Origin of the sequence: Duganella sp. 1411, assembly GCF_017833525.1 — a bacterium.
Classification (GTDB): domain Bacteria; phylum Pseudomonadota; class Gammaproteobacteria; order Burkholderiales; family Burkholderiaceae_D; genus Rugamonas.
Genome location: NZ_JAFICD010000002.1, coordinates 1,036,594 through 1,233,482, shown reverse-complemented (window position 1 = coordinate 1,233,482; position 196,889 = coordinate 1,036,594). Strand labels below are relative to the sequence as shown.

The following is a 196,889-nucleotide window of genomic DNA, read 5'->3' as shown; positions in this document are numbered from 1 at the left end:
CTTCCCATCCCGAACAGGACCGTGAAACAACTCTGCGCCGATGATAGTGCTGCAACCAGTGTGAAAGTAGGTTATCGTCAGGCTAGTTATATAAAAAAGCCCACCAGGTGATCCTGGTGGGCTTTTTTGCGTTTAGACCCGTACCGCCACCCGGGGTCGTACCCCTTTCGGGTACGACCCCATACCGCGGCGGCTTGCGGTGCGATGCCGGGTGTTCGGGTTTGGCGAATTGCGAGAACTGGTTGGACCAATCACACCGCCTCTATCCTGCTGACTACGTAATCAATATGCGACTGCATGGCGGTGCGTGCCGCTTCCGCCCGGCGCGCGCAAATCGCCTGGCAGATGGCGCGATGCTGCTGCAAGAGTTGGGCTGAAACGTCGGCGTCGAGCGCCCGCAAGCTGGAACCGTTCAACGTAATATGCTCGCGCAGAATGCCGAGCACGCTGGCGTGTAGATGCAAAAACATGCTGTTATGCGAAGCCAACGCGATCGCCTCATGCAGGCGGGCGTCGATCGACGCTTCGACCGCCTGGTTGTCGTCGATGCGAGCCTGCTCCAGGCTACCCAGCAAGCTGCGGATGTTCAAGTGTTCGGCCTCATTGCCGCGTAGCGCCGCATAGTAGGCCGTCGCGCCTTCCAACACACGCCGGAACTCCAGCACATCGGCCAGCACTGCCGGATGGTCCGTCACCAACTGCCCCCAGGGCGACGCCGTGCTGGTGCGCAGCTGGTCGCTGACGAATACGCCGGCTCCGCGCCGGCTGCGCAATAATCCCCGCGCCACCAGCCGCTGCAGCGCCTCCCGTATCGTATTGCGCGACACCGAATATTGCTCCGCCAACGCGCGCTCGGAAGGCAGGCGCGCGTTCGCTTGATAAGTGCCGTCCAGCAGCGCCGTCTCCAGCTTGCGCAACACTCCCTCGACCAGTCCGCTTGTTTTCATTTTGATGTGCTCCTGTTGTATCCGCTGGTCCAACCAATTTGCGACGGCTTCGATGCAAGGGAATTATGGTGCCTGTCCGACGAATAAGCAAAAACAGAGGAGACCTCATGCTAGCGAGACACTATCCGCCCGGCCCGGACAAGGCCAACCCACACGTTTACCTGTTCGGTACCTGCGTGATCGACTTGTTCATGCCGGAAGCCGGGCTCGATGCCGTGCGCCTGCTGGAGCGCGAAGGTCTGACGGTGCATTTCCCGCGTGGTCAGAGCTGCTGCGGCCAGCCCGCCTACAGCAGTGGCAATCCCGAGCAAGCCCGTGCCGTGGCGCGCGCGCAACTAGACCTGTTCACCGAGCCCTGGCCGGTCATCGTGCCTTCCGGTTCCTGCGCCGGCATGATGCGCCACCATTGGCCGACACTGTTCGACGGCGATCCGGGCGCCGCCGCCCAGGCGCGCGAGCTGGCGGAGCGCGTCTACGAGCTGAGCGAATTCCTGCTGCACGTACTGCACGTGAATTTTGACCAGACGTCGGCGCAACCGGACGAGCAGGTGGTGCTGCATACCTCCTGCGGCGCGCGCCGCGAGATGGGCACGCGGGCCCATGGCGTCGCCCTGCTCGACGCGCTGCCCGGCGTCACGCGCGTGGAACACGCCCGCGAGTCGGAGTGCTGCGGATTCGGCGGCACCTTCTGCCTCAAGCATGACGACATCTCCGGCGCCATGGTCAGCGACAAAATCGACGCCGCCTGCGCCACGGGGTGCGAGCGGCTGGTCTCCGCCGATTGCGGCTGCCTGCTCAACATCGGCCACGCCGCCAAGCGCCGGGGCGTGCCGCTGGAGGTGGAGCACATGGCCAGCTTCCTTTGGCGTCGCGTGGGAGCCGCGGCATGAACGCGCGCGAACTCATACTGGGCAAGCTGCGCGCCGCGGCGGCGGCCCCCGGCATGCCCCTGCGCGAGCTGGAAGAGCGCATCAACGCCCACCATGCACCCGGCCCGTTGCGCGAGGCCTCGAGCACCGAACTGGCCGACACGCTGCAACGTGTGATGACCTCCGTCCGCACGGACGTCTGGCGCGTCGATGCCCATAGCTGGCCGGCGCTGCTGGCGCAAAAGCTTGTCGCCGCCGGCGTCGGCAGCCTGCTGCTCGACACCGCCCGCGCCGAAGGTGCCGCGCTGGCCGCGGCCTTGCCGGCCGAAGTGCGAACCGTGGCTTTCGACCGTCCACTGGAAGAGTGGAAGAATCAGCTATTCGCCGACGTGGATGCCGGCTTCACCGTGGCCCGCTCGGGCATCGCCGCCACCGGCACGCTGGTGCTGGCGCCCGACGCGGGATCGCCGCGCACCGTGTCGCTGGTGCCGCCGCTGCACGTGGCGCTGGTCTATGCGAGCACGCTGCACGCGGACCTGCACGCGGCGATGCATGCCGAAGCCTGGAGCGCCGCCATGCCGACCAACCTGGTGCTGGTGTCCGGCCCGTCGAAGACTTCGGACATCCAGCAAACGCTGGCCTACGGCGCACATGGTCCGCGTGCGCTCTGGGTGTTCATCATCGACGACGCGGGAGCGACGGCATGAACGCGCCATTGCACTTCGTGCCGCCGGCCGATTTCCGCACCCGCGTTGGCGACGCGTTGCTAGACACCAAACTACGCGGCAGCATGCGTGGCGCGATGGACTTCCTGCAGGATAAACGCCGCGCGCAATTCCCCGACGGCGAGGAACTGGAACAACTGCGCGATCTGGGCGAAGCGGTACGCCAGCACGCGCTGGCCCATCTGCCGGAACTGCTGGTGAGCTTCGAAGCGAAGCTGCAGGCGGCCGGCGCCCACGTGCACTGGGCCGCGACCGCCGACGAAGCCAACGCCATCATCCTCGACATCGCCCAGCGGCGCGGCGCGCGCAGCGTCATCAAGGGCAAGTCGATGGCCAGCGAAGAGGTGGAACTGAACCACCACATGGCGCATCACGGCATCGACTGCATCGAATCCGACATGGGCGAATACATCGTGCAGCTGGCTGGTGAAAAGCCGTCGCACATCGTCATGCCGGCGGTGCACAAGACGCGCGCCGACATCGGCGCGCTGTTCGAACGCCACATCCCCGGCACGCCCTACAGCGAAGACGTCGACACGTTGATCCAGGTCGGCCGGCGCGCGCTGCGCCAGGCGTTTGCCGACGCCGACATCGGCCTGTCCGGCGTGAACTTCGCGGCGGCCGATACCGGCACCCTGTGGCTGGTCGAGAACGAGGGCAACGGTCGCCTGTCGACCAGCGTGCCGGACGTGCACATCGCGCTGATGGGCATCGAAAAGGTCGTGGCAAAGCTGGAGCACATCGTACCGCTGGCAAGCCTGCTGACACGCTCGGCGACCGGGCAGGCGATCACCACCTACTTCAACCTGATCACCGGTCCGCGCCGCGACGGCGAAATGGACGGGCCGCGCGAACTGCATGTGGTACTGCTCGATAACGGCCGCACCCAGGCCTACGCCGACGAGCAGTTGCGTGCCACGCTGCAGTGCATACGCTGCGGCGCGTGCATCAACCATTGCCCGGTCTATGCACGCGTGGGCGGCCACGCCTACGGCACCACTTATCCCGGCCCGATCGGCAAGATCATTTCGCCGCACCTGCTGGGGCTCGAGGCGACCGCCGACCTGGCGACCGCCTCCAGCCTGTGCGGCGCGTGCGGTGAGGTATGCCCGGTGCGCATACCGATACCGGCCCTGCTCGTGCGCCTGCGCACCGAGGCCAATCGCGATCCGGCCCAGAAAGTCGACAACGCGCTGCGCGGGCAGGGCGCCAAATTCAGTCGCAGCGAGCGGCTGGTGTGGCGATTCTGGAGCGGCGCGTTCGCGCGGCCCGGCGTGTATCGCTGGTTCCGCTGGGCCGCCACGCGGCTGCGCGCGTTCACGCCGCGCGGCCAGCTGGGATGGACCCGCCACCGCGAACCGCTCAAGCCGGCCGCGCGCAGCCTGGCCGACCTGCTGCGGGAACGGGGGCAGGCGGAATAGCGATGTTTAGGCGCCGCCGGATGGGGTGAATAATTTTCACGGCTGCGGCCAATTCATTTCATCTTTTGGTACCACCGAAACGCGCCGCAGCACCGATACACTCGTCGCATCTTGTAGCTTTGACCATGCCGGCTGGCGCCCGCCGCCGGCACAAAAAAATACTTGTACTCTTGGAGGAGACCACCATGCAAACCTGGAATCAGATATACGCGCCGCTAGGCGGTTTGGGCCTATCGGCCCTGGTTGCCGCAGTACCGATCATCTTCTTCTTTCTCGCGCTGGCCGTGCTGCGCATCAAAGGCCATGTCGCCGCCGCGGTGACGCTGGCGCTCGCGCTGATGGTCGCCATCTTCGCCTATGGCATGCCGGTGCCGCAGGCGCTGGCCGCCGCCGGCTACGGTTTCGCCTACGGCCTGTGGCCGATCGCCTGGATCATCGTCACCGCGGTGTTCCTGTACAAGGTCGTCGACCGCACCGGCCAGCTCGATATCATCCGCGCCTCGGTGCTGTCGATTACCGATGACCAGCGCCTGCAGATGCTGTTGATCGGCTTTTCGTTCGGCGCCTTCCTCGAAGGCGCGGCCGGCTTCGGCGCGCCGGTGGCGATCACCTCCGCGCTGCTGGTCGGCCTGGGTTTCAATCCGCTGTATGCGGCGGGCCTGTGCCTGATCGCCAATACGGCGCCGGTGGCGTTTGGCGCGATGGGCATCCCCATCATCGTCGCGGGGCAGGTCACCGGCATCGACGCCATGCAGATCGGCGCGATGGCCGGCCGCCAGTTGCCGCTGCTGTCGCTGGCGGTGCCATTCTGGCTGGTGTTCATGATGGACGGTAAGCGCGGCATCAAGGAAACCTGGCCGGCGGCGCTGGTGGCCGGCGGCAGCTTCGCCGTGACGCAGTACGTCACCTCCAACTTCATCGGCCCCGAGCTGCCGGATATTACGTCCGCCCTGGTCAGCCTTGGTTCGCTGACGGCGCTGCTGAAAGTATGGCAGCCCGCCAGCGCCAAGGCCGGCGCCCGCAGCGCCATTTCGATGGGTGGCGGCACGGCGGCCATGGCCACCTTCGGCGGCGGTTCGTCCACCGGCGCCGCGCCGCGTATCCGCAAGCAGTCGCCGTACAGCACCGTGCAGACGGTGCGGGCGTGGGCGCCGTTCGGCATCCTGACCGCCATCGTCACCGTCTGGAGCCTGCCGCAGTTCAAGGCGCTGTTCGCCGGCGGCGGCGCGCTGGCCGGCACCGTGATGAAATTCCACGTGCCGTACCTGGACCAGATGGTCATCAAGATGACGCCCATCGTGGCCGCGCCCAAAGCCTACGAGGCGGTCTTCAAGCTGGACCTGCTGTCGGCCGTCGGCACCGCGATCCTGCTGTCCACGTTGGTCTCGATGGCGCTGTTGCGCTTCAAACCGATGGCAGGCTTGCGCGCGCTGGCCGATACGGTGGTTGAACTGCGCCGTCCCATCCTGTCGATCGGCCTGGTGCTGGCGTTCGCGTTTGTCGCCAACTATTCCGGCATGTCGTCGACGCTGGCGCTGGTACTGGCCGGCACCGGCGCCGCCTTCCCGTTCTTCTCGCCGTTCCTCGGCTGGCTGGGCGTGTTCCTGACCGGATCGGACACGTCATCGAACGCGCTGTTCTGCTCCCTGCAAAACACCACGGCGCACCAGATTAATGTCTCCGACACCTTGCTGGTGGCGGCCAACACCACCGGCGGCGTGACCGGCAAGATGATTTCGCCGCAGTCGATCGCCGTCGCCTGCGCCGCCACGGGACTGGTGGGACGCGAGTCCGAGTTGTTCCGCTTTACCCTCAAACATAGCCTGCTGTTTGCCACCATCGTTGGTATCATGACGGTATTGCAGGCGTATGTATTCACGGGGATGGTGCCGCATTGACGCCTTCCCCCAGCCCTGCCAAGGGTTTGTGAGAGGCGCATAACCATGCCCAGACGTTTCCCCCCAGTGCACGCGTTGTCCGCTTTCGAAGCGGCGGCGCGTGCCGGTTCATTCGCGCTCGCCGCGCAGCAGCTGTGCATTACGCCGTCGGCGTTGTCGCATCGCATCCGCCTGCTGGAGGAGTTTGTCGGCGACCGTTTGTTCGTGCGCGAAGGCCGTTCGCTGACGCTGTCGCCGTTCGGCCGCAGCTACCTGGACGTGGTGTGCCAGGCGCTGCGCACGCTGACCGATTTCCCCCTTCCGCACCGCAGCGCGCCGGTTCAACCGCGCGTCAAAATCACGGTGCCGCCGACGTTCGCGCGCTACCTGCTGATGCCGCGCCTGGCCGAGTTCACGCAGGCCCATCCCGAGATCGTCGTCGAAGTCTTCCTGTCGGTGCCACTGTACGACCTGTGCCTGAACGAGACGGATCTGGAGGTGCGCTTCGGCGCCGGCAAATATCCCGACATGGTGACCACGCGGCTGTTCGGGGAGCCGGCGTTCGCGGTCGCCAGTCCGGCCTATCTGGAGCGGATCGGCGGCATCGCCACGCCGGCCGATCTGAAGAAGGCCACCTTGCTGCGCTCCGCGCTGGAGCAGTGGAAGCCGTGGTTCGAGCAGGCCGGCCTGGATTGGCCGGAACCGGCCGACGCGTTGCGTGTCGACGACCTTGGCCTGCTGCTGGAGGCGGTGCGCCACGGCCACGGCGTGGGGTTGACGCGACAGCACTTCGCCCAGGACATGATCGCCAGCGGCGAAGTGGTGCGGCTGTTCGACGTGCGCCTGGCATCCCCGCCGCACGCCTATTACGTGGTGTACGAGCAGAGCGCCCATATCCGCCCGGAGGTGACGCTGTTCATCGACTGGCTGATGGCCGCCTATCCCGATCACGAACGCGATTCATGAAAAATCTGCGCGCCAGCGGTTAATTCTTTTCACCGCAGGCGCGCGCCGCGGGCCGCTACACTGGACGCCATTTCCATCGCATCCAAGGCCACCCATGAACGCGCCGCTCGCCGCACCGCCGCTGCTGCAAGACCGCAAGCACGCCATCCTGGCGGCGCTGCGCGGCCTGCTTCCGCCGCATTGCCTGCTGTCCGAGCAGGAAGACACCCGACCCTACGAATGTGACGGCCTGACCGCCTACAGGCAGCTGCCGCTGGCCGTGGCGCTGCCCGAGACGGAGGCGCAGCTGGTCGAACTGCTGAAGGCATGCGCCGCGCTGCGGGTGCCCATCGTGCCGCGCGGCGCCGGCACCGGATTGTCGGGCGGCGCGATGCCGATCGCCGACGGCATCGTCATCTCGACCGCCAAGATGAGCCGCATCCTGGCGCTCGATCCGCTGGCGCGCACCGCGCGTGTGCAGCCCGGCGTGCGCAACCTGGCCATCTCCGAGGCCGCCGCCGCGCACGCGTTGTACTACGCGCCGGACCCGTCGTCGCAGATCGCCTGCACCATCGCCGGCAACGTGGCCGAGAACTCGGGCGGCGTCCATTGCCTCAAGTATGGCCTGACCCTGCACAACGTGATGCGGGTGAGGATGGTGTCGATGGACGGGGAAATCATCGAACTGGGTGGCGCCGCGCTCGACGCGCCGGGTCTGGATCTGCTGGCGGTGTTCATCGGCTCCGAGGGCATGCTGGGCGTGGTCACCGAGGTCACGGTGCGTCTGATCCCCAAGCCGCCGCTGGCGCGCGTCATCATGGCCTCGTTCGACGACGTCGTCACCGGCGGCGACGCGGTGGCGCAGGTGATCGCCGCCGGCATCATCCCCGCCGGCCTGGAGATGATGGACCGCACCAGCGCGCGCATGGTCGAACCGTTCGTCAAGGCCGGCTACGACACCGACGCCGCCGCCATCCTGCTGTGCGAATCGGACGGCATGCCGGAAGAAGTGGAGGAGGAAATCGAACGTATGAGCGAGGTGCTGCGGCGCGCCGGCGCCAGCGCCATCGCGGTCTCGGGCAGCGAGGCGGAGCGCATGCGCTTCTGGTCCGGGCGCAAGAACGCGTTTCCGGCGGCGGGGCGCATTTCGCCCGACTACTATTGCATGGACGGCACCATTCCGCGCAAGCGCCTGGCCGAAGTCCTGCAGGGCATCGCCGCCATGGAGCAGACCTACGGCCTGCGTTGCGCTAACGTGTTCCACGCGGGCGACGGCAACCTGCATCCGCTGATCCTGTTCGATGCCAACCGGCCGGGCGAATTCGACCGCGCCGAACGCTTCGGCGAGGCGATCCTGGCGCTCTGCGTGGAAGTGGGCGGCACCATCACCGGCGAACATGGCGTCGGCATCGAGAAGATCGACGCCATGTGCGGACAGTTCACGGTGCACGAGGTGGCCGCCTTCATCGGCGTCAAGCGCGCCTTCGACGGCGCCTTCCTGCTCAATCCGAACAAAGCCATACCCACGCTGGACCGCTGCGCCGCCTACGGCAAGCGCCAGGCGCGCGGCGGCATCTTCAAGTTTGTCAAACAGGTGGCGGCATGACGAGGGAATCGATGGTGAACCGGTTCCGCGAGCGCATCCTGGCCGCCGGCGCGGCGCGCACGCCGCTGCGCCTGCGCGGGGGCGGCAGCAAGGACTGGTATGGACAAACCCCGCAAGGCGAAGTGCTGGAGACGTCCGCCTACCAGGGCATCGTCGCCTATGAACCGACGGAACTGGTGGTGACGGCGCGCTGCGGCACGCCGTTGCTCGAGCTGGAACGGGAACTGGCGTTGCGGGAGCAGATGCTGGCCTTCGAGCCGCCACATTTCGGCCCCGGCGCCACCGTGGGCGGCATGGTGGCCGCGGGGCTGTCCGGTCCGCGCCGCCAGAGCGCCGGCGCGGCGCGCGACTTTGTGCTCGGCGCGGTGCTGATGGACGGCCGCGGCGACCTGCTGCGCTTCGGCGGACAGGTGATGAAGAACGTCGCCGGCTACGACGTCTCGCGCCTGCTGGCCGGATCGCTGGGCATGCTGGGGCTGGTGCTGGAGGTGTCGCTGAAAGTGCTGCCACGGCCGACGGCGGAAACCACGCTGCGGCTGGAGCTGGAACAGGAAGAAGCCCTGCTGCGATTGAACCGCTGGGCCGGCCAGCCGCTGCCGCTGTCGGCGTCCGCGTGGCACGACGGCGCGCTGACGCTGCGGCTGTCCGGCGCGCGGGCGGCGGTGGCGGCGGCCGCGCGGCATATCGGCGGCGAGATGCTGGAGCCGGAAGCGGCGGCGCTGTGGTGGAGCGATTTGCGCGAACACCGGCATGCCTGGTTCGGGGATGCGGAGACGCCGCTGTGGCGCATATCGCTGCCTTCCACCACGCCGGCGCGGTCGCTGTCGGCGGTGGACGACGGCATGCAGCTGATCGAGTGGGGCGGCGCGCAACGCTGGCTGCGCGGCGCCGCCGATCCGCTTGCGCTGCGCGCGCTGGTCGCGCGGCTGGGCGGCCACGCCACCCTGTTCCGCGGCGGCGACAAGCGGCAAGGCGTGTTCCAGCCGCTGGCGCCGGCCGTGCACGCGATCCACCGCAACCTCAAACAGCACTTCGACCCGGCCGGCGTCTTCAATCCCGGCCGCATGTACCGGGACCTGTAACCATGCAAACCAATCTGGCAGAACAATTCAAGAACACCGCCGACGGCGACGAGGCCGAAGCGATCCTGCGCGCCTGCGTGCATTGCGGCTTTTGCACCGCGACCTGTCCCACCTACCAGTTGCTGGGCGACGAGCTGGATGGACCGCGCGGCCGCATCTACCTGATCAAGCAGGTGTTGGAGGGGCAGGCGGCCACGCAGCGCACGCAGTCGCACCTGGACCGCTGCCTGAGCTGCCGCAACTGCGAGAGCACCTGTCCGTCAGGGGTGCGATACGGCCGCTTGCTCGACATCGGCCGCAAGGTGGTGGAGCAGCAGGTGGGCCGGCCGGCGCGCCAGCGTTATCAGCGCCTGCTGCTGAAGGAGGGCTTGCCGCGCGCGTGGCTGTTTCGCTCCGCGATGACGATGGGGCGCATGGCGCGTCCGCTGCTGCCGTCGGCGTTGCGGGAAAAAGTGCTGCCCGTGCCGGCGTCCGGCGCCTGGCCGCGCGGCGGGCAGTCGCGCAAGATGCTGCTGCTGGATGGTTGCGTGCAGCCGGCGATGGCGCCGAATATCAACAGCGCCGCCGCGCGCATCCTGGCCGCGCTGGATGTGGAGCTGGTGGTGGCGCCGCGCGCCGGCTGCTGCGGCGCGATACGCTACCACCTGGCCGACCACGATGGCGGGCTGGATGACATGCGGCGCAATATCGATGCGTGGTGGCCGCTGCTGGAAGCCGGCGCGGAGGCGATCGTCATGACCGCTTCCGGCTGCGGCGCCACCGTCAAGGAATACGGCCATCTGCTGCGGGACGATCCGGCCTATGCCGGCAAGGCGCGGCGGGTCTCCGAACTGACGCGCGACATCAGCGAGATCCTGTGCGACGAGCGGCGGGGGCTGCAGGCGCTGCTGAAGCGGCGCCCGCCAGCGGAGCCGGTGGCTTTTCATCCGCCATGCACGCTGCAGCACGCGCAGGGCATACGCGGCAAGGTTGAAGAACTGCTGCGCGGTGTCGGTGTCGACGTGCGCCTGTGCGCCGACAGCCATTTGTGCTGCGGCTCGGCCGGCACGTATTCGCTGTTGCAGCCGGAGTTGTCGCACCAGCTGCGCGACCGCAAACTATCCAGTTTGCGGGCCACGGGCGCGTCGCGCATCGTGTCGGCGAATATCGGCTGTCAAAGCCATTTGCAATCGGGGACGCCGATGCCGGTCGGGCACTGGATCGAATTGATCGACCAGATGCTGGAACGGTGAGCGGCGTCCCCGTGGCCGCCCTCAGTTGTTCATGCGCTGGGTATGCGTCCACTTGTGGTCCGACGCCGCCACCGCCGAGCTGTAGGTGCGGTAGGTCTGGCCTTCGCCCGGCCACGGATTCATGATGTAGACGTAATTGATGCCGTTGGCGGTTTCATAGCCGCGCCCCACCATGATATGGCCGCCGCCGTTGGTCCAGCCATAGCGGATCACGAACGGACGATTGGCGTTGATATCGGCCACCACGCTGCTCCACGACGACGCCGTGTTGTACGCGGTATTGTTGACGCCCCAGTTCTTGAGGATGTTCTGCACGCTGCCATTGGTGCCGTACATGTAGTTGGGCTGGTTGGCGGGGCTGCTCCACTGGAAGACGCTGTTGCCGCAGGCGTAATTGAGGCCGTAGGCCCAATTGACGATCTGGCACTGGCTTGGCGTCTGGCCGTAGAAATTCAGCACCGCCTTGGTGGTACCGGCCCAGCACCATTCGCTGTGTTCCTGCGTGACCAGTGGTACGTCCAGGGTTTTCCACTGCGCGAACGCGGACGGCAGCACCGCCAGCAGGCCGGCGCTCAAGATCAGGCTATTCAATTTTTTCATTCGAGGCTCCAGGTCTTGGTCGCGCCGCTCAGCGCATGCTGTTCATATTCTGTTTGATGGCCGCGCGCAGCGGCTCGAGCAGATCGCTCGCCTCCAGCAGCGCCTTGCCGCCGTCCGTGGCGCCGTCCCGGCGTTGCATCAGCAGCGATTGCCGGGCCGAATGCAAGGGCGCGTAACGCACCGCGCCGTCCTGGGCGGAACCCACCTCAAGGAAATCGGATTGCGCCTGGTAGATGCGCAGCACGCGGACATTCGAGCGGTCCTTGTTGGCATAGGCGGTCATGGACGCATCCAGATCCTTGGCCAGCACGGTGGCGCCGTAGGCCGCCGTCTCCCATTTGCCGTCGACTTGTTCCACCGTCGCCAGGCCGATCGGTTGCTGGTTGAGGGTGACGACGAAGCGCCAGATGCCGGTGGGCTTGGCCATGTTCTTCATTTCGCTGCGCCCGGAGATCAGATCGGCCGGATCGATGGTGTAGACCGGGAAGCCGTAGGCGATGCGGGCGTCCTTCAGGTCCTGCACGTCGGCCACCTCCAGCGGAAACCCCTGCGGCGCGCTGCCGGCATGGTTCTGCACCTGATATTGGACGAATTGGGCGAAGTCGCGCTTGGCGGCGGCGATGGCATCGAGCCGCGCCTGCGACGTTACCTTGGCTTGCGTGGTCTGGGCGAGGAGCAGGGGACTGGACAAGCTCAGGCAGCTTGCGAAAGCCGCCCCGAGCAATGTTGAAATACGCGGCATGGTTTTTCTCTCCTGGTTGAGGATGCAATGGCGAGGGCGCTGGGCTAAGCAGCCTCGACAATTGTAAATTACTCAACAGGAAAGTCACGTTCTTTGTGGCGGCGCGCTCGGCCAGTAGTGGCGGGCGCGACACAGGTGCGCCCGTCGTTCACGCGTGGCTCAGCGCGCCGTGCAGGCTGATTTTACCCAGCAAAAATTGCAGGCATTCCAGCACCTCGAACTGGTGATGCAAGAAGTAGCGCGCGGCACTGTCCTTGCTGCGGCCGATGCGCACCGTCAGCCAGGATTCCGGCGCATCCCGGAAGATCTGCTCGTCGGCCTCGTCCTCGCCGATATACAGCGCCGTTTGCCGCGACGCGTGCTCCAGCACGGTGCTCAGCGCCGTGCGTTTATTGGGCGCGTCCGGCGGCAGCAGATTGATGCCGCTGCGCGCCCCGACGACCACCGGCGCCGGCTGCAGCGCCCCCAGCACCCGCTCGATCGCGCCCATCGCGCGCGGACGGTCGCGCAGCAGCCGGTAATGCAGCCACAGCGAGCAACCATGGTCGGCGATCATCAGCCCCGGATCGACCTTGTGCAGGCCATGTTCGTCGACCATCTGCCGCAGCCACGTGGCGCAGATGGCGCGCGCGCGCGGGGCGTCGTCCTCCTGCCCCGGCAGACAACCCGAGCCATGATTGCCGACCAGATAGGCGGGACGCACGGGCAGGCGCGCCTCGACATCGTCCAGGCTGCGGCCGGTGATGACGGCGACCGGCAGCAACGCGCACAGGTCGCGGAAGCAGCGCTCCAGCGCCGGCTGCATGCGCGCCTGGCTGGGCAGCACGACGGGCGGCGCCAGCGTGCCATCGAAGGTGAAAGCCAGTACCGGCTCGGTCGCGACCAGCTCCGCGAGCGCGCGTTTGCCGGCGAGTGAAAGCAAATGAATCATGCCCCTCCTTGTTGCGCGGCGCCGGTCCCGTCAACATCGGGCGGCTGGCCGCTGGTCAGAGGGGTTCGAACTGAACCGTATCGCGGCGGGCGTGGAGCGCTCCACCACGGAGCTCGGGCCGCTATCGCCCGTTCAAACCCAGTTAAAGAAAATTATCCTACTGCCGGGAATGGGACGTGTCAAACGCGATTCTGTTGAACTCGTGACGCATAAATGACGCGACGCAACTATTAGCGTGGTCCGCCGCGCTTTTTGTGCCGTAGGGCATGTATGATGGATGATCGCTCTGTATAACTTTCGAGGTGTATTCATGTCAAATAAATACCGTCTGGTCACCCGCAGCGATTTCGACGGCCTGGTCTGCGCCGTGCTGCTGAAGCACCTGGACATGATCGATGAAATCCTGTTTGTTCATCCGAAGGACATGCAGGACGGTAAGATCGCCATCAGCGATAAAGATATCACCACCAATTTGCCGTATGTGCCGGGCGTGCATCTCGCCTTCGACCACCATTTGTCGGAAACCATCCGCAACACCGGCGAGCGCGCCAACCATGTGATCCACCCGGAGGCGCCGTCGGCCGCGCGCGTCGTCTACGATTACTATGGCGCCGAAAAGGCGTTTCCGGCGTCGTGGGGCGACATGATGGCGGCGGTCGACAAGGGCGACGCCGCGCGCTTCAACGAGCAGGAGGTGTTGAATCCGGAAGGCTGGGATTTGCTGAACTTCCTGATGGACGCGCGTACCGGCCTGGGCCGCTTCCGCGAGTTCCGCATCTCCAACTACAACTTGATGATGGATTTGATCGACGCCTGCAAGAACCACACGATCGAGCAGATCATGGCCTTGCCGGACGTGAAGGAACGCAAGGAGTTGTATTTCGAGCATGCGGAGAAGTGCAAGGACCAGATCCGCCGCTGCGCCAAGGTGCATAAGAACCTGGTGGTGCTGGATTTGCGCAACGAGGAGATCATCTTCGCCGGCAACCGCTTCATCATCTATGCGATGTTCCCGCAGACCAATATCTCGATCCACGTGCTGTGGGGGCTGAAGAACCAGAACACGGTGTTTGCCACCGGCAAATCGATCCTGAACCGCACGTCCAAGACCAACATCGGCGCGCTGATGCTGGAATACGGCGGCGGCGGGCATGAGAACGCCGGCACCTGCCAGGTCGACAACGAGCGCGCCGAGGAGGTGCTCGGGGCGCTGATCCACCGCATCAATTCCGAAGGCTGAACGACAAAAAACGGCGCACCAGGCGCCGTTTTTCATTTGCGGGGTAGCGTGCCGGTCAGAACTCTTTTTCCGGCAGCGCGATCTGGTTGTCGACGCTGAACTGGTAGTCCTTGAACACGTGCTCGGCCGACAACAGCTGGTAGTCGCCGTCCGGCTTGCGGTGCGTGGTGTCCTTCAGGCGGTAGGTGTAGTGCCCGCAGGTCCAGCAATTGAAGTTGCGCATGTGCGTGCACAGGCAGGTCTTGTCCATGACGACGATGTTTTTCTCGGTCGGATGGGCCGCCACCTCGCGGTTGTACGAGTTGATGTAGGCGCAGTTGCCGGTCGCGTCCAGCAGGTAGCCGTACGATTCGCAGCCCGGACGGATGCCGGCGCCGATCGCCGGCGTGCTCTTGAGCATGCGCATCGGATAGCCGGTCGGCGAGATGCCGTTGACGATGATGTCGTCCTCGGTGGCCTTGACGTATTCCTGCTTGACCTTGGCCGGCAGGCCGCATTCGTTGGTGATGGTGAAGCGGGTCGCCACCTGCACGCCCGCCGCGCCCGCTTCGAGGAAGCGCACGGCGTCGCTGCCGGTGAAGATGCCGCCTGCGGCGATCAGCGGGATGTCGAGGTTCTCGGCCTTCAGGTAGGCCAGCAATTCCAAGGTGATGGCCATCAGGTCGTATTCGGCCCAGTCCATGCCGAAGCCCAGGTGGCCGCCGGCCAGCGGACCCTCGACGATGATGTAGTCCGGCAGCCGGTCCAGCTTGGCGTTCTTGCGCAGGAAGATCTGCAGCGCGCGCACCGACGAGACGATGATGCCCAGCTTGGCTTCGCGGAAGCGCGGGTGGTCGGCCATCAGCGCGAACGAGCCGAAGTGCAGGCCGGCCGACAAGGTGATGCCGTCGATGCCGGCGTCCAGCGCCGCGTTCAGGCGCGTGCGCAAGGTCTCGCGCGGGCCGTTCATGGTCAGCTTTTCCATGCAGTTGACGAAGATCAGGCCGTCGCCTTGTTTGGCCGCCATGGTGGCGCCGATGTGGCGCCGCTGGGCGTCGGCCAGGCGCTCGAGGTCGAACTGCACCACCGACTTGTCCGAATTGTTGATGTTGAACTTGTAGAGCTTGGTTTTATCCTTGACGAAGCTGGTGTCGAACTTGCGGTCCGACACGTCCTCGACCATCGCGTCCGAGATGTGGCCGATGCCGCCCAGGCGGGCCGCCTCCAGCGCCAGTTCCGAGGTCGAAATGTCCACACCCATTCCGCCGACCATGATGGGCACGTACTCGTTTTTGCCAAATCGCAGGCGGAAATCATCAACACGTTTCATTGCTATCCTTAGACTACCGAGGTTGTTTGCCGGGCGTGGCGCCCGGCGCTATGCGGTGATATGCGGGTCGCGCGGTAGCACATTCGATGGAGCGCAAATCGTTCAAACCAATTTTACTCCAAGTGTGCTACCGCCTTGTGACGGCGCGGCAACGCCGCGCGGGCGGGATCAGTCGCGGAAGTTGTTGAACTCGAGCGGCATGTCGGGCACGTCCTTGCGCAGCATGGCCATGGCCGCCTGCAGGTCGTCGCGCTTGGCGCCGGTCACGCGCACCGCCTCGCCCTGGATGCTGGCCTGCACCTTCATCTTGCTGTCCTTGATCACGCGCACGATCTTCTTGGCGGCGTCGGCCTCGATGCCGTTCTTGATCTTGATGACCTGCTTGACCTTGTCGCCGCCGACCTTCTTGATGTCGCCGTCCTCGAGGAAGCGCACGTCGACCTTGCGCTTGGACAATTTATTGGTGAGCACGTCGCGCACCTGTTGCAGCTGGAACTCGGAATCGGCGACAACGGTCAGTTCGTTTTCCTTGTGCTCGACGGACGCGCCGGTCCCCTTGAAATCGAAACGGGTGGCGATTTCCTTTTGAGATTGCTCGACAGCATTCTTCACTTCGATCATATCGGCTTCGGACACTACATCAAACGACGGCATGGCTATTTCCTTTTCGTGTGGCATGGGGCGTACCGCTCCCCATCAAAGTCGACATTTTAACGGACAACGGCACGCCCACCCCCATATGGGCGCTGGTTTTTTGCTTGTTTCGCTCTATAATCGACTAAATTAATCGGTTTTTCCTCCATGCATCCACAGTCCTTGATCCAGCAACAGTTTCCCCTGCAGTCCCTCAACACCTTCGGCATCGCCGCCACCGCGCAAGCTTATCTGCGCGTGACGAAAACAGAGCAATTGCTCGGTGTGCTCGCCGATCCCGCGTGGGCCGGTTTGCCGCGGCTGGTGTTGGGCGGCGGCAGCAATCTGCTGCTGACCGGGGATTTTCCCGGACTGGTGCTGCACATCGCGCTTGAGGGCCGGCAGGTGGTCGGCGGCGACGAGCAGAGCCACTTCGTGCGCGCGGCGGCCGGCGAGAACTGGCACGGCTTCGTGCAGTGGACCTTGGAGCAGGGCATGGGCGGGCTGGAAAACCTGGCGCTGATACCGGGCACCGTCGGCGCGGCGCCGATCCAGAACATCGGCGCCTATGGCCTGGAGACCAAGGACGTGTTCCACAGCGTGACGGTGTTCGATCCGCGCAGCGCGACGGTGTACGCGATGGACGCCGGCGCCTGCCGCTTCGGCTATCGCGACAGCGTCTTCAAGCGCGAGGCCGGGCGCCATTTGATCATCCTCGACGTCACGTTCGCGCTGCCGAAGCAGTGGCGGCCGAATTTGCGCTACGCCGAACTGGCGCAGGCGGTGGCCGGGCAGGGCATCGCCTCGCCCAGCGCGCGGCAGGTGGCCGACACGGTGGTGGCGATCCGCCGCCGCAAACTGCCCGATCCGGCAGTGATCGGCAACGCCGGCAGCTTCTTTAAAAATCCGGTGGTGACGGGCGCGCAATGCGCCGCGCTGCTGGAGCGCTTTCCGGCGCTGGTGCACCACTTGCAGCCGGACGGCACGGAGAAGCTGGCGGCCGGCTGGCTGATCGACCAGTGCGGATGGAAGGGTAAAAGTCTGGGCGCGGCCGGGGTGTATCCGAAACAGGCGCTGGTGCTGGTCAACAACGGCGGCGCGACCGGCGCCGACGTGGTGGCGCTGGCGCGGGCGATCCAGGCCGATGTGCTGGCGCGCTACGGCGTGGAGCTGGAGCCGGAGCCGGTGTTCGTTTGAACCCGCAGGATAGAGGGGTCGTACCCCTGGGGGTACGACCCCGCGACGGGTCGCCGTGCGGGGTTAATTTTTAACCGAAATGGCAAACGTAATCGACCGTTTCCAGCGTCTCGATATCGAAGTGGCTATTGCCGCCGATTTTGAATTCCTGACCCGCGCCATACGTCTGCCATTCGCTGGCGCCGGCCAGGCGCACCTTGCACACGCCGCCGGTGATTTCCATCGTCTCCGGCGCGCCGGTGTTGAAGGTCAGGCTGGACGGGAAGATGACGCCGACGCTCTTCTTGCTGCCGTCGGCGAGGATGATGTTGTGCGAGACGCATTTGCCGTCGAAGTAGATGTTCGATTTCTTGACGACGCTGACTTGATCAAATTGAGCACTCATGCTGCTGTTTTTCCTTGTTGGGCTTAGGGTGTTGCGGGAGGCGGGCCGTCCGCGCACATGACGCGGTTGCGGCCTGCGTTTTTTGCGGCGTACAGCGCCTGGTCGGCCAGTTCGATCAGATCCTCGACGCGCGACAACGGCGAAGGGATCACGCTGGCCACGCCGATCGACATCGTCACGGAGGAGCGGTCGGTGGTGGCCTGGGGATTCTCGATGGCTAGCTGTTCCAGGTGTCGGCGGCATGACTCGGCCACGATCAGTGCCCCGGTCAGTGGTGTCTCCGGCAGGATAATGGCGAATTCCTCGCCGCCGTAACGCGCCGCCAGATCGGCGGGGCGCTTCAAATGTTCGGTCAATACGGCGGCCACCTTCTTCAGGCACAAATCGCCCGCCAGGTGGCCGAAGCTGTCGTTATACAGCTTGAAGAAATCGACGTCGCACAACAGCAGCGTCAGTGGCTTCTTGTCGCGCTGCGCGCGCTGCCATTCGGTCTGCATGGTCTGGTCGAAGCGGCGGCGGTTGGCGATGCCGGTCAGGCCGTCGATGGCCGCCAGTTTTTGCAGTTCGATGTTGGCTTCGGCCAGGTTCTTCTGGCTCTCGCGCAGGAAGCGGAACGCCTGGTCGCGCTGCAGGCGGCTGATATGGGCGCCGGAGTGATAGCGCACGCGGGCCAGCAGTTCGAGCTTGTCGGGCAGCTTGACCATGTAGTCGTTGGCGCCGGTGGCGAAGCTGTGCGCCTTCAGTTTCGGGTCTTCCTTGGCCGACAGCACGATCACCGGCACATGGCGCAGCGATTCCTCGTCGCGGTAGATCTTGATCAAGCCGAAGCCGTCGATGGCCGGCATCACCAGGTCCTGCAGGATCACCGTCGGCTGCAGCTGCAGCGCCGTTTGCAGCGCCTGCGCAGCGTCGGTCACGTAATGGAATTCGATATCGGCCTGGTCGCTGAGCATGCGGCGCACCGCCTCGACGATGATCAACTGGTCGTCCACCAGCAGCACGCGGACCTTGAAGGTGGTCAGCGCCGCTTCCTGATCTGCTGCGAATACGTGTGCTTCGGACATCGGTGTTCTCTTTAAATGGTGGCCGCGCGCCGCTCAGCGGCTGCCCAGGATACTGCGTAATACAGGGCCGATCTTGGTCAACGGCAGCACCATCTGCGCCGCGTCAAGTTCGGCGGCCGCGCGCGGCATGCCGTAGACGGCGCTGCTGGCCTGGTCCTGCGCGATCGTGGTGTGGCCCGCGCGGCGCATCGCCAGCAGGCCCTCGGCGCCGTCGCGGCCCATGCCGGTCAGCAGCACGCCGATCGCCTCGCCCTTCCAGTGCTGGGCGACGCAATGGAAAAACACGTCGACCGACGGCCGGTAGGCGTATTCCTTGGGATTGGCATCGTACCGCAAGCGATAATTTTGATCCAGCGTTAAGTGATCGTTGCTCTTGGCGACCAGCACGGTGCCGGCGGCCAGCTCGTCGCCTTCCTCGGCCGCGCGCACCGGCATGTCGAGCTGTTCGCCGAGCCAGCGCGCGAAGTTGTCGGCGAAGTGCTGGTCGATGTGCTGCACCACCACGATGGCGCAGCCGCGCGGCGGCGTCCAGCCGGCCAGCATCTTGGACACCGCCATCGGGCCGCCGGTGGAGGCGCCGATCGCCAGCAGCGACGTCACCGGCGCCGCCATGCCCGGCGCGTCGGCGCCGTGGCCGCTGGCGCTGGCAGGCGTGCGGGGCGCCATCGCCTGGTTGCCGCCGCTGTGGCGTATCAGCTTGTCCATGGTGCGGATCTTGGCCAGCAGCTCGGCGTCGCCGCCCGGCTGGCCCTGCAGCACGGGCGTGGCCGTGACGTCCAGCGCGCCGGCGCCCAGCGCCCGGAACACCTGGTTGACGTTGTCCTGCGGCCGGCCGGTGACCACCAGGATCGCGCACGGGCTGTGCTCCATGATCTGGCGGGTCGCCTCGACGCCATCCAGTTCGGGCATGTTCAAGTCCATCAGGATCAGGTCGGGACGGTTGTCGGCGCACATGCGCACCGCCTCGGCGCCGGTGCGGGCGATCCACAGCACCTGGTGTTCGGCGGTGCTGGCCACCACGCGCCGCAGCGCTTCGGCCGCCATGGCGACATCGTTGGCGATGGCGATCTTCATCTGCTGGCGTCTCCAATCAGGTCGCTGACCGCGTCCAGCAGCGTCTCGTCGTGGAAGCTGCCCTTGGTCAGGTAGTAGTCGGCGCCGGCCGAAAGCCCGCGCGCCCGGTCTTCGGGCCGGTCTTTGTAAGAGACTATCATGACTGGCAGCTTGTGGAGGTGAATATCCTTTTTAATCAGCGTGACAAGCTCGATACCGTCCATGCGCGGCATGTCGACGTCGGTGATCACCAGGTCGTAGTCGCCGCTGCGCACCACGTTCCAGCCGTCGATGCCGTCGATCGCGATATCGACCTGGAAGCCCCTGCCGAGCAGCAGCTTGCGCTCCATTTCGCGCACCGTCAGCGAGTCGTCGACCACCAGGATGCGCTTGGTCTTGCGCCGTTCCGCGTGGTCGGACTTGGTCAGCTGATGCAGGCCGCCCTCGTGCAGCAGTTTGTCGATCGACAGCAGCAGGTCCGGCACGTCCAGGATCAGCACCGGCTCGCCGTCGTCGAGCAGGGCGGCGGCCGAGATGTCGCGCATCTTGCCGAAGATCGGATCGATGCTTTGCACCGCCAGGCTTTGTTCGCCGCGGATGGCGTCGACCACCAGCGCGTAGCGGCGCGCGCCGGTGCCGATCACCACCACCGCCAGCTCGCCGCCGGCGGCGTTGGTGTCGCCCAGTTCGAGCACCTGCGAGGCCGACACCAGGCCCAGATGCTCGCCGCCGAAGTCGAAGAACTGCTTGTTTTCCAGCGTGTGGATGGCGCCGCGCGCGACCATGACGACCCGTTCGACCTGCGCGATCGGCATGGCGTAGGCCTCGCCCTTGACGTCGACCACCAGCGCGCGCACGATGGACTGGGTCAGCGGCAGCGTGATGCAGGTGCGGAAGCCGACGCCCAGCTCCGATTCGATGCGCACCGTGCCGTTTTGCGAGCGTATGGTCTCGTGCACGATGTCCAGTCCCACGCCGCGTCCGGAAATCTCGGTGGTGCTTTCCTTCAGGCTGAAGGCCGGCAGGAACAGGAATTCGAGCAGCTCCGCCGGCGACAGCGAGGCGGCCATCTGGGCGCTGGCCATTTTCCGTTCGATCACCTGGCGGCGGATTTTTTCCAGGTCGACGCCGCGGCCGTCGTCGTTGATTTCGATACTGAGCATGCCGGCGCGGTGCTTGGCCTCCAGTACGATGGTGCCGGTGCCCGGCTTGCCGGCGGCGATGCGCGCCGCCGCCGTGTCCATGCCGTGGTCGATGGCGTTGCGCAGCATGTGGTTAAGCGGACTTTCGATCCTGGCCAGGATGTCGCGGTCGACCAGCGTGTCCTCGCCGACGATCTGCAGCCGCACGTCCTTGCCCATGCTGCGCGCCAGGTCGCGCACCATGCGCGGGAACGATTGCACGCCGTCGCGGAAGGGCCGCATGCGCATGGCCAGCACCTCGTCGACCATGCCTTGCGAGACGGCCAGCAGGCGGCGCTCGTAGGCTTCGATGTCGGCGATGTGCTCCAGCACGAACTGCTTGAGCGGATGGGTCTTTTGCAGCGCCAGCAGCGATTGTTCCTTCAGCTTGGCGTCGCTGCTGTTGGCGATCGCCTCGTGCAGCTGCTCGATCACGGAAAACAGGCTGCTCTGGTTGCGCTTGAAGCGCTGCATGTTCTGGATGAACGGGTGCATCTGGTGCGCGCTGATGCGCGACTCGCTGGCCAGCGACAGCAGCCGGTCGAAGTTTTGCGCGGCCTTGGGCGCCGCGTGCGCGCGCGCCGGCGGCACCGGCGTCTCGTCCCGCGCGGGCGCCGGCGGCGCGGAGATGGCGGGCGAGGGCGCCGCCACCGGCAACCCGGCCGGCGGGAACGACGCCGACACCGGCGGCGGCAGGCCGGCCTCGGCCCGCAGGTCGACGGGTTCCGGCAGGAAGGCGATGGTGGTGATGGCGTCGAGCGTACGCTGGACATGGGCGGCGTTGGCGCCCAGCCAGGCGTCAAGGTCGCTGTCCTGCAGGCGCGACAGCTGCAGTATCAGGTCCACGCCCGCCAGCAGCACGTCCACCCGGTTGGGCGTGAGCGCCAGTTTGCCATGCTGGGCGGCGACGAAGGCGTCTTCCATGCGGTGCGCCAGCTGCACCACCACCTCCAGGCCGACGATGGCCGCCGCGCCCTTGATCGAGTGGGCCGCGCGCATCATCGATTCGACCGCGCCGGCGTCGTCCTTCAGGCGCTCCATGGCCAGCAAGCCGTCGGTCAGGATCTGGGTCTGGCTGTCCGCCTCCATGCGGAACAGGTCCATCATGGAGAACTGGCTCAGGTCTTCGTTGTTATCCTGGCTCATCGCAGCGTCCTCGCGAGTTGGTAGCCGATCAAGGTCGCGTCGAGCATCCCGATATGCATGTCCTGATGCGATATCACGCCCGACAGGAAGCGGCTCAAGCCCTTGTTGATGGTGGCGGCCGGCGCCTGCACCGTGGCCGAGGCGTAGCGCATGATGCCGTGCAGGTCGGCCACCGGCAGCGCGTAGGACTGGCCCTCCCACTGGATCAGCAACAGGCGCGCGAAGGTGTGGCGGTGGGTGGCCGCCTCGCCCTCGCTGTCGTCGACGCCCAGCAGCGCCGCCAGCGACATGCACGGGTACAGCGTGCCGCCGACGTTGACGATGCCGATCAGTCCCGCCGTGGCGCGGTGCGGCAGCCGGTGCGGCCTGGCCTGCGGCGCCACCGCGACGAACAATCTGGTCGGCAGCGACAGCCATTCGCGGCCGATGCGGAACACCAGGCACGAGGCGTCCAGCGTTTGTGTGTCGGTCGCGGCCTGGCGGAAGTGTTCGGCCCAGTCCTTTTTGTAGTCGTCGCCGACCAGGCGCTGCAGGTTGCGCTGCGCGGCGCCGGCGTAGACGTCGCAATTGCGGCAGTGGACGTGGCGCTCCAGCTTTTCGCAACTCTGGTCGCCGACCACGCCGATGCGGTTCCAGCAGTCTTCGACGCCGGCGATGGGAACGGGTTGAATGGAGATCGTCATGTGGGGGCGCCCTTATGATGCCTGCTGGCGTTTGTAGATGCGCGCGGCGCGTGCCTTGAGCGCCGTGGCGGTGGCCACGTCGCTGTTGGTCTCGGCCAGCAGGGCCAGATGGCATAACGCTTCGTAGTGGTCCGGCTGCAGATAGATGCAGCGCTTCCAGTAATCCTCGGCCAGCTGCAGCTTTTTGGTCAGCTCGTTGAGCAGCCCGAGGATGAAATAGGCGTCGGCCGAATCGGGCACCAGCGCCAGATAGTCGCGGCACTTGCCCTCGGCTTCCCTGAGCTGACCCAGGTCGGCCAGGCGGCGCGCCTCGGCCAGCAGGTCGGTGGCGGGCGCCCAGGGCGACGTCCGCGCGGGCGGGGGCGGCGCCGGCGGCGTGGCGCGCCGTGGCGGCGCGGCCGGCGCCGGCGCGATGGGCGGCGCGAACGGCGGCGCCGGCGGCCTGGCCGGCGCCGCCGGGCGGGCTTGCTGGCGGCGTTCCGGCACCGATTCCCTGGTCACGCCGAACGCCAGCGGGTAGGGCAGCGGCGCGAAGCCGTTCTGGCATAGCGACGGCACTTCCGCGTAGCCGACGAACAGCAGGCCGTCGCGCCGCAGCAGCTGGTCCAGCTTGGCGATGGCGGCCGCCGTGGTGGGTTTGTCGAAGTAGATCAGCAGGTTGCGGCAGAAGATCACGTCGTAGGAGCCGGAGCGCGCGTCCAGCTCCGACTCCAGCAGGTTGGCTTGTTTGAAGCGCACCCGCGTGCGCAGCTCGTCGTTGATGCGGAACTCGTCGTCGCCGCTGGTGGTGAAATGGCGCTCGCGGAACCCCAGGTCCTGGTTGCGGAAGGCGTTGCGGCCGTAGACGCCTATTTTGGCGCGCTCGATGCACGCCTGGCTGATGTCGACGGCGTCGATGACAAAACGGTCGAGCGGTATGCCGGCCTCTGTCAGGACCATCGCCATCGTGTACGGCTCCTCGCCGCCGGCGCACGGCACCGACAGGATGCGCGCGACGCGCTCCGGGGCGGCGGCCAGGCGCGCGACGATATACTCGGCGGCCGCCTGGAAGGCTTGCGGATCGCGGTAAAACCACGACTCGGGCACCACCACCAGTTCCACCAGCGCTTCCAGTTCCTCCGGCGTGATGCGCGCGAGGTAGGCGTCCGGATCGCGGCTCGCGGTGCGCGCCATGCGGTGCCGGATGGCGCGCTCGACCACCGTCCGGGACAGGCTCAAGCCCGTCGCGGCGCGCAGCATGGCCTGGGCCGGCGTCACGGCGCGCGCTCCCCGCCCTGGTCGGCCGTCTGGAACAGCGTGGCGCGCAGCGCCGCCGGCAGCAGCCGCTCCAGTTCGACCAGTTGCAGCATGCCGTCGGCGTCGCCGGCGACCTGGCCGAGGAAGGGCGCGGCCCGCACGCCGCTGTCGGCCAGCTGCGCCGCGTCCACCTCCAGCACTCCCAGCACGCGCTCGGCGCGCAGGCCGAGCGCGTGGCTGGCGCCCTCCGGCGTGCGGTAGTCGACCACGATGATGCGCGTGTCGAAAAAATCCTCGCCGCTGGGCAGGCCGCTGGCGCGGCACAAATCGATCACCGGCACCGCGCGGCCGTGGTAGTCCATCAGGCCGGCCACGGCTTCTGGCGCCAGCGGCAGGTGCTTGAGCTCGAGCAGCGGCACCACGCGCACCACGTCGCGCAGGCGCAGGCCGTAGCGGTCGGCGCCGATGTGGAAGACCAGTAGTTTCATCGCGCCGCCTAGACCGCGACGGCGAAGTTGGCCACGCTCGTTTGCAGGTCGCCGGCCGCGTACTGCAGCTGGTGCACCGCCTCGCTGGTGGCCTTGAGCGACTCGACCGTCTGCTGGGTGGCGTCGTTCAGCTGCATCATCGTCTCCGAGATCTGCTGCGCGCCGACCGCCTGCGACTGCATCCCCTGCAGCACGGCGTCGAACTGCGGCGCCAGCTTCTGCACCTGGTCCATCACGCCGGAGAGCTGGTTGGTCACCTGGCGCACCTCGCCGACGCTGCGCCGGATCTCCTCGGAGAATTTGTCCATGCCCATCACGCTGGCCGAGACGGCCGACTGCATCTCCTTGAGCATCTGCTCGATGTCCCAAGTCGACACCGACGTCTGGTCGGCCAGGCGGCGGATCTCGGTGGCCACCACCGAGAAGCCGCGGCCGGCGTCGCCGGCCTTCTCGGCCTCGATGGCGGCGTTGAGCGAGAGGATGTTGGTCTGGTCGGCCACCTTGGTGATGGTGATCAGGACGCTGTTGATGTTGGACGCCTTCTCCGACAGCGCGGCCAGCTTGGCGTTGATCGAATCGGTGGCCGCCACCATGTGCTGCATGGTGCCGTCCATGCGCTGCAGGTTGTTCTGGGCCTCGGCGGTGGCGCTGGTGGTGTAGTCGGCGACGGCGGTGGCGTCCTCCATCGTCTTGAGCAGCTCGATGGTGTTGGCCGAGATCTCCTTAGTGGTGCTGAGGATCTCGACGCTGGTCTGGGCCTGCTCGATGCCGGTGGCCTCCTGCTGCTTGGCCGAGGCGGCGATCTCGGTGGCCGAGGTGGTGACCTGGATGCCGGCCTTCTGCACGTTGTTGAGCAGCGCGCGCAGGTTCTCGAACATGCGGTCGAGCCCATGACCGAGCTGGCCGATGGCGTCGGCGCCGGTGATCTCGATGCGGCCGGTCAGGTCGCCCGAGGCGGCCTTCGACACCACGCCGAGCAGCGAGTCGACCTTGGCCTTGAGCAGGTTGGTGGCGGCCAGCTCGTTGGCCTGGCTGTCCTGGATCGCCTGCGCCATGCGGTTGAATTCGACGCTGACCTTGCCCAGTTCATCGGCCGACAGCACCTGCGCGCGGGCCGACTGGTCGCCGGCGGCGATGCGGCCGACGGCGGCGGTCAGGTGGTTGAGCGGCGCCGTCAGCGCGCCCACCAGCAGCCACGCCACCAGCCCCGCCAGCGCCACGCAGGCCAGGCCGCCGGCCGACAGCACCAGCCGCATGCTCTGCTGCAGGCGCTCGGAGGCGGCGGTACGCTCGGCCAGCAGGCGGGTTTCGTCGGCGGTGGCGGCCGTCATGAATTTGTAGATCTCGCCGATGGCCGACACCGCGCCGCCCGACAACTGCGGCGTGCGGCCCATGGCGTCGGCCGCGCCGGGCTTGTCGCCCATTTGCTCGCGCAGCGCCAGTTGCGAGGAGATCACGTCCTTGGCCCAGGCCTCGGTCATCGATTCGAGCTTCTTGAAGCGTTCCATCTGGACCGGATTGTCGCGCACCAGCGCCTGCAGCCGGTGCACCGAGGCCGGGATGTCCTGCAGTTCCTTGCGCGCCCGCTCGAGGCGCGCCGGCGCGCCGGTCAGGTAGTAGCCGCGCGCCTCCACCTGCACCTGCAGCAGGTCGTTGCGCAGGTCGTCGATGGACTGCACCACGTCCATCGAATGGCGGTCCCACGCGTTGGCCTCCGACAGGCTGTTGAAGCGGTTGTAGGCGATCGTCAGCAGCACCAGGATGATGGCCAGGATGGCGCCGAAGCCCAGGTACAGTTTGGTCTTGATGCTCATGTGCTTTAACATTGTTCCTCCGGTCGCCGCGCTGGCGGCGGCATGGTTGGGATGGTCGCGCCCTCAGGCCGCGACGGCGAAGTTGGCCACGCTCGATTGCAGGTCGCCGGCCGCGTACTGCAGCTGGTGCACCGCCTCGCTGGTGGCCTTGAGCGAATCGACCGTCTGCTGGGTGGCGTCGCTCAGTAGCGTCATCGTCTCCGAGATCTGCTGCGCGCCGACCGCCTGCGACTGCATGCCCTGCAGCACGGCGTCGAAGCGCGGCGCGAGCTTCTGCACCTGGTCCATCACGCCGGACAGCTGGTCGGTCACCTGGCGCACCTCGCCGACGCTGCGCCGGATCTCCTCGGAGAATTTGTCCATGCCCATCACGCTGGCCGAGACGGCCGACTGCATCTCCTTGAGCATTTGCTCGATGTCCCAGGTCGACACCGACGTCTGGTCGGCCAGGCGGCGGATCTCGGTGGCCACCACCGAGAAGCCGCGGCCGGCGTCGCCGGCCTTCTCGGCCTCGATGGCGGCGTTGAGCGAGAGGATGTTGGTCTGGTCGGCCACCTTGGTGATGGTGATCAGGACGCTGTTGATGTTGGACGCCTTCTCCGACAGCGCGGCCAGCTTGGCGTTGATCGAATCGGTGGCCGCCACCATGTGCTGCATGGTGCCGTCCATGCGCTGCAGGTTGTTCTGGGCCTCGGCGGTGGCGCTGGTGGTGTAGTCGGCGACGGCGGTGGCGTCCTCCATGGTCCGCAGCAGTTCGGCCGTATTGGCGGAGATCTCCCTGGTGGTGCTGAGGACCTCGACGCTGGTCTGGGCCTGCTCGATGCCGGTGGCCTCCTGCTGCTTGGCCGAGGCGGCGATCTGGGTGGCGGCGGTGGTGACCTGGATGCCGGCCTTTTGCACGTCGTTGAGCAGCGCGCGCAGGTTGTCGAACATGCGCGCCAGTCCGTGCGCCAGCTGGCCGATGGCGTCGGCGCCGCCGACCTCGATGCGGCCGGTCAGGTCGCCCGAGGCGGCCTTCGACACCACGCCGAGCAGCGCGTCGACCTTGGACCGGAGCAGGTTGGTGGCGGCCAGCTCGTTGGCCTGGCTGTCCTGGATGGTCTGCGCCATGTGGTTGAAGGCGGTGCCGACCCGGCCCAGCTCATCGCCCGACAGCACCTGCGCGCGCGCCGACTGGTCGCCGCCGGTGATGCGGCCGACGGCGGCGGTGAGGTGGTTCAGGGGGCCGAGCAGCGCCTGCGACAGCAGGTAGCCGATGACGGCGGCCAGCACCACGCAGGCGCTGCCGCCGAGGATCAGCAGCAGCGACATGCTGTGCTGCAGCTCGGCCGACGCCGCCGCGCGCTGCTCGAGCAGGCGGTTTTCCTCGGCGCTGATCTCGCCCAGCAGCGCGCGCGCGTCGGCGATGGTCTTGGCGCCGTTGAGCACATCGGCCGGCGTGGCCACCTGCTGCGACACGCCGACCTGTTTGTTGAGCGCGCGGCGCTTGTCGAGCAGCGGATGGATCACGCGCTCGATCCAGGCGTCGATCATCGGCGCCAGCCGCGTCAGGCGCTGCTGCTGCGCCGGATTGTCGGCGGTGAGGGCGGCGAGGGTGGCCTGGTGGCGCCGCGCCAGCGCCTCCTCGGCGGCGATCGGCGCGGTCAGGCTCTCCTCGCCGGTGAGCATGAAGCCGCGGGTGGAGGTCTGGATCTGCACCAGCGCCGTCTCGATGCGGTTGGCCTCGAGCAGCACCTGCAGCGTGTGGCGGTCCCACGCGTTGGCGGCCGACAGCTTGCTGAAGTTGGTGTAGGCCAGCGCCAGCAGGACCAGGATGATGGCGACGATGGCGCCGAATCCGGCGCCGAGTTTCGTCTTGATACTGAGGTCTTTCAACATGGAGGCTCCGCACGATCAGTCTGGATGCAATGTATCATCTTGCCGCCCATCGTGGAGGACAAAAAAAAAGGGGCGCGCCCGGCCGGCGGCCCCTGTGTGACTTCGGCGCGACGGCGGCGCCGAAGTCGCTGCCTTATTGACCGCGCTTGAGGCGGGCGTTGGCGGCGATGCGCATGCGCAGCGCGTTCAGTTTGATGAAGCCGCCGGCGTCGGCCTGGTTGTAGGCGCCGCCGTCCTCGTCGAAGGTGGCGATGTTCATATCAAACAGCGAGTCGGTCTTCGAATCGCGCGAGACGACGATGACGTTGCCCTTGTACAGCTTGACGCGCACCCAGCCGTTGACGGTGGCCTGGGTGTGGTCGATCAGGGTTTGCAGCGCGACGCGCTCGGGCGCCCACCAGTAGCCGTTGTAGATCATCGACGCGTAGCGCGGCATCAGGTCGTCCTTCAGGTGCGCCACTTCGCGGTCCAGCGTGATCGACTCGATCGCGCGGTGGCCCTTGAGCATGATGGTGCCGCCCGGGGTTTCGTAGCAGCCGCGCGACTTCATGCCGACGTAGCGGTTCTCGACCAGGTCGAGGCGGCCGATGCCGTGCTTGCCGCCCAGGCGGTTCAATTCCGTCAGCACGGTGGCCGGCGACATGCGCACGCCGTTGATGGCGACGATGTCGCCGCGCTCGTATTCGAGGTCCAGGTACTCGGCCTGGTCGGGCGCGGCCTCCGGGCTCACGCTCCAGCGCCACATGGTTTCCTCGGCCTCGGCGCTCGGGTTCTCCAGGTGGCGGCCCTCGAACGAGATGTGCAGCAGGTTGGCGTCCATCGAGTACGGCGCGCCGCCGTTCTTGTGCTTCATGTCGATCTCGATGCCGGCGTCCTCGGCGTACTTGAGCAGCTTTTCACGCGACAGCAGGTCCCATTCGCGCCACGGGGCGATGATCTTGACGCCCGGCTTGAGCGCGTAGGCGCCCAGCTCGAAGCGCACCTGGTCGTTGCCCTTGCCGGTGGCGCCGTGCGAGATGGCGTCGGCGCCGGTCTCGTTGGCGATCTCGATCAGGCGCTTGGCGATCAGCGGGCGGGCGATCGAGGTGCCCAGCAGGTATTCGCCCTCGTAGACGGTGTTGGCGCGGAACATCGGGAACACGAAGTCGCGCACGAACTCTTCGCGCACGTCGTCGATGTAGATGTTCTCCGGCTTGATGCCGAACTTGATCGCCTTGGCGCGCGCCGGCTCCAGCTCTTCGCCCTGGCCCAGGTCGGCCGTGAAGGTGACGATTTCGCACTGGTAGTTATCCTGCAGCCATTTGAGGATGACGGAGGTGTCGAGGCCGCCCGAGTAGGCGAGGACTACTTTTTTAATATCGCTCATGCTAGTTCCAATGGAGGTGAAGTGTATGGGGTGGTGGTCAGGCGCGCGCGCCGTCGAGGCGGCCGAGCAGCAGGTATTCGATCAGCGCCTTCTGCACGTGCAGGCGGTTCTCGGCCTCGTCCCAGACCACCGACTGCGGGCCGTCGATGACGTCGGCGGCGACTTCCTCGCCGCGGTGGGCGGGCAGGCAGTGCATGAACAGCGCGTCGGGCGCGGCGCGCGCCATCTTGGCGCTGTCGACGATCCAGCCGTCGAAGGCCTTGATGCGGGCCGCGTTCTCCTCCTCGTAGCCCATGCTGGTCCAGACGTCGGTGTTGACCAGGTGCGCGCCCTGGCAGGCGTCGGCCGGGTTGGCGAAGAAGGTGTAGCGGTCGGTCGACACCAGCGACATGTCCATGTCGTAGCCCTTGGGCGTGGAGACGTTGACGTGGAAGCCGAACACCTCGGCTGCCTGCAGCCACGAATACAGCATGTTGTTGGCGTCGCCGATCCAGGCCACCGTCTTGCCGGTGATCGGGCCGCGGTGCTCGTAGAAGGTGAAGATGTCGGCGAACACTTGGCACGGGTGGTGCTCGTTGGTCAGGCCGTTAATCACCGGCACCCGCGAATGGGCGGCGAAGCGCTCGATGATGTCCTGGCCGAAGGTGCGCACCATGATGATGTCGCACATGCGGCTCATCACCTGGCCGGCGTCCTCGACCGGCTCGCCGCGGCCCAGCTGGGAGTCGCGCGTGTTGAGGTAGATCGCCGCGCCGCCCAGCTGGTGCATGCCGGCCTCGAACGACAGGCGGGTGCGGGTCGAGTTCTTCTCGAACACCATCACCAGGGTGCGGTCGATCAGCGGGTGGTAGATCTCGTAGTTCTTGAACTTTTGCTTGATCAGGCGCGCGCGCTCGATGACGTACTCGTATTCGGCCAACGTGAAATCGGAAAACTGCAGGTAATGCTTGATCGGTTTTTGGATAGGCATAATGACAACTGACAGGTGAGCTGGCCCGGGACTGGGTGCGCGGCCGGCTGAGCCGGACAATTATAAAGGCAATTCGGCCAAACGGGCGAATTGCCGCAGATTGTGCTGTTTTGGCGGCGCCAAACCCGCACCGCCATGCCGGGGTCGGACCCGTCGGGTCCGACCCCATGTGGTGGCGCATGCGTATTGCCGAATGCTTGCCCGGGTTGGATCTTAATGGTAGATCCGCGCCGCCTCGGCCCCGGGCGCCGCCGCCGGCGCGCTCAGCGGCAGGTCCAGCGTGAACGTGGTGCCGCCCGGCGCGCTGTGGACGGCGATCTGGCCGCCCAGCACCGACGTGACAATATTATAACTGATCGACAGTCCGAGGCCGCTGCCGCCCTGGCCCAGCTTGGTGGTGAAGAAGGGGTCGAAGATGCGCGACATGTGTTCCGGCGCGATGCCGGCGCCGTCGTCGCCGAACACCAGGGTCACCCGGCCCTCGGCCGGCGTCGACGCCCGTAGCCACATGCGCCCGCCGCCGCCGCCGCCGTCCTGGCCGGGGGCGGCGGCGCCGCCGAACGCGTGCAGCAGCGCGTTGTTGATGAAATTGGCGATGACCTGGCCCAGCGGGCCGGGGTAGCTGTCCATGGCGACGCCCTCCGGCACCTCGGCCTCGAGCCGGTGGCCGCCGGCGCGCACCCGGTTCATCATCGTGGCGATCACCTCGGCGGCCACCTGGCGCAGGTCGAAGCGGCGGCGCTGTTCGCTGGTGCGGTCGACCGCCACCTGCTTGAAGCTGTTGACCAGGTCGGCCGCGCTGGTGAGCCCGCGCATCACCAGCGCGTGGGCGGCGACGGCGTCGCCAAGGTAGGCGTCGAGGTCGGAGCGGCGCAGGCCGGGGCCGGCCAGGCGCTCGGCCAGCTCGCCGGTCTTCTGGTGCAGGGTGCTGGCGATCAGCAGGCTGTTGCCGATCGGCGTGTTCAATTCGTGGGCGACGCCGGCCATCAGCGCGCCCAGCGCGGCCAGCTTTTGCTGTGACACCAGCTGTGCCTGCGCGTCCTGCAGCTGGCGGTAGGCCTGGGCGTTGTCGAGCGCGATGGCGCCGTACGCGCACAGGGTGCGGAAGATCAGCCGTTCGCGCTCGCCGTACGCGCGCGCGCGCGCCGCCTGCACCGTCATCACGCCCAAGGTGCGCTCGCCGACCAGCAGCGGCACGTACAGCGCGCACGACATCAGCTCGGTGCCGGGGGCGAGGAAGATGTCGTCCGGGCCGGCGTCGTCGACGTAGATCTCGGCGCGCTCGCGCAGGCAGCGCGCGGCGTTGGCGCGCGGGTTGTCGACGGCGATGGTGTTGCCCGACAGCGGCGCGCCGTTCTCGACGCCGAAGGCCCGGCTCAGGGTGTCGACGCCGGGATCGCACAGGTAGATGGCGAAGGTGTTGGCCGGCAGCAGCGCCTGCACGTGGCGGTTGAGCGCCTCGAACACGGCGGCGGCGTCGAGGTGGGTGGTGATCTCGCGCCCGATCACCGACAGGCGCTCGAGCGTGGCGGTGGTCTGCAGCAGCAGCTCGGCGCGGTGCGCCTCGGACGCGGCCAGCTGGCGGTGGTGGCGGCCCTCGGCGCGGGCGCGCTCGGTCTGGTGGTGCACCTGCATGGCGATGGCGCGGTTGGTGGCCTCGCGCCCGTGCGTGTGGGCGCGCGCGGCGGCCGCCGCCAGCGCCGACGCGTAGGCCTGGGCGTGGTCGCCGATGCGCGCGTACTGGCGCCCCAGCGCGTCGAGCAGGTCGCCCGGCAGCGTGTAGCCGTCGATGCGCGAGGCCACCGCCAGCGCCTGGTGCAGATAGTGCAGCGTGGCGTTGGGCTCGGTCATGCCGGGCGGCGCCGGCAGCGGGTGCCGGCTGTGGATCTCCGACAGCACGCGCAGCGCCGCGACGTGGTTGTCCAGGTGCTCCTGGGCGGTGGCCAGCTCGATCGCGTGGGCGGCGGCGGCCAGTGCCTCCCGCGGGCGCTCGAGGAAGCACAGCGCGTGGGCCTGGCCGCGGCGCGCGACGCTGTGCAGGTCGACCTGGCGCAGCGCGGCGGCGCGCTGTTCGAGCCGGGTGAAGGCGTCGAGGGCGGCGCCGTGCTCGCCCCGCTCGAGCGACAGGTCGCCCAGGAAGTGCAGCGCCGACGCGTAGCTGCGCCCGTCCGGCAGCGGCGCCAGCACCGCCAGCGCCTCGGACAGCAGTTCGGCGCTGGCGTCGAGCCGGCCGAGGCGGCGCATGGTGTCGGCCGTGTGCGACAGGCAGGCGCCGACGCTGCGCGGCCAGCCGGTGGGGCGCGCCAGGTCGAGCGCGCGCGTCAGCCAGTCGAGCGCCGCGTGGTGGTCGTGCAGGATGGCGAAATCGAGGCCGACGTTGACGGCGGCGGTGATGGCCGCGCGCAGCTGGCCGGTGGCGCGCGCGGCCTCGTAGGCGCGGATGAAATGGCCGGCGGCGGCGCCGTAGTGGCCGCCCTGGCTGGCGCGCGTGCCGAAGTAGTCGCCGATCCACGCGGCCAGGCCGGGCGCCATCGGCGCGGCCGGTTCGGCGCTGGCGCCGGCGTCGGCCACCAGCTGGTGCTGATAGTGCTGGAAGTGGCTGCCCCAGCGGCGCTCGGCGGCGCGCATGTCCTCGATGACGGCCCAGCGCGCGATGGTGGATTCGGCGATGGCCGCGCGGTCGGCGTCGCCGGCCTTCAGGGCGGCGGCGGTCATGCGTTCGAGGTGGTCGACGCCGCGCGGGTGGTCGCCGCCGTCGATGGCGATCCAGGCGCGCAGCCAGTGGGTGTCGGCGCGCGCGCGCGGATCGTCGGGGGTATCGGGGTTGTCGAGTTGCGCGGTGATGGCGGCGGCGGCGGCTTCGGCCGCGGGCAGGTGGCCTTTGAGCCAGTCGGCCTCGGCCTCGACCAGCCGCAGCCGGACCGACGCCAGTGCCACGGCGCCGGCCGCCGGCGCCGTGGCCGGCAGCAGCGCCAGGCCTTCGCGCGCCAGCGCCACGGCGCGCGCGCTGTCGCGCTGGCGCAGATGCCAGGCCAGCGGCACCTGCACCGGCAGGCGCGCCGCCCCGCGCAGGGCCGGCAGCGCCGTCTCCCACTGCGATACTTCGTCGTCGAGCGCAAACATGTCCATCGATGTCCTCGAATCGCGCGTCAGAACAGCATTATCGGAAACACACGCATAGTTTCCATGTGGAATTATAAACGCCAACCGTGCATCGTGGGCGCTTTCCGCAAACTAATGGATCTCGCAGCGCGGATCAGGCGGCACGGCCATGCGCCGCCCATGGCTACAATATTAATACAGCGTCTGGGACGATTCGTGCAGCAACTGGCCGTACAGCGTGTGCCGCATCTTGGCGATCTTGCCCTCGGCCACCGCCGTCAGGATCGCGCACTGCGGCTCGATCAGATGGCGGCAATTATAAAACTTGCAATGCCCGAGGTAGGGCGCGAAATCGACGAACGCGCGCTCGAGCATGCCTTCGCTCAGGTGGTACAGGCCGAACTCCTGGAAGCCGGGCGAATCGATGATCGACGATCCGGGGCCCAGCTCCGGCAGCTGGTACAGCCGGGTGAAGGTGGTGGTGTGCTTGCCGGTGTCGAGCGCGGCGGAGATTTCGCGCACGGCGATGTCGGCGTCCGGCACCAGCAGGTTGATCAGCGACGACTTGCCCATGCCGGACTGGCCGATCAGGATCGACGACTGGCCCGCCAGCAGCGGCTTAAGCACGGCCAGCGCCTCGTCCGGCCTGGCCTTGGCCGACACCTCGTGCACCGGGTAGCCGAGCGAGGCGTACGGTTGCAGCCGCTCGCGGGTGCGCGCCAGCGAGGCGGTGACGTCGGTCTTGTTGAGGATCAGGCGCGCCTGGATGCCGGCCGCCTCGGCCGCCACCAGCGAGCGCGACACCAGGTCGTCGGCGAAGCCCGGCTCGGTGGCGACGACGATGAACAATTGCGTCAGGTTGGCCGCCAGCAGCTTCGATTTGTACTGGTCGGAGCGGTACAGCAAGGTCTTGCGCTCGTCGATCTTGTCGATCACGCCCTGGTCGGGCGAGGTCATGGTGACGTGCACGATGTCGCCGACGGCGACGTTGGTCTTCTTGCCGCGGGTGACGCATTGCAGCTTGACGCCGCCGGCCTCGGCCAGGTAGTGGCGGCCGTGGGCGGCGATGATGGTCGCCACCAGCTTGTCTTGTGCCGGCTGGCTCATGCGCCCGCCTTGTCGAGCTGGGCGAACAGCGCGCCGGCCTTGGCCGCGCAGATGAAGTCGTTGTCCGACAGGCCGCCGCGGCCGTCGTTGACCGAATGGGTATCGTAGCGCACGGTGCAGTTTTTATAAGTCACGGTCATTTCCGGGTGGTGGTCTTCGGCGTGGCTCAGGTAGGCCAGCGCGTTGACGAAGGCCATGGTGCGATAGTAATTCAGAAAGCCCAAGGTGCGGCATAGTTTGCCGTTTTCCAGCGACCAGCCCGGCACCAGCGGCAGCAGGCGCGCGGCCGCGTCGGGCGTCAGCGCGTCCCTGTCGGGGTGGCAGCGGGCGGCGAGCAGGTCGGCGCCGGTGGCGAATTTGACGAGGTCGGCGCTCATGCGGGGGCCGCGTTCAGGTGGCGGATGCGCACGCTCGCCGGCGGGTGGCTGTCGTAGAAGGCCGAGTGCAGCGGGTCCGGCGTCAAGGTCGAGGCGTTGTCCTCGTACATCTTGACCAGCGCCGACACCAGGTCGCGGGCGTCGGTGTGCTTGGCGGCGAAGGCGTCGGCCTCGAACTCGTGCTTGCGCGAGCCGATCGACGTCAATGGGCTGAACAGGAAGGTGAACACCGGCAGCGCCAGCATGAACAGCAGCAGCACCATGGCGTCGTTGCGCTGGCCCGGCGGCAGCAGCGGGTCGACGCCCAGGCCGGTGTAGAACCACAGCTGGGTCTTCAGATAGCCCAGCAGCGCCAGGAAGGCCAGCGAGATGGCGAACATCATGGCGATGCGCTTGATGATGTGCTTGAGCTTGAAGTGGCCCAGCTCGTGCGCCAGCACCGCCTCGATCTCCTGCGGCTGCAGGCGCGAGAGCAGGGTGTCGAAGAACACGATGCGCTTGTTGGCGCCGAAGCCGGAGAAATAGGCGTTGCCGTGGGCGCTGCGCTTGGAGCCGTCCATGACGAACAGGCCCTTGGAGGCGAAGCCGACGCGCTTCATCAGGCCCTCGATGCGCGACTTGAGCGACTGGTCCTCCAGCGGCGTGAACTTGTTGAACAGCGGCGCGATCACGGTCGGGAACAGCACCATCATCAACAGCTGGAAGCCGCTCCACACCAGCCACGCGTAGAACCACCACAGGTCGCCGGATTTCTCCATCAAGGTCAGCACCACCCACACCAGCGGCAGGCCGATGGCCGCGCCCAGCAGCACGCCCTTGACCATGTCGGCGAAGAACAGGCCGCGCGTCATCTTGTTGAAGCCGAAACGCTGTTCCAGGCCGAATTGCTTGTAATAGTCGAACGGCAGGTCGATGGCGCCCGAAATCAGCGCGAACGCGGCCAGCAGCGCCAGTTGATAGCCCATGCCGCCGCCGGTCAACTTGAACACCTCGATCGACAGCCACTGCAGGCCGCCGAGCAGGGTGAAGCCGACCAGCACCAGCGTGTTGACCAGCAGCGTCAAGAGGCCGAACTTGGTGCGCGCGACGGTATAGTCGGCCGCCTTCTGGTGGGCGGCCAGCGGGATTTTCTCGGCGAATTCGGCCGGCACGGCGCCGCGGTGGGTCAGCACATGACGAATGTGGCGCGAGGCCAGCCAGAAGCGCACGATCAAGGTCAAAATGATGAAAGATACGAACAAAATCGAAAACGCGAGTGAATACATTCTATGCCTGTGAGAAAATGGCGGATTCGGATTAACGTGGGCTCACGCGAGCCAAGAGAGAATTATGTCACAAGCTAACGATTTGCCAGAAGGTTCCGCTCCGGCGGCGATCACCCCGCGCCAGAATGAAATGAATCTGGTCTGGGTCGACATGGAAATGACCGGTCTGGAGCCGGACACCGACCGCATCATCGAGGTCGCCGTGGTCGTCACCGACATGCACCTGAACATCCTGGCCGAGGGCCCGGTGATGGTGGTGCACCAGAGCGACGCCGTGCTCGACGGCATGGACGCGTGGAACAAGGGCACGCACGGCCGCTCCGGCCTGATCGACCGCGTCAAGGCGTCGACCGTGACCGAGGCGCAGGCCGAGGAAGAATTGATCAAGTTCATGAAGCAGTGGGTGCCGAAGGGCAAAGCGCCGATGTGCGGCAACACCATCGGCCAGGACCGCCGCTTCATGGTGCGCTACATGCCGAAGCTGGAGGCGTATTTCCATTATCGCAATATCGACGTGTCGACGTTGAAGGAGCTGGGCAAGCGCTGGAAGCCCGAGATGGTGGCCGGCTTCAAGAAGCACCAGATGCACACGGCCATGGCCGACATCATCGAATCGATCGAAGAGCTCAAGTACTACCGCGAGCACTTCATCAAGCTGTAACGGGCGCGCGCGCGTCCACTGGAACAGGTTCGGTTGGACCTGTTTTTTTTCGCCTGAAGGGTAATTCATGAAGATTTTGCAATATTTCGTCGCCGGCGCGCTGGCGCTGGCCGGCTCCTCCGCCGTGGCCGCCCATTTCACGATCAAGGATTGGGAAGTCGCCTGCGACAACACGCGCGCCTGCGAGGCGGTCGGCTACCAGGCCGACGAGGGCGACAGCGCGCCGGTGGCGTTGTGGTTGGGGCGTAAGGCTGGCGGCGCCGCAACCGTGGCGGCGAAACTGAGCGTCATCGCCGACAACGACGCCAAGGTCGGCCCGCTGACCTTGCGCGTCGGCCGGTTGACGCTGGCCGGTTTGACGTCCGATGCCGAACTGACGCCGGCGCAGGTCGAGCGCCTGCTGCCGGCGCTGCTCGACGCCCAGTTTGCCGATGTGACCGATGCTAAATTCAAGTGGCGGCTGTCGCTGGCGGGCATGAAGGCGGCGTTGCTGAAGATGGATGATCTGCAGGGCAGGGTGGGGACCGTCACGGCGCTGGTCAAGCCGGGCGCCAAGCCGGCCGGCGCGGTGTTGCCGCCGGTGGCAGCGCCGGTGGTGAATCGGCTGGCGCCGGTGGCGGAGCGCAAGCAGGATGCGGCGCTGCTGCCGTTGATCGCCAAGAAGTTGCCGAAGGGTGGTTGTGACGAGGCGCCGGATTTGATTGGTGGTGGTGAATCGCAGAGCGAGATTTATCGGTTGTCGGCGTCGAAGGTGTTGTTGGTGATCGAATGCGGGCGCGGGGCTTACCAGTCCAGCTTTGCGGTGTGGACCGCCGACGACAAGGCGCCGTATGCGCCGAAGCGGGTGCGGCTGGCCGATGCGGAAGGCCGTGTGCAGGATGAGTTGCTCAATCCCGGGTTCGACAAGGGCGAGTTGGGTAGTTACGCGAAGGGGCGCGGCTTGGGCGATTGCAACGTGCAGGCGAGCTGGGTTTGGACGGCGGAGGGTTTCAAGCTGGCGTCGGCATCGTCGGCGCAGCTGTGCCGCGGCGTGCCGGGCGGCTATATGCTCAGCGACTGGACCACGTCTGAACCACGTAGGGCGGATTAGCGTAGCGTAATCCGCCACAGCATGCGTCCAGTCGGCTCATGCATTGGCGGATTACGGCGTGCCGCCTAATCCGCCCTACGTGTCTCCGTGGTTATTACGTCGCGCTAGCCGGCCAGCGCCTGCCACACCAGCCACGCGTTGGCGCTGGAGATCACCACGAACAAAACCCACGCCAATCCCGTGGTCCACCACGCATTGACGAACTCGCCCATGATGCCGCGCCGCGACGTCAAACTGATCAGCGGATACATGGCGAACGGCAGTTGCATGCTCAGCACGACCTGGCTCAACACCAGCAGCTTGCCGACCGAATGCTCGCCCAAGGTCAGCACGCCGATCATGGCCGGAACCAGCGCCAGTCCGCGCGTGATGGCGCGCCGCTGCCAGCACGGGATCTTCATCTTCAAAAAACCTTCCATGATCACTTGCCCGGCGATGGTGCCGGTGAAGGTGGAACTCTGCCCGGACGCCAGCAGCGCCAGCGCGAACAAGGTCGCCGCCAGCGCCGTGCCGGCCACGGGCGCGAGCAGCAGGTAGGCGTCGTCGATGTCGAGCACGCGCGTGTTGCCCGGCTCGTGGAAGGCGGCCGCCGCCAGCACCAGGATCGAGCCGTTGATCAGCAACGCCAGCAGCAGCGAGACGATGGTGTCGATGCGCGACAGCCCGATCGCTTCGCGCTTGGCGGCGTCGTGGCGCGACACCACGCGCGTTTGCACCACCGACGAGTGCAAATACAAATTGTGCGGCATCACCGTCGCGCCCAGGATGCCGATGGCCAGGTACAGCGGTTCGCGCTCGGACAAGGTGGCCAGCGACGGCACCAGTCCGGCCATCACGGCGCTCCAGTCGGGCTTGACGAAAATGAGTTCGGCGAACAGGCAGGTGGCCACCGTCAGGATCAGCGCCAGCACGATGGCTTCGATCTGACGGAAGCCCTTGCCCTTCAGGCCCAGCACCAGCAGCGTGTCGAGCGCCGTCAGCGCGACGCCGGCCGGCAGCGATACGCCCATCAGCAGCTTGAACGCCAGCGCGCAGCCGAGCACCTCGGCCAGGTCGCAGGCGATGATGGAAATCTCGGCGAAGCCCCACAAGCTCTTGGCCACCGCCGGCCGGTATTGCTCGCGGCAGTGCACGGCCAGGTCCTTGCCGGTAACGATGCCCAGGCGCATGCTCAGGCATTGCAGCACGATCGCCGCCAGGCTCGATAGCACAACCACGAACAGCAGCTGGTAGCCGAACTGCGAGCCGCCCTGGATCGCCGTGGCCCAGTTGCCCGGGTCCATGTAGCCGACCGACACCAGCAGGCCGGGGCCGGCGAAGCGCAGCACTTTTTTCCAGAACGGATCGCCCTGGGGCACCTCGATGGTGCCGGCCACCTCGGACGGGCAGAACGGCGCGGTGGCGGTGGTGGGCAGCTTGAAGGGGAGGGTGAACATGGGCATCCTGATCATTGATGCCCAAATTTTACTTGAAGTGACGCAACACCGTCCCTATCCCGTATGCCTTGCCCGGGGCGGGACGGTGGTCGGCGGCGGCTTATTTGCCGGCGTCGTTGGCGGCTTCGTCGCCGTGGCACTTCTTGTACTTCTTGCCGCTGCCGCAAGGGCAGTCGTCGTTGCGGCCCACTTTCGGCTCGTCGCGCTTGACGGTGGCCACCGGCGCCTTGCGGCGCGGCACCCAGAACTTGTAGATCAGCGGCAGGTTCGCCTCCAGGTCCTGGGCCAGCTTGTGGGCCTTGACCGGATCTTCGACCAGCGGCAGTTCCTCTTCCTCGATCTCGTCGGCGCCCAGCAGGTAGATCGGCTTCATCAGCTCCTGCACGTCCGAGTCCCAGATCTCCTGCCACGAGCCCGGGCGCAGTTCCATGCCTTCCCAGAAGCCCCAGCACCAGGCTTCGGCGTCGATCAGGGTCTGGCCCTCGTGCTCGTGCTCGACGAACAGCGGCTCGAACTCCTTCGGCGCCACCTCGAACGTCACCAGCACCTCGTTCATGAAGCGCATGATCAGGTTGAGGATGCGTTCCTCTTCCTTCGGGTTCTTGAATTTGGGGACGTCGGTATCTTCCTGGCCCCACACGCGCTTGAGCCACTCGGCCGGCATGATGGTTTCCGGGCCGATGGCGATGGCGGTCAGGTAACCGTGCAGCATGTCCATCGTCATCGCGTCCTCGGGGCTGCGCTCCGATAACAGGAAATTGTCTAATTCGTCGAATTCTTTGTCGCTCAGTGGCTGGTCGAGTTGCATGGCTTGCTCTTTTTCTTGGATTGAAGGCGACAGTATACACGCCGCGCCCCGTACAATGCGGGGATGAACCAAGATAACCAAGATCAGCTGGACGACGAAGAGGAAGACGCCCGCGCCGCCGCGCTGGCCGCCGCCATGGCCGGGCCGCAGGGCGCCGCCGGGGTGGACGTCAGCGACGACGGCGCCGCCCCGGCAGCCGTGCCGCACCCGTATTCCGCCCTCAATCCCGAATGCGTGCTCGACGCGCTCGACAGCATTGGCCTGCGCGGCGACGGCCGCCTGCTGGGCTTGAATAGCTACGAAAACCGGGTCTACCAGGTCGGCATCGAGGACGCGCCGCCGCTGGTGGTCAAGTTTTACCGGCCCGGACGCTGGAGCGACGCCGCCATCCTCGAGGAGCACGCCTTCACCGAGGAACTGGCCGCGCGCGAGATTCCGGTGGTGCCGGCGCTGGCGCTGGAGGGCCGCACGCTGCATCATTTCAACGGCTTCCGCTTTGCCGTCTTCACCCGCCACGGTGGCCGCGCGCCCGAGTTGAGCGACCCGTCGGTGCTGGAGTGGACCGGACGCTTCATCGCCCGCATCCACGCGGTCGGCGCGGTCAAGCCGTATCTGGAGCGGCCGGCGCTCGACATCGCCACCTTTGGCACCGAACCGTGCGAATTCTTGCAAACCAATCAATTCATCCCGGCCGACTTGCGCGAGGCGTACGCCAGCGTGTCGCAGCAGGCGCTCGACGGCGTGCGGCGCGCGTACGACCGGGCGGGGGAGTTGCCGCCACTGCGGCTGCACGGCGATTGCCATGGCGGCAACGTTCTGTGGACCGACGCCGGGCCGCACTTCGTCGACTTCGACGACAGCCGTATGGGGCCGGCGATCCAGGACTTGTGGATGATGCTGTCGGGCGACCGGGGCGAGCAGGTGCGGCAGATGAGCGACATTCTGGCCGGTTACGAGGATTTCTGCGAATTCAACCCGCGCCAGTTGCATCTGGTCGAAGCGCTGCGCACTTTGCGGCTGATCCATTATTCGGCGTGGCTGGCGCGGCGCTGGGACGATCCGGCGTTCCCGGCGGCCTTCCCGTGGTTTAACACACAACGTTACTGGCAGGACCGCATCCTCGAACTGCGCGAGCAGGTCGCGTTGATGCAGGAACCGCCGTTGCCTGTTTAATACGGAACCTACACCCGCCGGCACGCCGCCGTGCCGCCCGCGCCCGGGGTTTGGGGTCGTACCCCGAGGGGGTACGACCCCGCATGGCCGTGCGGGTTGCGCCTGGCCTTCACCCGAATTGACGGGTTTTCCCCCCTCTGCTTGCCGCTCGGCGAGCCTGTTCCCTGTTTGATAATGAGACCAGTCCCGTCATGTGCCGGGGCACATCGTCAAGCGAGATACCTCATGCAAGCAGAACTGGCTCAACGCGAAAGCGCAATCGAAGACGTCCAATTGGGCGTGGCTTTTTCCGCCGATACCGTTCCCAACGTCACCTTGCATGACCCCGACGAGCCGGCCGCCGGCACGTCCACCCCGCGCGCGGCGATGGAAATGAAAGCCATCCAGGAAGCCATCGCCCGGGTCGAAGCCGAAGCCAAGGCCGCCTGCGCCGCCGAAAGCCGCGCCCACGCCGAAGCCCGCGCCCGCGCCTTGGCCGAGGACCGCGCCGCCATCGACGCCGCCGCCGCCGCCGTCGCCCAGCAAAACGCCCAGGCCTCCGAGGAAGCGATCGCCGCCAACCGCGAGCGCCTCGAATCGCTGCGCGCCGCCGCCCAGGCCAGCGTCGCCCGCCTCGACGCCGTCAAGCAGGAAACGGCCGAGCTGCGCGCCCGCGTCGAAGCCGACACGCAAATCCGCCTGGCCGCAGAAACGCGCGCCAAGGCCGAAAACGAAAGCCGCCAGCGCGCCTTCGAGCAGATCGCCGCCGAATCGGAACTGGCCGAGCAAGCCGCGCGCGCCGCCGAGGAACTGCAAGTGCAAACCGAACAAGCCCGCCTGCAGGCGGTCGAGCGCGTCGCCGCCGTGCAGGCCGCCAAGGACGAGGTGGTCGGCATCGCCAGCGCCGATGCCCGCGTCGCCACGTTGGCGCGCGAACGCGAGCGCCAGGCCTACGCCGCGCGCCAGACCGCGCAGATGCTGGCCCAGGCCGAGGCCGAGGCGCTGGACTTGACCGTGCAGCGCGAACGCGCCGACCAGATCGCCCTCGAATCGGCCTTCAACCGCGCCGCCGCCGAGGTGCGCGCGCTGGAGGAGGCGCGCGCGCTGGCCCATCTGGAACAGGAACGCGAGCAGATCGCGCTGGCCAAGGCCGAATCCGAACGCAGCGCCGCCCAGTCGCTGCACCTGCGCCTGCAAACCGAAAAGGAAATCCGCGACGCCGCGATCCACCGCGAACGCCTGGAAATGGTCGCCGCCGCCAGCGCCAAGGCGCGCCGCGACGCCGACGCCAGCATCATGGCCGCGACCGAGGCGCGGATCGAAGTCGACAGCCAGCTGCGCGCCGTCGCGCTGGCCCGCGTGCAGGCCGAGCAGGAAGCCGAACTGAGCACCCACGCGAAGGTGGAGGCGGAATCGCTGGCACTGGCGCAGGCCAAGCAGCGCCAGACGGCCGACGAGGCCGCCGCCGAGGCGGCCCGCGCCGAGACCGAGGAACAGCGCCGCGCCGCCGCGCTGGCCGAGGAGCGCGCCGCATTGTCGCGCGCCGCCGCCGAGCTGGCCGCCAGCGTGAACGCCGCCGAACAGCGGGAAGTGGCGACGATCGCGCTGCAGGTCGAGGCGCAACGCCAAGCCGACGCGCTGGCCGCGCAAAAGGCCGGGCAGGCCGAAGCGCTGTTGCAAGCCGAGCGCACCCGCGCCGCCGAGGAGCAGCAAGCCATCGCCGCGTTGAAGGACAAGCTGGCGGCCGAGCAGGGCGCCAGCGTGGCGGCGCAGCAGCGCATCGCCGCCGAGCGCGCGCAGGCCGAGGCGCTGCGCCAGCAGCAGGAAGCCGAACAGCGCCTGGCCGCCGCGGCCGACAAGCAAGCCGAGGCGGCCCGCGTGATCGCCGCGCAGACGGCGCTGGAAGCGGAGCAGCAAGCCAGCGCCGCGCAGGCGTTGGCGGCGCAGGCGCGCCTGGCGGTCGAACTGGGCGTGGTGCACGCCGAGCGCGCCAGGATTGAGCAGGACAAGGCCGCCGCCGCCGAGGCGCTGTTGCAGGCCGAGCGTGAATTCATCGAGACCGAGCGCGAGTCGCTGGCGCTGATCGAGCAAAAGCTGGCGCAGCAGCGGCAGACGACGGCGTCCGAGGTGCGCGCGTCGAAGGCGATCGCCGGCCGGCTGGAGGCGGAGCGGCAGATGGCCGAGGCGGCGCGTCAGCGCGCCGAAGCCGAGCAGGCCGAGGCGGACGCGATGGCGCAGCGCGCGCTGGCCGAGCAGGCTGCGGCGCAGGCCGCGGCCGACAAGGCGGCAGGTCAGCAGGCGTTGCTGGAGACGGCCAAGGCGCACGCCGACATGCAGCGCAAGGTGGCCGAGACGACGGCGGCGATGACCGCCGCCAAGCAAAAGTTGCTGGAACTGGAAAGCCGCCGCCACGGCGCCGTGCAAAAAGCGCTGGCCGGGGTGCAGGCCAAGGTGGAAGCGGCCGAGGGCGCGGTGGTCGAGACGCTGGACGCGGCCCGCGCCCGCAAGGAAGCGCGTCAGGCGCAGCCGGTGTGGCGCGCGCGGTAAGTTAAAACGTTGATTTAACCCGCACGGCCAACCGGGGACTCGGCGTCCCCGTCGTACCCCGTACGGGGTACGACCCCTACGCGGCGGGGTTTGCTGCGGCCTACTAGGGCTGTACCTGCACCTTGGTGATGTAATACTCCGTCTCGCCGAAACATTGCGTCGGCACACCCTTGTGCTGCGCATAACTCAAAATCACGCGCTTGCCGGTGGCGTCGGTCAATTGCTTGGCCACCGCCTCGTCGCGCACGCTGAACTCGAACTTTTCCGGTATCGCCCCCGGCATCGAGGTCAGCAGGATCTCGCCCTCCCAGGTTTTGCAGATCCAGCCACGGGTCGAGAACTTTTGCAGATAGCCCGCCCGCTCGCCTTCCGAATATGAAATATGCAACATCGCCCACGTGTAGGCGACGAAGACCAGCAGGGCGGCGGCCACCAAGCCGATGAAGTACAGCACGATACGGGATGATTTTGTCATAAGTAAGCCGAGTGTATGTCCAAATGAGTCTGCAATGTTTTCAATCTTATCACGCGGGGTTGAGCCGCTTGTAACGGATCGATGACCACAGCGACACGGCGATGAAGGCGACCCCGGACAAACCCGTGAACCACTCGGGAATATGGTATTTGACACTGGCGAGCATGATCAGTGCCAGAATGCCGATCGCGTAATGCGCGCCGTGCTCCAGGTACACGTATTCGTCCAACGTGCCCTTGTGCACCAGGAACACCGTCAGCGACCGCACGAACATCGCGCCGATCGCCAGGCCCAGCATGATGATGACCACGTCCTTGGTGATGGCGAAGGCGCCGATCACGCCGTCAAAGCTGAACGAGGCGTCCAGCACCTCCAGGTACAGGAAGCCGCCGATGCTGCCGCGTGAGACGGCCGCCACCACGGCGCCGACGCCGGCCTCGGTGGTGTCGCCGTCCTCGGCCGGCGGGTCTTCCTCCAGCAGGCTGCTGATCCAGCCGACCGCCAGGTACACCAGCACGCCGACCACGCCGGCCGTCAGCACGCTCAATTTCTCGCCCGCCGGCACCAGGTAGACGCAGCCGAACACCGCCGCCAGGGTCAGCAGCACGGCCAGGCTCTCGGTGCCGTGCTCGCCCAGCTTGGCCTCGATCCAGCCCAGCCAGTGCAATTCCTTCTCCTCGTCGAACAGGAAGTTGAGGAACACCAGCAACAGGAAAGCGCCGCCGAAGGCTGCCACCTGCGCGTGCGCGCCGGTCAGGTAGCGCGAGTACTCGTCCGGATTGGTGGTGGCCATGGTCCACACGTCCATCAGGCCCAGGCCGGTCGCCATCGACACGATCAGCAGCGGGAACAGCAGCCGCATACCGAACACGGCCACTAATATACCCACCGTCAGGAACAGCTTGCGCCAGAATTCGTTCCAGTGGCGCAACACGGAGGCGTTGACGACGGCGTTGTCGAACGACAGCGACACCTCCATGATGCCGAGCACGACGCAGATCCACAGCGCCTGCAGCAGGCCGGAGCTGCCACCGTGGTTGAAGCCCCACCAGCCGGCCAGGCCCAGGAGGATGATGGTGACGATGAAGGAAATGCCGAAGTGCCGCATGATTGTCTTTTTTGAAATGATGGGATAACTGCGATTTTATATTAGTTGCTTCCGCCACTGTGAGCCCATCTGCGATAATTGCGCCACAAAAAAATGCAAAGGAATTCCCGATGGACATCGCTTACCTCGTCACGCCGCTGATCACCTGGATCACGGTCGGCCCGATCAAGTTTCTGATCAACAGCGCCAAGGCGCGCAAATGGGCCTTCAATCTGGTCGGCAACGGCGGCTTTCCGAGCAACCACAGCGCCGTGGTGTCGAGCATGGCGACCTTGATCGCGCTGCGCGAGGGGATAGGGCACCCGGCGTTCGGGGTGGCCGTCACCCTGTGCTTTATTGTTGTCATTGATGCCAACAGTCTGCGCCAGCACGTCGGCAAGCAGGCCGCCGCTATTAATAGGTTGGCGGCGTCGGAGAACCGGCCGGCGGCGGCGCAGTCCGGCCACACCTGGCTGCGCGAGCGCATGGGCCACACCGTGGTCGAGATCATCGGCGGGCTGTGCACCGGCATCGGCATCGCGCACGTCATCCACGCGGTGTTCGGGCGCGGGTGAGCCGGGGCGTAACTCGTCTACACCTGCGCCTCATAAACACCTGCGCCTTATGAAATACTACGGAGACACGTAGGGCGGATTAGCGCAAGGCGCGTAATCCGCCATGAGCCGCCGACGGAGCTTGGCGGATTACGCTGCGCTAATCCGCCCTACGTGTCCCCGTGTCCGTCCCCCTCGCCCTACCGTTCATCCCGATATTTGGCATTTCAGCCACAAAATCTACCGTCCGTCGCACGTGGATTGACCGCAGTCGGTCACTCGTGGATACTCTCCGCCCTGTAGTCTGGCTAAAATACTAATAGCATCACGTCCACTTTCTCGGAGAACTTTATGTTGCGTAAAACCCTACTCGCTCTCGCCGTCGCCGCAGCCCTGGTGGCATGCGGCAAGTCCGCCAAGGAGCCCGAGAAGGGGGCGGCAAGCGCGTCGGCCACGGCCAAGGCGGGCGGCGACAAGGACAAGAAAGAACCGGAGGTGGTGCTGCAGATGGCGCCCGAGGACGTGCTGGCGATCGAATCGAACGCGCTCGCGTCCGGCCCGGTGATCACCGGCTCGATCCAGCCCGAGCGCCGCGCCGACCTGCGCGCCGAGGTCGGCGCGGTGGTACTTCAGGTACTCAAGGAGAACGGCGAGGCCGTCAAAAAGGGCGACGTGCTGGTGCGCCTGGATGAAACCTCGATCCGCGACAGCCTGACGTCGGCCGAGGAAGCCTCGCGCGCGGCCCAGCAGTCGCTGGCCCAGGCCGAGCGCATGCACGAGCGTAACACCACCTTGCGCGCCTCCGGCATGGTTTCGACGCAGGCGCTGGAGGATGCCGAAATCCGCCGCAACAACGCGCTGAGCGACCTGTCGGCCGCCCGCTCGCGCTTGGTGGCGGCGCGCCAGCAACTGAGCCGCACCACCGTGCGCGCGCCGTTCGACGGCATCGTCAGCGAGCGCAAGGTCTCCAACGGCGACACCGCCCAGGTCGGCAAGGAGTTGATCAAGGTGATCGACCCGGCCAGCATGCGCTTCGAGGGCCTGGTGTCGGCCGACAAGATCGGCGAGGTCAAGGTCGGCCAGCCGGTGCTGTTCCGCGTCAACGGCTATCCGGGCCAGAACTTCAGCGGCAAGATCAAGCGCGTCGATCCGGCCGCCAACGCCGTCACGCGCCAGGTCGAGGTGCTCGTCGAGTTCGCCGAGGCGGCGCAGCCGCGCGTGGCCGGCCTGTACGCCGAGGGCCGGGTCGAATCGAAGACGTCGTCGGCGCTGATGGTGCCGCCGTCGGCCCTGGTGCAGGCCGGCGACAGCAATTATGTCTGGCGCGTCAAGGGCGGCGCCGTCGCCAAGGTGCCGCTGACCCTGGGCGCGCGCGACGAGCGCAGCGGCCGCTGGCAGGTGCTGTCGGGCCTGGCCGCCGGCGACACCATCGTGCGCGTGCCCGGCTCCGGCTTCAAGGACGGCCAGAAGGTCGTGTTCGCCGCGCCCAAGGCGGCGGCCGCCGTCACCGCCTCGGCCTCGGCCTCCACCGTCGCGGAAAAATAAGGAAACCCCCATGTTCTTATCCGATTTCAGTATCAAGCGGCCGGTCGCGACGATCGTGCTGATCGTCGCCATGATGTGCCTGGGCCTGATGGCGCTGAGCAAGCTGCGGGTCAACCAGAGCCCGGACGTCGAAATTCCGTTCATCATCGTCGCCATCCCGTATCCGGGCGCCTCGCCCGAGACGGTCGAGCGCGAGGTCATCAACCGGCTGGAAAAATCGTTCCAGTCGATCACCGGCGTGACCGAGGTTAACTCGACCGCGTCCGAGGGCCAGGCGCGCATGTTCATCAAGTTCGCCTTCAGCAAGAACCTGATCGAGGCCTCGGACGAGATCCGCAATTCGATCGCCTCGGTGCGTTACAAGCTGCCGATCGAGATGCGCGAGCCGATCCTGCAGCGCATCGACACCTCGGCCGAGCCGGTCATGCAGCTGGCGCTGTCGTCCAACGTGCAGAGCCACGCCATCATCTCGCGGCTGGCCGAGGACAAGCTGGCCGACCGCTTCCGCGGCATCGACGGCGTGGCCTCGGTCAACATCGACGGTTCGCTCAAGCGCGAGCTCAGCGTGCTGCTCAAGGCCGAGAAGCTGCGCGAATACAACGTTTCCGTGGGCGAGGTCGTCAATGCGCTGCGCAACCAGAACACCAACGCGCCGGTCGGCAAGGTGCGCGGCGAGCTCGATGAGAAAAGCATCCGCCTGGTCGGGCGCATCGAGCGTCCCGAGGACTTCCAGCAGGTGGTGGTCAAGCGCAACGGCGACGAGCTGGTGCGCCTGGCCCAGGTGGCCACGATCGAGGACGGTTTCGCCGAGATGAACTCGCTCAGCGTGCGCTCGGGCAAGCCCAACGTCGGCATCTCGATCACCCGCTCGCGCGACGCCTCGACCGTGACGGTGGCGCGCAAGGTCAAGGCGATGGTCGAGGAGATGCGCAAGGAGCTGCCGCCCGGCACCACGCTGGAGGTGACGCAGGATGGCGGCGAGGACGCCGAGAACAGCCTCAACAATGTGATCGAGGCGCTGGTGTTCGGCGCCGGCCTGACCATTTTCGTCGTCTACGCCTTCCTCAACTCGTGGCGCTCGACGATGATCACCGCGCTCAGCCTGCCGACCTCGGTGCTGGCCGCCTTCATCGGCGTGTGGCTGTGCGGCTTCACGCTCAACTTCATGACCTTGCTGGGCCTGTCGCTGGCGATCGGCGTGCTGATCGACGACGCCATCGTGGTGCGGGAAAACATCGTGCGCCACATGCAGATGGGCGCCGACCGCCGCACGGCCGCGCTCAACGGCACGGCCGAGATCGGCATGGCCGTGGCCGCCACGACCTTCTCGATCATGGCCGTGTTCATCCCGGTGGCCTTCATGCCGGGCATCACCGGTGAATGGTTCCGCCCGTTCGCGCTGACGGTGACGTGCTCGGTGGCGGTTTCGCTGCTGATCTCGTTTACGCTGGACCCGATGCTGTCGGCCTTCTGGGGCGACCCGCCGGACCACCACACGGCCCCGCGCAAGGGCCTGGGCAAGGTGCTCGAGCATTTCAATGTCTGGTTCGACCGCCAGGCCGACCGCTACGGCAACGTCATCGCCTGGGCGCTGCACCACCGCAAGGCGATGGCGGTGCTGGCCGTGCTGGTGTTCGCCGGCGCGCTGGCGTTGCAGGCCAAGCTGGGCGGTTTCAGCTTCCTGCCGTCGTCGGACTTCGGCACCATCGCCATCGACGTGCGCTCGCCGTCGTCGGCCAGCCTGGAGTACTCGCGCCTGAAACTGGACCGCGCCGCCAAGATCGCCTTCACCATCAAGGAGACCCAGCAGACCAACGCCTACGTCAACCCGACGGGCGGTCGCGTCTACGTCGATATCGGTAAGAAGACCAAGGGGCGCAAGCGGTCGGCCGGCGAGATCGCCAAGGAGCTGCGCGAGAAGCTCGCCGGCCTGGTCGGCGCCGAGTTCACGGTGCTGGAGGATTTGAGCAACAACGCCAGCAAGCCGGTCGAGATCCAGTTCACCGGCGCCGATTCGCGCAAGCTGATGGAAATCACCAACGCCTACATGGACCGGCTGCGCAAGGTGCCGGGCGCGGTCGACGTCAGCCTGTCCGAGCAGGACCCGAAGGACGAGCTGCAGATCGAACTCAACCGCGGCCTGGCCAACTCGATGGGCATCGCCGCCGGCGACGCCGCCCAGGCGTTGCGCGTGGCCTTCGCCGGCATCGAGGTGGGCGACTGGGTCGACCCGACGGGCGAATCGCGCGACGTCGCGGTGCGCCTGGCGCCGGAGGACCGCACCAGCGCCGAGAACATCGAGCGCCTGCCGATCGGCGTGGCCGGCACCAACCAGATGGTGCCGCTCGACCAGATCGCCCGCGTGACGATGGGCAAGGGACCGTCGACGATCAAGCACAAGGACGGCAAGCGCATCATCTCGGTGAGCGCCAACGCCCAGGGCCGCTCGCCGGGCGAGGTGACCAACGACGCCATGAAACTGGCCAAGGAAATCGACTTCCCGCCGGGCTACGGCCTGTCGCTGGGCGGCGCCGGCAAGGACATGAACGAGGTGTTCAGCCAGATGATGATCTCGCTGCTGGCCGGCATCGGGCTGATGTACCTGATCCTGGTGATGCAGTTCGGTTCGTTCACGGCGCCGATCGCCGTCATGCTGTCGCTGCCGCTGTCGCTGATCGGCGTGGTGGTGGGCCTGCTGATGACCCACAGCACGATTAACCTGATGAGTTTGATCGGCGTGATCATGTTGATGGGGCTGGTCGCCAAGAACGCCATCCTGCTGCTCGACGCCGCCCGCAAGCGCGAGGAGGAGGGCTACGGCCGCGAGGACGCGCTGATGTACGCCGGGCGCATGCGCTTGCGGCCGATCCTGATGACGACCTTCGCGCTGATCGCCGGCATGTTCCCGGTGGCGTTGGCGTTGGGCGAGGGTGGCGAGTTCTACCGGCCGATGGCGATCGCCATCATTGGCGGCACGATCACCTCGACGGTGCTGACGCTGTTGATGGTGCCGACCTTCTACGACAGCATCGAGATCAACAAGGACAACCTGTCGATCAAGTTCAACCGCCGCGTGCAGCACTGGAGCGGGCGTTTCGGCGTCGGCGGGCCGGCGGTGGCGTTCGTGCTGACGGCGATCGAAGTGCTGTTGTTCCTGACGCTGGTGCGGTTCGTGTTCCGGATGGTGATGTGGGTGGTGCGCAAGGTCACCGGCAAGCGTGGCGGCGGCACACCGAGCGCCGCGCCGACGGTGCCGCTCACCAAGAGCGCATTCGATCCGCAATAACATGGCGGGGTCAGTGCCGATATTGGTCGGCACTGACCCCGGGTGGGCTACGGTGCCGGCGATATTTTCAGGTTGGACAGGATCGCATCGTATAGCGCGGGACTGATTTCCCCCGAAAACGAATACACCAGCGGCTTACCATCGATGACCAAATAGACGTACTGAGAATTCGGCGGAATGGCGTGTATCCAATATGCGTGTGCGATGCCCTTGCTGGCCTTGGTGTAGCCAACGGCGCTGTCGAACCCCTCGATCTTTCTGATCTTGGCCCACGGATCGGGCGCCGCTGCGGATTGGCCTAGCCGGTCGAAAAACTGACTCGCGTCTTTCATCTCTTGCGGAAGCGCGGTTAGCTGTTGGTATTTGCCGGCCGGTTCGCTCGCCGGCAGGGATCTCAGATAGACGCTGCTTCTGCCGTCACGGCCCGCTGGTATGACGTGAATAGCCGTTGCGTCGGTTCCCGAGACAAAGACTTTGTCCACGAGCGATGGGGGAATGCGCATTTCCAGCACGTCGAATTGAAGAGGAATGCAGGAAAGGCAGGCGGTGGCTTCCGGCCAGGCGACCACCTCCAGTTCCACTTGATTGGTCGCCGCCGCGTGCAAATGCAGGAGGCCCGCAAAGACGGTCGCACCGATCCGTCGGCGTAACTTTAAGCCCATTTCGGTAACCCCGATGTGCTAATGCCAATTGATGCCATATCCAATGCCGTTTTCCATTTGTAGATCACGCCTCGGGCACAGGTGAATGATAGCCTGCCTTTATAAGAGTTGAATATACCGCGCCCCAGCTTTTGCACAAGCCATACGATGGATGCACGCCCCCCGGGCGGTGGAGGTATCCACGCGAATGCCGACGAGCACTTTTGGGTTTCCAATAACATAATGCCAAACACGTGGGCGACTTCTTCATTTACCTCACCATCCCAGACCGGAATGTTCGCATAGCGGTAAAGCGATTGAATCATCTCTTTTACCTCCCCAAGGTCTTTGCTTGATGCCATAGTGCCCCCGATCAAAGTTGGTTGACCGCCGGGCTGGCGGCTAATCCGTACTTTAGAAGCCCGGCAGGCGTGGGCATTGAGCGGGATTAACACACCGTCACCAGCCCGCAAGGGGCAGTGCGTAATGTGCCGCTACGTTAAGCGTCCAGTGGAACCACGTAGGGCGGATTAGCGTAGCGTAATCCGCCAAGCGCCGTCGACGGCTCATGGCGGATTACGGCGTTCCGCCTAATCCGCCCTACGAATCGGCCTATTTAGCGGCATTCGGGCCGACATTGGCACGCCGGCCCCGCCCTGGCAGTGCCGTTCCGGACCAGCCCGCGTCCGAATGTCGCACACTGACCCCGAACTGGAATGCAGAGCAAGCGCTCGGTTTCAAGGAAAAAATTAGTGGTTGCCCTCTAGTAACTCGGCGTGGCGAAATTTACAAATGTAGTATGCTGCTGGCCTTCCAGCACCAATTTCGGCCTCTTGGCCTGGTTTGCTGCAGGATCAGAAAAACCTGGCGCAACGTCGCCGACTACAATGAGAGACTCCACCATGCAACGCAAACACCTTCCCCTGATTATTGCCGCCGCCCTGAGCCTGATGGCCACCGGCGCCAACGCCTCCGGCTACCGTTTCGGCTCGCAGAGCGTCTCCGCCCAGGGCACCGCCGACGCCAGCGGCGCCGAGGCCAACGATGCCTCGACCATTTTCTACAATCCGGCCGGCCTGTCGCGCCTGGAAGGCACGCAAATCAGCGCCGGCGCCACCGTCGTGGTGCCCCATTCGACCTACAACGACACCGGCTCGACCCGCTTCACCGGCTCGCGCACCGGCGGCACCCAGACCAGTGACTACGCCCCGAATTCGGTGACCGCGCCGTCGCTGTACGCGTCCAAGAAGTTGAACGACCAATGGGCCGTCGGCTTCGGCCTGTTCGTGCCGTATGGCGCCAAACTGAACTATGGCAGCACCTGGAACGGCCGCTACGCGCTGACCGACGTGCTGGTGGAGGCGATCACGCTCAATCCGTCCGTGTCGTTCAAGTTGAACCAACAGCATTCGTTCGGCTTCGGTATCGACGCCGAGCACATGAAAGCCGAGCTGGGCCAGGCCGTCGACGTGCCGGGCACCGTCGCCGCGCTGCGCACGCCGGCCGGCGCCGCGCAAGGCGCCTTGCTGATCCGTCAGATCACCGCCCTGGGCGGCAATCCGGCGGCGTTGGCCACCGCCGGCGACGGCCGCGGCGAGAACGAGGTCAAGGACTGGGGCTACGGCTTCAACCTGGGCTATATGTTCACGCTGGACGAGAACACCCGCTTCGGCCTGAGCTATCGTTCGTCGATCAGCCACAAGATGAAGGGCAGCACCATCTGGGACTTCTCGAAAGTGACCTCCGATCCGGTCGTCAACGGCGTGCTGGCCTCGGCGTCGAACCGCGCCAATTCGGCCGCGTTGGTGTCGCTGCGTACGCCGGAGACGCTGTCGGCCAATGTGTTCCATCAGTTCGACGCCAAGTGGGCCGGCATGGCCGACGTGACATGGTCGCGTCATAACCGTCTGGGCAACCTGGATATCGAATTCCCGGGCACCACCGAAGGCGCGGAAGTGATACGCCAGCAGTGGAAGAACACGGTGCGCGTGGCGCTGGGCGGCAATTATAAGTACAACGAAAACATGACCTTGCGCGCAGGCGTGGCGTACGACGAATCGCCGGTGCAAAACGCCGAACTGCGCCATCCAGCGCTGCCAGATAGCGACCGTATGCAGTATTCGCTGGGCATGAACTGGAAGCTCGACGCGCGCTCGTCGATCGATCTGGCGTATAGCTATGTCGATTTCAAGGATGCGCAGGTTAACTATACGAACCTGTGCAACACCTTGTCGCGCACCTGCACCGGTAACGGCGAGACCACCCGCGGTACGTATCAGACGCACCTGTCGTTGGTGGGGATTTCGTATAACTACAAGTTTTAATTCTCGACGGCGGTGAGGTTTGGCGGATTACGCTTCGCTAATCCGCCCTACGTGGTTTAACTTGTCGCTCGCACCAGGGGCCTTCGTTTGAAGGCCCTTTTTTTATACGTTATTTCACTCGTCGCTTGCGCCATGGCCTTCGTTTGAAGGCCTTTTTTTTATGCGTTATTTCACCCGTCGCTTGCGCCAGGGCCTTCGTTTGAAGGCCCTTTTTTTATCCGTTATTGGCCGGGGGGCTTGGTGCCCGTGCCGCTACCAGTGTCGGTGCCGCTCGTGCCCGTTCCGCTGCCGGTGGTGCCCGGCGTGCTGCTGTCGGGCGTCGGGCTGGGCGTGGTCGAGGGCGTCGAGGGCGTGGTCGAAGGCGTTGATGGCGTGGTCGATGGCGTCGACGGCGACGTCGATTCCGGTGTCGCCGACGGGGTTTGCGGCTGGTCGGCCGGACGCTTGTTGCAGCCGGCTAGCAACGCGACCGCGAACGCCGCGCCCAGGATTACTTTCGTTGTTGTGTGCAGGGAAGTCATCGTTCTTTCCTTTCAAGAAAAGGTCAGGGAAAAAATTAGACAACACCCCCGCGCGCGCGGTTCCCGCTATTTTCGGTCAGGCCGACTTGCGTTCGCCGTCGCCGTCGACCGGCAAGTCGGCGTCGCCGTTGAAGACGGCGAGGTCGGTCTCGCCCAGCACCCGGCTGGTGACGGTGCCGGCGGTGATCGAGCCGCTGACGTTGAGCGCGGTGCGGCCCATGTCGATCAGCGGTTCGATCGAGATCAGCAGCCCGGCCAGCGCCACCGGCAGGTTCATCGACGACAGCACGATCAGCGCGGCGAACGTGGCGCCGCCGCCGACGCCGGCCACGCCCACCGAGCCGACCGTGATGATGGCCAGCAGCGGCAGGATGAAGTGCGCGGTGAACGGGTCGATGCCGACGGTCGGGGCGATCATCACCGCCAGCATGGCCGGGTAGATGCCGGCGCAGCCGTTCTGGCCGATCGTGGCGCCGAACGAGGCCGCGAAGTTGGCGATGCCCTCCGACGTGCCCAGGCGTAGCGTCTGCGTCTGCACGCTCATCGGGATGGCGCCGGCGCTGCTGCGCGAGGTGAACGCGAAGGTCAGCACCGGCAGCACCTTTTTGACGAAGCGCACCGGATTGAGCCCGGCGCCGCTGACGATCAACAGGTGCACCCCGAACATCAGCAACAGCGCGCTGTACGAGGCCAGCACGAAGTCGATCAGGTGCAGGATGTCGGTGTAGCTCGAGGTCGACACCACCTGCGCCATCAGCGCGAAAACCCCGTACGGCGTCAGCCGCAGCACCAAGGTGACGATGCGCATGACGATGGCGTGCGCGACCTTGATGAAGTTGTCGAACGAGGCGAAGATCTCCGGCTTCTTGTCGTGGATGCCGGTGGCGGCGATGCCGATGAACACGGCGAAGATCACCACCGCGATGGTCGAGGTCTTGCGCGCGCCGGTCAGGTCGAGGAAGGGATTGGCGGGGATGAAGCTGAGCAGCATGCTCGGCAGCGAGATCGCCTGCGCCGCTTCGACCTTGCCTTGCAGGTAGACGCCGCGCGCGATGTCGGCCGCCGAGGCGGTCAGGCCGACGGCCGTCAGGTGGAACAGCTTGGCCATCAGGATGCCGATGCCGGCGGCGATCAGGGTGGTGACCATCAAGGTGCCGATCGTCAGCGCGCTGATCTTGCTCAGCGAATCCATGCCCTTTAGCTTGAGGATGGCGGAGATGATCGAGACCATGATCAACGGCATGATGATCATCTGCAGCAGCTTGACGTAGCCGGAGCCAACGATGTCGAGGTATTCGCCGGTGGTCTGCAACTCGGCCGAGCCGGCGCCGTAGATCGCCTGCAGCGCCGCGCCCAGCAAGACGCCCAGCCCCATGCCGGTGAACACGCGCACCGAAAAGGACGCGTGCCGGCGCTGCTGCGCGTACAGCACACCCAACAACACCAGCGCCGCCAGCAAATTAAATAGTACGTTTATAGACATTGCCCACCCTTTGCCACGAGTTGAATAGATCAGCCGGCGCCACGCAATCTCTTGCCTGGACAAGGAAAACGGCACCGGTCGGTCATTTTATATGCGTTTATCGATATAAACGAGGCGGGAATCGCGCAAAGAACGAATATTTGGCTATATGGCTATGTGTTTTTCGTATAAGCAAGCCGGTCCCGCTCCGCATGGCGACAGCAGCACGATCCATGCCAAGCCGTGGGTGGCGTCAACGAGGGGGCGTGAACCAGATGTCGAAGCGCGTGGCGCCGTCGCCGGTGGCCGCCAGCCGATAGGCGAAGCCGTGCCGGTTCATCACCTCGCGCACGAACAGCAGACCGATCCCTTGTCCACCTTTCTTGGTGGTGAAAAACGGCGTGAACAACTGCCGCGCCGGCACCTTGCCCAGCAGGTTGCCCGAATCGATCACCGACAGCCGCACGCCGCCGGCCTCGCCGGCCAGCACGAATTCGATGAACTTCTCGCCGGACGCCGCTTCCTCCACCGCCTCCATGGCGTTCTTGACCACGTTCAGCAGCGCCTGCTCCATCAGGTGGCGGTCCAGCGCGACGGCCGGCACCTCGTCGCAGCGCGCCCAGGCGAGGCGGATGCCGCGGGCGCGGCAGGGCTCGCGGTACAGATACAGGATGTCGTCCATGAGGTCGCGCACGGCGTTGGGACGCGGTTCCGGCGCGGGCATCTTGACCACGCGCGTGAAGCGCTCGATGAATTCGCCCAGGCTGACGTTGCGGCGCTTGACGGCGACGATGGCGGTGTCGAAGTCGTCGCCGTCGCGCGCGTTCAACTGGCCGCGGTAGTACAGCAGCGAGTCGAGCACCGAGCCGGTGGCGGCGACCGTGTTGTTGACCTCGTGCGCGAGAACGCGGATCAGCTTGTCGTAAGTGTCTTTCTCCGAGCTTTCCAGTTCCTCGGTCAATTCCTCGATCAGCAGGAAGTGGCGGGCGAAGCCGCGATCGTAGAAGTGGCCGCGCTGGGCACGGTAGCGGCGGCCGTCGCCATCGGTCAGCAAGCGGCTCTCGCCCAGCGGCAGCAGGTCGAGCTGGGCCAGCAACGCGGGCGGGTGGCCGGCCGCTGGCGCCGGCGTCGCCGCCGTGGCGTCGCCGTTGGCCAGCCACGCCCGCAGCGGCTTGCCCTTGGCGTTGTCCAGGCCCAGCAGCGCCTGCGCGCTGGCGTTGAGCAGACTGATGCGCCCGTCGAAGTCGAACACGATCACCGCGCTGGGCGTGGCCTCCAGCAGGCGGTCGAGAAAGCCTTGCTGCTCGCCGATTTGCAGGCGTTCCTGGTAGAGCCGGCCCAGCATGGTGTTGAACAGTTCGACCAGCTCGTTGAGCTCGCGGTCGGCGCTGTGTTGCAGGCGCGCGGCGTATTGCTGGTCTTGCAGCAGATCGTGGAAGTGGCGCGTGTAGCCGAGCGGTTCGAGCGCGCGCCGTATCAGGCGCACGCCCAGCATAAAGCTCAGCAGCACGGCGGCCTCGAGGCCGATCATCAGCCACGGCGAGGTGCGCAACAACAGCATCGTCAAGCCGAGGAACAGCAGGTGCGCGGCGACCAGGTAGGCGTACAGCCGGTATCGCAGGCTCATGAGGGAAACTCGCCGTCCGGCGCGGCGCCCAGGCCATGCCGCTCGAGCCGGCGGTACAGCGCGGTGCGGCTCAGGCCCAGCGCCTTGGCCACGCGCGAGATATTGCCCTGATGCTGGTCGAGCGCGTGCGCGATCATGTGGCGCTCGACCTGCTCCAGGGTCATGCCGTCGACCCGCAAGGTGGCGCGCGACGCACCCGGCGCGCCGCCGTTCTCGTTCTGCTCGGCGGCGATGAAATCGGCCTGCCGCAATTCGCTGCGCCCGACCAGCAGCAAGGTGCGCTCCAGCGTTTGCTTGAGCTGGCGGATATTGCCCGGCCAGGGTTGCGCGGCTAGCCAATCGAGCGCCTGCGGGGCGATCGTCGCCGGCCCCAGGCCGTAGCTGGCCGACACCTCGCCGATGATATGCCGCGCCAGCAGGGCGATATCGCTGCGGCGCTCGCGCAGCGGCGGCAGCCTGATCGTGATCAAATTCAGCCGGTAAAACAAATCCTCGCGGAACTCGCCGCTGGCGACCAGCTCCGCCAGCTCGCGGTTGGTGGCCGACACCACGCGGATGTCGGCGCGCTCGGTGCGGCTGGCGCCGACCGGCTGGTAGGTCTGGTCCTGCAGCACGCGCAACAGTTTGACCTGGTCTGAGCGATTCAGTTCGCCGATCTCGTCGAGGAACAGGGTGCCCTCGTGCGCGCTGGCCACGTGGCCTTTGCGGTCGGTCTTGGCGTCGGTGAAGGCGCCGCGCACGTGGCCGAACATCTCGCTCTCGAACAGCGACGGCGTGATCGCCCCCATGTTGATCTTGACGATGGGACGCGCCGCGCGCGGGCTGTTGCGGTGGATGGCGTCGGCGATCAGTTCCTTGCCGCTGCCGCTCTCGCCGAGGATCAACACCGGCGCCCGGGTCGCCGCCACCTGGCCGATGGTGGCCAGCACCTTGAGCAGGCGCGGGTGCTCGCCGACGATGCCGCTGAAGTCGAATTGCTGGTCGAGCGCCTGGCGCGACGCGGCCGCCTGCGGCACGGACGGCGCCGGCTGCGCCGTCTCCAGCGTCGCGCGGATCAACGCGATCAGCTGCGTGTTGTCCCATGGCTTGGTGAAGAAGTTGGCGGCGCCCGCTTGCACGCCGCGCACCGCCAGCGCGATCGAGCCCCAGGCCGTCATCAGCAGCACCGGCAGGGCGGGGCGGGCCTGCTTGATGTCGGCCAGCAGCTGCAAGCCTTCCTCGCCGCTGGTTTGCAGCGAGAAGTTCATGTCCTGCAGCACCAGATCGACCGGTTGTTGCGCCAGGGCGGCCAGCGCCTGCTTGGGGTCGTCGCTGCACACGGCGTCGAAGCCGGACTGCTTGAGCAGCAGCGCCAGCGACACCTGGACCGCGCTGTCATCGTCGACAATTAATATGCGTTGCTTACGGGATGATTCCATCAACTTCTAACGACCTTATTCATAATGCAGCGCCTGGGTGGGGCTGAGGCGCGCGGCGCGCCAGCCCGGGTAGAGCGAACACAGCAAGGATAGCAGATAGATCACACCGGCCGATAGCGCCGCCGCCGTGAAAAACACCGGCCAGTTCAGGCTGTCCGGGAATGCGCCGGTCAGCGGCAGCTGCACCAGCAGCACCAGCGCGACCGCCATCGCGGCGGTGCTGAGCAGCATTTGCTCGGCGATGATCTGGCGGTAGATGTGGCCGGCGTCGGCGCCGAGCGCGCGGCGCAGGCCGATCTCGGGAATGCGCTGCGTGGTGTTTTGCCACAGCACGCCGAACAGGCCGAAGGCGACCATCACCAGCAGGAAGGCGGCGATCACCGACATGACCATCATTGGCACCATCTGCAGCTTGCTCATCGACTTGCGCGCCTCGCTCAGCGGGCTGATGACGAACGACCAGTCGCCGTGCTCGCGCTTGAGGCGGGCGCTGAGGCGCGCCTCGAACGCGCGCGGCGTGCCCGGCTTGACCCGTAGCATGATGGTCATGGCCGGCTCCCCGCTGACGCCGGGAATGAAGCGCGGTAGCACCAAATTGACTGGCTCCATGTATTCGCCGTGCGAGCGGTAGTGCTCGACCACCGCGCTGACGCGGTAGCGCCGCGGCGTGCCCCTGAACTCGGCGGCGGTGAACACCTGGCCGATCGCCGGGATGCCGGGGAACAGCTTGTCTGCCACCAAGCGGTTGATCACGGTCGGTATGGCGTCGGCGCCGTCGTCGGCTTTGGAGAACCAGCGGCCCTGCGCAGGCGTCATTTGCATGGTGTCGAAAAAGTCGTCGCTCGCGTCCAGGCTGTCGGACTCGACGCGGCGGCTGCCGTCCGGTAGCGCATAATACGCGTTCATGCGCGACATCTCGTACGGCGCCATCGAGGTGAAGGCGACCTTTTCCACCTCCGGCAACTCGAGCAGGGCGCGCTTGAGCGCGTCGTACATGGCGGCGTCGTTGGGAATGGGCTGGGCGTTGCGGATGGCGACCGACCACTGGTCGCGCCAGGCGAAGCCGATCGGCATCTGGTACAGCTGGTAGTTGCGCACGGCGAACGCGGCGATGGCGAACACCACCATGAAGGCCAGCAGGATTTCCAGGCTCAGCATCATGTTGCGCGATTTGCGCTTCCAGATCAGTTTGAGGAGATGGTGCAGCATCAGGTATTTCCTTTCAGCGCGCGGACCGGATCCAGGCGCGACATTTTCCAGGCGGGGATGACGCCCGACAGCACGCCGAACACCACCGTGAGCAACAGCCCGTAGCCGAACACGGCCAGGTTGAGCTCGACCTTGAGATAGGGGATCAGGCCGGAGCCCTCGAGCCACCACAGCGCGCCGGCGGCGCAGACCAGGCCGATGGCGCCGCCGATCAGGCACAGCAGCACGTTTTCCAGCACCAGCTGCGCCACCAGTTGGCGGCTGGTGGCGCCGAAGGCCTTGCGTACACCGATCTCGCTGCCGCGCTCCATGATGCGCCCGACATTGAGGTTGATCAGGTTGAGCGCCGGCAGCGCCATGAACAGCAGCATCAGCGCCGCGATGCTGGCCACGAATGTTGGGGCGCCGGCGTCTTCAGCGGTGCTGTTGGTCAAGGTGCGGGCGAACAGTTCCAGTTTGGAGTCGCCCCAGAACCGGGCCACATTGAACAAATTCGGATCGTCGTAGCGCACCGACTTGGCGATGCGCACGATATCGCGCTTGACAGCCGGTAAATCGGCCGCCGTGCGCGCCAGGATCATCACGGTGAAGTTGCCGTATTCCTGGCCCTTGTAGTCGGTGGACGCCAGCGTGGTGGTCGGCACCCATGCGTCGGCGTAGGCGTTCACCTGCAGCGCATCCTCGACCACGCCGATGACGGTGAACGTTTGGCCGTCGACCAGGATCTTCTGGTTCAGATAAGGCTGGCCGGGGAACAGCCTGCGCGCCGTGGACAGGTTGAGCACGGCCACGAAGCGGCCCTGTTCGACATCGTCGGCGCTGATGACGCGTCCCGAGACGACGTGGAAATCGAGGATGCGCCAATACTCGGCGTCGGTTCGCCGCAGCTGCACTTCGCTGACCCTGCCGGGCTGGTACACCGCCACCGATTGCGGCAACATCGACGCCGACACCGCCTCGACGCCAGTCATCGGCTTGAGGTATTTCTCGACGATCTTGTAACCGAACAAACCGATGCGCCGGCCCGGCCGCTCGGTGTTACTCGACTGCATCATGACCATTTGCACCATGCGCTCGCTCTTGCCCTCGACGCCGGTGGGGTAGAAGGCGTTTTGCAGCAGCGCGGTGACCACCATCAGCACCACCAGGGTCAGCACGATGCACAGCAGGTTGATCGCCGTGAACAGCTTGCGGCGCATGAAGACCTTGCACGCCGTCAGCAGATAATTTCTGAACATGGGGACCCCTTACGCGACCAGCTGGCCGTCGAACACGCGCACGATGCGGCCGGCCATCTTCGCCTCCTGCTCGTTGTGGGTGACCATGATGACGGTGGTGCCCTCGCTGTGCAGCTGCAGCAGAATGTCCATCACCTCCTGGCCCATCTTGCTGTCGAGGTTGCCGGTCGGCTCGTCGGCCAGCAACACCTGCGGCTGGCCGACGATGGCGCGGGCGATCGCCACGCGCTGCTGCTGGCCGCCGGACAGCTGGTTGGGGTAGTGGTCCATGCGCGCGCCGAGGCCGACTTTCTCCAGCGCCTCGCGCGCCAGCCGCTGGCGCTTTTTGGTCGAGATATTCCGGTACAGCAGCGGCAGCTCGACATTGTCGATGACGCGCAGGTCGTTGATCAGGTGGAAGCTCTGGAAGATGAAGCCGAAGGTCTGGTTGCGCAGCTTGGCCACATACTTGTCCTTGTACGACGCCACCGGCGTGCCGGCCACGTGGATGGCGCCGCTGCCGGGATGGTCCAGCAGGCCGATCAGGTTGAGCAGCGTGCTCTTGCCGCAGCCGCTGGGGCCCATGATGCAGACGAATTCGGCTTTCTCGACATGCAGGTCGATATCTTTCAGGGCCAAGGTTTCGACCTTGTCGGTCTGGTAGGTTTTGCTGACGTTTTGCAGGCGAATCATGGTGGGCCTTTCTCTCTTCATTAGTGGACGCGCTTAGTTGACACGGATGCTGTCGCGGTCCTTGTAGTTGCTGGTATCCGAAATGATCAGGCGGTCGCCGGCGCGGGCGCCGCCCAGGATTTCGACGCTCTTGCCATCGCTGGCGCCGATGTTGAGGGTGGTCTTGCGTGCCATGCCGTCGCGCACGACAAAGATCTCCTGCGGGCCGCGGCCGTTGAAGGCGGGGCCGCTGTCGACCAGCAAGGTGTTGTTCTTTTGCTCGGTGACGATGTTGACCTCGACGCGCAGCTTGTTGCGCAGGATGGCGTGGTGCGGCTCGGCCAAGGTCACCAGCAGCTTGACGGTGCCGTTCTGGATTTCCGGCAGGATGGTGTGGACCTCGCCGTTGAGCTTGACGTTGCCCTGCTCGACCAGCACCGGCTGGCCGGCGCTGAGCGCGCGCGCGTGGAAGTCCGACAGCGAGGCCTCGACCTTGTAGTTGTTCAGCTCGGACACCTTGGCGACCAGCTGGCCGGTGGCCAGGCTGGCGCCCTCGTCGGCCAGCAGGAAGGTCAGCATGCCGGCGAACGGCGCGCGCACCTGGGTTTGCGCCAGCAGTTGCTGCTGTTCCTGCAACTGCTTTTGCAGGATGCTTTTTTGCAGCCGCGCGCCTTCGATGTTGCTGGAGGTGACGCGCTTGCCGTCCTCGATCTGCTCGTGGCGCTGCCGCAGCTGGATCTCGTTGCGTTTGACGTTGAGTTCGGCCGTCAGCAAGTCCTCGGCCGAGACGCCGCCGGCCTTGCGCAGCGTCTGGTAGCGGCCCAGCTTGACGCGCGTGGCCTGCAGGTCCAGTTCCAGCAGCTCGATGGCGCTGACCAGCTCTTTACGTTTCTGGTCCATCTCCAGGGTCAGCGCCAGGATGCGGTTTTCCTGTTGCGCCAATTGTTCCCTGAGGCCGTCGATGGCCAGCAGCACGGTGCGGTTGTCCAGTTCCAGCAGCAGCTCGCCGGCTTGGACTTGCTGGCCGAGCTTGGCCTGGACCTTGGCCACGCGCGTCTGGATCGGGCTGGCGACCAGCGCCTCGTGGATGGGGATGACGATGCCGGAGGCGTTGATGGTGTTGGCGATATTGCCGACGCGGACCTCGGCGATGCTCGCGCTGTCGGCCGCGACGCTGGGACTGACGGCGCGGTTGATGCCCCAGGCGCCCACGCACAGCGTGGCCAGCAGCGCGGCGATGGCGAGCACGGTGTTGCGGTGGCGGCGGGCGATGATGTTGGGGCTGAGGGCCTGGTCCATGGCGTTGCGTGAGCGAAGTGATGTTTCCTTCACTATTGCAATCGCCGTGCCACGCAGGAAATTTTTAAATTAGCTATATGGATCAAGGTGTTAGACGCGGTGATCCGGCTGTTGCGGCGGCCGCGATTGCCCGGCTCCGCCCACCATCGTCCGGAAACGGACACCTCACGCCAAGCTTTCCTCTACAACTTTTAAAAACCTCTAAAACACGTAGGGCGGATTAGGCGGAACGCCGTAATCCGCCAATGCGTGAGCCGTCGGGACGCATGCATTGGCCGATTACGCTGCGCTAATCCGCCCTACGTAATCAAGGCGTTCATTGCGTCGCGGGCCGGGTCGAGCTGCTTGCTCATGCCGGTGTACGAAAACATTTGGCCGTCGATGTTGAACATGTCGGCGATCTCGCCGGTTTTATGGAAGCCGTTGCGCAGATACAGATTGATGGCCGGCGTGTTCGATGACAGCACCTGCAAATCTATCCATTCGAGCCGCGCCCTGTGACGCGCCCATTGCTGCGCATGGTCGATCAACCGCCCGCCGAGGCCGGCCTTGCGCTGGCCGCGATCGACACCCATGCCCAGCAGGCAGCGATGCGCCGCGTAACGCTCGGCGTGCGCGCGCAAATCGATGTGGCCGGCAATGCGGCCGTCGGCGTCGCGCGCCACCCACACCCGCCGCCATCCCGGCGCGCCGACTTCGACGCCCATGCCCGCCTTGAACGCGGCGGCCTTGTCGGCGGGGAAGCGCGCGTCGTGGCGCGACAGCGGCTGGAAATAGCCGGTGCCGTCGCGGCCGTTGTCCGACAGATGGTCGTTGAGATAGGCGAGGAAAAAATCGAAATCCTCCGGCGTCAGTTGCTCGATTGAAGTCATTTGGAAAGCTTGTTCCTGTGGAAAATTACCAACCGTTGATCTAAATCAATGTGGTACGGTGATAGCCAGAACATGGTGCTGGAGGAATTTTCATGGCTATCAAAAAGGTTGTCGCGGCGCTGATTATTTTACCCGCGCTGGCGAACGCGGCGGAAGATGAGATCGCCACCGACCGGCCCGATTTCGTCGAATCGAGCAACGTCGTCGGCAAGGGCCGCTTTCAGATCGAAACCAGCTTCGCCGCCGATCGCAACAAGGCCGACGGCATCAAGGAGAAAACCTATTCGACGCCGACGCTGCTGCGTTACGGCATCGGCGACGCCTGGGAGCTGCGCCTCGAAACCGATGGCCGCATCCGCTCGACCACCACCGACACCGCCAGCGGCGTCCGCCTCACCGAGAGCGGCTATGCCGACGTCTCGCTCGGCGTCAAATGGCATATCGCCGACGAGCAGGGCGCGCGGCCGTCGATGGGCGTGCTGGCCCACGTCGACCTCGACACCGGCTCCGCGCCGTTCCGCGCGCAGGGCAAGGGCGGCTCGCTGCGCCTGGCAGCCGAGTGGGAGTTCGCCGACGACTGGTCGCTGGGCGTGATGCCCGGCCTGGCGTGGCTGCCCAACGACAACGGCGAGCGCCACACCACCGGCATTTTCGGCATCGTCGTCGGCAAGGGTTGGACCGAGCAGTTGCGCACCTTCGTCGAGTATTCCGACGAAAGGCTGGCCCGCGCGCGCGACGGCGGCACCATCAGCACCCTCGATGTCGGCGCCGCCTATCTGCTGACGAACACGGTGCAAATCGATACGGCGCTGTCGCGCGGGCTGAACCACAGGACGCCGGACTGGAGCTGGACCGTCGGCCTTTCCATGAAATTTTAAGCAGGGGTTACCATGCGGTTGACGATCCGGCAGCGCTTGCTGTTATCCAATGTGGTCACGCTGGCGTTCGTCAGCCTGGTCGGCATCGTCGGCTACGCGGCGGTGCATGTGCTCGACGGCGCGATCGCGTCCATCACCACCAACAGCGCGGCGATGCGGGACCAGTTGCAGGCCGATATGATGCACGACGCGCTGCGCGCCGACGTGCTGGCCGCGCGCCTGGCCGCCGACAAGAACGATCCCGCCGAGGTCAAGGGCGTGCGCGACGACCTGGCCGAGCACACGGCGCTGTTCCGCAAAGGAATCAAGGAGATGGAGGCGGCCGACATCGATGCCGAGGTGCGCGCCGCGCTGGCGCAGATTCGGCCCGACCTCGAGCGCTACCTGAAAAGCACCGAGGAAATGGTCGAGCTGTCGCTGACCAACAAGGACGCGGCGCAGGCCAAGTTCGCGGGTTTCATGGACAGCTTCCGCGCGCTGGAAAAAAGCATGTCGGCGCTGAGCGACGTGATCGAGAAGAACTCGGAGGCGGCCAAGCAGGTCGGCGATGGCGCGGTGGCGCGGTCGCGCTATCAGATCATCGGCTTTTCGGTGCTGGCGGCGGTGGTGGCGCTGGTGATCGGCCAGGTGATTTCGCGCTCGATCATGCAGCCGCTCAATGAGGCGGTCGGTTTCGCGGAGCGCGTGTCGCAGGGCGATTTGTCCGGCAGCCTGGCGCTCGACGCGGCCGACATCTCGGAAACCGGCCTGCTCAAGCGCGCGCTGACCGATATGAACGCCAGCCTGCACACCATCGTCAGCCAGGTGCGCAGCGGCACCGACGCGATCGCGCTGGCCTCGGGTGAGATCGCGGCGGGCAATATGGACTTGTCGGCGCGCACCGAGTCGCAGGCCAGTTCGCTCGAGGAGACGGCCTCGTCGATGGAAGAGTTGACGTCGGCGGTGAAGCAAAATTCCAGCAACGCGGGCGAGGCCAACGACCTGGCGGCGTCGGCGGCCGGCGTGGCCAGCAAGGGCGGCGCCGTGATGACCCGGGTGGTCGAGACCATGGGCACGATCAACGCGTCGTCGCAGAAGATCGTCGACATTATCGGCGTGATCGAGGGCATTGCGTTCCAAACCAATATCCTGGCGCTGAACGCGGCGGTCGAAGCGGCGCGCGCCGGCGAGCAGGGTCGGGGCTTCGCCGTGGTCGCGTCCGAGGTGCGGAGCCTGGCGCAGCGGTCCGATTCGGCCGCCAAGGAGATCAAGCAGCTGATCGACGCCTCGGTCGCGCAGGTGGGGGAGGGCAGCGTGCTGGTGGGCCAGGCCGGCGGCACGATGGAAGAGATCGTCACCGGCATCCGCCGCGTCAACACCATCGTCGGCGAGATCGCCACCGCCAGCCGCGAGCAGGAGCTGGGGATCGAGCAGATCAATCAAGCGATCGGCAGCATCGACAGCACCACGCAGCAAAACGCCGCGCTGGTGGAGCAGGCCGCCGCGGCGGCCGGGGCCTTGCAGACGCAGGCCGATCAACTGGCCGAAGCGGTCCAGGTGTTCCGGCTGTCGCGCTAGAGGGGGCGTCAGGCGTCCTGCCTCACGCGGCGTGCGGCGCGTAGGCCGGATGCGGCAGCGCGGGCGGGCGCTTGGCGTCCGGCCGGGCGGCTGGCGCCTTATGCTGCGCCGGCGCCAGCTTGAACACGCCCACCAATTGCGACAATTGCTGGGCTTGATCCTGCTGCGCCTCGGCCGCCGCCGCCGCTTCCTCCACCAGCGCCGCGTTCTGCTGCGTGACGGTGTCCATCTCGGCGATCGCGTGGTTGATCTGCGCGATGCCCGCTTCCTGCTCCTGGCTCGCCAGGCTGATCTGGCCCATGATGTCGGTCACCGACTTGACGGCGCCGACGATGCGTTCCATCGTCGCGCCGGCCTCGCCGACCAGCTGCGTGCCGGTGCCGACCTTGCCCACCGAATCGTCGATCAGCAGTTTGATTTCCTTGGCGGCCGAGGCCGAACGGTGCGCCAGGGTGCGCACCTCGGAGGCGACCACGGCGAAACCGCGCCCCTGTTCCCCGGCGCGGGCCGCTTCGACCGCCGCGTTCAGCGCCAGAATGTTGGTCTGGAAGGCGATGCCGTCGATCACGCTGATGATGTCGACGACCTTCCTGGCCGAATCGTTGATCTCGGCCATGGTGTTGACCACGTTCGCCACCACGGCGCCGCCTTCGACCGCGATGTCGGACGCCGAGCGCGCCATCGTGTTGGCCTGGCGCGCGTTCTCGGTGTTTTGCTTGACGGTGGCCGTCAACTCCTCCATTGACGAGGCGGTCTCCTCCAGCGAGCCGGCCTGCTGCTCCGTGCGCGACGACAGGTCCTGGTTGCCGCTGGCGATCTCGGTGGCCGCCGTGACGATCGAATCGGCGCCGCCACGCACCTGGCGCACGATGTCGGCCAGGCTGTCGCGCATCGACTGGATCGCGAACAGCAGGCTGTGGGCATCGCCGCGCGGCAACGCTATCGCCACCGCCAGGTCGCCGTCGGCGATGCGGGCGGCGATGCCGGCGACGTAGGCTGGCTCGCCGCCGAGCTGGCGCAGCAGCTGGCGCGAGATCAGCCAGGCGCCGCCGACGCCCAGCCCCAGCGCGGCCAGACCCAGCACCAGCATCATGTTGCGCGAATTGTGATAGGTTTCCTCGGCGTTGGCGCGGGCTTTTTCCATCGCGTCGCTCTGGTGGGCGATGACGGCGTCGAGCCGCTTCATGTAGGTCATCTGCAGATCGCGCGTGTTGGTCAGCATGAACTCGACGGCCTTGTCGACGCCGTCGTCGCCGCGCAGGCGGATCACTTCCGCGATCGAGGCCGCGTACGGCGGATAGGCGGCCTGCAGCGCGTCGAACAGGCTTTGGCCGACGCCGGAGTTGACCATCACGTCGAGTTTTTGCGCCGAGGCCACCATTTCCTTGAGCTTGTCGGCGACCACGGCCAACTCCGCCTGGGCCTTGGCCTCGTCGCGGATCAGCAGGGCGTTGCGCAGCGAGCGGGCAATCTTGTTGTTGATGTTCATCAGGTTCTGCGCTTCCAGCACCTTCGGGTAGCTTTGCGCGACGATGGCGTTGGTGCCGGCGTTGAGGGTCCCCAAGTGGTGGACGGCCAGGCCGATGACGACGGCCAGCATGGCCAGGATGACGCCGAAGCCGATGCGCAGCCGCGTGCTGACTTTGATGTGCTTGTTTTTCATTTCACTTATTCCGATGATCGAGGGGACGAACTCGCGCTGCGTGGGATGCGGACATCGGCAGCGGCGTTGGCGGGAATGGGGCCGGAGAAAGGAGGGTGATCGCGGGCGGGTTGGGCGATCGCTGGTGCATGGGACAGCGGTAACTATACCGGCTTATTTGCCGTCGAGCAACTAGTTTCGCTATGTACTATTCATCTGGCTGCCGGAATATGGTGCTGGAGATATCCATTGGTAGCGTTTCCATATAAACTTGGCATTCTGCTCATTTTGCCAAGGGTAAATGGAACCGATGAACGCCAACTCTTCCCGTCTGGATGTGATCGATGCGCTGCGCGGCTTTGCCATCGTCTCGATCATGCTGCTGCACAATATCGAACATTTCGACCTTTACTTCTCGCCCGGCGGCCTGCCCGAATGGCTGAAGCTGGTCGACAAAATGCTCTGGGACAGCATGTTTTTCCTGTTTGGCGGAAAGTCCTACGCGATCTTCGCCTTACTGTTCGGCATGACCTTTTATATCCAGTGGCACAACCGCGAGGCGCGCGGCGAGGATTTCCGCCCCCGTTTCGCTTGGCGGCTGACGTTGCTATTGGCGTTCGGCCTGGTCAATTCGATGTTTTACCACGGCGACATCCTGAGCATTTACGCGGTGCTGGGGCTGGCGTTGATACCGGTCGCGCGCCTGCGTAGCGGAACGGTACTGGCCATCGCGGTGATATTGCTGCTGCAACCTTATGCCTGGCTGGAGTTTTTCCAGGCGCTACCGAATCCCGACGAGAAACTGGCCGATCCGGCGTCGTGGGCGTATTTCGGCCGCGCAAACGACTATATGGCGCACGGTTCGGCAACGGATGTGTGGTGGGGAAATCTGACCAATGGTAAAGTCGGCGTGATTCGCTGGAGCTGGGAAAATGGACGGATATTCCAGATTCCCGCGTTATTCATGCTGGGGATGCTCGCCGGCAGAAAAGGCGTATTTAAAACGACGCCGGAGAATAAACGATATTGGTCGCGCACGCTGCTGGTCGCGGTGCTGGCATTTATTCCATTCTATCTGCTTAAATCCTATCCGGAAGCCTGGCATGTCGGCCAGGCGGTGCAGCGCCCATTGCTGGTGATTATCACGTCATGGTCGAATCTGGCGTTCATGGTGGTGCTGGTGTCCGGCTTCGCGCTGCTGTTTTATTCGTGGCGCTGGCTGGAGTTTTTCTCGCCCTTGGGGAAAATGAGCTTGACCAGTTATGTGGTGCAATCGATCGTCGGCACTTCGATTTATTATGGTTTCGGGCTGGGCATGTATCAATCGACCGGCGCCAGTTTCGCCCTGGCGATAGGCATCATGCTGGCGCTGGTGCAACGCCAGTTCAGCGTGTGGTGGCTGAAGCGTCACAAGCAGGGACCGCTCGAAACCCTGTGGCACCGGGCTACCTGGGCCGGCTCCCCAGCGTAGGCATGCCAAGTATTGGCGCGAATATACCAAAATCGAGCTTGGGAGGGCCGCCGGGCGCAATGCTGCGGTTTTGCTTATTCGTCCGCCGCCTGCTCGTCGGGATTTATCCATAGAATGCGGCCATGGCCCGCTTCGTTGAGGCGGGTGATGAATGGCGCGGCGGCGTGGTCCGCCATGCTGAATTCAAACCGAACGTCATCGGCATGGGATACATTATCTAGGCTGGCGCCGGCCAATTCGATTTCGCGCCGTATCATGCCTTCCATCGCATACGGCACGGTGCAGATTAAATGACGCAATTTGATAATGGCGACTTTCTCTGCGTTTAATAAGGCCTGTGCCACGCTGTCGGTATAAGCCCGGACCAAACCGCCGGCGCCTAATTTGACGCCGCCAAAATAACGCACGACGGTGGCCAATACCCCCTCCAGATCCTGGTGGCGTAAGACGTCGAGCATCGGCCGTCCGGCCGTTCCGCTCGGCTCGCCATCGTCGACCGCCGCCGATTGTCCGCCCGCTAATAATGCCCAGCAAACGTGGGCCGCCTGCGGATGCTGCGCCCACAATTCCGCCACCACTTTTTGCGCGGCGGCCCGGTCGGTCATCGGCTGCACGCAGGCGATAAAGCGGCTTTTTTTAATCAGCAATTCATGCTGGACGGGGGCGATAATGGTTTGAGGCATTGCGATGACGTCGGGCTGCGGTGGCGGTGGGAACCGGCTATGGTGCCAGATATCATGGGGAAATACAAAAAACGGGTGGCGGACCGGCACGATATAATCTCGCGGTATCGATCAAAAACACCCGGACCACTATGACAGACATCGCAGATCAACAAAACGACGACGAACTGATGCGCCAGCTCGGTTTGACGGACAAGGGGTTTTTGTTGTCCCGGATGGAAGGGCGGGTGTTTTTGCGTCTGACCGGCGGTGTCGAGTATGGCGGCACACATTACCCCTACGATCTGGTGCCGGCGCAGGGCGTGCTGGCCAAGCCGTCCAAGTGGCGCAAAATGGATGGCGACGCCCGCGCGGCGCTGTTGCGCGAGCGCGCCAGCGACGCCGTCGTGGCGGAATTGCACGGTTATGTCGCCGACTTCGTCGAGGAAATGGCCGACGCCTGCGACGATTGCGAGCTGGACCCCCTGCCTTTCCTGCAGGGCTTGGCGGACATGCAGATTTCCGAGCCGGCCGGCATTGTGTTCGACCGCATCCGCCAGCGGCTGGAGCACGCCGTCGAGCGCGAAATGGAGGAGCAGCACGCCGAGCGCACCCGCCAAAGCATCAATCTGGCCGAATATCCGGCCTCGTTCGACGTCGCCCGCCGCATCAAGCGCAAGTTCATCGCGCTGCTGGGGCCGACCAACTCCGGCAAGACCCACCAGGCCATCGAGGCGCTGGCCAAGGCGCCCAGCGGCGTGTATCTGGCGCCGTTGCGTCTGCTGGCGCTGGAAAACTACGAGCGCCTGCAGGCCATGGAGCAGCACGGCAAGCCGCTGGCCGTCAGCCTGGTCACCGGCGAGGAGCGGCGCCTGGTGGCCGGCGCCACCCACGTCGCCAGCACGGTCGAGATGCTCGACACCCGCACGCCGGTCGACGTCGCGGTCATCGACGAGATCCAGATGCTGGCCGACCGCGACCGTGGCTCGGCCTGGACCGCCGCCGTCTGCGGCGCGCCCGCGCACACCGTCTACCTGGTCGGGGCGCCGGAAGCGCGGCGCGCCATCGAGGTGTTGGCCGCGCGCCTCGAATGCGAGCTGGAAGTCCATGTGTTGAAGCGCAAGGGGCCGCTGTCGATGGAGCCGTCGGCCGTGCGCAAGCTGACCAATCTGCGCCGGGGCGACGCCGTGATCTGCTTTTCGCGCCGCGAAGTGCTGATGTGGCGCGACATGGTGACCGAGGTCGGCCTGTCGGTGGCCACCGTGTACGGCAATTTGTCGCCGGAAGTGCGGCGCGCGCAAGCCCAGCGCTTCCGCGAGGGCGCGGCCGATGTGGTGGTCGGCACGGATGCGATCGCCATGGGCCTGAACATGCCAATTGCGCGCATCGTGATGACAACCTCCGTTAAATACAACGGCTACGAGGAGGAAGAGATCCCGGCCGCGCTGGCGCGCCAGATCGCCGGGCGGGCCGGGCGCTTCGGCGTGCACGAGGAGGGCCTGGTGGCCGGCTACGACAACGAGACGCACAATGTGATGCGCTCGCTGCTGCAGGAAAAGCCGGTGCCGCTGAAAACCACCGGCTTTGCCGTGGCGCCAACGTTGGAACATTTGCACCGGATTTCATCGGTGACCAATGAGCATGCGCTGGCCAAGCTGCTCAAGCGTTTCGTGCACAACATCGACGTGCCGGATGGCTTTTTCTATCCGCGCATCACCGAGGAGCAGTTCGAGCGCGCCGCCTGGCTCGACACCCTGCAACTGACGGTGGCGGAAAAATTCGCGCTCTCGCTGGTGCCGATCTCGTCCAAGGTGCACACGCTGCAGCACGCGTGGGAAGGCTGGGCCACCGCCTTGGCGCACAAGAAGATCACGCGCCTCAAGCCGGAGCAGAACCCGTTGCACTTCATGAACCTGCAGGAGGTGGAGGACGCTTGCCGGCTGTATTCGGCCTACGCCTGGCTGGCCTACCGCCAGCCGGAATATTTTCCCGACACGGAACTGGCGCAACGGCTGTCGCGCGAGGCGTCGGAGCGGGTCGATTCGATTTTGCAGGACCAGAACGCGGCCGCCCGCAAGCGTCAGCCGAAGAAGTTCCGGCGCTAGTGGACTAGTCCGGCGACGGGATCGGGTCGCCGTGCAGCTTGAAGCGGTGCGACAGCCTGAACGGGCGCGTCACGCCTTTGGGATCGGACACCATCGGCACGGAGAACGACTGGTCGTCGAGCAGCTCGAGGGTCCAGGTGGTGTCGCCGAAGAATTCGAAACGGATGAGGTTGGGTTCGACGAGTTGCAAGGCGGAGAAGGCGCCGGTCGAGTACATGCCACCGAGGCGCGCGGCGTCGACCATGTCGAGCTTGGGGTCGAGCAGGTAGATGCGCAGGGTGTCTTCGTTGATGATGTCGTCGGTCAGAAAGATCAGGAAATGGCCGCGCCAGCAAATGGCCGCCTCCAGCACCGCGCCTTCGACGATTTTTCCCGTGGTTTCGCCGTAGAGTATGAGTTCGCTGCGCGGCAGCTGGTCGACCGGCTGCGGTTGCGGGCGTATCGAAAGGTCGTCGATTGAAAACAGTTTCATGATGTGCCTACCACAGCGAGCTGACGCCGAAGGCCGCCAGCGCGCCGCCGATGAAAGCCCCCACTGTAACGCAAACCGGCGCGCCGGGGCCGCAGGCCAGGCCGGCCAGCGCGCCGCCGGCCATGCCGCCGGCGATGCCGGCGCCGTTGATGGCGACTTCCTTGCCCACGGCCGCCACCTTGTTGGTGGCCGTCGTCACGTTGTAGATCGATAATCCGAGTGATACGAAGATCACGCCGCGTCCGGCGAACGACAGGCGCGACATGGCTTGCGTGACCGCCGGATTGGACTTGCCGGCCGAGCTGACGATCGACGCGTAGACGATATTTTTCTGCGACGCCGACAGCCGCGCGAAGTTCGCGCCCGGCCCGTACATGCGGGCGGTCTGGCGTGCCACCAGCTCGTTGAGCGTATAGCCTTGCGCCTTGATGCGCTGGGCCACCGCGCGGCCCACCGACGTGCTGCGCGAGCGGATGATCGTCATGACGGCGTTGCGGGTCTGCTGCGCCTGCTGCGCGGCCTGGGCCCAGGTGATCTTGCCGGTGAATGCCTCGTTGCGCAGGCGGTCCGCCATGCGTTTGATCTCGCGCGCGTAGGTGGCGCGGGCGGCGGCATCGATGGTCAAGTGTGCGCCGGCGTTGGCGAGCTGCGCTTCGAGCGACCGGATGGTCTCCTCGAAGAGTTCCTGGTTCTCATCTTTTGTCGCTGTCGCCATGTCGCTCATCCCTGTTTAGTTATGTGGAAAATAAAAGAGGCATTCACAGGTTAGAGATATCTCGGCCGGGCGAATTGTGGCCGCGCAAGAGGCGGCGTCGAGTGTTGCTGCGCGGCTGGTTTAAGGCCGGCGCATTGCTGCATGTCAATAAGTTCATGTGGGGCAGTGACATCATTGACGGCCGAAAAATTGCGGCGGACTTTGCATGCCGGCACATGCCGATTGCTTTTTATATTATAGTTGTCATGTTTTCAATTCGAGGATGTCCATGGTTACTTGCTATTTGCGCTACGTGATCGATCCCTACAAGCTCGCCGAGTTCGAGCGCTACGGCAAGATGTGGATACCGCTGGTCGAAAAACACGGCGGCCGGCATCACGGTTACTTTCTTCCGTCGGAGGGAGCGAGCAATGTAGCGCTGGCGATGTTCAGTTTCCCATCGCTCGCGGCGTATGAAGCGTACCGGGCGAAGTCGCTGCAGGACGCCGACTGCCAGGCCGCGTTCAAGTACGCCGATGAAACGCGCTGCATCGTCAGCTACGAACGCAGCTTTTTCCGGCCCGTTTTCGAGTAAGCCCGCCAGCGACGAGGGTCAGTGCCGACATTCGGATGTGCTTTCTGATCGAGCGCGGTCCGTCGCCGTACCGTGCGGACATTACCGGTGCGGTCGGTGTGAAATGATGTCGACGTGCGGTTCTGGCATTGTCGCGCGTTTAATGCGCCATCGCGACCTGCGCCAGCCAGCCCGCCAGGACAATCGCCGGCAAGCCGTTGAGTAACAAGCCGATCCACCCGCACCATGAACGACCGCGCATCCGGATCAAACCCACGAGTGCAGCGACCAGTCCTATCAGCGTGCCAACCACCAGAAGCACGACGGCGATTCCCATGCAGCCGAAACCAAAGTCGCCGCACTGCGATTGTCCGCCGGAAAAGCCACCTTGCAACGCCACCACGCTTGCGGCGAAGGTAATCAGTGCAATGGGAATGCTGATGATATGTGGCTTGATTTTTTTTCCTTCAACTGATGCGTGCCGTGGGTTCTTTCCGTCTATCGGCCCGGGACTCTGCGGAGGAATGCATCATACCCCGGCGATGAGGATCAGCGCCGACACTCGGACATTGGCGGAACTTTTTGCTAGTCTTATCGTGTCTCAGGCCTACTCGGGCACTGGCGCGGCTTCTAAACTGAATCGACGATAGAAACCAAATGGCCGGCTCACTCCGTGCGGGTCGGACAACAGTGGAAACCTTAGCGTTTTGCGATCCAATAGTTTCAAGCTCCATACGATGCCGTCGAAGAACAAGAATCGTACGGTGTCTGGAGGGATGATATCCACCAATGAAAAAGTACCAGTGACGTAAAGACCGTCCATCCTTGCCTGGTCAAGCACGTTTAAGTTTGTATCCAACAGATAAATGTGTAGCGTGTCTTCGTACAAGACCGCGTCAGTGACGAAGACGAGTATCAACTCCTTCCAGCGCAACGCGGCTTCCAGAATCGCACCGTCCAGCGTTTTGCCGGTTCGCGCGCCATTCAGCAATATTTCACTCCGCAGCGGCGCATCGCTCAGGTAAGAGCCTATAAGCTTCAGTGAGAATGCCGAGGGCGGTAATGGCGTCACGACGGCTACCAAAAAAGTCGGACGCCGAAGGCGGCTACGGCGCCGCCGACGAATGCGCCGATTGTTACGCAAACTGGCGCGGCGGGGCCGCATGCCAATCCCGCCAAAGCTCCACCCGCAAAGCCGCCGCCAATGCTTGCGCTTGTCGATACCAGTTCTTGGCTAGCGGTTGCAAGTTTGTTGTTTGACATCGCTACGTTATATGCGGAGATGGCGACTGACATGACGAGCAAGCCCCGACCCGCGAAGGAAAGTCGTGCCATTGCCGTACTTACCTTGGGATTGGATCTCCCGGCTGATGCGACGATCGACGCATAGACCGCATTTTTCTTTGACTGGGTAAGTCGCGAGAAGTCCACCTGTGTGCCATGTACCATGGCGGTGTGGCTGGCGACTAAATGGTTCAGCGATGTCCCGCGCAACTTTAGCTTCTGCGCCATGGCCCGGCCAACTGCCGTGCTTCTTGCCCTGAATACTTCCAAGATCAATTGCGGGTTTCGTTAGCTTGTCTCGCAGCGTCACCCCATGTGATTTTTCCTGACGCCGCTCGATCCCGCAGCGTATTCGACATTGTCTTTATTTCTTTGGAATAGGCGATCCGTGTAGCGGAATCGATGGTGAGATGGCTGCCGATATTTGCGGTCTGACTTTCAAGTAACTTGATCGCTTGTTCGAATGCTTCTCTTTCCTCCATGTCGCTTTCGCGAGCAAGGGTAGTCGAGCCGGTCGTCATGTAGCGCCTCCTTGATCCATCGGGATGTTCAGCATAAGGGGGGCGATGCCAATCGGGTTGTGCCGGCTCAATGTATGGAGGCGCCGCCCTTCATGCCTTTGTGCCTGGGCCGCTCGCCCAGTTGCGGTATGATCGTTTCTCCAACAAATTGCCGCCAGGACGACCATGCCGACCCCCATCACGATCGCGAAAAACGACGCCATTTCCCTGGACATGCTGTCCAACCTGGTCAACCGCCACGGCTGCATCACCGGCGCGACCGGCACCGGCAAGACCGTCACCTTGCAGAAGATCGCGCAGTCGCTGTCCGAGATCGGCGTGCCGGTGTTCATGGCCGACGTCAAGGGCGACCTGTCCGGCATCGCCAAGCCCGGCGCGCCGAGCGAGAAGATGGCCGCCCGCCTGGGCGCGCTCAAGCTGGAGGCGCCGCAGTGGGCCGGCTGCCCGGTGACGTTCTGGGACGTGTTCGGCGAGCAGGGCCACCCGGTGCGCGCCACCGTGTCCGACCTCGGCCCGCTGCTGCTGGCGCGCATGCTCAACCTGAACGATACGCAGGAGGGCGTACTGCAACTGGTGTTTCGCATCGCCGACGACAACGGCCTGCTGCTGCTCGACAGCAAGGACTTGCGCGCCATGCTGCAGCACGTCGGCGACAACGCGGCCGACTTCAAGACCAGCTACGGCAACATCAGCGCGGCCAGCATCGGCGCCATCCAGCGCGGCCTGATCGCCATCGAGGAGCAGGGCGGCGACCAATTCTTCGGCGAGCCGATGCTCAATATCGACGACCTGCTGCAGACCGACGCCAACGGCAAGGGCGTGATCAACATCCTCAGCGCCGACAAGCTGATGAACGCGCCGCGGCTGTACGCGGTGTTCCTGCTGTGGATGCTGTCCGAGCTGTTCGAGAACCTGCCCGAAGTGGGCGATCTCGATAAACCGAAGCTGGTGTTTTTCTTCGACGAGGCGCACCTGCTGTTCACCGACGCGCCCAAGGCCTTGCTGCAAAAGATAGAGCAGGTGGTGCGGCTGATCCGTTCCAAGGGCGTCGGCGTGTTCTTCGTGACGCAAAATCCAATCGACATCCCGGACACGGTGCTGGGCCAGCTGGGCAACCGCGTCCAGCACGCGCTGCGCGCCTACACGCCGCGCGACCAGAAGGCCGTCAAGGCCGCCGCCGAGACGTTCCGCCCGAATCCGTCACTGGAGGTGTCGCAGGTGATCACCGAACTGGGCGTGGGCGAGGCGCTGGTATCCTTCCTCGACGAGCAGGGCGCGCCGCGCATGGTCGAGCGGGTCTTCATCCTGCCGCCGGCCAGCCAGCTCGGCCCGCTCGACGCCGCCGAGCGCAAGGCCGTCATCGCCGGCTCGATCGTGGCCGGCGTCTATGAAAAGACGGTCGACCGCGAGTCGGCCTATGAAAAGCTGAGCGGGCGCGTGGCCGCCGGCGCGCGCCAGGCGCAGGACGGCGCCGACGCGCCCGCCGGACGCGGCACGCCGCAGCGGCCATCCCAGCCAACGCCGCAGGAAGCGGCGTCCGGCGGCTCGATGTTCGGCGACGTGCTGGGCGGACTGTTCGGCCAGACCGGCAAGCGCGACACCGCGGTGCAGGCGATGGTCAAGTCGGCCGTGCGCAGCATCGGTTCCCAGGTGGGCCGGGAAATCATTCGCGGCGTGCTGGGATCGATCATGAAAAAACGCTAAAAGCCGCCTAAAAACCCGCATTCCCACGGTAGCTCAGCCATACGCGCGCCACCGATCCCCTCGCCTCGGCTATGATAGCGACCGGTCCACAATATTGACAGCAATTTAATTGCTCAAATACATGTTGTGGAATGTCATCGCAAGGCGAGGAAGAGGGAATGACGGCATTAACTGGCGCGGCCGCGACGGATCGGCGGCCGCAATCACAATTTGGCTTGATCAATCTGCTGAAGGCCGGCGCGGCGCAACTGATCGTCCTGCATCATCTGGCGTTTTATGGTCCGATGGCCGATCACGTGCGGCCGATGTGGCCCGGCCTGATCGATTGGCTGGGCGACAGCGCGCGCCTCGCCGTGCAGGTCTTCCTCGTCATCGGCGGCTTTTTGGCCGCCAAGTCGCTGTCGCCGCTGGGGCACGCCGGGCTGGCCGATCCGTTCGGGGCGATCTGGCGGCGCTACGCCAAGCTGGCGCCGCCGTTCATGGTGGCCACCTTGCTGGCCGCCGCCGCGTCCGCGCTGGCCGGCAAGTTGATGGCGCACGACTCCATTTCCGGACCGGCCACCCTGGGCCAGCTGGGCGCCCACGCGCTGCTGCTGCATGGCGTGCTCGGCTATCCATCGCTGTCGGCCGGCGCCTGGTACGTCGCCATCGATTTCCAGCTGTACGCGCTGATGGCGCTGATGCTGTGGTGCGCCGGCCGCATGGTGGCCAACCACCGGTTGCCGTGGCTGATGCCGGGCGTGGTCGCGCTGGCCGTCACCGCTTCCCTGGTTTACTTCAATCTGGACGCGGACTGGGACAACTGGGCGCCGTATTTCTTCGGCAGCTATGGCCTGGGACTGATGGCCTGGTGGGCCAGCGACCCGCGCCGCAAACCCGGCGCCGCTTCGTTGCTGGTGGGAATCGCATTTCTGCCCGTGCTGGCCGCGCTGGCGCTGGATTTCCGCAGCCGTATCGCGCTGGCGATGGCGACCGCCTGCGTCCTGGTGCTGTTTGGTCGCGCGAAAACAACATCCGAGGGGCAGGGCTGGTCGGTCGTCAACGGCCTGGCGCGCATCTCGTATTCGGTGTTTTTGATCCATTTCCCGGTCTGTTTAGTGGTGAACGCGGCGTTCACCCGCTTTGTGCCGGCCGAGCCGGAATTGCAGGCCTTCGGCATGCTGGTTGCCTGGGCCGCCAGCCTGGCCGCCGGGGCCGTGTTCCATAGCTGCGTGGAGGCGCCGCTGGCGCGGCTGGTGCAGCGCACCGGCGGACGCACCGTGCTGCGTCCGGCGCCGGCCTAGACAATATCGACCGCCCACGCCAGCCAAAAAGCCAATCCGCAAGGGTTGGCTTTTTTTATTTTATGTTTCATGAAAAAAAGGGAAGGTTGCCAGTTATATGATTTTGGAATATGAATTTGCAAATAAATGATAGATTGGCATTCTTGAGGCGGGTTTAATATGAAAGTCATGCAGCCATGGCAAGTACAAAAAGGACTGCAATAACAACATAGGAGATAACATGTCAACGCCTCAGACCCGTATGCGTAAAACCGTATTGGCCGTCCTCGTCGCAGAAGCCCTGATGTCGCTCGGCGCCTCGGCACAAGCGGCCGACCAGCCCGTGATCGATCCTTCCGCGACCGTCGTCGTCAGCGGCATCCGCGCTTCCCTCAGTTCATCGCTTAACACCAAACGCATGCAGGACGGCGTGGTCGACGCCGTCTCGGCCGAAGACGCCGGTAAATTCCCCGACACCAATATCGCCGAGTCGCTGCAACGCGTGACCGGCGTGCAGATCCAGCGCAACGGCGGCGAGGGACGCTACATCTCCGTGCGCGGCCTGGGGCCTGAATTCAACAACGTGCTGGTCAACGGCCGCACCATGACCAGCGACACCGGCGGGCGCGAGTTCTCGTTCGACATGCTGTCGTCCGACCTGATTTCCAAGGTGCTGGTCTACAAGACTTCGCAGGCCTTCCTGCCCGAGGGCGGCATCGGCTCGACGGTGGACATCCAGACCGCGCGTCCGCTGTCGGGCAAGGTGGGGCACTCGACGGTGTTCAACGCGTCCAGCTCCTACGACGACAATTCGAAGAAGTACACCCCCAACGCCAGCGGCATGTATTCCTTCGCCAACGAGGCGCGGACGTTCGGCGTGGCCGGCTCGGTGTCGTACACCGACCGCGCGTCCAAGCAGAACAAGGCCATCAACGACGCCTGGAACTACCGCGACGTGTCGATGATCAACGGCGACCTCAACTCCAAAGGGTTGACGATGGCCGACGTCACCACGCGCAAGCTGTATATGCCGCAGAGCTACGGCTTCCAGCAGGAGGAGGAGAGCCGCAAGCGCCTGGTCGGCAACCTGGCCGTGCAATACAACCCGTCGCCGACCTGGAAGCTCAGCGCCGACGCGCTGTTCTCGCGCCTGGACCAGAAGAACGACGTGATCGCCGTGAGCGACTGGAACAATCCGGTCCAGTTGGGCGTGAAGTACGACCAGAACGACCAGGTGACGAGCTTCCTGCGTCCCGGTTCCACCTTCTTTGCCAACAACCCGGCCATCGCCGGCCCCGGCAAGCTGCTCGGCGAAGTGGCCTCCAACGACATGATCGTCAAGGGCGGCGACCGGCTGTCGATCACCCGCGCCTTCGGCCTGAACTCGAAATGGAAGATCGCCGACGACTGGCGCCTGGAGGGCGACGTGTCGACCTCGCGCTCGACGTCGGCCTCGCCGGACATGTGGGTGGTGGCCGGCATGGTGCCGAAAAACGGCGACGTGCTCAGCTTTAACGGCACGCCCAGCATCACCTTCGGCGACGGCCTGGCCGACCCGACGGCGGTGCGCGCGCACGCCGTCTCCAACGGCCAGGTCAACCTCCACGACAAGTTGAAGGAGGGGCGCATGAACCTGTCGTGGGACCACGAGATGGGCTACTTCAAGGGCGCCGACACCGGTGTCGGCTACTCGCAGCGCGAGGTCGGCCGCCTCACCTACAGCAGCGATTCGTGGAACGCCTTCAGCGGCTACCACGTGGGCCTGCCGGCCAGCCTGTTCACGGTGACGCCGCTGGAGAACTTCCTCGGCGGCGGCGCCCAGGTGCCGTCGGCGTATCTGCGCTTCGACCCGCACGCCTACATCAATTATTTGAACCAGCCGTCGCTGCTGCCGCAGTCCAACGATCCGGCCCTGTATTCCGACAAGACCAAGTATCCGAACGGCCCGATGGCGATCGACTACACCAAGCCGTCGTCGTGGGGCGTGGAGGAGAAGGTCAAGAGCTTGTTCCTCGACACGCGCTGGGAGGGCAGCGGCTGGTCGGTCAACGCCGGCATGCGCATGGTGCGCGTGAACTCGAGCTCCACCGGCACCAGCCGCGTGTTGCTGTCGGCGGTCAAGAGCCCGAACGACACGACCTTCATTTCGCAGTGGGGCCCGTACCAGGTCATCACCGTTGACAACAGCTATAACAGCTACCTGCCGTCGGCCAATCTGAAGGTCGACCTGACCAAGGACATGCTGCTGCGCTTTGCCGCCTCCAAGACCGAGACCCGGCCGACCTTGAGCCAAATGAGCGTGGACAACTGGTACGGCGGCCGCTTCGGCGACGTCCAGACCGGCGGGGGCAACCCCTACCTGAAGCCGATGCAGTCGAAGAACTTCGACGTGTCGTATGAATGGTATCTGTCGAAGACCAACTACGTCAGCACGGCCGTGTTCATGAAGAAGGTGTCCGACTTCCTGGAGACCACCTTGCAGGACATGCGCATCCCGCAGTTCGACGAAGTGGTGCATGACTCGCGCGTGCGCAACGGCCAGAAAGGCAAGATCAAGGGGATCGAGGTCGCCGGCCAGTACGCCTTCGACGATTCGATCCCTTGGCTGCAGGGCTTCGGCGTATCGGCCAACTACACCTACGTGGACGCCAGCGCCGAGCGCGCGGGCGGCGCCCCGGCGTGCGGCTATCCGGGCTTGTCGCCGCAGTCGTACAACGGCTCGGTGTTCTTCGAGAACACCAAGTTCTCGGCGCGCGTGAGCTACAACTGGCGCAACCACTTCTCGGTCGATTGCGGCGGCGGCAGCACCTTGCCGCGCAACCGCGCGGCCTACGGCCAGACCGACGCCAGCCTGCGCTATAACATCACCCCGGGCATCGCCCTCTACGCCGACTTCATTAATTTGAACAACGCCAGAATGCGCGAGTACGCCAACAGCGAAAGCCAGTTCCTGACCCTCGAAGACGTCGGCCGCCGCGCCAGCGTCGGCGTGCGGATGGCCTTCTAAGCCTCGGCCGGTTGTTCGGGAAGTGAGGGCTGGGCTCCGCGTCGCGCGGGCTCAGCCCTTTTTGCTTTGGCCGGCGGTCGACAGTAGCCGGGGCGGCTCGGCCGCGTAGATTTTCGGCAGGAACGGATGGCTCAGGATGAAGCAGCGGCCGGCGCTGGCCTTCACCTGCTGGATCTCCTGCTTGAAATGGCGGGCGGTCAACGCGTCGAGGGAACCGTCGCGCTTGGCCATCGCCAGGCCCGCCTGCAGTCGTTCGGCCAGCCTCGGCTCGTTGGCGCTGACGTAGTACACGGTCGGCAACGGGTAATACAGCATCAGCCCCGGCACCAGCGCCAGGTTGGCCGCCAGCTGCTCATGCTCCTTCAACAGGAAATCCGCTTCGACCACGCTGATTGGCAGGTAGTCGAAGCGCCGGCTGTCCAGCATGTCGAGCAAGGTGGTGATGTTGCCGCTGTCGACCACCGGGTAGCCGTTATGGCGCAGCACTTCCACGTCCACCCAGCCGCGTCCTTGTCCCGCCACCAGCTGTTTCAGCTGGGCGGCGCTGGTGATCGCTTGAAATTTCGGCAAGTCTTGGCTGCGCACGATCAACTGGCGGTAGCCCAGCAGGCCGCCCAGCACCGGCGTGCCGACCATCAGGCTGCGCTCGAGGGGATCGTCGGCGTTCAGGTCGCGCCAGGGACCGGCATGCACGTTGAGGCGCTTGCCGGAATGGATTTCCCGGCGCAGGCGCGAGGTGCTCAAGTTTTCCCGCACCCGCACCACGGAGTAGGGGCCGTAGACGGCCGTGGTCTTGCGCAGCGCGAGCTCGAGCGCTTCGCCCTGGTACTGGTCGCGCCGTGGCGTCCGGCCCCAGTCCCAGTAGCGGTAGACCATCGGTCCGGACGCCGCCCGCGCGTCGCGCGTACCCAGGGCCAACGCGCCGATCGTCAACAGAGCCGCCCTGCGCGGCATGGCGGAGTGGAGCTTGAACTTTGATTGCATGCGGAAATTTTAACACCGCTTACCAATAGTCAACGGGTTGTTCCGGCGGCATCAGGCGAATGTTTGCAACAGCCAGCGCAAGGTGCTCAGGCGTAATTCGAAGACCAGGGACTGGGCCAGATGGGCCCGCTGTTCCAGTTGCGTCAGGTTCGGACGCGAGGCGACGCTGATCAGGAAGCCGGCCAGCATGCGGCGGTAGCGTTGGTTTTCGGCGGCATTGAACAGGTGGGATTGGCGGAAGTAATTTTCCTTGTGGAAGGCCAGCGATTCGCGCGCCAGCAACTCGTCGTTGGTGGTCAGCGCCGCGTCGTGGTAGCGGTAGCGGGCCACCGTGCGGTCCAGGAAGCCGATCCGCGCCGTCTCGGCGAAGCGGTACCACATCGCGATGTCGTCCAGGATGCGGTAACGCACGTCGAAGCGCTGGCCGATGATGATCTCGCGCCGGCACACGATGGTCTGGGTGCTCATGCCGGTGTGCAGCCCCGCCATGCAACCCCAGAAATTTTGGCAACGATACAAGCCGTCCTCCAGCGGCACCAGATAGGCCTGCGCCTTGGACGTGAACCCCTTGTGCGCCAGGTAGCCGCCCTGCGTGTGCTGCGTGTCGCCGAACGGCTCGAAGTCGGCGAAGACGATGTCGAGGTCGGGATATCGCTGCAGCACGCGCGTGGCCTGTTCCAGCTTGTCCGGCAGCAGCAAGTCGTCCTGGTCGCAAAAGGAAATGTAGCGGCCCCGCGCCAGCGACAGCCCGACATTCTTCGGCAGCGCCGGCGCGCCGGAATTGACCGCGGTGGAAACGACGCGGACGCGGGCGTCGCGCGCGGCGTGGGTGGCCGCGATCTCTGCGGAACCGTCGGTCGCGCAATCGTTGACGATGATCAGTTCGAGGTCGGCGCAGGTCTGTTGCAGGATGCTGTCGATCGTCGCCGCCAGATATGCCTCGCCGTTGTAGACGGGCATGATCACTGAGTGCAGTGGCATAAGTTCTCCTAGCGGCGTTCCGGTTTAGAGAGCCGGCGGCGCAGCAGCGGACGCACCGCCGCCAGCAGGTCCGGCCTGATCTCGTGGTTGAGCAGGACGATGGCGGCCGTCCAGCAGGCGAAGGCGGCGAGCCCGGCGGCGCCGAGCAGGACGGCCGGCCTGGCGTCGTCGAAGCCGGGCGACAGCATCAGCAGCGCCGGGCCGGCCGCCGTCAGCAGCGTCACGGCGGCCGAGCGCGCGACGCAGCGGCCCAGTTCCGTCAAGCGCATGCCGGTCAGCGCGGCCAGCGAGCGGTACAGCAGGGCCGAACTGAATAGCGTCGTCGCGGCGATGCTCCAGGCCACTGCCTCCAGGCCGAACGGCGCGGCCACGGCGACGCCGGCGATGCGCACCGGCACGCCGATGGCCTCCAGCTGGGCGCGCAGCCGCACCTGGCCCATCGCCACGAACAGGTCGCGCGCCATGTTGAACAAACAGAATAAGGCGGTCGACCCGCACATGATGCGCACCAGCGGCGCGCTGGCATCCCACTGGTGGCCATATAGCAGGCGCGTCAGCGGCGTGGCCAGCATGGCCAGCACGGCAAAGAACGGCCACGCCAGCCCGGCCATATAGGGGATGGTGCGCAGGTACAGCCGCTTCATGTCGTGGCCGTCGCGCGCGGTGGCGGCGAACAGCGGCAGGATCACGGGCGTGACCGCCCTGGTGATCAGCAGGTTGAAGATATTCAGCGTCGCCTGCGCCTTGCCGAACAGGCCGACCGCCTCGACGTCGATGAGCTTGCCGATGATCATGTCTGGCGCGGCCACGCCGCATTCGTCGAGCACGTTCGAACCGGTGGCGTAGGCGCCGAAGCGCAGCAGCTGGCGCATGCCCCGCAAGCCGGGCAGCCAGGGCATGCCGGCGGGACGGAACAGCTGGCTCACCAGCACCGTTGCCGCGCTGCCGGCCACGGCGGCCCACGCCAGGCTCAGGTAGCCGAAGCCCAGCTTGACCAGCGTCAGTGCGGCGGCCAGGTTGGCCAGCGCGTTGGCCACGTTGATGCAGTACAGCGCGCGGAAGCGCATCTGCCGGCGCAGCACCGGCAGGGTGATGGAGCCGAACGGAATCAGCAGGATGTTGAGCGCGAGGATGCGCAGGACCTTGCCGACGCCGGGTTCGCCGTAGAAGGCCGCGACCGGGGCGCTGGCGGCGGCCAGCAGCGCGGCCATGCCCCAGGAGATCAGCATCGTCAGCGTGTAGGCGGCGCGCAGGCGCTCGGTGTTCAGGTCCGGTTCCTGGATCAGGTATTGGCCGATGCCGAAGTCGCGCACCAGCTGGGTGATGCCGACGACCACGGCGCCGATCGAAAAGATGCCGATCTGGGCCGGCGTCAGCAGCCGCGCGACGACCATGCTGCCGGCCATGCCGATTACCAGCACGGTGTATTTCTCGGCGAACGACATCAACAGGGAGCTTTTAATCGGGTTCATTTCAGGGCCGTCCGCAGTGAACGCGGGCAATATGCGCAGGGGGCTTTGGCATATTATTCGGGTTCGGACCCGTGGCCTTTGACGTGGAACGAACCGCAGCGGTTTAGCGCCGGTGGGACGGGGCGTGTCCGGGGTAGCGGATCACAAGCTCCTTTTGGAAGATCACGATCTTGATATCTACGCCGCGTGTTTTCGCCGCTTCGGCAAGCTTTTGTTAACCATGATTTGGCTTAGGTTCGTCCAAGTCGAGCACGTACGACCACTCGGCGCCGCTGGCCGGCGCCAGTCGTTCCCCGCGCCGCCAGCCAAAGGCGGTGTAGAGCCGCACCGCCGCGGCCATCTTGTCCCACGTTTCAAGATAGATGCGGCGATAGCCGCGCGCGACGCCGGTGGCCACGGCTTCCATCAGCAAACGGCGGCCCACGCCTTGTCCCCTGCAGGCCGCGTCGACATAAAAGGCCGATAGCTTCAACGTTTGCTCAGCCATGCGAGACAGTATCAGGGAGCCGACTACCTCCGCGCCCCATTGCGCGACCAGGTAGACGGTGGCGTCGGCTCCGGTATCGCCGAATCGGCCAAGGTCGCGGTCCAGATCCGCGAAGTCCGGCTCGATGTCGAAGCTGCGCATGGCGCTGGAGGCGATCTCCTGCACGCGGCCACGGTCCGCCAGCAGGCCCTCGCGCACGATTAACCGTGGCGTCGGCGATGGGGTGGTGGCGAGGACAGGGTTCACGGGACGAGCCTTCAGAGGTTGGGGAATTGATTTCTTCTCAATTGTATCCGCTTGCACCTTGACTCGCCATCGGCGGCATGGCGCCGCGCCTTGGCATCGGACTGGTCAAAATCCTACAAGACTCTGATACGGCGGCCTACGTCGACCATCAGGGCGGCGTCTACGATATACACAGCGGTGCCGGAACGCGGCTGCCGCGCCCGTACATCGTTCGAGGAGGATCGCATGCTGGCAATGGACTATCGAGGCCCTTACCGCGTCCGCGCGGCGCACAAACCGGATCCCGTGATCGAGCACCCCGGCGACGCGATCGTTCGCGTCACGCGCTCGTGCATCTGCGGATCGGACCTGCACTTGTATCACGGCATGGTGCCCGACACTCGCGTCGGCAGCACGTTCGGCCATGAATTCGTCGGAGAGGTGGTCGACGTCGGCACCGGCGTGCAGCGGCTCAAGGTGGGCGACCGGGTGCTAGTGCCGTTCAACGTGTTTTGCGGATCGTGCTTCTTTTGCGACCGCGAGCTCTTCGGCAATTGCCACAACACCAATCCGCAGGCGAGCGCCGTCGGTGGCATCTACGGCTACTCGCACACGGCCGGCGGCTACGACGGCGGCCAGGCCGAACTGGTGCGCGTGCCGATGGCCGACGTCGGCCCCACGGTGATCCCCGCCGACCTGCACGAGGACGACGCGGTGTTGCTGACCGACGCGCTGCCGACCGGCTACCAGGCCGCCGAAATGGGCGATATCAGAGAAGGCGACACGGTGGTGGTGTTCGGCGCCGGGCCGGTCGGCATCTTCGCCGCCAAGTCGGCGTGGCTGATGGGCGCGGGGCGCGTGATCGTGGTCGACCATGTGGACTACCGGCTCGACTTCGTGCGCCGCTACGCGCAGTGCGAAGTGGTCAACTTCCGCGAGGTGGGGGACATGGCCTTGCACATCAAGAAGATGACCGACTGGCTGGGCGCCGACGTCTGCATCGACGCAGTCGGCTGCGAGGCGGCCGGCAGCGCCGCGCAACGCCTGAGCGGGCGCTACATGAAACTGCAGGCCGGCTCGGCCACCGCGCTGCACTGGGCGATCAACGCGGTGCGCAAGGGCGGCAACGTGTCGATCGTCGGCGTCTACGGCCCCACCTTCAACGCGGTCCCGATCGGCAACGCGGTCAACAAGGGGCTGACGTTGCGCATGAACCAGGCCAGCGTCAAGCGGCATTTGCCGCGCCTGATCGAGCACATCCGGGCCGGCCATATCGATCCGAAGCAGATCATCACGCACCGCGTGCCGCTCGAGGAGGTCTCCGACGCGTACCACATCTTCCCCAGGAAGCTGGATAACTGCATCAAGACGGTGCTGATTCCGCCCAACGCCAACCGGATCGCCGCGCCGTCCGCCGGCGTCATCTTGCACTGAGGAGGCGCCATGCATAACGATGACAACAATCACGATGTCGGCGCCGTACCCGGCCGTCAGAACGGACACCGGCACGAACACGCGCGGCATGGCGTCGCGACGCGGCGGGGAGTGACGCCGCGCGAGCAGATCGCCGGCTGGGGCAGCGATCTCGACCGCGCGAACCGGCCCGGCGTGCCGATGGAGCGAACGCCGCCCCGGCTCGACGGCCCGTTGCGCCCGCCGGAGCAGCAGCACAGCGCGGTGGAGGTACTGGTGTCGCCCGAACGCCCCGGCATCACGCCGCTATACGGCACCAGCGCGCCGCCGCGCGGCCTGAGCGGCATGTTGCGCCGGGCCGCGTTCAAGATGACCGAGAACGATATCCGGCACTGGCTGATGCTGCTGCTGGCCGACCGGGTCGACGTTGTCGAAGGCATCGGCGACGACCTGCGCCAGGGCAGGGTGCCGAACGTGCTCGGCGAAATGGGCATGGCGGCGGAGTGGCGGTACAACAAGGCCGGCGTGGCGAAGAAGGCCGCGATCGGCGCGGCGGTGGTGGGAATCGGCTATTACCTGCTTAAACGCCGGCGGACCTGAACGCCAGCGGTCATCGGAATCACGTAGGGCGGATTAGCGCAGCGTAATCCGCCAAGCGCCGCCGACGGCTGATGGCGGATTACGGCGTTCCGCCTAATCCGCCCTACGAAAATCGCGTAGCTTCCCGGGGTCAGGTCCACCATTTCTACACGGGCTGATCTGTTAGCGCGCGGGCTGCAACACGATGGTGAGCAACGCCACCGAATTGGCCAAGGCCCGCACCGCGTGCGGAGCGCCGCCTTCCAAATACAACATTTCGCCAGCCTTCAGCGTGGTCGGCTGGCCGCCCGCGATAAAAGCAATTTCACCCGACAGGCATTGGAACGTGATATCGCCTTTAACCTGATGCTCCGGCATCTCTTTGCCAGCGGGCAGCACCAGCCGGATCAATTCGATCTGCTCGGTTTTGGCGAGCGCTATCGAGGAAAAGGCCGAGGCGTCTTCGCCTGCATGTGTCAATGCAATGACTTCACCGGGTTTCGCATGTTCCAAAGCCATGATGCCCTCCGAGAGTGATGGTGATGTTTTCCATCTTAGCATCGCTTTCGACAGACGGCAGCACAGCAGGGCGGGGTGACATCGGTATGTCCGATCGATGGATTCCTTCAGACTGGGGCTTGCCATCAATCCTGAAGCGTCGGAAGAATTTGAGCTTTCGCTTCACGCCGGCGGGATCGGAAAGCAAGGGCAGGGCAAATTCCTGTTCGGGGAGCAGGACCACGCGCCAGACGGTGTCGCCGAAGAAGCGAAACGTGAGCGCGTCCGGCGGTTGCAGCGTCAGATCGTCAAACGTGCCGGTCGAATACATCGCGCCGAGCACGGCCGCGTCGACCAACGTCATCTCGGCGTCGAACATATAAATCCGCAGCATGTCTTCGTAGGGGATGTCATCGGTGAAGAAGGCGATGCGATAGCCTTCCCACGCCACAGCCGCTTCCAACACGGCGCCGGTCACGGTCAGCCCGGTAGGCTCGCCGTCCAATAGCAGTTCGGACGAAGCTAGCTCCGCATCCGTGTAGGGCGACGCCAGCCGCGCCGAGAATTCTGAGGTGGGAAGTAGTCTCACGAGCTTGCGCTACCTAATAAAGCCAGCGGTGGGGACACGGTCTCACTATGCTCGCATATATCGCGTTTTGCTTGGCGCTCGATAGGCGAGTTTTTACGCTTAGGCAAACGCGCGATTAACCGGCGCTCGCCGCAGCCGAAATGTGTTTCCAGCATGCGCTGTGAATGTGCACATCCAGTCACGCGGCGAGACGCGATGTTCTATTCGCCGTTGAGGGTGCGACCGCCATCGACGATCATTTCAGCGCCCACGGTCCATTTGGACTCGTCGGAGGCGAAGTAGAGCACAGCCTTGGCAACCTCTTCCGGTGTACCCATCCGGCCCGACGGAATGCCCGCGACGATTTGCTTGCTAAGCTCATCGCGGTAGGCGGCCGGGATGCCGAGCTTGTCGTACAGCGGCGTGTCGACGGGGCCGGGACTGACCGCGTTGAATCGCACGCCGCGCGCGAGCAATTCGCTCGACAGTGTTTTGGACAGGCTCAGGAACGCAGCCTTGGTCGCGGCATAGACCGACGAGTTGGCGGCGCCCACGTGCGCGCTGACCGACGTGTTCAACACCACGGAAGCGGGGTTGGCAAACACCGGCAGCAGCGCCTGGACCAGGAAATACGGCCCCTTGACGTTGATATCGAAAGAACGATCGAACATCTCCTCCGTCCAGGTGTCGATTGGTGCCCAGACCGAAACCCCGGCGTTGAGGAATGCAACGTCGAGCTGGCCGTAATGATCCTGCACCGCTTGCGCCAGCTCCTTTTGTGCGGCGATGTCGGCCGAGTCGGCACGCAACACCAGCACGTCGGAACCTAGTTCAGCTTTCGCCTTGTCGATGGAGTCGGGATTGACGCCTGTAACGATAACCCGCGCGCCTTCCGCCAGAAATTGTTTGGCCGTTTCAAGACCGATACCGCTCGTGCCGCCCGTGATCAGCGTACGCTTTCCTTGTAATCGAGACATGTGATTTCCTTTATCGTTGAATGACTGTCGATGCGGCGCGACTCGCTGCATCAAGGCCGTCAGCATGCACTCATCCGGATAAAATGATAAGTCGTGGTTTTTGCATATAATTCATACTCTCAACGTATGAATGAAGAAAATGGATCGGTTTTTATTGATGACGTGTTTCGCGCGGGCGGTGGAGCTGGGTAGCCTGTCCGCGGCCGGTCGGGATCTGGGGCTCAGCCAGCCCAACGTCAGCCGCTATGTGGCCGCATTGGAGGAACATCTGCAGATTCGGCTACTGCATCGATCCACCCGCAAGCTGAGCCTCACGCAAGAGGGGGAGCGTTACTATGCGGAGGTCCGCGTTATCCTGGACGCGGTGAAAGAATCGGAGTCGGCGGCTCGCGCCAACGTGGAGCCATCCGGCCTGTTACGCGTCGCTTGCCCGACCACCTTAGCCCATTCATTCGTGCTGCCGCATGTGCCGGAGTTTTTGGGGCTGTACCGCGAGGTAGCGCTTGATTTGCAGATAAACGATCGCTACGTCAATTTGGTGGAGGAAGGTTTCGAGCTGGCCGTTCGCATAGGTCACCTCGACGACACCACCTTGCGTGCCCGGCGCATCGGACAATTTGAGCGCGTATGCGTCGCGAGCGAGCAGTACATCGCCTCACGTGGCTGTCCTGAAAAACCCGAAGATTTGCGCGACCACGACTGCGTTCTTTATACGCTTCTATTATTGGGCGGCAGCTGGCGCTTCCGGACTGGCGACGTTCCCGTGTCGGGCAGAATTCGTGTCAGTTCACCGGAAGCGGCGCGTGAGATGGTCTTGGCCGGTCTTGGCATCGGCTACGGCCCGCAGTGGCTGTTCGAGGCGGGATTGAAGGACGGTAGCTTGCGGCTGATCCTTCGCGATCATGTGCCGCCGCCGGTGCCCATTAATATCCTGTACGCGGCAAATCGCCTCATGCCGGCGCGCGTTCGGGTGTTCATGGATTTCATCGCGCAGAAGTTTCTGTTACTACCCGCGTTTAACAGATAACACCATGCGTCTCTGGAGCGCCCGGTGTGCCGGCGACAGCTACTTGCGTTTGGACGGTGCCGTCGCCAGCGGCCGCACCGTCTGCAGCAGGCTGACCAGCGTCTTGCCCGGTTGCTCCCATGGGATCATGTGGGCCGAATGCTCGAACCACACACCGCGCTTGTACGGCGCCTTGACGCGCTTGAGCCACTGGTCGGTCGGCGCCGATGGCGTGGTGTAATCGTTGCGACCCATGAACATCACGACCGGGATCGGGAAGCTGCGCACGTTGCGATAATCAACGCGGAGGAACTCCGGCAGCAAGCGGCCCAGCGAGAACATATTGCCGGCGTCAATGGCCTGGACGTCGCAGTCGTTATACTCCGGCGACAGCTTGCCCGCGGCATGGAAGTAGTCCGAACTGTCGCGATAGGCACTCAAGCCACCGTAATACTGCGCCCAGATACGTGCCGTGATGATACGCTCTCGGGTGAGCGGCTGGTCGCCAGGATACGGCGCGATGGACGCCAGCTCCGCGACGGCCTTCTCGTTGTTGTGCGCCTTCGATTGCTCGACCGCGTAGTCAAAGCTGATGCGTTCATTCTCCTGGGTGCTGATCACCTGGCCGATGCCGACGTAAGCATGGAACAGGTCCGGCCGCTTCAGCGCCGCGCCCATGCCGATCACCGTGCCCCAGCTGTGGCCCATCAGGATCACCTTGTCCTTGTGGTAGCGGGCCTTGATGTACTCGGCGACTTCGATCGCATCGTCGATGTAGCGTGGAATGTGGATGCTGTCGCTGAGCGAATCGGGCGCGGTTTCATTGAAGGTTTTGCCGGCGCCGCGCTGGTCGTAATTGACGATGGTGAAGTATTCTTCCAGAGGACGCTGGAACTGCCAGATAGTCGGGATCAGTGGCGAGGCTGGACCGCCATGGACGAACAGAATCACAGGATTGTTCTTATCTTGCCCGCGCACGTTGATCCATTGGTCGATGCCGCCGATTTTGGCCTTGTAGGCTTCCTGCACGCCGGACGGCGCGACGATGCGCCCCAGGTCCTTGATCACTTCTCGCGCCTTGGCATACTCCGCCTGGCTCTTGCACTCCTGCGCCTGAACGCCGGCGCACAGCAACGCCAGCAGGACACCACCCATCAGAATTTTTTTCATCGGCTCGCAACCCTGAACATGAAGAAGATGCAATTTTAGTCCGTATTGGATCGCCAGGATCATTGTGGCCACTCCTGAGGACGTCAACCGTCTTCCCTGTGCGACGACGCCGGCAGATAAATCTGCGTCTCCGTAATGCGGACTTGTGCGGTGTGCCGGCCGAGGCGGGCGTCTGCATTATTGCTGGCGTTTAGCCAAGCGGTGCTCGCTACCAGATGCGGCAGTGCGGGCATTGGTTTGAAACACTCGTTGCGTTCCAGGGTAGTCATAGACCCTAGTGAGAGCGACGGCCGGCGTCTACATTTTCTGCTGATAATGTTTCGGACAAGTTATCACGGTAAATTTGGAACATGCGGGAGAACGCGAACGGCCGGCTCACGCCCCTGGGATCTGAGATGATGGGCAGTGCAAACGCCTTCTTGGGCAACAGTTTGAGTGTCCAGACCATCCCGGCGAAGAAACGGAAGCGAACGGTGTCGTCATGTGTCAGATCCAGATCCGAAAATATGCCCGTTGCGTAAATGAAGTACATGCGAGCCCAATCCAAGACATTGAGGTCTGCGTCTATTAGATAGATGCTCAGGGTGTCTTCAAAAGGGACATCATCGGTTAGGAAAAGTAGCACGTACTCTTTCCATTTAAGGGCCGCTCGCAATACCGCGCCGCCGATGACTTTGCCGGTCGCCATTCCGGCAACGATGATCTCGCTCGCCGGCGCCGCGTCTGGCGTCGTGGGCGCAATCGCTCGAATGGCGTAGTCGGGAGCTGGGAGCAATTTCACGAGCAACCTACCAGATATGACCTGTACCAAATGCAGCAAGTGCACCACCTGCGAACGCCCCAATCGTAACGCAGATTGGAGCAGCTGGACCGCATGCCAAACCGGCCAGTACGCCGCCCCCAATTCCTCCAGCAATGCTAGCACTGTTGATTGCGAGCTCTTTTTGAAACGCGGTAACCTTGTTTGAGGAGGTCGCTATATTGTAAGCGGATAAAGCTAGAGCCAGGAAAATCAGGCCACGCCCCGCATACCTAAGGCTTGTCATTGCACGCGTAACGTAAGCGTTCGATTTGCCAGCCGATGTGACTATGCTCGCATAAATCGCGTTTTGTTTGGCGCTCGATAGTCGAGAAAAGACGGCGTGCTCACCGTGCAACTCGATTGTCTTGAGGGCGATAAGTTGGTTAAGCGAATACCCGTTCTTCTTGATGCTTTCGGCGAATGCTCGACCGACTGGAGTGCTTCGTGTCCGGATTATTTCCATGATGAGATTTCGCGTCTCTTGCGCCTGACGGGCTGCGGCAGCCCACGTGATCCTGCGGGACGTTGCGTCGGCCCGCAGTTTGGTCGACATGCGTTTGATCTCTTGGGCGTAGAGAGACCGCGCTCTGGCGTCTAATGCCATATGCACTCCAACATTGCTGATCTCAGCCTCCAGCGACTTTATCGTGCGCTCGAAGAGTACTTCATCGTCATTAGATGTGCCCGGTTCCATGGGACTGTTCCTCGAAGGATGGATATGGAATGAGCGTATGATGAGCTACGGCGGGGCGGCTTGCGCGTCCGCAACGCCGCTGCGCACTTCAGCGAAAATTCGAATTCTTAGCACCTAAAAATTCTGAACCCGAGGACGGAGGCGGGCTCGGGTTTGTTAATGAGCCACCCGTCAAGATCGAAATATTAAATATGGGTTATCTAATTGCCACATCGAATAGTTGATCTCACCAAGTTGGAGCCTTTTGTTGGGCCGAAAATTCTTCGGCACATTGATCCTTCACTTGAGTCGCGGTTGCAGTTGTTGCCGGAAACTCTCGAGCGTATGAGAAGTGTGCTTTACTTCTGCAGCAGTATGGGACGTCAAAGTGAGGAACAAAGCACTCCAGATGATCTAGCAGTGCGTAGACGCTTCCTTAGGGCCGCACTTGCGGAGTTTGCATCACTAGATGAAGCAACGGCCATCGATATGAAAGCAACTAGAAAAACAGTTGCTAAGATGCTTGAATTGGACGACCCTAGAATTCATATCGTTCGGCTACTTAGGCATGCAAACGTCCACTTAGCAGTGAGTGACGTAACCCAGTCGTGTCGTGACGTGGAGTGGGCGAACCACGAGTTTCAGTTTCAAATCTTTTATTCCAAAGATCTAAAAGCATCGATACTTCAAACTGCGCAAGCGCCTAAGTACGCTGTCGATGATTTGGCTGAGATGATTCAATGGCTGGAGGAGGAACAAATGGAGTGGGGACTTGACCATCTAATACTTCGAACGGCGGAGCTTTACGCCCATCTGGTTCTTTAAAAAGTTACTGTTTCTGCTCATCGCATCTGTTCTTTCTTGTTATGGGGGTAAAGTACCGACCTAAATACCAGACCCTTGGTGTCTGTCTCGCCAACTGTCGCCGTGTATGTACAGGCTGTAAGGCCTAGCCGATAGAGAAGGACCAGCTGCCAATTTCGGTGGCTCGCATCTGGCGAATCCTATCCCAAGTTAAGTGGTCTTCGCTGATAAATTCGAATATTCCTCGGACAATCCTTGGTATAGCCACTCGAGCTCTCACTCCATCAGGTAAATCGGCAACCGTGGTTGTCAACTCGTGGCCGAAGCGCTCCCTACGCATTTTTTTAATGGAGTTAATAGCTGCAAGGTCTTCTTTTGAAAGAGGCGCTGAGCATCGTTCCTCCGGAGCTCCAGGCGGAGACATTCGAAGATATAGATCATGGTTGGCATGTCGTCTTTGTGTCCACGGCCGAATATGATTGTTAAGAAATCCTTCGATGGCTAGCGGAGCGTCGTTTTCCCATACCTTCAGAAGCATCACCGACACCACAGGATCGGTGAGCATAAATAGAATTCCCTGTTCGGCGAACTTTTCTGCATCAGAGAACTTTTGCAGTTCATCACGGAGTTTGATCCGTGCTTGGCGCCTGTCGTTGGAAAGCACCTTCCCCTCGAATGAGCGAAGCTTTTCCAGTAGGTCATCGCTTTCACGCTGACGAATCACAATATGGCCGTTCGGCCAATCGTGAAGATCTTGAACCAATTCTTTCACGCTCAGTTCCAGTTCTAGCCCACTCTTGAGCAATTTCCCATGGGACATTATCCATGTGGCCAGAAGCGGGGAGCGGGGAGCCCCGCCCCCAGCCGGCCCAAAATGCTTGTCGGCCACTTTGGGATCAAGTGTCGCACGACGAACTATCTCGCCCCAGCCCAGCAACACGACTTCGAAGAGTCCTTTGGCTTTGTGCCGTTCATTAATCTTCCTCACATGCTCGAGCAAAGGCTTATCGTCTGGTGCCGTAGTGAGAATATAGAAGGCTTTGAGCGCGGGCTCGAAATTCTGCGCCTCATTGATCTCCGCGTCGATTTCCTTACTGGTTAGCTTGCTGACCGGCCATTTGGAGCGCTTTTTGCATTGAAGCCCAATGGGGTAAAGTGCCCCATTTCGACCGACGATGTCCACCCCGTCTTGACGTTGACCGGCCCGGCCATGTCTTACAAGGGCGGGATCTCGCCATGCCGATTGAAAAACATCTGCGCAAAGTTCTTCGAATTGGTCCCACGAGCGAGGTGGGGCATAGTCTGCGTGGACATGGAGATTCAATTGATTGCGTTCCTAAGATTTAAGCGATTCTATATGAATGTGCAGCATGCACACCTTGCACACCTTGACATCTCTCTCGGATCAGTTGCAACTGAGTTCGAGCAGGCGTAGGCCTGCGTACAGTTCATCTGCAAGAGAAACGTCGGCCATCAGTTCTTGCGTAATTTCTTGACAGGATTTGCTTTCTACCTCGCTGCGCTGGATCTCAATCACCTCATTAAGAGGTATCCCAGCTAGTCCGTCGCGCCCCAGATATAGCAATGCGCAGAGCTCCTTTGCCTCTGCGCTTGGCAAGGAGAGAATAGCCTCGCGAAGTGCATGTTTTTGATGAGGTGGCGGTATACCGCATACGCTACGATTGATTCCATCAATAGTCCAGCCTTTATTGATAAAAAAATTCCACGCGGCAATATCGAGCCTTGGTTGGCGGGAAAGGTATTAGTGCAGCCTTCAATTCGAGTGGCCCGAGACTTGTTGCGCAAGAACCCCAACGTTTCTGCGGTGGAAGTAGGGGAGGCTCTTGCTGCGCTAAGCGACCGCAATATCTCCGACGCATCTAAACGTAGGTACGGTCGCGGTGTAATGGTTTGGGTGAACTGGATACACGATTTGGTTGCAGGGAAATCCTTAACCCAGCCCGCGTTATTCGACGAAAAAGGGGTGTAGTGACAATTGGCAGGCTGCAGGCTGGTCAGTTCGACGTAGATCCGACCAGTCCGCGTCATGCGAAAAGAGCTCTGATCGCAGTGAATATTTTCCCGTAATTGAGGAGCGCTACGCCAAAGGTGGCGCAGAAAATTATACTGGTGACTACTGGGTGAGATTTCGCTACCTCGATAATTGCTACGGGATGCACACCGTATATATCCATAAAAGTCGCGTTCGTCTTCAAGTCTTTCCCGTGCACACGGTCGAAAATGTTCGCAAAAATATCCACTTTGCGAAGGGTAGATCGATGGAGACGCAGATATTCTGATTGGTTGTAGGCCTCTGCTTCTTCGGCGCCCTGTAGAGCATCCACATCCGCGATTCCATTTATCTCCACGATACTCATGAGCCGTCCTTTTCGGCCGTTTGGGGACGTATGCGGAGCATATTTTCTGCCATAAAGTGTAACCAGTTCGCGGGCTAGGTCAAATTTTCTGTCATCGCTAAGTATGTAGGGTTTGCCACCCAGAACGGTAAAGCGGTGTTCTAATGCCGCGAAACCGAAATTCTCATCGCGCATGTTCCAGTGTATGTATGTCGCATCGCGGTGGGCTTCGAGAAATTCGAAGTACCCTGCGAGCATAGCATACTCATTCTGGTCGATATTTTCTTGAATGTTGTGTAGCTGCCCGGCCAATTCAGCAGATTTGTGCAGAGACCATGACTTAGTTTGCCCTGACTTTAGATTGCGTACTGCGATTGACGTAACCCGAAGAGAGCCCCCTGTGGCATTTTCATAGAAGGATTGACAAGAGTAATGTACCAAATAGCTGCGGATAGCATTATCGAAAATCTTGTTAACCATTTCGCGCGTCGCGGCGCGTTCCTTAATTCGTGACAGCTCCGAGCTCAATTCAGTTTCCTTCTTATTGAGGTTTTTGGACAGGGGGCAGTCAGTATTGCCCACCGGGCATCCATAGTAGCTTAGCCTCTCGCTATATGCAATTTCGCGGAAATCTTGCTACAAGCAAGGCGTGTATGGGTATGCGTAGGTGGCACTGGAAGTGCTGGACCTGAAATGGACCAAAAACAAAAAAGCCCACAAACCGAAATTTGTGGGCTTTCTTGATGAATCTTGGTAGGCCGTGCGGGATTCGAACCTGCGACCAACGGATTAAAAGTCCGCTGCTCTACCAGCTGAGCTAACGACCCAAGGGGCTTCGGTGGTAGGCCGTGCGGGATTCGAACCTGCGACCAACGGATTAAAAGTCCGCTGCTCTACCAGCTGAGCTAACGACCCCCGAAGAAGCGAGATTATAAGGGGTCCGGCGTCAACCTGTCAAATGCCCTCAGGACATTATTTGCCGCCCAGGCGTTCCTTGGCCGTGACGGCCGCCGACGATTCCGGATACTGCTTGATCAGGTCCTGCAGCGTCTTCTTGGCGGCCTTGTCCTTGAGCTCGGTCTGGCAGCTGGCGATGTTGAGCATGGCGTCCGGCGCCTTAGGGCTGTCCGGATAGTTCTTCAGCACCTGCAGCTGGGCCGCAATGGCGCTCTTGCAGTCGCGCTGCGCGTAGAAGGCGTTGCCCAGCCAGTACTGAGCGTTGGGCGTGTACACCGACGACGGGAACTGGCGCACGAAGTCGGCCAGCGCGGTGCCGGCGGCCTTGTAGTCGCCCGCCTTGAACAGCTGCATGGCGGCGTCATAGTTCTTCTGCTCGCTCGGATCGACCTGGGCCGCCTTGCCGTCCACGGTCACTTCGCGCGGCTCGAGCTTGCGCAGGCGCGTGTCGAGGTCGACGTAGAAATCCTTCTGGCGCTTTTGCGCGTTCGACAGTTCGTTTTGCAGCACTTCGATCTGGCCGCGCAGCTTGTTGAGCTCCTGCATCGTGTTTTCGTTTTGCGTGACCATGTCCAGCGCGGCCGACTTGTCGGACTTGGTGTCCAGGCGCGCGTTCATTTCGATGCGCATCGCTTCGACCTTGGCGCGCAGGTCGAGCAGGGCTTTACGGGCTTCGTCGTCGTCGAACAGGCCGGCGTGCGCTTGCATCGGCAGCCAGGTCAGCGCGGCCAGCAGGGCGGCGGCAAGGCCGGATTTGGAGAGTTTCTTCATGTCGGGCGCTTTCTGCAAATCAAAATGGAAACGGGGCGGGGCGCGGATAACACCGCGCGCCGCCCCGTATTATGCCTGTGACCCGGCAAAAGGGTAGTGCTTTCGATTACTTGTAGACGATGTCAGCACGACGGTTCTGCGCCCATGCCTCTTCGTTCGAACCGGTCGCTTTTGGCTTTTCCTTGCCCAGCGAGACCGCTTCGATTTGCGATTCCGGCACGCCCAAGGTGGTCATGGCCTTGCGCACGGCTTCGGCGCGCTTCTGGCCCAGCGCCAGGTTGTACTCGGAGCCGCCGCGTTCGTCGGTGTTGCCTTGGATTAGGATCGAGCGGGCTTTGTTCTTGGTCAGGTAGGCCGAGTGGTTTTCCACCACCGGCTTGCCGTCGGCGCGCACGACGTAGCTGTCGAAGTCGAAGTAGACGCTGCGGTTGGCCAGCACGCCTTTTGGATCGTCCAGCGGATCGAGCGATTTGGTTTCAACCGGGGCGACGGTGCGGGTGTCCGACTGCGACGGCGCGGCTTTTTCGACCGGACGCTCAACGACCGGTGCCGGCTCGGCGACCTTGACCGGGGTCGAGCAGGCGGACAGGATGGCGGCGGTGGTGACGGCGAAAGCTAAGCTGCTGATTTTGCGCATATGATTCTCCTAGTAATGATCAGATGGATTTACTGCATGAACGGACCCCAGGTGGGCTCCTTGATGTTGCCCGCCTGAGTGGTCAGGCGTTGCTTTACACGGCCGTCGACCGAGACCACGGCCAGCGACTTGCGGCCGCCGGCTTGCGTCGCGTACATGATGTATTTGCCGTTGGGGGCGAAGCTCGGCGATTCGTCGCTGGTGGTGTCGGACAGGCGCTGCTCCTGGCCGCTGGCCAGGTCCAGCACGTACAGCTGGAAGTTGCCGTCGCGGCGAGAGATGTAGGCCAGCGTCTTGCCGTCCGACGAGATGCGCGGGCTGGTGTTGTAGGTGCCGCTGAAGGTCACGCGCTTGGCCTCGCCGCCGTCGGCGCCCATGCGGTAGATCTGCGGGCCGCCGCTGCGGTCGCTGGTGAAGTAGATGCTCTGGCCGTCGGCCGACCATTGCGGCTCGGTGTCGATGCCGTTGCTGTTGGAGACGCGGCGCAGGCCGCTGCCGTCGACGTTGACCGTGTAGACCTGGGTGTGGCCGTCCTTCGACAGCGCCACGGCCAGCTTGTTGCCGGCCGGCGCCCACGACGGCGCCGAGTTGCTGCCTTTTTCGTTGGCCACCACGGTGCGCGCGCGGGTGATCAGGTTTTGCACGTAGACCACCGGCTTTTTCTGTTCGAACGAGACGTAGGCGACCTTGGTGCCGTCCGGCGACCACGACGGCGAGATGATCGGCTCGTTCGAGCGCAGCGCCAGTTGCTCGCCTTCGCCGTCGGCGTCGGCCACCAGCAGCTGGTAGTTGCGGCCTTCCTGCTTGACGTAGGAGATGCGGGTGGCGAAGGCGCCGCGGATGCCGGTCAGCTTGAAGTAGACGTCGTCGGCGATCAGGTGCGCCGACAGCCGCGTAAATTGCGCCGTGACGGCCTTGTCCAGGTTGGAGATCTTGGCTTGCTTGACGGTGTCGAGCAGCTTGTAGCGCACGTCGTAGCGGCCGTCGGCCAGCGCGTCGACGGTGCCGACCACCAGCGCGTCGGCGCCCTTGGCTTTCCAGGCGCTGTAGTCGATGTTGTTGACGTCGCTGATGACGCCGGCGTCGATGACCTTGAAGGCGCCGCTGCGCTCGAGGTCGGCCTTGATGATGGCGGAGATCTGTTGCGGGGCGACGCCTTCGTTGGCGAAGCCGGCCACGGCGACCGGGATCTGGTTGCTGCCGACGCCGGAAATTTCGATGCGCATCTGCGCTTGCGCGCTGCCCATGGTGGCGGCGATGGCCAGGCCGGCGTAGAGGAGGGTCAGTTTTTTCATATCAATGCATATCCTTCATGTTGAAGTCGGCGGTAAATTCGCGCTCTACCGTACCATCTTTCTTCTTGGGTAGTGGTGACGATTTGGCAATCGCGTTTTCGATGGCGTTGTCGTAGGCGGCCGAACCGCTGCCCTTGGTCTTGCGCACGCCGATGATTTCACCGGACGGCAACTGCGTGATCTGGTAGGTGGCGCTCAAGGTGTCGTCGACCGTGCCGTAGACCAGATTGCTCTTGATCTTGGCGCGGATGGCCGCCTGGTAGCCGCCGTCGACCCGGCCGCCGGTCGATTGCGCGGCCGTGCCGGTCGAGCCCTTGGCGGCCGAGCCGGTGATGCGGCTCATTTCGGCGGCGAACGCCTTATCCTTGGCGGCCTTGTCGGCTTTCTCGGCTTTTTCCTTGGCCAGTTTCTCGGCGGCGGCTTTTTTCTTGTCCTTCTCTGCCAGTTCCTTCTTCTCTTTCTCGGCCTGTTCCTTCTCTTCCTTCAGCTTTTGCTCGGCGAGTTTCTTCTCGGCCAGCTTCTTCGCTTCCAGTTTGGCCTGCTTCTCCTCGGCTTCCTGTTTCAGCTTGGCTTCCTTGGCCTCGGCCAGCTTCTTCTCTTCGAGTTTTTTCTTGGCCTTCAGGCGCTCGAGGGCGATGTCGGGTTCCTTCGGCGTCGGCGGCGCCTCCACCGGCGGTGGCGGCGGGGCTTTGACCACGGGCGCCGGTTCGGGCTCCGGTTCGGGCGCCGGCTTGGGTTCGGGCGTGGGCTCGGCCGGGGCGGCGTCCTGCACCTTCATGTCCCAGATCTCGGCCTGCACTTCGGTCGGTTCGTTGTTCTGCCAGCTCACGCCGACCCACAGGAACAGCAGCAGCACCGCGTGCATCGCCACGGCCAGCGCGATCGAGCGCCAGCCTTCGTTATGTCGCGGAACCTTGTACGGACCGCCTGCGGTTGCGGGTTTCATCGTCTGCACTGTTTATTTGGTGGACAAGCCGACCCGGTTGATGCCCATCTTCTTCGCTTCCGAGATCAGCTGGATCACGTCGTCGTACTTGCTTTCCTTGTCGCCGGCGATCAGCACCGGATAGTCGGGATGGTCGCTGTGCAGCGCGCGCAGTTTCTTGACCAGCGCGTCGCGGTTGGGCGCCGTCTCCGGCGCGTCCTCGCCCTTGCCCTTGACGCCGATCGACAGCGCGCCGTTCGGCTTGATGACGATCTGCACGTAGTCGCTGGGCGGCTTGGTCGATTTCTCGGCGTTCGGCAGGTCGACGACGCTCGGGTCGTTGGCCGACGGCATGACCATGAAGATGATCAGCAGAACCAGCATGACGTCGATGTACGGCACGACGTTGATCTCGGACTTGAACTTGCGGCCGCGGCCGCCGCGCATGCTGCTGGAGAATGAGGAAGCCATTGGTCTCTCCGTCTGATTAACGCGATTGGCGTTGCAGGATGTTGGAGAACTCTTCGACGAAACTTTCGAAGCGGATCGCCAGACGATCGATGTCGTGCGAGAAGCGGTTGTAGGCGACGACCGCCGGAATCGCCGCGAACAGGCCGATGGCGGTGGCGATCAGCGCTTCGGCGATGCCCGGCGCGACGGCGGCCAGGGTCGCTTGCTGCACGTTGGCCAGGCCGCGGAAGGCGTTCATGATGCCCCAGACGGTGCCCAGCAGGCCGATGTACGGCGACACCGAGCCGACCGACGCCAGGAAGGCCAGGTGCGATTCGAGCACGTCCATCTCGCGCTGGAAGGCGGCGCGCATGGCGCGGCGCGCGCCGTCGAGGATGGCGCCGTGGTCGACGGTGTCGCGGCTGGCGGCGTAGGCGGCCTTGCTCTTGATGAATTCGCCCATGCCGGCTTCGAAGATGCGCGCCAGCGGGCCGCTGTTGGCGCGGTCCTTGCCGGCGTTCTGGTGCAGCGCGTGCAGGTTGCCGCCGGCCCAGAAGGTTTTTTCAAAGTCGATCGTCATGCGGCGCGCCGAGCGCACCGCGAACAGTTTGCTGAAGATGTAGGTCCAGCTGGTCAGCGAGATGATGAACAACAACGCCATGATCAGCTGCACGATCAGGTGCGCATTGGTGATGAGGGACAGGAAAGAGAGGTCTTGGGTGACGTTCATTGTTTATCAGTCTGATCAGTCTGTTTTGGTGATGTTGGTGGTGCTGCGCATTTGGTCCGCGACCGCCGGCGGCACCGCGCGCGGCCGCAGCGACGAATCGACGCAGCCGACCTTGACCCGCGCCGTGTTCAGCAATTGCTCGCCGCACCAGGCCTCCTGAATAAAGGAGAGCGAGGCGCGTCCTAATTTTTCGATACTAAGTGTTAATTTTATTACGTCGTCAAGCTTAGCAGGCGCATGATACTCCGCGCTGACGCTTTTGACGACGAACATAGCGTCGTGTTCTTGCAATAAAGCGTGCTGGTTCACATTGATCTGGCGCAGCCATTCGGTGCGCGCGCGTTCGAAGAACTTCAGGTAGTTCGCGTAATAGACGATACCGCCGGCGTCGGTGTCTTCGTAGTAGACCCGGACGTTCCAGATGAACTCTGCTGGCATGTTGTTATGATTGCAAGTTGTGTTGAGCAACATTCTACGCGATTTTGTTCTTTTGGTTGAAGGTTCGACGGGCAAAGCCGCGTCCGTCCCGGCGCTTATGCGGGATTTCAACTCGGGGCGCAAAGATTGCACTGGCGACAGTTAAGCGGTTTACAGGCAACTTGCCAAGGATTGTAACAACCGCTTACGAATTGCAGCGTGGGGGTACATACGCGTCAACCCGGACGACGATGAACCGCCGGGGTCGTACCCCGTACGGGGTACGACCCCTCCGCCCGTGGGGGGGTCAGACGTTGCGCTTGATCGCCAGCGGGCCGTAGCCCTGGCAGGTCGGCATCATCTCGATGCGGTTGATGTTGATGTGCGGCGGCAAGGTGGCGATCCAGTACGCGGTGTTGGCGATGTCCTCGGCCGTCAGCGGCACGGTGCCTTCGTACACCTTGGCGGCGGCTTCGTCGTTGCCCTTCAGGCGCACGTTGGAGAACTCGGTGCCGCCGCACAGGCCGGGCGCCAGATTGGTCGCGCGCACGCCGGTGCCGACCAGGTCGGCCCGCAGATTCAAGGTGAACTGCTCGACAAACGCCTTGGTGGCGCCGTAGACGTTGCCGCCCGGGTAGGGCGTGGCGCCGGCCACCGAGCCCAGGTTGATGACGGTGCCGCTGCCGCGCTTGACCATGTCCGGCAGGATCGCGCGCGTCATGGCGACCAGGCCGGCGCAGTTGGTGGCGATCATCGTGTCCCAGTCGTCGAGCGACGATTCGTGCGCCGGGGTCACGCCCAGCGCCAGGCCGGCGTTATTAATCAGCACGTCGATCTGCTTCCATTCGGCGGGCAGGCCGTCCAGCGCGGCTTTGATCGAGGCTTTGTCGGTGACGTCCAGCACCACCGGCAGCACAGCGCCGCCCAATTCGGCCGACAAGCTTTGCAGGCGGTCCTCGCGGCGTCCGCTGATCAGCACTTTGTGGCCGTTTTGAACGAAGGTGCGGGCCATGGCGGCGCCGAAGCCGGCGGTGGCGCCAGTGATGAAGACGATCATGTTCTATCCTTGTGCTTTAGTGGGGGCAATACAAAATTGTAGCCGAAACAAGCATGAAGGGTTAACGCGCTCGGCGGCAGCACGGGGGCTGCCGCAACGATCAGGATCCGATCATGGTTGGCTTACCGGCGCGGCATTGACGTATGTATAAATAGCGCTCTTGATGCCATCCGCTTCGGCCTGTAATTCGAAGCTGCCGTAGCCGATGCCCGACAGGGTGACGTTCCAGTTACCCTGTGGATCAGCAATGGTGCTGACCGACACGATGCCGCCGCCATTCAAGTTCACCGAGGTAACTAACACGGTGGCGCCGGGCGAGGCGGTGCCGGCCAGCAGCAGATTCGGCGAATCGATCGGGGCCGGGACGGAGATGGTTGGCGTGAGGGCGTCGCTGATGTGAGCCGTTACTTGGATGGCGGGCAATCCGACGTAGGATTGGTCGGTGCTGCTGGCAGTGTTGGTGACGATGCCGTCGTGCGGAGCTTCGGCGACGCCGTCTTGCAGTGCTTGTACGCTGACCGTTTGCGCGACATTCCAGTTGGCTGGCGTGAACGTCAACTGAGAGCGGGCGACACCCAGCTGGGCGTTGGGCGTGACGTTGACGATCACGTTCGCGCTGGGAACCTGATCCAGCACCGCCGTGTAGGTGCCGGCGGCTCCGCCCTCGGTCAGCGTGAGTGTTTTTTGCGACAGTGTCAGGCCGGACGGGACACCGAAGTCTGCAGTGTTGAGATGCGTGATATTTGATGCGCTCAGACTGCGGAAATCATAAACCACATATCGTCCGTTGGCGCTGAGGGAGGGACGGTAGGCCCCCACAGTGAGGGGCATCAGCGCCCGGCGCGCGACCTTGGTGGTGCGGTCATATTGGTACAGGCCGATGGAGGCGATGGTGGCCGGCGACACGCCATAGCCGTAAAAGGCGACAAAGCGGGCGTCGCCGCTGATGCTTACGCCTTGCTCCCCGGATGCCCAGGTGCTTGCGCCGTAAGTGATGCGCTCTGTGGTGGCGGCTTTGCGATCGCGAATGAAGACGTCGTACGTGCCGTTGGCATCCCCCGCCGATAGATTATTCGAGTTGTTGGCGAACACAAGCACGCTACCGTCCGCGCTCATGCCATGTTTGTTGAGGCCATTGGAGGATGGACTTTGCCCAGCATTGTTGACATTGACGACCTCGGTGCCGCCGGTGGCGCGGTCATGCACGCAAACACATATCGTTCCGGTGGTCCCCGGCTTGCCTTGGTAGCTAATATAGCGGCCATCATCGCTGATAAACATGGGATCGTCCTGGGAAACCACGAAGGTGCTCGTGGCTGACGTGACTTGCGTCGTCTTGCTGAGCATGTCGCGCACATAGACGGGCTGGCTGGTCGAGTCGACCAGCCGATAGGTCACGTAGCGGCCGTCGCTGCTGATGCCGGCGTACATCGTGCCCTGGATCTTGTTGCCAGCCACGATCACGACGGCTTCCGTGCTGCGGTTGATGCGGTCAAACAAAAAATAGCCGCCGCCGCCAACCGGCACGCCCATGTCCGGCGAGCGGGAGGAGTACAGAACATAGCGCCCATCACGGCTAATGACGGCGGACTGCCCACCTTGCGCCGCCGGCGCGCCACCCTGGGTCAGGGCGACGGGCTCTTCGGTGCCGGCCACGCGATCGCGGAGATAAACCGATTTTCCCTGTGCGGTATGCAGGGTGTAGGCCACGTAGCGGCCGTCGGCGCTGACGCTCGGTTGAGTGTACGCCAAGCTTGGTTGGCTTAACTGATAGCTTTCGAGCACAACATCCGGAGCGGCCAATGCCGCGCATGGCGTCAATGCAGCGATGAGGGCGGTGGCGAGACTGGTTCGATGCAGGGGGGACTTGCTGGTAACCATGCGAAAACTCCTTGGTGGATGTGGCGGGTGAAACATCGGCTGGACGACGGACGCGGTGCAAATAACACGATCATTTTAGTTTATCATGGGAAAGTTGTTGCAGAGAAATATTTCACAATCAGCGGCGCGGTACGCCGGCGGCCAATGCTTAATCTTTGAGCAATCACTTCCTTGCTCAAATCTGGCGCATAAATTACAATCCGGGTTCCATTACGTCTCACGTAACTGGCGAAAAGCTGCGGTCGGCCCCAAAAAGGTGCGTCGATCCGTCGGCGAAAGGTGGGCATCCACCGGGAAACGTGAGATTTCAATAGCCGTTCGCCTGGGCAGCCCATCGATGGAAAGCACGAAGAGGCTGCCTGTCCGCTATCGGCGTCCCTCATTCGATCCAGCCTGCCAAGTACTACAGTTACTCATTCGATTGGAGTTTTTCATGTTCGCAAAAGATCACACCCTCGCCAGCGTTGACCCGGAATTGTTCGGCGCCATCCAAAAAGAAAACACCCGCCAGCACGACCACATCGAGCTGATCGCGTCGGAGAACTACACCTCGCCGGCCGTGATGGAAGCGCAAGGCTCGCAGCTGACCAATAAATACGCCGAAGGCTATCCGGGCAAGCGCTACTACGGTGGCTGCGAATACGTCGACGTCGTCGAGCAACTGGCGATCGACCGCGTCAAGCAGCTGTTCGGCGCGGAAGCGGCCAACGTGCAGCCGAACTCCGGCTCGCAGGCCAACCAGGGCGTGTTCTTCGCCGTGCTCAAGCCGGGCGACACCATCATGGGCATGTCGCTGGCCGAAGGCGGCCACTTGACCCACGGCATGCCGCTCAACATGTCCGGCAAATGGTTCAACGTCGTCTCGTACGGCCTGACCCCGGAAGAGGACATCGACTACGCCGCCATGGAAGCGCTGGCCAAGGAACACAAGCCCAAGCTGATCATCGCCGGCGCGTCGGCCTTCTCCAAGAAAATCGACTTCGAGCGCTTCGCCGCCGTGGCCAAGGCCGTTGGCGCCTACTTCATGGTCGACATGGCGCACTACGCCGGCCTGATCGCCGCCGGCCTGTACCCGAACCCGGTGCCGCACGCCGACTTCGTCACGTCGACCACGCACAAGTCGCTGCGCGGCCCGCGCGGCGGCATCATCCTGATGAAGGCCGAGCACGAGAAGATCATCAACTCGGCCATCTTCCCCGGCATCCAGGGCGGCCCGCTGATGCACGTGATCGCCGGTAAGGCGGTCGCCTTCAAGGAAGCGCTGACGCCGGAATTCAAGGCCTACCAGCAACAAGTGGTCAAGAACGCCGACGTGCTGGCCAAGACGCTGATCAAGCGCGGCCTGCGCATCGTGTCCGGCGGCACCGAGTCGCACGTGATGCTGGTGGACCTGCGTCCGAAGAACCTGACCGGCAAGGAAGCCGAAGCGATCCTGGGCACGGCGCACATCACCACCAACAAGAACGGCATCCCGAACGATCCGCAGAAGCCATTCGTCACTTCCGGCATCCGTCTGGGCAGCCCGGCGATGACCACGCGCGGCTTCAAGGAAGCGGAAGCCGAGCAAGTCGGCAACCTGATCGCCGACGTGCTGGACAACCCGCACGACGCCGCCACCATCGAGCGCGTCAAGGCGGCGGTGAAGGTGCTGGCCGATAAGTATCCGGTCTACGCCAAGTAATAAGTAGTAAGTAGTAACGCGGGACGCCGGCCTGGCCGGCGTCCCGTTAAGTGGTTCAATGTAAGTTTGCCCATGGCTCATATGAAATGTCCGTTCTGCCAGCATGACGATACCCAGGTTCTCGATACGCGTGTATCCGAGGAAGGGGATTCCATCCGCCGGCGCCGGCGCTGCGGCAAATGCGATAAACGGTTTACCACGTATGAGCGCATCGAGCTCGTCATGCCGTATGTGGTCAAGAAGAACGGCAGCCGCACCGAATATTCGGCCGCCAAGTTGCGCGGCAGCTTGACCTTGGCCCTGCGCAAGCGTCCCGTGGCGGCGCCCGCCGTTGACGCGGCCGTTTTATCGATCGAAGAAAAATTGCTCACCAGCGGCAAGCGCGAAGTCGACACCGGCTACATCGGCGAGCTGGTGATGCAGGAGTTGCAGCGCCTCGACAAGATCGCGTACATCCGCTTCGCCTCGGTCTACAAAAACTTCGAAGACCTGGCCGAGTTCCAGGACGCCATCGCCGAAGTCGGCCAGGACCGCAAGCCCCGTAAAAGCTAGCATCCCGCTAGCGCACAGTTGATCCACCTCATACCTCTGCCATTGTCCGCTGCTACCTTCTGAGGTAGTCCCTGTCGACTTGCGGAGGTTTGCGATGCGTGCACGACATACGGCCCGTGCCGTTGCCGGCTTTACCCTGGTCGAAATCCTGATCGCCGTGCTGGTGCTGGCGGTGGGCGTCGTCGGCGGCGTGTCGATGCAATTGACGGCGCTGCGCGCGCGTCATCAGGCCACCTTGCTGGCGCAGGCCGGCTGGTTGGCCGCCGGCATGGCCGAGCGCATGCGCGCCAATCCCGAACAGATGCGCCTGGCCGACGGCGCCAACCCCTACCTGACCCTGGACTACGACGCGCTGGCCGAACCGAATCCGCCGGTGCCGGCCGCGCTGTGCCATGGCGGCGCCTGCGACGGCGCCCAGCTGGCCGCGTTCGACCTGTACGAAATGAAATCGCTGATGCGCGAGAACCTGCCAGCCGGCCGCGCGGTGATCTGCCGCGACGCCGGCGTGTGGTCGGGCGGCAAGCTGCGCTGGGCGTGCAGCGGCGGCGCCGGCGCGCCGCTGGTGGTCAAGGTCGGCTGGCGCGGCAAGAACCCGGATGGCACGGCGCGCAAGGACGAGGCGGGCGAATACGTGCCCGGGGTCGCGCTCGCCCTGGCCGCCGTCGCGGGGGCGCCATGAAGCGCGCGCGGCAGGGCGGCTGGACCATCATCGAACTGATCATCGCATGCGGCCTGGGGCTGGTGCTGACCTTGCTGGCCAGCGGCTTGCTGCTGGCTGCCAGCGGCAACTATCGCAACCACAGCGAGAACACCTGGATCGACGACGGCGGCCGCTACGCGCTGGAGATCATGTCGCAGGCGATACGGCAGGGCGCCCACGTCAACTGGAACGGCACGGAGGCGCCGTCCGAGCTGGCCGCGAACGAGCCGGCGGCCGTGGCCGGGTTCGACGCCAGCAGCATCACCAAGAACAGCGACGGCATCGCCGGACTGGCGCCGGACGTGGCCAACGGCAGCGACGTGCTGGCGCTGCGCTTCTCCGGCCACGGCGAGGGCGCCAACGGCGACGGCTCCAGCCTCAATTGCGCCGGCTTCGGCGTGGGCGCGCCGTCGGCCACGGTCGAACGCGGCTGGAGCATTTTCTATGTCGCCGCCGACGCCGGCGGCGAGCCGGAACTGCGCTGCAAATATCGTAGCGCCGCCGGCTGGGGCGCGGACGCCATCGTGCGCGGCGTCGATTCGTTCCAGGTGTTGTACGGCCTCGACAGCGACGAGCCGGCCGACGGCATTCCCAACACCTTCGTCAACGCCACCGCCATCAACGCCATGGACGCCGGGCTGGCGCTGGTGGGCGCCACGCCCGACGAACTACGGCGCGATCTGCACCGCAAGACCCACTGGAAGCGCGTCTGCGGCATCAAGCTCGCGTTGCTGCTGCACGGCGAGAACAACACCCGCGCCGACCGGGTGGCGCGGCGGTTCGACTTGTTCGGCCCCGCTTATTCCGACGGCCACGGCGACGACCTGGGCGTGCGCGTGGCGGAAGGCATCTTCCCCGAGTCGCAACGATGGCGGGCGCGGCGGGTGTTCGGGATGACGGTGGCGCTGCGCAACCGGAGCGACTGAGCGTGGCGGCGCGGTGCGGGGTGGGGCGCGAACGCGGCGTGGCGCTGTTGGTATGCCTGCTGATGCTGATACTGGTGATGTTGCTTGGCGTCTCGGCGGCGCAACTGAGTTTGCAGGGCGAAAAGGCGGCGCGTGGCGAGCGCGATCGGGACGTGGCGTTTCAAGCGGCGGAGGATGCGTTGGCGGATGCGGAGCGCGACATTCAGCAAGGGACGGCAAAGGTCGTCGACGAGGCGTGCGGCGAGGCGCCCGTGTGGCAGCGTGTCGACCTATCCGGCGCCGCGGACGGTGGCGCCTGCACGACCGAGTACGGCGCCGCAACCGGCGCGGCGATGCAGACCGGGCAAGGCTTCCTGCCGTTCAAGAAGCCGCGCTACCTGATCGAACGCACCGAATGCCACCAGCCGGGGGAGGACGCCTCGGCCGGCGCCGCGCCCAGCTATTGCTACCGGGTGACGGTCATCGGCTTCGGCGCCAAGCGCGCGACGCAAGTGGTCCTGCAAAGCATATACAGCAAGCCCGAGTAACAAAGGAAACGCACGAAAACGGCACGAAAACCAAAATCAATCTAAACCACGTAGGGCGGATTAGCGCAGCGTAATCCGCCAGGCGCCGCCGACGGCCCTAGCGGGCAAGGAGAACGCATGCAAATCAAACACCTGTTGATTCCAGCGGCGATGATAATAGCCGCAGCCGCACAAGCCGCGCCCCCAAGCCTCGACATCGCCAGCGAACCGCTAACAGCCGCCTGCCGCGCCGCCAACCCGCGAACCGTCGCCGCCGAATTCGAAGGCGCCTCTCTATTGCATCCGGCACCGCCGCCCGCGAGTGCCAGCGCCGGCGACCTGTTCCAGGCCAGCACCAACCCGACCGACTGGAGCGGACACTTTTCCCGCTACACCTTACTGCCCGGCGCCGCGGGCTTGCCGTCCACACCAACGGCCGCCTGGGACGCCGGCGTCCGCCTGACCGGCGACGCCACAAACGCGCCGAGCCCGGCGCCAGCCGCCCGCAAAATCTTCACCGCCATCGTCCAGCCGGACGGCACGCTCGACATGATCCCATTCGAATGGAACGCCTTATCGGCCGAGCAACGCCTGCAACTGGACCAAGCCCCTTCGTCGACGATCCCCGATGCGCTGGGCGAGCAACGGCTGGCCTTCCTGCGCGGCGACCGCACCCAGGAAGGCAAACTGTTCCGCGCGCGCGGCGGCGTGCTGGGCGACTCCATCCACAGCACGCCCGTCTACGTGGAGCCGTCGGTAGCGCGGCCCGGCGTCATTTATATCGGCGCCAACGACGGCATGCTGCACGCCTTCAACGCCGCCGATGGCGCGGAACTGTTCGCCTACGTACCGAACGCGCTGTTCTCCTCGCTGAACCGCCTGGCCGATCCCGACTACAGCCACCGAGCCTACGTCGACGGCCCCGCCAGCGCTGGCGAGGCGATGATTTCCGGTGCCGGCAAAACGGTCTTAATCTCCGGCATGGGCGGCGGCGCGCAAGGCGTTTTCGCGCTGGACGTCACCGACCCCACGCGCTTCTCCGACGGAGGTGGCGTGCTGTGGGAATTCACCGACCGCGACGACGCGATGATGGGCAACGTCACCACGCGGCCGCAGATCGCCAAGCTGCGCACGCGGACTGCCGCGGGCGTGCCGGTCTACCGTCATTTCGCGGTCGTCGCCAGCGGATTGAATAACTACGCGGCGGACGGCCACGCCAGCCCGACGGGCAAGGGCGCCTTGTTCCTGCTGGCCGTCGACAAACCGCGCGACGCGCCCTGGCAACTCAACGTCAACTATTACCGGTTGATCACGCCGATCGCCGATGCCACGCTGGCCAACGCGCTCAACGCCCCGGTGCTGGTGACGGACCGTGCCGGCGCGCTACGTTACGGCTACGCTGGCGACCTGCAGGGAAACTTATGGCGCTTCGACTTCACCGGCGGCGCGCCGTGGGTGGGCGCGGTCGGTCCCGGCGCGGGCGGCGCCCCGCTGTTTGTCGCGCGCGACGTCGATGGCAAACGCCAGCCGATCGCCCAGCAGCCCTTGCTGGCATACGCCGATGGCGGCGGCTATCTGGTGCTGTTCGGCACCGGCAAACTGATCGAAAAGGCGGACCGCACCTCTGCCAGCTTCGCGCCGCAATCTTATTATGCGATCCGCGATAGTCTGCACACTCCGGCCGATATCGTCACCAGCCGCAATCAGCTGACGCAACGCATTCTCGGTGGCGACGCCGGCATGCCGGCGTTCAGCATCGGCGGCGCCAATATGGCATACGACAGCATGGGCTGGTACGTCGACTTGTTGCAGGCGGCTACGACCGGCGAGCGCAGCATCGACAGCGGCGTGCTGGCCGGCGGCGAGGTGTTCTTCAACACGCTGCTGCCTGGTGCCGACACGTGCGACAAGGCGCGAAAGCGAACTTATGCGCTCAACGTGCTGACCGGTCTGGCCGAGCGGGATAGCGTGGTCACGCGACTGCCGGTGCCCGCCTCCATCGAGCAGGCGATCATCGGCCGGATATCCGATGGTTATCGGGCGACCCCGTCGCTACTGCCCGTCACTGCCACCAGGACGCCGCGCGATCCGACTGGCCGCGCGCGCTTGTACAGGGAATTGGCCGTCGCCGACCTCACGCCGCAAGGAATGGTGGCCGCCGGTCACGTCCAGGTCCAGTTGCGCGCCGGCCGCCTGAGTTGGCGCGAGGTGGGCAACTGGCGCGAACTCCATGGGGCGGCGAAATGAGCCGAAACCGACATAAAGGTACCAGCCTGATCGAAATGTTGATCGCGATGGTCATACTGGGCGTGCTGGCGGGGAGCGCCATGTCATCCTGGCAGCAGCATGTGATCAGCGCCCGCCGCAACGAGGCCCAGGCGATGCTGCTCAGATTGATGTTGCAGGAGGAACGCTATTTCACGCAGAACGGCACGTATCTGGCGTTTTCCTCCGGCTCGACCGGTTTTGAGGAGCGCCAGTTCCAATGGTGGAGCGGTAGCCGCCCGCAGACCAGTGGCTATGAGATCGAAGGCAAAGCGTGCGACAACGAGCCGATCGAGCAGTGCGTGCAACTGGTGGCCACGGCCGGCACCGCCAAGGTGGACGTCAACTTCCGCGACGACGAATGCCGGGAGATGAAGCTGCTCAGCACCGGCGAACGGCTCTCGACCGGCACGCGCGCCAATTGCTGGCGCTGAGCGGGGGAGCCATGGAAAGGAAAGACGCCGGAGTCTCGCTGGTGGAACTGATGGTGGTGCTGGTGCTGGCCGGCATACTGCTTGGCGCCGCCGCGCCCGCTTATCAAGACGTGATGCGGCGGCAGCAACTGCGGGTCGCGACCAACGATCTGGTAGCCGCCATCGACCTGACCCGCTCGCATGCGATCGCGCGCGGCGGTCCTGTCATGCTGGGGCCACTGGAGGCGAGCGGTACGGACTGGGCGAAAGGCTGGGTGGTATTCGTCGATGACAACGGCAACCGCCGGCCAGACGCCGGCGAACAGCGCCTATTCCAGCACGGGCCGCTGCCGGAGGGGATGACGCTGGTCTCCGCCTTTTCATCCGGTGCGACGCCGCTTTACCTGGCCTATAACGGCGCGGGACGCAGCTGCAGTGCAAGCAACAGCCTGGCCGCGCGCTGGGGCACGTTGTCGCTGGCGCGCGGCAACGACGCACGCAACATTAAAATCAACATGCTGGGCCGGCTGCGCGTGTGCGACCCGGCCGTCGATTCCGCCAATTGCGGCGGCGTTAATGATTGATGGCAGCGGCATGGGTTCACCGACGTGGGATGGACGTGTAGCCGGGGCCCATGGGGTCGAACATCTTCGATAGTTTCTGGATTGCGCGGTGGCGTGTTGCTGCTGGCTCTGATGGTGCCCGCCGACGCAGCTCCACTTGCGGTGGATTGTCCGGCGAAATATCCCGACCTCGGCCAGATGCAAGCTCTGGCGGCGCGGGGGCGCGGCTGAACGGGAACCCCTCGAATAGATCGCCGACGAGCACTTAGACGCATTGTGCGGACGTAAAAAAGCCCGCGCTAAGCGGGCTCATCGTTTACTTGACGAACATCTTGAGGAGTGAGGGCAGCAACTGCGCAATGAAGATCGCGCCGACCACCCACATGATAATTGCAGCTTTTGCCTCCGCGATGTCGGCTTTGGTGGCACCTTTCAGTTCCGCGACGTCGGCCTTGGTAGCACCATTGGCCTTAATCACCGCTATATCGATTTTGATGGCGGTAAGGTCGGCTTCCAGTTTTTCGACGCGTTTTTCCATATCCCCATCATAGGGCGGTTGCCCGCCACCGTCAATCGGAGTGCGGTCATCCTTTTTTGTAGCCCACGGGCCTTTGGAGACGTTACTCACGGGTTGCCTTCCTTTCAGCCACCCATGCCAAAATCCTAGGATAGGAGAAGTGTCGAAAATGCCCGCAATTCTCACACTCGCAAATTATCACCAAACTACCACTGTGCGGATTCATCAATGCTGTGCCTCGGTCTGAGGTATCAATGCCAGGCATAGATACTACCGTCACACTCCGATTGGCACGTACGTGAATTTCGTTAAGGCCATGACCACAACTTGGGCATTCTGGCCGTACACCTTTTGCTATTAGATAATCGACCACCAGATCTTGAAAAATTTCACGATAAGGCAGAGGTGAATGGTCGTTGTCCACTGTTGGTCCTTAGCTTCAAAAAACATGGGTGGTGCAGTTTTAGTGGGAGTCGATAGGCGTGCAGCGAATGGTGTGCCGGCTATTTCTTCGTGCGCAAATTATGATTGTATGAAAATTTGATAACTGGAATCTATTCAATTGTCACGAACCTGAGCGTCGACGGAGAGTGCCGGAAGAAGCTCTCGGGAGAAATTTGGGCGAAAACCCCGAGCGTTTCAGAATAAACATCAAGGCAACAATATTTGAATTGAGTGCGATGTCAATATTCGGTCTTGGACGGTTTGGGCATGTTGGAACGACCGAATATCAATTTGCTTATAATGACGCTGGCTGCGCTTGCGGCCGGCGTACTCAACGATTAAGGACAACGTGAACATCAGCAACGATCTCGAAGGCATGACGCTGGCGCTGGAGTGGGCCGCGAAGGGGCTCTATACGACGTCGCCCAATCCGCACATCGGCTGCGTGATCGTGCGCGACGGCCAGGTCATCGGGGCCGGCGTTACGCAACAGGCCGGCGGCGACCACGCCGAAATCCAGGCGCTCAAGGCTGCGCAGGCGCGCGGCCACGACGTGCGCGGCGCCACCGCCTACGTCACCTTGGAGCCGTGCAACCACTTCGGCCGAACGCCGCCATGCTCGGACGCGCTCGTGCACGCCGGCCTCGGCCGCGTGGTGGCGGCCATGGAGGACCCCAATCCACTGGTCGCCGGGCAGGGCCTGGCCAAGCTGCGCGCGGCCGGCATCGAGACCAGCACCGGCCTGCTCGCCGAGCAAGCTTATGAATTGAACATCGGTTTCTTCTCGCGCATGACGCGCGGCCTGCCGTGGGTTCGTATGAAGACCGCCGCCAGCCTGGACGGCATGACGGCGCTGCACAACGGCACTAGCCAGTGGATCACCGGGCCGGAGGCGCGCGCCGACGGTCACGCCTGGCGCGCGCGCGCCTGTGCCATCCTGACCGGGATCGGCACCGTCAAGGCCGACGATCCGCAGCTGACGGTGCGGGCGGTCGAGACGCCGCGCCAGCCGCGCCGCATCGTGGTCGACAGCAAGCTTGAGATCAGCCTGGACGCCAAGATATTGGAAGGCGGCGGCACGTGGATCGTGGCGGCGGTCGCCGATCCGGACAAGGAGGCGGCACTGCGCGAGGCCGGCGCCGAAGTCATCCTGCTGCCCAACGCCGCCGGCAAGGTGGACCTGCCGGAGCTGATGCGCGAGCTGGGCCGGCGCCAGATCAACGAGCTGCACGTCGAGGCGGGCGGCAAGCTCAACGGCTCGCTGATCCGCGAGGGCTGCGTCGACGAGCTGCTGCTGTACCTGGCGCCAAGCTTGATCGGCGACGCCCAGGGCATGTTCGCGTTGCCGGCGCTGACCGATTTGTCGCTGCAGCGCCGCCTGAAATTTCACGAGGTTAAGCAGATCGGCGCCGATTTGCGTATCCTTGCAAGATTCACCCATCTTTAAGATTGCACTCACATGTTTACTGGAATCGTCGCCGCTGTCGGCAAAATTGAATCGGTCAAACCTTTGGAAGGCGGCTCGTTCGCGGGCGTGCGCCTCAACGTCAACGCCGGCGGCTTGCCGCTGGCGGACGTCGCGCTGGGCGATTCGATCGCCCTCAACGGCGCCTGCATGACCGTGATCGAAAAGACCGACACCAACTTCAGCGTGGACGTCTCGCGCGAAAGCCTCAACTGCACCGTCGGCCTCGACACCCTGACCGAAGTAAATCTGGAAAAAGCCGTGACCTTGAGCGAACGTCTTGGCGGCCACCTGGTGACCGGCCACGTCGACGGCCTGGGCGTGGTGCGCAAGTTCGAGGCGGTGGGCGAGTCGTGGGAGCTGGTCGTCGAGGCGCCGCACCACCTGGCCAAGTTCCTGGCCTTCAAAGGCTCGATCGTCGTCAACGGCGTGTCGCTGACGGTCAACCGCGTGACCGACATCGGCACCGGCGCCGACCTGGTGTGCCAGTTCTCGATCAACCTGATTCCGCACACCATCGCCGTGACGACCTTGAAGCACCTGAGCGTGGGCAAGCAAGTCAATCTGGAAATCGACCTGATCGCCCGCTATGTCGAGCGCATGGTTTCGGTGGGCGCGGCGTCGATGCCTTAAGCTGCCGCTGCCATGCAACGCGCGTTTGAAGACGTCATGCTGGGCAGCATCGAGCTGCTGTTAAGCGTCGCGGAGCTGGGCAGTTTTACCTTGGCCGCCAATTCCGCCGGTATCTCGCCGGCGGCGGTCAGCAAAGCCGTCATGCGCCTCGAAAAGCGCTTGGGCCTGCAGATATTCGTGCGCTCGACCAGGAAGATGCGGCTGACCGACGCCGGCGAGCGCTATGTGGACGGTTGCCGTAACGCGCTGACGTTGTTGCGGGAGGCGGAGCAAAGCGCGACCGGCGCCCAGGTGGTGCCGACCGGCCGGCTGCGATTCAGCCTGCCGACGCCTTACGCACACTGGCGGGTGCTGCCGCTGATCGCCGCGTTTCGGCGGCTGTATCCGCAGGTCAAGATCAACATTCACATCAGCAATCAGTCGGTCAGCCTGACGAGCGAGCAGTTCGACATCGCCATCCGTGGCAACACGCCCGCCGACTCCGGCATGGTGGCGCGAAAAATCGAGGATGCGGAGTTGGTCATTGTCGCGTCGCCGGAATATTTGCGCGCCGCACCACCGCTGCGCACGCCGGCCGATCTGGCCCATCACCAGTGCATCCAGTTCCTGCTGCCGCGGACGGGCAAGAACTCACTGTGGAGCTATGTGGAGGACGGCGTCGTCAGGGAATACGAGGTGGCCGGCGATATCGTTTGCGAGGAGGAATACCTCGGCGGTCTGGCGTTGGCGCGCGGCGGCGCCGGCGTTTACCAGATGTATCGATTCGCCGTCGAGGACGACCTGAAGGCCGGACGCCTGGTGGAGTTGCTGCAGGAATACGGCGGCGCGACCCGGCCGTTTTATCTGATTTTCCCGAGAACCCCGGTGCAGCCGGCCAGGCTCCGCGTGTTCATCGATTTTTTGATGGACAAGTTGGGAGCCTGAGGGCCAACGGCTAGACTTCCTGCGCGGGCACGTCGGGGAAGGGCAGCGGCGGCGACATCGGGTTGATGGCCGGCGCGCCTTTTTTCTGACGCGACAGCGGCAGCCAGGTCGAGAACACCATGCTGGTGCGGTTGAAGGCGGTGGTCAAGCCCAGGCTTGCCGGTAGCAGTTCGCCGAGCGATGCCATGGCGGCCAGCTTGGCGACGGCGCGCTGCGCGGCCTCGACATCGTTGTCCTCGCGCGCGCTGGCGTTGGAGGTCATGATGGCGATCTGCTTCTCGTCCGGCTGGTCCAGCAACCAGACGCTACCGAGGCCGGCTTGCATCGCCTTTTCGCGGATGTGCGGCCACGCCTCGGTCAGGATGCGCTTGGCGTCGGCGGCGCCGGCGGTGTAGTGCCAGCGTTCGAAGCGGTTCACGCCGTGGGTTTCGACGTGGGTGAAGTCGTGCGCGCCGATGACTTTCCAGATGTGCTTGTCGACCTGCTGGAACATGGCGCGGTCCCAGAATTTCACGCCCGGCTCGAATTCCAGTTCGTCCTGCGTCCAGCGGAAGTAATCCTGGACGTTTTCCCACGTGTCGAACACGTAGCGGCCGCCGCAAATCGGCCCGCCGGTGACGGTGTCGTATTGAATCGGCGTGTACTTGCGGTTCATGCCGCGATAAGTGTCCATCGAGCGGCGTTCGATCTCCACGTAATCGTTGAGTTTCTGGAACGGCAGACCAAGCGGCAGCACGATATCCGATGTCATAGCCGCTTCGGCGTGGATTTCACCAATTTCATAACCAATCACGTTCATTTTCAGCTCCTGTTTCGTCGATGCGGGAGATCAAGGTTTGTTTTCCCTCTCCGTTGGAAACAGTATGCTTGTAACCCCAGCCCCCCACCTATAGCGTGGAGGTTGCTTGATTTATTCCTGTCAGGAATAAATGGCTACCAGAGCTTGGCCAGCGGCAGCACCAGTCCGCTGAACAGCGACCAATCCGGCGATGCCGAATTGAGCCCCCTGGCCACGCCCCAGTCGATGGTCAGGCGCTTGGTCGGGCTGTAGGTGGCGGCCACCAGCAATTGCGCGGTGTTGTCCTGGCCGCTGCGATGCGTGCCCGACAGTTCCGTGGTCACGCCCCATTTCTCCGACACGGGCGCGGAGAACGACGCCGACCAGCCTTTTTGAACCCGCCCGCTGCCGGGCTCGTAGGCGCCGAGCCGCGTCGCGTTCAGATTGGCGTCCATGTGGACCACGCCCATGTCCCGGCTGTAGATGCCGTTGAGGACGTAGTCGCTGCTGCCGCTGCCGATGCTGTCTTTCGCGGTCGGCAGTTTCACGCCCAACTCCAGGCCGAAGGCGCTGGCGTCGTCGACCGCGAAGGCGCGTTTGAGTTCCAGCGTCGTGTCGCCGATACCGCGCTGGCGCGGATTGCCGTCGGCGTGTGATGAGACGTAGGCTTCGCCGCCGATCACCACGCCCCATTGCTCGTTGAACGCCAGTTTGAAGGTGTAGGGCAGGCTGGCGCGCCGGTCGTCGTCCGATTTGCTGCTCAGGCCGCCGATTTCGAATTCCAGCTGGCCGGGCGCCGGCAACTGCGCCGGGCTCGACACCGATGGACGGTAAGGGGTGATCGGCGGCCCCTCCTGCGCGTGCAGCGGAACGGCCATGGCGCCGAACGCCAACGCGGCAAGCAGTTTCGCCGCCGGCGCCGGCGCCGGGTTTTGGGTTGTCGCTTGACGCATCGGCATGATCTCCTGGTTGATTGGTGTCCGATTCTAACCTTTGGCATGGCGCCCGGAGCCGGCGCCCGCCTTACGGGTAGGTAATGTTTGCAATAAGCAAAGGTCGTGGGACGGAAAGTCCGTGGTTTGGCGGATAAAAGCGGCTGTTTACGGTAGGGAAGGCGTAAATCCTTTAAAATAGCGGCCTGTTCTCGCATAGTTCCCAAGGATTAAAAATGTCAATTTCCAGCACCGAAGAAATCGTCGCCGAATTGCGCGCTGGCCGCATGGTGATCCTGGTCGATGAAGAAGACCGGGAAAACGAAGGCGATCTGGTGCTCGCGGCGGACTTCGTCACGCCGGAAGCCATCAATTTCATGGTCAAGCACGCGCGCGGCCTGGTCTGCCTGACCCTGACCGAAGAGCGCTGCGACCAGTTGAACCTGTCGATGATGTCGACCCGCAACGGCACCGCCTTCGGCACCAACTTCACCGTCTCGATCGAGGCGGCCGAGGGCGTGACCACCGGCATCTCGGCCGCCGACCGCGCCAAGACCATCCAGGTGGCCGTGGCCAAGGACACGCAGCCGTCGGACATCGTCCAGCCGGGCCACATCTTCCCGCTGAAGGCGCAAAAGGGCGGCGTGCTGATGCGCGCCGGCCATACCGAAGCCGGCTGCGACCTGACCGCGATGGCCGGCCTGACGCCGGCCTCGGTGATCTGCGAGATCATGAAGGACGACGGCACCATGGCGCGCCTGCCCGATCTGCTGGAATTCGCCCGGGAACACAATCTGAAGATCGGCACCATCGCCGACCTGATCCACTATCGCAGCCGCAACGAGTCGCTCGTCGAGCAGATCGGCGAGCGCCAGCTCAAGACGGCGCAGGGCGAGTTCCGCATGATCGCCTACCGCGACAAGCCGAGCGGCTCGGCGCACCTGGCGCTGGTGCACGGCCAGATCGAAAAGAGCAAGGAAACCCTGGTGCGCGTGCACCAGCCGGTATCGATCCTCGACATCCTCGAATCGGAGGCGACCACGCACTCGTGGAACCTGTCGTCGTCGCTGGCGGCGGTCAAGGCCGCCGAGCGCGGCGTGATCGTGCTGCTCAACTGCGAGGAGACGGCCGAACAGTTCTTCGCGCAATTCCAGGCGCTCGACAAGCCGGAGACCAAACCGAAGGGCCGCGCGGCCAGCATGGACCTGCGCAGCTACGGCATCGGCGCGCAAATTTTGAAGGAAGTCGGCGTCTGCAAGATGCAGCTGCTGGCCAGCCCGCGCAAGATGCCGTCGATGACAGGCTTCGATCTTGAAGTGACCGGCTACATGGCCAAACCGAACTAACACACCCATATTAAAGAGGCTCATCATGACGGTAGGAAGCTACGAAACCAATTTGTCCGGCGACGGTTTGCGCATTGGCATCGTCCAGGCGCGGTTCAACGAGGACGTCTGCCACGGCCTGCTGTCCGCTTGCCTGGCTGAACTCAAGCGCCTGGGCGTGGCCGACGAGGACGTGCTGCACGTGGCCGTGCCGGGCGCGCTGGAAGTGCCGCTGGTGCTGCAGAAGATGGCCGAGTCGCAGCAGTTCGACGCGCTGATCGCGCTGGGCGCGGTCATCCGCGGCGAGACCTACCACTTCGAGCTGGTGTCGAACGAATCGGGGGCCGGCATCACCCGCATCGGCCTCGACTACGGCATTCCGATCGCCAACGCGATCCTGACCACCGAGAACGACGAGCAGGCCGAAGCCCGCATGGGCGTCAAGGGCGCCGACGCCGCGCGCGTGGCGGTCGAAATGGCCAACCTGACGATCGCGCTCGAAGAGCTGAGCCAAGACCAGGGCGACGACGAATAAATCGGCACCACGAAACGGAATTAACTACGGAACCACGTAGGGCGGATTAGCGCAGCGTAATCCGCCAACCCGCATTTTTGCAATAGCACCAAGTAATTAAGAACAGGTACAACCATGACAGATAAAATTTTGCACGCCAACCCCAGCAAGAGTCGCACGCCGCGTCACCGCGCACGCGAGTTCGCGTTGCAGGGTTTATATCAGTGGCTGCTGAACAATGAAGACGCCGCCACCGTGGTGAACAACATCCGTGGCGCGCACGGCTTCGACAAGGCCGACGGCGACCACTTCACCGTGCTGCTGTACGGCGCGATCAAGGATTCCGTGGCCCTGCGCGAGACGTTCGCGCCGCTGGTCGACCGCGGCGTCTCCGAGCTGTCGCCGATCGAGCACGCGGTGCTGCTGATCGGCGCGTTCGAGCTGAAGAACAACCTGGAGATTCCGTACCGCGTCGTCATCAACGAGGCGGTGGAGCTGACCAAATCGTTCGGCGGTATCGACGGCCACAAATACGTCAACGGCGTGCTGGACAAGCTGGCCGCGCGCCTGCGTCCGGACGAAGTGGCGGCCGACAAGAAGCGCTAAACCGCGCCGGTATCGCGACAAGCCACCCAAGGTATCTTGCGGTGGCTTTTTTTACATTCACCTTGACGCAGATCATGTTGCATCTCAGAATTGATTGATTTTTGATTAATCCTGGGGCGGCGTTATCGAACTCTATCCTGTCCATGGCCGTGCAGCGTGGCGCCGACGCGGCTGGCTGGCGCTGATCGGCGGCGCGCACGTGCTGGCGTTTTTCGTCTGGCAGACGCCTGAGCGGCCTCTCGCGGCTTCCGTGACGCCGCATCAGGCCATCACTTATATCCTGGCGCCGGTTAAGCGGGCTCAGCCTGTTCCAGCGGCGGTACCCAAGGTGGCCGCGCGGCCGCTATCCAGGCCCGCTGCCCAGCTGCTGGCGGTTCCGTCGCCGGTGGAGCCGACGCCAGCCGCTCCGACGCAGCCCCAAGCGATCACCCAGACCACGCCGCCGCCAGACCCGTTCGCGCAGCCACCCGCGACAGCGGGCGAAGACCTGCGGCAGCGCGCGCTGAAAAGCGCCGCTCTTGTTGACAAGCAGCTGCGTAAGGAGGCCTGGAATCCGCGCGACAAGAAGATCGCCAACGAGACGACGCTGTTGGCGGCCAAGATAGGCGGCGCCTATGTGGGCAACGACGGCGGCACGACGATGGAGGAGGTCAGCACGCCCGATGGCCGGTTGGTGACGAAGGTGCACACGCCAGGCGGCGGCACGTATTGCGCGTACAAGGAAACCAATGGTGTCACCGGTGGACGCGATCCGTTCCGCGACGGCGTCAAGACCAAGGTGACTAGCTGCCCCTGAGCTGCTGGGGCATTACCACGTAACCACGTAGGGCGGATTAGCGCAGCGTAATCCGCCAAGCTCCGTCGGCGGCTCATGGCGGATTACGCTGCGCTAATCCGCCCTACGAAAATCCCAAAACAGCACATTGGGAAATCGGCAACGCCAACGAAAAAGGCCGTTCAGTCTGCACTGAACGGCCTTTTTCACGCGGCGCTCTATATATATTAGAGGCCGGCGATTTGCGTGTCGTTGCTCGCGGTGGCGGCGGACGCCATCGGCGCGGTCTGCGGCGCCTGCTTGGCTGGCGCGGCTGCCATCATCGGCGTGATCGTCGGCACCTTCTTGCCGGCCGAAACCTGCTTCAGACGCTGGTATTCCGCCAGGACCTTGGAACCATAACCGTCGTCGTGCTCGAACGCTGCCGCGCCGACGTAGATTTTCAGGCCGGCTTCGACCGAGCCGCCACGGTTGACGTAATCCTTGAGGATCAGCGAGCCGACGCGGATGTTGGCGACCGGATTGAGCGCCGCTTGCAGGCCGCCCATTTCCTGGAACTTGTCGTGGTGGACCTTGGACATGACCTGCATCAGGCCTTGCGCGCCGACCGGGCTTTCCGCGAACGGATTGAGGCCCGATTCGATCGCCATCACGGCCAGGATCAGCAGCGGATCAAGCTTGATCTCGCGGGCCGTCAGGTAGGCGGTGGACACCAGCATGTTGGCGGCGTCGCCAGCCACGCGGTAGCGCTTGGACAGCCACGAGGTGACCCATTGCTGCTGCTTCTGGGTGCCCACCAGGGCCTTGTCGTCGGCGCTCAAAGGCGCGGCGGCGTTGACAACGGAGCCGGCAGGGGCCGGTGCGGGGGTGTCCATCAGGGCCGACAGCGGCGGCGCCACGACGGCGACGGCTGGGACTTCCGGAGCCGGGTTCAGGCTGTCGCTCAAGGCTTTGGCCAGATCCGGACGAACAAAAAATACTGCCATGACAACTAAAGCGGTCACACCAAGAATGGTCAAAGTGTGCTGGGCGGTGGTCAACACGCCCTTTGCCGATACGCGGGTCGTGAACAACGACGACGCTGGCTGGCTAGCCAGGAAAGTGCGGGCCGCAGCCGACGCACTAGTGAAGCGATTAATCATAGAGTTCCCCTGAAATGCCGTAAAAGCGGGTCCCTGCCAGCGTCGAACGCAGCTAACCGGGTGCTAATGCCATGCATCAGAAATATCATCGTCCGTCGCCGCTATGGGTGCGCGCGTTGGACGCCGTCATTGCTTGCTTGAGCTGATTTTTCCCTGTGGTATTCCATCAGTCGCAATACAACTTCTTTCGGGGGTAAGGCAGACGCCTTTTGAAAACACTCCTTAAAATGTCATGTGGAGCCCCGACTCCGTGAATGAATGAGCAACATCAACATGTACTTCCATGTGGTCCTGAGACCGTGTCCTCTTCAAGTAGGGCAAATTGTAGAAGCCGTTTTATATCAAGTCAATACTAACGCAAATGAAAGCTATAACTTTTAAGTCTTACTTTTTTGCTTGTGTTCGCTGGAAAACCAATAAAATCAACTACTTGACCTGTATTTTTAAACAGTACGCTTCACTGCAAGAAAAATTAAAAAACGATGAAATATTCTGATCTGCGAGATTTTATTTCTCAACTGCAACGGATGGGCGAACTTAAACCCATTTTATTGCCTGTTTCGCCGCATTTAGAGATGACCGAGGTATCCGACCGCACATTGCGGGCCGGCGGACCGGCGTTGCTGTTCCAAAATCCGACCGGCCACAACATGCCGGTGCTGACCAATCTGTTCGGCACGCCGCGCCGCGTCGCGCTCGGCATGGGCGCCGAGGATGTCGGCGAGCTGCGCAAAATCGGCCACGTGCTGGCGCGCCTGAAGGAGCCGGAGCCGCCCAAGGATTTCAAGGACCTGCTGGGTATGGGCTCGCTGGTGAAGGCGGTGTGGGACATGGCGCCGAAGGAATTGCGCGGCGCGCCGTGCCACGACATCGTGTGGGAGGGCGCCGATGTGGATCTGGCCAAATTGCCGATCCAGCATTGCTGGCCGGGCGATATCGCGCCGTTGATCACCTGGGGCCTGGTCATCACCAAGGGACCTAATAAGAAGCGCCAGAATCTGGGCATTTACCGTCAGCAGGTGCTGGGGCCGAACAAGGTCATCATGCGCTGGCTGGCGCACCGCGGCGGCGCCCTCGATTTCCGCGAGCACGCCATACAGAACAAGGGCAAGCCGTATCCGATCTGCGTCGCGCTCGGCGCCGATCCCGCTACTATATTAGGCGCGGTCACGCCGGTGCCCGACAGCCTGTCGGAATACCAGTTCGCCGGCCTGCTGCGCGGCAGCCGAACCGAGCTGGTCAAGGCCATCGGCAGCGAGCTGCGGGTGCCGGCGTCGGCCGAGATCGTGCTCGAGGGGCATATCTATCCGGACGAGAACCACCCGTCCGGCTACGAGCACGCGCTCGAGGGGCCGTACGGCGACCACACCGGCTACTATAACGAGCAGGATTCCTTCCCGGTGTTTACGATCGACCGCATCACGATGCGCCGCGATCCGATCTACCACTCCACTTATACAGGCAAGCCGCCGGACGAGCCGGCCGTGCTGGGCCTGGCGCTGAACGAGGTGTTCATCCCGCTGCTGCAAAAGCAGTTCACCGAGATCACCGATTTCTATTTGCCACCGGAGGGTTGCAGCTACCGCATGGCGGTGGTGCAGATCAAGAAGCAGTACGCGGGCCACGCCAAGCGCGTGATGTTCGGCGTGTGGAGCTTTTTGCGCCAGTTCATGTACACCAAGTTCATCGTGGTGGTGGACGAGGACGTGAACGTGCGCGACTGGAAGGAAGTGATCTGGGCGATCACCACCCGCGTCGATCCGACCCGCGACACCACCTTGGTCGACAACACGCCGATCGATTACCTGGACTTCGCCTCGCCGGTCAGTGGCCTGGGCAGCAAGATGGGCATCGACGCCACCAACAAGTGGCCCGGCGAAACCACCCGCGAGTGGGGCACGACCATCGTCATGGCGCCCGAGGTGAAAACACGGGTGGATCAAATTTGGCAGGAGTTGGGCCTGTAGGGTATAATTGACCTTGGCGGGCCCCTGCGCATTGTGGCATGGCTAACCTGGTCAGGTCGGGAACGAAGCAGCCACGGCTATTAACCATAAGTGCCGCAGATCAGGCTCGCCTCCTTCGGGATTATTTAAAAGCTGCCATCAGGCAGCTTTTTTTTATGTCCGCCCGGCTTACTCGCCCCGCAGTTCGGCCTCGTACGGCCGCTCCGACACGACGATCATCGGGTTGGTCTTCAGCAAGTCCGATTCCGGTTTGAGCGCGATCTCGTTTTTGGCGTTGGTGTTGTAGGCCTTGGCGCCGACCTTCAGCTGCGCCGGCTTGTCGAACTTGAACAGCACCACATCCACGCTCGGGGCGAACATGCTCATCGCGCCGGCCATCTTCTTGATCGCCTTGTTCATCTGTCCCACGCTGCCCATCACCGTCGCGTACGGCCATTGCAGGCCCTCCGGCAGCGGCGTGACGGCCTCGTAGTTGACGGCCGACTTGTCTTCCTTCGGCAGGCTGGTCATGATCTTGACGTCGTCGTTCATCCATTTGGGATTGGGCGCGCCGATCGCCAACCGGAAATCCTTGGTCAGCGCCGGCAGCGGCGTGCGTTCGTTGCCGTCGACCACCGTCAGCACGACGTCGGACGGCTTGTAGTTCTTGTTGACCGGCTGCACCTTGAGGAACAGGTTGACGCGGTCGCGCTCGGCGGCCGGCAGCGCGTAGAAACGGTCCAGGCGCAGGCCCTCGATCAGTTTTTTGTACGGCGTCCATTCGCGCTCGGCGGCGTGCAGGTTCAGGGACAACATCAGCAGGGAGAGCAGGGCGATTTTTTTCATTTTCCACTTATTAAAACAAAAACAAATTGTAGGGCAGAATTGTTGCCGTACCTATTATCGCGCCGAGTTGTTACAATTGCCGCTTTGGCGCGCCCGACGCAGCCCCTTCGCTCCCGCTATCTACGGTAAAATCCAGCATGTCCTATCAAGTCCTCGCCCGTAAATACCGCCCCAAGAACTTCGAAACGCTCGTCGGCCAGGAGCACGTCGTGCGCGCGCTCACGCACGCGCTGCACAGCGGCCGCCTGCACCACGCCTACCTGTTCACCGGTACGCGCGGCGTCGGCAAGACGACCTTGTCGCGCATCCTGGCCAAGTCGCTCAATTGCGTCGGTCCGGACGGCAACGGCGGCATCACGCCCACTCCTTGCGGCGTGTGCGAGGCGTGCACGGCGATCGATGCCGGCCGGTTTGTCGATTACATCGAGATGGACGCGGCGTCGAACCGGGGCGTGGACGAGATGGCGCAGCTGCTGGAGCAGGCGGTGTATGCGCCGAGCAATGCGCGCTTCAAGGTCTATATGATCGACGAGGTGCACATGCTGACCAACCACGCCTTCAACTCGATGCTGAAGACGCTGGAGGAGCCGCCCGAGCACGTCAAATTCATCCTGGCGACCACCGATCCGCAAAAGATTCCGGTCACGGTGCTGTCGCGCTGCCTGCAATTTAACCTGAAGCAGATGCCGCCGGGCCACATCATCGGCCACCTGGAAAATATCCTGGGGCAGGAGGGCATCACCTTCGAGCAGCCGGCCTTGCGCCTGCTGGCCGCTGGCGCCCACGGCTCGATGCGCGACGCGCTGTCGCTGACCGACCAGGCGATCGCTTACGCGGCCGGCGAGGTGACGCTCGACGCGGTGCAGGGCATGCTCGGCGCGCTGGACCAGTCCTATCTGATCCGCCTGCTCGACGCGCTGGCCGCGCAGGACGGCGCCGACCTGCTGGCGGTGGCCGACGAAATGGCCACGCGCAGCCTGTCGTACAACGGCGCCCTGCAGGATCTGGGTACCTTGCTGCACCGCATCGCGCTGGCGCAGACGGTGCCGGCCGCCTTGCCGGAGGATTTGCCGGAGCACGCCGATATCGTGCGTCTGGCCGCCGCGTTCGACGCGGAGGAAGTGCAACTGTATTATCAGATCGCCGTGCACGGACGCAATGAATTGGGTTTGGCGCCGGATGAATACGCCGGCTTCTCGATGACCTTGCTGCGCATGCTGGCCTTTCGGCCCGGCGTAGGCGGGGCCGAGGGACAACCGGCGGGTGCGCCGGCGGTGTCGCGTCCGGCGGCGGTGGCTGCCGCCCGCGCCGCCGCCGCGCCGCCCGCGCGCGCCGCGTCGCATGTGCAGGCCAACCACGCCAGCATGACGCCGCCGGCGGTGGTCGCAGGCGCCGCCGCCGCGATGGCCCGTGGCGAGCTGCAGCCGCCGCCGGCCCCGGTCGCCGCGCCCGCTCCGGCCCCTGCGCCGGCGCCTGCCGCGACCATGGCGCCACCGGCGGCCATGCCCGCTCCGGCACCCGCCCCGGCGGCTCCGGCGCCGGCCGCCGCGCCGTCCGGACCGATCAGCCCCGCCCGCGCCGCGATCAACGCCGCGCTGGAAGCGGCCCGCGCGGCCTCCAAGCCCGGCGCCCGTGGCTATGGCGGCAACGCGCCGCCAGCCCCGGCTGCCGGTGCCGCCTCCGAGCCTGCCGCGACGCCCCAGATGATGACTCCGGCCGCGCCGCCGCAGCCGCAAGCGCCGAGCGCGTCTTACACGCCGCCGGCGCCGTCCGCTGGCGCGCCCGCGCAGGCCGCCGCGCCGTCGCGTCCGGCACCGTGGGAAGACATGCCGCCTGGCGCGACCATGGGCGGCGACGCCCAGGCCGCCGTGCTGGAAGCGCCGGTGCGCCAGGTCGCGCAGCCGGTGCAACAGGCGCCGGCGCCGGTGCAACAAGCGGCGCCGCAATACGCCGCGCCCGCCGCGCGGCCCGCCCCACAGCAAGCCGACGACGAGGACGACCTGCCGCCGTGGGTCACCGAATTTTCCGACGACAGCGCGATAGCGCAATCGGCCCCGGCGGCCGCGCAGGGCCAGCCGCAGGCGCCGTCAGCGTCGTCATATGGCCAGCCGGCCGCGTCGCCGGCGCCCGCCGCCGGCGAGGTGCCGGCGTTCGTGGCGCCGGCCCGCGCCGCGCCGGCGCCCGCCAAGGCGCCGTACGCCTACGTCATCACGCCGGTGCCCGAGCTCGACTGGGACGGCAACTGGCCGGCGGTCGCCGCCGCGCTGCCGCTGCGCGGCGTGGCGCAGCAGTTGGCGATGCAGGCCGAGTTGATCGAATGTACTTTCGACGGCAACGCCGCCGTCTTCAAGGTGCGTGTGCCGATCGAAACCTGGCGCACGCCGGGCAACGTGGAAAAGCTGACCGTGGCGCTGGCCGAACGCTTCGGCCGCGCCGTGCGCGTCGACACCGAACTGGGCGCCGTCTGGTACACGGCCAGCGCCGAGGCGCAGGCGCACCGCGCCGCCTGCCAGCGCGCCGCCGAGGAAACGATTGCCAACGATCCCTTTGTGAACAGCATGATCCGCGAATTCGACGCCTGGGTGGTCCCGGGCTCGATCGTGCCGCCGCCGGCCGCTTCGGCGGCCCCCTGATCACATTTCTTACCTTTCAAACACGGAGAACTCCATCATGATGAAGAACCAACTGGCAGGCTTGATGAAGCAAGCGCAAGCAATGCAGGACAACATGAAGAAGGCGCAGGAAGCGCTGGCCCTGATCGAGGTCGAAGGCCAGTCCGGCGCCGGCCTGGTCAAGGTGGTGATGAGCTGCAAGAACGACGTCAAGCGCGTGTCGATCGATCCGTCGCTGCTGGCCGACGACAAGGACATGCTGGAAGACCTGGTGGCGGCCGCCTTCAACGACGCCGTGCGCAAGGCCGAGGCCACCTCCGCCGAGAAGATGGGCGGCCTGACCTCCGGTATGAACTTGCCGGCCGGCTTCAAGATGCCGTTCTAAGGAGCGGCCCCCGGCCCCATGTCCAAGTCGCTGGAATTTCTGACGGAGGCGTTGCGCCGTCTGCCCGGCGTCGGCCCCAAGTCGGCGCAACGGATGGCGTTTCATTTGCTGCAGCATGACCGCGAAGGCGCGGACATGTTGTCGCGCGCGTTGCACCAGGCCGTCAGCGCCGTGCACCACTGCGCGCTGTGCAACACCTTCACCGAGGAAGACGTCTGCGACATGTGCGCCGACGAGCAGCGCGACCGCCGCCTGCTGTGCGTGGTCGAGACGCCGGCCGACCAGTTGATGATCGAGCAGACGCTGACCTACAAGGGCTTGTACTTCGTGCTGATGGGACGGCTGTCGCCGCTCGACGGCATCGGGCCGAAGGATATTCACCTGGAAAAACTGGTGGCGCGTGCCGCCGACGGGCTGGTCACCGAGGTGGTGCTGGCGACCAATTTCACCAACGAGGGCGAGGCCACCGCACACTACATCAGCGAGTTGCTGAAGGCGCGCGGCCTGACCGTCAGCCGTCTGGCGCGCGGCGTGCCGGTCGGCGGCGAGCTCGAATACGTCGACGCCGGCACCATCGCCCGCGCGATGCTGGATCGCAGAGCGACATGACAGAGCAAAAATCTTCCGGCCCCCTGGCCGGCATCAAGGTGCTGGAGCTGGGCACGCTCATCGCCGGGCCGTTCTGCGCGCGCATGCTGGCCGAGTTCGGCGCCGAGGTGATCAAGATCGAGTCGCCCGACGGCGGCGACCCGATCCGCAAATGGCGCGTGTTGAAGGATGGCACGTCGCTGTGGTGGTCGGTGCAGGCGCGCAATAAAAAATCGCTGACGCTCAATATGAAGAGCGAGCGCGGCCGCGCCATCGCCCGCCAGCTCGCGCTCGAGGCCGACATCATCGTCGAGAACTACCGCCCCGGCGTGCTGGAAAAATGGGGCATCGGCTACGAGCAATTAAAGGCCATCAATCCGGCCACCATCATGGTGCGCCTGTCCGGCTTCGGCCAGACGGGGCCGATGAAGGATCTGCCGGGCTTTGGCGCCATCGGCGAGTCGATGGGCGGCTTGCGTTACGTCTCCGGCCACGCCGACCGGCCGCCGGTGCGGGTGGGCGTATCGATCGGCGACTCGGTCGCGGCGCTGCACGGCGTGATCGGCGCGATGATGGCGCTGCGCCACCGCGACGCCACCGGCGGCAGGCTCGAGGGCGAGGGCCAGATGGTCGACGTGGCGCTGTACGAATCGGTGTTCAACCTGATGGAATCGCTGGTGCCGGAGTACGACCATGCCGGCGTGGTGCGCGAGCGCACCGGCGGCGCGTTGCCGGGCATCGTGCCATCCAACACCTACACCACTCGCGACGGCGAGAACATCGTCATCGCCGGCAATGGCGACGCCATCTTCAAGCGGCTGATGCTGGCCATGGGCCGCATCGACCTGGCCGGCGACCCGCAGCTGGAGCGCAACGACGGCCGCGTGCTGCGCACCCAGGAGATCGACGACGCGATCCAGGCCTGGTGCGACACGCAGGACATCGACAGCGCGCTGACGGTGTTGAAGGCGGCCGACGTACCGGCCGGGAAGATTTATTCGGTGCGCGACATGATGACCGATCCGCAGTTCCTTGCGCGCGGCATGTTCGAGCAACACCAGTTCGCCGATGGCACGCCGGTCAAGCTGCCGGCGATCTCGCCCAAGCTGTCGGCCACGCCGGGCCGCACGCAATGGATAGGGCCGGCGCTGGGCGAGCACAACGATGAAGTGCTGCGCTCGCTGGGCTACAACGACGACGACATCGCCGCGATGAAGCGCGACGGCGTCCTCTGAGCGGTGGATGAAAACGTGCCGAGCCACGGAAACACGTAGGGCGGATTAGGCGGCACGCCGTAATCCGCCATGTGTGCAGGCCGGCGGCGCGTGGCGAGTACTAAACCGCCGGCGCCGCCAACGCCCACTGATTACTCAGCATCAAGCTAATCGACTCCGGCGGCGACGGGTGCCCCAGGTAATACCCCTGCACCATATCGCAGCCATACTCCTCCAGCAACACCAACTGCGCATCGGTCTCCACACCCTCGGCCACCACCGACATCTTCAACCCGTGCGCCATGGCGATGATGGCGCGCGTGATGGCAGCGTTCTCCGAATCCTGCGGCAACCCACAAATAAAGCTCTTGTCGATCTTGAGCGCCCGCACGTCGAAACGCTTGAGATAGTTCATCGACGAATACCCCGTGCCGAAGTCGTCGATCGACAGATACACACCGATGCCGCGCAACTGCTCCAGGGTGACCATGGTGGCGCGCGCATCATCCATCAGCGTGCCCTCGGTCAACTCCAGCTCCAGCAAGTCGGCCGGCAGCCCCGTGTCATCCAGCGCCGACATGACGATCTGCGTCAGGTTCTCGTCCTTGAATTGCTTGGCCGACAAATTGACGGCCACCCGCAGCGGCTGCTTGCCGGCCGCTTGCCACGCCATCGCCTGCCGGCACGCCGTGCGCAGCACCCATTCGCCGATCGGCACGATCAGGCCGGTCTCCTCGGCCAGCGGAATGAACTCGGTCGGCGAGATGACGCCGCGCTCCGGGTGGCGCCAGCGCACCAGCGCCTCGACGCCGACGATCTGCGCGCTGGCGACGTCGATCTGCGGCTGGTACAGCAGATACAGCTCGTCGTTCTGCAAGGCCTTGCGCAGGCCTACCTCGAGCTTGACGTGGCTCATGATCTGCATCGTCAGCGACGAGCTGTACAGCTTGGCGTTGTTCTTGCCGCAGTTCTTGGCGTGGTACATCGCCGTGTCGGCGTACTTGAGCAGCGAGTTGCAATCCTCGCCGTCCTCCGGATACAGCGAGATGCCGATGCTGGCCGTGACGAAGATTTCGTGGGCGTCGATCAGGAACGGCCGGCGCATCGCTTCCTTGACCCGGTGCGCGACGTTGAGCGCGTTCTCGACCCGCTCCAGGTCGGGGATCAGGATGGTGAATTCGTCGCCGCCCAGGCGCGCCAGGTTGTTGCCGCCGACCTCGGTGCGCGAGACCAGGTCGCTCGGGCGCGTGGTCTCGCGCAGCCGCTCCGACACGGCCATCAGCAAATGGTCGCCGACGTCGTGGCCCAAGGTGTCGTTGATGCGCTTGAAGGCGTCCAGGTCCATGAACAGCACGGCGAATTTCTTGTTGCCCTTGCGCGAGCGCGCCAGTTCGGCCTCCAGCGTTTCGAGGAAGGCTTGGCGGTTGGGGATGCCGGTCAGGCTGTCGCAGTAGGCCAGGCGGCGGATCTGCTCCTCCGTGCGCTTGCGCTCGCTGATGTCGCGCACCAGGCCCAGCACCTCGTCGGGACCGGTGGCCACCAGCCGCGCCTCGAAATGGCGCACCGGCGGCGGCACCGCGTGCTCGCCGTGGCGCACGCGCTGGGCCGGGCCGGCGATCGGCAATTCGTAGTCGAGCGAGCGGATGTGCTGGGTCTCGAGCACCGTGCGCACCTCCTCCAGCATGTGGGTGGCGATGTCCTCCGGCAGCACCTGGTTCAGGTGGCGGCCGACGCAATTGTCGCTCGAGAACACGCTGCTGGCCTCGTGGCCCTGCTCGTAGTCCAGGTAGAAACCGTCCTTGTTCATGCGGAAGAAGGTGTCGGGGATGGCCGCCAGCACCGCGCGGTGGTGGGCGTCGGCGATGCGCAGGCGGGTGATGGCGTCGCTGGCGCGCAGCACGTACAGCACGCGGTGGCCCAGGATCGGCCAGTTGATCGGCTTGGAGACGAAATCCGTGGCGCCGGCCTCGTAGGCCTTGGTCACCGATTCGAGCTCGTCGCCGCCGGTGACCATGATGATGGGCACGACCGCGTGGGTTTCCAGCCGGCGGATCTCGCGGCACACGGCAAAGCCGTCCATGCCGGGCATTTCCACGTCGAGCAACACCAGGTCCGGCGCCAGGTTCTGGTAGCACGCCAGCGCCTGCACGCCGTCCTCGGCCTCGATGGCGTCGAGGCCGACCTGGGCCAGCATTTCCAGCATCAGCAGGCGCATCACGGGATCGTCGTCGGCGACCAGCACCAGACCGCGCTTGGGAGAGAAGGGCGTTGCCATATCAAATTTCCTTTTCCAGGATAGCTCCCAATGCCTGCCGCACGGCCTGGAAAGATCGTTCCATATCATCGAGCAGGGCGGCGGCGCCCGCTGTGGTGTCGTTGCGGCCGAGTTGTTCCATTTCCTTGCAGCGTTGCGCCAGCGCGTCGGCGCCGACGTTGGCGCTGCTGGATTTGAGGCTGTGCGCGGCCTTGCGCATTTGCACGGTGCTGCCGCTGTCGATCGCCGACCGGATGGTGCGCAAATGCATCGGCGTGTCCTCCAGATAGGCGTGCAGCACCCGTTCGAGCAGCGCCTCGCCGTTGCCGGTGCTGAGGGCGCGGATGTTTTTCAGCGCTTGCCGGTTGATCAGCGATTCCTGCGGCGGCGCGGCGGCGGGCGGCGCCACCGCAGCGACCGCCGGCGTGGCGACGGCCAGGGCGGCGGCCGGCGCTGCGGGCCGGTCCGCCGGATCGTCGGTTGCCGGCGCGGCGTCCGGCGGCGCCGGCGCCACGCGCGGCAGCGTGATCCAGCGGCCGATGGTCTGCCCCAGCGCCTGCTGCGTGAACGGCTTGCTCAGGTAATCGTCCATGCCGGCGGCCAGGCACGATTCGCGGTCGCCCTGCAGCGCGTTGGCGGTGATGGCGATGATCGGCAGGCTGCGCGAGCGGCCGCGTTGTTGTTCGTGGCGGCGGATCTCGGTGGTGGCGGCGAAGCCGTCCATCACCGGCATCTGGCAGTCCATCAGGATCAGGTCGAAATCGCCGGCCTGCACCGAGCGCAGCGCCTCCTGGCCGTTGCAGGCGCGGCTGACGTCCAGGCCCAGGCCTTCGAGCATCGCGCTGGCCACTTCGACGTTGACCGGATTGTCCTCGGCCAACAGCACCTTGCGTCCCTTGCGCGCGCGCTGGGCCGGCAGCGCGGTGCTCGAGCTGAGCGTCGACAGCGGCGGCGCCGCCGGCGAGGCCGCGCCCGTGTGCGGCAGCTGGATCGGCCGCTCGCCGGCCGACGGCAAGGCCGGCGCGGCCCGGGCCGCCGGGGGCGGCGGCGCCTCGCGCGCCGGTTCGGCGCTGTTGGTTTGGGCGACGACGCAGTCGTACAGGTCGCACTCGCGCGGCGGCTTGATCAGTTGAAAGGCGACCCCGGCCTCGCGTTGCTGGACGCGGTCGGCGGCGTTGCGCTCCGTGCTCAATAACAACAGCCGCGTGGCCGACAGGCTGGCGTCGGCGTGGATCGCCGCCGCCAGCGCCAGTCCGCTGGTGCGCGGCAATTCCATGTCGAGCAGCGCGACGTCGTACGGCTGGCCGGCGGCCGCCGCCTGGCGCAAATGCTGCAGTGCCTGCGTGGCGGAGGCGCAGGTGCTGTGCACGCGCCAGGCCGTCAGCCGCCGTTCCAGCTCGGCGCGGCTGGTGGGGTTTTCGTCAACAAGCAAAGCGCGTATTCCCAGGTTGGTGGTGGAAAAATCGTCGACATCGACGCGTGGTTTATCGAAATTTACGGCAAACCAAAAGATCGACCCTTGAGTTAACGCATGATCGACGCCTATCGTGCCGCCCATGAGCTCCACCAGTTGTTTTGAGATCGCCAAGCCGAGGCCGGTGCCGCCGTGTTTGCGCGTGGTCGAGCCGTCCGCTTGCGAGAAGGAATCGAATATGCGCGAGCGCGCCTCGCTCGAGACGCCGATGCCGGTGTCGTGCACCTCGAAGCGCAGGCCGACGGTTTGCGTGTCCTCCCGCACCACGGCGACCTTGACGGTGATCTTGCCGCTCTCGGTGAATTTGATGGCGTTGCCCAACAGATTGAAGATGACCTGGCGCAAGCGGTTGGGGTCGCCGTGGATGGCCACCGGGATGTCGTTGGCGACCGCCAGCTCCAGCCGGATGCCCTTGGCCTGCGCCTGCGGCGCGAAAACGTTTTCTATATCGTCGAGCAAATCGCGGAAATTGAACTGGATGTATTCGACCGTCAGCTTGCCGGCCTCGATCTTGGAGAAGTCGAGGATGTCGTTGATGATCACCAGCAGGTGCTCGCCGGAACGCTTGACCATGCTGGTGTAGTGGCGCTGCTGCTCGCTCAGGCGCGTGGCCAACAATAGCTCGGTCATGCCCAGCACGCCGTTCATCGGCGTGCGGATCTCGTGGCTCATCGTGGCCAGGAAGGCGCTCTTGGCCTGGCTGGCCGCCTCGGCCGCGTTCTTGGCCTTTTCCAGCTGCTCGGTGCGCACGCCGACCTGGCGTTCGAGCTGGTCGCGGTACTGCGCCAGCGCGCCGTCGCGCGCCTCGACCTGGGCCAGCATGTCGTTGAAGCTGTCGATCAGCGCGCCGAGCTCGTCGCTGCGCTGGTGGCTGATGCGCTCGGTCGGCTGGCCGCGGCTGACCTGCTGGGCCGCCGCGATCAGCTTGGCCACCGGCTCGGCCACGCTGCCCTTGAAACGCGCCGCCATCAGCAAGGCCGTCATGAACGACAGCACCGCCGCGACCGCCGCCGCGCCCAGGTTCTTCAGGATGTCGATCCAGATGCGCGCCTGGGCGCGCTCGATCAGCACGGTGCCGGCCGGCTTGTCGCGCCCGGGCACGGCGCGGTGCAGCCGCATCGCCGGCGCCCACGGCGGACCGGTGCGTTCGCTGCGCACGTCCTGGCGCGCCGCGTCCGGGTCGGGCGGCGCCAACTGGTCCGGCGCCTCCTGTTCGGCCGGCAACTGGTCGGACCGGTAGCGCGCCAGCAGCTTGCCGTCGCCGTCGTACAGGGCCGCCTGCAGGATGTCGTCCTCGGCCCCGAGCGTCGCCAGCGTCTGCTCAGCTTGCTTGCGGTCGCCGCGCGATAGCGCGATCATGCTGTTGTTGCCGATCACGCCGGCCAGCGCCGAGAGTTGCTTACGCTCGTCGTCCGTGTGGCTGAGCACGGACGTGACGGCAAATGCGATGAAGACCAGCAGCAAGGCGCTGCCGGTGGACAGGACGGAAATGATGGTCAGTTTCTGGCTCAGGCCGGAACGTTCGAAATTGAACATCGAGGGGCGGTTCCCAACGTTGGGCGCCGATGCGTCGACGCGGGCGGTGCGTGGCGCGCGTTTCTAGCGTGCCAATAGGAAAAATATATGCATGTGGCAAGGGCGATGTTGATCTAGGTCTAAGCTGCACGTTTGCGCGTGCTCAAACGCCGTCCCATACCACACTTCAAGCTGGCGCTATGGACCGTAAAAAGATCTTGTTTGTGGCCGAGGCCGTGACGTTGGCGCACGTGGGACGCCCGCTGGCGCTGGCCGCCACGCTCGACCGCGGCCGCTACGAGGTCGACCTCGCCTGCGCGCCCGGCTATGAAATGTTCTTCGAGGGAAGCGACGTGCGCCGCTGGCAAATCGACAGCATTTCCAGCGCGCGTTTCCTGGCGGCGCTGGCCGCCGGCAAGCCGGTGTACGACGCCGCCACCTTGCGCCGCTATGTCGAGGACGACCTGCGCCTGTTGCGCGAGGCGCGGCCCCACGTCGTGATCGGCGACTTCCGGCTGTCGTTGTCGGTCAGCGCGCGCCTGGCCGGGGTGCCGTACGTGGGCCTGATCAACGCCTACTGGAGTCCCTACGTGCGGCAACGGTACCGTGTGCCGGCGATCGGCCTGTCGCGCGTGTTGCCGATCGCGCTGGCCGACCCCCTGTTCAGGCTGGCGCGGCCGCTGGCGTTCGCGCTGCACAGCGTGCCGCTCAACCAGGTGCGGCGCGCCTACGGGCTGCCGCCGCTCGGTTACGATTTGCGCCGCGTTTACACCGACGCCGACCATGTGCTGTATGCCGATATTCCCGAGATGTTCCCGGCGACCAACCTGCCTGCCAACCATTGTTATCTGGGGCCGGTGACCTGGTCGCCGCCGACGCCGTTGCCGGACTGGTGGGACGGGTTGCCGGCCGGACGGCCGATCGTGTACGTGACCCTGGGCAGTTCGGGGCAGGGCGCGCTGTTGCCGCGCGTGTTGCAGGCGCTGGCGCCGTTGCCGGTGAGCGTGATCGCGGCGACCGCCGGCCATGGCGCGACGGGGCCGGCGCCGCCCAACGCGCGCGTGGCGCCGTATCTGCCCGGCATCGAGGCGGCGCGCCGCTCCAGCCTGGTCGTGTGCAACGGCGGCAGCCCGACCAGCCAGCAGGCGCTGGGCGCGTGCGTGCCGGTGCTGGGCATCGCGGGCAATCTCGACCAATACCTGAACATGGCCGGCGTGGTGGCCAGCGGCGCCGGCGCGTTGCTGCGCTCGGACCGCTTGAGCGAGGAGGAACTGCGCCGCGCCGCCATCGACCTGCTCGAGCAACCGGGCGCGCGGGCGTCGGCGCGCAAGGTGGCCGAGCAGTTCGTCCGTTACGACGCCGGCGCCCGGCTGGCCAGCCTGCTGCTGAAACTGTTGCCGCTGTGACCTGGCGGCTGGAGCCCGGCGAAAAAACGCGGACGAAAAAAAACGGGCCACGGCGCTGGCGCCGGGGCCCGTCGCGGGGCGGCGGATCAGGATTTGTCGACGACCAGAACCTTGCGGCGGCTGCCCATCGCCAAGCCGGCGATGCCCAGGCCCATGATGGCCAGCGTGCCCGGCTCCGGCACCGCGACCGCCGCAAAGCTCTGTGACGAATCGACCTTCAGGAACGGCACCGTGGTGGGCGTGGCGCCGTCCCACATCATCGTCGGCTGGAAGAACGAGGGGACGTTGGTGGTGCCGGTCACCTTGTCCTGGAAGATCGAGCCGGTGACGATGTCCAGGTAGGCCGGGTCGACGTAATCGATCATGAAGCGCGAATCGAACGAGCCGGTGCCGACCGTGCCGCTGGCCGTGAAGCTGGCGTCGTTGAACACCAGGTGGCCCGACATGATGATGATGCCGTCGCCGTCGGTGTCGCCGGGCGAGGTGCCGCAACCGGTCGAGGTCGAACCGGTGCCGTAGCAGCGCACGGTGTCGCCGCCGTTGCCCGGCACCGCGCGGCTGCTGCCGACGCCGTCGGTGATGCGGTCGAAGTAGATGGCGATGTTCTGCACGCCCGCGTGCAGCGGATCGACGTCCATCGCGGCCGCTTGCGACGCCGGCAGCGTGAAGTGGGCGGTGGTCGGCGTCTGGGCGTCGACCAGTTCCTGGAAGCGCACCACCTTGCTGATCTCGAACGTGGTGTTGAGGCCGCCCGGCGTGACGATGGCCGGCGTGTTGCTGTTGGACATGGTGCCGATGACCATCTGCGACCGCAACTCGGTCAGGTAGGGCGCGTCGCCGCCGGGGCCGACGGTGATGCCGGGGATGAAGCCGGTCGCCAGGCCGGTGTCGGTGACGTTGGTCCACAGGTCGGCGTAGGTGGTGTAGTTGGCGGTGCCGGTGATGTCGAGGCCGACGGTGGGGCCGGCGCTGGCGCTCAGCGGCGCGGTCAAGGCGGCGGCGATGGTCATGGCGGTCAGCGTAGGCTTGAAGAATTTCATGATGGCTCCTGGAGTGTGATGGAACCCGGAAATCGGGATCTTATGGGCAATAGAGCAAGACCCTTGCCAAGCAACGTGAACCGAAAGAAATCAAACACTTGCGCGGGGGCGACACTTAATTCTTGCAATCATTGTAAAAAAATCCGTCAACAAAAAAAACGGACCGCGGCAAGCGCCGGGTCCGTCGCAAAACGCCGGAGGTGACACCGCCGGGGCCAAGGGATCAGGCCGGCGGATTGGCCTTGCGGCGCTTGCTCAGCGCCAGCCCGGCCAGGCCCAGCCCGATGATCGCCACGGTGCCCGGTTCCGGCACGGCCGCGGCGAACGATTGCGAGGAATCCACCTTGAGGAACGGCACCGTGGTGGGCGTGGCGCCGTCCCACATCGACGTCGGCGTGAAGAACGAAGGCACGTTGGTGGTGCCGGTGAACTTGTCCTGGATCACCGAGCCGGTGACCAGGTCGAGATAGGCGGGGTCGACATAATCGATCATGAAGCGGGTGTCGAACGAGCCGGTGCCGACCGAACCGGTGCTGTTGAAGCTGGCGACGTTGAACACCAGGTGGCCCGACAGGATCATGACGCCGTCGCCGTCCAGGTCGGCGCCGCCGCCGCAGCCGTTGGCCAGCCCGCCGGTGATGCCGGCGCCATAGCAGCGCACGGTACCCGAGCCGTTGCCTGGCACGGCGGCGCTGGCTCCGCTGGGCGTGAGGCGGTCGAAGTACACGGCGAAGTTTTGCACGCCGGCGCGGGTCGGATCGACGTCCATCGCCGCCGACTGCGACGCCGGCAGCCCGAAGGTGGCGGTGGTGCTGGTCTGCGACGTGACCAGCTCCTGGAAGCGCACGATCTTGGTCAGCTCGAAGCTGCTGTTGAGGCCGGCTGGCGTGACCAGGGCGCCGGTGTTGCTGTTGCTCATGGTGCCGATTTTGGTCTGCGTGTGCAGCTCGGTCACGTAGGGCGCGGTGGCGCCGTTGACGAAGCCGGTGACCACGGCGGTGTCGGTGACGTTGGTCCACAGGTCGGCGTAGGTGGTGTAGCTGCCGGTGCCGGTGGGATCGAGGCCGACCACGGGGCCGGCGACCGCGGCCAATGGTGCCGCCAGCGCGGCGGCGAGGATGGTGGCGGGTTTGTAATAGTTCATAGCTGTTCCCCAAGAAATAGAAGACCCTGGAAGTCAAGGTCGCTCCACCTCTTCAGCAAAACCCCTGCCAGCATCGACGAAGCCTGTGGATTCAAGGGCTTGCGCCGCGCCGCGTGTTGCCTAAAAAAACGGGCGTAAAAAATCCCGTCAACCGCGCCGGCGTCCGGTCCCGCTCAAGCCGATCCGACGCGGGCCGCCGGCGCCGATTTGATCTTGCGCGCGGGAACCCCGCCCCAGGTTTCGCCGGCGCCGATCAGCGTGTCCTTGGTGACCACGGCGCCGGCCGAGACGATGGCGTGGTCGCCGATGCGCGCGCCGGCCATCACCACCGCCGTCGCGCCGATGGTGACGCCGTCGCCGATGACGACCGCTTTGAACTCGAGCTTGGCGCCTTCGATCACGTGCGCGAAGATCGCCGCGTCGTGGCCGATAATGGTGTTGGCGCCGATGCGCGTCAGCGGCGGATCGAGCAGGGCGCCGGCGCTGTAGGTGTTGGCGCCCAGCCGCGCGCCCAGCGCCAGGTAGACCAGCCGCATGATCGGCACCGGAATGAAGTGCGTGCGGATCAGCGAGTTGAACAGCAGCAGGTAGAACAGGAAGTTGACGTTGGCCACCAGCTCGTGGCGCGAATTTTCCGCCACCTCGCCCTCGCGCAGCGGCATGGCCCACAGGAAGCAGCGGTACACCAGCAAGGCCGACAGACAGCTCAGCAGCGCGGCCGCCAGCAGCAGCGCCACGCCGCGGAAGTCGCCCAGCGGCAAGCCGCCCAGCAGCAGCGCGGTGGCGCCCACGCCCAGCGCCAGGATCAGCGCCAGCAGGCCCAGGAAGACGGCGATCTGCGCCGGCTTGATGGCGCGCATCAGCGGCTCCGGGCGTCGGCCGCGCCCACCAGCAGCGCGCTCAGCGGCTTGCGCGTCGAGCGCGCGGCGGCCGGCTCGCCGGCGCCGATGCGGCCCATGAAAACGGCCGACTCCCACGCCTGCTTGCCCACCAGCAGCTCGCCCTGGCGCGCCAGCCCGGCCGCGCGCGCCTGCATGCCGGGCTTGCCGGAAAACACCCGGCCCTCGCGCACGTAGCGCGAAAAAATCAGCGGCGTCAGTTCCGGCTGCAGTTGCAGGCCCTGCGCCGTGGCCGTCAGCCAGAAGCGCTGCATGGCGCGGCCGGCGGCCACGTAGTCGTCGGTGCGGCGCGGGGCTTGCGCGGCCGTCAGCACGAAGTGGGCGGCGCAGGCCAGGCCAGGGATCAGGTCCATCTGCAGGCGCGGCGCCACCGTTCCGGCCAGCCAAGTGTTGAAAAATTCCACGCGGCGCCAGTCGCGCATGATCCACCGCATCAGCCTGGTGGTCACCGCGTCCACGCCCAGCGCCTGGTCGGGGATGCGGTCCTCGCTGTAGCGCGCGTCCCATTCGATGACGGCGCGATGCACCTGGTGCGCCTCCGGCATCGTCAGCCGCAGCTTGGCGTTGCGGTACATCAGCCGCGCCGCCGCCAGCCGCGCGCCGCCCTCGATCCAGGTCACGCCGAAGCCCGGCGGCAGGCTGGCCGTCAGCGCCGCCTTCTCGACCGGCGTCAGCGGACGCCGGCTCAGCGGACGGCGCTGCACGCTGCGCGGCAGGATGAAGTCGGCCAGCGGATCGGCGCCGGGCAGCGCCGCCGGCGCGAAGTCGACCACGAACGTGGGGCGCGCCTCGGGCGCCTCGGGCCGGCGCGCCACCTGCATTTCCAGCCCGAAACTGCTGGCGGCGATGGCCATCGTCTCGAGCAGCGCGCCGAGCGAGAGCTGGCTGGGGTGGCCGTCGAGGTCGTAGACGCAGTGGTCGCGCGTGTCGTGGCCGTGCACGATCAGGCGGCGCGCGTCGAGGATCTCGAAGCGCCATGGCTGGGTATTGTCGCCGCTGGGCGCCCAGCGCGCCAGTTCGAGGATCTGTTCCAGCGTGGCGTCCAGATGCTGTTCCATCTTGCTCATGATGGAACTCCGGCGCGGCCGGGGCCGCGCGCGCGTCCGTGACGGTGGGAATATGTCGGTGCCATGTGCCTCCCGGAAACTGCCGCCGGCGCGGCTGAGGGAAGTTGGACAAGTTGGGCGATAAAAAGTTCCGGAGCAAATATAAACAGGCAAAAAAAAGCCGGTTCGCATGGAACCGGCCTTGGCCTTGGCCTTGAACGGGGCGGGAGGGGACGCTAACAACGCCCTAACAACGCCCTAGCAACGCGCTAGCAACAGCCGCCGCGCTTGCCGGCGCCGCCGTAGCGCGCCTCTTGGCGTTCGCGGAAGAATTCCTCGTACGTCATCATCGGCTCGTCGGGATGGGTGGCCTCCCGGTGGCTGACGTAGGTGTCGTAGTCCGGCAGGCCCATCATCAGGCGCATGCTCTGCCCCAGATAACGGCCGGCCTTGGCGATGTCGCCCAGCATCATTGCACCTTGGGCGCGAGCACCATCGGGCTTTCCATCGCGGTCGGCCTGGCGCTGGCGCGCGCCTGCATCACGGTGCGGATGCCGAACACCAGCACGCTGAGCACGACGATGACGAAGAAGCCGGCCAGCGACGCGTCCAGGTAATCGTTGAACACGATCTGGTGCATCTGCGCCACCGACTTGGCCGGCGCCAGCAGCTTGCCCTCGTCGAGCGCGCCCTGGTACTTGGCCGCGTGCGCCAGGAAGCCGACCTTCGGGTTGGCGTCGAAAATCTTCTGCCAGCCGGCCGTCAGCGTGCACAGCAGCAGCCAGATGGTCGGCACCACGGTGACCCAGGCGTATTGGCCGCGCTTCATCTTGAACAGCACGCAGGTGCCCAGCATCAGCGCGATCGCCGCCAGCATCTGGTTGGCGATGCCGAACAGCGGCCACAAGGTGTTGATGCCGCCCAGCGGATCGACCACGCCCTGGTACAGGAAGTAGCCCCAGGCCGCCACGCACAGCGCGGTGGCGGTCAGGTTGGCGAACACGTTTTCGGTCTGCTTCATGGCCGGCGCGAACGCGCCCAGCAAGTCCTGCAGCATGAAGCGGCCGGCGCGGGTGCCGGCGTCGACGGCGGTGAGGATGAACAGCGCCTCGAACAGGATGGCGAAGTGGTACCAGAACGCCATCATGGCCTGGCCGCCGATCACGTTCGACAGGATGTGGGCCATGCCGACGGCCAGCGTGGGGGCGCCGCCGGCGCGCGAGATGATGCTGTGCTCGCCGACATCCTTGGCGGTCTGGACCAGCATCTCTGGCGTGACGTAGAAGCCCCACTGCGAGATCGCCTGCGCGGCCGACTCGGCCGTGGTGCCGATCAGCGCGGCCGGGGAGTTCATGGCGAAGTAAATGCCCGGCTCGATGGTCGAGGCGGCCACGAGCGCCATGATGGCGACGAACGATTCCATCAGCATGGCGCCGTAGCCGATGAAGCGGGCGTGGCTTTCGTTTTCGATCATCTTGGGCGTGGTGCCCGACGAGATCAGCGCGTGGAAGCCGGACACGGCGCCGCAGGCGATGGTGATGAACAGGAACGGGAACATCGAGCCCGACCAGACCGGGCCGGTGCCGTCAATGAATTTGGTGATGGCCGGCATTTTCAGGTAGGGCGCGACGAACAGGATGCCCAGCGCCAGGCCGACGATGGTGCCGATCTTGAGGAAGGTCGACAGGTAGTCGCGCGGCGCCAGCAGCAGCCACACCGGCAGCACCGAGGCGACGAAGCCGTAGCCGATCAGCATCCAGGTCAGCTCGGTGCCGGTGAAGTTGAACATCGGCGCCAGCGCCGGATTTTCCTGCACGTACTGGCCGCCGAAGATGGCCGCCATCAGCAGCACGAAGCCGATGACCGACACCTCGCCGATGCGCCCGACCCGGATGTAGCGCGAATAGACGCCCATGAACAGCGCGATCGGGATCGTCGCCATCACGGTGAAGCTGCCCCACGGCGAGCCGGTCAAGGCTTTCACGACGATCAGCGCCAGCACCGCCAGGATGATGACCATGATCATGAAGGTGCCCAAGAGCGCGATCATGCCGGGGATCTGCCCCAGCTCCGACTTGATCAGGTCGCCCAGCGAGCGGCCGTCGCGGCGCATCGAGATGAACAGCACGATGAAGTCCTGCACGGCGCCGGCGAACACCACGCCGGCCAGGATCCACAGCATGCCGGGCAGGTAGCCCATCTGCGCGGCCAGCACCGGTCCGACCAGCGGGCCGGCGCCGGCGATGGCGGCGAAGTGGTGGCCGAACAGCACGTATTTATTGGTCGGCACGTAGTCGAGACCGTCGTTGAGCTTGGCGGCCGGCGTCATGCGCTTGTCGTCCAGCCCCAGCACCTTGTCGGCGATGTACAGGCTGTAGAAGCGGTAGGCGATCAGGTAGACGCAGACGGCGGCGATGACGATCCAGATCGCGCTGACGGACTCGCCGCGCTTCAAGGCCACCACGCCGAGCGCGGCGGCGCCGCCCAAGGCCAGCGCCGCCCAGCCGAGCTTGCTCGCCAGGGTCTGGGGGGTAGTAGGTAGTGCTTTCATGCTTCCTCCAAGGTAAGTCGTGCACTTCATGTCGTGCTGCCTGTTTGGCCTTGTTAATCCGGCATCTTGGCAGCTTATGGCGAGTATTCACGAAGCTGATAATCGCCGCAAGCGCAGCACTACGCAGCGCGCATGGGTAGTACTACGTACGCCGGGGCGCGCGCGGCAGCGTAAAATCGCGGGGATCGTATTATCGGATGGGCGGTATTTCATGAAGTTGCGGCAAAAAGTCATATTCCTGGCCATCACGCCGCTGATCCTGGCGCTATGCGCGATCGCGCTGGCGGTGCGCCACCAGTCGGTGTTGCTTGCACAGCAGCAACGCGAGACCATCCAGCAGGCGTATCTGAGCAGCAAGGAGGCCGAGCTCAAGCATTACGTCGCGCTGGCCTCGCACTCGATCTCGCACCTGTACAATTCCGGCCGCAGCGACCCGGCCACCTTGGCCGAGGCCAAGCGCATCCTGGGCTCGCTGAGCTACGGCGACGACGGCTATTTCTTCTTGTACGATATGCAGGGCAACACCCTGATGCATCCGCGCCAGCCGGAGCTGGTGGGCCAGAACCTGTTCGAGCTGCGCGACGCGCTGGGGCGGCCGACCATCCAGAACCTGCTGCAGCGCGCCCGCGCCGGGGGCGGGCTGGAGCGCTACATGTGGATCAAGCCGTCGACCCGCAAGCCGGTCGCCAAGCTCGGCTACGTGATCGCCATGCCGCAATGGGGCTGGATGATGGGCACCGGCATCTATCTGGACGACGTCGACCGCGCGCTGGCCAAGATCGACATCCAGCAATCGGGCAACATCCACAACACCATGCTGTGGATCGCCGCCATCGCCATCGCCGCCTCGGTGACGGTGGCCAGCTCCGGGCTGGCGCTCAACATCAGCGAGTTCCGCGTCGCCGACGCCAAGCTCAAGGTGCTGGCGCAGCGGGTGGTCGAGTCGCAGGAGGAGGAGCGGGCGCGGCTTTCGCGCGACTTGCATGACGGCATCAGCCAGTGGCTGGTGTCGATCAAGCTGCAGATCGAGGCGGGGCTGATCCGGCTGGCGTCGGAGCAGCCCGGGCAGCGCGAGGCCGCGCCCGCCGTGTTCGAGCACGCGGCCGGGCAGCTGAGCAACGTGATGGGCGAGGTGCGGCGCATCTCGCACAACCTGCGCCCGGCCATCCTCGACGACCTGGGCCTGGCCGCCGCGCTGCACCACCTGGGGCAGGAATACACGCTCAGCAGCGGCACGCCGGTGCGCTTCGAGGCCAGCGGCGTCACCGACGGCCTGGCCGACGTCGCCAACACGGTGCTGTTCCGCATCGCCCAGGAGGCGCTGACCAACATCGAGCGCCACGCCGGCGCCAGCGCCATCGAGATCGCGCTGACCGGCGACGGCCGCGGCGTCGGCCTGCGCATCAGCGACGACGGCGGCGGCTTCGACGCCGAGGGCATCGCGCTGCATCCCAAGCACGGCATCGGCCTGCGCAATATGATGGAGCGCATGGACGCCATCGGCGGGCGCTTCGAGATCGTCTCCTCGGCCGACGGCACCGTGCTGAGCGCGTACGCCGCCAACAACGGCTGAAACCGGCTACCATGAACCACCGCAGCATCTATTTAGTATTGGGAACAAGCGCGCCATGACTACCATCAAAATCCTGCTGGTCGACGACCACCCCCTGGTGCGCGACGGCCTGCGCGCGCGGCTCGAGGCGATGCCGCAGTTCGAGGTCGTGGCCGAGGCCGGCGGCGCGGCCGAGGCGCTCGAGCAGGCCGGCCGCTGCGCCGTCGACCTGGTGCTGATGGACATCAACATGCGCGGCACCAACGGCATCGAGGCCACCGCCCAGTTCAAGCAGGCGTTCCCCCGCATCGCCGTGCTGATCCTGTCGATGCACGACAAGCTCGAATACGTGTCGCAGGCGATCCAGGCCGGCGCGCGCGGCTACGTGCTCAAGGACGCTCCGGGCAAGGACATCGTTGTTGCCATCGAGACCGTCATGTCCGGCGGCATCTACTACAGCGCCGCGCTGGCGCGCCAGCTGGCCCAGCCGCAGAACCAGGACAACCAGCTGACCTCGCGCGAGCACGAGGTGCTGCGCCACATCGCCAACGGCGAATCGAACAAGCAGATCGCCCGCGCGCTGGACCTGAGCGTGCGCACGGTGGAAACCCACCGGCTCAACATCAAGCGCAAGCTGGGCATCGAAGGACAGGCCGAATTGATACGTTTCGCCGTCCAGAACGCCCAATGACATGCTGGTTTGTTCTGTTTCTTTGTTTAGATGCAACAGATTGGTGCCGCAACTCTAATACTGTTGAGCAATTTCTAATATTCCGTGTTTGCGCGGCAATATCTGATATATTCTAACTGCTTAGAAAATTGCAATTGTGTAAAAAGAAAAATGTTTCTGTGTGTAGGCGGTTGTTTTCCATACTGGTCCATTGCAAATTACTCTGCTGCCCGATGGTACAACCGCTGCGCACACCACCCTCGATGAGAAATTGATGTCCGCGCCCGATACTAGCCCGTTTCCCCTGGTGGAATTTCAAGCGGTGTCCAACGCTCGCAACGAGTGGGTGGCGCTGGCTTTCGAATTGTCCGCCGACGCGGGCGACGCCTTCCAGGCCACGCTGACCTTGTTCAGGACGCCCGACGTGTTCGCCGCGCTGGCGCCGCTCGACTGCATCATCCCGGTGCCGGACCCGGCGCAGCTGGAGCTGTCGCAGCTGTCGGGCCTGCCCCCCGGCCGCGTCGTCCTGCGGGTGCCGGCCGCGCGCTGCGCCGAGGTGCCGGTGCAAAAGAAACTCGCCACCGTCGCCGACGCCGGCTACCGCATCATGATCGAAGGCGTCGCCGCCGGCTCGGCCGCGACGATGTGCGGCGCCAAGTCACTGATGGTGGACGCCTCGGCCAGCCTGCCGCCGGTGCTGGCGCTGATCGCCCAGCCGGGACCGCACCTGGCCACCGGCATGCACAGCGAGGCTCGCATCGCCGACTGCGCGCAGGCCGGCTTCCACTGGTTCAGCGGCGACTACGCGCTGCATCCGTCGCGCGAGAGCGCCGGCGACGGCACCTCGCGCAAGCGCCTGCTGGCGCTGCTGGGCATGCTGGCGCGCGACGCCGACTCGCGCGAGCTCGAGGTGCTGCTCAAGCAGGATCCGGCGCTGTCCTACCACCTGTTAAAACTGGTCAACTCGGCCGCCTTCGCGCTCAGTTCGCCGATCCACAGCTTCGGCCAGGCGATCAACGTGCTGGGGCGGCGCCAGCTGCAGCGCTGGCTGCAACTGCTGCTGTACGCGCGCCAGCAGGAGGACGGCCTGGCCCATCCGCTGCTGCCGCTGGCGGCGGTGCGCGCGGCGCACATGGAGGCGCTGGGCAAGGTGCTCGGCTGGGACCGCGACCAGCAGGACATGGCCTTCGTCGCCGGCGTGTTCTCGCTGCTCGACGTGTTGCTGGGCATGTCGATGACGGAAATCGTCGCCGCGCTCAGCCTCGACCTCGACGTCGTCATGGCGCTGCTCGACCGCGGCGGCCCGCTGGGCGAGTTGCTCAGCCTGGTCGAGCGCCACGACCGCGGCGCGCTCGCGCGGGCCGGCATCGACGCCGACGTTTATTGGCAGGCGCAGCTGCAGGCCTACCACTGGGCCATCCAGGTCAGCAGGAACATCTGAGCCATGGCCGACCATCTCGTCCCGGACTTCCTCAGCCACAGCGCCGCCGTGTGCGAAGCCGTGCTGCGCCTGCGCGGCGGCGCCATGGCCGAGGAACTGGGGCGCATCGTGCGCAGCGTCACCAACAGCCCGCTGGGCGAATACCTGCCGGCCGACGCCGTCTCGCTGCTGGTCCCGCCGCCGGTGGAGGAAGTGCTGGCCGCCAACGACGCCGCCGTCCCCAGCCTGACGCAGGACATCTGGTTCGAGGACCGCTATTTCGGCCGCTTCGTCGTCTCCGGACGGCTCGGCTACAGCGACAGCGACCGCCGCCACCTGGCCGGCCTGGCCACCTTGGCCGGCAGCGTGCTGCAGGTGCACTCGCTGGCGCAGCGCAGCACGCACGCCTACGTGCAAGTCGAATCGCAACTGCAGCACCAGGCGCAAATCCTCGACCACATCCACGAATCGGTGGTCACGATGGACATGAACGGCTTCATCCTCAGCTGGAACAAGGGGGCCGAGCGGCTGTTCGGCTACACGGCGGTCGAAGCGGTGGGGCGCAACATCCTGTTCCTGTACGACGAGGAAGACATCGACGCGCACGACCCCTTCCTCGAGCAGGGCGGGCGGCTGATGGAAGTGCGGCGCAAAAAGAAGTCGGGCGAGGTGTTCTGGGCCAGCCTGTCGCTGTCGCCGCTGTGCGACCTCAACAAGCGATCGATGGGGCTGATCGCCTACCTGACCGACATCACCGAGCGCAAGCTGGCCGAGGAGCGCATCCACCATTTGGCGTACTACGACGCGCTGACCAACCTGCCCAACCGCACGCTGTTGACCAAGCTGGTCGACCAGGCGTTGATGGTGGCGCAGCGCGGCAAGCTGCAGGGCTGCGTGCTGTTCATCGACCTCAACCGCTTCAAGCTGATCAACGACACGCTGGGGCGCAAGGTCGGCGACGCGCTGCTGTGCGAGGTGGCGCGGCGTTTCCGCACGGTGCTGCGCGACCAGGACCTGGTGGCGCGGCTGGGCGGCGACGAATTCGCCATCGGCCTGTTCGACCTCGGCCAGCACTTCGAGGCCAGCATGGTCGCGCAAAAGCTGCTGGGCACGCTCAACAGCCCGTTCATGATCGACGGCCACGACTTGCGGGTGGGCGGCAGCATCGGCATCAGCGTCTACCCGCAGGACGGCGACGACGCCGAAACCTTGCTGCGGCTGGCCGACATCGCCATGTACCGCGCCAAGCAGGAGGGCGGCGTCAACGGCGACCACGTGGCCTTCTACAGCCAGGACATGAACCAGGGCATGCAGGAGCGCATGCGCATCGAGACCGGGCTGCGCTACGCGCTCGGCAACGGCGAGCTGCTGCTGCACTACCAGCCCAAGTTCTCCATCGACAACGGCAAGATCATCGGCGCCGAAGCGCTGGTGCGCTGGCGCCATCCGCTGCGCGGGCTGGTGCCCCCGGCCGAGTTCATCCCGCTGGCCGAGGCGACCGGGCTGGTGGTGCAGGTGGGCGAATGGGTGCTGGAGGCCGCGTGCGCGCAGGCCAAGCAATGGAAGGACGCCGGACTGCCGCCGATCCGGCTGGCGGTTAATGTGTCGGCGCGCGAGTTCACGGCCTCGCTGCCGGGGCGGGTGCTGGACACCTTGAACCGCTACGGGCTCGAGCCGTCGTGGCTGGAGCTGGAGATCACCGAGAGCACGTTGATGCACAACATCGACCGCGTGATCGGCATCATGGACCGGATCACGGCGCTGGGCGTGACGTTGTCGCTGGACGACTTCGGCACCGGGTATTCGAGCTTGTCGTATCTGAAGCGGTTCCCGATCGATACCTTGAAGATCGACCGCTCGTTCACGATCGGCATACCCAACGATGCCAACGATTGCGCGATCGCGAATACGATCATCAGCATCGCGCAGCAGCTCAAGCACAAGGTCATCGCGGAGGGGGTGGAGACGGTCGAGCAACTGGCGTTTTTGAAAAATTCCGGCTGTGACGAAGTGCAGGGGTATCTGTTCTCGCAGCCGCTGGAAGCCGAGGCCTTCGAGCTGGCGCTGCGGCAGAACTGGACGCCGGGGCAGGCGAGCAGGGCGGCTTGAGGTTTTTTAGAAGAACAACAACGACCGCGCCCGCCAAGTCGCCGGACCTGGAATCGAACGTGGAATCGAACGTGGAATCACGTAGGGCGGATTAGCGCAGCGTAATCCGCCAAGCGCCGTCCGGGGCTCGTCGCCGACCACGTCGGCCCGCCCGAATCGATCGGCGCGGATTGCAGGATTCGGCCGCTTTCCCCAAAAAGGGTTGAGTTCTGTATAATGCTGCGCCATAGGAAGCGTGGCCGAGTGGTTGAAGGCAGCAGTCTTGAAAACTGCCGACGGTGTGAGCCGTTCGTGAGTTCGAATCTCACCGCTTCCGCCAAAATTCTTAGATAAGCCCTTGATATTCAAGGGCTTTTTCATTTTCCGTGAAGACATTGTAATCTGACGACAAGGCGTTGCAATTGCGCGGGATTTGCATAGTTGCGGAACGGCGTTCCGCAACTCCATGGGTTGTACTGACTAATGCTTGACCTGACACTGACTGTCAGCTAAGTTAAAGTTCGAGAGGCGCTTACGGCCAAAACCGGACGGTCACCTGCCTACGTAGTACAACGGTAAAAGTTAACTTGTTCAAAACAATTTCATCTCAGCGAAATTGGTACTGTAAGACTTACCAGACGATTCACAGTGTTGTCCATAAAAGAATGTAGTCTAAAGGATCATTTTGAAAAATATTCCAAGCACTGTCTATAGATACAGGTCCTTTTCCGCCTCGACTGTAGAAATGTTGTGCAATGACGTATTATTCTTTGCTAATCCAGTCAATTTCAATGACCCATTCGATTGCAGTCCTTTTGTCGACGTGGATTCTGATGCCCTACGCTTGCAAACGATCCTGCAACAGTTGATCTCTACTCGCGTGCACGGTGAAACCATTGCAGCACTGAAGAGCGCAAAATTCGACGAAAACTCGGCGAACACGCATGCTCTACGAATCGCACAGCTCGATGCGGCACGCGTACTGGATTATATCCAGTACCACGCGACGAACCCCGACTATGACGATCCATTGCAGGCAGAGATCAACATGCTACGGAATAACATCGAGACCGAACTCCAGGATCGCTACGGAAAGGGAATTTGTTGCTTTTCCGAAGAACACGATAATCCACTTCTTTGGAGTCATTACGGCGACCAGCACCGGGGAGTTTGTATTGGGTATTCAATAGACAGAATTCCAATACCTGATTTAAAACCTGTAAACTATAGTGGCGACCGAAAAATTTCGACGAGCTTAATCGATGCTGCAATTATTCAAAAGCATGCCGTTGCGACCGCAAAGCTTGACGCTAAAGTATTGCTGCAGAAGGCACCGGAATGGAGTTATGAAAAAGAATGGCGGCTAATCAGCAACGTAGGCCCCCAAGACTCCCCGTTGAAGTTGACCGAAGTGACCTTTGGATTCTAATATCAAATATAAGCTCAGGCGCATATACTTCGTTGTCTCTCGGAAAAAATGATACGCATGCGGGCTCTAAAGAGAAGCTTCAGCATTATATCGTCTCTTAAATATAATTTTCTGCGGGAATTTTGTGTCAGCTTCGCTGATGCTCAGTTCTGAATGACGATGTCTGATTTGGGGCGCCAACGGCTTGTTGGGGCCGGACGTGATGTTTTCGCGCTGGCAACATGCTATGCTGGCCGGCCGGCTGAGAACGGCCAATAGCCGACCATCACAGAGACGAAACCATGCGTTTATAAATACAACTATGCAGATAAGTTCTTTCAAAAATCTCCGCTTTGGTATAACTGTGTTCTTAAGTGCCGCAGCGGGGATAAGTATCGCAATTGCAGAAGATTCGGGTTTCACTCATGCAGCTACATTATTCCAAATACTTGGATTGGTTGGCGCAATCTATTTTATTATCGTAGCCTTCGTTTTACCCTATCAGCAGCTTAAATTTTTAACGGGTGGTTTTAGTTTTACTAATAACGGTGAGCATCAGGAAGTTCAGTGGTCAGATGTGATTGAAATTCACGTATTTAAGGAAAATCGCCAACTTGAATGGATAATCTCTACGAAGCAGCATGCTTTCATTTGCATAATGGATGACGAGTATCTTTACAGACACCGATTGCGGAAAGGCGCAGCTGATCATTTGCATGGCTTCGACGAAGCAGCGCTCCAACAAGCTATTGAAAGCAGTGATGACGGTTCTTGGAAATGCTTTACGATAACCTGATTTATTGTTATACCGCATCGTTGCCGACCGTCCGCAACGGGGCGGATGCTGCCGGTCGCCAGGCGGACGTCGTGTGCCAGGTCACGTATGAGCCTGACACATGAGTTACCTGGTCGGTTTGACCAATTCACCTGCACGGCGGGAGACGCGTTTCGTGATGAACCAAAGTCAAATTTAGCAGGTTCAGGTCATTAAACGAAAAAATTTATCAGTTAGCTGGCAAATAAATAAGCCCCGTAAGGGGCTTATTTATTTGCACAGTCTCTTGAGTATTACTTCAGTTGTCGTATCAGGGAACACGGTTTCCCACTTCTCTTTGCCTGTCTCCGAAGTCATGCCGATAGTATCGCCGCGCCGATCATACACAATATTGTCAAGACTCTTTGATTTGCTAGTCTTGCAGTTGATTTGTGCTTTATAAGTCATTGAGCCGATAGGGTTTTTTTCTATGGCTTTGTCACATGCTGGTGACTTGTCTTGAATATTTTTACATTCCGAAATTGGCGGATTGTCTATCTTCAGCCAAAACTGATAGATATCGTCTTTTTTCTCAATGTTTCGGATGTAAAATTTGTTGCCTGTTGCTGACGTAACGACATGCTCCCATGTGTCAGCCGCGTAAGCAGACGAAGCAAACAAGACGAGCATTGCAATAGTTCTTTTCACGATCTCCCCTTTGCTTTTTCCATAGCATTTTGTTCGGTTTCGGCAAGCATTTCACGTAACTTCGTTGCTACATTGATGTAGTGCTTTGCGAAGCTGTCCAAGTGATCTATATGCACAATATTAATACGCGACACAGCTAAATCAGGAATATAGGACGAGAACAAAAATTTGCTATGGGGGACTTCCTTGACGACAAGCTCACCCTCTACGTAAGCGCATTCAAAAATCGGCTTATCTACAACAAGAATAGGAAAAGCGACATTAATGTTTGGAAGAGAAGTTTTCTGCGGAGGCTCAACCATGTTGCGGCAAGCTTTAAGAACGTTCATCGCCGCCGTATAGCCTGTATCTTTGTCCGAGAACGGCTGACGAAGTGCATAGCCGCATTTGGGCGAACGCTGGAACAATTCCCAAGATTTGCGACTCTTATCGGAAAAAAGAATGCCGCTGATTGCAGAAAAGGCGTCAGGCGACATGATGGCAAACGAGTGCAACATGTTGTAGCTAGACAGTGTGTTTTCGCCGTCAAAAACAAGCCACGGATGCTTTGATGATTTGCATTCTAGAATACAAAAAATCTTTGTAATGCCTAAGTCCAGCTCAAACGGATACTTTGCCAAGATATCAATTTCTCGCGGCTTATCTTCTTGAATATCCTTGACTACGTATGATTGCCGAACATCGTAGCCTAGTTCGTTGAAGACATGTGCCGCCTGCATTTCTAACGGGAAGCCTGTCTCTTTAAGCCACTTCTTGATACTAGCTTCTACACCGTCCTTGTTCTCTTCCGACATGAATTCCCCCCCCCCCCCAAGTATTATTTGTTTGCGCAAGCCTGCAACTCTTCATACAACTTGAAAATTCTTGGCAATAGCTTGTTGTGAACCCTAGCAAAAAATTTTGCAATCTCTATATGCCTGACTCTTCCCGTATTGGGGTCAATTACTTCATAACGCAACCGCCTTGCATTGTTAGAAATGCGAGTCAAGAACTTGTGTTTGTGGTTGTTGGAGAGTGACCTAAGCAACACGAAATCTTCGTCATTCTCCAAGATTGAGCGAAACATAATGGACAATTTCCGATACTTCGGGATAGATAGTGCAGCGTAAAAATTGTCATTCCAATTGCTATTGGACGGCGAAATATTTTTTTTCGCGCCATTTTTATCAACATACGTCAATGGAGGAAGAGCAAGAAAAATCACATACGGGAATGAGTCAATCATTGCATGTGCGTTTGCAATGTAGGCGGTTGCATAGGCTTCAAATTTGTTGCGCAAGTTCCCTGATGAGTCAATATGTTCAACTCCGATAAATCGTGAAGCTGACATAAAGTCATCATAGTATATGTGTGCGTAGAAATTTCGCTTTGCAAATGCTTGCAAAGCAAAGTCAAGCTTTTGACTATGCCTTGAAGATGGGACGGCAAGCTTAAAATCGTCAATGCTGAATTCTGGTGCGACGGCAGTCATCTAGCGTTTTTCCTATTTGAACGTTGGAGAGCTATCCTATCCAAACCTCTTGTGCATTCCCAACGCTTTGAGGGAGCAGATGGAAGTCACGTATCGTGTTTCGTTCTTTCTTGGGTTCAGGGTATAGCGTGACCGTCTCGTTTGCCCATGTAATCGTTCTGCCGTTCTCGTCGTAGTCATGCTCTAGATCTTCCGAGTTCCACGAAATTTCCCTAAAGAAGACACTTTCGCAACCACAGCATTTCACAGTCTCATAGCGCAAGCCCCAGCTTATAGAATTGCCATGCCGGCAGTCTTCTTCACCTGTTTTAGAAACGCTGGTCAAGAGTTCGCCTCGCTGGTTGTCTCTCTCGCATGTAGAGCACTTCAAATAGATTTTGCCGTCCTCAATTTCCTTGACTTTAATTTCTATATCGCACGAATGCTCCATTTTTACCCCGCTGAAAGTGATTGCATGAATGCTATCATGCCAGCCGCCTGGATGGTCTAGTGAGCATGGACTAATGGTCTTCAAGTGAGACACTTTGGTGAGACACATCCTCCGCCAAGTAGTGGGAAATCATCAAGAAAATCAATGCTTTAGAAAAACGACGGCGGAAAAAGAGGGCGAAAATTGCTTGCGATTAAGTTCTCACCGCTTCCGCCAAGAAATAAAAAACCTGCAAGCACTGAAACGCCATCTTGAGAGCGTTCAGGCTGGCGGGTTTTTTATTTCCTGGCGGAAGCGGGCGTAGTGCGGTGGTCAAGTAAATTCGGACACAACAATAGGTTCGCTCACTGCCATTTTCCGTTCATAGACGGCGGGCGGCAGCTTGCCCAGTGCTGAATTAATGCGCGTGTAGTTGTAGAAGCCAACGATGTAGTCAGTGATGTCGCCCTTGGCTTCGGCGTGGTTGGCATACTGGCGTTGCCAGACACGTTCCATCTTGAGGTTCAGGAAGAAGCGCTCGGCGACGGCGTTGTCCCAGCAGTTCCCCTTGCGGCTCATGCTGCAACCGAAGCCATGTTGCTTGAGCATGTTCTGATACAGCTCGCTGGCGTATTGGCTGCCGCGGTCTGAATGAACAATGAGCCCCGGTGGCGGTCGCCGATGCGTGATCGCCATCTGCAAGGCGTCGCAAACGAGCTTGGCGGGCATGCTCGGCGCCATCGCCCAGCCGACCACTTTGCGGGCGTAAGATCCAGCACGATGGCGAGATAGAGCCATCCGCTGCCTGTGCGGGTGATGTCTGTGGCGTACGCGAGGTTCGGCGCTACCGGATTGAATCGTCGATTGAGCACGTTGGCGGCGATCGGCAAGTCGTGCTTGCTGTCGGTGGTGTGAGCGAACTTGCGCTTCCACACCGGCTCGAGCGCGGCCTGGCGCAACAAGCTGCGCACCTTGTAACTCCCGATGGTAAAGCCTGCGTTGGCCATGGCGGTGACCAGGCGCCGGCTGCCATAGCTCTGCTGGCTTGCCGTGAAAGCGGCCTTTAAATGCACGCTGGCCTTGCAGACGGACGGCTTGGCGGCACGGTCAGCAGGTAGACGCGTTGGCTGTCTCTCCCGTCCGCAAATCAAGTCCCAAAAGGCACCTATACCCGCTGCTCTTCCAGTAGACACAAGTGAGGTGGCCTCTGCGCCGCTCCCGATAGTCCGGGTCATCCGTGCAAGCCTTCTCTTTCTTCACGTCTGGTCCGATATTGTCGAACAAATCCTTAGCGGTCCGGCCCTCGAACCTGAATGCTAGGTTCCTGTCCGCTGGCGTCGGCGGACGCATATCAGCCACACTACCACCATAGATTTGGTAGTTACCGATCAAAGGGCGAGCCTGGCCCGTTTCTGGCTTAGTTGTATCAGTGGCTTGCGACAGCGAAGATAGTGGGAGCATACAAATGGCGAATACATGACGTGCGTTCATTTGCGCCTCCATAGCTCAACGTGAAAATGGTCATTATGGCCCGCGCAGCTTGTCACTCGGCCGATCGCCTTTTGTACTTCCGCGTCGTTGAAGTATATGGTTTTAACTTCCGGATGTTGCGCGAAGAGACGCAGCAGCTTGATTGTGGCTCCTCGATCATATACCGCGTCGAAGTATGAAACCCTCGCATCCGGGCCTGTCAACTTGTCTTTCCGGACCGGGCGGCAGTCCACTTCGATTCCACGCAGATGAGTATTATGCCCATCGTACGGAATTCCACCGTCGATGCTGATATTTCCTATACCAAACTTCCGGTCGCAGATTGCTTGCCACTCGCGTTCGATATAAAAAATCACTGACAGCAAGTCCGGGTGTGCGTATTGCGCTAGGTGACCGGTGTTGGGCACGTTACCAACGTTCCCATATACGTAATAGCCGGCATCCTCGGGCGCCTGCGGCAACATGAAGTAGCCACGGCTGTCTTTGGGCTGAATTGGAACTCCGGAGGTAGCCATACTCCCGCTCCTCAGACGCACTTCTTGGCAGCTAGATCCCACCCCCCGGTGGTGCTGCCTCCGCAGCCTCCACCAATCTTCTGCTGCGTGTACGCCCACTTCACTTTGGAAAAGCATAGTCCTATTTGGTCTTGAAGCAAGCCGCCGCCGCGCATAGTCTGGTCCATGCTCGACAACAACACATTTTCCAGTTCAACCTGGTAGTACTTGACGGGCTTACCGTCCGCGTCGGCTCGCATGAATTCCAGCTTGGCCTTCGGTATTGTCTTGCCCATTGAACAGTGTTGCATCAGGACCGGCGAGGCGATGTCAGCGAGCTTTGAGATCGACAGGGCGCGATGCTCAGAGTGTCCTGTTGTGTGCCCTCCGGCGGTTGAGGTAGTGCTGCTATTGGGCTGCGTTACCCCCATGTGCACCGAGTCAATTTCTATCCAGCCAACATGTGCTGAGTCCGCCGATTCGCCCTTGATTCCTTCGATTTGCAGGTATACGTCGATTGCCATTTTATCTCCCGGATAGTTGAAGAAGAGGGTGCGCACCACAATGGGGACGACCATGGCCTCATATTGATATCGAAATCGACGGGTCACATTGAGCGAGGTCTAGTCTAAGTCTCAGGAAATCCTTGGTGCCTGCGGGCAAGTCGTGTCGCCTCGTTTCTCGCAGTAACACATGGGCGAAGCCTGGGATTCGCCGTCTAATTGCTTACCAAAATCGTTTCCGCAAGCGATTCCGCAGATGAATAGAATCAATGGGTTAGGCGCGGGATTTGGAGGGTATTTGCGGAAGTGATTGGAGGGCAAGTCCTTGAATTCTCTAACTAAATTTAAAGACTTGAAAACTGCCGACGGTGTGAGCCGTTCGTGAGTTCGAATCTCACCGCTTCCGCCAGGAAATAAAAAAAAACCCGCCAGCCTGAACACGCTAAGATCGCGTTTCAGTGCTGGCGGGTTTTCTATTTCCTCGCGGAAACCAGGGGAGTTCCTGCGCGCTCCTATTGTGAGATTCAAGGCTCTCGCGCGTACTCGCGCTAGCAGTCCGAATCGGCAAGCTGCCGTCAAGCAGGGCGGCTTCGCGCGACAGGACGCGAGGCTTTTCATCTGACCGGGTTTTCCCGATTTTGCTTGCAATATTTTTATTGGAAGATTACCGATGCGGCTACTAACGTTGTCGCGGAAGGAACTTCGTTAGCGGAAGCAGGAGGAGTTCGTGTAAGAATGTTAGACTTGACCCCGCCCCCTGATACCTTGCGCCCCTCGTCCCGGCCCATATTGATGGCGCGCTAGGTTTTTTGCGGAACTCGATAGTTTTTGCGGAACTAAATGAAACGGGCTTCAAGCAGCGTAAACTGGTTGGAGCCAGCATGAATACTAGTGGTGCCGGGAGCCGGAATCGAACCGGCACGCCTTGCGGCGCGGGATTTTGAGTCCCGCGCGTCAACCTCGGTCTAGGAGCCATTTAGCATCGCCCGCTAGTTGATCGTAGAGCTCGGGCATGAGGTTTTCGACCGACTCGACGGGCAGCGGACGTCCAGCAGGAAAAATGCCTTCGTTGGGCCATACTCGCCTTAAATTATGAGCATGCGCGCATCTGCCCAACATGTAGTTCCGCGTCGAATAGGGACTGGCGAGCTCCACCGACGATGTGGAAAAAACTACAAATATTACTTTGTATATTGTAAAGACAAAAAGAGCGGTGTTGGGTTGGGATACACCGGTGTCGAATCCGTCGAACATGGCGCGGTGCCAAGTTAGGAGATCCCGCGTACCGTCGTACGCCCCCATCCACACATTAATTCCTTCGGGAATAGTTTCCTCTTTACGAAACCGCGTTCGCTTTTCTTGCTCAAAGGTGACCAATTCCGGATACATATATTCCCGAACCATCGCAAAGGACGTCGCCCACATAGCTATCGCATGGAGCTTCTTGCGAGACAATGCTGGCCACTCGCCGCCTTTAATGAGCGGCTTAAGAATCGCTGATGCTGCGTCCTGTAGATCGCTGCCCCATCTTGTGTTACAGGCGTCGCAGAGCACCGGCAAGGTTTTATCCAGAAAATTATCCTCGGTGGTCTTGGTAGTACCGGTCGCAGAGGTCTTTTGATAGTGAGCTTTGATAGCTCCGAATTTGTGGATCCGGCCAATCCAGGCAGCGTAAACATGCTCCTTGCTTACAGCATCCGCCTCGCCGCACAAAATGCAGAGGTCGGGAAGCGTAGTTGGACGCGAGGAAATCGGGTGGTTCATGCTCATCCCCTGAAATTTTGATAGGCCGGTCCGATGACTAGTCCGGCACGATTGAGTTGTAATGTCAGTTCGGCGGGCAATTATTCAGTATGCGGCCCTACTTTGTGGCTTAGGGAGGCGCGAATATCCAAGAAATGAGCTGAATCGCCAGTTTTGTTCCAGACGTGTTCCTTGAGATTCCAGTAGAAGTTGTGAACAGTGCCGGACAGTGCTGAGGCAGGGATGATGTCGTTTCTTCCCTCATGGGTGTGAAGCATGACGTATTCGCCTTTCTTCACAACATGTCGCGGGAAAGCGTACACATGGCGGAGCTTATTAGATAGCAGGCCTTGGAGATCGAAGGTGTTGTCAGCGATGATGAAATGGCCCAGATCGCAGTTTTCCGTTACCTGGAAAAAGACGTACTCCGAATCCTTGTTGCCGCTGTTTTTAACGCATATTTGGTTAAACGGTATGCTGCTCATGTGTCCCCCTAGTTATTGGTCTGTGGGCAAGGCAATCAAATTTCCCCCACGGATATCATGTGGGGTTGTCTTTTTTGATTTCAAGTATTGTAACGTCGGCGAGTCGGAGTTCGAATTCGGGAAACTTCCACATGTAGGTACGCTTGTAGGTACCCTAGAGATGCGGAGTGATGGAAGCCGCATATACTGGGATTGTTCGGATTACACCGCTTCCGCCAAAAAAACAAAAAAACCGCCACCCTGAACACGCTCAAGATCGCGTGTCAGTTCTGGCGATTTTCTATTATCTTCTGCAAGAATTCGAAAACCCTTCTTCGTCCACGTTTAGCTGAATCCCTCTACAGCCAGACGACGATACGATCGATTATGGCTTGAGCCAACCCACCCTAAAGCTATGCGGCCGTTATGGCATGCAATCACAATGGCCCTCGAAGCTAGTTACGCTACACTGCGTCTTACGGACCAACGACATGGGGTAGTCATGCGAAAAATTACCGTGAGCCTGGATGATCGCGACCTAGTTGCCCTTGAGACCGAGGCGCGTGAAAAACGTCTCTCAACGGAAATGGTCATCGCGATGAAACTTAAGGACTCGCTTCAAAATGTGCGTCCGGCCGACGTGACTGGAGACACGCTCGAGGTGAGGCGGGCGAAGCCGCTCGCCATACTTCAAGGTGATGCTCCAGTATGGACGGGTGAGCCAGGCAAGCCCAAGGATGGCCTTTTTTACGAGCAGGAGCTGCGTGCGGAATGGTAAAAGTACTTTTGACATTAATATCGTTTTGCGCTCGTCACTTCAATAAGAGGTCGATATTTCCGCCAGCAGCATAAAGAACCCGCCGCCCCTTGCCGTGGCCGATAGCCATCAGATAAGCACTGCGGTTCTTCTGGAAACTTCCGCTTTGTCCGAGGTCGCCAAACGGAAAACTGACGCAGAGATAGCTGCCGCTTCCGTCTGTTACGGTTGCCCAATCCGCCAAGAACGGGTTGAGTTCAGTCGGGCGCACATCAAAGCCGGGAAGCATGCGAGCCCGCGCAACCAGAAAAATCTCATCTCCATAAAGAATCGCCTTGTCCTCTCCTCGCTCGGCGTACCCAACCTGCTTCCCGTTCAAGATAATGAAATAAGTCGCATTGAAACCATCCTTGTAATCATCTTCCGAATAAATCTCGGCGGTCGAAATCGGCTGCCACTTCACGGACGACGACATCGCTTGAGCGGCGAGGCAACTGACGGTGGCCACTTTGGATGGCATCCTGGCGTGTCCGTCTAAAGCAAGCGCGCCAGTCACTAGCAGCAAGCATATGTGCTTCATGTGTTCCCTCCCTTTAGCCGGATGCATACCGGTGCCGAATAGCCGTTCCGCACCATAGTCACACACAGGTCACCATCGCGCAGTAAATTCAGTTACCTTTTTCTACACGGAGCTGAACTGCATGAACACCGTCGCGCAAGCGGGCCGCCTGAGTCCTGCGGACAGCAAAAACACCCCGCTCACCGCGGCCATCTTTTTCGTTCTGCTGGCCTTTGGCCTGGCGTTTAGCGCCTACAGCCTGCGCGCCGACGTCACCGAGGCCGGTCCGGTCTCGACCAATTGGATGCCCTACATTCTGCTCGGCGTGGCGCTGATCATTGCGCTCGGCTTTGAATTCGTCAACGGCTTCCATGACACCGCCAACGCGGTCGCCACCGTGATCTACACCAATTCCATGCCCGCCAACACCGCCGTGGTATGGTCCGGCTGCTTCAACTTCCTCGGGGTGCTCACCTCCAGCGGCGCCGTCGCCTTCGGCATCATCTCCCTGTTGCCGGTGGAACTGATCCTGCAGGTCGGTTCCAGTTCGGGCTTTGCGATGGTGTTCGCGCTGCTGATCGCCGCCATCGTGTGGAACTTGGGCACCTGGGCGCTGGGCCTGCCGGCGTCGTCGTCGCACACCATGATCGGTTCCATCCTTGGAGTTGGCATCGCCAACGCCATGATGCACGGGCGTGACGGCACCAGCGGTGTCGACTGGGCCCAGGCCACCAAGGTCGGCTACTCGCTGCTGTTGTCGCCGCTCGTGGGCTTCGGCTTCGCCGCGCTGCTGTTGCTGGTGCTGCGCGCGGTGGTCAAGCGTCGCGAACTGTACGAGGCGCCGCAGGGCGCCACGCCGCCGCCCTGGTACATCCGGGCGCTGCTGATTTTGACCTGCACCGGCGTCTCCTTCGCGCACGGCTCCAACGACGGGCAAAAAGGCATGGGCTTGATCATGCTGATTTTGGTCGGCACGGTACCGATGGCCTATGCGCTCAACCGCGCGCTGCCGGTGGAACAGGTGACGCAATTCGTCGCGGTCAGCCAGGTCACCCAGCAATCGCTGGGTAAATATTCCGCACCCGCCTCGCTGCCGGTTGCCGATCCGCGCGCCGTGCTGTCCGCGTATATCCGCAGCAAAGACATGCAACCGGCTGTGGTGCCGGCGCTGGCGGCGCTGACGGGCGAGATCGGCCAGGCGGTGAAACAGCATGGCTCGCTCGCCAAGGTGCCGGCCGAAACCGTGGGCAACGTGCGGAACGACATGTACCTGGCCGCCGAGGCGCTGCGCCTGCTCGACAAGAGCAAGGCTGTGCCGTTCGATGCCGACACCAGCGCCAACTTGAAGGCATTCCGCAAGGAGCTGGACGATGCGACCAAGTTCATCCCGTTGTGGGTCAAGGTGGCGGTGGCGATCGCGCTGGGCCTCGGTACGATGGTCGGCTGGAAACGCATCGTCGTCACGGTGGGCGAAAAGATCGGCAAGTCGCACCTGACCTATGCCCAGGGCGCCTCGGCCGAACTGGTGGCGATGCTGACCATCGGCGCGGCCGATATCTACGGCCTGCCTGTGTCGACCACCCATGTGCTGTCGTCCGGCGTCGCCGGCACGATGGCGGCCAACCGCTCGGGCCTGCAATGGTCGACGGTCCGTAACCTGGCGCTGGCGTGGGTGCTCACCTTGCCGGCGGCGATACTGCTCTCCGGTTCGCTGTTCTGGCTGTTCTCCCATCTTTTCTGACGCGGTCGAACGTCCACGGCGTGGCGACGGGTGCCGTCACGACGGCGTCGTGGACGGCGCTTTAGCCGCTGCGCTCCCCGCCGCCACATACTCCAGCACTGCCAGCATCCGGTCCAGTTTCAACTGAATTCCAAACGAGTAGAGATTCAAAAGATGAAACACAAAAATGATCGGAACCAGCATCACCAACCAGGGCCCGTATGGCGCATTCGACAGTGCGGCCCAAAGTACTCCCAACGCCGCCAGCGCCGGGAACAGCCCGATCTTGTCGATGCTCCCTGAAAGGGTGGCGCCGCGTTTCTCCAGGCTAGCCCGGTGATATTGGAACTGCCGGTGTACGAATTTGACGGCTTTAGGATGGCACGCGCTCAATGCGCGAGCAGTCGAAAAATCAAAATGAGCGCTGGTGCTGCTGTTGAACCTGGAGTTATTGAAGGCGGGGTTCCCCGCGATCGTGGTGCCGGTGGAGCGGCGGTTGGCCTATTGCGAGGCGTTGGACATCGCGCATGTGGAGGGCGACACGGGGCCGTTCCTCGAGTTAGTGGGGGAGTGTGTGCGGGAAGGATTTGCGCCGTACTGGCACGTGCTTCGAGCCGACGCGGGCGGTCGGTGAGGTGCGCGGGGATGGCCGAATAGCTCCGCGTTGCCGCACCCCGCAGGTCCTTGTTTGCTCATGGCCGAAGCGGCGCCACCGGCACCGGCGCGGTCAGGCCATCGACATAGAAATCAAAGAAGCGCCGGTTGTCGAAGCGCTGCACCACCGTCGCCGGCTGAAGGCCCGGCTGCGCCGTCGCGTGGCCGATCGAGCGGCCATTGTCGGCGCCCACCGTGGTGTCGACATCGATCCAGAGCCGCGCGGTGCGGGTCGCGTAGGTCGGATCGATCAGATAGGCGAGGGTGAGCGTGTCCCAGACGTCGGTGCGATAGCCTGGATTGGTCTCGAAGCCGTTCTTGCCGTCGTAGCCATAGCCGTTGAGCTGCTTGAACAAGCTGGCGATGATGCCGTCCCTGGCCACGCCGTAGACCACGCGGTCGTAGACCTGTTTGTCGATCTGCACCGTGTTGGTGACGTCGAGCGGGAAGATCACGTGCCGCAGCGGCAGCCGCAGTACCTCGCGCGCCGCCTCCGGATCGAACCACCAGTTGAATTCCGCCGTCCTGGTGGTGTTGCCGGGTACGTCGAACGCGCCGCCCATGTAGATGATCTGGCCGATCAGCGGCACGATGTCGGGATGGCGCCGCACCGCCAGCGCGATGTTGGTCAGCGGCCCGATGGCCAGTATCGTGACCTGCCCGGGATGGCGCCGGACGCTGTCGGCGATGAAGTCGGCGGCGTGCTGGTCGCGCACTTTGGTGTGTTGGGCGCGGCCGTCCGGCGGGGCGTTGACGTCGGTGTCCGACTTGGGCTCGGGCCAATTCCACGCGCCCAGATAGCCGTCGCCGCCCGGATGCCGTCGCTGTTCTTCGCGGATGGTGGCCAGGTCGTGCGACAGCGCCAGGTTGGCGCCGGCGTAGACCCCGACCTGCCGCTCGATGCCGAGTCGTTCGACCGCCTTGAGCGCGTCGCCCACCTCCTGCCGCAACCATTTATTCCCGGAGACCACGGTCAGGCCTAGTACCTCGAGGCGGCCGCGCGCCTGCAACTGCGCGGCGATCGCGAGTAGCTGGCCGTCGTCGTTGAGGGTGCCGAAGTCGCTGTCGATGATGATCTTGGGGGTGCTGGTCGCCGCCAGGCCGGGCAGCGCGCCCGATAAGGCCAGCGCGCAGGCCATGATCATAAAAGTTCGCCGCAATGTGATCTCCAGTTTACGGTTGGGGCCCATCGAAGACGATGCTGCACACGGCTTCGCATTTTGCCAGATCGAAGCGGTTCCCGGTGCGTACGCCCGATTCCATGTCGATCCAGTAGGCCGCGCCCGCGCCGATCTCGAATTTTCGCAGCGTGTCGAACACCGTGTCCGGACCGAGTCCGCCCGAGTAGCCGCAGAAGGGCAGTCCCGCCTTGGCCGCCGGCCAGGTTGCCGGCCTCACCCCCGTGCCGAACGAGACGTCGTACAGCCAGTCGACCCGAGCGTCGGTGGGAAAGTCGCCCTGGCATTGCAGCGCGGCCCGCACGCCATGGCGGGCGCCAAAGAGGGCGCTGTTGTGGATCTCGCTGTCGCTGCTGCCGGCGCGTCCGTGGTTAATCTGCACCCTGCAAAACCCGGCCAGGTCGAGCGCGGCGTCGCCGGTTTCGACGATGCTGCGCGCGGCTGCGCCGCAGATGTGGGCCGACAGGCGCAGCGGCGCGCTTTGCAGGACGCGCCGCACGCCCTCGGAGGGGAACAGCGGCGCCCCCTCCTGGGCGAGGTCGAACAGCACGCCCCATTCGATCGGGTAGCGCGCTGAGAGCGCGAGCATGCCGGGCAGCAGATCGGCGCGGTCGATGCCGGTGAAGGTGATGTAGGCGGGTGGGCTGTAGGCAGTAGTCATTTTTGTCTGGATGTTTAGTGGTACGTACCATGATTGCATCCATTGAGAAAAAACTCAACCGCAATTCGCCGTAAACCCAACAAATGATCAAAAATAAAAAAATATATCGAATTGAGGTCCGTACCACTATAGAATTTACTACGGATATAAAAGCTAATCAAACCAACGCGGGAGGAACTTGTATGCGGATGCTGAACTTTGAAGGGGCGGCCATGGTGGGTATGGCCTTGGCGGTGACGGCGCTGCCGGTCATCGTGGGCGCGCAGGAGCGGGACGGGGAACCAACCCGGGAGCAGGCGCGCCAGCCGGCGCCCCCCGGCCAGTTGCAGACCGTGACCGTGAGCGCGGAGCGGCGCGCGGAAAACGTGCGCAACGTGCCCGTCTCGGCGACCATCATCGGCGAGGAGACGCTGAACGCGCTCAACTCCGGCGGCCAGGACATGCAGATGCTGGCGGGACGCGCGCCCAGCCTGCAGGTCGAATCATCATTTGGCCGCGGTTTCCCGCGCTTTTACCTGCGTGGTTACGGCAACGTCGATTTTCATCAGAACGCGTCGCAGCCGGTGTCCCTGATCTACGACGACGTGGTGCAGGAAAGTCCCGTGCTCAAGGGCTTCCCGGCGTTCGACCTGGAACGCATCGAGGTCTTGCGCGGGCCGCAGGGCTCCCTGTTCGGCCGCAACACGCCGGCCGGCGTGGTGAAGTTCGACTCGGTGCGGCCGTCGCAGACGCCGGGCGGCTACCTGACCTTGTCCGGCGCCACGCACAACACCTCCAGCGTCGAAGGCGCGCTCAATCTTCCCCTGGGCGGCGACTGGGCGGCGCGGGTGTCGGTGCTTGGCCAGCACCGCGATGACTGGATCGGCAATTCGCGCCAGGGCACCTCGGACCAGTATGGCGGCTACAACGACAGCGCCGTGCGCGCCCAATTGCTGTACAAGCCAAGCGGCGGTTTCGAGGCGCTGGCCAATCTGCACCAGCGCATCATGAACGGCAGCGCGTCGCTGTTTCGCGCCAATATCATCCAGAAGGGGACCGATGCGCTGGTGCCCGGCTTTGACATCGGCAGTGTCGCCACCGATGGCGGGAATGGCCAGAACCTGAAGAACTACGGCGGCAGCCTGCGGTTGAAGTGGCGCCTGGACGGCGTCACGCTGCATTCGGTGACCGGCTACGAAACCGTGCGGGTGTTCAGCCGCGGCGACATCGACGGCGGTTATGGCGCGGTGTATGCGCCGCCGTCCGGTCCGGGCTTGATTCCGTTCGTGGTCGAATCGGCCGACGGCACCAAGGGCCACCGCCAGTTCACGCAGGAGCTACGGCTGGAGTTCGACGCGGCGCAGGCGCTGAGGTGGCAGGCCGGCCTGTTCTACTTCGATGAGCGCTACCAGATCGACAGCTACAGCTACGACACACTGGGCGGCGGCGCGCTGACGTCGGACATCCGTTCGCACCAGAAGAACGACGCCTATGCCGTATTCGGATCGGCCAACTACGACGTCACCCCGCGCGTGAACCTGCGCGCCGGCGTGCGCTACACGCGCGATAACAAGGATCTGGTCACGGAGCCGGACAACCTGCCGCGCGGCGGGTCCGATATCGACGCCTCGACCGGGCTGGCGGCCGGCACCGGCGTGTCCAAGGTCAACTGGGATATGAGCGGCGTGTACAAACTCACCGACGCGGCCAACCTGTATGCCCGCGTCGCCACCGGCTTCCGGGGCGCGACCATTCAACCGGCGGCCACGTTCAATCCGATGTCGGTGGCGCGGCCGGAAACCATCGTCTCCTATGAAGTTGGCTTCAAGACGGACCTGATGCAGCGCCGGGCGCGCCTGAGCTTCGATATCTATAGCTACACCGTCAAGGATCTGCAACTGACGGCGGTCGGCGGCACCTCCAACTCGGCGATCCTGCTCAACGCCGACCGCAGCGCCGGCCGTGGCGCGGAACTCGATCTGGATGCCTATCTCGGTGAGAATCTGCTGTGGAGTTTTGGCGGCAGCTACAACCACACCAAAATCAAGGACGCCGGCTTGACGGTGGGCGCGTGCGCGGCCTGCACGGTGCTCAATCCGACCGTCGTCAAAGGCGGTTCGACGCTGGTTCTGATCGACGGCAATCCGCTGCCGCAGGCCCCGCGCTGGAGCGCCAACACGTCGCTGAAATATACGTACCCGGTCGCCAACGGCGAGTTTTACGCCTACACCGACTGGGTCTACCGCAGCGCCGTCAACTTCACCTTGTACCGGTCGGCGGAGTTCACCGGCAAGCCGTTGTTGACAGGGGGATTGCGGCTCGGGTACAAATGGGACAATGACCGCAACGAGGTGGCGCTGTTCGGCCGCAATATCACCAACCGCGTGCAGCTGGTGGGGGGTATCGACTTCAATAATCTGACCGGTTTTGTCAACGATTCCAACCCGCGTATCTTCGGCGCGCAGTTCAGCCGGCGCTTCTGAGCGGATCGGTCTTTCAGGAATATGTGCATGAGCGATTTTTTCAGTTTTCCGGACCGGCGCCGCTTCGACCTGCTGGCTTTTGGCGACCCCAATATCGATTTGCTGTTCACCGTCGACCGCGCGCCGGCGGCGGACCAGAAGGTGCTGGGCCGGCGCTTGCCGCCCTACGCCGGCGGCACGGTCGCCAACGTGGCCTGCGCGGCCAGCTTGCTGGGCCGGCCGACTTTGGCATACGGCCGCATCGCGGGCGATGCCGAGGGGGCGTTCCTGAGCCGCGAGTATGAACGATTCGGGGTCGCGCTCGATCACCTGCGGGTGGTGCCGGGAGCGACGTCGCCGACCGCGCTGATCATCATCGAAGCGAGTGGCGAGAAGGCGCTGGTGTACTCGCCGATGCCGGGACCGACGCTGGACGAGGAGACGTTCGCGGTGGCGCTGGCGCAATCGCGCCTGCTGTACGCGATGCCCTACGATCTGCCGGAGTTCGAGCGGCTGCACGTACTGGCGCGTGCGGCGGGCGTGCCGATCGCCATCGACATCGAGGCGGCGATGGTGGCCGATCGCGATCGTTTGCAGCGGCTGCTCGCCATGGCCGATCTGGTGTTCATGAACGACAGTACCTACCGCGCGGTCACCGGTTCCGGGCCGGAGGCCGCCGGCATGGCCGACCTGCTTGGGCACGGGCCGCGCATGCTGGTGGTCACTTGCGGCGCGCACGGCGCCGTGCTGGCGGCGCGAGAGCCCCATCTGGCCATCGCGCAGCGGGCCTTTCCCGCCACCGTGGTCGACGCCACCGGCGCCGGCGACAGTTTTAACGGCGCCTTCCTGGCCGCGCTGCTGGAAGGGCAGGCGCCGGCGGACGCGTTGCGTTTCGCCTGCGCCGCCGGCAGCATCGCCGTCACCGCCACCGGCGCCCGCTCGGCGCTGCCGACGCGCGCGCAGCTCAAGGCGCTGCTCGATCATGCATAGCCCGAGCTCCACCCAGGGACGCGGCATCGGCCTGGCCGCGCGCGCCGACCGCTTCTTTCAGCTTAGCGCGCGCGGCACCACGCCGGCGCGCGAGGCCATCGCCGGCTGCACCACCTTCGCCGCGATGAGCTACATCGTGGTCGTCAACCCGCTGATCCTGGCCGCCGCCGGCATGGACCGCAACGGCCTGTTCCTGGCCACCATCGTCTCGGCCATGGCGGCCACTCTGGTGATGGCCTTGTGGGCCAACCTGCCGATCGCGCTGGCGCCCGGCATGGGTACCAACATCGTGTTCGCCCAGGTGCTGGTCGGGCAGATGGGCGTGCCGTGGCAGACCGGCCTGGCGATGGTGCTGCTTAACGCGCTGGTGTTCCTGCTGCTGTCGCTGACCAAATGGCGCGCGCGCATCGTCGCCGCCTTTCCCGAGCCGGTCAAACTCGGCATGCAATGCTCGATCGGCGTGTTCATCGCCTGGCTTGGCTTGCGCAGCGGCGGCCTGCTGGTGGGGGATGCCGGCTCGCTGGTGGCGTTCTCGCGCCTGCACGACGGCGCGGCGTGGCTCACGCTGGCCGGCATCCTGCTCACCGCCATGCTGCTGGTGCGGCGTGTGCCGGGCGCGTTCCTGCTGACGATGCTGGTGGTGAGCGCGGCGGGACTGTTCGTCGCCGGTGCCGACGGGCGGGCGCTGACCCGATTGCCGCAACACTGGTTCGGCGTGCCGGCGTTGACGGGAGACCTGCTGTTCGCGCTCGACTTCCGCGGCTTTTTCTCGCACTTCATGCTGCTGCTGCCGGTGACGCTATATTTTCTGCTGATCGAATTCTTTTCCGGTACCGCCACCATGTTCGGCGTGATCCGCAGCGCGGGCTTGTTGAAGCCGAACGGCGACTTGCCCAGCGCGCGGGCGGCCTTCGCGTCGGACGCGATGGGCAGTGTCATCGGCGCCGCCGCCGGCACTTCCACCGTGACCGCTTTCGTCGAATCGGTGGCCGGGGTGGAGGCGGGCGCCCGCACCGGTTTAAGCGGCGTGGTGGTGGCGGCGCTGTTCGGGCTGGCCTTGTTTTTCGGCCCGTTGCTGACGGCGATACCCGCCTGCGCCACCGCCCCGGTGCTGGTGATGGTGGGACTGTGCATGCTCGACGGCCTGCGCGACCTGGATACGAGCGCGCCGGAGAATTATCTGCCGCCGCTGTTGATGTTGCTCGTCACCGCGTGCTGCGCCGATCTTATGGTGGCGCTGGCGCTGGGCTGCTTTGTCTACACGCTGATGCTGCTGGCGCGGCGGCGCTGGCCGGGCGCGATGGTGCTCGGGCTGGACGCGGTGTTCGTGCTGTATCTGGTGCTGCGCGGCGCCATCGGCTGACCGCGCGCATCAAGCCGCGCGTCAGACGGCGCCGCCCTTGCTGATGCGGGTTTTATAGCGGTAGGGTGGCGCGTATTTCATTTCGCAGTACTCGACCGGCTCGCGCCGGTCCGACAGCATCACGCGCTCGCACAGCAGCAGCGGCGTGCCGGCCTGCACGCCAAGCAGCGCCGCGTCTTCGGCGCGGGCGGCCACCGCGCCCACGCTTTCCAGGCTTTCGGACGGCTTGATGCCGAACTTGTCGATCAGGATGCGGTACAGCGAGCCGACTTGTTCCAACTCCTTTTGCTCCAGCCGCGCACCGGCCGGCAAACGCAAGAACGATTCCTGCAGGCCGATCGGCTTGCCGTCCATCAGGCGCACGCGCTTGATGCGCAACAGCGGCTCGTCCGGCTGCATGTGCAGCAGGCTGGCCACGGCCATATTGGCCGCCACCGTTTCCATCGCCAGGATGGTCTGGCCCGGCACGCCGCCGCGCTTGATGGTGTCGTCGGTGAAGCTGTCCAGGAAGCGCGACATCTGGCGCACCGCTTCCGGTGCGGCGAAGGTGCCGCGTCCATGATCGCTATAGAGCAGGCCCTGTTCCTCGAGCAGGCGGATCGCCTTGCGCACCGTGTCGCGGCTGACCTGGTAGGTGGTCGCCAGATCGCGCTCCGCCGGCATCGGCTCGCGCGCGCCGATTTTCCCCGACTCCATCAGCTGTTTCAAGGTCTCCGCCAACTGCTGGTATAGCGGGGCGGGCTTGGCGGCGGCGGTGGGAGTGTCGGTGGTTCGTGGTCGCATTCAATGTACCTGCTGTCGAGCGAATGATGGATGGAATAGGCCGGCCTTGTGACGGGCCGCAGCCGTATTGTAACGAAATGGTTCGCGCCCTGGTGAAAGCTTGAACGGAACCCGCCGGATTATGACATGTTTGTGACATTGGTACGAACCTCTAATTATTAACTTTGCCAAGAGTCGGCATTAAATGAGTATCCAACATTTTGAGTTTGGTTTACATTGCAAAGTGGTACGAACCACTATAACATTCACCTAAATTAAATGAGGCCGCCGGAGACAGGCGGTCCGACCAAAAAAATCGCCGTGCCACTTGGCGCGGAAACCACTGATAGGGGAATTCGATGTATGCACGACTAGGGATGTTCGCTGCCGGATCGGCGGCGATGTTGCAGATGGGGGCGGCGCACGCGCAGCAGGCGCCCGCCGAATCGGCGGCGGAGGTGGCGCCGACCGTGGTGCAGGTCACCGGCCAGGCGCTGGGCAAGGGCGAGGCGCGGGCCAACAGCGTGATCGACCTCGCCGTGATCGCCGAGCAGCCGGCCGGTATCGATCCGCTGAAATTGCTGGCGCGGGTGCCGGGCATGCAGGTCAGCTCCAGCGACGCGCTGACCGGCAGCTTTTCGATGCGCCTGTCGATGCGCGGCTTTAACAAGGAGCAGATCGGCATTTCCATCGACGGCATCCCGAACGGCTCCACCTTGTCGAACGGCGGCACGATGCCCAACCGCTTGCTGGACCCTGCCAACCTGGTACGCGTCGACGCCTCGCAGACGGCCGGCGATCTTGGCACGCCGTCGAACCAGGCGCTGGGCGGATACATCGACTTCAAGACGCGTGATCCGGCCAGGGAGCGCGGTGGCGAGATCGAACTGGCGACCGGCAGCTTCGGCTACCGGCGCGGCTTCGTGCGCGTCGACACCGGCAAGTCGGCGACCGGCACCAGCGCCTACCTGGGCTACTCGCACGAATACGTACGCACCTGGCCGGGCGACGAATCGGGCCGCAACAGCCGCCGCCACGCCGACCTGCGCGTGCTGCAGGACCTGGGGGGCGGCTCCAGTCTGCGCGCCACCGTCAGCTACAATAAATTCAGCGACAACGACTACGATGCCGTGGCGCTGCTGGCCGAATCGTCCAAGCTATACAAAGCCACCTTCTACGGCAATCCCACCACCGACGGCCTGACCGACCACTGGACCGGCAATCCGGCCATCGACCAGAATTATCGCGGCACGCGCGGCATCAACAGCGAAGACACCCTGATGCATGTCGACTGGACCCAACGCTTCGGCCAAACCGGGAAATTGACCGTCAAGCCATACTGGCACAAGCAGGAGGGCAATGGCTGGTTCTACGTGCCCTACGTGCAGTTGCCTGCGAACGGCAAGGTGTACAGCGCGGTGGCGCCGGGCGGCAAGCCGACCGCCGTGGTGCAGGAGTGCTACCAGAACCAATACCGGCGCGATGCCAACGGCGCCCTGATCCCTGTGAGCGCGGTGTCGATACCGGCCGGCTCCAGCAGCGCGGCGCTCTCGTCTGCCGGCTGCCCGGCGGCGGCGCGCTACGCGATGAATCCGGTCAGCCAGTGGGGCGTGCGCGAGGCGAGCACGCGGCGCAGCGACAACGCCATCGACCGCAAGGGCACCCTGGCGGAGGTGTCCGATACGCTGGGCGAGCATCAGCGCATCCGCATCGGCGGCTGGATCGAGCGCACCAAGCGTGACAAGGACCGCAACTGGTTCGCCGTCACCGATCCCAAGGTCAGCGGCGCCTTCGAGGAAAGCGCGCTGTATTCGATCACGCAGGATCGCCATTATTCGTCCGACACCGCCATGGCCTACGCGCAGGATAAGGTCAGCCTGCTCGACGACCGGCTGCAGCTGGACCTGGGCGCCACCTATCAGCGCTTCAAGGAGGACTACTCGTCGCCGGTGGAATTCGGCGGCACCCGCGCGCTGAAGGTGAGCTCGAAACTGCTGCCGAAACTGGCGGCGCTGTATCGCGTGAATGACGACTGGGAAGTCTTCGCCAGCGGCTCGAAAAACTTCAGCGCGATTCCCGACAGCGTGTTCGAGGGGACGGCGGCGGTCGATTCCAAAAACGGCATCAAGCCGGAAACCTCGGTCAACAAGGATGTCGGCGTGCGCTGGACCAGCGACGACGGCTACGGCGTCGCGCTGAGCGCCTACAAAATCGACTACCGCGACCGCATCTCGATCCAGAACGGCAATCCGAACGGCGACATCTTCTCGCGCGACGCCACCACCACCTTCGCCAACCAGGGCGGCATCAGTTCGAAGGGCGTGGAGCTGACGCTGCGCGCCACCGGCAAGGCGTACGAGCTGTATGCCAACGCCTCGTACAACGACGCGCATTATTCCGGCGACACGCCGGCCGAGGGCATCAAGTCGGGCGACCCGGTGCTGGGCGCGCCGCGCCGCAGTGCCTTCGCCGAAGCCACGTGGAAGCCGGCGCCGGAATGGCGCCTGACGGCCAACGCGCATTATGTCGGCGAGGCGGCCGGCACTTACGGCACGGTCACCAATACCGTCATCGCCGGCGGACCGGCGTTGTATCCGCGCCAGTACATGCCGGCCTACACGCTGGTCGGCCTGAACTTCACCTACAAGCCGCGCGGCAGCCTGTTTGGCTTTGGCAGCCGCACGGAGTTCGCGCTCAACGTCGACAACCTGTTCGATCGCCATTATCTGGGTGGCGTCGGGGCCGAGCTGACCAGCTCCAATCCGCTCACCACGGGACGCTACTTCCTCGGCAGCCCGCGCACCTTGTACGCCTCGATGCGGGTGCGCTTCTGATGCGTGGCGCGGCCGTGATCCTGGGCGCATTGCTCGGCGGGTGCGCGCTGCCGGTCGCGCACCAGGCGCAAGAGCCGGTGGCCGGGTTGCGTCTCATCGGCGAGCAGCGCATCGCGCACCGGCGGATTTTCCAGGGCACGCTGGTGGGCGGCTTGTCGAGCATCGACTACGACGCCCGCCGCGGCATCTGGATCACCGCCAGCGACGACCGCTCGGAACTCGGGCCGGCGCGGTTTTACACGGCGCGGCTGGATTACGACGCGGACGGGTTCAGGGCGGTCTCGCTGGAGGCCGTGCAAACCTTCCGGCAAGCCGACGGCAGCGCCTATCCGGCCCCGCGCGAGGCCGTGTCGCGCGGAGGCGAAATGGCCGACATCGAGGCGGTCCGCTTCGATCCCGATGGCGACGGAATCTGGTATGCCAGCGAGGGCAGCGACGCCTTGGGAACCGGGCCGTTCGTGAAGCACGCCGGCGCGGACGGCGCCTATCGTTCGACGCTGCCATTGCCGGCCATGTTCAAGGCTACGTCAGGCAAGACGGCCGGACCACGCGGCAATCTCAGTTTCGAGGCGCTGGCGTTCGCGCCGGACGGCCGCTCGCTGTGGGTGGGGATGGAGGCGCCGCTGTACCAGGACGGCCCGCTGGCCAGCCCGGAGCACGGCGCGGTCAGCCGCTTTACGCAATTCGATCGCAACGGCAAAGTACTGGCGCAATACGCCTATCCCATCGACCGCGTGCAAGGGCGTCCGGCGCCGGGGCGTTTTGGCGACAACGGCGTGTCCGAGATGCTGGTGGTCGATCGCCGCCATTTGCTGGCGCTGGAGCGTTCCGGGGTGCAGGATGCGACCGGGCGCTTCGCATTCTTCATCCGTTTGTATCTGGTGGAACTGGATGGCGCCACCGACATCGCCGCCTTGCCGACGCTGGAGGGCGCGCGCTACACGCCACTTAAAAAAAGCCTGTTGATGGATGTGAACCGCGCCGGTCTGGACAAGGTCGACAACCTGGAGGGAATGAGCTGGGGGCCGGTCCTGGCCAACGGCCACCGCAGCCTGGTGCTGATCTCCGACGACAATTTCAGCCCCGATGAAGTGACGCAGCTGCTGGCGTTTGAAGTGCTGCCGGGCGGGTAGGGCGCCGCCGGCCCGGCCGTTTTTGCGAGGGCTCGTCAGGCTCGCGCCGCCCGCCGGGACGCCTTGACGGCCGGCGGCGTCACCTTCTTGCCGGACTTGGTGGTGGGTGGCAGCAGCGGTGGGAGCGGCGATCCGTCCGACACCCAAAACAGCCTTTCGGTGAAGTTCTCCCAGCTTTGCTGGAAGTATTTGGTTTGCCATTCGTCGGTGTCGCGGAACAGTCCGGTCCACTTCGGTTTGTACTGCGCCAGGTTTTGAAATTTCGGCGCCGGCTCGCCCGCGGCTTTCGCCCTCTTGGTCTCGCGCTCGCGCTGTTGCGCCAGCTTGTAACGCCACCGATAGTGGTCATAGACGTCCAGCGCGTGCACCGCGTAGGCGATGGCCAAATTGCGGTTGCCGCTGATGATCAGCATGTTCTCGTCGTTGTTGTACGAGGCCTTGTAGCCAAGGTTATGGCTGCCCGTGATCACGTGGCAGCTGCCGTCCGTGGCGAACGGGTCGATGACGATGATTTTGTCGTGGATGATGGCGTGCCCTGTCTTGACCAGTTCGGTCTCGAAGTAGCCGAAATCGGTCGAGAAGCCTGCCGGCGAGACCGCGGCGGCGTTTTGCCAGCCCGGCTCGTCGTAGATGGCCTTGTTGAATTGCGCGGCAAGCGGGGCATCGCTCACGGCGCCCCGGATCAACAGTTCCGGCTTGTCCCTTGCCACGGCCGCGAGCTGGCTGAGGAACGTCATGCTTCTGGCATTGCCGGCTTGCCCCGGCTGGAACGCCAGGAACAGCACGGCTTGCTTTGCGTTCGCCATCAGGTCGGCGACGACGGCCATGTCCGGCGGTATCGGCGGCACTTTGGGCGCAGCTGGAGTCCCCGTATCAATGCGCGCCTTGGTGTTCGGAGAGAACCATACGGCCACCTGTCCACCGTCGATTTTCAATGGCTTGGCGGCCTTGGCGCCCGCGCTGCGCAAGGCCGCCGCTTGCAATCCTTTTTGCGGCGCCGGCGGGTCCGGAACGATTTGCGCGATGGTATCGGCATGTAGCGCAGTCCAATAATCCAGATATCGTTGCGCCAGCTTCGCGTCCTCGATCACGATGGCATTGTTGTTTTGAGTGCAGAGACCGGTGCAGGTCCAGTTGGTGCTGCCGGTAAGCACGGCTTGGGCGGCGCCTTGATCGTCGACGTAAATCAGGAATTTGTTATGGGCGATGCCGCTGGAGGGCATGTAGCGCGTGGCGATATTGTCGCCGTGCTTCTTGACCAGCTTCTGGCGACCCGCCAAATTCAGGCCGTCGTAGATAACCTTCCGCTTTGGCTTTCCCGTCGCCGTCTCTCCGTCGGGCTCGGAGTCGTTGTCGTTGGACAGTACCAAATGAAGCCGGCCTTTCGGCAAGCCCACCAGCGCCTTCACCAGTTGCTCGTCGGTCAGCTCGTAGAGCGCGGCGACGATGCGCCCCGTCTTCGACGCGCGGGCGGTAAAGTCCAGCAGGGTGTCGAGGAGCTGGCCGGTCAAACGGCTGCGTTCCGCCGCGCCGAGTTTGGCGATTTGTTCCTGGACAAAGGATTCGATTTCGGCAGGGCTCAGGCCTTTTCCGGTCGGCTTATGCAGTTTTCGTGCAAGCGTTTGAGTGGCGAGTATGCCCCGGTTGAACGTGGCGCGCACGGTGCCGGTGACGGTGTCGCCGCGGCTGATTTTTCCGGTGGTCAGCCAGTACTGCGGATCCATGCGAACGGGGGCTTGCGACTTGCCGGTGAGCGGTACGATGCGGTAGATGTACTGCTTGTCGGCCTCCGCCACCAAGTCCTTCCAATTGAATCGCTGCAGTGGCCATTCGTCGGTGGTCTTGGACTTCCAGTCGTCGTTCTTGCCTCCCTGCCAGCCGACGTAGGAAGGCAGGGCGGCGAACTTGGAATCGGGTTCACGCGCGAGCTTTCGTTCGAGCGTAAAGCCGATGCATCCGGGGATGGGCCCGGGATAACTCCAGGCGATGAGAATGACGTCGTTGTTCGCCCAGGCGACCGCTTTCGCGGCGATGACCGCCTTGTTACCGACATGTGCCGCCGCAAGTGAAGTCTTTGCCATATTCCCTCCAGAACTGAGTGACAGTTAAGCAAGGAATTGGTGATTTGGCAAGCAATTTTGATAATTGAATTCTGCCTGAAGGCAGTCACGACCCGCTTCTGCTCTGTTGATAGCGCGGCAAATCGTTCGGCCAGCGTAGCGCGTCGGCCACAAAAATGTGGCTTTGCGGTAGCGCCCGGTCCGGCGCGTCCAGGCTGCCGGTGGTCACATCGATCTCGCCGGGGCTGGCGTCGTCGGTGAAGGTGAGTTGGGTGCCGCAGCGCGGACAAAAGGTGCGCGTGCCATGGGAGGAGGAGCGCAGGCTGGCCGGCTCGCCGGCGGTGTAGCGGAAGTCTTCCGTGGCCACCGTGAACCACGCCACCGCCGGCGCGCCGCTGGTGCGGCGGCAGATGGTGCAATGGCACAGCGTCTGGTTGCGGATGCGCTCGCCCGTCTCGTAGCGGATGGCGCCGCAAAAACATTGCCCTGTCAGCATATGGCCTCCTGGTCGCGATCGTGGAACGTCAGCATACCCGAAGCGCGTGAAGCGGCGCGGCACCTTACCGCGCGGCCAGTGCGCGCGCCCGGGTTGGCTTGTCATGCGGCAATTACACGCAAAATCGCTTCGTGCTATGCTTTTCTCTACTCTCATAAGGAGGACAATCATGCCCGCTTCCCACGACACCTACACCCGTCAACAGGGGTTGAGAAACACCTACGACGTCGAATACACGGCGCTGCGCTACAAAATCTCCCTGGACGGCAGAACGCTGAAAGACATCCAACTCGATATCCACAACACGCCCGCGCTCGATCCCGACGCGGCATGGTCGCGCGCCGTGTCGGATATCGAATTCCTGCGCGGCATGCCCGAAGCCTAGCCGCCGCTAGCGGCTCACTGGCCGGCCACCAGCGCGCCCGCCTGGGCGGCGAACCAGGGCTGCATGCGGCGGATCGCCTCGGCGATCTCCGGCGTCGACACCGCAAAGCTGAAGCGGATGAAACGCTTGCCTTCGACCGGATCGAAATCGATGCCCGGCGCCGTCGCCACGCCCGTGTCGTTGAGCAGGCGCTTGCAGAAGTCCAGGCTGTCGTCGGTCAGGTGGGCGATGCTGGCGTAGATATAGAACGCGCCGTCCGGCGGGGCGATGGCGTTCAGGCCCAGCCCCGGCAACGCGTCGAGCAGCAGGCGGCGGTTCTCGGTGTACACGGTCAGGTGGCCTTCGAGCTCGTCGAGCGCGTCGAAGGCGGCCAGCGCCGCGTGCTGGCTGAGCGACGGCGCCGTCAGGAACAGGTTGCCGCAATAGGCCCAGGCGCGTTCGATGTGCTCGGCCGGCACCAGCAGCCAGCCCAGCCGCCAGCCGGCCATGCTGAAGTATTTGGAGAAGCTGCTCACCACCAGCGCGTCGGGCGCGTAGGCGAGGATGGTCTGCGCCGGTTCGACGTAGCTCAGGCCGTGGTAGATCTCGTCCGAGATGATGCGGATGCCGCGCGCGCGGCACACTTTGGCGATCGCCTCCAGTTCGTCGGCGGCGATGATGGTGCCGGTCGGGTTGGCCGGGCTGGCGATGATCACGCCGGCCGGCGGCGGGTCGAGCATCTCGAGCGCGGCGGCCGTGAGCTGGTAGCGCACGTCGGCGCCGCAGGCGATCTCCACCGGCTCCATGTGCAGCGCCTTGAGCGTGTTGCGGTAGGCGACGTAGCCGGGGCGCGCCAGCGCGATGCGGTCGCCCGGCGAGAACAGCGAGTTCAACGCCAGCACCAGCGCCGGCGAGGCGCCGCACGTCATGACGAAACGGTTGGCGTCGACCTTGACGCCGTAGCGCTCGTCATAGAAGCGCGCCAGGCGCTCCTTGAGCGGCGTGCTTTCCCAATAACCCATGTTGTCGGCGTCGAGCACCTGGTGGGCTTGGGCGATGGCCGCCTTGGGCGCGCCGGTCGACGGCTGGCCGAATTCCATGTGGATGATGGAGCGGCCCTGCGCCTTGAGCGCGTGGGCCAGGCGGCTGATGCCGACGGCGTGGAAGGGTTCGAGTTGCGCTTGCATGGAGCTCCGATGGTCGGGAAGGTCCGATAGTGTAAGGCAAAACGAAGGCCGTCGGCGCCGCCAGTTTTAGTCGGTGACCTGCACCAGGCGGCCGTTGACCGCCTGCACCGGACGGGCGTTCATCTTGTAGACGTGGCCGAACTGGGCGATCTGCTGCGCCGACACCGGCACCGCGTTCTTCATCACGTACCAGGTCACGCCCTCGCTGCACGGCGGCGTCGTCAGCGAGCCGCTGAAGGTGTAGTAGGCGCGGTTTTCCGGCAGCAGCGTGGCGATGTTGATGCTCACGCCCGGCACTTCGGTTTCCTTTTCCTTTTGCAGCGGCAGGTTGTCGAAGATGGTCTTGATCATGGGGCGCTTGGCGCCCGGTTCCATCAGCACGCCGACCACGGCCAGTTGGCCCTCGGCGTTCTTGTGCACCAGGTGCGCCACCAGGGCGTAGCGCTTGCCGTCGATGCGTTCCTCGCTCGGCTTGTGGAAGTGGAATTGCAGCAGCTCGTAGCGCTTGCCGTCGACCGTCAGGAAGCTGCCGGGCGCGTAGTTGACCTGGATCGTGTGGCCGTTGTCGATCAGTTTGAGCGGGCTGGCCTGGTAGTCGAACTTGAGCTCGGACAGCGCGGCGTGCTGGGCGTCGGCCGTGTGGATGTCGATCGGCGACTGCACTTTGCCCTGCGAGCACGAGGTGAATTTACTGTCGACTTCGCTCCACTTGTCCGGTCCCGACGGACCGCTGTACGACCAGTGCGGATGCGCGTGCGCGTCCGGTTCGGCGCAATAGCCGGCGATCGATTGCAGGGCGATGAAGCCGCCGACGGCGGCGGTGCGGATGGTGTTTTTCATTGTGTCTCCAGCGAGGTTGAATAGGGCGAAAAGATTGGGGAGCGTTTCTGTGGAACGGTGCCCCGGGGACAGGGGGGCGGAGCTATTGCCGAGCGGGACAGCGTGGCGTGGCTGTATTTCCTCTTGGAATCTAATGTACATCTGGAAATGTCCGTTCGAAAAGTCCCGCCACGCAAAAAGGCCTGAATTTGTTGTTTTTGGGCATGTTTTTGATGCCAGTAAAGAAGCTTTGCTCTTGCTATACTGTTATTCGGTGAACACAATGATGAGGACCAGTTTTGCGGGCGACGACAATACGATGGAAGCGGTGGGGCGTGGGCGTGGCTGGCGCGGTGGGTGTGTATGCGTTGGCGGGCGGCTGGGTGTTGCCGCGGTTGATCAAGAGTCAGTTACCCAAGTTTGTCGAGACCGAGTTGGAACGCAAAGCCAGCATCGGCGACGTCAGTTTCAATCCGTTCACGTTGCGGCTGGAGGCCAAGGACGTGCGCTTGACCGAGGCGGACGGCGCGCCGTTGTTCGGCGTCGGCGCGCTGGCCGTCGAGATGCAGTGGCGCTCGGTGTTCCGCCGCGCCTGGAGCCTGGCCGAGATCCGCGTCACGGCGCCGGCGCTGCGGCTGGCCGTGTCGCCCGACGGCAAGTTCAATATCGCCCAGCTGATGGAAACCCTGGACAAGCGCAAGAAGGACGACAGCGATAGCGGCATGCCGCGCCTGATCGTCGAACACTTCGCGCTCGAGCAAGGCAAGGTCGACATGCACGACCGCCACGCCGGCTATGACGAGACCTTCGCCCCCATCGCTTTCGAGCTCAACCATTTGAGCACGCTGCCGGACGGCAACGGCGACTACACCCTGAGCGCCGACGCCGGCCTCGGCGGCAAGCTGCGCTGGAAGGGCGCGGCCGCGCTCAATCCGATCGGCGGCAGCGGCTTGCTGTCGCTGGAAAACGTGGCGTTGCCGGGCATGTCGACCTACCTGAAATCGTTCATGCGGGTGGTCGTCGGCGATGGCCGGCTGTCGGCCAAATTGCCTTACCGCTTCGCCTACAAGGATGGCAAGCTCGACGCTAGCTTGGCCGGCGCCAGCCTGGCGTTGAATGATCTGGCGATTCGTCAGGCCGATGCGGCGGCGCCGTTCGTCAAGCTCAAGCTGCTCGACGTGGGCGGCGTCGATGTCGACCTCGGCAAACGCTCGGTCGAGGTCGGCGGCCTGCGCCTGAACGGCGGCGCGCTGGCGTTGCGGCGCGACGCGCAAGGGCGCATCGACCTGGCCAATTTGATGGTGCCGCCGTCGGCGGCCGCCGCCGCGCCTGCGCCTGCTCCTGTCGCGGCCGCCAAGCCGGCGCCGAAGGAGGAGGGCGGCTGGAAGCTGAACTTCAAGCGGATCGGCCTGGATGACATCGCCCTCAACGCGCTCGACGACACCGTCAGTCCCGCGCTCAAGGTGGGCGCCGACAAGCTGACGTTGAAGCTGCGCTTGCAAATGGAAACCGCCGCGAGCGGGCTCAAGCTCAACATCGACGATGCCGCGTTTTCGATGGACAATCTGGCGCTGGTCAGCGGCGCGATGGCGCCGTTGAAACTGGGGCGGTTGGGCTTTGAGGACGGCACGCTCGACCTGGCCGCGCGCCGCGCCAGCCTGGGCCGTCTGTACGCGGACGGCGGCCAGCTGGACCTGTCGCGCGATGGCGCCGGCCAGTTTCTGTTCATGGGCCGCTTGCCAGGCGCGGGCACGGGGGCGGGTTCGGGCGAGAAGGCCGCCGCCGCCAAGCCGGCGAAGGACCAGCCCGCCGGAACCGCGTGGGCCGCGTCCGTCAAAACGGTGGAGTTCAACAAGTTCGGCGCCCGCTATGACGACGCCGGCACCGGCATCAAAGCCAATCTGCAAGACTTCAACTTGACGCTGACCGACGTCGGCAGCGACCTGAAAAAACCGCTGGCGTTCCAAGGCGCCGTCGGCCTGCGCGAAGGCGGCCAGTTGACGGCCAAGGGCAAGGTGGTGCCGGCCACCGGCGCCGTCGATACCGAGCTCAAGCTGACGAAGCTGGCGCTGGCGCCGGTGCAACCTTTGCTGAGCAAGTACGTCAAGCTGAAGCTGGCCGACGGCAGCGTGTCGGGCGAGGGCCGCCTGCGCACCAGCGCCGGCGGCAGCAAGGCCAATCCGGCCATGCGCTACGACGGCTCGCTGGAAGTGGCCCAGCTGGCGCTCGATGAAGAGGACAACGATCACTTCGCGCGCTGGAAGTCGGTGCGCGCCGACCAGCTGGCGCTGAGCCTGTCGCCGAACCTGCTCGACATCGCCGAGCTGCGGGTGGTGGAGCCGAACGCGATCCTGATCATCGAAAACGATCGCAGCCTGAACGCGCAGCGCCTGCTGGTGAAGAAATCCGAACCGGCGCCGGCGCAGGCCGCGGCGCCCGCCACCGCCGCCGCGCCCGCCGGCGGCGAGGCGTTCCCGATGCGCATACGCCGCGTGCGCTTCCAGAACGCCAAGCTGGACTTCACCGATCTGAGCCTGCGCCCGCAATTCGGCGCCAAGATTTACGAGTTGAGCGGTCTGATCACGGGGCTGTCGTCGAAAGCCGACGCGCGCAGCCAGATCGAGCTCGACGGCCGCGTCGACGATTATGGTTTGGCGCGCATACGCGGCCAGCTCAATCCCTTCGTCCCGGCCGACAACACCGACGTGAACGTCGTGTTCAAGAACGTCGACATGGTGTCGGCGTCGCCGTACTCGATGAAGTTCGCCGGCTACAAGATCGCGCAGGGAAAAATTTCGCTCGATCTGCAATACAAGGTGCGCAACCATCAGCTGGAAGGCAACAACCAGATCGTGCTCGACAACCTGACCCTCGGCGAGCGCATCGACAGTCCGGACGCGATCAAGCTGCCGCTGGAGCTGGCGCTGGCCATCCTCAAGGACAGCAACGGCCGCGTCGACCTGGGCGTGCCCGTGTCCGGCAACATGAACGATCCGCAGTTCAGCTACGGCTCGGTGGTGTGGAAGGCCATCGGCAACATCCTGAGCAAGGTCGCGCTGTCGCCGTTCCGCGCGCTGGGCAACCTGTTCGGCGTCAGCGGCGACCAGCTCGACGCGGTCGACTTCGACGCCGGCAGCGACACCGTGCTGCCGCCGGAGCGAGAGAAGCTGCGCCAGGTGGCGAAGATCCTGGCGAGCAAGCCGCAATTGAAGCTGTCGGTGCCGGGCCAGTACAGCGAGGCGGCCGACGGCGCGGCGCTGCGCACGCAAGCGGTGCGGCGGCTGGTGGTCACGCGGGCGGAGATCAAACTGGCGCCGGGAGAGCAGCCCGGTCCGCTCGACATCGGCCAGCGCAAGGTGCGCGGCGCGTTGCGCGACCTGTACGCCGAGCGCTTCGGCGCGGCCGAACTGGACAAGCAGAAGAAGGCGGCCGAGAGCGCGGTCGCTGCCGCCCCGGCGGGAGCCGACGACGAGGCGGGCGCCAAGCCCGGCGATGCCGAGGCGCGCAAGAAGCTGCCGATGCTGCAGCGACTGGGCAAGCTGGTGCAGGGCGAACCGCAGGTGGCCGACGCCGGCGCCTTCTACGGCAAGCTGCAGGAACGCCTGGAGCAAAGCCAGCCGTTGCCGCAGAACGCCTTGCCGGCGCTGGGCGCCAGGCGCGCCGCCGCGATTGTGGCGGCGTTGAAAGAGGCGGGCGCCGACACCGCCGCGATACAGCCCGGCGCGCCGGAGAAGACCGACGCCGCCGCCGGCAAGCCGGTCGCGCTGAAGCTGGGACTGGCGGCAAAATAGATGACCGTTGAAAAATCCCACGGTGGTGGCGGCGCGCTGCTGGCCGGCTTCGCGCTGCTGTGCAGCCAGTTGTCGCTCAACGTCGGCGCCGCCGTCGCCAAACACCTGTTTCCGTTGATCGGCGTCGAAGGCGTGACGGCCTACCGCGTCGGCTTCGCCGCGCTGCTGATGATGGCCGTGTTCCGGCCGTGGCGCACGCCGCTGACGTGGCCGCAGGCATGCAACGTCGCCGTCTACGGCAGCGTGATCGGGCTGATGAATCTGCTGATCTACCGCTCCTTCAACCTGATTCCGCTGGGGATCGCGGTGGCGATCGAAGTGGCGGGGCCGCTGACGGTGGCGGTGCTGTCGTCGCGCCGGCCGCGCGACCTGGTGGCGATCGCGCTGGCGGTGGCCGGCCTGTATTTTTTGCTGCCGATTCACGGCCATGTCGATCAGCTCGATCCGGCCGGCGTCGCCTACGCGGCCGGGGCGGCGGTGTGCTGGGCGTTGTACATCGTGTTCGGCAAGCGGGTGTCGGTCATGCACGGCGGGCAGTCGGTGGCGTGGGGCATGACGGCGGCGTCGCTGTTCATCCTGCCGGTGGGCGCGTGGTACTCGGGCGCGGTGCTGCTGACGCCGTCGTACATGGCGATCGGGCTGGCGATCGCGGTCATGTCGAGCGCGTTGCCGTACACATTGGAGATGCTGTCGATGCGCAATCTGTCGTCGCGCACGTTCAGCATGTTCAGCAGCGCCGCGCCGGCCATCAGCGCGCTGGCCGGCATGCTGATGCTGGGCGAGCATCTGACGTTGACGCAGTGGCTGGCGATCGCCGCCATCGTGCTGGCGTCGGCGTTGACGACGTTGAGGTAGGTCAAATTGGCTCAGCTTGTCTGAGCCGCTGTCGCCGGCCTAACATGTTCGGTATGGACCTCGACCTCAGATTGGCGAAGATTGAAAGCAGACTCGACAAACTTGAAGAGTTTGCCGTCGAGGCGCGCAAACGCCTGGCCAAAATAGAGGCCCGGCTGGAGCAAATGGCGACCAAGGCTGATCTTGCCGAGCTCAGTGCGACGCTGGTCAAATGGATCGTCGGCATGGCGGTTGGCATGAGCGTCGCGGCCGTCACGGTAATGACGTTTGTGCTGAATAACGCGGTGCCGAAAGCGCCACCTGCGCCGCCGCCGGCGCCGATCGTCATCCAGATGCCGCCCTACCGCTAGTATTGCTTTTCAAACTAGTTCGTGGCAGCATGGCCGCTTGACCCAGGAGAAACCATGCAAGTCGCCCGCGCCCAACAACCGATCGCCGCCGCCGCCGTCACCTTGGTCGTCTGTGCGTCGTGCATCGCGGCCTTCCTGCCGCCGCTCAACAAGTACACCACCGCCTCGGTGCCGCTGGTCATTCTGGCCGGGCTCGGCATCGCCGTCAGCGCCATCCTGCACCTGATCTTCGTCGGCATGGCCGCCAAACGGCTGGGCCGCTCGCCGGCGCTGTGGGTGGTGATCACCTTGTGCGGCTTTCCGATCGTCTCGATCATCGGCCTGATCCTGTTCGAATGGTTCAGCGACGCGGAAAACCAGTCGCCGGCGTAAGGCCACCTCGCGGGGCTTGCCAAGATTTGAATTGATGGGCTAGTATGGATGCCGATGCAACATTGCATCGACGTCGCTCGGACGGTTCCGGGCGCTTACGTGAGACATCCATGACTGACACCCAAACTCCGCGCAAATTTTCGCGCATCGATCGCCTGCCTCCCTACGTTTTCAATGTCACCGCCGAGCTCAAGCTGGCGGCGCGCCGGCGCGGCGAAGACATCATCGATATGTCGATGGGCAATCCGGACGGCGCCACGCCGCCGCACATCGTCGACAAGCTGATCGACACCGTCAAGCGTCCCGACACGCACGGCTATTCCGCCTCCAAGGGCATCCCCCGGCTGCGGCGCGCGATCACCAAGTGGTACAAGACGCGCTACGAGGTCGACTTCGATCCCGATTCGGAGGCCATCGTCACGATCGGCTCCAAGGAGGGCCTGGCGCACCTGATGCTGGCCACGCTGGACGCCGGCGACACCGTGCTGGTGCCCAATCCCAGCTATCCGATCCACATCTGGGGCGCGGTGATCGCCGGCGCCAACATCCGCTCGGTGCGCATGACGCCCGGCGTCGACTTCTTCGACGAGCTGGAGCGGGCGGTGCGCGAGAGCTATCCCAAGCCGAAGATGATGATCCTCGGCTTCCCGTCGAACCCGACCGCGCAGTGCGTGGAGCTGGAGTTCTTCGAGCGCGTGGTGGCGCTGGCCAGGCAGCACGACATCCTGGTGGTGCACGACCTGGCCTACGCCGACATCACCTTCGACGGCTGGAAGGCGCCGTCGATCATGCAAGTGCCGGGCGCGCGCGACGTCGCGGTGGAATTTTTCACCATGTCGAAGAGCTACAACATGGCCGGCTGGCGCATCGGCTTCATGGTCGGCAACAAGGAGCTGGTCGCGGCGCTGGCGCGCATCAAGAGCTACCACGACTACGGCAGCTTCACGCCGGTGCAGGTGGCCGCGATCGCCGCGCTCGAGGGCGACCAGGGCAGCGTGAGCGAGATCTGCGCGATGTACCAGAGCCGCCGCGATGTCCTGCACAAAGGGCTGTGCGAGGCCGGCTGGCCGGTCGACAAGCCGAAGGCGTCGATGTACATCTGGGCCCGCATCCCCGAGGCCTACCGCCACCTCGGCTCGCTGGAGTTCTCCAAGCTGCTGCTGGCCGAGGCCAAGGTCTGCGTGTCGCCCGGCATCGGCTTCGGCGACTACGGCGACGAGTATGTGCGCTTCGCCTTGATCGAAAACGAAGCCCGCATACGCCAAGGATTGCGTGGTATCAAAGCCATGTTGCGTAAATAGTGCAATAAAATCTGCGCACACTTTACGCCGTATCAAACGCATCGCTTGACGCGGCGGCTAATGTAGCTCCTGAACCAAATACAGGAGCTCCATTATGCCCCCACTGCCCATCGGCGACAGCACGCGGCGCCTTATCGCCGCCGTTAAAAAACTCGAGAACACGTTGAACACGGTCGGCCTGCCACGCTTCGTCGCGCGCCTGCCGGTGTGCTTGCTGTGCTGGCACTACTGCCGCACGCTCGACCAGAAAATCGTGCGGATACGCCGTATCGCCAGCAAATTCGAGCAGTGGCTGCCGGCGATACGCACCTTCGGCAACGACGGGCCGGCGCACCTGGAACTGATCGACGTCGACCACAGCATGCGTGACGATATCGAGGTGACCAAGAAAACCATGTGGGAACTGCGCGGCTATTGCATCGACGTGGGCCGCATGTTCGAGCAGCTCGGCTACCAGTCGCAACGGCTCAAGCGGCGGCAGGCGACCTTCCTGCAGGTGCTGGAAAGCTCTTGCGTATCGGCCAGCACCATGCAGGAGGCGCTGGTGGCGCATGACAGCGCGGTGCTGGCCGTGCTGCGGGCCCAGCAGACGTACGAGCGCGAGCGGGCCGCCGCCGGGGTCGCCTCTTAAAACCCTTCCAGCACGATCTTGCCCTTGGCGCGATTACTTTCGAGCAGTGCGTGCGCCCGCTTCAGGTTGGCGGCGTTGATCGTGCCGAACCGTTCGGCCAGTGTTGTCTTGAGCACGCCGGTGTCGACCAGGCTGGCCACGTCGTTCAGCAGTTGATGCTGCTTCTGGATGTCGGCCGTCTCGAACATCGAGCGGGTGAACATGAATTCCCAGTGCAGCGACACGCTCTTGCGCTTGAGCAGGCGCACGTCGATCGCGGCCGGATCGTCGATTAGCGCCACCTTGCCTTGCGGCGCGACCAGTTCGGCGATCGCGCTCCAGTGGTGGTCGGTTTGGTTCAGGCTGGCGACATAGGTCACCGGCGGCAGGCCGAGGCGGGCGATTTCCTCGTTCAGGGGCTTGCTGTGGTCGATCACGTGGTGGGCGCCCAGCTCCGTCACCCATGCCGCCGTGTCCGGGCGCGAGGCGGTGCCGATGATCGTCAGGCCGGTCAGCTGGCGCGCCAGCTGCACCAGGATCGAACCGACGCCGCCGGCCGCGCCGATCACCAGCAGCGATTTGCCCTGCGCGGCCTTGTCGCGGCTCACTTCCAAACGTTCGAACAGCAATTCCCAGGCGGTGATCGCCGTCAGCGGCAACGCCGCCGCCTTGGCGAAGTCGAGGTTTTTCGGCTTGTGGCCGACGATGCGCTCGTCCACCAGATGCAGCTCGCTGTTGGTGCCCGGCCGGTTGAGCGCGCCCGCGTACCAGACTTCGTCGCCCGGCTTGAACAGGGTCACGTCCGGACCGACCGCCTTGACAACGCCGGCCGCGTCCCAGCCGATGACTTTGGCGTCGCCGTCGGCCGGGGCGACGTTGGCGCGGATCTTGACGTCGACCGGGTTGACCGAAATGGCTTTGACCTCGACCAGCAGGTCGTGCCCCTGGGCTTGCGGCGCGGGCAGTTCGATGTCCATCAGGGAATCGGCATGGTCGATGGGGAGGGACTTGCGGTAGGCGACGGCTTTCATGAACTTCTCCTGTATTGAGATGGGGAGTATCATCATTTATTTCGTGGAGCGGAAAAAGAGGCGCTCCAGCGAAACACTTTCAAAAAAAAGAAGAAAATGCTGCGACTTGATGACTTGACCGTTTTTGTCCGTACCGCCGACCGTGGCAGCCTGTCGGCCGCCGCGCGCGAGCTGGAGATTTCCCCCGCGCTGGCCAGCGCCGGCGTCAAGCGGCTGGAACGGGAGCTGGGGCTGCGGCTGTTCGCCCGCACCACGCGCTCGCTGAGGCTGACGGAGGAGGGCGAGCATTATCTGCGGCACGCGCGCGAGGCGCTGCGCTTGTTGAAGGATGGTCACGACGCGCTGATCCAGGGCCAGGAGAGCCTGGGCGGGACGTTGAAGATCTCGATGCCGTCGGATTTGGGGCGCAATATGCTGGTCGGCTGGCTGGACCAGTTCCAGGCGCGCTATCCGAAGGTCGGCTTCCAGCTCAGCATCAGCGACCGGGTGGCGGACATGTACCGGCAGCCGGTCGATATCGCCATCCGCTACGGCCGCCAGGAGGATTCCAGCCTGATCGCATTGCCGCTGGCGCCGGACAACCGCCGTGTGCTGGTCGCCTCGCCCGATTACATCGCACAGCACGGCGGGTTGAGCGAGCTGAAGGAGCTGACGCGCCACAACTGCCTGCGCTTCGTGCTGGAGGACGTGGTGCATGAGCGCTGGTGTTTTTATCCGGGCGCCGACGGCGAGCCGGTGGCCATCCACGTCAACGGCAACCGCAGCGCCGACGACGCCGACGTGGTGCGGCGCTGGGCGGTGGCGGGACTGGGCGTGGCCTACAAGTCGCGGCTGGACCTCAGTGAGGATCTGCGCGCCGGGCGCCTGCGCATCCTGATGCCGGACGTGCTGGGCGAACCGACGCCGCTGAACATGCTGTGCATGCACCGCTCGCAGATCACGCCGACGGTGCTGCAACTGCGGGACTTTCTGCGCGCGCAATGCGAGCAGGCGTCGCGGGGCGCGTAAAAAGCTTGGAAAATAGCTTAGAAAGTCGTTAAAGCAACAGCGCGCGCCCTTGCGACAGGGGCAAAACCCCTTAACATAGCTTCATGGCGTCAATGTTGTTGCTCATTACTGCGTATCGAACGGGGGCTGATCGCGTTCCGCATCGGCGCCACGGCAAGACGCATCTGGTTGATGTCGGCTCGCCAGTTGCCAGATCCAGGTGAGGAGCGCGAGCGAGGTCGCGGCATCTGCCGGCCTGTCTTGCGACTGGATCGGGCAACTGGCACCGGCAACCATTAGTGCGCCTTCGACAGGATCAGCAGCCAGCGGCGGCACAGCAATACCTCCAGGTGGCCGGCTTGCACGCCGGTGTCGCATTCGATGACCGGGTTGACCGCGTAGTAGCGCTTGCGGAAATCACGGCACACCAGCAATTCGCGTTTGCCCATGCGGACCAGGAAGGAAGTAGGCATATATTCCAGGCCGAAGCGGGAGCTGAAGCTGTTATTAACTGTTGTCATGACATTTCCTTTTGGGAGAAGCGTTTAACGAGGAGTTCAGAATAGCATAACTACTGTATGAATAAACAGGTACTGTGTAAATAAACAGTAAATTCGTCGTTTTCGTGGTTTCTACGTCAACTTCCACGGTCATCCATGCGGGAGCACCAAATTTTCAGCAAATCCATGCGTTTCATCGAAGCAAGACTGTCGCCGGGCGGCGAATTCGGCCTGCACCTGACCGTCGGCGTGCTGCTGATGGTGTTGTCGGTCTCGATTTTCGGCCACCTGGCGTCCGCCGTGATGGGGCAGGAGGCGATCACCGTGCTCGACCTGCGCATCGCCAACTGGTTCAACGCCAACCACTTCGAGCCGATGACCAGCTTCATGATGGCGGTGTCGACCGTGCACATGATGGTCGGCGTGATCCTGATGGTGGCGGCGCTGGGCTGGTATCTGTGGCGGCGGGGGCAGGTCTACTGGCTGTGGGCGTTGCTGCTGGGCGTGCCCGGCGGCATGCTGCTGAACGTGCTGCTCAAGTACGTGTTCCAACGCAGCCGGCCCGAGTTCGAGCAACCGCTGGTTACTTTGATGACGTACAGCTTCCCCAGCGGGCACGCCTCGGCCGCCACCCTGTTCTACGGGCTGTTGGCAAGCTATGTGATGATCGCGCGGCGCGGCTGGAGTGTGCGCTTGGGCACAGCGGCGGCCTGTACAGTAATGGTACTGTTGGTGGCCTTCAGCCGCGTCTATCTGGGCGCGCACTATCTGAGCGATGTGCTCGCCGGCATGGCGGGCAGCGCGGCGTGGCTGACGATCTGCATCACCGCCATCTCCACCCTGCGCCGTCGGCGCGAGGCGAGGAGCTTATCTAACGAACCAAGGGGAACGCGCTGAACAGTATCGTAGTCATCGTCAACGCTAGCGCCGGGCAGGGTTACTGCGGCGGCTGGTCCGCAGCGCTGGCGGAAAAATTCCGCGCCCAAGGCGTCGAAGCCGACATAACGCTGGCCAAGAGCGGCGAGGAAATGATCGCGCGCGCCAAGCGGGCCGTGGCCGAGGGCGCGCCGGTGGTGGTGGCCGGCGGCGGCGACGGCACCATCAACGCCGTCGCGTCCGCGCTGGTGGGCAGCACCACCAGCCTGGGCGTGCTGCCGCTGGGCACGCTGAACCACTTCGCCAAGGACTTGAACATCCCGCTGGAACTGGACCAGGCCGTCGCCAACGCCGTGCGGGGCGAGGCCGCGCCGGTCGACGTCGGCGAGGTCAACGGCCGCATCTTCCTCAACAACTCCAGCCTGGGCATCTATCCGGACATCGTGCGCGACCGCGAGCATCAGCAAAAGCATCTGGGGCGCAGCAAGTGGCACGCGTTCGCGCGCGCGGTGTTCGTCGCGGCGCGGCGCTTTCCGTTCATGAGCGTGCGGCTCAAGATCAACGGCGCGGAGCATTCGCGGCGCACGCCGTTCGTCTTCATCGGCAACAACGAATACATGCAAGGCTTGACCATGGGCGAGCGCGAGCGGCTCGACAGCGGCAAGATGTATTTATATGTGGCGCAAAAGCCGACGCGGTTGGGCCTGCTGCGCTACGCCATCCACGCCTTGTTCGGCCGGCTGTCCGAGGCCAAGGACTTCGACGTGCTGTCGGCCACCGAGCTGGTGATCGAAACGCGCCACCGGAAAATGCGGGTCGCCACGGACGGCGAGGTGACAGTGATGGCGCCGCCGTTATGCTATCGTTCCAGGGCCGCGGCGTTGCGGGTGATCGTGCCCGCCGCGCCGGCCACGTAGGAGGGGAGCATGCGAACCATCGTCCATTTGTCGGATCTGCACTTCGGCCGGGTCGACCAGGCCTTGCTGGCGCCGTTGCGGGAGCTCACGACCAGGCTGGCGCCGGATGTGGTGGTCGTCTCCGGCGACCTGACGCAGCGCGCCAAGACCGAGGAGTTCAAGGCCGCGCGCGCCTTCCTCGACACCTTGCCGGGGCCGCAGATCGTGGTGCCGGGCAACCACGATATCCCCTTGTACAACGTCGCCACGCGGTTTCTGACGCCGCTGCGCAAATACACGCGCTACGTAACGTTGGACCTGGCGCCGGAATACATCGACGACGAGATCGCCATCCTCGGCATCAACACGGCGCGTTCGCTAACGTTCAAGGACGGCCGCATCAACGAGGAGCAGGTGGCGCAGATGCGCCAGCGCATGAGCGCGGTCAATCCCAACCTGACGCGCATCATCGTCACGCACCACCCGTTCGACTTGCCGGAGAAGTTCGACAAGGACGACCTGGTGGACCGCGCGCCGATGGCGATGCGGGCGTTTTCCGAATGCGGCGTGGACTTGCTGCTGGCGGGGCACTTACACTCCAGCCACGCCGGCAACAGCGCCGAGCGCTACAAGCTCAGCGGCTACGCGGCGCTGGTGGTGCAGGCCGGCACGGCCACGTCCACGCGCGGGCGGGGGGAATCGAACTCGTTCAACGTGATACGGGTGGACGCCGAGCAGATCGAGGTCGACCGTTACAGCTGGGTGGACGGCACGGCCAGCTTCGAGCGCGTGCTCACGGAAAGCTTCCGTCGCATCGGCGAAGCCTGGCACCTCGCCGCCAAAGCCTGATCCGGTTTCTAATTGGGGTCAAGTCTAACATTCCTACATGAGCTGGGCTTCCAGCGCCCATTTCATGCCCGCCAAAGATGAGCACGTGTAGAAATGTTAGACTTGACCCCGGAGTTTAGAGCCAGTAGTTCATGATGCGGGCCGCCCATTCCTTCATGCGGTCCGTCAGCGGCCGGTTGCGCCAGTCCTCCAGCGTGATCTGCTTGGAGTCGCGCACGTCTTCCTGGAATGCCCTTTCCATCTCGGTGCCGAACGCGGCGCCCAGTACTACCACGTTGAGCTCGCTGTTGTGCAGGAAGCTGCGCGTGTCGATGTTGGTCGAGCCGACCGTCGACCAGGTGCCGTCGATGACGGCGGTCTTGGCGTGCAGGACCGCCAGCTTGAGGTGGTAGATCTTGATGCCGTTCGATAGCAGCTCGTCGTACAGCGCGTGGCTGGCGTGGAACACCAGCCCGCTGTCGGACACGCCCGGCAGCATGATCCGCACGTCCACCCCGCGCTTGGCCGCGGCGATCAGCGCGTCGATGGTTTGACGGTCAGGCACGAAATACGCCGACGTCAGGTGGATGCTCTTTTTCGCTTCCTGGATCGCCAGGCTGTAGGCCTTGAAGATTTCAAAATGCCCGCCCGGGTCGCTCGCCAGCACCCGCACCACCTTGTCGCCGGCGATCACCGGTTGCGGGAAGTAGTCCGCCTCCGGCAGGTCGCTGCGGTCCTGCGTCGCCCATTGCCGCACGAACAGCCATTGGAACGCTTGCACCGCCGGTCCCTCCACCTTGATGTGGGTGTCGCGCCAGCCGACGTCGTCCTTGCTCTTGGCTTGCTTCGAACTGGAGCGGAACAGCGATCCCTTGGAGTAGTCGGCGCTGATGTTGATGCCGCCGGTGAAGGCGGTCTTGCCGTCGACGATCAAGACCTTCCTGTGGTCGCGGTTGTTGACCTTCCAGTCGTCGCCCTTGACCTTGGCCGGGTTGACCGGGTTGTATTCGAGCAGGTTGATGCCGGCCTTGCGCATGCGGTCGAAAAATTCGGCCGGCACGCCGAGCGTGCCGACGCTGTCGTACAGGATGTTGACCGTCAGGCCCGCCAGCCGCTTGGCGATCAGCGCGTCGGCGAACTGCAGCCCCAGCTCGTCCTGGTCGAAGATGTAGGTCTCCAGGTTGATGTTGTTGCGCGCGCCGTTGATGGCCTTGAGCATCTCGCCCATCGTCTGCGGGCCGTCGAACAGCAGGGTGCATTTGTTGCCGTCGATTAGGGGCACGCCGGTGGCCGCTTCCTCCAGCGCCGCCTGGGCTTGCATGTCGAGCGAGCCCTTGGGCCAGCGCTTGGCCAGCAGCGCCTTGGTGCGCGCCGGGCTGACCTCGCCGTTCTTGCCCTTGACGCTGGGCGTGGCCGCCGGTTCGAGCTTGTCGCCCATGGTGGCCACGTCCGGCAGCGAGGCGCATGCGCCCAGCAAGCCCCAGCACATCAGGAACATGGGAAGCCAGATACGCATGCTTGAGGATTTCATCTGTTTGCCTTTAGGGGTAGTTTCGATTCATCGGACAGCGCCAACGGCGCCGCCTCTTCCGCCGCCGAGCCGAAAAAGAATGACACCGGCCCTTGCATAAACCTGCGTCCCAGCGCCTTCATCAACTGCCAGCCGTGCTTGAAGCGCACCTGGCGCGAGCGCAGCGCCACCCACAGCGCCAGGCCGAAGCTGACCAGCAGGTTGACCGAGCCGATCAGCACGAAACCGGCCACCGACGTCGCCACCAGCTGCCAGCTGACGTTGTAGTCGAGCCCGACCATGGCGGTGGCGAAGTTGGCCGACGAGAACGTCACGTGGCGGATGTCGAGCGGCATGCCGAGCAGGAAGCCCAGCAGCGGCATGACGCCGAGCAGGATGCCGAAGAAGAAGTTGCCCATCAGGCCGCCGAGGTTGTTTTCCATGTACACGCCGAAACGGTTCAGGCGCTCCGGCCCCAGCAGCCAGCGCAGGCCGCGCAGTTGCGCGATGCGTTGCGCCCAGCGCGTGTACAGCGCCTTGTTGTCGTAGTAGCCCGAGATCAGGCCGGCGACGAACAGGCAGACGCCGGCGATGGCCGCGTACACCAGCGCCGGGCCGTGGATCGGGTCGATGTCGGCCAGCAGGTGCATGGCCTTGTCCGGCGTGACCAGGTGGTGGCCGGTCAGGTGCGGCCAGGCGATGGCGATCAGCCACGCGGTCGGGATGGCGGTGGCCAGGTTGCCCAGCACCGCCATGTTTTGCGTGCGGATGACCTTGTTGCACAGCTCGGCCATGCTGTCCAGGTCGATGTTGCGGCCGTCCTTGCTGTGCAGCCCGGCGGCGATGCGCGAGGCCGTCATCGCCGGTTGCTTGGTGGCCACCGTGAAGTGCAGCACGTGGATGAACATGAAGCCGAGCGAGTAGTTCATGCTGAACAAAAAGGTCTCGACCAGCGGCGCGGCGCGCAGGTAGGACATCAAGATCTTGAACAGCGCCATGAAGCCGATGATGACGCCGGCGCCGGCCGACGACATGAACATGCCGGCCAGCTCCTTGCGGTGGTCGGCCACGTAATGCTCGCCGGTGTGGCTGGCGTTCTCGGTGACGTTGCGCGCCAGCAGGTCGACGTTGTCGCGCAGCAGGTCGCTGACGGCGTACTTGTTGTTGTGGGCGTCGACCAGTTCCAGCGCCAGGCCGACGGCGGCCGCGCGGCGCGGACTCGGCGGCCCCTCCTGGCCGGCCGCTTGCGGGTGTTGCGGCTGCAAGCGCTCGGGCGCCGACAGCAGCGCCGCCGGCGCCGGCGTCCCGGGTTCCAGCTCGCCGCTGACGTCGACCAGGAACAGCAGCTTGCGCAGCCGGGCGATGCTTTGCGTGAGCGCCACCAGCAGGTAGGTCAGCGCGATGCTGGTGCCCTGGTGCAGCGCCTTTTTGCGGATCTTGCCGACCACCACGTCGCACTGGTCCAGCATCACCAGCAGGTGGCGCGCGTCCTCCACCTCGACGTCCTCGCCGGCGAGCTTGCGGCGGTAATTGTCCAGGTAGGCGTTGACCTCGACATTCTGCCCCATGAACGGCGATTCGTAGGTCTCCATCTCGGTGTGGAAATTGGTCAGCTTGGGTTCCAGGCCGATCGCGCAGATGCGGTAGGACAGCGTGCGTATCGCTTCGAGCAGCCCCGGCAGCATCAGGTTGGGGGCGCAGCGCGTGGTGGCGTCGCCGCGGCCGGCCGCGCGCCGGTCGGGCGGGTTGCAGACCACGTCGACCAAAGCGAGCCAGTCGGCGGCGGGGACGGCGCCAATCCACAGCCGGTCGGTGCGCTTGTAGATCACCTGGTCGAGCGCCTCGCTCAGGTAGTCGTCGCCCAGCGCCGGCGGCAGGATGCGGAAGGCGATGCGGCGTTTGAGTTCGGTGAAAAAGCCGTCGTTCGACAGCACGCCGATTTCCGTGTACAGGCTGGAATGGCGGCGGCTCGACAGCAGGCTGCAGGCGTAGCCGCGCAGCGCCAGCGCGTGCGCGGGGCTGCCCTTGAGCAACTGGGCCAGCGTGCGCACGTTGGCGGTGGCGCGGGCGCCGTCGCGTGGGTGCTTGGGGCGCAGCGTGTCGAACAGCTCGACCATCGGGCCGATGTCGGTGCTGTCTGCGTTGATGCGTTGTAAAATTTCGAGCATGCGGATGGGCGGACTTACCGCAGTTTTGACTAAAAAATGCAGTATATCCACTCAACATGACGCGGTATGTACGCTGCCGTACATATTTCTATCTGTCAGGAAATTCCCCTGTTCAGCATAGCAAGATTCGTTTGGCCGCCTCGCGCAGCTCGGCGCGGAAGTCCGGATGGGCGATGCCGATCAGCGCCTCGGCCCGCTGGCGCGCCGATTTGCCGCGCAATTGCGCCACGCCGTGTTCGGTGACGACGTAGTTGACGTCGTTCTTGCCGGTGGTCACGTGCGTGCCGGGCGTGAGCATCGGCACGATGCGCGAGATGGCGCCGTCCTTGGCGGTCGACGGCAGCACGATGAAGGCCTTGCCGCCGTTGGAGCGGTTGGCCGCGCGCACGAAGTCGACCTGGCCGCCGGTGCCGGAATAGGGCAGGTGGGCCAGGCTTTCCGAGCCGCATTGCCCCAGCAAATCGACCTGCAGGCTGGCGTTGATGGCGACCAGCTTGTCGTTCTGGCCGGCCAGGTAGGGATCGTTGGTGAAGCTGACCGGATGCATTTCCAGCATCGGATTGCGGTGCATGAAGTCGTACAGCCGGCGCGAGCCCAGCGCGAACGTGGCCACCATCTTGCCGGGCATGAAGGTCTTGCGGCTGTTGTTGACGGCGCCGCATTCGACCAGCTTGAGGATGCCGTCGCCGATCATTTCGGTGTGCACGCCGAGGTCGCGCTTGGCCGTCAGCTGCTGGACCACGGCGTCCGGAATGCC

Annotated in this window: 174 protein-coding genes, 4 tRNA genes, 1 other RNA gene, 1 pseudogene and 1 riboswitch (1 of these 181 running past the window's edge); of the genes and pseudogenes, 79 read left to right on the top strand and 101 right to left on the bottom strand. The window is 64.0% G+C overall.

All coding sequences use genetic code 11. The annotated features are described in order from the left end of the window. Positions 1-251: 251 nt before the first annotated feature. Positions 252-947: a FadR/GntR family transcriptional regulator gene (locus JOD97_RS17115; protein WP_209720257.1), complete on the bottom strand. Its 696-nt coding sequence runs from the start codon at positions 945-947 to the stop codon at positions 252-254. Between the two features lie 107 nt (positions 948-1,054). Between JOD97_RS17115 and JOD97_RS17110 the strand changes: the two genes are divergently transcribed. The 8 genes from JOD97_RS17110 to glcF all read left to right on the top strand — a co-directional run bounded on the left by JOD97_RS17110 (position 1,055) and on the right by glcF (position 10,704). Further along, complete coding sequence (locus JOD97_RS17110; protein WP_209720254.1) at positions 1,055-1,837, top strand: (Fe-S)-binding protein; 783 nt, start codon at positions 1,055-1,057, stop codon at positions 1,835-1,837. After that, positions 1,834-2,523: a lactate utilization protein C gene (locus tag JOD97_RS17105; RefSeq protein ID WP_209720539.1), complete on the top strand. Its 690-nt coding sequence runs from the start codon at positions 1,834-1,836 to the stop codon at positions 2,521-2,523. The genes JOD97_RS17110 and JOD97_RS17105 overlap by 4 nt, the downstream gene beginning before the upstream one ends. Further along, complete coding sequence (locus JOD97_RS17100; RefSeq protein ID WP_209720252.1) at positions 2,520-3,962, top strand: LutB/LldF family L-lactate oxidation iron-sulfur protein; 1,443 nt, start codon at positions 2,520-2,522, stop codon at positions 3,960-3,962. Before JOD97_RS17105 ends, JOD97_RS17100 begins: the two co-directional genes overlap by 4 nt. A gap of 185 nt (positions 3,963-4,147) precedes the next feature. Beyond that, positions 4,148-5,860 carry a lactate permease LctP family transporter gene (locus tag JOD97_RS17095; RefSeq protein ID WP_209720249.1) on the top strand — a complete coding sequence of 571 codons (1,713 nt, stop codon included), beginning with the start codon at positions 4,148-4,150 and terminating at the stop codon, positions 5,858-5,860. Positions 5,861-5,905: 45 nt separating this feature from the next. After that, entirely contained in the window at positions 5,906-6,805 is a 900-nt protein-coding gene (locus JOD97_RS17090; protein ID WP_209720246.1) for a LysR substrate-binding domain-containing protein, read from the top strand. 94 nt (positions 6,806-6,899) lie between these two features. After that, entirely contained in the window at positions 6,900-8,390 is a 1,491-nt protein-coding gene (locus tag JOD97_RS17085) for an FAD-linked oxidase C-terminal domain-containing protein (RefSeq protein WP_209720243.1), read from the top strand. After that, the gene (glcE, locus tag JOD97_RS17080; protein WP_209720240.1) at positions 8,387-9,472 is read left to right on the top strand and encodes a glycolate oxidase subunit GlcE; all 1,086 of its coding nucleotides are present in this window, start codon (positions 8,387-8,389) and stop codon (positions 9,470-9,472) included. The genes JOD97_RS17085 and glcE overlap by 4 nt, the downstream gene beginning before the upstream one ends. A gap of 2 nt (positions 9,473-9,474) precedes the next feature. Continuing rightward, positions 9,475-10,704 carry a glycolate oxidase subunit GlcF gene (gene glcF / locus JOD97_RS17075; protein ID WP_209720236.1) on the top strand — a complete coding sequence of 410 codons (1,230 nt, stop codon included), beginning with the start codon at positions 9,475-9,477 and terminating at the stop codon, positions 10,702-10,704. Between the two features lie 21 nt (positions 10,705-10,725). Here glcF and JOD97_RS17070 read toward each other — a convergent pair whose 3' ends face one another. The 3 genes from JOD97_RS17070 to otsB form a co-directional block, all read right to left on the bottom strand. Then, positions 10,726-11,304: a C39 family peptidase gene (locus tag JOD97_RS17070; RefSeq protein WP_209720232.1), complete on the bottom strand. Its 579-nt coding sequence runs from the start codon at positions 11,302-11,304 to the stop codon at positions 10,726-10,728. A 28-nt stretch (positions 11,305-11,332) separates the two neighbouring features. Beyond that, positions 11,333-12,046 carry a hypothetical protein gene (locus tag JOD97_RS17065; RefSeq protein ID WP_209720229.1) on the bottom strand — a complete coding sequence of 238 codons (714 nt, stop codon included), beginning with the start codon at positions 12,044-12,046 and terminating at the stop codon, positions 11,333-11,335. Between the two features lie 148 nt (positions 12,047-12,194). Continuing rightward, positions 12,195-12,977, bottom strand: coding sequence for a trehalose-phosphatase (otsB, locus tag JOD97_RS17060; protein WP_209720226.1), 783 nt, complete (start codon positions 12,975-12,977; stop codon positions 12,195-12,197). Positions 12,978-13,287: 310 nt separating this feature from the next. Here otsB and JOD97_RS17055 point away from each other — a divergent pair, with 310 nt between their 5' ends. After that, positions 13,288-14,217 (top strand): exopolyphosphatase, encoded by a 930-nt coding sequence (locus JOD97_RS17055; RefSeq protein ID WP_209720222.1) that lies wholly within the window; start codon positions 13,288-13,290, stop codon positions 14,215-14,217. Between the two features lie 55 nt (positions 14,218-14,272). On the opposite strand, the gene JOD97_RS17050 is transcribed toward JOD97_RS17055, so the two are convergent. Together JOD97_RS17050 and JOD97_RS17045 are read right to left on the bottom strand one after the other, a co-directional pair. Further along, on the bottom strand, positions 14,273-15,526 hold the full coding sequence (locus JOD97_RS17050; protein WP_209720219.1) for a nitronate monooxygenase: 1,254 nt from the start codon (positions 15,524-15,526) through the stop codon (positions 14,273-14,275). A gap of 168 nt (positions 15,527-15,694) precedes the next feature. After that, complete coding sequence (locus JOD97_RS17045) at positions 15,695-16,180, bottom strand: YajQ family cyclic di-GMP-binding protein (RefSeq protein WP_209720217.1); 486 nt, start codon at positions 16,178-16,180, stop codon at positions 15,695-15,697. 147 nt (positions 16,181-16,327) lie between these two features. On the opposite strand from JOD97_RS17045, the gene murB reads away from it, so the two are divergent. After that, positions 16,328-17,356, top strand: a complete 1,029-nt coding sequence (murB, locus tag JOD97_RS17040; RefSeq protein ID WP_209720214.1) for a UDP-N-acetylmuramate dehydrogenase — start codon at positions 16,328-16,330, stop codon at positions 17,354-17,356. Between the two features lie 70 nt (positions 17,357-17,426). Here the strand turns inward: murB and JOD97_RS17035 are convergent, their stop codons facing one another. From JOD97_RS17035 to JOD97_RS16965, 15 genes are all read right to left on the bottom strand, one after another. Beyond that, the gene (locus JOD97_RS17035; protein ID WP_209720211.1) at positions 17,427-17,741 is read right to left on the bottom strand and encodes a pyrimidine/purine nucleoside phosphorylase; all 315 of its coding nucleotides are present in this window, start codon (positions 17,739-17,741) and stop codon (positions 17,427-17,429) included. Positions 17,742-17,764: 23 nt separating this feature from the next. Continuing rightward, on the bottom strand, positions 17,765-18,805 hold the full coding sequence (locus JOD97_RS17030; RefSeq protein ID WP_209720208.1) for a diguanylate cyclase: 1,041 nt from the start codon (positions 18,803-18,805) through the stop codon (positions 17,765-17,767). Between the two features lie 33 nt (positions 18,806-18,838). Beyond that, positions 18,839-19,879, bottom strand: coding sequence for a chemotaxis-specific protein-glutamate methyltransferase CheB (gene cheB, locus JOD97_RS17025; protein WP_209720205.1), 1,041 nt, complete (start codon positions 19,877-19,879; stop codon positions 18,839-18,841). Continuing rightward, positions 19,876-22,185: a hybrid sensor histidine kinase/response regulator gene (locus tag JOD97_RS17020; RefSeq protein WP_209720201.1), complete on the bottom strand. Its 2,310-nt coding sequence runs from the start codon at positions 22,183-22,185 to the stop codon at positions 19,876-19,878. The genes cheB and JOD97_RS17020 overlap by 4 nt, the downstream gene beginning before the upstream one ends. Continuing rightward, complete coding sequence (locus tag JOD97_RS17015; protein WP_209720198.1) at positions 22,182-22,868, bottom strand: chemotaxis protein CheW; 687 nt, start codon at positions 22,866-22,868, stop codon at positions 22,182-22,184. Before JOD97_RS17015 ends, JOD97_RS17020 begins: the two co-directional genes overlap by 4 nt. 12 nt (positions 22,869-22,880) lie before the next feature. Further along, positions 22,881-24,125, bottom strand: a complete 1,245-nt coding sequence (locus JOD97_RS17010) for a CheR family methyltransferase (protein WP_373999873.1) — start codon at positions 24,123-24,125, stop codon at positions 22,881-22,883. Then, positions 24,122-24,592 (bottom strand): chemotaxis protein CheW, encoded by a 471-nt coding sequence (locus tag JOD97_RS17005; RefSeq protein ID WP_209720195.1) that lies wholly within the window; start codon positions 24,590-24,592, stop codon positions 24,122-24,124. Before JOD97_RS17005 ends, JOD97_RS17010 begins: the two co-directional genes overlap by 4 nt. Positions 24,593-24,600: 8 nt before the next feature. Further along, positions 24,601-26,418 (bottom strand): methyl-accepting chemotaxis protein, encoded by a 1,818-nt coding sequence (locus JOD97_RS17000; RefSeq protein WP_209720190.1) that lies wholly within the window; start codon positions 26,416-26,418, stop codon positions 24,601-24,603. 51 nt (positions 26,419-26,469) lie between these two features. Further along, positions 26,470-28,284, bottom strand: a complete 1,815-nt coding sequence (locus JOD97_RS16995) for a methyl-accepting chemotaxis protein (RefSeq protein ID WP_209720187.1) — start codon at positions 28,282-28,284, stop codon at positions 26,470-26,472. 133 nt (positions 28,285-28,417) lie between these two features. Continuing rightward, positions 28,418-29,650, bottom strand: a complete 1,233-nt coding sequence (locus JOD97_RS16990) for an argininosuccinate synthase (RefSeq protein WP_209720184.1) — start codon at positions 29,648-29,650, stop codon at positions 28,418-28,420. A gap of 37 nt (positions 29,651-29,687) precedes the next feature. Further along, positions 29,688-30,620: an ornithine carbamoyltransferase gene (gene argF, locus JOD97_RS16985; RefSeq protein WP_209720181.1), complete on the bottom strand. Its 933-nt coding sequence runs from the start codon at positions 30,618-30,620 to the stop codon at positions 29,688-29,690. A gap of 213 nt (positions 30,621-30,833) precedes the next feature. Continuing rightward, positions 30,834-33,749 (bottom strand): ATP-binding protein, encoded by a 2,916-nt coding sequence (locus JOD97_RS16980; RefSeq protein WP_209720179.1) that lies wholly within the window; start codon positions 33,747-33,749, stop codon positions 30,834-30,836. A 165-nt stretch (positions 33,750-33,914) separates the two neighbouring features. Next, positions 33,915-34,829 carry a ribosome small subunit-dependent GTPase A gene (rsgA, locus tag JOD97_RS16975; RefSeq protein ID WP_209720176.1) on the bottom strand — a complete coding sequence of 305 codons (915 nt, stop codon included), beginning with the start codon at positions 34,827-34,829 and terminating at the stop codon, positions 33,915-33,917. Further along, entirely contained in the window at positions 34,826-35,206 is a 381-nt protein-coding gene (locus tag JOD97_RS16970) for a 4a-hydroxytetrahydrobiopterin dehydratase (protein WP_209720173.1), read from the bottom strand. Before JOD97_RS16970 ends, rsgA begins: the two co-directional genes overlap by 4 nt. Further along, positions 35,203-36,471 (bottom strand): M48 family metallopeptidase, encoded by a 1,269-nt coding sequence (locus JOD97_RS16965; protein WP_209720170.1) that lies wholly within the window; start codon positions 36,469-36,471, stop codon positions 35,203-35,205. Before JOD97_RS16965 ends, JOD97_RS16970 begins: the two co-directional genes overlap by 4 nt. Positions 36,472-36,535: 64 nt before the next feature. Between JOD97_RS16965 and orn the strand changes: the two genes are divergently transcribed. Beyond that, a complete protein-coding gene (gene orn, locus JOD97_RS16960) occupies positions 36,536-37,132 on the top strand; it encodes an oligoribonuclease (protein ID WP_209720167.1) in 597 nt (198 codons plus the stop codon). Between the two features lie 67 nt (positions 37,133-37,199). Next, a complete protein-coding gene (locus JOD97_RS16955; protein WP_209720164.1) occupies positions 37,200-38,222 on the top strand; it encodes a DUF1176 domain-containing protein in 1,023 nt (340 codons plus the stop codon). A 104-nt stretch (positions 38,223-38,326) separates the two neighbouring features. Here the strand turns inward: JOD97_RS16955 and JOD97_RS16950 are convergent, their stop codons facing one another. Both JOD97_RS16950 and JOD97_RS16945 read right to left on the bottom strand, forming a co-directional pair. Beyond that, positions 38,327-39,658 carry an Nramp family divalent metal transporter gene (locus JOD97_RS16950; RefSeq protein ID WP_209720161.1) on the bottom strand — a complete coding sequence of 444 codons (1,332 nt, stop codon included), beginning with the start codon at positions 39,656-39,658 and terminating at the stop codon, positions 38,327-38,329. 100 nt (positions 39,659-39,758) lie between these two features. Beyond that, the gene (locus JOD97_RS16945; protein ID WP_209720158.1) at positions 39,759-40,466 is read right to left on the bottom strand and encodes a UPF0149 family protein; all 708 of its coding nucleotides are present in this window, start codon (positions 40,464-40,466) and stop codon (positions 39,759-39,761) included. A 63-nt stretch (positions 40,467-40,529) separates the two neighbouring features. Here JOD97_RS16945 and JOD97_RS16940 point away from each other — a divergent pair, with 63 nt between their 5' ends. Both JOD97_RS16940 and JOD97_RS16935 read left to right on the top strand, forming a co-directional pair. Then, a complete protein-coding gene (locus tag JOD97_RS16940; RefSeq protein ID WP_209720154.1) occupies positions 40,530-41,639 on the top strand; it encodes a serine/threonine protein kinase in 1,110 nt (369 codons plus the stop codon). Positions 41,640-41,864: 225 nt separating this feature from the next. Beyond that, positions 41,865-44,165: a hypothetical protein gene (locus JOD97_RS16935; protein ID WP_209720151.1), complete on the top strand. Its 2,301-nt coding sequence runs from the start codon at positions 41,865-41,867 to the stop codon at positions 44,163-44,165. A 103-nt stretch (positions 44,166-44,268) separates the two neighbouring features. Here the strand turns inward: JOD97_RS16935 and JOD97_RS16930 are convergent, their stop codons facing one another. Both JOD97_RS16930 and JOD97_RS16925 read right to left on the bottom strand, forming a co-directional pair. Then, positions 44,269-44,640, bottom strand: coding sequence for a hypothetical protein (locus tag JOD97_RS16930; RefSeq protein WP_209720148.1), 372 nt, complete (start codon positions 44,638-44,640; stop codon positions 44,269-44,271). 49 nt (positions 44,641-44,689) lie between these two features. Then, positions 44,690-45,748: a DUF475 domain-containing protein gene (locus JOD97_RS16925; protein WP_209720145.1), complete on the bottom strand. Its 1,059-nt coding sequence runs from the start codon at positions 45,746-45,748 to the stop codon at positions 44,690-44,692. Between the two features lie 110 nt (positions 45,749-45,858). On the opposite strand from JOD97_RS16925, the gene JOD97_RS16920 reads away from it, so the two are divergent. From JOD97_RS16920 to JOD97_RS16910, 3 genes are all read left to right on the top strand, one after another. Next, positions 45,859-46,302: a divergent PAP2 family protein gene (locus JOD97_RS16920; RefSeq protein WP_209720142.1), complete on the top strand. Its 444-nt coding sequence runs from the start codon at positions 45,859-45,861 to the stop codon at positions 46,300-46,302. A 330-nt stretch (positions 46,303-46,632) separates the two neighbouring features. Beyond that, positions 46,633-47,826, top strand: coding sequence for an efflux RND transporter periplasmic adaptor subunit (locus JOD97_RS16915; protein ID WP_209720139.1), 1,194 nt, complete (start codon positions 46,633-46,635; stop codon positions 47,824-47,826). Positions 47,827-47,836: 10 nt separating this feature from the next. Next, a complete protein-coding gene (locus JOD97_RS16910) occupies positions 47,837-51,112 on the top strand; it encodes an efflux RND transporter permease subunit (RefSeq protein ID WP_209720136.1) in 3,276 nt (1,091 codons plus the stop codon). 47 nt (positions 51,113-51,159) lie between these two features. Here the strand turns inward: JOD97_RS16910 and JOD97_RS16905 are convergent, their stop codons facing one another. Then, on the bottom strand, positions 51,160-51,774 hold the full coding sequence (locus tag JOD97_RS16905; RefSeq protein WP_209720133.1) for a hypothetical protein: 615 nt from the start codon (positions 51,772-51,774) through the stop codon (positions 51,160-51,162). After that, positions 51,765-52,208, bottom strand: coding sequence for a hypothetical protein (locus JOD97_RS16900; RefSeq protein ID WP_209720130.1), 444 nt, complete (start codon positions 52,206-52,208; stop codon positions 51,765-51,767). Before JOD97_RS16900 ends, JOD97_RS16905 begins: the two co-directional genes overlap by 10 nt. 447 nt (positions 52,209-52,655) lie before the next feature. Here JOD97_RS16900 and JOD97_RS16895 point away from each other — a divergent pair, with 447 nt between their 5' ends. Next, on the top strand, positions 52,656-54,077 hold the full coding sequence (locus JOD97_RS16895; RefSeq protein WP_209720127.1) for an OmpP1/FadL family transporter: 1,422 nt from the start codon (positions 52,656-52,658) through the stop codon (positions 54,075-54,077). A 221-nt stretch (positions 54,078-54,298) separates the two neighbouring features. Here JOD97_RS16895 and JOD97_RS16890 read toward each other — a convergent pair whose 3' ends face one another. The 9 genes from JOD97_RS16890 to JOD97_RS16850 all read right to left on the bottom strand — a co-directional run bounded on the left by JOD97_RS16890 (position 54,299) and on the right by JOD97_RS16850 (position 64,374). Further along, a complete protein-coding gene (locus JOD97_RS16890) occupies positions 54,299-54,598 on the bottom strand; it encodes a hypothetical protein (protein WP_209720124.1) in 300 nt (99 codons plus the stop codon). 76 nt (positions 54,599-54,674) lie between these two features. After that, positions 54,675-56,081, bottom strand: coding sequence for an L-cystine transporter (locus tag JOD97_RS16885; RefSeq protein ID WP_209720121.1), 1,407 nt, complete (start codon positions 56,079-56,081; stop codon positions 54,675-54,677). A 232-nt stretch (positions 56,082-56,313) separates the two neighbouring features. After that, positions 56,314-57,687 carry a PAS domain-containing sensor histidine kinase gene (locus JOD97_RS16880; protein WP_209720118.1) on the bottom strand — a complete coding sequence of 458 codons (1,374 nt, stop codon included), beginning with the start codon at positions 57,685-57,687 and terminating at the stop codon, positions 56,314-56,316. Next, the gene (locus JOD97_RS16875) at positions 57,684-59,105 is read right to left on the bottom strand and encodes a sigma-54 dependent transcriptional regulator (RefSeq protein ID WP_209720115.1); all 1,422 of its coding nucleotides are present in this window, start codon (positions 59,103-59,105) and stop codon (positions 57,684-57,686) included. Before JOD97_RS16875 ends, JOD97_RS16880 begins: the two co-directional genes overlap by 4 nt. A gap of 15 nt (positions 59,106-59,120) precedes the next feature. Next, entirely contained in the window at positions 59,121-60,314 is a 1,194-nt protein-coding gene (locus tag JOD97_RS16870; RefSeq protein WP_209720112.1) for an ABC transporter permease, read from the bottom strand. Then, entirely contained in the window at positions 60,314-61,552 is a 1,239-nt protein-coding gene (locus tag JOD97_RS16865; protein WP_209720109.1) for an ABC transporter permease, read from the bottom strand. The genes JOD97_RS16870 and JOD97_RS16865 overlap by 1 nt, the downstream gene beginning before the upstream one ends. Positions 61,553-61,561: 9 nt before the next feature. Further along, complete coding sequence (locus JOD97_RS16860) at positions 61,562-62,224, bottom strand: ABC transporter ATP-binding protein (protein ID WP_209720106.1); 663 nt, start codon at positions 62,222-62,224, stop codon at positions 61,562-61,564. 33 nt (positions 62,225-62,257) lie between these two features. Continuing rightward, positions 62,258-63,502 (bottom strand): efflux RND transporter periplasmic adaptor subunit, encoded by a 1,245-nt coding sequence (locus tag JOD97_RS16855; protein ID WP_209720103.1) that lies wholly within the window; start codon positions 63,500-63,502, stop codon positions 62,258-62,260. A 299-nt stretch (positions 63,503-63,801) separates the two neighbouring features. Next, entirely contained in the window at positions 63,802-64,374 is a 573-nt protein-coding gene (locus tag JOD97_RS16850; RefSeq protein ID WP_209720100.1) for a GNAT family N-acetyltransferase, read from the bottom strand. A gap of 92 nt (positions 64,375-64,466) precedes the next feature. Between JOD97_RS16850 and JOD97_RS16845 the strand changes: the two genes are divergently transcribed. Together JOD97_RS16845 and JOD97_RS33125 are read left to right on the top strand one after the other, a co-directional pair. Then, the gene (locus tag JOD97_RS16845) at positions 64,467-65,252 is read left to right on the top strand and encodes a transporter (protein ID WP_209720097.1); all 786 of its coding nucleotides are present in this window, start codon (positions 64,467-64,469) and stop codon (positions 65,250-65,252) included. Positions 65,253-65,264: 12 nt separating this feature from the next. Further along, positions 65,265-66,809, top strand: a complete 1,545-nt coding sequence (locus JOD97_RS33125) for a methyl-accepting chemotaxis protein (RefSeq protein ID WP_209720094.1) — start codon at positions 65,265-65,267, stop codon at positions 66,807-66,809. Between the two features lie 22 nt (positions 66,810-66,831). Here JOD97_RS33125 and JOD97_RS16835 read toward each other — a convergent pair whose 3' ends face one another. Continuing rightward, on the bottom strand, positions 66,832-68,472 hold the full coding sequence (locus tag JOD97_RS16835) for a methyl-accepting chemotaxis protein (protein ID WP_209720091.1): 1,641 nt from the start codon (positions 68,470-68,472) through the stop codon (positions 66,832-66,834). 280 nt (positions 68,473-68,752) lie between these two features. On the opposite strand from JOD97_RS16835, the gene JOD97_RS16830 reads away from it, so the two are divergent. Then, positions 68,753-69,922 carry a DUF418 domain-containing protein gene (locus JOD97_RS16830; RefSeq protein ID WP_229264483.1) on the top strand — a complete coding sequence of 390 codons (1,170 nt, stop codon included), beginning with the start codon at positions 68,753-68,755 and terminating at the stop codon, positions 69,920-69,922. 74 nt (positions 69,923-69,996) lie between these two features. Here JOD97_RS16830 and JOD97_RS16825 read toward each other — a convergent pair whose 3' ends face one another. Beyond that, positions 69,997-70,605, bottom strand: coding sequence for a YigZ family protein (locus JOD97_RS16825; RefSeq protein WP_209720086.1), 609 nt, complete (start codon positions 70,603-70,605; stop codon positions 69,997-69,999). 131 nt (positions 70,606-70,736) lie between these two features. On the opposite strand from JOD97_RS16825, the gene JOD97_RS16820 reads away from it, so the two are divergent. Continuing rightward, a complete protein-coding gene (locus JOD97_RS16820; RefSeq protein WP_209720083.1) occupies positions 70,737-72,689 on the top strand; it encodes a helicase-related protein in 1,953 nt (650 codons plus the stop codon). Positions 72,690-72,693: 4 nt separating this feature from the next. Here JOD97_RS16820 and JOD97_RS16815 read toward each other — a convergent pair whose 3' ends face one another. Together JOD97_RS16815 and JOD97_RS16810 are read right to left on the bottom strand one after the other, a co-directional pair. Further along, positions 72,694-73,161 (bottom strand): hypothetical protein, encoded by a 468-nt coding sequence (locus JOD97_RS16815; RefSeq protein WP_209720080.1) that lies wholly within the window; start codon positions 73,159-73,161, stop codon positions 72,694-72,696. A gap of 7 nt (positions 73,162-73,168) precedes the next feature. After that, entirely contained in the window at positions 73,169-73,876 is a 708-nt protein-coding gene (locus tag JOD97_RS16810; RefSeq protein WP_209720077.1) for a hypothetical protein, read from the bottom strand. Positions 73,877-74,144: 268 nt separating this feature from the next. Between JOD97_RS16810 and JOD97_RS16805 the strand changes: the two genes are divergently transcribed. Beyond that, positions 74,145-74,450 (top strand): NIPSNAP family protein, encoded by a 306-nt coding sequence (locus JOD97_RS16805; RefSeq protein ID WP_209720074.1) that lies wholly within the window; start codon positions 74,145-74,147, stop codon positions 74,448-74,450. Between the two features lie 139 nt (positions 74,451-74,589). Here the strand turns inward: JOD97_RS16805 and JOD97_RS16800 are convergent, their stop codons facing one another. The 3 genes from JOD97_RS16800 to JOD97_RS32705 all read right to left on the bottom strand — a co-directional run bounded on the left by JOD97_RS16800 (position 74,590) and on the right by JOD97_RS32705 (position 76,234). After that, positions 74,590-74,832 (bottom strand): hypothetical protein, encoded by a 243-nt coding sequence (locus JOD97_RS16800; protein ID WP_209720071.1) that lies wholly within the window; start codon positions 74,830-74,832, stop codon positions 74,590-74,592. A 204-nt stretch (positions 74,833-75,036) separates the two neighbouring features. Beyond that, entirely contained in the window at positions 75,037-75,501 is a 465-nt protein-coding gene (locus JOD97_RS16795; protein ID WP_209720068.1) for a hypothetical protein, read from the bottom strand. 484 nt (positions 75,502-75,985) lie between these two features. After that, positions 75,986-76,234 carry a hypothetical protein gene (locus JOD97_RS32705; RefSeq protein ID WP_229264482.1) on the bottom strand — a complete coding sequence of 83 codons (249 nt, stop codon included), beginning with the start codon at positions 76,232-76,234 and terminating at the stop codon, positions 75,986-75,988. Positions 76,235-76,399: 165 nt separating this feature from the next. Here JOD97_RS32705 and JOD97_RS16785 point away from each other — a divergent pair, with 165 nt between their 5' ends. From JOD97_RS16785 to JOD97_RS16775, 3 genes are all read left to right on the top strand, one after another. Beyond that, positions 76,400-77,938, top strand: a complete 1,539-nt coding sequence (locus tag JOD97_RS16785; protein ID WP_209720065.1) for a helicase HerA-like C-terminal domain-containing protein — start codon at positions 76,400-76,402, stop codon at positions 77,936-77,938. 158 nt (positions 77,939-78,096) lie between these two features. Beyond that, entirely contained in the window at positions 78,097-79,221 is a 1,125-nt protein-coding gene (locus tag JOD97_RS16780; RefSeq protein ID WP_209720063.1) for an acyltransferase, read from the top strand. Between the two features lie 220 nt (positions 79,222-79,441). Next, a complete protein-coding gene (locus JOD97_RS16775; RefSeq protein WP_209720060.1) occupies positions 79,442-82,207 on the top strand; it encodes a TonB-dependent receptor in 2,766 nt (921 codons plus the stop codon). A 51-nt stretch (positions 82,208-82,258) separates the two neighbouring features. Here JOD97_RS16775 and JOD97_RS16770 read toward each other — a convergent pair whose 3' ends face one another. The 4 genes from JOD97_RS16770 to JOD97_RS16755 all read right to left on the bottom strand — a co-directional run bounded on the left by JOD97_RS16770 (position 82,259) and on the right by JOD97_RS16755 (position 86,377). Beyond that, on the bottom strand, positions 82,259-83,191 hold the full coding sequence (locus JOD97_RS16770) for an ABC transporter substrate-binding protein (protein ID WP_209720057.1): 933 nt from the start codon (positions 83,189-83,191) through the stop codon (positions 82,259-82,261). 51 nt (positions 83,192-83,242) lie between these two features. Next, complete coding sequence (locus JOD97_RS16765; protein ID WP_209720054.1) at positions 83,243-84,172, bottom strand: glycosyltransferase family 2 protein; 930 nt, start codon at positions 84,170-84,172, stop codon at positions 83,243-83,245. Between the two features lie 8 nt (positions 84,173-84,180). After that, positions 84,181-85,644, bottom strand: a complete 1,464-nt coding sequence (locus JOD97_RS16760; protein ID WP_209720051.1) for a lipopolysaccharide biosynthesis protein — start codon at positions 85,642-85,644, stop codon at positions 84,181-84,183. Between the two features lie 214 nt (positions 85,645-85,858). Further along, positions 85,859-86,377 (bottom strand): GNAT family N-acetyltransferase, encoded by a 519-nt coding sequence (locus JOD97_RS16755; RefSeq protein WP_209720048.1) that lies wholly within the window; start codon positions 86,375-86,377, stop codon positions 85,859-85,861. A gap of 225 nt (positions 86,378-86,602) precedes the next feature. Here JOD97_RS16755 and JOD97_RS16750 point away from each other — a divergent pair, with 225 nt between their 5' ends. After that, entirely contained in the window at positions 86,603-87,790 is a 1,188-nt protein-coding gene (locus JOD97_RS16750; protein ID WP_209720045.1) for a zinc-dependent alcohol dehydrogenase, read from the top strand. 9 nt (positions 87,791-87,799) lie between these two features. Continuing rightward, the gene (locus tag JOD97_RS16745; protein ID WP_229264481.1) at positions 87,800-88,369 is read left to right on the top strand and encodes a hypothetical protein; all 570 of its coding nucleotides are present in this window, start codon (positions 87,800-87,802) and stop codon (positions 88,367-88,369) included. A gap of 162 nt (positions 88,370-88,531) precedes the next feature. On the opposite strand, the gene JOD97_RS16740 is transcribed toward JOD97_RS16745, so the two are convergent. From JOD97_RS16740 to JOD97_RS16730, 3 genes are all read right to left on the bottom strand, one after another. Continuing rightward, positions 88,532-88,867, bottom strand: a complete 336-nt coding sequence (locus JOD97_RS16740; protein WP_209720042.1) for a cupin domain-containing protein — start codon at positions 88,865-88,867, stop codon at positions 88,532-88,534. Then, positions 88,839-89,435, bottom strand: a complete 597-nt coding sequence (locus JOD97_RS16735) for a hypothetical protein (protein WP_209720039.1) — start codon at positions 89,433-89,435, stop codon at positions 88,839-88,841. The genes JOD97_RS16740 and JOD97_RS16735 overlap by 29 nt, the downstream gene beginning before the upstream one ends. A gap of 200 nt (positions 89,436-89,635) precedes the next feature. Further along, complete coding sequence (locus JOD97_RS16730) at positions 89,636-90,391, bottom strand: SDR family oxidoreductase (protein WP_209720528.1); 756 nt, start codon at positions 90,389-90,391, stop codon at positions 89,636-89,638. Positions 90,392-90,530: 139 nt separating this feature from the next. Between JOD97_RS16730 and JOD97_RS16725 the strand changes: the two genes are divergently transcribed. After that, the gene (locus tag JOD97_RS16725; RefSeq protein ID WP_209720525.1) at positions 90,531-91,418 is read left to right on the top strand and encodes a LysR family transcriptional regulator; all 888 of its coding nucleotides are present in this window, start codon (positions 90,531-90,533) and stop codon (positions 91,416-91,418) included. Between the two features lie 39 nt (positions 91,419-91,457). Here the strand turns inward: JOD97_RS16725 and JOD97_RS16720 are convergent, their stop codons facing one another. The 3 genes from JOD97_RS16720 to JOD97_RS16710 all read right to left on the bottom strand — a co-directional run bounded on the left by JOD97_RS16720 (position 91,458) and on the right by JOD97_RS16710 (position 94,063). Further along, entirely contained in the window at positions 91,458-92,567 is a 1,110-nt protein-coding gene (locus JOD97_RS16720) for an alpha/beta fold hydrolase (protein WP_209720036.1), read from the bottom strand. Between the two features lie 274 nt (positions 92,568-92,841). Then, complete coding sequence (locus JOD97_RS16715) at positions 92,842-93,348, bottom strand: hypothetical protein (RefSeq protein WP_209720034.1); 507 nt, start codon at positions 93,346-93,348, stop codon at positions 92,842-92,844. Between the two features lie 7 nt (positions 93,349-93,355). Next, positions 93,356-94,063, bottom strand: a complete 708-nt coding sequence (locus JOD97_RS16710; protein WP_209720031.1) for a hypothetical protein — start codon at positions 94,061-94,063, stop codon at positions 93,356-93,358. Between the two features lie 294 nt (positions 94,064-94,357). Here JOD97_RS16710 and JOD97_RS16705 point away from each other — a divergent pair, with 294 nt between their 5' ends. Continuing rightward, complete coding sequence (locus JOD97_RS16705) at positions 94,358-94,867, top strand: hypothetical protein (protein WP_209720028.1); 510 nt, start codon at positions 94,358-94,360, stop codon at positions 94,865-94,867. Positions 94,868-94,991: 124 nt separating this feature from the next. Here JOD97_RS16705 and JOD97_RS16700 read toward each other — a convergent pair whose 3' ends face one another. The 13 genes from JOD97_RS16700 to JOD97_RS16635 all read right to left on the bottom strand — a co-directional run bounded on the left by JOD97_RS16700 (position 94,992) and on the right by JOD97_RS16635 (position 106,323). Beyond that, on the bottom strand, positions 94,992-96,029 hold the full coding sequence (locus tag JOD97_RS16700) for a hypothetical protein (RefSeq protein ID WP_209720025.1): 1,038 nt from the start codon (positions 96,027-96,029) through the stop codon (positions 94,992-94,994). A gap of 862 nt (positions 96,030-96,891) precedes the next feature. After that, positions 96,892-97,785 carry a hypothetical protein gene (locus tag JOD97_RS16690; RefSeq protein ID WP_209720018.1) on the bottom strand — a complete coding sequence of 298 codons (894 nt, stop codon included), beginning with the start codon at positions 97,783-97,785 and terminating at the stop codon, positions 96,892-96,894. Between the two features lie 169 nt (positions 97,786-97,954). Continuing rightward, positions 97,955-98,030: transfer RNA gene (locus JOD97_RS16685), tRNA-Lys, on the bottom strand. A gap of 12 nt (positions 98,031-98,042) precedes the next feature. Then, positions 98,043-98,118 (bottom strand) — tRNA-Lys (locus JOD97_RS16680). A 57-nt stretch (positions 98,119-98,175) separates the two neighbouring features. Beyond that, complete coding sequence (gene ybgF, locus JOD97_RS16675) at positions 98,176-98,931, bottom strand: tol-pal system protein YbgF (RefSeq protein WP_209720015.1); 756 nt, start codon at positions 98,929-98,931, stop codon at positions 98,176-98,178. Between the two features lie 106 nt (positions 98,932-99,037). Continuing rightward, positions 99,038-99,568, bottom strand: a complete 531-nt coding sequence (gene pal / locus JOD97_RS16670; protein ID WP_209720012.1) for a peptidoglycan-associated lipoprotein Pal — start codon at positions 99,566-99,568, stop codon at positions 99,038-99,040. A 29-nt stretch (positions 99,569-99,597) separates the two neighbouring features. After that, positions 99,598-100,863, bottom strand: coding sequence for a Tol-Pal system beta propeller repeat protein TolB (gene tolB, locus JOD97_RS16665; protein WP_209720009.1), 1,266 nt, complete (start codon positions 100,861-100,863; stop codon positions 99,598-99,600). Position 100,864: 1 nt separating this feature from the next. Further along, complete coding sequence (gene tolA, locus JOD97_RS16660; RefSeq protein WP_209720006.1) at positions 100,865-101,809, bottom strand: cell envelope integrity protein TolA; 945 nt, start codon at positions 101,807-101,809, stop codon at positions 100,865-100,867. Between the two features lie 12 nt (positions 101,810-101,821). Further along, complete coding sequence (locus JOD97_RS16655) at positions 101,822-102,259, bottom strand: ExbD/TolR family protein (protein WP_209720003.1); 438 nt, start codon at positions 102,257-102,259, stop codon at positions 101,822-101,824. 16 nt (positions 102,260-102,275) lie between these two features. Beyond that, positions 102,276-102,968 carry a protein TolQ gene (gene tolQ / locus JOD97_RS16650; protein WP_209720000.1) on the bottom strand — a complete coding sequence of 231 codons (693 nt, stop codon included), beginning with the start codon at positions 102,966-102,968 and terminating at the stop codon, positions 102,276-102,278. A 15-nt stretch (positions 102,969-102,983) separates the two neighbouring features. Then, entirely contained in the window at positions 102,984-103,406 is a 423-nt protein-coding gene (gene ybgC / locus JOD97_RS16645; protein WP_209719997.1) for a tol-pal system-associated acyl-CoA thioesterase, read from the bottom strand. A gap of 286 nt (positions 103,407-103,692) precedes the next feature. Continuing rightward, positions 103,693-104,442 carry an SDR family oxidoreductase gene (locus JOD97_RS16640; protein WP_209719994.1) on the bottom strand — a complete coding sequence of 250 codons (750 nt, stop codon included), beginning with the start codon at positions 104,440-104,442 and terminating at the stop codon, positions 103,693-103,695. Positions 104,443-104,553: 111 nt separating this feature from the next. Then, a complete protein-coding gene (locus tag JOD97_RS16635; RefSeq protein WP_209719991.1) occupies positions 104,554-106,323 on the bottom strand; it encodes a hypothetical protein in 1,770 nt (589 codons plus the stop codon). Between the two features lie 211 nt (positions 106,324-106,534). Next, a riboswitch (ZMP/ZTP riboswitch) is annotated at positions 106,535-106,658 on the top strand. 98 nt (positions 106,659-106,756) lie between these two features. Here JOD97_RS16635 and glyA point away from each other — a divergent pair. From glyA to JOD97_RS16595, 8 genes are all read left to right on the top strand, one after another. Continuing rightward, a complete protein-coding gene (glyA, locus tag JOD97_RS16630) occupies positions 106,757-108,004 on the top strand; it encodes a serine hydroxymethyltransferase (protein ID WP_209719989.1) in 1,248 nt (415 codons plus the stop codon). 81 nt (positions 108,005-108,085) lie between these two features. Continuing rightward, positions 108,086-108,556: a transcriptional regulator NrdR gene (gene nrdR / locus JOD97_RS16625; RefSeq protein WP_209720521.1), complete on the top strand. Its 471-nt coding sequence runs from the start codon at positions 108,086-108,088 to the stop codon at positions 108,554-108,556. 94 nt (positions 108,557-108,650) lie between these two features. After that, a complete protein-coding gene (gene pilV, locus JOD97_RS16620) occupies positions 108,651-109,235 on the top strand; it encodes a type IV pilus modification protein PilV (RefSeq protein WP_209719986.1) in 585 nt (194 codons plus the stop codon). Continuing rightward, the gene (locus tag JOD97_RS16615) at positions 109,232-110,182 is read left to right on the top strand and encodes a PilW family protein (RefSeq protein WP_209719983.1); all 951 of its coding nucleotides are present in this window, start codon (positions 109,232-109,234) and stop codon (positions 110,180-110,182) included. Before pilV ends, JOD97_RS16615 begins: the two co-directional genes overlap by 4 nt. Before the next feature lie 2 nt (positions 110,183-110,184). Further along, complete coding sequence (locus JOD97_RS16610; RefSeq protein WP_373999870.1) at positions 110,185-110,709, top strand: PilX N-terminal domain-containing pilus assembly protein; 525 nt, start codon at positions 110,185-110,187, stop codon at positions 110,707-110,709. Between the two features lie 117 nt (positions 110,710-110,826). Then, a complete protein-coding gene (locus JOD97_RS16605; protein ID WP_209719977.1) occupies positions 110,827-112,935 on the top strand; it encodes a pilus assembly protein in 2,109 nt (702 codons plus the stop codon). Continuing rightward, positions 112,932-113,387 (top strand): type IV pilin protein, encoded by a 456-nt coding sequence (locus JOD97_RS16600; protein WP_209719974.1) that lies wholly within the window; start codon positions 112,932-112,934, stop codon positions 113,385-113,387. The genes JOD97_RS16605 and JOD97_RS16600 overlap by 4 nt, the downstream gene beginning before the upstream one ends. A gap of 11 nt (positions 113,388-113,398) precedes the next feature. After that, on the top strand, positions 113,399-113,950 hold the full coding sequence (locus JOD97_RS16595; RefSeq protein WP_209719971.1) for a GspH/FimT family pseudopilin: 552 nt from the start codon (positions 113,399-113,401) through the stop codon (positions 113,948-113,950). 295 nt (positions 113,951-114,245) lie between these two features. Here JOD97_RS16595 and JOD97_RS16590 read toward each other — a convergent pair whose 3' ends face one another. Continuing rightward, positions 114,246-114,557, bottom strand: a complete 312-nt coding sequence (locus JOD97_RS16590) for a hypothetical protein (protein ID WP_209719968.1) — start codon at positions 114,555-114,557, stop codon at positions 114,246-114,248. Between the two features lie 682 nt (positions 114,558-115,239). Here JOD97_RS16590 and ribD point away from each other — a divergent pair. From ribD to JOD97_RS16575, 3 genes are read left to right on the top strand one after another with little or no spacing between them, the layout of a single operon-like run. Then, positions 115,240-116,337 (top strand): bifunctional diaminohydroxyphosphoribosylaminopyrimidine deaminase/5-amino-6-(5-phosphoribosylamino)uracil reductase RibD, encoded by a 1,098-nt coding sequence (gene ribD, locus JOD97_RS16585; protein ID WP_373999869.1) that lies wholly within the window; start codon positions 115,240-115,242, stop codon positions 116,335-116,337. A gap of 12 nt (positions 116,338-116,349) precedes the next feature. Beyond that, the gene (locus JOD97_RS16580) at positions 116,350-116,988 is read left to right on the top strand and encodes a riboflavin synthase (protein WP_209719964.1); all 639 of its coding nucleotides are present in this window, start codon (positions 116,350-116,352) and stop codon (positions 116,986-116,988) included. Between the two features lie 12 nt (positions 116,989-117,000). Next, positions 117,001-117,912 (top strand): LysR family transcriptional regulator, encoded by a 912-nt coding sequence (locus JOD97_RS16575; RefSeq protein WP_209719961.1) that lies wholly within the window; start codon positions 117,001-117,003, stop codon positions 117,910-117,912. A 10-nt stretch (positions 117,913-117,922) separates the two neighbouring features. Here JOD97_RS16575 and JOD97_RS16570 read toward each other — a convergent pair whose 3' ends face one another. Both JOD97_RS16570 and JOD97_RS16565 read right to left on the bottom strand, forming a co-directional pair. Then, complete coding sequence (locus JOD97_RS16570) at positions 117,923-118,663, bottom strand: hypothetical protein (protein ID WP_209719958.1); 741 nt, start codon at positions 118,661-118,663, stop codon at positions 117,923-117,925. A gap of 182 nt (positions 118,664-118,845) precedes the next feature. Continuing rightward, the gene (locus JOD97_RS16565; RefSeq protein WP_229264480.1) at positions 118,846-119,643 is read right to left on the bottom strand and encodes a transporter; all 798 of its coding nucleotides are present in this window, start codon (positions 119,641-119,643) and stop codon (positions 118,846-118,848) included. Positions 119,644-119,858: 215 nt separating this feature from the next. Here JOD97_RS16565 and ribBA point away from each other — a divergent pair, with 215 nt between their 5' ends. From ribBA to JOD97_RS16545, 4 genes are all read left to right on the top strand, one after another. Next, positions 119,859-120,968 (top strand): bifunctional 3,4-dihydroxy-2-butanone-4-phosphate synthase/GTP cyclohydrolase II, encoded by a 1,110-nt coding sequence (ribBA, locus tag JOD97_RS16560; RefSeq protein ID WP_209719955.1) that lies wholly within the window; start codon positions 119,859-119,861, stop codon positions 120,966-120,968. A 25-nt stretch (positions 120,969-120,993) separates the two neighbouring features. Then, the gene (ribH, locus tag JOD97_RS16555; RefSeq protein ID WP_209719951.1) at positions 120,994-121,482 is read left to right on the top strand and encodes a 6,7-dimethyl-8-ribityllumazine synthase; all 489 of its coding nucleotides are present in this window, start codon (positions 120,994-120,996) and stop codon (positions 121,480-121,482) included. 114 nt (positions 121,483-121,596) lie between these two features. After that, positions 121,597-122,067, top strand: a complete 471-nt coding sequence (gene nusB, locus JOD97_RS16550) for a transcription antitermination factor NusB (RefSeq protein WP_209719948.1) — start codon at positions 121,597-121,599, stop codon at positions 122,065-122,067. 199 nt (positions 122,068-122,266) lie between these two features. Then, positions 122,267-122,863: a hypothetical protein gene (locus JOD97_RS16545; RefSeq protein ID WP_209719945.1), complete on the top strand. Its 597-nt coding sequence runs from the start codon at positions 122,267-122,269 to the stop codon at positions 122,861-122,863. Positions 122,864-123,069: 206 nt separating this feature from the next. Here the strand turns inward: JOD97_RS16545 and JOD97_RS16540 are convergent, their stop codons facing one another. Further along, the gene (locus tag JOD97_RS16540; RefSeq protein WP_209719942.1) at positions 123,070-123,984 is read right to left on the bottom strand and encodes a transglycosylase SLT domain-containing protein; all 915 of its coding nucleotides are present in this window, start codon (positions 123,982-123,984) and stop codon (positions 123,070-123,072) included. A gap of 482 nt (positions 123,985-124,466) precedes the next feature. Between JOD97_RS16540 and ubiD the strand changes: the two genes are divergently transcribed. Beyond that, positions 124,467-125,951: a 4-hydroxy-3-polyprenylbenzoate decarboxylase gene (gene ubiD, locus JOD97_RS16535; RefSeq protein ID WP_209719939.1), complete on the top strand. Its 1,485-nt coding sequence runs from the start codon at positions 124,467-124,469 to the stop codon at positions 125,949-125,951. A 15-nt stretch (positions 125,952-125,966) separates the two neighbouring features. Continuing rightward, positions 125,967-126,065, top strand: an RNA gene (gene ffs / locus JOD97_RS16530) — signal recognition particle sRNA small type. 54 nt (positions 126,066-126,119) lie between these two features. Here the strand turns inward: ffs and JOD97_RS16525 are convergent. After that, positions 126,120-126,776, bottom strand: coding sequence for a hypothetical protein (locus JOD97_RS16525; RefSeq protein ID WP_209719936.1), 657 nt, complete (start codon positions 126,774-126,776; stop codon positions 126,120-126,122). Positions 126,777-126,913: 137 nt separating this feature from the next. Between JOD97_RS16525 and dnaX the strand changes: the two genes are divergently transcribed. The 4 genes from dnaX to JOD97_RS16505 are packed head-to-tail and all read left to right on the top strand — an operon-like array spanning position 126,914 to position 131,596. After that, positions 126,914-129,409 (top strand): DNA polymerase III subunit gamma/tau, encoded by a 2,496-nt coding sequence (gene dnaX, locus JOD97_RS16520; protein ID WP_209719933.1) that lies wholly within the window; start codon positions 126,914-126,916, stop codon positions 129,407-129,409. A 37-nt stretch (positions 129,410-129,446) separates the two neighbouring features. Beyond that, complete coding sequence (locus JOD97_RS16515; protein ID WP_209719930.1) at positions 129,447-129,773, top strand: YbaB/EbfC family nucleoid-associated protein; 327 nt, start codon at positions 129,447-129,449, stop codon at positions 129,771-129,773. A gap of 18 nt (positions 129,774-129,791) precedes the next feature. Then, the gene (gene recR, locus JOD97_RS16510; protein ID WP_209719927.1) at positions 129,792-130,382 is read left to right on the top strand and encodes a recombination mediator RecR; all 591 of its coding nucleotides are present in this window, start codon (positions 129,792-129,794) and stop codon (positions 130,380-130,382) included. Continuing rightward, positions 130,379-131,596, top strand: a complete 1,218-nt coding sequence (locus JOD97_RS16505) for a CaiB/BaiF CoA-transferase family protein (RefSeq protein ID WP_209719924.1) — start codon at positions 130,379-130,381, stop codon at positions 131,594-131,596. The genes recR and JOD97_RS16505 overlap by 4 nt, the downstream gene beginning before the upstream one ends. Positions 131,597-131,696: 100 nt before the next feature. On the opposite strand, the gene JOD97_RS16500 is transcribed toward JOD97_RS16505, so the two are convergent. After that, positions 131,697-133,850 carry a bifunctional diguanylate cyclase/phosphodiesterase gene (locus JOD97_RS16500; protein WP_209719922.1) on the bottom strand — a complete coding sequence of 718 codons (2,154 nt, stop codon included), beginning with the start codon at positions 133,848-133,850 and terminating at the stop codon, positions 131,697-131,699. Position 133,851: 1 nt separating this feature from the next. Continuing rightward, positions 133,852-136,839, bottom strand: coding sequence for a response regulator (locus JOD97_RS16495; protein WP_209719919.1), 2,988 nt, complete (start codon positions 136,837-136,839; stop codon positions 133,852-133,854). A gap of 179 nt (positions 136,840-137,018) precedes the next feature. On the opposite strand from JOD97_RS16495, the gene JOD97_RS16490 reads away from it, so the two are divergent. Beyond that, positions 137,019-138,224, top strand: a complete 1,206-nt coding sequence (locus JOD97_RS16490) for a glycosyltransferase (RefSeq protein ID WP_209719915.1) — start codon at positions 137,019-137,021, stop codon at positions 138,222-138,224. Between the two features lie 86 nt (positions 138,225-138,310). Here JOD97_RS16490 and JOD97_RS16485 read toward each other — a convergent pair whose 3' ends face one another. From JOD97_RS16485 to JOD97_RS16460, 6 genes are all read right to left on the bottom strand, one after another. Beyond that, entirely contained in the window at positions 138,311-139,264 is a 954-nt protein-coding gene (locus JOD97_RS16485) for a PEP-CTERM sorting domain-containing protein (RefSeq protein WP_209719912.1), read from the bottom strand. Between the two features lie 223 nt (positions 139,265-139,487). Then, entirely contained in the window at positions 139,488-140,408 is a 921-nt protein-coding gene (locus tag JOD97_RS16480) for a PEP-CTERM sorting domain-containing protein (protein WP_209719909.1), read from the bottom strand. A 173-nt stretch (positions 140,409-140,581) separates the two neighbouring features. Continuing rightward, positions 140,582-141,268, bottom strand: coding sequence for a DapH/DapD/GlmU-related protein (locus tag JOD97_RS16475; protein WP_209719906.1), 687 nt, complete (start codon positions 141,266-141,268; stop codon positions 140,582-140,584). Beyond that, on the bottom strand, positions 141,268-142,374 hold the full coding sequence (locus JOD97_RS16470; protein WP_209719903.1) for a nitroreductase family protein: 1,107 nt from the start codon (positions 142,372-142,374) through the stop codon (positions 141,268-141,270). The genes JOD97_RS16475 and JOD97_RS16470 overlap by 1 nt, the downstream gene beginning before the upstream one ends. A gap of 248 nt (positions 142,375-142,622) precedes the next feature. Next, positions 142,623-142,823 (bottom strand): YbdD/YjiX family protein, encoded by a 201-nt coding sequence (locus tag JOD97_RS16465; RefSeq protein WP_209720512.1) that lies wholly within the window; start codon positions 142,821-142,823, stop codon positions 142,623-142,625. Next, entirely contained in the window at positions 142,823-144,904 is a 2,082-nt protein-coding gene (locus JOD97_RS16460) for a carbon starvation CstA family protein (protein WP_209719899.1), read from the bottom strand. The genes JOD97_RS16465 and JOD97_RS16460 overlap by 1 nt, the downstream gene beginning before the upstream one ends. Positions 144,905-145,115: 211 nt before the next feature. On the opposite strand from JOD97_RS16460, the gene JOD97_RS16455 reads away from it, so the two are divergent. From JOD97_RS16455 to JOD97_RS16425, 7 genes are all read left to right on the top strand, one after another. Then, positions 145,116-146,477, top strand: coding sequence for a cache domain-containing protein (locus tag JOD97_RS16455; RefSeq protein ID WP_209719896.1), 1,362 nt, complete (start codon positions 145,116-145,118; stop codon positions 146,475-146,477). A gap of 55 nt (positions 146,478-146,532) precedes the next feature. Continuing rightward, the gene (locus JOD97_RS16450; RefSeq protein ID WP_209719893.1) at positions 146,533-147,147 is read left to right on the top strand and encodes a response regulator transcription factor; all 615 of its coding nucleotides are present in this window, start codon (positions 146,533-146,535) and stop codon (positions 147,145-147,147) included. A gap of 253 nt (positions 147,148-147,400) precedes the next feature. Then, positions 147,401-148,567: an EAL and HDOD domain-containing protein gene (locus tag JOD97_RS16445; protein WP_209719890.1), complete on the top strand. Its 1,167-nt coding sequence runs from the start codon at positions 147,401-147,403 to the stop codon at positions 148,565-148,567. Between the two features lie 3 nt (positions 148,568-148,570). Next, a complete protein-coding gene (locus JOD97_RS16440) occupies positions 148,571-150,655 on the top strand; it encodes a bifunctional diguanylate cyclase/phosphodiesterase (RefSeq protein ID WP_209719888.1) in 2,085 nt (694 codons plus the stop codon). A 229-nt stretch (positions 150,656-150,884) separates the two neighbouring features. Further along, a tRNA-Ser gene (locus JOD97_RS16435) sits at positions 150,885-150,974 on the top strand. A 345-nt stretch (positions 150,975-151,319) separates the two neighbouring features. After that, positions 151,320-152,063, top strand: coding sequence for a DUF2971 domain-containing protein (locus JOD97_RS16430; protein ID WP_209719886.1), 744 nt, complete (start codon positions 151,320-151,322; stop codon positions 152,061-152,063). A 199-nt stretch (positions 152,064-152,262) separates the two neighbouring features. Continuing rightward, positions 152,263-152,838: a hypothetical protein gene (locus JOD97_RS16425; RefSeq protein ID WP_209719883.1), complete on the top strand. Its 576-nt coding sequence runs from the start codon at positions 152,263-152,265 to the stop codon at positions 152,836-152,838. Between the two features lie 249 nt (positions 152,839-153,087). On the opposite strand, the gene JOD97_RS16420 is transcribed toward JOD97_RS16425, so the two are convergent. From JOD97_RS16420 to JOD97_RS16395, 6 genes and pseudogenes are all read right to left on the bottom strand, one after another. Next, positions 153,088-153,504 carry a surface-adhesin E family protein gene (locus JOD97_RS16420; RefSeq protein WP_209719880.1) on the bottom strand — a complete coding sequence of 139 codons (417 nt, stop codon included), beginning with the start codon at positions 153,502-153,504 and terminating at the stop codon, positions 153,088-153,090. Continuing rightward, complete coding sequence (locus JOD97_RS16415) at positions 153,501-154,298, bottom strand: hypothetical protein (RefSeq protein WP_209719877.1); 798 nt, start codon at positions 154,296-154,298, stop codon at positions 153,501-153,503. The genes JOD97_RS16420 and JOD97_RS16415 overlap by 4 nt, the downstream gene beginning before the upstream one ends. 23 nt (positions 154,299-154,321) lie before the next feature. Then, entirely contained in the window at positions 154,322-154,975 is a 654-nt protein-coding gene (locus JOD97_RS16410; RefSeq protein WP_209719874.1) for a hypothetical protein, read from the bottom strand. 742 nt (positions 154,976-155,717) lie between these two features. Continuing rightward, positions 155,718-156,490: pseudogene (locus JOD97_RS16405) on the bottom strand (IS3 family transposase); the annotation flags it as partial. Between the two features lie 381 nt (positions 156,491-156,871). Further along, positions 156,872-157,390: a penicillin-insensitive murein endopeptidase gene (locus JOD97_RS16400; protein ID WP_209719867.1), complete on the bottom strand. Its 519-nt coding sequence runs from the start codon at positions 157,388-157,390 to the stop codon at positions 156,872-156,874. Between the two features lie 11 nt (positions 157,391-157,401). Continuing rightward, the gene (locus JOD97_RS16395; protein WP_209720510.1) at positions 157,402-157,893 is read right to left on the bottom strand and encodes a type VI secretion system tube protein Hcp; all 492 of its coding nucleotides are present in this window, start codon (positions 157,891-157,893) and stop codon (positions 157,402-157,404) included. 281 nt (positions 157,894-158,174) lie between these two features. Between JOD97_RS16395 and JOD97_RS16390 the strand changes: the two genes are divergently transcribed. Then, a tRNA-OTHER gene (locus JOD97_RS16390) sits at positions 158,175-158,281 on the top strand. 545 nt (positions 158,282-158,826) lie between these two features. On the opposite strand, the gene JOD97_RS16385 is transcribed toward JOD97_RS16390, so the two are convergent. Beyond that, positions 158,827-159,636 (bottom strand): hypothetical protein, encoded by an 810-nt coding sequence (locus tag JOD97_RS16385; RefSeq protein WP_209719864.1) that lies wholly within the window; start codon positions 159,634-159,636, stop codon positions 158,827-158,829. An 80-nt stretch (positions 159,637-159,716) separates the two neighbouring features. Then, on the bottom strand, positions 159,717-160,100 hold the full coding sequence (locus tag JOD97_RS16380) for a hypothetical protein (protein ID WP_209719861.1): 384 nt from the start codon (positions 160,098-160,100) through the stop codon (positions 159,717-159,719). A gap of 481 nt (positions 160,101-160,581) precedes the next feature. On the opposite strand from JOD97_RS16380, the gene JOD97_RS16375 reads away from it, so the two are divergent. Further along, a complete protein-coding gene (locus JOD97_RS16375) occupies positions 160,582-160,857 on the top strand; it encodes a hypothetical protein (RefSeq protein WP_209719858.1) in 276 nt (91 codons plus the stop codon). 34 nt (positions 160,858-160,891) lie between these two features. Here the strand turns inward: JOD97_RS16375 and JOD97_RS16370 are convergent, their stop codons facing one another. Continuing rightward, a complete protein-coding gene (locus tag JOD97_RS16370) occupies positions 160,892-161,416 on the bottom strand; it encodes a hypothetical protein (protein ID WP_209719855.1) in 525 nt (174 codons plus the stop codon). Positions 161,417-161,537: 121 nt separating this feature from the next. On the opposite strand from JOD97_RS16370, the gene JOD97_RS16365 reads away from it, so the two are divergent. Further along, the gene (locus JOD97_RS16365) at positions 161,538-163,136 is read left to right on the top strand and encodes an inorganic phosphate transporter (protein ID WP_209719852.1); all 1,599 of its coding nucleotides are present in this window, start codon (positions 161,538-161,540) and stop codon (positions 163,134-163,136) included. Positions 163,137-163,172: 36 nt separating this feature from the next. Here the strand turns inward: JOD97_RS16365 and JOD97_RS16360 are convergent, their stop codons facing one another. Further along, the gene (locus tag JOD97_RS16360; protein WP_209719849.1) at positions 163,173-163,508 is read right to left on the bottom strand and encodes a hypothetical protein; all 336 of its coding nucleotides are present in this window, start codon (positions 163,506-163,508) and stop codon (positions 163,173-163,175) included. 34 nt (positions 163,509-163,542) lie between these two features. Between JOD97_RS16360 and JOD97_RS16355 the strand changes: the two genes are divergently transcribed. Next, positions 163,543-163,749, top strand: coding sequence for a hypothetical protein (locus tag JOD97_RS16355; protein ID WP_209719846.1), 207 nt, complete (start codon positions 163,543-163,545; stop codon positions 163,747-163,749). Positions 163,750-163,807: 58 nt separating this feature from the next. Here JOD97_RS16355 and JOD97_RS16350 read toward each other — a convergent pair whose 3' ends face one another. Together JOD97_RS16350 and JOD97_RS16345 are read right to left on the bottom strand one after the other, a co-directional pair. Then, on the bottom strand, positions 163,808-164,908 hold the full coding sequence (locus JOD97_RS16350) for a nucleoside hydrolase (protein WP_229264537.1): 1,101 nt from the start codon (positions 164,906-164,908) through the stop codon (positions 163,808-163,810). A 34-nt stretch (positions 164,909-164,942) separates the two neighbouring features. Next, a complete protein-coding gene (locus JOD97_RS16345; protein ID WP_209719840.1) occupies positions 164,943-165,608 on the bottom strand; it encodes a hypothetical protein in 666 nt (221 codons plus the stop codon). Positions 165,609-165,790: 182 nt separating this feature from the next. Between JOD97_RS16345 and JOD97_RS16340 the strand changes: the two genes are divergently transcribed. From JOD97_RS16340 to JOD97_RS16330, 3 genes are read left to right on the top strand one after another with little or no spacing between them, the layout of a single operon-like run. Further along, positions 165,791-168,070 carry a TonB-dependent receptor gene (locus JOD97_RS16340; RefSeq protein ID WP_209719838.1) on the top strand — a complete coding sequence of 760 codons (2,280 nt, stop codon included), beginning with the start codon at positions 165,791-165,793 and terminating at the stop codon, positions 168,068-168,070. A gap of 27 nt (positions 168,071-168,097) precedes the next feature. After that, entirely contained in the window at positions 168,098-169,039 is a 942-nt protein-coding gene (locus JOD97_RS16335) for a carbohydrate kinase family protein (RefSeq protein WP_209719834.1), read from the top strand. Then, on the top strand, positions 169,032-170,402 hold the full coding sequence (locus tag JOD97_RS16330; protein WP_209719830.1) for an NCS2 family permease: 1,371 nt from the start codon (positions 169,032-169,034) through the stop codon (positions 170,400-170,402). The genes JOD97_RS16335 and JOD97_RS16330 overlap by 8 nt, the downstream gene beginning before the upstream one ends. A 21-nt stretch (positions 170,403-170,423) precedes the next feature. Here JOD97_RS16330 and JOD97_RS16325 read toward each other — a convergent pair whose 3' ends face one another. Next, positions 170,424-171,185, bottom strand: coding sequence for a GntR family transcriptional regulator (locus JOD97_RS16325; protein WP_209719827.1), 762 nt, complete (start codon positions 171,183-171,185; stop codon positions 170,424-170,426). A gap of 356 nt (positions 171,186-171,541) precedes the next feature. Between JOD97_RS16325 and JOD97_RS16320 the strand changes: the two genes are divergently transcribed. Both JOD97_RS16320 and JOD97_RS16315 read left to right on the top strand, forming a co-directional pair. Then, complete coding sequence (locus tag JOD97_RS16320) at positions 171,542-173,998, top strand: TonB-dependent receptor domain-containing protein (RefSeq protein ID WP_209719824.1); 2,457 nt, start codon at positions 171,542-171,544, stop codon at positions 173,996-173,998. After that, on the top strand, positions 173,998-175,131 hold the full coding sequence (locus JOD97_RS16315) for an esterase-like activity of phytase family protein (protein ID WP_209719820.1): 1,134 nt from the start codon (positions 173,998-174,000) through the stop codon (positions 175,129-175,131). Before JOD97_RS16320 ends, JOD97_RS16315 begins: the two co-directional genes overlap by 1 nt. A 35-nt stretch (positions 175,132-175,166) precedes the next feature. Here JOD97_RS16315 and JOD97_RS16310 read toward each other — a convergent pair whose 3' ends face one another. Then, entirely contained in the window at positions 175,167-177,212 is a 2,046-nt protein-coding gene (locus tag JOD97_RS16310; protein ID WP_209719817.1) for a phospholipase D-like domain-containing protein, read from the bottom strand. Positions 177,213-177,297: 85 nt separating this feature from the next. Then, entirely contained in the window at positions 177,298-177,687 is a 390-nt protein-coding gene (locus tag JOD97_RS16305; RefSeq protein ID WP_229264479.1) for a GFA family protein, read from the bottom strand. Positions 177,688-177,856: 169 nt separating this feature from the next. On the opposite strand from JOD97_RS16305, the gene JOD97_RS16300 reads away from it, so the two are divergent. Further along, entirely contained in the window at positions 177,857-178,072 is a 216-nt protein-coding gene (locus tag JOD97_RS16300; RefSeq protein WP_209719814.1) for a hypothetical protein, read from the top strand. A 14-nt stretch (positions 178,073-178,086) separates the two neighbouring features. On the opposite strand, the gene JOD97_RS16295 is transcribed toward JOD97_RS16300, so the two are convergent. Both JOD97_RS16295 and JOD97_RS16290 read right to left on the bottom strand, forming a co-directional pair. Beyond that, positions 178,087-179,238 (bottom strand): pyridoxal phosphate-dependent aminotransferase, encoded by a 1,152-nt coding sequence (locus JOD97_RS16295; RefSeq protein ID WP_209719811.1) that lies wholly within the window; start codon positions 179,236-179,238, stop codon positions 178,087-178,089. A gap of 66 nt (positions 179,239-179,304) precedes the next feature. Further along, on the bottom strand, positions 179,305-180,078 hold the full coding sequence (locus JOD97_RS16290; protein WP_209719808.1) for a carbonic anhydrase: 774 nt from the start codon (positions 180,076-180,078) through the stop codon (positions 179,305-179,307). 413 nt (positions 180,079-180,491) lie between these two features. Between JOD97_RS16290 and JOD97_RS16285 the strand changes: the two genes are divergently transcribed. The 6 genes from JOD97_RS16285 to JOD97_RS16260 all read left to right on the top strand — a co-directional run bounded on the left by JOD97_RS16285 (position 180,492) and on the right by JOD97_RS16260 (position 187,357). Then, positions 180,492-183,848, top strand: a complete 3,357-nt coding sequence (locus JOD97_RS16285; protein ID WP_229264478.1) for a DUF748 domain-containing protein — start codon at positions 180,492-180,494, stop codon at positions 183,846-183,848. Continuing rightward, the gene (locus JOD97_RS16280) at positions 183,849-184,703 is read left to right on the top strand and encodes a DMT family transporter (protein WP_209719801.1); all 855 of its coding nucleotides are present in this window, start codon (positions 183,849-183,851) and stop codon (positions 184,701-184,703) included. A gap of 53 nt (positions 184,704-184,756) precedes the next feature. After that, positions 184,757-185,053, top strand: a complete 297-nt coding sequence (locus JOD97_RS16275; protein WP_209719799.1) for a hypothetical protein — start codon at positions 184,757-184,759, stop codon at positions 185,051-185,053. Between the two features lie 54 nt (positions 185,054-185,107). After that, on the top strand, positions 185,108-185,425 hold the full coding sequence (locus JOD97_RS16270; protein WP_209719797.1) for a hypothetical protein: 318 nt from the start codon (positions 185,108-185,110) through the stop codon (positions 185,423-185,425). A 110-nt stretch (positions 185,426-185,535) separates the two neighbouring features. Further along, positions 185,536-186,726, top strand: coding sequence for an alanine transaminase (gene alaC, locus JOD97_RS16265; RefSeq protein ID WP_209719794.1), 1,191 nt, complete (start codon positions 185,536-185,538; stop codon positions 186,724-186,726). Between the two features lie 94 nt (positions 186,727-186,820). Next, positions 186,821-187,357: a hypothetical protein gene (locus JOD97_RS16260; protein WP_209719791.1), complete on the top strand. Its 537-nt coding sequence runs from the start codon at positions 186,821-186,823 to the stop codon at positions 187,355-187,357. Here JOD97_RS16260 and JOD97_RS16255 read toward each other — a convergent pair. After that, positions 187,354-188,367, bottom strand: a complete 1,014-nt coding sequence (locus JOD97_RS16255; RefSeq protein ID WP_209719787.1) for a zinc-binding alcohol dehydrogenase family protein — start codon at positions 188,365-188,367, stop codon at positions 187,354-187,356. The genes JOD97_RS16260 and JOD97_RS16255 overlap by 4 nt on opposite strands. A 96-nt stretch (positions 188,368-188,463) precedes the next feature. Between JOD97_RS16255 and JOD97_RS16250 the strand changes: the two genes are divergently transcribed. Further along, positions 188,464-189,375 carry a LysR family transcriptional regulator gene (locus tag JOD97_RS16250; protein WP_209719784.1) on the top strand — a complete coding sequence of 304 codons (912 nt, stop codon included), beginning with the start codon at positions 188,464-188,466 and terminating at the stop codon, positions 189,373-189,375. Between the two features lie 275 nt (positions 189,376-189,650). Here the strand turns inward: JOD97_RS16250 and JOD97_RS16245 are convergent, their stop codons facing one another. Continuing rightward, positions 189,651-189,875, bottom strand: a complete 225-nt coding sequence (locus JOD97_RS16245) for a hypothetical protein (protein ID WP_209719781.1) — start codon at positions 189,873-189,875, stop codon at positions 189,651-189,653. Between the two features lie 165 nt (positions 189,876-190,040). Here JOD97_RS16245 and JOD97_RS16240 point away from each other — a divergent pair, with 165 nt between their 5' ends. From JOD97_RS16240 to JOD97_RS16230, 3 genes are read left to right on the top strand one after another with little or no spacing between them, the layout of a single operon-like run. Further along, positions 190,041-190,751, top strand: a complete 711-nt coding sequence (locus tag JOD97_RS16240) for a phosphatase PAP2 family protein (RefSeq protein ID WP_229264477.1) — start codon at positions 190,041-190,043, stop codon at positions 190,749-190,751. Continuing rightward, positions 190,748-191,647 (top strand): diacylglycerol kinase family protein, encoded by a 900-nt coding sequence (locus JOD97_RS16235; RefSeq protein WP_209720504.1) that lies wholly within the window; start codon positions 190,748-190,750, stop codon positions 191,645-191,647. Before JOD97_RS16240 ends, JOD97_RS16235 begins: the two co-directional genes overlap by 4 nt. Positions 191,648-191,656: 9 nt before the next feature. Beyond that, entirely contained in the window at positions 191,657-192,475 is an 819-nt protein-coding gene (locus tag JOD97_RS16230) for a metallophosphoesterase (protein ID WP_209719775.1), read from the top strand. Positions 192,476-192,590: 115 nt separating this feature from the next. On the opposite strand, the gene cls is transcribed toward JOD97_RS16230, so the two are convergent. The 3 genes from cls to JOD97_RS16215 form a co-directional block, all read right to left on the bottom strand. Further along, positions 192,591-193,985 (bottom strand): cardiolipin synthase, encoded by a 1,395-nt coding sequence (gene cls, locus JOD97_RS16225; RefSeq protein WP_229264476.1) that lies wholly within the window; start codon positions 193,983-193,985, stop codon positions 192,591-192,593. After that, entirely contained in the window at positions 193,982-196,132 is a 2,151-nt protein-coding gene (locus JOD97_RS16220) for a site-specific recombinase (RefSeq protein WP_209719772.1), read from the bottom strand. The genes cls and JOD97_RS16220 overlap by 4 nt, the downstream gene beginning before the upstream one ends. A 112-nt stretch (positions 196,133-196,244) precedes the next feature. Continuing rightward, positions 196,245-196,889, bottom strand: partial view of an acetyl-CoA hydrolase/transferase family protein gene (locus JOD97_RS16215; protein ID WP_209719769.1) — the final stretch only. Its footprint extends 645 nt past the window's final position; only the last 645 of its 1,290 coding nucleotides appear in the window; its start codon lies beyond the right edge, outside the window; it ends in the stop codon at positions 196,245-196,247.

What these genes read in the sequence shown, in the direction of transcription:
- JOD97_RS17115 (WP_209720257.1), bottom strand. Translation starts at nt 947, where the DNA reads ATGAAAACAAGCGGACTGGTCGAGGGAGTGTTGCGCAAGCTGGAGACG.
- JOD97_RS17110 (WP_209720254.1), top strand. Translation starts at nt 1,055, where the DNA reads ATGCTAGCGAGACACTATCCGCCCGGCCCGGACAAGGCCAACCCACAC.
- JOD97_RS17105 (WP_209720539.1), top strand. Translation starts at nt 1,834, where the DNA reads ATGAACGCGCGCGAACTCATACTGGGCAAGCTGCGCGCCGCGGCGGCG.
- JOD97_RS17100 (WP_209720252.1), top strand. Translation starts at nt 2,520, where the DNA reads ATGAACGCGCCATTGCACTTCGTGCCGCCGGCCGATTTCCGCACCCGC.
- JOD97_RS17095 (WP_209720249.1), top strand. Translation starts at nt 4,148, where the DNA reads ATGCAAACCTGGAATCAGATATACGCGCCGCTAGGCGGTTTGGGCCTA.
- JOD97_RS17090 (WP_209720246.1), top strand. Translation starts at nt 5,906, where the DNA reads ATGCCCAGACGTTTCCCCCCAGTGCACGCGTTGTCCGCTTTCGAAGCG.
- JOD97_RS17085 (WP_209720243.1), top strand. Translation starts at nt 6,900, where the DNA reads ATGAACGCGCCGCTCGCCGCACCGCCGCTGCTGCAAGACCGCAAGCAC.
- glcE (WP_209720240.1), top strand. Translation starts at nt 8,387, where the DNA reads ATGACGAGGGAATCGATGGTGAACCGGTTCCGCGAGCGCATCCTGGCC.
- glcF (WP_209720236.1), top strand. Translation starts at nt 9,475, where the DNA reads ATGCAAACCAATCTGGCAGAACAATTCAAGAACACCGCCGACGGCGAC.
- JOD97_RS17070 (WP_209720232.1), bottom strand. Translation starts at nt 11,304, where the DNA reads ATGAAAAAATTGAATAGCCTGATCTTGAGCGCCGGCCTGCTGGCGGTG.
- JOD97_RS17065 (WP_209720229.1), bottom strand. Translation starts at nt 12,046, where the DNA reads ATGCCGCGTATTTCAACATTGCTCGGGGCGGCTTTCGCAAGCTGCCTG.
- otsB (WP_209720226.1), bottom strand. Translation starts at nt 12,977, where the DNA reads ATGATTCATTTGCTTTCACTCGCCGGCAAACGCGCGCTCGCGGAGCTG.
- JOD97_RS17055 (WP_209720222.1), top strand. Translation starts at nt 13,288, where the DNA reads ATGTCAAATAAATACCGTCTGGTCACCCGCAGCGATTTCGACGGCCTG.
- JOD97_RS17050 (WP_209720219.1), bottom strand. Translation starts at nt 15,526, where the DNA reads ATGAAACGTGTTGATGATTTCCGCCTGCGATTTGGCAAAAACGAGTAC.
- JOD97_RS17045 (WP_209720217.1), bottom strand. Translation starts at nt 16,180, where the DNA reads ATGCCGTCGTTTGATGTAGTGTCCGAAGCCGATATGATCGAAGTGAAG.
- murB (WP_209720214.1), top strand. Translation starts at nt 16,328, where the DNA reads ATGCATCCACAGTCCTTGATCCAGCAACAGTTTCCCCTGCAGTCCCTC.
- JOD97_RS17035 (WP_209720211.1), bottom strand. Translation starts at nt 17,741, where the DNA reads ATGAGTGCTCAATTTGATCAAGTCAGCGTCGTCAAGAAATCGAACATC.
- JOD97_RS17030 (WP_209720208.1), bottom strand. Translation starts at nt 18,805, where the DNA reads ATGTCCGAAGCACACGTATTCGCAGCAGATCAGGAAGCGGCGCTGACC.
- cheB (WP_209720205.1), bottom strand. Translation starts at nt 19,879, where the DNA reads ATGAAGATCGCCATCGCCAACGATGTCGCCATGGCGGCCGAAGCGCTG.
- JOD97_RS17020 (WP_209720201.1), bottom strand. Translation starts at nt 22,185, where the DNA reads ATGAGCCAGGATAACAACGAAGACCTGAGCCAGTTCTCCATGATGGAC.
- JOD97_RS17015 (WP_209720198.1), bottom strand. Translation starts at nt 22,868, where the DNA reads ATGACGATCTCCATTCAACCCGTTCCCATCGCCGGCGTCGAAGACTGC.
- JOD97_RS17005 (WP_209720195.1), bottom strand. Translation starts at nt 24,592, where the DNA reads ATGAAACTACTGGTCTTCCACATCGGCGCCGACCGCTACGGCCTGCGC.
- JOD97_RS17000 (WP_209720190.1), bottom strand. Translation starts at nt 26,418, where the DNA reads ATGTTAAAGCACATGAGCATCAAGACCAAACTGTACCTGGGCTTCGGC.
- JOD97_RS16995 (WP_209720187.1), bottom strand. Translation starts at nt 28,284, where the DNA reads ATGTTGAAAGACCTCAGTATCAAGACGAAACTCGGCGCCGGATTCGGC.
- JOD97_RS16990 (WP_209720184.1), bottom strand. Translation starts at nt 29,650, where the DNA reads ATGAGCGATATTAAAAAAGTAGTCCTCGCCTACTCGGGCGGCCTCGAC.
- argF (WP_209720181.1), bottom strand. Translation starts at nt 30,620, where the DNA reads ATGCCTATCCAAAAACCGATCAAGCATTACCTGCAGTTTTCCGATTTC.
- JOD97_RS16980 (WP_209720179.1), bottom strand. Translation starts at nt 33,749, where the DNA reads ATGGACATGTTTGCGCTCGACGACGAAGTATCGCAGTGGGAGACGGCG.
- rsgA (WP_209720176.1), bottom strand. Translation starts at nt 34,829, where the DNA reads ATGAGCCAGCCGGCACAAGACAAGCTGGTGGCGACCATCATCGCCGCC.
- JOD97_RS16970 (WP_209720173.1), bottom strand. Translation starts at nt 35,206, where the DNA reads ATGAGCGCCGACCTCGTCAAATTCGCCACCGGCGCCGACCTGCTCGCC.
- JOD97_RS16965 (WP_209720170.1), bottom strand. Translation starts at nt 36,471, where the DNA reads ATGTATTCACTCGCGTTTTCGATTTTGTTCGTATCTTTCATCATTTTG.
- orn (WP_209720167.1), top strand. Translation starts at nt 36,536, where the DNA reads ATGTCACAAGCTAACGATTTGCCAGAAGGTTCCGCTCCGGCGGCGATC.
- JOD97_RS16955 (WP_209720164.1), top strand. Translation starts at nt 37,200, where the DNA reads ATGAAGATTTTGCAATATTTCGTCGCCGGCGCGCTGGCGCTGGCCGGC.
- JOD97_RS16950 (WP_209720161.1), bottom strand. Translation starts at nt 39,658, where the DNA reads ATGTTCACCCTCCCCTTCAAGCTGCCCACCACCGCCACCGCGCCGTTC.
- JOD97_RS16945 (WP_209720158.1), bottom strand. Translation starts at nt 40,466, where the DNA reads ATGCAACTCGACCAGCCACTGAGCGACAAAGAATTCGACGAATTAGAC.
- JOD97_RS16940 (WP_209720154.1), top strand. Translation starts at nt 40,530, where the DNA reads ATGAACCAAGATAACCAAGATCAGCTGGACGACGAAGAGGAAGACGCC.
- JOD97_RS16935 (WP_209720151.1), top strand. Translation starts at nt 41,865, where the DNA reads ATGCAAGCAGAACTGGCTCAACGCGAAAGCGCAATCGAAGACGTCCAA.
- JOD97_RS16930 (WP_209720148.1), bottom strand. Translation starts at nt 44,640, where the DNA reads ATGACAAAATCATCCCGTATCGTGCTGTACTTCATCGGCTTGGTGGCC.
- JOD97_RS16925 (WP_209720145.1), bottom strand. Translation starts at nt 45,748, where the DNA reads ATGCGGCACTTCGGCATTTCCTTCATCGTCACCATCATCCTCCTGGGC.
- JOD97_RS16920 (WP_209720142.1), top strand. Translation starts at nt 45,859, where the DNA reads ATGGACATCGCTTACCTCGTCACGCCGCTGATCACCTGGATCACGGTC.
- JOD97_RS16915 (WP_209720139.1), top strand. Translation starts at nt 46,633, where the DNA reads ATGTTGCGTAAAACCCTACTCGCTCTCGCCGTCGCCGCAGCCCTGGTG.
- JOD97_RS16910 (WP_209720136.1), top strand. Translation starts at nt 47,837, where the DNA reads ATGTTCTTATCCGATTTCAGTATCAAGCGGCCGGTCGCGACGATCGTG.
- JOD97_RS16905 (WP_209720133.1), bottom strand. Translation starts at nt 51,774, where the DNA reads ATGGGCTTAAAGTTACGCCGACGGATCGGTGCGACCGTCTTTGCGGGC.
- JOD97_RS16895 (WP_209720127.1), top strand. Translation starts at nt 52,656, where the DNA reads ATGCAACGCAAACACCTTCCCCTGATTATTGCCGCCGCCCTGAGCCTG.
- JOD97_RS16890 (WP_209720124.1), bottom strand. Translation starts at nt 54,598, where the DNA reads ATGACTTCCCTGCACACAACAACGAAAGTAATCCTGGGCGCGGCGTTC.
- JOD97_RS16885 (WP_209720121.1), bottom strand. Translation starts at nt 56,081, where the DNA reads ATGTCTATAAACGTACTATTTAATTTGCTGGCGGCGCTGGTGTTGTTG.
- JOD97_RS16880 (WP_209720118.1), bottom strand. Translation starts at nt 57,687, where the DNA reads ATGAGCCTGCGATACCGGCTGTACGCCTACCTGGTCGCCGCGCACCTG.
- JOD97_RS16875 (WP_209720115.1), bottom strand. Translation starts at nt 59,105, where the DNA reads ATGGAATCATCCCGTAAGCAACGCATATTAATTGTCGACGATGACAGC.
- JOD97_RS16870 (WP_209720112.1), bottom strand. Translation starts at nt 60,314, where the DNA reads ATGCTGCACCATCTCCTCAAACTGATCTGGAAGCGCAAATCGCGCAAC.
- JOD97_RS16865 (WP_209720109.1), bottom strand. Translation starts at nt 61,552, where the DNA reads ATGTTCAGAAATTATCTGCTGACGGCGTGCAAGGTCTTCATGCGCCGC.
- JOD97_RS16860 (WP_209720106.1), bottom strand. Translation starts at nt 62,224, where the DNA reads ATGATTCGCCTGCAAAACGTCAGCAAAACCTACCAGACCGACAAGGTC.
- JOD97_RS16855 (WP_209720103.1), bottom strand. Translation starts at nt 63,502, where the DNA reads ATGGACCAGGCCCTCAGCCCCAACATCATCGCCCGCCGCCACCGCAAC.
- JOD97_RS16850 (WP_209720100.1), bottom strand. Translation starts at nt 64,374, where the DNA reads ATGACTTCAATCGAGCAACTGACGCCGGAGGATTTCGATTTTTTCCTC.
- JOD97_RS16845 (WP_209720097.1), top strand. Translation starts at nt 64,467, where the DNA reads ATGGCTATCAAAAAGGTTGTCGCGGCGCTGATTATTTTACCCGCGCTG.
- JOD97_RS33125 (WP_209720094.1), top strand. Translation starts at nt 65,265, where the DNA reads ATGCGGTTGACGATCCGGCAGCGCTTGCTGTTATCCAATGTGGTCACG.
- JOD97_RS16835 (WP_209720091.1), bottom strand. Translation starts at nt 68,472, where the DNA reads ATGAAAAACAAGCACATCAAAGTCAGCACGCGGCTGCGCATCGGCTTC.
- JOD97_RS16830 (WP_229264483.1), top strand. Translation starts at nt 68,753, where the DNA reads ATGGAACCGATGAACGCCAACTCTTCCCGTCTGGATGTGATCGATGCG.
- JOD97_RS16825 (WP_209720086.1), bottom strand. Translation starts at nt 70,605, where the DNA reads ATGCCTCAAACCATTATCGCCCCCGTCCAGCATGAATTGCTGATTAAA.
- JOD97_RS16820 (WP_209720083.1), top strand. Translation starts at nt 70,737, where the DNA reads ATGACAGACATCGCAGATCAACAAAACGACGACGAACTGATGCGCCAG.
- JOD97_RS16815 (WP_209720080.1), bottom strand. Translation starts at nt 73,161, where the DNA reads ATGAAACTGTTTTCAATCGACGACCTTTCGATACGCCCGCAACCGCAG.
- JOD97_RS16810 (WP_209720077.1), bottom strand. Translation starts at nt 73,876, where the DNA reads ATGGCGACAGCGACAAAAGATGAGAACCAGGAACTCTTCGAGGAGACC.
- JOD97_RS16805 (WP_209720074.1), top strand. Translation starts at nt 74,145, where the DNA reads ATGGTTACTTGCTATTTGCGCTACGTGATCGATCCCTACAAGCTCGCC.
- JOD97_RS32705 (WP_229264482.1), bottom strand. Translation starts at nt 76,234, where the DNA reads ATGACGACCGGCTCGACTACCCTTGCTCGCGAAAGCGACATGGAGGAA.
- JOD97_RS16785 (WP_209720065.1), top strand. Translation starts at nt 76,400, where the DNA reads ATGCCGACCCCCATCACGATCGCGAAAAACGACGCCATTTCCCTGGAC.
- JOD97_RS16780 (WP_209720063.1), top strand. Translation starts at nt 78,097, where the DNA reads ATGACGGCATTAACTGGCGCGGCCGCGACGGATCGGCGGCCGCAATCA.
- JOD97_RS16775 (WP_209720060.1), top strand. Translation starts at nt 79,442, where the DNA reads ATGTCAACGCCTCAGACCCGTATGCGTAAAACCGTATTGGCCGTCCTC.
- JOD97_RS16770 (WP_209720057.1), bottom strand. Translation starts at nt 83,191, where the DNA reads ATGCAATCAAAGTTCAAGCTCCACTCCGCCATGCCGCGCAGGGCGGCT.
- JOD97_RS16765 (WP_209720054.1), bottom strand. Translation starts at nt 84,172, where the DNA reads ATGCCACTGCACTCAGTGATCATGCCCGTCTACAACGGCGAGGCATAT.
- JOD97_RS16760 (WP_209720051.1), bottom strand. Translation starts at nt 85,644, where the DNA reads ATGAACCCGATTAAAAGCTCCCTGTTGATGTCGTTCGCCGAGAAATAC.
- JOD97_RS16750 (WP_209720045.1), top strand. Translation starts at nt 86,603, where the DNA reads ATGCTGGCAATGGACTATCGAGGCCCTTACCGCGTCCGCGCGGCGCAC.
- JOD97_RS16745 (WP_229264481.1), top strand. Translation starts at nt 87,800, where the DNA reads ATGCATAACGATGACAACAATCACGATGTCGGCGCCGTACCCGGCCGT.
- JOD97_RS16740 (WP_209720042.1), bottom strand. Translation starts at nt 88,867, where the DNA reads ATGGCTTTGGAACATGCGAAACCCGGTGAAGTCATTGCATTGACACAT.
- JOD97_RS16730 (WP_209720528.1), bottom strand. Translation starts at nt 90,391, where the DNA reads ATGTCTCGATTACAAGGAAAGCGTACGCTGATCACGGGCGGCACGAGC.
- JOD97_RS16725 (WP_209720525.1), top strand. Translation starts at nt 90,531, where the DNA reads ATGGATCGGTTTTTATTGATGACGTGTTTCGCGCGGGCGGTGGAGCTG.
- JOD97_RS16720 (WP_209720036.1), bottom strand. Translation starts at nt 92,567, where the DNA reads ATGAAAAAAATTCTGATGGGTGGTGTCCTGCTGGCGTTGCTGTGCGCC.
- JOD97_RS16710 (WP_209720031.1), bottom strand. Translation starts at nt 94,063, where the DNA reads ATGGAACCGGGCACATCTAATGACGATGAAGTACTCTTCGAGCGCACG.
- ybgF (WP_209720015.1), bottom strand. Translation starts at nt 98,931, where the DNA reads ATGAAGAAACTCTCCAAATCCGGCCTTGCCGCCGCCCTGCTGGCCGCG.
- pal (WP_209720012.1), bottom strand. Translation starts at nt 99,568, where the DNA reads ATGCGCAAAATCAGCAGCTTAGCTTTCGCCGTCACCACCGCCGCCATC.
- tolB (WP_209720009.1), bottom strand. Translation starts at nt 100,863, where the DNA reads ATGAAAAAACTGACCCTCCTCTACGCCGGCCTGGCCATCGCCGCCACC.
- tolA (WP_209720006.1), bottom strand. Translation starts at nt 101,809, where the DNA reads ATGAAACCCGCAACCGCAGGCGGTCCGTACAAGGTTCCGCGACATAAC.
- JOD97_RS16655 (WP_209720003.1), bottom strand. Translation starts at nt 102,259, where the DNA reads ATGGCTTCCTCATTCTCCAGCAGCATGCGCGGCGGCCGCGGCCGCAAG.
- tolQ (WP_209720000.1), bottom strand. Translation starts at nt 102,968, where the DNA reads ATGAACGTCACCCAAGACCTCTCTTTCCTGTCCCTCATCACCAATGCG.
- ybgC (WP_209719997.1), bottom strand. Translation starts at nt 103,406, where the DNA reads ATGCCAGCAGAGTTCATCTGGAACGTCCGGGTCTACTACGAAGACACC.
- JOD97_RS16640 (WP_209719994.1), bottom strand. Translation starts at nt 104,442, where the DNA reads ATGATCGTCTTCATCACTGGCGCCACCGCCGGCTTCGGCGCCGCCATG.
- JOD97_RS16635 (WP_209719991.1), bottom strand. Translation starts at nt 106,323, where the DNA reads ATGGTTACCAGCAAGTCCCCCCTGCATCGAACCAGTCTCGCCACCGCC.
- glyA (WP_209719989.1), top strand. Translation starts at nt 106,757, where the DNA reads ATGTTCGCAAAAGATCACACCCTCGCCAGCGTTGACCCGGAATTGTTC.
- nrdR (WP_209720521.1), top strand. Translation starts at nt 108,086, where the DNA reads ATGAAATGTCCGTTCTGCCAGCATGACGATACCCAGGTTCTCGATACG.
- pilV (WP_209719986.1), top strand. Translation starts at nt 108,651, where the DNA reads ATGCGTGCACGACATACGGCCCGTGCCGTTGCCGGCTTTACCCTGGTC.
- JOD97_RS16615 (WP_209719983.1), top strand. Translation starts at nt 109,232, where the DNA reads ATGAAGCGCGCGCGGCAGGGCGGCTGGACCATCATCGAACTGATCATC.
- JOD97_RS16605 (WP_209719977.1), top strand. Translation starts at nt 110,827, where the DNA reads ATGCAAATCAAACACCTGTTGATTCCAGCGGCGATGATAATAGCCGCA.
- JOD97_RS16600 (WP_209719974.1), top strand. Translation starts at nt 112,932, where the DNA reads ATGAGCCGAAACCGACATAAAGGTACCAGCCTGATCGAAATGTTGATC.
- JOD97_RS16595 (WP_209719971.1), top strand. Translation starts at nt 113,399, where the DNA reads ATGGAAAGGAAAGACGCCGGAGTCTCGCTGGTGGAACTGATGGTGGTG.
- JOD97_RS16580 (WP_209719964.1), top strand. Translation starts at nt 116,350, where the DNA reads ATGTTTACTGGAATCGTCGCCGCTGTCGGCAAAATTGAATCGGTCAAA.
- JOD97_RS16575 (WP_209719961.1), top strand. Translation starts at nt 117,001, where the DNA reads ATGCAACGCGCGTTTGAAGACGTCATGCTGGGCAGCATCGAGCTGCTG.
- JOD97_RS16570 (WP_209719958.1), bottom strand. Translation starts at nt 118,663, where the DNA reads ATGACATCGGATATCGTGCTGCCGCTTGGTCTGCCGTTCCAGAAACTC.
- JOD97_RS16565 (WP_229264480.1), bottom strand. Translation starts at nt 119,643, where the DNA reads ATGCGTCAAGCGACAACCCAAAACCCGGCGCCGGCGCCGGCGGCGAAA.
- ribBA (WP_209719955.1), top strand. Translation starts at nt 119,859, where the DNA reads ATGTCAATTTCCAGCACCGAAGAAATCGTCGCCGAATTGCGCGCTGGC.
- ribH (WP_209719951.1), top strand. Translation starts at nt 120,994, where the DNA reads ATGACGGTAGGAAGCTACGAAACCAATTTGTCCGGCGACGGTTTGCGC.
- nusB (WP_209719948.1), top strand. Translation starts at nt 121,597, where the DNA reads ATGACAGATAAAATTTTGCACGCCAACCCCAGCAAGAGTCGCACGCCG.
- JOD97_RS16540 (WP_209719942.1), bottom strand. Translation starts at nt 123,984, where the DNA reads ATGATTAATCGCTTCACTAGTGCGTCGGCTGCGGCCCGCACTTTCCTG.
- ubiD (WP_209719939.1), top strand. Translation starts at nt 124,467, where the DNA reads ATGAAATATTCTGATCTGCGAGATTTTATTTCTCAACTGCAACGGATG.
- JOD97_RS16525 (WP_209719936.1), bottom strand. Translation starts at nt 126,776, where the DNA reads ATGAAAAAAATCGCCCTGCTCTCCCTGCTGATGTTGTCCCTGAACCTG.
- dnaX (WP_209719933.1), top strand. Translation starts at nt 126,914, where the DNA reads ATGTCCTATCAAGTCCTCGCCCGTAAATACCGCCCCAAGAACTTCGAA.
- JOD97_RS16515 (WP_209719930.1), top strand. Translation starts at nt 129,447, where the DNA reads ATGATGAAGAACCAACTGGCAGGCTTGATGAAGCAAGCGCAAGCAATG.
- recR (WP_209719927.1), top strand. Translation starts at nt 129,792, where the DNA reads ATGTCCAAGTCGCTGGAATTTCTGACGGAGGCGTTGCGCCGTCTGCCC.
- JOD97_RS16505 (WP_209719924.1), top strand. Translation starts at nt 130,379, where the DNA reads ATGACAGAGCAAAAATCTTCCGGCCCCCTGGCCGGCATCAAGGTGCTG.
- JOD97_RS16500 (WP_209719922.1), bottom strand. Translation starts at nt 133,850, where the DNA reads ATGGCAACGCCCTTCTCTCCCAAGCGCGGTCTGGTGCTGGTCGCCGAC.
- JOD97_RS16495 (WP_209719919.1), bottom strand. Translation starts at nt 136,839, where the DNA reads ATGTTCAATTTCGAACGTTCCGGCCTGAGCCAGAAACTGACCATCATT.
- JOD97_RS16490 (WP_209719915.1), top strand. Translation starts at nt 137,019, where the DNA reads ATGGACCGTAAAAAGATCTTGTTTGTGGCCGAGGCCGTGACGTTGGCG.
- JOD97_RS16485 (WP_209719912.1), bottom strand. Translation starts at nt 139,264, where the DNA reads ATGAAATTCTTCAAGCCTACGCTGACCGCCATGACCATCGCCGCCGCC.
- JOD97_RS16480 (WP_209719909.1), bottom strand. Translation starts at nt 140,408, where the DNA reads ATGAACTATTACAAACCCGCCACCATCCTCGCCGCCGCGCTGGCGGCA.
- JOD97_RS16475 (WP_209719906.1), bottom strand. Translation starts at nt 141,268, where the DNA reads ATGCGCGCCATCAAGCCGGCGCAGATCGCCGTCTTCCTGGGCCTGCTG.
- JOD97_RS16470 (WP_209719903.1), bottom strand. Translation starts at nt 142,374, where the DNA reads ATGAGCAAGATGGAACAGCATCTGGACGCCACGCTGGAACAGATCCTC.
- JOD97_RS16465 (WP_209720512.1), bottom strand. Translation starts at nt 142,823, where the DNA reads ATGCTGGGCGACATCGCCAAGGCCGGCCGTTATCTGGGGCAGAGCATG.
- JOD97_RS16460 (WP_209719899.1), bottom strand. Translation starts at nt 144,904, where the DNA reads ATGAAAGCACTACCTACTACCCCCCAGACCCTGGCGAGCAAGCTCGGC.
- JOD97_RS16455 (WP_209719896.1), top strand. Translation starts at nt 145,116, where the DNA reads ATGAAGTTGCGGCAAAAAGTCATATTCCTGGCCATCACGCCGCTGATC.
- JOD97_RS16450 (WP_209719893.1), top strand. Translation starts at nt 146,533, where the DNA reads ATGACTACCATCAAAATCCTGCTGGTCGACGACCACCCCCTGGTGCGC.
- JOD97_RS16445 (WP_209719890.1), top strand. Translation starts at nt 147,401, where the DNA reads ATGTCCGCGCCCGATACTAGCCCGTTTCCCCTGGTGGAATTTCAAGCG.
- JOD97_RS16440 (WP_209719888.1), top strand. Translation starts at nt 148,571, where the DNA reads ATGGCCGACCATCTCGTCCCGGACTTCCTCAGCCACAGCGCCGCCGTG.
- JOD97_RS16415 (WP_209719877.1), bottom strand. Translation starts at nt 154,298, where the DNA reads ATGTCGGAAGAGAACAAGGACGGTGTAGAAGCTAGTATCAAGAAGTGG.
- JOD97_RS16410 (WP_209719874.1), bottom strand. Translation starts at nt 154,975, where the DNA reads ATGACTGCCGTCGCACCAGAATTCAGCATTGACGATTTTAAGCTTGCC.
- JOD97_RS16400 (WP_209719867.1), bottom strand. Translation starts at nt 157,390, where the DNA reads ATGGCTACCTCCGGAGTTCCAATTCAGCCCAAAGACAGCCGTGGCTAC.
- JOD97_RS16395 (WP_209720510.1), bottom strand. Translation starts at nt 157,893, where the DNA reads ATGGCAATCGACGTATACCTGCAAATCGAAGGAATCAAGGGCGAATCG.
- JOD97_RS16385 (WP_209719864.1), bottom strand. Translation starts at nt 159,636, where the DNA reads ATGAACCACCCGATTTCCTCGCGTCCAACTACGCTTCCCGACCTCTGC.
- JOD97_RS16380 (WP_209719861.1), bottom strand. Translation starts at nt 160,100, where the DNA reads ATGAGCAGCATACCGTTTAACCAAATATGCGTTAAAAACAGCGGCAAC.
- JOD97_RS16375 (WP_209719858.1), top strand. Translation starts at nt 160,582, where the DNA reads ATGCGAAAAATTACCGTGAGCCTGGATGATCGCGACCTAGTTGCCCTT.
- JOD97_RS16370 (WP_209719855.1), bottom strand. Translation starts at nt 161,416, where the DNA reads ATGAAGCACATATGCTTGCTGCTAGTGACTGGCGCGCTTGCTTTAGAC.
- JOD97_RS16365 (WP_209719852.1), top strand. Translation starts at nt 161,538, where the DNA reads ATGAACACCGTCGCGCAAGCGGGCCGCCTGAGTCCTGCGGACAGCAAA.
- JOD97_RS16350 (WP_229264537.1), bottom strand. Translation starts at nt 164,908, where the DNA reads ATGGCCTGCGCGCTGGCCTTATCGGGCGCGCTGCCCGGCCTGGCGGCG.
- JOD97_RS16345 (WP_209719840.1), bottom strand. Translation starts at nt 165,608, where the DNA reads ATGACTACTGCCTACAGCCCACCCGCCTACATCACCTTCACCGGCATC.
- JOD97_RS16340 (WP_209719838.1), top strand. Translation starts at nt 165,791, where the DNA reads ATGCGGATGCTGAACTTTGAAGGGGCGGCCATGGTGGGTATGGCCTTG.
- JOD97_RS16335 (WP_209719834.1), top strand. Translation starts at nt 168,098, where the DNA reads ATGAGCGATTTTTTCAGTTTTCCGGACCGGCGCCGCTTCGACCTGCTG.
- JOD97_RS16330 (WP_209719830.1), top strand. Translation starts at nt 169,032, where the DNA reads ATGCATAGCCCGAGCTCCACCCAGGGACGCGGCATCGGCCTGGCCGCG.
- JOD97_RS16325 (WP_209719827.1), bottom strand. Translation starts at nt 171,185, where the DNA reads ATGCGACCACGAACCACCGACACTCCCACCGCCGCCGCCAAGCCCGCC.
- JOD97_RS16320 (WP_209719824.1), top strand. Translation starts at nt 171,542, where the DNA reads ATGTTCGCTGCCGGATCGGCGGCGATGTTGCAGATGGGGGCGGCGCAC.
- JOD97_RS16315 (WP_209719820.1), top strand. Translation starts at nt 173,998, where the DNA reads ATGCGTGGCGCGGCCGTGATCCTGGGCGCATTGCTCGGCGGGTGCGCG.
- JOD97_RS16310 (WP_209719817.1), bottom strand. Translation starts at nt 177,212, where the DNA reads ATGGCAAAGACTTCACTTGCGGCGGCACATGTCGGTAACAAGGCGGTC.
- JOD97_RS16305 (WP_229264479.1), bottom strand. Translation starts at nt 177,687, where the DNA reads ATGCTGACAGGGCAATGTTTTTGCGGCGCCATCCGCTACGAGACGGGC.
- JOD97_RS16300 (WP_209719814.1), top strand. Translation starts at nt 177,857, where the DNA reads ATGCCCGCTTCCCACGACACCTACACCCGTCAACAGGGGTTGAGAAAC.
- JOD97_RS16295 (WP_209719811.1), bottom strand. Translation starts at nt 179,238, where the DNA reads ATGCAAGCGCAACTCGAACCCTTCCACGCCGTCGGCATCAGCCGCCTG.
- JOD97_RS16290 (WP_209719808.1), bottom strand. Translation starts at nt 180,078, where the DNA reads ATGAAAAACACCATCCGCACCGCCGCCGTCGGCGGCTTCATCGCCCTG.
- JOD97_RS16280 (WP_209719801.1), top strand. Translation starts at nt 183,849, where the DNA reads ATGACCGTTGAAAAATCCCACGGTGGTGGCGGCGCGCTGCTGGCCGGC.
- JOD97_RS16275 (WP_209719799.1), top strand. Translation starts at nt 184,757, where the DNA reads ATGGACCTCGACCTCAGATTGGCGAAGATTGAAAGCAGACTCGACAAA.
- JOD97_RS16270 (WP_209719797.1), top strand. Translation starts at nt 185,108, where the DNA reads ATGCAAGTCGCCCGCGCCCAACAACCGATCGCCGCCGCCGCCGTCACC.
- alaC (WP_209719794.1), top strand. Translation starts at nt 185,536, where the DNA reads ATGACTGACACCCAAACTCCGCGCAAATTTTCGCGCATCGATCGCCTG.
- JOD97_RS16260 (WP_209719791.1), top strand. Translation starts at nt 186,821, where the DNA reads ATGCCCCCACTGCCCATCGGCGACAGCACGCGGCGCCTTATCGCCGCC.
- JOD97_RS16255 (WP_209719787.1), bottom strand. Translation starts at nt 188,367, where the DNA reads ATGAAAGCCGTCGCCTACCGCAAGTCCCTCCCCATCGACCATGCCGAT.
- JOD97_RS16250 (WP_209719784.1), top strand. Translation starts at nt 188,464, where the DNA reads ATGCTGCGACTTGATGACTTGACCGTTTTTGTCCGTACCGCCGACCGT.
- JOD97_RS16245 (WP_209719781.1), bottom strand. Translation starts at nt 189,875, where the DNA reads ATGACAACAGTTAATAACAGCTTCAGCTCCCGCTTCGGCCTGGAATAT.
- JOD97_RS16240 (WP_229264477.1), top strand. Translation starts at nt 190,041, where the DNA reads ATGCGTTTCATCGAAGCAAGACTGTCGCCGGGCGGCGAATTCGGCCTG.
- JOD97_RS16230 (WP_209719775.1), top strand. Translation starts at nt 191,657, where the DNA reads ATGCGAACCATCGTCCATTTGTCGGATCTGCACTTCGGCCGGGTCGAC.
- cls (WP_229264476.1), bottom strand. Translation starts at nt 193,985, where the DNA reads ATGAAATCCTCAAGCATGCGTATCTGGCTTCCCATGTTCCTGATGTGC.
- JOD97_RS16220 (WP_209719772.1), bottom strand. Translation starts at nt 196,132, where the DNA reads ATGCTCGAAATTTTACAACGCATCAACGCAGACAGCACCGACATCGGC.